The sequence below is a fragment of the Streptomyces sp. NBC_00885 genome, from assembly GCF_045207475.1.
GTDB lineage: Bacteria > Actinomycetota > Actinomycetes > Streptomycetales > Streptomycetaceae > Streptomyces.
In genome coordinates, this window is sequence record NZ_CP108796.1 from 571430 (window position 1) to 802115 (window position 230686).

General features: G+C 70.8%; 192 protein-coding genes and 1 pseudogene (2 of these 193 cut by a window edge). 93 read left to right on the plus strand and 100 right to left on the minus strand.

All coding sequences use genetic code 11. The features are described 5' to 3' along the window. The 6 genes in view from OHA61_RS02730 to OHA61_RS02755 are tightly spaced (at most 26 nt apart) and all read left to right on the plus strand, a layout consistent with a single transcriptional unit that may run on beyond the window. A protein-coding gene (locus tag OHA61_RS02730; protein WP_406301502.1) for an acetyl-CoA carboxylase biotin carboxylase subunit family protein crosses the window boundary here: on the plus strand, positions 1–866 show its 3' portion. It extends 367 nt beyond the left edge of the window; only the last 866 of its 1233 coding nucleotides appear in the window; the start codon falls outside the window, past its left edge; the stop codon is at positions 864–866. Positions 867–892: 26 nt separating this feature from the next. Then, positions 893–2338, plus strand: coding sequence for a hypothetical protein (locus OHA61_RS02735; RefSeq protein ID WP_406301503.1), 1446 nt, complete (start codon positions 893–895; stop codon positions 2336–2338). A 1-nt stretch (position 2339) separates the two neighbouring features. Continuing rightward, the gene (locus OHA61_RS02740; protein WP_361914487.1) at positions 2340–3635 is read left to right on the plus strand and encodes an MFS transporter; all 1296 of its coding nucleotides are present in this window, start codon (positions 2340–2342) and stop codon (positions 3633–3635) included. Positions 3636–3645: 10 nt separating this feature from the next. Further along, entirely contained in the window at positions 3646–4098 is a 453-nt protein-coding gene (locus tag OHA61_RS02745; protein WP_406301504.1) for a pyridoxamine 5'-phosphate oxidase family protein, read from the plus strand. Continuing rightward, positions 4095–4895 carry a phytanoyl-CoA dioxygenase family protein gene (locus OHA61_RS02750; RefSeq protein WP_406301505.1) on the plus strand — a complete coding sequence of 267 codons (801 nt, stop codon included), beginning with the start codon at positions 4095–4097 and terminating at the stop codon, positions 4893–4895. Before OHA61_RS02745 ends, OHA61_RS02750 begins: the two co-directional genes overlap by 4 nt. 4 nt (positions 4896–4899) lie before the next feature. Further along, positions 4900–6171, plus strand: coding sequence for an ATP-grasp domain-containing protein (locus OHA61_RS02755; protein ID WP_406301506.1), 1272 nt, complete (start codon positions 4900–4902; stop codon positions 6169–6171). On the opposite strand, the gene OHA61_RS02760 is transcribed toward OHA61_RS02755, so the two are convergent. The 4 genes from OHA61_RS02760 to OHA61_RS02775 form a co-directional block, all read right to left on the minus strand. Next, positions 6147–7679: an FAD-dependent monooxygenase gene (locus tag OHA61_RS02760; protein ID WP_406301508.1), complete on the minus strand. Its 1533-nt coding sequence runs from the start codon at positions 7677–7679 to the stop codon at positions 6147–6149. The genes OHA61_RS02755 and OHA61_RS02760 overlap by 25 nt on opposite strands. Before the next feature lie 75 nt (positions 7680–7754). Continuing rightward, positions 7755–8984 carry a beta-ketoacyl synthase N-terminal-like domain-containing protein gene (locus tag OHA61_RS02765; RefSeq protein WP_406301509.1) on the minus strand — a complete coding sequence of 410 codons (1230 nt, stop codon included), beginning with the start codon at positions 8982–8984 and terminating at the stop codon, positions 7755–7757. Then, entirely contained in the window at positions 8981–10246 is a 1266-nt protein-coding gene (locus OHA61_RS02770) for a beta-ketoacyl-[acyl-carrier-protein] synthase family protein (RefSeq protein WP_406301510.1), read from the minus strand. Before OHA61_RS02770 ends, OHA61_RS02765 begins: the two co-directional genes overlap by 4 nt. A gap of 49 nt (positions 10247–10295) precedes the next feature. After that, positions 10296–11117 (minus strand): AfsR/SARP family transcriptional regulator, encoded by an 822-nt coding sequence (locus OHA61_RS02775; protein WP_361914506.1) that lies wholly within the window; start codon positions 11115–11117, stop codon positions 10296–10298. A gap of 355 nt (positions 11118–11472) precedes the next feature. Here OHA61_RS02775 and OHA61_RS02780 point away from each other — a divergent pair, with 355 nt between their 5' ends. Further along, on the plus strand, positions 11473–12462 hold the full coding sequence (locus OHA61_RS02780; protein ID WP_389371176.1) for a BTAD domain-containing putative transcriptional regulator: 990 nt from the start codon (positions 11473–11475) through the stop codon (positions 12460–12462). A 32-nt stretch (positions 12463–12494) separates the two neighbouring features. Here the strand turns inward: OHA61_RS02780 and OHA61_RS02785 are convergent, their stop codons facing one another. The 6 genes from OHA61_RS02785 to OHA61_RS02810 form a co-directional block, all read right to left on the minus strand. Next, positions 12495–13100: an acyl carrier protein gene (locus tag OHA61_RS02785; protein WP_406301511.1), complete on the minus strand. Its 606-nt coding sequence runs from the start codon at positions 13098–13100 to the stop codon at positions 12495–12497. A 25-nt stretch (positions 13101–13125) separates the two neighbouring features. After that, on the minus strand, positions 13126–13953 hold the full coding sequence (locus OHA61_RS02790; protein ID WP_406301512.1) for a BTAD domain-containing putative transcriptional regulator: 828 nt from the start codon (positions 13951–13953) through the stop codon (positions 13126–13128). A 419-nt stretch (positions 13954–14372) separates the two neighbouring features. After that, entirely contained in the window at positions 14373–14999 is a 627-nt protein-coding gene (locus tag OHA61_RS02795) for a ScbR family autoregulator-binding transcription factor (RefSeq protein WP_389371179.1), read from the minus strand. Between the two features lie 12 nt (positions 15000–15011). Then, on the minus strand, positions 15012–16604 hold the full coding sequence (locus OHA61_RS02800; protein ID WP_406301513.1) for an acyl-CoA carboxylase subunit beta: 1593 nt from the start codon (positions 16602–16604) through the stop codon (positions 15012–15014). A 95-nt stretch (positions 16605–16699) separates the two neighbouring features. Beyond that, entirely contained in the window at positions 16700–16909 is a 210-nt protein-coding gene (locus OHA61_RS02805; protein WP_406301514.1) for an acyl-CoA carboxylase subunit epsilon, read from the minus strand. 168 nt (positions 16910–17077) lie between these two features. Continuing rightward, the gene (locus OHA61_RS02810; RefSeq protein WP_405604596.1) at positions 17078–17758 is read right to left on the minus strand and encodes a ScbR family autoregulator-binding transcription factor; all 681 of its coding nucleotides are present in this window, start codon (positions 17756–17758) and stop codon (positions 17078–17080) included. A gap of 436 nt (positions 17759–18194) precedes the next feature. Here OHA61_RS02810 and OHA61_RS02815 point away from each other — a divergent pair, with 436 nt between their 5' ends. Further along, positions 18195–20009: an acyl-CoA dehydrogenase gene (locus OHA61_RS02815; RefSeq protein ID WP_406301515.1), complete on the plus strand. Its 1815-nt coding sequence runs from the start codon at positions 18195–18197 to the stop codon at positions 20007–20009. A gap of 62 nt (positions 20010–20071) precedes the next feature. On the opposite strand, the gene OHA61_RS02820 is transcribed toward OHA61_RS02815, so the two are convergent. The 3 genes from OHA61_RS02820 to OHA61_RS02830 form a co-directional block, all read right to left on the minus strand. After that, positions 20072–21133: a methyltransferase gene (locus OHA61_RS02820; RefSeq protein ID WP_406301516.1), complete on the minus strand. Its 1062-nt coding sequence runs from the start codon at positions 21131–21133 to the stop codon at positions 20072–20074. A 100-nt stretch (positions 21134–21233) separates the two neighbouring features. Further along, positions 21234–21818 carry a TIGR03086 family metal-binding protein gene (locus OHA61_RS02825; RefSeq protein WP_406301517.1) on the minus strand — a complete coding sequence of 195 codons (585 nt, stop codon included), beginning with the start codon at positions 21816–21818 and terminating at the stop codon, positions 21234–21236. Positions 21819–21936: 118 nt separating this feature from the next. Next, positions 21937–22737, minus strand: a complete 801-nt coding sequence (locus OHA61_RS02830; protein ID WP_406301518.1) for an alpha/beta fold hydrolase — start codon at positions 22735–22737, stop codon at positions 21937–21939. A 138-nt stretch (positions 22738–22875) separates the two neighbouring features. Here OHA61_RS02830 and OHA61_RS02835 point away from each other — a divergent pair, with 138 nt between their 5' ends. Together OHA61_RS02835 and OHA61_RS02840 are read left to right on the plus strand one after the other, a co-directional pair. After that, positions 22876–24099: a 4-hydroxybenzoate 3-monooxygenase gene (locus OHA61_RS02835; protein WP_406301519.1), complete on the plus strand. Its 1224-nt coding sequence runs from the start codon at positions 22876–22878 to the stop codon at positions 24097–24099. Positions 24100–24217: 118 nt separating this feature from the next. Continuing rightward, entirely contained in the window at positions 24218–25573 is a 1356-nt protein-coding gene (locus OHA61_RS02840; RefSeq protein ID WP_406301520.1) for a S1 family peptidase, read from the plus strand. A gap of 62 nt (positions 25574–25635) precedes the next feature. Here the strand turns inward: OHA61_RS02840 and OHA61_RS02845 are convergent, their stop codons facing one another. Both OHA61_RS02845 and OHA61_RS02850 read right to left on the minus strand, forming a co-directional pair. Then, positions 25636–26190, minus strand: a complete 555-nt coding sequence (locus OHA61_RS02845; protein WP_406301521.1) for a hypothetical protein — start codon at positions 26188–26190, stop codon at positions 25636–25638. Positions 26191–26264: 74 nt separating this feature from the next. Continuing rightward, a complete protein-coding gene (locus tag OHA61_RS02850) occupies positions 26265–26606 on the minus strand; it encodes a hypothetical protein (RefSeq protein ID WP_324978267.1) in 342 nt (113 codons plus the stop codon). A 195-nt stretch (positions 26607–26801) separates the two neighbouring features. Between OHA61_RS02850 and OHA61_RS02855 the strand changes: the two genes are divergently transcribed. Then, complete coding sequence (locus OHA61_RS02855; RefSeq protein ID WP_406301522.1) at positions 26802–26972, plus strand: hypothetical protein; 171 nt, start codon at positions 26802–26804, stop codon at positions 26970–26972. An 80-nt stretch (positions 26973–27052) separates the two neighbouring features. Here OHA61_RS02855 and OHA61_RS02860 read toward each other — a convergent pair whose 3' ends face one another. The 8 genes from OHA61_RS02860 to OHA61_RS02895 all read right to left on the minus strand — a co-directional run bounded on the left by OHA61_RS02860 (position 27053) and on the right by OHA61_RS02895 (position 34935). Next, entirely contained in the window at positions 27053–28930 is a 1878-nt protein-coding gene (locus OHA61_RS02860; protein ID WP_406301523.1) for a GMC family oxidoreductase N-terminal domain-containing protein, read from the minus strand. Then, the gene (locus tag OHA61_RS02865) at positions 28927–30333 is read right to left on the minus strand and encodes a hypothetical protein (protein ID WP_406301524.1); all 1407 of its coding nucleotides are present in this window, start codon (positions 30331–30333) and stop codon (positions 28927–28929) included. Before OHA61_RS02865 ends, OHA61_RS02860 begins: the two co-directional genes overlap by 4 nt. Next, positions 30330–31016 carry an FCD domain-containing protein gene (locus OHA61_RS02870; RefSeq protein ID WP_324978258.1) on the minus strand — a complete coding sequence of 229 codons (687 nt, stop codon included), beginning with the start codon at positions 31014–31016 and terminating at the stop codon, positions 30330–30332. The genes OHA61_RS02865 and OHA61_RS02870 overlap by 4 nt, the downstream gene beginning before the upstream one ends. Before the next feature lie 274 nt (positions 31017–31290). Continuing rightward, on the minus strand, positions 31291–31518 hold the full coding sequence (locus OHA61_RS02875; RefSeq protein WP_406301525.1) for a hypothetical protein: 228 nt from the start codon (positions 31516–31518) through the stop codon (positions 31291–31293). Then, positions 31515–31928, minus strand: coding sequence for a hypothetical protein (locus OHA61_RS02880; RefSeq protein ID WP_324978254.1), 414 nt, complete (start codon positions 31926–31928; stop codon positions 31515–31517). The genes OHA61_RS02875 and OHA61_RS02880 overlap by 4 nt, the downstream gene beginning before the upstream one ends. Positions 31929–31983: 55 nt before the next feature. Continuing rightward, entirely contained in the window at positions 31984–33471 is a 1488-nt protein-coding gene (locus tag OHA61_RS02885) for a sensor histidine kinase (protein WP_406301526.1), read from the minus strand. Continuing rightward, the gene (locus OHA61_RS02890; protein WP_406301527.1) at positions 33468–34178 is read right to left on the minus strand and encodes a response regulator transcription factor; all 711 of its coding nucleotides are present in this window, start codon (positions 34176–34178) and stop codon (positions 33468–33470) included. The genes OHA61_RS02885 and OHA61_RS02890 overlap by 4 nt, the downstream gene beginning before the upstream one ends. A 184-nt stretch (positions 34179–34362) precedes the next feature. After that, positions 34363–34935 (minus strand): TIGR03086 family metal-binding protein, encoded by a 573-nt coding sequence (locus OHA61_RS02895; RefSeq protein ID WP_406301528.1) that lies wholly within the window; start codon positions 34933–34935, stop codon positions 34363–34365. A 98-nt stretch (positions 34936–35033) separates the two neighbouring features. Here OHA61_RS02895 and OHA61_RS02900 point away from each other — a divergent pair, with 98 nt between their 5' ends. Beyond that, the gene (locus tag OHA61_RS02900; RefSeq protein ID WP_328666250.1) at positions 35034–35357 is read left to right on the plus strand and encodes a metalloregulator ArsR/SmtB family transcription factor; all 324 of its coding nucleotides are present in this window, start codon (positions 35034–35036) and stop codon (positions 35355–35357) included. After that, the gene (locus OHA61_RS02905; protein ID WP_406301529.1) at positions 35354–35791 is read left to right on the plus strand and encodes an SRPBCC domain-containing protein; all 438 of its coding nucleotides are present in this window, start codon (positions 35354–35356) and stop codon (positions 35789–35791) included. The genes OHA61_RS02900 and OHA61_RS02905 overlap by 4 nt, the downstream gene beginning before the upstream one ends. 18 nt (positions 35792–35809) lie before the next feature. On the opposite strand, the gene OHA61_RS02910 is transcribed toward OHA61_RS02905, so the two are convergent. From OHA61_RS02910 to OHA61_RS02925, 4 genes are all read right to left on the minus strand, one after another. Further along, a complete protein-coding gene (locus OHA61_RS02910) occupies positions 35810–37048 on the minus strand; it encodes a heparan-alpha-glucosaminide N-acetyltransferase domain-containing protein (protein WP_406301530.1) in 1239 nt (412 codons plus the stop codon). Between the two features lie 160 nt (positions 37049–37208). Next, positions 37209–38474 carry a threonine--tRNA ligase gene (thrS, locus tag OHA61_RS02915; RefSeq protein ID WP_406301531.1) on the minus strand — a complete coding sequence of 422 codons (1266 nt, stop codon included), beginning with the start codon at positions 38472–38474 and terminating at the stop codon, positions 37209–37211. Between the two features lie 145 nt (positions 38475–38619). Then, positions 38620–38895 carry a hypothetical protein gene (locus OHA61_RS02920; RefSeq protein WP_406301532.1) on the minus strand — a complete coding sequence of 92 codons (276 nt, stop codon included), beginning with the start codon at positions 38893–38895 and terminating at the stop codon, positions 38620–38622. 275 nt (positions 38896–39170) lie between these two features. After that, positions 39171–40712: an FAD-binding oxidoreductase gene (locus tag OHA61_RS02925; protein ID WP_406301533.1), complete on the minus strand. Its 1542-nt coding sequence runs from the start codon at positions 40710–40712 to the stop codon at positions 39171–39173. Between the two features lie 179 nt (positions 40713–40891). On the opposite strand from OHA61_RS02925, the gene OHA61_RS02930 reads away from it, so the two are divergent. From OHA61_RS02930 to OHA61_RS02995, 14 genes and pseudogenes are all read left to right on the plus strand, one after another. After that, positions 40892–41233, plus strand: coding sequence for a metalloregulator ArsR/SmtB family transcription factor (locus OHA61_RS02930; RefSeq protein WP_328666255.1), 342 nt, complete (start codon positions 40892–40894; stop codon positions 41231–41233). Positions 41234–41301: 68 nt separating this feature from the next. Continuing rightward, positions 41302–42942 (plus strand): SulP family inorganic anion transporter, encoded by a 1641-nt coding sequence (locus OHA61_RS02935; protein ID WP_406307263.1) that lies wholly within the window; start codon positions 41302–41304, stop codon positions 42940–42942. Continuing rightward, positions 42939–43349 (plus strand): pyridoxamine 5'-phosphate oxidase family protein, encoded by a 411-nt coding sequence (locus OHA61_RS02940; protein ID WP_406301534.1) that lies wholly within the window; start codon positions 42939–42941, stop codon positions 43347–43349. Before OHA61_RS02935 ends, OHA61_RS02940 begins: the two co-directional genes overlap by 4 nt. After that, a complete protein-coding gene (locus tag OHA61_RS02945) occupies positions 43349–43774 on the plus strand; it encodes an ATP-binding protein (protein ID WP_406301535.1) in 426 nt (141 codons plus the stop codon). Before OHA61_RS02940 ends, OHA61_RS02945 begins: the two co-directional genes overlap by 1 nt. A gap of 16 nt (positions 43775–43790) precedes the next feature. Then, positions 43791–44204 carry an STAS domain-containing protein gene (locus OHA61_RS02950; protein ID WP_406301536.1) on the plus strand — a complete coding sequence of 138 codons (414 nt, stop codon included), beginning with the start codon at positions 43791–43793 and terminating at the stop codon, positions 44202–44204. Between the two features lie 36 nt (positions 44205–44240). Next, positions 44241–44462 carry an alkylphosphonate utilization protein gene (locus OHA61_RS02955; protein ID WP_326655003.1) on the plus strand — a complete coding sequence of 74 codons (222 nt, stop codon included), beginning with the start codon at positions 44241–44243 and terminating at the stop codon, positions 44460–44462. A gap of 56 nt (positions 44463–44518) precedes the next feature. Continuing rightward, positions 44519–44779, plus strand: a pseudogene (locus OHA61_RS02960) (transcriptional regulator); the annotation flags it as partial. Positions 44780–45031: 252 nt separating this feature from the next. Continuing rightward, on the plus strand, positions 45032–45268 hold the full coding sequence (locus OHA61_RS02965) for a hypothetical protein (protein WP_406301537.1): 237 nt from the start codon (positions 45032–45034) through the stop codon (positions 45266–45268). Positions 45269–45294: 26 nt separating this feature from the next. Next, complete coding sequence (locus OHA61_RS02970; RefSeq protein ID WP_406301538.1) at positions 45295–45567, plus strand: hypothetical protein; 273 nt, start codon at positions 45295–45297, stop codon at positions 45565–45567. Positions 45568–45871: 304 nt separating this feature from the next. After that, positions 45872–46471 (plus strand): DUF5994 family protein, encoded by a 600-nt coding sequence (locus OHA61_RS02975; RefSeq protein WP_406301539.1) that lies wholly within the window; start codon positions 45872–45874, stop codon positions 46469–46471. Positions 46472–46583: 112 nt separating this feature from the next. Further along, positions 46584–47060 (plus strand): DUF5994 family protein, encoded by a 477-nt coding sequence (locus tag OHA61_RS02980; protein WP_406301540.1) that lies wholly within the window; start codon positions 46584–46586, stop codon positions 47058–47060. 87 nt (positions 47061–47147) lie between these two features. Then, on the plus strand, positions 47148–47348 hold the full coding sequence (locus tag OHA61_RS02985; RefSeq protein ID WP_406301541.1) for a DUF5988 family protein: 201 nt from the start codon (positions 47148–47150) through the stop codon (positions 47346–47348). A 147-nt stretch (positions 47349–47495) separates the two neighbouring features. Further along, positions 47496–48317: an alpha/beta fold hydrolase gene (locus OHA61_RS02990; RefSeq protein WP_406301542.1), complete on the plus strand. Its 822-nt coding sequence runs from the start codon at positions 47496–47498 to the stop codon at positions 48315–48317. Between the two features lie 17 nt (positions 48318–48334). Then, the gene (locus OHA61_RS02995; RefSeq protein WP_406301543.1) at positions 48335–48652 is read left to right on the plus strand and encodes a hypothetical protein; all 318 of its coding nucleotides are present in this window, start codon (positions 48335–48337) and stop codon (positions 48650–48652) included. Between the two features lie 52 nt (positions 48653–48704). On the opposite strand, the gene OHA61_RS03000 is transcribed toward OHA61_RS02995, so the two are convergent. Next, the gene (locus OHA61_RS03000) at positions 48705–49409 is read right to left on the minus strand and encodes a DUF2993 domain-containing protein (RefSeq protein ID WP_406301544.1); all 705 of its coding nucleotides are present in this window, start codon (positions 49407–49409) and stop codon (positions 48705–48707) included. Continuing rightward, positions 49406–51625: an MMPL family transporter gene (locus tag OHA61_RS03005; protein WP_406301545.1), complete on the minus strand. Its 2220-nt coding sequence runs from the start codon at positions 51623–51625 to the stop codon at positions 49406–49408. The genes OHA61_RS03000 and OHA61_RS03005 overlap by 4 nt, the downstream gene beginning before the upstream one ends. 136 nt (positions 51626–51761) lie before the next feature. On the opposite strand from OHA61_RS03005, the gene OHA61_RS03010 reads away from it, so the two are divergent. Both OHA61_RS03010 and OHA61_RS03015 read left to right on the plus strand, forming a co-directional pair. Beyond that, on the plus strand, positions 51762–52448 hold the full coding sequence (locus OHA61_RS03010) for a response regulator transcription factor (protein WP_406301546.1): 687 nt from the start codon (positions 51762–51764) through the stop codon (positions 52446–52448). Beyond that, the gene (locus tag OHA61_RS03015) at positions 52445–53815 is read left to right on the plus strand and encodes a sensor histidine kinase (protein WP_406301547.1); all 1371 of its coding nucleotides are present in this window, start codon (positions 52445–52447) and stop codon (positions 53813–53815) included. The genes OHA61_RS03010 and OHA61_RS03015 overlap by 4 nt, the downstream gene beginning before the upstream one ends. 4 nt (positions 53816–53819) lie before the next feature. Here the strand turns inward: OHA61_RS03015 and OHA61_RS03020 are convergent, their stop codons facing one another. Then, positions 53820–54656: a class I SAM-dependent methyltransferase gene (locus OHA61_RS03020; RefSeq protein WP_406301548.1), complete on the minus strand. Its 837-nt coding sequence runs from the start codon at positions 54654–54656 to the stop codon at positions 53820–53822. 185 nt (positions 54657–54841) lie between these two features. Here OHA61_RS03020 and OHA61_RS03025 point away from each other — a divergent pair, with 185 nt between their 5' ends. After that, positions 54842–55519, plus strand: coding sequence for a winged helix-turn-helix transcriptional regulator (locus OHA61_RS03025; RefSeq protein WP_406301549.1), 678 nt, complete (start codon positions 54842–54844; stop codon positions 55517–55519). Between the two features lie 95 nt (positions 55520–55614). Here the strand turns inward: OHA61_RS03025 and OHA61_RS03030 are convergent, their stop codons facing one another. Next, entirely contained in the window at positions 55615–56478 is an 864-nt protein-coding gene (locus OHA61_RS03030; protein WP_406301550.1) for a leishmanolysin-related zinc metalloendopeptidase, read from the minus strand. Between the two features lie 312 nt (positions 56479–56790). On the opposite strand from OHA61_RS03030, the gene OHA61_RS03035 reads away from it, so the two are divergent. Then, a complete protein-coding gene (locus tag OHA61_RS03035; RefSeq protein WP_406301551.1) occupies positions 56791–58974 on the plus strand; it encodes an endonuclease in 2184 nt (727 codons plus the stop codon). 12 nt (positions 58975–58986) lie between these two features. Here the strand turns inward: OHA61_RS03035 and OHA61_RS03040 are convergent, their stop codons facing one another. Next, on the minus strand, positions 58987–59838 hold the full coding sequence (locus OHA61_RS03040; protein WP_406301552.1) for a caspase family protein: 852 nt from the start codon (positions 59836–59838) through the stop codon (positions 58987–58989). Between the two features lie 177 nt (positions 59839–60015). On the opposite strand from OHA61_RS03040, the gene OHA61_RS03045 reads away from it, so the two are divergent. From OHA61_RS03045 to OHA61_RS03070, 6 genes are all read left to right on the plus strand, one after another. After that, positions 60016–60960 carry a hypothetical protein gene (locus tag OHA61_RS03045; protein WP_406301553.1) on the plus strand — a complete coding sequence of 315 codons (945 nt, stop codon included), beginning with the start codon at positions 60016–60018 and terminating at the stop codon, positions 60958–60960. A 77-nt stretch (positions 60961–61037) separates the two neighbouring features. Further along, positions 61038–62162, plus strand: a complete 1125-nt coding sequence (locus OHA61_RS03050) for a hypothetical protein (RefSeq protein ID WP_406301554.1) — start codon at positions 61038–61040, stop codon at positions 62160–62162. Next, positions 62143–65082, plus strand: coding sequence for an AAA family ATPase (locus OHA61_RS03055; RefSeq protein WP_406301555.1), 2940 nt, complete (start codon positions 62143–62145; stop codon positions 65080–65082). The genes OHA61_RS03050 and OHA61_RS03055 overlap by 20 nt, the downstream gene beginning before the upstream one ends. Continuing rightward, entirely contained in the window at positions 65079–66212 is a 1134-nt protein-coding gene (locus OHA61_RS03060) for a trypsin-like peptidase domain-containing protein (protein WP_406301556.1), read from the plus strand. Before OHA61_RS03055 ends, OHA61_RS03060 begins: the two co-directional genes overlap by 4 nt. Before the next feature lie 32 nt (positions 66213–66244). After that, on the plus strand, positions 66245–67309 hold the full coding sequence (locus OHA61_RS03065; RefSeq protein WP_406301557.1) for a trypsin-like serine peptidase: 1065 nt from the start codon (positions 66245–66247) through the stop codon (positions 67307–67309). A 65-nt stretch (positions 67310–67374) separates the two neighbouring features. Beyond that, positions 67375–68646 (plus strand): glycosyltransferase, encoded by a 1272-nt coding sequence (locus OHA61_RS03070; protein WP_406301558.1) that lies wholly within the window; start codon positions 67375–67377, stop codon positions 68644–68646. Here OHA61_RS03070 and OHA61_RS03075 read toward each other — a convergent pair. Both OHA61_RS03075 and OHA61_RS03080 read right to left on the minus strand, forming a co-directional pair. Then, entirely contained in the window at positions 68612–70129 is a 1518-nt protein-coding gene (locus tag OHA61_RS03075; RefSeq protein ID WP_406301559.1) for a DUF2201 family putative metallopeptidase, read from the minus strand. The two genes, OHA61_RS03070 and OHA61_RS03075, sit on opposite strands and share 35 nt — an antisense overlap. 209 nt (positions 70130–70338) lie before the next feature. Further along, entirely contained in the window at positions 70339–71124 is a 786-nt protein-coding gene (locus OHA61_RS03080; RefSeq protein WP_406301560.1) for a VOC family protein, read from the minus strand. Positions 71125–71748: 624 nt separating this feature from the next. On the opposite strand from OHA61_RS03080, the gene OHA61_RS03085 reads away from it, so the two are divergent. Then, a complete protein-coding gene (locus OHA61_RS03085) occupies positions 71749–73440 on the plus strand; it encodes a S8 family peptidase (RefSeq protein WP_406307264.1) in 1692 nt (563 codons plus the stop codon). Positions 73441–73629: 189 nt separating this feature from the next. Next, positions 73630–76548 (plus strand): AAA family ATPase, encoded by a 2919-nt coding sequence (locus tag OHA61_RS03090; protein WP_406301561.1) that lies wholly within the window; start codon positions 73630–73632, stop codon positions 76546–76548. Between the two features lie 36 nt (positions 76549–76584). On the opposite strand, the gene OHA61_RS03095 is transcribed toward OHA61_RS03090, so the two are convergent. The 9 genes from OHA61_RS03095 to OHA61_RS03135 all read right to left on the minus strand — a co-directional run bounded on the left by OHA61_RS03095 (position 76585) and on the right by OHA61_RS03135 (position 86695). Beyond that, positions 76585–77985: a hypothetical protein gene (locus tag OHA61_RS03095; RefSeq protein WP_406301562.1), complete on the minus strand. Its 1401-nt coding sequence runs from the start codon at positions 77983–77985 to the stop codon at positions 76585–76587. A 182-nt stretch (positions 77986–78167) separates the two neighbouring features. After that, entirely contained in the window at positions 78168–78983 is an 816-nt protein-coding gene (locus tag OHA61_RS03100; RefSeq protein ID WP_406301563.1) for a thioesterase family protein, read from the minus strand. Positions 78984–79081: 98 nt separating this feature from the next. Continuing rightward, entirely contained in the window at positions 79082–79750 is a 669-nt protein-coding gene (locus OHA61_RS03105; protein ID WP_406301564.1) for an SRPBCC family protein, read from the minus strand. A gap of 10 nt (positions 79751–79760) precedes the next feature. Beyond that, positions 79761–80873 carry an XdhC/CoxI family protein gene (locus OHA61_RS03110; RefSeq protein WP_361910723.1) on the minus strand — a complete coding sequence of 371 codons (1113 nt, stop codon included), beginning with the start codon at positions 80871–80873 and terminating at the stop codon, positions 79761–79763. Then, a complete protein-coding gene (locus tag OHA61_RS03115; protein ID WP_406301565.1) occupies positions 80866–82026 on the minus strand; it encodes a vWA domain-containing protein in 1161 nt (386 codons plus the stop codon). The genes OHA61_RS03110 and OHA61_RS03115 overlap by 8 nt, the downstream gene beginning before the upstream one ends. Positions 82027–82031: 5 nt before the next feature. Next, positions 82032–82910, minus strand: a complete 879-nt coding sequence (locus tag OHA61_RS03120) for an AAA family ATPase (RefSeq protein ID WP_406301566.1) — start codon at positions 82908–82910, stop codon at positions 82032–82034. A 4-nt stretch (positions 82911–82914) separates the two neighbouring features. Then, the gene (locus tag OHA61_RS03125; RefSeq protein ID WP_406301567.1) at positions 82915–83772 is read right to left on the minus strand and encodes an FAD binding domain-containing protein; all 858 of its coding nucleotides are present in this window, start codon (positions 83770–83772) and stop codon (positions 82915–82917) included. Continuing rightward, positions 83769–86144 carry a xanthine dehydrogenase family protein molybdopterin-binding subunit gene (locus OHA61_RS03130; protein WP_406301568.1) on the minus strand — a complete coding sequence of 792 codons (2376 nt, stop codon included), beginning with the start codon at positions 86142–86144 and terminating at the stop codon, positions 83769–83771. Before OHA61_RS03130 ends, OHA61_RS03125 begins: the two co-directional genes overlap by 4 nt. Positions 86145–86155: 11 nt before the next feature. After that, complete coding sequence (locus tag OHA61_RS03135) at positions 86156–86695, minus strand: (2Fe-2S)-binding protein (protein WP_361910736.1); 540 nt, start codon at positions 86693–86695, stop codon at positions 86156–86158. Positions 86696–86877: 182 nt separating this feature from the next. Between OHA61_RS03135 and OHA61_RS03140 the strand changes: the two genes are divergently transcribed. Further along, entirely contained in the window at positions 86878–87402 is a 525-nt protein-coding gene (locus tag OHA61_RS03140) for a hypothetical protein (protein WP_361910739.1), read from the plus strand. A 40-nt stretch (positions 87403–87442) separates the two neighbouring features. Here the strand turns inward: OHA61_RS03140 and OHA61_RS03145 are convergent, their stop codons facing one another. Continuing rightward, entirely contained in the window at positions 87443–87883 is a 441-nt protein-coding gene (locus OHA61_RS03145; protein WP_406301569.1) for an SsgA family sporulation/cell division regulator, read from the minus strand. A 163-nt stretch (positions 87884–88046) separates the two neighbouring features. On the opposite strand from OHA61_RS03145, the gene OHA61_RS03150 reads away from it, so the two are divergent. Together OHA61_RS03150 and OHA61_RS03155 are read left to right on the plus strand one after the other, a co-directional pair. Further along, positions 88047–89381, plus strand: coding sequence for a hypothetical protein (locus tag OHA61_RS03150; protein WP_406301570.1), 1335 nt, complete (start codon positions 88047–88049; stop codon positions 89379–89381). A 101-nt stretch (positions 89382–89482) separates the two neighbouring features. Further along, on the plus strand, positions 89483–90736 hold the full coding sequence (locus OHA61_RS03155; protein WP_406307265.1) for an MFS transporter: 1254 nt from the start codon (positions 89483–89485) through the stop codon (positions 90734–90736). Positions 90737–90974: 238 nt separating this feature from the next. Here OHA61_RS03155 and OHA61_RS03160 read toward each other — a convergent pair whose 3' ends face one another. Genes OHA61_RS03160 through OHA61_RS03205 form a run of 10 tightly spaced genes read right to left on the minus strand, consistent with a single transcriptional unit; the run spans position 90975 to position 110726 of the window. Further along, positions 90975–91991, minus strand: a complete 1017-nt coding sequence (locus tag OHA61_RS03160) for a TolB family protein (protein ID WP_406301571.1) — start codon at positions 91989–91991, stop codon at positions 90975–90977. Beyond that, complete coding sequence (locus OHA61_RS03165) at positions 91988–93247, minus strand: MFS transporter (RefSeq protein WP_406301572.1); 1260 nt, start codon at positions 93245–93247, stop codon at positions 91988–91990. Before OHA61_RS03165 ends, OHA61_RS03160 begins: the two co-directional genes overlap by 4 nt. Positions 93248–93282: 35 nt before the next feature. Next, a complete protein-coding gene (locus tag OHA61_RS03170; RefSeq protein WP_406301573.1) occupies positions 93283–94473 on the minus strand; it encodes an alkaline phosphatase family protein in 1191 nt (396 codons plus the stop codon). Between the two features lie 43 nt (positions 94474–94516). Then, the gene (locus tag OHA61_RS03175; protein ID WP_406301574.1) at positions 94517–95392 is read right to left on the minus strand and encodes a galactokinase; all 876 of its coding nucleotides are present in this window, start codon (positions 95390–95392) and stop codon (positions 94517–94519) included. A gap of 5 nt (positions 95393–95397) precedes the next feature. Next, entirely contained in the window at positions 95398–97257 is a 1860-nt protein-coding gene (locus OHA61_RS03180; RefSeq protein WP_406301575.1) for a class I SAM-dependent methyltransferase, read from the minus strand. Then, complete coding sequence (locus OHA61_RS03185) at positions 97254–98423, minus strand: glycosyltransferase (RefSeq protein ID WP_406301576.1); 1170 nt, start codon at positions 98421–98423, stop codon at positions 97254–97256. Before OHA61_RS03185 ends, OHA61_RS03180 begins: the two co-directional genes overlap by 4 nt. Further along, positions 98420–99235, minus strand: a complete 816-nt coding sequence (locus OHA61_RS03190; RefSeq protein WP_406301577.1) for an alpha/beta fold hydrolase — start codon at positions 99233–99235, stop codon at positions 98420–98422. The genes OHA61_RS03185 and OHA61_RS03190 overlap by 4 nt, the downstream gene beginning before the upstream one ends. A gap of 5 nt (positions 99236–99240) precedes the next feature. Continuing rightward, a complete protein-coding gene (locus tag OHA61_RS03195; RefSeq protein WP_406301578.1) occupies positions 99241–99591 on the minus strand; it encodes an acyl carrier protein in 351 nt (116 codons plus the stop codon). Continuing rightward, complete coding sequence (locus tag OHA61_RS03200; protein WP_406301579.1) at positions 99581–103999, minus strand: beta-ketoacyl synthase N-terminal-like domain-containing protein; 4419 nt, start codon at positions 103997–103999, stop codon at positions 99581–99583. Before OHA61_RS03200 ends, OHA61_RS03195 begins: the two co-directional genes overlap by 11 nt. After that, positions 103992–110726 (minus strand): SDR family NAD(P)-dependent oxidoreductase, encoded by a 6735-nt coding sequence (locus OHA61_RS03205; RefSeq protein WP_406301580.1) that lies wholly within the window; start codon positions 110724–110726, stop codon positions 103992–103994. The genes OHA61_RS03200 and OHA61_RS03205 overlap by 8 nt, the downstream gene beginning before the upstream one ends. 448 nt (positions 110727–111174) lie before the next feature. Between OHA61_RS03205 and OHA61_RS03210 the strand changes: the two genes are divergently transcribed. Then, the gene (locus tag OHA61_RS03210) at positions 111175–112068 is read left to right on the plus strand and encodes a LysR family transcriptional regulator (RefSeq protein ID WP_406301581.1); all 894 of its coding nucleotides are present in this window, start codon (positions 111175–111177) and stop codon (positions 112066–112068) included. A gap of 39 nt (positions 112069–112107) precedes the next feature. Here the strand turns inward: OHA61_RS03210 and OHA61_RS03215 are convergent, their stop codons facing one another. Continuing rightward, on the minus strand, positions 112108–113016 hold the full coding sequence (locus OHA61_RS03215; RefSeq protein ID WP_406301582.1) for an alpha/beta fold hydrolase: 909 nt from the start codon (positions 113014–113016) through the stop codon (positions 112108–112110). Positions 113017–113105: 89 nt separating this feature from the next. Here OHA61_RS03215 and OHA61_RS03220 point away from each other — a divergent pair, with 89 nt between their 5' ends. The 3 genes from OHA61_RS03220 to OHA61_RS03230 all read left to right on the plus strand — a co-directional run bounded on the left by OHA61_RS03220 (position 113106) and on the right by OHA61_RS03230 (position 116090). Next, on the plus strand, positions 113106–113996 hold the full coding sequence (locus OHA61_RS03220) for a LysR family transcriptional regulator (RefSeq protein WP_406301583.1): 891 nt from the start codon (positions 113106–113108) through the stop codon (positions 113994–113996). Between the two features lie 150 nt (positions 113997–114146). After that, positions 114147–115097 (plus strand): nucleoside hydrolase, encoded by a 951-nt coding sequence (locus OHA61_RS03225; RefSeq protein ID WP_406301584.1) that lies wholly within the window; start codon positions 114147–114149, stop codon positions 115095–115097. A 9-nt stretch (positions 115098–115106) separates the two neighbouring features. Further along, a complete protein-coding gene (locus tag OHA61_RS03230; RefSeq protein ID WP_406301585.1) occupies positions 115107–116090 on the plus strand; it encodes an aldo/keto reductase in 984 nt (327 codons plus the stop codon). A 77-nt stretch (positions 116091–116167) separates the two neighbouring features. On the opposite strand, the gene OHA61_RS03235 is transcribed toward OHA61_RS03230, so the two are convergent. Continuing rightward, a complete protein-coding gene (locus tag OHA61_RS03235) occupies positions 116168–116986 on the minus strand; it encodes a methyltransferase domain-containing protein (protein WP_406301586.1) in 819 nt (272 codons plus the stop codon). Between the two features lie 182 nt (positions 116987–117168). Between OHA61_RS03235 and OHA61_RS03240 the strand changes: the two genes are divergently transcribed. Beyond that, complete coding sequence (locus tag OHA61_RS03240) at positions 117169–117978, plus strand: NPP1 family protein (protein WP_406301587.1); 810 nt, start codon at positions 117169–117171, stop codon at positions 117976–117978. 154 nt (positions 117979–118132) lie between these two features. Next, entirely contained in the window at positions 118133–118453 is a 321-nt protein-coding gene (locus tag OHA61_RS03245; RefSeq protein WP_324978555.1) for an antibiotic biosynthesis monooxygenase, read from the plus strand. A gap of 57 nt (positions 118454–118510) precedes the next feature. Here OHA61_RS03245 and OHA61_RS03250 read toward each other — a convergent pair whose 3' ends face one another. Both OHA61_RS03250 and OHA61_RS03255 read right to left on the minus strand, forming a co-directional pair. After that, positions 118511–121576, minus strand: a complete 3066-nt coding sequence (locus OHA61_RS03250) for a tetratricopeptide repeat protein (protein ID WP_406301588.1) — start codon at positions 121574–121576, stop codon at positions 118511–118513. A 3-nt stretch (positions 121577–121579) separates the two neighbouring features. After that, positions 121580–121876, minus strand: a complete 297-nt coding sequence (locus tag OHA61_RS03255) for a trypco2 family protein (RefSeq protein WP_406301589.1) — start codon at positions 121874–121876, stop codon at positions 121580–121582. 354 nt (positions 121877–122230) lie between these two features. Here OHA61_RS03255 and OHA61_RS03260 point away from each other — a divergent pair, with 354 nt between their 5' ends. The 14 genes from OHA61_RS03260 (at position 122231) to OHA61_RS03325 (ending at position 138188) form a co-directional block, all read left to right on the plus strand. After that, complete coding sequence (locus OHA61_RS03260) at positions 122231–122605, plus strand: hypothetical protein (RefSeq protein ID WP_406307266.1); 375 nt, start codon at positions 122231–122233, stop codon at positions 122603–122605. Between the two features lie 196 nt (positions 122606–122801). After that, positions 122802–123140 (plus strand): metalloregulator ArsR/SmtB family transcription factor, encoded by a 339-nt coding sequence (locus OHA61_RS03265; protein ID WP_324978561.1) that lies wholly within the window; start codon positions 122802–122804, stop codon positions 123138–123140. Positions 123141–123353: 213 nt separating this feature from the next. After that, positions 123354–124091, plus strand: coding sequence for a carbonic anhydrase (locus OHA61_RS03270; RefSeq protein ID WP_406301590.1), 738 nt, complete (start codon positions 123354–123356; stop codon positions 124089–124091). 122 nt (positions 124092–124213) lie between these two features. Next, entirely contained in the window at positions 124214–125830 is a 1617-nt protein-coding gene (locus OHA61_RS03275; RefSeq protein ID WP_406301591.1) for a serine/threonine-protein kinase, read from the plus strand. Beyond that, complete coding sequence (locus OHA61_RS03280; RefSeq protein WP_406301592.1) at positions 125827–126651, plus strand: hypothetical protein; 825 nt, start codon at positions 125827–125829, stop codon at positions 126649–126651. Before OHA61_RS03275 ends, OHA61_RS03280 begins: the two co-directional genes overlap by 4 nt. Before the next feature lie 138 nt (positions 126652–126789). Further along, positions 126790–127530 carry a hypothetical protein gene (locus OHA61_RS03285; protein WP_406301594.1) on the plus strand — a complete coding sequence of 247 codons (741 nt, stop codon included), beginning with the start codon at positions 126790–126792 and terminating at the stop codon, positions 127528–127530. Then, complete coding sequence (cseB, locus tag OHA61_RS03290; protein WP_406301595.1) at positions 127530–128279, plus strand: two-component system response regulator CseB; 750 nt, start codon at positions 127530–127532, stop codon at positions 128277–128279. Before OHA61_RS03285 ends, cseB begins: the two co-directional genes overlap by 1 nt. Positions 128280–128281: 2 nt before the next feature. Continuing rightward, positions 128282–129517 carry a sensor histidine kinase gene (locus OHA61_RS03295; RefSeq protein WP_406301596.1) on the plus strand — a complete coding sequence of 412 codons (1236 nt, stop codon included), beginning with the start codon at positions 128282–128284 and terminating at the stop codon, positions 129515–129517. A gap of 69 nt (positions 129518–129586) precedes the next feature. Further along, complete coding sequence (locus OHA61_RS03300) at positions 129587–131527, plus strand: transglycosylase domain-containing protein (protein WP_406301597.1); 1941 nt, start codon at positions 129587–129589, stop codon at positions 131525–131527. 224 nt (positions 131528–131751) lie between these two features. After that, the gene (locus tag OHA61_RS03305) at positions 131752–133020 is read left to right on the plus strand and encodes a ricin-type beta-trefoil lectin domain protein (RefSeq protein ID WP_406301598.1); all 1269 of its coding nucleotides are present in this window, start codon (positions 131752–131754) and stop codon (positions 133018–133020) included. Between the two features lie 128 nt (positions 133021–133148). Next, positions 133149–135344: an RICIN domain-containing protein gene (locus OHA61_RS03310; RefSeq protein WP_406301600.1), complete on the plus strand. Its 2196-nt coding sequence runs from the start codon at positions 133149–133151 to the stop codon at positions 135342–135344. A 255-nt stretch (positions 135345–135599) separates the two neighbouring features. Beyond that, entirely contained in the window at positions 135600–136019 is a 420-nt protein-coding gene (locus OHA61_RS03315) for a DUF485 domain-containing protein (RefSeq protein WP_406301601.1), read from the plus strand. Beyond that, positions 136016–137632 (plus strand): cation acetate symporter, encoded by a 1617-nt coding sequence (locus tag OHA61_RS03320; protein ID WP_406301602.1) that lies wholly within the window; start codon positions 136016–136018, stop codon positions 137630–137632. Before OHA61_RS03315 ends, OHA61_RS03320 begins: the two co-directional genes overlap by 4 nt. Positions 137633–137678: 46 nt before the next feature. Further along, on the plus strand, positions 137679–138188 hold the full coding sequence (locus OHA61_RS03325; protein WP_406301603.1) for an SRPBCC family protein: 510 nt from the start codon (positions 137679–137681) through the stop codon (positions 138186–138188). A gap of 21 nt (positions 138189–138209) precedes the next feature. Here the strand turns inward: OHA61_RS03325 and OHA61_RS03330 are convergent, their stop codons facing one another. The 7 genes from OHA61_RS03330 to OHA61_RS03360 all read right to left on the minus strand — a co-directional run bounded on the left by OHA61_RS03330 (position 138210) and on the right by OHA61_RS03360 (position 144637). Then, positions 138210–139124, minus strand: a complete 915-nt coding sequence (locus tag OHA61_RS03330; protein ID WP_361902800.1) for a LysR family transcriptional regulator — start codon at positions 139122–139124, stop codon at positions 138210–138212. A gap of 23 nt (positions 139125–139147) precedes the next feature. After that, a complete protein-coding gene (locus OHA61_RS03335) occupies positions 139148–140329 on the minus strand; it encodes a glycine C-acetyltransferase (RefSeq protein ID WP_406301604.1) in 1182 nt (393 codons plus the stop codon). A gap of 86 nt (positions 140330–140415) precedes the next feature. After that, positions 140416–141444, minus strand: coding sequence for an L-threonine 3-dehydrogenase (gene tdh / locus OHA61_RS03340; protein ID WP_406301605.1), 1029 nt, complete (start codon positions 141442–141444; stop codon positions 140416–140418). Between the two features lie 291 nt (positions 141445–141735). Next, on the minus strand, positions 141736–142242 hold the full coding sequence (locus tag OHA61_RS03345; RefSeq protein ID WP_406301606.1) for a two-component system response regulator: 507 nt from the start codon (positions 142240–142242) through the stop codon (positions 141736–141738). 238 nt (positions 142243–142480) lie between these two features. After that, positions 142481–143434 carry a DUF6397 family protein gene (locus OHA61_RS03350; RefSeq protein WP_406301607.1) on the minus strand — a complete coding sequence of 318 codons (954 nt, stop codon included), beginning with the start codon at positions 143432–143434 and terminating at the stop codon, positions 142481–142483. Positions 143435–143542: 108 nt separating this feature from the next. Then, the gene (locus tag OHA61_RS03355) at positions 143543–143947 is read right to left on the minus strand and encodes a roadblock/LC7 domain-containing protein (protein ID WP_142212421.1); all 405 of its coding nucleotides are present in this window, start codon (positions 143945–143947) and stop codon (positions 143543–143545) included. A gap of 84 nt (positions 143948–144031) precedes the next feature. After that, a complete protein-coding gene (locus OHA61_RS03360; protein ID WP_324978598.1) occupies positions 144032–144637 on the minus strand; it encodes an ATP/GTP-binding protein in 606 nt (201 codons plus the stop codon). 75 nt (positions 144638–144712) lie between these two features. On the opposite strand from OHA61_RS03360, the gene OHA61_RS03365 reads away from it, so the two are divergent. Next, entirely contained in the window at positions 144713–145279 is a 567-nt protein-coding gene (locus OHA61_RS03365; protein WP_406301608.1) for a GNAT family N-acetyltransferase, read from the plus strand. Here OHA61_RS03365 and OHA61_RS03370 read toward each other — a convergent pair. The 4 genes from OHA61_RS03370 to OHA61_RS03385 are packed head-to-tail and all read right to left on the minus strand — an operon-like array spanning position 145276 to position 149595. Further along, positions 145276–145734 carry a DUF742 domain-containing protein gene (locus OHA61_RS03370; RefSeq protein WP_406301609.1) on the minus strand — a complete coding sequence of 153 codons (459 nt, stop codon included), beginning with the start codon at positions 145732–145734 and terminating at the stop codon, positions 145276–145278. The two genes, OHA61_RS03365 and OHA61_RS03370, sit on opposite strands and share 4 nt — an antisense overlap. 5 nt (positions 145735–145739) lie before the next feature. Further along, on the minus strand, positions 145740–146162 hold the full coding sequence (locus OHA61_RS03375) for a roadblock/LC7 domain-containing protein (RefSeq protein WP_324978602.1): 423 nt from the start codon (positions 146160–146162) through the stop codon (positions 145740–145742). Further along, entirely contained in the window at positions 146159–148651 is a 2493-nt protein-coding gene (locus tag OHA61_RS03380) for a nitrate- and nitrite sensing domain-containing protein (protein WP_406301610.1), read from the minus strand. The genes OHA61_RS03375 and OHA61_RS03380 overlap by 4 nt, the downstream gene beginning before the upstream one ends. Positions 148652–148698: 47 nt before the next feature. Then, positions 148699–149595: an MHYT domain-containing protein gene (locus OHA61_RS03385; protein WP_406301611.1), complete on the minus strand. Its 897-nt coding sequence runs from the start codon at positions 149593–149595 to the stop codon at positions 148699–148701. 151 nt (positions 149596–149746) lie between these two features. On the opposite strand from OHA61_RS03385, the gene OHA61_RS03390 reads away from it, so the two are divergent. Beyond that, on the plus strand, positions 149747–150346 hold the full coding sequence (locus OHA61_RS03390) for a class I SAM-dependent methyltransferase (protein WP_406301612.1): 600 nt from the start codon (positions 149747–149749) through the stop codon (positions 150344–150346). Here the strand turns inward: OHA61_RS03390 and OHA61_RS03395 are convergent. Beyond that, positions 150295–151122, minus strand: coding sequence for an alpha/beta fold hydrolase (locus OHA61_RS03395; RefSeq protein ID WP_406301613.1), 828 nt, complete (start codon positions 151120–151122; stop codon positions 150295–150297). The genes OHA61_RS03390 and OHA61_RS03395 overlap by 52 nt on opposite strands. Positions 151123–151227: 105 nt before the next feature. On the opposite strand from OHA61_RS03395, the gene OHA61_RS03400 reads away from it, so the two are divergent. The 3 genes from OHA61_RS03400 (at position 151228) to OHA61_RS03410 (ending at position 153087) form a co-directional block, all read left to right on the plus strand. Next, positions 151228–151752 (plus strand): PadR family transcriptional regulator, encoded by a 525-nt coding sequence (locus OHA61_RS03400; RefSeq protein WP_406301614.1) that lies wholly within the window; start codon positions 151228–151230, stop codon positions 151750–151752. 122 nt (positions 151753–151874) lie between these two features. Next, the gene (locus OHA61_RS03405; RefSeq protein ID WP_406301615.1) at positions 151875–152171 is read left to right on the plus strand and encodes a hypothetical protein; all 297 of its coding nucleotides are present in this window, start codon (positions 151875–151877) and stop codon (positions 152169–152171) included. A gap of 115 nt (positions 152172–152286) precedes the next feature. Further along, the gene (locus OHA61_RS03410) at positions 152287–153087 is read left to right on the plus strand and encodes a hypothetical protein (RefSeq protein ID WP_406301616.1); all 801 of its coding nucleotides are present in this window, start codon (positions 152287–152289) and stop codon (positions 153085–153087) included. 62 nt (positions 153088–153149) lie between these two features. Here OHA61_RS03410 and OHA61_RS03415 read toward each other — a convergent pair whose 3' ends face one another. The 3 genes from OHA61_RS03415 to OHA61_RS03425 all read right to left on the minus strand — a co-directional run bounded on the left by OHA61_RS03415 (position 153150) and on the right by OHA61_RS03425 (position 155095). Next, positions 153150–153692, minus strand: coding sequence for an MOSC domain-containing protein (locus tag OHA61_RS03415; protein WP_406301617.1), 543 nt, complete (start codon positions 153690–153692; stop codon positions 153150–153152). Between the two features lie 68 nt (positions 153693–153760). Then, positions 153761–153943, minus strand: coding sequence for a hypothetical protein (locus tag OHA61_RS03420; RefSeq protein WP_328666360.1), 183 nt, complete (start codon positions 153941–153943; stop codon positions 153761–153763). Between the two features lie 69 nt (positions 153944–154012). Next, positions 154013–155095, minus strand: coding sequence for a fatty acid desaturase family protein (locus tag OHA61_RS03425; protein ID WP_406301618.1), 1083 nt, complete (start codon positions 155093–155095; stop codon positions 154013–154015). Positions 155096–155358: 263 nt separating this feature from the next. Here OHA61_RS03425 and OHA61_RS03430 point away from each other — a divergent pair, with 263 nt between their 5' ends. Both OHA61_RS03430 and OHA61_RS03435 read left to right on the plus strand, forming a co-directional pair. Then, positions 155359–158256, plus strand: coding sequence for a DEAD/DEAH box helicase (locus OHA61_RS03430; RefSeq protein WP_406301619.1), 2898 nt, complete (start codon positions 155359–155361; stop codon positions 158254–158256). Further along, positions 158253–159527: an SWF or SNF family helicase gene (locus OHA61_RS03435; protein ID WP_406301620.1), complete on the plus strand. Its 1275-nt coding sequence runs from the start codon at positions 158253–158255 to the stop codon at positions 159525–159527. The genes OHA61_RS03430 and OHA61_RS03435 overlap by 4 nt, the downstream gene beginning before the upstream one ends. 3 nt (positions 159528–159530) lie before the next feature. Here the strand turns inward: OHA61_RS03435 and OHA61_RS03440 are convergent, their stop codons facing one another. After that, a complete protein-coding gene (locus tag OHA61_RS03440; RefSeq protein WP_406301621.1) occupies positions 159531–160163 on the minus strand; it encodes a hypothetical protein in 633 nt (210 codons plus the stop codon). A gap of 193 nt (positions 160164–160356) precedes the next feature. Here OHA61_RS03440 and OHA61_RS03445 point away from each other — a divergent pair, with 193 nt between their 5' ends. The 6 genes from OHA61_RS03445 to OHA61_RS03470 all read left to right on the plus strand — a co-directional run bounded on the left by OHA61_RS03445 (position 160357) and on the right by OHA61_RS03470 (position 169611). Next, on the plus strand, positions 160357–161703 hold the full coding sequence (locus OHA61_RS03445) for an esterase-like activity of phytase family protein (protein WP_406301622.1): 1347 nt from the start codon (positions 160357–160359) through the stop codon (positions 161701–161703). A 163-nt stretch (positions 161704–161866) separates the two neighbouring features. Further along, the gene (locus tag OHA61_RS03450) at positions 161867–163120 is read left to right on the plus strand and encodes a GAF domain-containing protein (RefSeq protein WP_406301623.1); all 1254 of its coding nucleotides are present in this window, start codon (positions 161867–161869) and stop codon (positions 163118–163120) included. Positions 163121–163307: 187 nt separating this feature from the next. Next, positions 163308–164777 carry an aldehyde dehydrogenase family protein gene (locus tag OHA61_RS03455; protein WP_406301624.1) on the plus strand — a complete coding sequence of 490 codons (1470 nt, stop codon included), beginning with the start codon at positions 163308–163310 and terminating at the stop codon, positions 164775–164777. After that, positions 164774–166363, plus strand: coding sequence for an APC family permease (locus OHA61_RS03460; protein WP_406301625.1), 1590 nt, complete (start codon positions 164774–164776; stop codon positions 166361–166363). The genes OHA61_RS03455 and OHA61_RS03460 overlap by 4 nt, the downstream gene beginning before the upstream one ends. A 73-nt stretch (positions 166364–166436) precedes the next feature. Then, on the plus strand, positions 166437–167999 hold the full coding sequence (locus OHA61_RS03465) for a GMC family oxidoreductase (protein WP_406301626.1): 1563 nt from the start codon (positions 166437–166439) through the stop codon (positions 167997–167999). Between the two features lie 88 nt (positions 168000–168087). Further along, on the plus strand, positions 168088–169611 hold the full coding sequence (locus OHA61_RS03470; protein ID WP_406301627.1) for an aldehyde dehydrogenase family protein: 1524 nt from the start codon (positions 168088–168090) through the stop codon (positions 169609–169611). A 264-nt stretch (positions 169612–169875) separates the two neighbouring features. On the opposite strand, the gene OHA61_RS03475 is transcribed toward OHA61_RS03470, so the two are convergent. The 6 genes from OHA61_RS03475 to merB all read right to left on the minus strand — a co-directional run bounded on the left by OHA61_RS03475 (position 169876) and on the right by merB (position 174007). Then, positions 169876–170544, minus strand: a complete 669-nt coding sequence (locus OHA61_RS03475) for a dihydrofolate reductase family protein (RefSeq protein ID WP_406301628.1) — start codon at positions 170542–170544, stop codon at positions 169876–169878. After that, on the minus strand, positions 170544–171050 hold the full coding sequence (locus tag OHA61_RS03480; RefSeq protein ID WP_406301629.1) for an SRPBCC family protein: 507 nt from the start codon (positions 171048–171050) through the stop codon (positions 170544–170546). The genes OHA61_RS03475 and OHA61_RS03480 overlap by 1 nt, the downstream gene beginning before the upstream one ends. A 3-nt stretch (positions 171051–171053) precedes the next feature. Then, a complete protein-coding gene (locus OHA61_RS03485) occupies positions 171054–171395 on the minus strand; it encodes an ArsR/SmtB family transcription factor (protein WP_406301630.1) in 342 nt (113 codons plus the stop codon). 148 nt (positions 171396–171543) lie between these two features. Further along, positions 171544–171999: a DUF6069 family protein gene (locus OHA61_RS03490; RefSeq protein ID WP_406301631.1), complete on the minus strand. Its 456-nt coding sequence runs from the start codon at positions 171997–171999 to the stop codon at positions 171544–171546. Positions 172000–172076: 77 nt separating this feature from the next. Beyond that, complete coding sequence (locus tag OHA61_RS03495; RefSeq protein WP_406301632.1) at positions 172077–173075, minus strand: RNA polymerase subunit sigma-70; 999 nt, start codon at positions 173073–173075, stop codon at positions 172077–172079. A 224-nt stretch (positions 173076–173299) separates the two neighbouring features. Beyond that, a complete protein-coding gene (merB, locus tag OHA61_RS03500; RefSeq protein WP_406301633.1) occupies positions 173300–174007 on the minus strand; it encodes an organomercurial lyase in 708 nt (235 codons plus the stop codon). 476 nt (positions 174008–174483) lie between these two features. Between merB and sbnA the strand changes: the two genes are divergently transcribed. From sbnA to OHA61_RS03535, 7 genes are read left to right on the plus strand one after another with little or no spacing between them, the layout of a single operon-like run. Then, the gene (sbnA, locus tag OHA61_RS03505) at positions 174484–175500 is read left to right on the plus strand and encodes a 2,3-diaminopropionate biosynthesis protein SbnA (protein WP_406301634.1); all 1017 of its coding nucleotides are present in this window, start codon (positions 174484–174486) and stop codon (positions 175498–175500) included. A gap of 38 nt (positions 175501–175538) precedes the next feature. Continuing rightward, a complete protein-coding gene (gene sbnB, locus OHA61_RS03510) occupies positions 175539–176534 on the plus strand; it encodes a 2,3-diaminopropionate biosynthesis protein SbnB (protein ID WP_406307267.1) in 996 nt (331 codons plus the stop codon). A gap of 3 nt (positions 176535–176537) precedes the next feature. Further along, a complete protein-coding gene (locus OHA61_RS03515) occupies positions 176538–176747 on the plus strand; it encodes an MbtH family protein (RefSeq protein WP_389372679.1) in 210 nt (69 codons plus the stop codon). Further along, a complete protein-coding gene (locus OHA61_RS03520) occupies positions 176705–177481 on the plus strand; it encodes a thioesterase II family protein (RefSeq protein ID WP_406301635.1) in 777 nt (258 codons plus the stop codon). Before OHA61_RS03515 ends, OHA61_RS03520 begins: the two co-directional genes overlap by 43 nt. Before the next feature lie 13 nt (positions 177482–177494). Then, positions 177495–182429, plus strand: coding sequence for an amino acid adenylation domain-containing protein (locus tag OHA61_RS03525; protein ID WP_406301636.1), 4935 nt, complete (start codon positions 177495–177497; stop codon positions 182427–182429). A gap of 58 nt (positions 182430–182487) precedes the next feature. Next, positions 182488–185745: an amino acid adenylation domain-containing protein gene (locus OHA61_RS03530; protein WP_406301637.1), complete on the plus strand. Its 3258-nt coding sequence runs from the start codon at positions 182488–182490 to the stop codon at positions 185743–185745. After that, entirely contained in the window at positions 185742–186563 is an 822-nt protein-coding gene (locus OHA61_RS03535; protein ID WP_406301638.1) for an alpha/beta fold hydrolase, read from the plus strand. Before OHA61_RS03530 ends, OHA61_RS03535 begins: the two co-directional genes overlap by 4 nt. A 108-nt stretch (positions 186564–186671) precedes the next feature. Here OHA61_RS03535 and OHA61_RS03540 read toward each other — a convergent pair whose 3' ends face one another. Then, the gene (locus OHA61_RS03540) at positions 186672–188036 is read right to left on the minus strand and encodes an MFS transporter (RefSeq protein WP_406301639.1); all 1365 of its coding nucleotides are present in this window, start codon (positions 188034–188036) and stop codon (positions 186672–186674) included. 9 nt (positions 188037–188045) lie between these two features. Next, a complete protein-coding gene (locus tag OHA61_RS03545) occupies positions 188046–189449 on the minus strand; it encodes a hypothetical protein (protein WP_406301640.1) in 1404 nt (467 codons plus the stop codon). A gap of 264 nt (positions 189450–189713) precedes the next feature. Here OHA61_RS03545 and OHA61_RS03550 point away from each other — a divergent pair, with 264 nt between their 5' ends. Beyond that, positions 189714–190862 (plus strand): GNAT family N-acetyltransferase, encoded by a 1149-nt coding sequence (locus OHA61_RS03550; RefSeq protein WP_406301641.1) that lies wholly within the window; start codon positions 189714–189716, stop codon positions 190860–190862. 277 nt (positions 190863–191139) lie between these two features. Further along, positions 191140–192321: a GNAT family N-acetyltransferase gene (locus OHA61_RS03555; protein ID WP_406301642.1), complete on the plus strand. Its 1182-nt coding sequence runs from the start codon at positions 191140–191142 to the stop codon at positions 192319–192321. Between the two features lie 108 nt (positions 192322–192429). Here OHA61_RS03555 and OHA61_RS03560 read toward each other — a convergent pair whose 3' ends face one another. From OHA61_RS03560 to OHA61_RS03600, 9 genes are all read right to left on the minus strand, one after another. Beyond that, a complete protein-coding gene (locus OHA61_RS03560; protein WP_406301643.1) occupies positions 192430–194262 on the minus strand; it encodes a BTAD domain-containing putative transcriptional regulator in 1833 nt (610 codons plus the stop codon). 111 nt (positions 194263–194373) lie between these two features. Next, positions 194374–195399, minus strand: coding sequence for an isopenicillin N synthase family dioxygenase (locus tag OHA61_RS03565; RefSeq protein ID WP_406301644.1), 1026 nt, complete (start codon positions 195397–195399; stop codon positions 194374–194376). Then, complete coding sequence (locus OHA61_RS03570) at positions 195396–196085, minus strand: 7-cyano-7-deazaguanine synthase (protein WP_406301645.1); 690 nt, start codon at positions 196083–196085, stop codon at positions 195396–195398. Before OHA61_RS03570 ends, OHA61_RS03565 begins: the two co-directional genes overlap by 4 nt. 103 nt (positions 196086–196188) lie before the next feature. Further along, entirely contained in the window at positions 196189–197172 is a 984-nt protein-coding gene (locus OHA61_RS03575) for an aspartyl/asparaginyl beta-hydroxylase domain-containing protein (protein WP_406301646.1), read from the minus strand. Positions 197173–197215: 43 nt separating this feature from the next. Next, positions 197216–197806: a GTP cyclohydrolase I gene (gene folE / locus OHA61_RS03580; protein WP_361917568.1), complete on the minus strand. Its 591-nt coding sequence runs from the start codon at positions 197804–197806 to the stop codon at positions 197216–197218. Positions 197807–197843: 37 nt separating this feature from the next. Then, a complete protein-coding gene (locus tag OHA61_RS03585; protein WP_389372665.1) occupies positions 197844–198206 on the minus strand; it encodes a 6-pyruvoyl tetrahydropterin synthase family protein in 363 nt (120 codons plus the stop codon). Between the two features lie 37 nt (positions 198207–198243). Beyond that, positions 198244–198957 carry a 7-carboxy-7-deazaguanine synthase QueE gene (locus OHA61_RS03590; RefSeq protein ID WP_406301647.1) on the minus strand — a complete coding sequence of 238 codons (714 nt, stop codon included), beginning with the start codon at positions 198955–198957 and terminating at the stop codon, positions 198244–198246. 13 nt (positions 198958–198970) lie between these two features. Then, positions 198971–199753 carry a class I SAM-dependent methyltransferase gene (locus tag OHA61_RS03595; RefSeq protein WP_406301648.1) on the minus strand — a complete coding sequence of 261 codons (783 nt, stop codon included), beginning with the start codon at positions 199751–199753 and terminating at the stop codon, positions 198971–198973. 492 nt (positions 199754–200245) lie between these two features. Further along, the gene (locus tag OHA61_RS03600) at positions 200246–203083 is read right to left on the minus strand and encodes an AfsR/SARP family transcriptional regulator (RefSeq protein ID WP_406301649.1); all 2838 of its coding nucleotides are present in this window, start codon (positions 203081–203083) and stop codon (positions 200246–200248) included. A 631-nt stretch (positions 203084–203714) separates the two neighbouring features. Between OHA61_RS03600 and OHA61_RS03605 the strand changes: the two genes are divergently transcribed. The 6 genes from OHA61_RS03605 (at position 203715) to OHA61_RS03630 (ending at position 216622) form a co-directional block, all read left to right on the plus strand. Next, on the plus strand, positions 203715–205046 hold the full coding sequence (locus OHA61_RS03605; RefSeq protein ID WP_406301650.1) for an MFS transporter: 1332 nt from the start codon (positions 203715–203717) through the stop codon (positions 205044–205046). A 119-nt stretch (positions 205047–205165) separates the two neighbouring features. After that, complete coding sequence (locus OHA61_RS03610; protein ID WP_406301652.1) at positions 205166–206500, plus strand: non-ribosomal peptide synthetase; 1335 nt, start codon at positions 205166–205168, stop codon at positions 206498–206500. A 221-nt stretch (positions 206501–206721) separates the two neighbouring features. Continuing rightward, complete coding sequence (locus OHA61_RS03615; protein ID WP_406301653.1) at positions 206722–209928, plus strand: non-ribosomal peptide synthetase; 3207 nt, start codon at positions 206722–206724, stop codon at positions 209926–209928. Beyond that, positions 209928–211904 carry a non-ribosomal peptide synthetase gene (locus OHA61_RS03620; RefSeq protein WP_406301654.1) on the plus strand — a complete coding sequence of 659 codons (1977 nt, stop codon included), beginning with the start codon at positions 209928–209930 and terminating at the stop codon, positions 211902–211904. The genes OHA61_RS03615 and OHA61_RS03620 overlap by 1 nt, the downstream gene beginning before the upstream one ends. Position 211905: 1 nt before the next feature. Further along, positions 211906–213765 carry an amino acid adenylation domain-containing protein gene (locus OHA61_RS03625; protein WP_406301655.1) on the plus strand — a complete coding sequence of 620 codons (1860 nt, stop codon included), beginning with the start codon at positions 211906–211908 and terminating at the stop codon, positions 213763–213765. After that, the gene (locus OHA61_RS03630) at positions 213755–216622 is read left to right on the plus strand and encodes a condensation domain-containing protein (RefSeq protein ID WP_406301656.1); all 2868 of its coding nucleotides are present in this window, start codon (positions 213755–213757) and stop codon (positions 216620–216622) included. The genes OHA61_RS03625 and OHA61_RS03630 overlap by 11 nt, the downstream gene beginning before the upstream one ends. Before the next feature lie 64 nt (positions 216623–216686). Here the strand turns inward: OHA61_RS03630 and OHA61_RS03635 are convergent, their stop codons facing one another. The 7 genes from OHA61_RS03635 to OHA61_RS03665 all read right to left on the minus strand — a co-directional run bounded on the left by OHA61_RS03635 (position 216687) and on the right by OHA61_RS03665 (position 225415). Next, positions 216687–219626, minus strand: coding sequence for a hypothetical protein (locus OHA61_RS03635; RefSeq protein ID WP_406301657.1), 2940 nt, complete (start codon positions 219624–219626; stop codon positions 216687–216689). A gap of 2 nt (positions 219627–219628) precedes the next feature. Beyond that, positions 219629–221476, minus strand: a complete 1848-nt coding sequence (locus tag OHA61_RS03640; RefSeq protein ID WP_406301658.1) for an HSP90 family protein — start codon at positions 221474–221476, stop codon at positions 219629–219631. A 64-nt stretch (positions 221477–221540) separates the two neighbouring features. Continuing rightward, complete coding sequence (locus tag OHA61_RS03645; RefSeq protein WP_406301659.1) at positions 221541–222527, minus strand: hypothetical protein; 987 nt, start codon at positions 222525–222527, stop codon at positions 221541–221543. Between the two features lie 144 nt (positions 222528–222671). Beyond that, on the minus strand, positions 222672–222848 hold the full coding sequence (locus OHA61_RS03650) for a hypothetical protein (RefSeq protein WP_406301660.1): 177 nt from the start codon (positions 222846–222848) through the stop codon (positions 222672–222674). After that, positions 222845–223612: an FAD:protein FMN transferase gene (locus tag OHA61_RS03655; protein WP_406301661.1), complete on the minus strand. Its 768-nt coding sequence runs from the start codon at positions 223610–223612 to the stop codon at positions 222845–222847. Before OHA61_RS03655 ends, OHA61_RS03650 begins: the two co-directional genes overlap by 4 nt. Beyond that, a complete protein-coding gene (locus OHA61_RS03660) occupies positions 223605–224039 on the minus strand; it encodes an FMN-binding protein (RefSeq protein WP_406301662.1) in 435 nt (144 codons plus the stop codon). Before OHA61_RS03660 ends, OHA61_RS03655 begins: the two co-directional genes overlap by 8 nt. 11 nt (positions 224040–224050) lie before the next feature. Beyond that, positions 224051–225415: a ferric reductase-like transmembrane domain-containing protein gene (locus tag OHA61_RS03665; protein ID WP_406301664.1), complete on the minus strand. Its 1365-nt coding sequence runs from the start codon at positions 225413–225415 to the stop codon at positions 224051–224053. Between the two features lie 169 nt (positions 225416–225584). Here OHA61_RS03665 and OHA61_RS03670 point away from each other — a divergent pair, with 169 nt between their 5' ends. The 3 genes from OHA61_RS03670 to OHA61_RS03680 all read left to right on the plus strand — a co-directional run bounded on the left by OHA61_RS03670 (position 225585) and on the right by OHA61_RS03680 (position 228270). Continuing rightward, positions 225585–226319, plus strand: coding sequence for a response regulator transcription factor (locus tag OHA61_RS03670; RefSeq protein WP_406301665.1), 735 nt, complete (start codon positions 225585–225587; stop codon positions 226317–226319). After that, positions 226316–227740: a sensor histidine kinase gene (locus tag OHA61_RS03675; RefSeq protein ID WP_406301666.1), complete on the plus strand. Its 1425-nt coding sequence runs from the start codon at positions 226316–226318 to the stop codon at positions 227738–227740. Before OHA61_RS03670 ends, OHA61_RS03675 begins: the two co-directional genes overlap by 4 nt. Positions 227741–228111: 371 nt before the next feature. Then, a complete protein-coding gene (locus OHA61_RS03680) occupies positions 228112–228270 on the plus strand; it encodes a hypothetical protein (RefSeq protein WP_406301667.1) in 159 nt (52 codons plus the stop codon). 228 nt (positions 228271–228498) lie between these two features. On the opposite strand, the gene OHA61_RS03685 is transcribed toward OHA61_RS03680, so the two are convergent. Together OHA61_RS03685 and OHA61_RS03690 are read right to left on the minus strand one after the other, a co-directional pair. After that, positions 228499–229821 (minus strand): cytochrome P450, encoded by a 1323-nt coding sequence (locus tag OHA61_RS03685; protein WP_406301668.1) that lies wholly within the window; start codon positions 229819–229821, stop codon positions 228499–228501. A 190-nt stretch (positions 229822–230011) separates the two neighbouring features. Next, positions 230012–230686 carry the 3' portion of a geranyl diphosphate 2-C-methyltransferase gene (locus OHA61_RS03690; RefSeq protein ID WP_406301669.1) on the minus strand. It continues 207 nt past the right edge of the window, so 675 of the gene's 882 nt are visible here — the last part of the coding sequence; its start codon lies beyond the right edge, outside the window; it ends in the stop codon at positions 230012–230014.

Below are 230686 nucleotides of genomic sequence, written 5' to 3' on the forward strand. Positions count from 1 at the left end.
TGGGCGTGCCCCAGGCCCGCTCCGTCCCGGTCGCGTCGGCGGCCAAGGCCGAGCGGGCCGCGGCCCGTATCGGATTCCCGGTGGTCGTCAAGCCGCGCGGTCTGGGGGCCAGTGTCGGAGTGAGCAGAGCCGCATCGCCCGCGGAGGTGGCGGCGGCGTACACCGCGGCGGGAACCGTGGAAATGGCCGGTGCGCCGGACTTCGGCGGGAGCGTCCTGGTCGAGGAGTACCTGCGCGGCGAGGAGATCAGCATCGACGCGGCACTGCTGGACGGCGAGCTGACCCCGCTGTACATCGCCCGCAAAGTCTGCGGATTCGAGCCGTACTTCGAGGAGATCGCACACAGCGTCGACGCCGCCGACCCGCTGCTGGACGACCCCGGGCTGTTCGACGTCCTGCGGCGGGCGCACGCGGCGGTGGGCTACCACACCGGGATCACCCACACCGAGCTCAGACTCACCGCGGCCGGGCCGAAGGTGATCGAGATCAACGCCCGCCTCGGCGGCGATCTCATTCCTCTCGTGGCTTCGTTCGCCTGCGGGGTGGATCCGGGCCACTGGGCTGTCGCGATCGCCTGCGGCATCGCGCTGCCGCCACCCGCGCGCCGCCGCGGTTGCGCGGCGATCCGCTTCCTCTACCCCGAACAAGACTGTGTGGCCGGCGGCGTGCACGTGGACGCGGCGGCGCTGCCCGCGGCGGCGGTGCGGGCGCAGGCGCTGGCCGAGCCGGGTCAGGAGCTGCTGCTGCCGCCCGCCGGTCACATCATGAGCCGCTACGGCTATGTGCTCGTCACCGGGCAGAGCGCCGACGCGTGCTGGATCGAGGCCGACAAGGCGGCTCACGCCGTGCGCCTGAGCACCGCGTGAACCCGAGGGAAAGGCAGTTGCCCGCAATGACGACCGACAGCGCGAGGTCCGACTGCACGAGGTCCGACAGCACGACGACCGACGGCATGACCACGGACCCGGTGACGACGGCGTTTCTGCGCGAGAGCGCGGATCCGCACAGCCCGCTGCACACCGTCCTCAAGGAGATCAGCCTGCCGCCGGCTCTCGCGGCGGCGGCCGGCACCCGGCTGCTGTCCCGGCCGCTCTTCGCCCCACAACAGGCAGTGGAACGAGCAGCGGCCGATACGGCAGGCATCTTCGAGCTGATCACCTCGCTGCCGCAGCGCCTCTTCGACGGCGACCTGGGCGCGTACTGCCGGGCGCTGGGCATCGACGAACGCACCCAGAAGCTGATCACGCGCCTCGGCGGCGGCGCTCCGCCGATGTACGGGCGCACCGACATGAGTTTCGACGGAAGCCGGTTCCGGCTCCTGGAGTTCAACATCGCGAGCGAACTCGGCGGCATCGACCGAGCGGGCACGCTGCCCCGCCTGTGGGCACAGGCTCCGGGTTTCACCTCCTTCGCGGCCGAGCACGCGCTGACGTATCTGGACACCGGCCGCGTGGTCGCCGAAACGCTGCGGGCAGCGGCCCGCCCGGTGGCGGGCGGACGCACCCCGGTCGTCGCCCTGCTCGAAGCGCCGGGCGGGCTGGCGAAGTTCGGCGCCGTGTGGGAGGCGGTCGCCGAGCTGATGCGCGCCGAGGGACTGGACTTCCGCGTCGGTGAGGTGCACGCGGTCAGGAGCCGGGGGAAGCGGATCACCCTGGACGGCACCGCGGTGGATCTGGTGCTGCGCTGCTTCTGCGCCGAGGAGATCCTGGCGGAGCCCGACGGCGAGGCCATGGTGGAACCCCTCTTCCAGGCCCATGAGCAGGGCACCGTGGTGCTGTGGACGCCTCTGGAGTCCTATCTGTTCAGCAACAAGGGCGCGCTCGCGCTGCTCTCCCGGCCCCGCCTGCGCGATCGCTTCAGTACCGAGGAGCTGGCGCTGATCGACCGGCTGCTGCCCTGGACCAGGTCACTGCCGCACCAGGCGCGTACCAGCGCCCCGGACCTGTTCGCCGAGTGTCTGGCCCGACAACACGAACTGATCCTCAAACCCCGTGCGCAGTACGGCGGTTCGGGCGTGCTGGCCGGATGGGAAACGCCCGCGGGCCGTTGGCGGCGCGCACTGGAATCGGTCGACGCCTGCGGCGCAGTCGTCCAGGAGCGCGCCCACACCCGCCCGGAACCCGTCCTCGATCCGGCAACCGGCCGCACCGAGGTCTGGCGGACCGTATGGAGCCTGTTCCTCACTCCGGACGGGCACGCGGGCACTTATGCCCGCGCGCTGCCCGCCGACGCGGGCGCCGTGGTAGGCATGGGCGCCGATCAACGGGCCTGCACGGCAGGCGTGTTCACATTCGAGGCAGCCGCCCGGCCCGGCGACACGTCGGCAGCGGGGGTGTGACATGCAACTGCTGCGGCAACCGGCGTTCCGCCGGCTGTGGGCGGGCCAGGCGGTCACCCAGTTCGGAACGCAGATCAGCATCCTCGCCCTGCCGCTGACCGCCCTGACGACCCTGAACGCCAGCGCCTTCGAGGTGAGCGCCGTTCAGGCCGTGCAGGTCGCGCCGTATCTCCTGATCGGGCTGCCCGCGGGCGCTTGGGTGGACCGGATGCCGCGCAAGCCGGTCCTCATCACGGCAGACCTCGTGCGGGCCCTGGTGCTGCTGACCGTGCCGGTCAGCCATGTGCTCGGCGTTCTCACCCTGGCGCAGCTGTACGCCGTCGGGCTGACGATCGGCGCGGCCACCGTTTTCTTCGACATCGCCTACCAGTCCTATCTGCCCGACATCCTGCCCGCCGAGGATCTCGCCGAGGGCAACTCCAAGCTGGAACTGGCTCGTTCGGGCGCGCTGGTCGGCGGGCATGCCGCGGGCGGCTGGCTGATCGGGCTGCTGCGCGGGCCCGTGGCGCTGTGCGTGGACATCGTCTCGTTCCTCTTCTCCGCCGTGATGGTGTGGCGCATCCCCGGCCGGCCCCGCCCCCCGGAGCCCGCGGCGCGCACCGGCCAGCTTCCGTGCCAGGACATCATCCAGGGCCTGAAGTTCGTCAGGCACCACCGGCTGCTGGCTCCCATCACGATCACGTCGTGCCTGACCAATCTGTCGTACGCCATGGTCTCGGCCCTGCTCGTCACGTACGCGACCCGTCAGCTGGGCTTCTCACCGGCCCGGATCGGCCTGGTGATGGCGCTGTCCAGTGCCGGAATGGTGGGCGGAGCGCTCGCATCCCGGCGGGCGGCCCGGCGCATCGGCACCGGGCCGACCATCGTCGCCGCCTCGCTGCTGTGCGGGGCCGGACCGCTGCTGCTGCCAGTGGCCGGGTACGCGGCGCCCCACACCCTGCTGGTCGATGCCCTGCTGGTCGGCGGTCTGCTGATCCAGGCGGTCGGTGTGGTGGTGCTCAACGTCAACCAGGTGAGTGTGCGTCAGGCGGTCACCCCCCGGCCGCTGATGGGACGGATGAACGCCACCGTGCGCTTCGTGTCCTGGGGCGCACTGCCGGTGGGCGCGCTGCTCGGGGGCGCGCTGGCCCAAGTGGTGGGACTGCACAGCGCGATGTGGCTCTCCGCCCTGGTGGGAGCCCCCGTCTTCCTAGGTCTTGCCCTCTCCGACGTGCGCCGAGTCGGCGCGGACGGCGGCACACACAGCGAGGAGCCCGGTACATTCGCCGCGGTCGGCAGGCCACGTACACCACGATGAGGAGAACAGCATGACTCTCGCACCACCGCGCAGCCGCGAAGAGCGCCGCCGCGATGTCCTCGTGCACTTCGAGAAGGACGTCGACACCTGGGTGTCCACCGCGGACTTCGACGGCGGGCCCTATCTGGTGCCGCTGTCCTTCCTGTGGGACGGCAGTTTCTTCTACATCTCCACGGTGCGTACCTCGCCCACCAGCCGGAACCTTCTGGCGGGCGGCCGGGTGCGGCTCGCGTTCGGCGCGACCCGCGATGTCGTCCTGGTCGAGGGCGTCGCCGAGGGTGTCCAGCCGGACGACGTCGGCCCGAAGTTCGGGGACACCTTCGCGGAGAAGACCGGCTTCGATCCGCGTGAGCTGAAGACGCCGTACCAGTACTTCCGTATCAGTCCCCGGCACGTGCAGGCGTGGCGGGAGGTCAATGAGCTGTCCGGGCGCGACCTCATGCAGGAGGGCAACTGGCTATGACCCACAACGTGACCGATGCCGCCGTCGGCACCCTGGAGGACAGCGGGTTCGTCCCGCTGCCCGGCCTGGTGCCGGCGGCGGGGCTCGCCCGGCTGCGCCGCGCCGCCGCGCAGCTGCGCAAGGAGGCCGCCCATCTTGACTCCTCGGCCGGGGACTTCGTCCTGGAGGCGGCCGGGGTGGGCGGCTGGGTGGCCTGGCAGCAGGGCGATCCACAGGTCGCCGGGCTGCTGCGCTCGGTGAGCCGGGCCCACCACTACGCACCGGACCTGGCCGCGCTGCAGGCCGAACTGGACCTGCCCGAGGGCCTGGTGCCCCGGCTGGCGGGCGCGCCGGGAGTCCTGGTGAACTCCTTCCTGTGGGCCAAGCCGCCCCGGCTGGGCTCGGAGAAGCCGTGGCACCAGGACATGGCGTTCGCTCCCGAAGGCTTCGACACCGAGGCGCACAGCGTGGTCACGGTCTGGGTGGCGGTCGAGGAGGCGACCGAGGCCAACGGCTGTCTGCAGTTCATCTCCGGCTCCCACCGGCACGGCCTGTTCGAGCACCGCGGCGACAGCGAACGTCGCCCCGGCGAGCCGCCCCTCGCGGACGCCGTCGAACCCCATGTCGACCCGGCCCGGGTACTGTCCGCACCCGCCCCCGTGTCGGTGCCCCTGCCACCGGGGTCGGCGGTCGCCTTCGACGGGATGATGCTGCACCGCTCCGCCCCCAACTCGACGGTCAGCGAGCCCCGTACGGCGATCAGCTTCGTCTACCGGGTGCCGAGGCCGGCCTGGTCCCACCCCGACCGCCGGAGGTAGTGCCATGCCCGTGCACACCATGAACGAGCGGGTCGCCGTCGTCGTCGACGGCTACTCCACAGGAGCGCTGTACGCGCCCGCATTCGCCGCGTACGGAATCGGCACGGTCCACGTGGAGAACCGGGCGGAGCGTGCCGGAACCTTCCGCGCCACCTACGCCCCGGAAACCTACCGGGCGGAGTACTCCTTCGACGGCGACTGGGACACACTGCTGCGCTCCCTGGGGCGGCATCACATCGGGTGGGTGGCCGCGGGCACCGAATCGGGCGTGGAGCTGGCCGACGAGCTCGCCGCCGTGCTGGGCCTCAGCAGCAACAACGCGCCGTCCTCCTCGGCCGCGCGCCGCGACAAGCTCCAGATGCAGCGGGCAGTCGCCGACGCCGGTGTGCCTGCCGCCTGGAACGCTGCGGTCACCACCGCCGAGGAGGCGTACGCGGTGACCGCGGGGCACGGCGGCGGGCCGGTCGTCGTCAAACCCCTGCGCAGCGCGGGCACGGACGGCGTGTTCTGCTGTACGAGCCCGCAGGAGGCCGCAGCCGCCGCGGACAAGCTCCTGGGCAGCCGCAGCGTGTACGGCCAGACGAACGCGGCCGTACTCGTGCAGGAGTATCTGCGCGGTGACGAATACATGGTCAACTGCCTCTCAGCGGACGGGCAGCACACCGTCACGGAGATCTGGCGCTCCGTCAAAACCGTGCTGGCGGGCGCGCCCGTGTACGACTACATCGATCTGGTCCCGCCCCAGAACCCCGACGCGCAGCCGGTCGCCGCGTATGTACGAGACGTCCTGGACGCGCTGGGGACCCGCTGGGGGCCCTCGCACACCGAAGTCATCAACACCGCCGACGGGCCACGGCTGGTCGAGAGCGCGGCACGCCCGCAGGGAACCATCGACGTGTCGGCGGTGACCCGGGCGACCGGGCGGAATCCGGTGGCCAACACCGTGCACGCCATGCTCGTCCCCCATCTCTACGCCTCCAGGCGGCTGCCCACCGCGCCGCTGGCCGAGGCCCGTGGTGTGAGCTTCATCTGCCCGAGCAGCGGACGGCTGCGCCGGGACCTTGACTGGTCCCGGCTGCGGACCCTGCCCTCGTACCACAGCATGCTCGCTCCGGCCGGACGCGCGGGTGAGTTCGTCCGTCGCACCAAGGACCTGTTCACCCGGCCCGGCGCCGTCTATCTGATCCATCGGGACCGCTCGGTGGTGGAGCGTGATCACGCCACCATCCGGCAGTGGGAGCGCGACGGCTTCTACGACATCGAGGCCGGCGACTGAGCAGCCGGGCGGCCGTCCGTCACGAACAGACCGGTCTGTACGTGCACTTGGGGATGGCCGTAGGCAATCCGCCGGGTGATGCGCGCGCCGAGCGGTGTACGCGTGACGAGCCGCGCGGCGCGGGCCCGCATGAAGGCGGCGAGTGGTCCGCCGTGGCCGAAGAAGGCGGCGGCCTGCAGGCGCTGCATCCGCAGGACCGCGTCGGCGGCGGGCGCCCGGGCCGCTTCGAAGGCGGCGAGGCGCGCCTGTGAACAGTCCCCTGCGGCAAGCGCGGCGACGAGCAGCGGATGCAGGACGGCGGCGTCCTGCAGAGCTTGGTTGATGCCCTGGGCGCCGAGCGGGCCGTGGGTGTGCGCGCTGTCCCCGGCAAGTACCAGGCCGTCGCGCACCCACTGATCGGCGCGGGCGGCGAAGACGTCGAGAAGGGTGAGGTCGGACAGCTGTGTGAGATGTTCGTCGATGAGGTCGGCCAAGTGCGGCAGGGCGGCGGCCAGTTCGCGCCGGATGTCGCCGATGCCGCGCGCGGCGGCCTGCTGCCAGGTGCGGTGGGGCAGCGTCCAGCCGATCCTGAGCCGGTCGGGCCAGCAGTCGTGGACGAGTACCGCGGCGGTTCCCGCCCGGTGCACCCGCACCCGGCCTGTCGTCCGGCCGGCGGCCGGCAGCGCGAACCACACCACGTCCTGGTCGAAGGCCTCGGTGCGGCCGGACGCGATCCCTGCGAGCTGCCGGGTCTTGGAGAACCGTCCGTCGCAGCCCACGACCACCTGGGCTCGCACGGTGGTGCGCCGCCCGCCGGGCCCGCTCACCACGACCCCCGCGCACGCGCCGCTCTGCTCCGTGTGCAGCAGGCTGCCGATGCGGTGCCCGCCCAGGTAGTGGAAGCCGGGCAGTCGCCGGCACCTGGTGAGCAGTTCGTCGAGCAGATGGCGCTGCGGAAGGGCGAGCAGCCGGTTGTACGGTGCGTCGAGGCGGCGGTAGTCGATGTCCAGGAGCAGCCTGTCCCGCTCCAGGACCTGGAATCCGTCCAGGGCCACGGCGCCCCGGCCGCGGGCCGCGTCCAGTACCCCCAGCTGGTCCAGGATGCGCTGGCCGCCGGGCTGCAGGATCTCCCCGTGGAAGTCGCGGCCCGCCGATGGCGAGCGCTCCACCAGCACGACCCTCACCCCCGACCGCAGCAGCATCAGGGTGAGGGCGAGACCTGCCGGGCCCGAGCCGACGACCACGGCGTCGGTGTGCACGGTGTCCGTGCCGCGAGCGGCCAGGGCGCGGTTGACGAGGTCGAGGTACTGGCGGGGGGTCTCGGCCTCGTCGATGGCTTCCTCCCCGAGGCCGATCCCGTGCTCGTCCTCGATCCGGGCGGTGGTCTGCAGGATCGCCAGCGAGTCGTATCCGAGGTCGAAGAACGGCACGTCGAGCATGCCCTCGTCCAGGTCCCCGGCGTCCCCCTCCCCCGCGCCCGCGCATGCGCGCAGCAGGGCGGTCAGGTCCGACAGGTTGAACGGTGCCACGGTGGCCTCTCTTCCTGCGTGCTCGGCACGCTTGTGGTGCCTGGAGGGGGGTCCTGAGGGTCTTTTGGCGGGGTGTCAGTCCGGGCCGCGTACGACGGCCGCGGAGTTGAACCCGCCCCTGCCTCGGGCCAGGACCAGCGCGCAGCGCAGCACGCCGCCGCGCCGGGGCTCGCCGGTCACGAGGTCCAGCGGGCAGTCGTCCGCGGTGCGCTTTGTCGCGGTGGTCGGCGGCACCACGCCGTCGCGCAGGGCGAACAGGGCGGCGGCCAGATCGAGGGAGGAGCCACCGGCCAGCAGGCGGCCGGTCATGGTCTTGGGTGCGGTGACCGGGACGCCGTACGGGCCGAACAGTGCGCAGATCGCCTCGGCCTCGGCCCGGTCGGCGCCCCGCTCGCCTGCCGCGTCGGCGAACACGACGTCGATGTCGGCGGGGCTCACACCCGCGTCGGCCAGGGCCAGTTCGGCCGCCGCGCGCAGCCGGGGCACGCCGGGTCCGTCGAAGGTGGACGCGCATCCGGCGACGGTCCCGTAACCGGCCGCTCCCCGGGCCCGTGCGGTCTCCGCGTCTTCGAGGACCATCAGCGCGCCGCCCTCACCCAGGACATGCCCGCAGGCGTCCGGGGCGAACGGCCGGTAGGCGCGGGCCGGTTCGGCGACGGGGCTCAGAGCGCCGACCGCCATGTGCGCGGCCCAGGCCCACGGACACAGCGCCGAGTCGACGCCGCCGGCCAGCATCAGGCGGGAGCCGTTGCGCAGGTGCCTGCGGGCCTGTGCCACGGCGTCCAGGCCGCCCGCCTGTCCGGTGACGACGGCGCCGCCGGGGCCGTGCAGCTGGTGCCGGACGGCGAGCTGGCCAGGACCGGCCGCGGGGAACCAGGCGCTCGTGTCGTAGACGCTGACGTGCCGTCGCCCCTTCGTCCACAGCGCCTGGAGCTCGCTCTGGCCGAGTTCGACGCCTCCTGCGGAACCGGCCGTGACGACACCGGCGTTGCTGTCCGCCGACAGGGCGGGGGCGGCGTCCGCGTCGGCAAGCGCCTCGGCTGCCACGGCAAGTGTGAGCCGGGTGATCCGGTCCGTGGCCGACCGCAGCCGGGCGGGAACATGGTCCTCGTCGACGAAGCCGTCGATCTCGCCCGCGACCCGTACCGGATATTCGTCGGCGTCGAATCGGGTGAGGGGCCCGATGCCACTCTCACCGCGCAGTACCGCGGCCCACCAGGCGCTGGCGCCCAGGCCGTTGGGGGCGGCGACCCCGATCCCGGTGATGAGGGGGGCCGGCTGTTCCCTGCGCGTACGGGCGCTCATGGGGCCGCTGCCGGACGCGGGCGGGTGAGGACCACGGCGCTGTGGAATCCGCCGAAGCCGCTCCCGAGGCCGAGCACCGTGTCGATGCGCTGCTCGCGGGCGGTCAGCGGGGTGTAGTCGAGGTCGCAGGCCGGGTCGGGGTCGTGCAGATTGGCGGTGGGCGGCACCACACCGTGCTCGATGGTCAGGGCGCCCGCGGTCAGGCCGAGAGAGCCGGCTGCCCCGAGGGCGTGGCCGATCATCGATGCGATGGAGCTGACGGGGATGCGGTAGGCGTGCGGGCCGAAGCTGCGTTTGAGGGCCTCGGTCTCGTACAGGTCGTTCTGCCGGGTGCCCGCGCCGTGGGCGTTGATGTGGTCGACATCGCCGGGGTCGATCCGCGCCCGGTCGAGTGCGGCCCGTATAGTCCGCGCCAGTTCGTGGCCACCCGGGCGCAGCCCGGTCATGTGGTAGGCGCTGTTGCGCCGCGCGAACCCGGCGATCTCGGCATACATCCTCGCTCCGCGGCTGCGCGCGTGCTCGAACTCCTCAAGGATCAGCACGGCCGCTCCCTCCCCGAGCACGAAGCCGTCGCGCGTCCGGTCGAAGGGGCGCGAGGCGGTCTGTGGCTCGTCGTTGCGCCGGCTGGTCAGCTTCAGCGCGTCGAAACCGGCCACGGTGATCGGGGCGATGGGCGCCTCGGTGCCACCGGCGATCATGACGTCGGTGCAATCCTCGCGGATCAGGGCGGCTGCGTGCCCGATGGAGTCCAGACCCGAGGTGCAGCCGTTGGAGAACAGCGTGACGGGTCCCTGCGCGCCGCAGTCCAGGGCCACTTCGGCCGCGAGCGAGCTGGGCAGGAGGTAGTCGAGCAGGTGGGGCACAGCGCGGGTGTGGTCGACGTGCCAGGTGGATCCGCAGTCGCTGACGACGGCGTACTCGGTGCTCAGACCCGTGACGCAGCCGGCCGCGCTGCCGAGCGCGACCCCGGTGCGCAGTGGGTCCCCCATGCGGTCCAGACCGCTGTCGGCGATCGCCTCACGCGCGCCGACAAGGACGAACTGGGCCGCCCTGTCGAGCCGTTCCGTCTCTTCGGCGGTGAAGTGGTGCTCGGCCGGGTCGAAATCGGCCTCGGCGGCGATACGGGAACGGTAGGGGGTGGGGTCGAAGAGCGTGATGGCGCGGGTGGCGGTGCGGCCCGCGGTGAGCAGCGACCAGAAGCCCTTGGTGCCCACCGAGCCGGGCGCGACCACGCCCAGGCCGGTGACGACGACGCGCCTCACGGTCCCTCCCCCACGCCTGCCCCCGCGCCGCCTGCCCGGTCGGGCGGACTCACGCCGCGTACAGGTCGAAGGTCGAGGAGCGCCTGGGACCCGCGACGACATCCAGCATCGGGTCGACGGCCAGGATCGCCTGGTGCAGTCGCTGCAGTTGGGGGGAGGGCTCCACGCCCAGGTCCTCGATCAGCCGCCTGCGCAGGCGGCGGTAGACGTCGAGAGCGGAAGCCTGCCGGCCGGAGCGGTAGAGCGCCACCATGGCCTGCGAGTGCAGTCCTTCGTGCTGCGGGTGACGGGCAATCAGGTCGGTGAGTTCGGCGATGAGTTCGCCGTGCCGGCCCAGCCGCAGGTCCGCGTCGATGCGGCGTTCCCGGGCGACGAGGCGGCTCTCCTCCAGCCGGGTCACCTCGATCTCCAGGATCGGGCCGACGCGTACGTCCACGAGCGCGGGCCCCTCCCACAGATCGAGGGCTTCGCGCAGGCAGCGGGCCGACGCGTGGTCATCGCCCTCTTCGAACGCGTCCTGGCCCTGGGCCACCAGGCTTTCGTACTGGTGCACATCCACCGCTTCGGACGGGATCTGCAGCAGATAGCCGCCGTAGCGGGTGGCGAGCACGTCCTTCGCGGAGCCCGGAGCATCGGGCCCCATGGCCGTGCCGAGCCGCCGGCGCAACTGCAGGATGTACGTCTGCAGGGTGGTCAGGGCGCTGGGTGGAAGGTCCGTGTTCCAAATCTCCTCCATGAGGGTCGGAACCGGCATGACCCGTCCCGGGTACAGGGCGAGCAGGGCCAGTATCTGGCGGGGCTTGCCGGCGGTCGGAACGATCGAGACTCCGTTGACCTCGGCACTCAGTGGACCCAGAACCTTCATCTTCACGATTTCCTCCGTACCTGGCCGGCCTCCGCCGTTTCGAGCCGGTATCCGGAGAAGCACCGTAACCGTGTTCGACGGCCATCCCTCTTGCACTCCGCCGCCTTTCGAGCCGTTCTCCGGCGGTGCGGCCGCCTCCGTTTCCGGCCGCGCGACACGCGCCCTGAACGAGACTCAAGAAACGTTTCACGGTGCGCTGAGCAGCACTGGTGTCAGCACTGGCCACTGCGCGCGGCATCTATGGTCCGTACGGCGAGGAGTTGCGCGTCGTGAATTCCAGGAATCTTTCCGGCGGATCACCGGACGGATCTTTCGTGGAATTCGATACCGGCTTCTTTTCTTCTGCGAGAGGAGGGGAGAGATGGAGTTTCGCATCCTCGGTCCGGTGGAGATCCATGACGAACGCTCCGGTGTGCGGATCGCTCTGACGGGAGCCAAACAGCGGGCGCTGCTGGGCGCGCTGATCGTGAAGCGTGGGCAGGTGGTGTCGGCGCACCGGCTCATCGACGAGCTGTGGGGCCACACCCCTCCGGCGAACGCGACCAATGCGCTGCAGGCTCATGTGATGCGGCTGCGGCGGCTGTTGCCGGTTCCGGTGCCGGGTTCGGGTGAGCCGCACCACGAGTGGATCGTGACCCGCTCGATGGGCTATGTGCTGCGCGCGGGCCGGGCCGGTACCGATGCCGGGCAGTTCCACCAGCTGGCAGCCGAAGGACGCGCTCAGGCTGTGGCGGACCCCGAGGAGGCGGCCGGCCTGCTGCGCCGGGCGCTGGCGCTGTGGCGGGGCGCGGCGCTGGAGGGCGCCGGGCGCGGGGACATCTGCTCGGCCGAGGCCGCCCAGCTGGAGGAGGGACGCCTCACGGTGCTGGAGACGCTGTACGACGTGTCTCTGCGCGCCGGACGGCACGGGGAGATCACCGGTGAGCTGGAGGAGCTGACGGCCGATCATCCGATGCGGGAACGCTTCTACGACCTGCTCATGACCGCGCTGTACCGGTGCGGCCGGCAGGCGGAGGCACTGAGCGTGTACGACCGGGCACGCAAGCGGCTGGTGCACGAGCTGGGGGTGGAGCCCGGGCCCGCGCTGCGGGGCCGGATGGAGGCGATCCTCCACCACGATCCGGGCCTTGACGCACCGGCGTGCCGCGAGCAGGTCGCCACTGTCCACCGGCTGCCCAGCTCCCCCGACGACACCGGCTCACCTGCCGCGGCGGGCCTGGGGGCGAGCGTGCTGAGTCTGAGCGACGAGATCGCACGCCTGCGCAGCCACGTCGAGCGGCTCTCGCGCGAACAGCAGCATCTGATGCACCGCTTCGACCAGTTGACCGCCCCGCCCGCGGCGGGGCAGTGAACGGCGCCGCGTACGGGTGCCCGCGGAGCCGCTCAGCGCGTCCAGGCCGCCGACGGCCCGGGAGCGACGGCAGTGGTGCTCGCGGCGATATGGGCCGCCAGGGCGGACAGGCAGGGGTGGTCGAACAGGACGGCGGGCCGGGCCCGAAGCCCGTACGCGCCGTTGACGAAGTCGAGGAACTCGGCGCCCAGTACGGGATCCAGGCCCAGGCTGCGGAAGGTGGCCTCGGTGTCGATGTCGAACACGTCGCAGCACAGCGTCTCGGCGAGCTGCTCGCGCAGGACGCCGAGAACGTCGTCCCTCCCTCCGCCGGCCCTGCTCGCCCCGGCCGGAACAGGCCTGGTCTCGGGCACGGCTCGCTCACCGAGCGGCCTGGGCGGCGGTGTGCCGGTCAGCTGGGCGGCGACATACCGGGAGAGGGCTGCGGGCGTGGGGTAGTCGTCGAGTTCGGCGACATCGATGTCCGATCCGCAGGCGGCGTTCAACAGGGCCACGAACTGCGCGCCGAGCAGTGCGTCGACGCCCAGCAGCCAGAAGGTCAGGTCCGGCTCGATGTCCGCGGCATCCTGGTAGAGCAGCCGGGCGAGCACCTGCGTCGCCTCCCGGAGGGACAGGGCCTCGGCCTCTTCCGGGCTCATGGTCCGGTGCGGGGGCGCGTGCCGGTCAGCGCACGCGAGCCGGTACGCGCGTGCCGCGTCCCTGGCCCCCGGACGCCGGGGCGTCGGGCTGGGCCATCAGGATGGAGCGCTGCAGCCGGCCCAGTGCGGCCGACGGCTCCAGGCCCAGCTCTGCGACGAGGGTGTTGCGCAGCCGCTGGTAGACGTTGAGTGCCTCGCCGCGCCGTCCCGAGCGGTGCAGGGCCAGCATGAACTGCCCGTGCAGGCTCTCGTGGGTGCGGTACCGGCTGACGAGCACGGTCAGTTCGGAGAGCAGCTCCCGGTGGCGGCCGAGGCGCAGATCGGCCTCGATCCGCTGGTCGAGGGCGCACAGCCGGGCCTCTTCGAGGCGCTCGATCTGCATGCCGATCTGGCTGCCTGCCTGTACGTCGGCCAGGGCGGGCCCCGACCACAGGGACAGCGCGTCCCGCAGCCGTGCGGCCGCCTGGGAGTAGTCCTCGGCGTCCATGGCCCGGTACCCGGCACCGGCGCGGCGCTCGAATTCGCGGAAGTCGACGGTGCCGCCCTCGGTCTCCAGGCGGTAGCCGCCGGGAAGGGTGACCAGCACGCTCTTGGCACTCCGCCCCTCGTCGGGGGCGGCGGCCAGGGCCTCGCCGATGAGGTCACGTACCTGGAGTACATAGGTCTGCAGTGTGGTGCGGGAGCTGCGTGGCGGCTTCTGGCCCCAGAGCTCCTCCACCAGCTGGGAGACCGGCACCAGTTGATCCGCGTTCAGCGCGAGCAGGGCCAGAACCTGCCGGGGCTTGGGCGCGGAAGGCGCGATCGACCGTCCCTTCTCCCGCACCGACAGCGCCCCCAGCACTTCGATGTTCATGTTTCTCCCCCAATGTCGGGCATGCAGGGTCAGGTATGCGAACTCACCGCGTCCGCCCCCGCAGATGCGGTTGCGGCACCTGCCGTACACGAACGATACGATTAAAAAACAGCACGGTCGGTTTGTCAATGCTGGAACGGATGCTTCCGCGAGGTTCCGCCATCTGAGGGCGACGGTCGGTTTCCGGCCGATGCCGGTCCCGTCGCACAGCAGTGCGCACCCCCGCCGCGCAGGCGTGGCAGGGGTGCGCACCGTGGCAGAAGGGGCAGGCGGTGGGGTGGGCGGGCGCCCGGACCGACCCATGACAAGCCATCCCGGCACACCGCACGGGCGGCGCGACACAGCACCCAGGGGGTCGCGAAAACAGACCGCCAAGACGGTTTTAATGTCTGGCGGGCGTGGGGGGAAGCGGGACGGCGCTACGGCTGGTGCGCGCCCTCGGCCGTGAGGCCGGCGAGCACCGACGCGACGGCGAGCCGGGGCAGCAACAGCTCCCAGAACCGGGTGACGGTGGGTGCGGAGCGCCACGCGGAGTCGCGGGCGCCGAGCACCTCGAAGCCCACCGTGGCCGCCACCACGGCGGTCACCACGTCCTGCGGTGCGACCGTCCGGTGCAGTTCTCCGTCGCCCTCGGCGTTGTGGAGTGTCCGGGAGACCCATTGCTGCCAGTGGCGGCGCAGGTCGTGCCCGGGTTCGCCGGCCGCGGCGCCGCTGAGTTCGAACCCGGCCCGCAGCACCACGTCCTCGCCGAGGCCGCGGATGAGCCGGTGCGAGGCATTCACCAGCAGCTGCAGACGGCTCACCGGCGCGGCCGCCTGCTCCTCGCCCGACGTGATCCCGCACAGACGCTCCAGGGCCGCCTCCTCGACGGCGCCTGCGAGTTGGGCCTTGGTGGCGAAGTGGAAGTGCAGCGCGCCGGTGCTCACCCCCGCGAGCGAGCTGATCGTGGAAAGCGCCGCCACGGTGAAGCCTTCCCGGTCGAAGACCTCCGCCGCGCACCTGATCAGCGCTTCACGGGTACGCGCCGCACGTTCCTGCTTGACCATCGAACTGCTCCGTCACTGCGGGGGGTTGCCGTGTTTGCGGGAGGGCAGGTCGGCGTGCTTGGTGCGGAGCATGGCCAGGGATGCGATCAGCACCCCGCGGGTCTCGGCCGGGTCGATGACGTCGTCGACCAGACCGCGCTCGGCGGCGTAGTACGGGTGCATCAGCTCGGCCTTGTACTCCTTGACCATGCGCACCCGCATCGCCTCGGGGTCCTCGGCATCGGCGATCTGCCGGCGGAAGATGACATTGGCGGCACCCTCGGCGCCCATCACCGCGATCTCATTGGTCGGCCACGCGTAGGTCAGGTCCGCACCGATGGACTGGCTGTCCATCACGATGTACGCACCCCCGTACGCCTTGCGCAGGATCAGCGAGATCCGCGGCACGGTGGCATTGCAGTACGCATACAGCAGCTTCGCGCCGTGCCGGATGATCCCGCCGTGCTCCTGGTCCACACCCGGCAGGAACCCCGGCACGTCCAGCAGCGTCACGATCGGGATGTTGAACGCATCGCACATCTGCACAAACCGGGCCGCCTTCTCCGACGCCTCGATGTCCAGCACCCCGGCCAGCGACTGCGGCTGGTTGGCCACAATCCCCACCACCTGCCCGTCCAGCCGGGCCAGCGCACAGATGATGTTGCGGGCCCACCGCTCATGGATCTCCAGATAGTCGCCGTCGTCGACGAGCTCCTCGATCACCTTGTGCATGTCATAGGGCCGGTTACCGTCGGCGGGGACCAGATCCAGCAGCGCCTCACCACGCCGCTCGGCCGGATCGTCCGAAGCCACCACCGGCGGATTCTCCCGGTTGTTCGACGGCAGCATCGCCAGCAGATACCGCACCTCGGCGATGCACGTCTCCTCGTCGTCGTAGGCGAAGTGCGCCACCCCCGACGTCTCGGCGTGCACATCCGCACCGCCCAGCCCGTTCTGCGAGATCTCCTCACCCGTCACCGCCTTGACCACATCCGGCCCGGTGATGAACATCTGCGAGGTCTCCCGCACCATGAACACAAAATCCGTCAACGCCGGGCTGTAGGCCGCACCGCCCGCACACGGGCCCAGCATCACCGAAATCTGCGGGATCACCCCCGACGCACGGGTATTGCGCTGAAAGATCCCGCCATACCCGGCCAGCGCCGAGACACCCTCCTGGATCCGCGCCCCCGCACCGTCGTTCAGCGACACCAGCGGCGCACCCGCCGAAATCGCCATGTCCATAATCTTGTGGATCTTCGTCGCGTGCGCCTCCCCCAACGCCCCGCCGAAGATCCGGAAATCATGCGCGTACACAAACACCGTGCGGCCCTCGACCGTGCCCCACCCGGTGATCACACCATCCGTGTACGGCTTCTTCGCCTCCAGACCGAACCCCGTCGCCCGATGCCGGCGCAACTGCTCGACCTCATGGAACGACCCCTCATCCAGCAACAGCCCGATCCGCTCCCGCGCCGTCAGCTTGCCCTTCGCATGCTGCGCCTCGGTCGCCCTCTCACTCGGCCCACGACGGGCCTCCTCACGAAGGGCATGCAGCTCGGCCACACGTCCGCGGGCAGGGACCGCCTCCACGCGGACCGGGGCGGTGTCACTCAGCAGCGTCACAACGGGTCCTTTCCTTGGCGCAGGTGCGTCCGGTCCGGATGCACCCAACATAACAAACCGCTTGTGCGGTTTGCCTAGTCCGGTCGACTGGCGGCTCACTGCCAGCTGTGCGGAGCGCGGTAGGCCGCCAGGCCCTCCCATCGCCTCCGGTCGGCAGCGGGCGGCCGCCCCTCGGCGCACTCCACTTGCGCCTTCTGCCCCGCGAGCACCGACAGCAACACCACGGTGACGGCAGCCAGTTCGTCCGCCTCGGCATGCCCGCGCTCGACGCGCACCACGTGATCAGCTCCACCTTCAGCGTTCACAGCGGCCTCCCCTCCTCACCCGCCACGGTCGGCGGCGATGCTCAAGGAGGGCTCGGATCCGGCTCGAGAACCGGTCCAAGACCCGTCTCGGCGGCAGGGAGGCACCGGGCACAACAGAGAACTCCGCCGGCCGCGAGGTGCTGCGGAGTTCTCCGAATGGGGACGGCGCTACGCGGGCGAGGTCGCTTCCTTCTCCTTGCGCAGCTTCATGGCCTCCTCGTACACCTTGGCCGCCCGGCCAGGGGAGAAGTCCAGCCGCACCAGCACGCCCGGAACCGCGATCGCGGCCATCAGGTGCCGGTAGAGCTCCGCCACGCGCTCCAGCATGTCCTCGTGCCGGGTCATGATGCTCGACAGCACCTGCACCCCGGTGAACGCCCCGACGAACATCGTCGCGATGGTGTCCAGGTCGGTGTGGGGAAGGAGCTCGCCGTCCGCCTTCGCCTGCTCGAAGAGGCTCAGGCTGTGGTCGGTCCAGGCCTGCATCGGCACCCGCCGGTCCAGGCCGTCCTTGGACGAACCCTGCTCCACGGTGAGCCGCACGCTGCCCCGCACGATCGGCTCGCGCTCCTTGAGCAGGTAGGACAGCAGCAGAGCCTCGTCGACCGCCCGCTGCAGGCTCAGGTCCCTGGGAGGCAACTCAGGGAGTGCGCCGAGCTGTTCACCCAGCACCTCCTGGGCCAGCTCCTTCTTGGAGGCGTAGTGGAAGTACAGCGCTCCCTTGGTCACTCCGGATCTCTTGAGGATCTCGGAGATCGTCGCTGCTTCGTATCCGACCTCATCGAACACCTCGGCCGCCGCGACCAGGATCGTCTGCCGCGTTCGAGTGGCTCGTTCTTGGCGCGCCACGCTACACCTCCGTACCCCCCGTCATACCCGGACATGACGGATGTCCCCGCGTCGGCCACCGGCCGACGAGAGGCGCGCTGAGCAGGCGGGCAACCTGCCTGCCTGCGCTTGCCGTTCGCACGTCCCGCCACCGGACGGCGCGGACGCCGTCCACCCGCCCATGCTCCGGCAGGGGTGCGAACTATCCCCACAATAAAACCAAGCGTCCGGTTTTTCAAGGCGTCCCGGACGGTCGCCTTCCGGTCATACAGGGCCCAACAGCGCATAGTTGACCTGCGACTTCCCTGGATTCCTTGCAAAAAACCGGTTGGGCCGTATCTTTATGGGCCATTGAACTTCCTTCCCTGACTCGACGTCTCTGCGGAGAGGTCCCATGACCCTGCTGACGTTCCAGAAGGATGACCATCCCCAGACCGCGGGGAGACCACTCCCGCGTATGGGGTCCGAAACCGCCGCCCCGGCCACGGCCGCCGCCGAACTGGCGCATCTGCTCTTCGACCGGGAGGACCGGGACCGCGTCCACGGCACCTGGCGCGCGCTCATCGCCGGCGAGGAGTTCCGTTACCGCCCGGGGCTGTCCGAAGAACAGCGCATCGCCCGCTCCTACGCCCGGCTCCGCCTGCTCAACGGTGCCCTCGACAGTCCCGAGGCGCTCGCGGGCGACCCCAGCCGTCTGGCCAGCCTGCACGAGTGGACGGGGGTGGTGGACGCGGCGCTGGGAACGGTGGCGGGGATCCACTACAACCTGTTCCTGGGCAGCCTCCTCGACCACGACCCCGAACGCCGCCGCAACTTGTCGGAGTTCACATCCATGCAGCGCACAGGAACGTTTCTGTGCACGGAGCTCGATCACGGCAACGATGTCGCGGGCCTGGAGACAATCGCAGCCCTCGACCGTGCCTCCGGCGGCTTCGTACTGCACACGCCCACCCCCGGTGCACAGAAGTTCATGCCGAACACCAGCATGATCGGGGGCCCGAAAAGCGCGGTGGTGGCCGCGCGGCTCCTCATCGACGGCGAGGACCAGGGCGTCTGCCTGTTCCTGACGCCGCTGAGCGATGAGCACGGCCCGCTGCCCGGGGTCCGGATCCGGATGCTGCCCGAGCGCACCGGCGTCCCGCTGGACCACTGCCTCACCTCGTTCGACCACGTGCGCCTCCCCCGCGAGGCGCTGATGGAGGCGGATCACGGGCACTTGGACCACGACGGCCTCGTCACCGGCAGCCTCGGCAGTCGGCGAAGGCGCTTTCTGCGCTCGATCGGCCGCGTCACCGTGGGCAAACTCTGCCTCAGTGCCAAGGGCGTCGGCGTCTCGCGGGCGGCCCTGGCCATCGCGGTGCGCTATGCGCACCACCGCCACATCAGCGGGCCGAGGGCGGGCGAGCGGGTGCCGCTGGCCGCCCACCGGAGCCATCACGGCCGGCTGCTGTACGCGCTGTCCAAGGCGTACGCGATGACCTTTCTGCACCGTACGGTCGTCTCCCAGTGGTCCCAGCACACCCCCGAGAACCGGGCCGAGGCCGAGCGGCTGACCGCCATCGCCAAGGGCTGGATCACCTGGCAGGCCCGCGACATCACCCTCGAGTGCCGCGAACGCTGCGGCGCCCAGGGCCTGTTCCCCGCCAACGGCCTTGCCGACTTCCCGCTGAACCTGGAGAGCTCGATCACGGCGGAGGGCGACAACCTGGTGGTCTGGGTCAAGGCCGCGTCCGAGATGGTCTTCGGCCACCAGACCACCCGGCCCGGCTCCCATCACCATTCCGGAACGGCCGAACAGGCCCTCAACGACCTCGGTTTCCTGCGGGCTCTGCTCGCCGACGTCGAAGGCATATGGCAGTTACGGGCGCGGGCCGCCGTACGCAGGGCCCCGGCGAAAAGCCCGCTGAACCGGTGGAACGCCGCGTCCTCGGCCGGCCTTGAGATGGTCTCCACCCATGCCAGCCTGAACGCCGCCGACGCCTTCATCGCCGCCGCCGCCCGGGCCACCGACCCCACCGCGGCACACCTGCTCCACGGGCTGTGCAGGCTGTTCCTGCTACGCCAGTTGTGCGCGCACACGGGTGACCTGCTCGCCGAAGGCGCCCTGAACAACCATCATGTCCGCGCCTGGTCGAACGCCATGGAGGAGGCCATCGCCGACCTGGCCCCCCACATGATGACCCTCGTCGACGCGTTCGACCTGCCCGGCGAATTCCTGTCCGCCATCCCCATCGCCAGCGGCGGCTATCTCGACCGTGTCATGGACGACTGACGGCCCCCGCCTCGCCCCGGCTCCCTCCGGGGCGGGGCGGCCCGTTCAGCGCGCAGCCCCGTTCAGCCGGCGGCAGCCCGCGCGGCTTCGATGACGGCGGCGTGCGGCGAGACCGGCAGCACCCGCGTCACCGTGAGACCCGCACGGTCGAGCAGCGCCTCGTACTCGTCCCTGGTACGCCCCTTGCCGTTCAGCACGGTCATCATCATCGCGTCGATGCTCTTGCCGGGATGGGGGGCGTTCCCTTGCGGTATCAGCGCGTTGACGACCAGCAGCCGTGCGTGGCCGGCCATGGCGCGGCGGCATTCGGCAAGAATGCGCACCGCCTCCTCGTCGGGCCAGCTGGCCAGGACATGTTTGAGGAGGTAGACGTCGCCGTCGGCAGGCACCGCGTCGAAGAAGCTGCCCGCCACCGCGCTCCAGCGCCCGGCCAGCCCCGGATCGTCCAGCACATGATCGGCGACCACCGAGGGCAGGTCGAACAGCACACCTGTCAGCCCCGGATGGCGCCGCAGCACGGCCCGCAGCAGCCCGCCACGCCCGCCGCCCACATCGACGACATGCCCGGTGCGACCGCCGGCGGCCGAGAAGTCGTAGGCGCGGGCGACATCGTCGCTCAGCGTGTCCGAGAACGCCGCCATGCTGGCGTTGAAGCGCGCAGCCAGTGCCGGATCGGCCGCGAGATAGTCGTAGAACGGGACGCCGAAGAGGTCCTCGAAGACCGTGCCGCCGGTGCGTACCGCTTCATGAAGCCGGCCGGCGGGCCGCCAGAAGATGTCCTCGCCCCGCATCAGGACGAAGTCCCGCAGGGAGCGAGGCGCATCACAGCGCAGGGGATCCGCGAGCGGCGTCAGATGAAAACGCCCCGCGCCGTCCTCGCGGAAGACCCCCTTCGTCGCCAGATACCGCAGCACCCGCTGCAGACTCGCTCCGTCCACACCGGCCGACTCGGCCAGCTCGCCGCACGTACGGGGGCCTCCGGCGAGAAGATCCGCGATACGGAAGCGGGCCGCGGCCTGCAGCGCCGCCGAGTACACATACCCCACGGCCAGTTCGAACAGCTCGCCGGAGAGATCCTCCTCCGCAGCCGCCTCGCCCGAAGCCTCGACACGAACAGCACCCATCGGCCCACACCCCTCCGCCCCACAGACTCGGCTCGTGGCGCCAGCCTCGATCACCGCCGTCGGGGCCCACTCGAACCACGCTCAAGGAACGCTGGTGGGCTCAGCGGGGGTCGCGTCCGATCATGCCGAGCAGCCGGTCCTGCAGTGGGGCGTCCTTGGGGACCGGCACCTCCGGACCGAAGACCTTCACGCCGGGACCGAAGGCTTCGGGCGTGCGCAGCTTCTCCAGCACGTCGTCCTCAATGGCCGAGGTCGACGACCACATCCGCTCGACGTCCGCCGGGTCCATCCGGTCGTCCTGCCCGGTGGCCCGGGCGAGGTCCCACCCGTGGAGCACCATGTCATCGCTGATGACCTGGTCGATCTGCTGCTCGACCGTCATACGGCCGGTGGGCGTGTCGCACTGCGTCCCGGCGCTCTCGGGGTCGTCGAGCACGGCCTGGATGTCGGCGCGTGCGGAGGTGAAAGCGCCCAGCGGGTCGTCCTCCAGGCGGGGCGCGGGGCTGAGGGAGCGGCCCAGGGGGCGCAGCATCACGCCATGCATGTCGATGATGTGGCCAACCACGTCCCGGGCCGTCCAGTCCTCGCACGGTGACGGGCTTTCCCACTGGCCGGACTCCACGGCGGCAACCTTCCGCTCGAAGGCGTCGGCGTGGCGGCGGTAGCGGTCGGCGATCGCGTTCATGTTTCCCTCTCGTTCCCACAGCGCTGATGACGTGCCATGGGTACGACTCCGGCCGTGGCCACAACTCATCGGTCAACAGCGTCCACGTTCTGCAGGGGCGCTCAGCGCTCCCCGGTCCTCAGCCGAGGATGACCTGGGCGAGGAGTTCGGCGACCCGTGCGGGCTGATCCGTCATCACCATGTGGGTCGCGTCGGGAATGGTGACCATCGTGACACGGGGGCTTGCCTCCAGCGCGGCGCGCTCGTCGTCGGTCAGCCCGATCTCGTCGCGATCCCCTCGTACGACCCAGGCCTGCGCGCCCGAGTCACGCAGCCGCGGGACCAGCGAACCGTGGTGGTCCAGATAGTCGAAGTAGTGGCGGACGCTCCGGCGGCAGTAGGCCGCGTCGTTTTTCTTCAGCTCGGCGACCAGCGCCTCACGGCGGGGTGGGGGCAGCATGCCCGACAGTGCGCGCGGTGCCACCCACACCATGGCGGACCAGGCCAGGGCCCCGATGCCGGGCAACCGCCCGAGGCGGTCGACGACGGCGAGCACCTTGGACTCGTCCGGCCGCGAAAACGTCGGAGAGAGCAGCACGATGCGGCCGGCGAAGTGCCCGCCGGCCGCCATCTCAAGGGCGATGTTGGCACCGAAGCTGTGGCCGACGACGACACCGCAGCCCCGCTCGGCGGCGAAGGCGCCGGCAAGCGCCGCGTAGTTCTCCATGCTGAGGTTCTGCGGGGCGGGAGTGCCCGCCATGCCCGGGACCGTCGCGGCCACCAGCCGCACCGGCGCGGTGGCGAGCGACGGTTCCGCGACCATGTCGTCGTAGAACGCGCCACTGCAGAGCCCGCCGGGCAGCAGCAGCACGCGGTGCGCGGCATCGGCGGGCCCCGACTCGCGGATGTCCCACGCGTTGAACTCCTCGGCACTGCTCACGGTCGGACCTCCGTCTTGCGCCTGCGGGCGGCCCCAGTGTGGCGGGCGGACCGGAGCGGCACGACGCCCCTGAGCCGAACGCGGCATGTCCCCCAGATCGAAGCCCGGCCACATACACGCCGCCGCCATAATGCCCGGATGACTGCCGCCGCGTCGCCTTTCTCCTCCGCCTCCTTACAGCGCACCCGCGTCGTCGTCGTGGGCGCGGGACCCGCCGGGCTCACCGTCGCCAACATCCTGCGCGCCGCCTCCGTCGACTGCGTACTACTGGAAACGGAGAGCAGAGAGTTCATCGAACAGCGCCCCCGCGCCGGCTTCATCGAGGAGTGGGCGGTACGCGCCCTCGAACGGCGCGGCCTGGCCGACCGGCTGCTGGAACAGGCGCAGGCGCACGGCGAGTGCGAATTCCGGTTCGCGGGTGAGCGCCACAGATTCCGGTACGGCGAGCTGTCGGGACACCGTCACTTCGTCTATCCGCAACAGCTGTTGGTGACGGATCTGGTCCGCACCTACGCGGACGAGGCGGGTGGCGACATCCGCTTCGGCGTACGCAACGTGGAACTGCACGCCGTCGATTCGGACCGGCCCTCGGTGGCGTACACGGACCCGGACACGGGCGAACGCCTGCGCATCGACTGCGATGTCGTCGCGGGCTGCGACGGCGCGCGCGGCGTGACGCGCAGCTGCGTGCCGCCGGAGCGCGCCACCGTCGCCCGGCACGACTACGGCATCGGCTGGCTCGCGCTCCTCGCCGAGGCGCCGCCCTCCTCGGACTGCGTCGTCTTCGGCGTACATCCGCGCGGCTTCGCCGCCCATATGGCCCGAAGTCCCCAGGTCACCCGCTACTACCTCGAGTGCCCACCCGGCGACGACCCGGAGAACTGGCCGCACGAGCGCGTGGGGTCCGAACTCCACCACCGGCTGTCCGCGGACGGCGCCGGGCCGCTCACGGAGGGGCCGCTGATCGAGAAGCGCGTGCTGGACATGCACAACTACGTCGTGGAGCCCATGGCGTACGGGCGGCTGTACCTGGCCGGCGACTCTGCCCACCTCGCGGCGCCGATCGCCGCGAAAGGCATGAACCTCGCCCTGAACGATGCGCTGTTGCTCGGCGACGCGATCGCCGCGTACTGCCACAAGGGTGACGACAGCGCGCTGCGCGGCTATTCGGAGGCATGCCTGCGACGCGTGTGGCAGTACCAGGAGTTCTCGGGGTGGCTCTCGGAGGTGCTGCACGCGGCCTCCTCGGGCGACCGCTTCCGGGCGGGCTCCGCGGCTGCCCGGCTGCGGCGGATCCTCGGTTCACCGGCCGCCGCGGCCGCATTCGCCGAGCTGTACATCGGCAAGGACGCCGACTACTGACTTCCGGTGGCCGCGCGGTGAACCGGGCGGCATCGCGCCACGTATGAGAGGAGGGCTCCCGACGTCCGGGGCCCGCGGCGTTCACAGCGCCGTCCCGGAACGACTGAGGGGCCAGGAGATGACGCACGCACGACGCAGGCTGCAGCGGTTCGCGCGGCTGGCGGCAGTCGGCGGACTGCTCTGCGGCGGGCTCATGATCACCGACGCCGTGGCGGGCGAAGGCTCCACCCCGAGAGGGGGCCCGGGCAGCACCTCCGAGAACAACGGCCTGGGGGCACGTCTCGTGTCCGAGCTCGGCATGTCCCGTACCGCCGGAAGCTGGATCGGCGACGACGGCCGACAGGTCGTCGCGGTGACCGACGCGGAGGCGGCGGCCGAGGTCGAGCGGGCCGGGGCGCGCGCCAAAGTCGTCCGGCACAGCATGAGCCGGCTCCGCTCGGCCACCCAGACCCTGAGCGAAGCCCCCCGGGTGCCCGGCACCGCATGGGCCGTGGACTACGCGTCCAACAAGGTCGTGGTGCAGGCCGACAGCACCGTCTCGGCCGGCGACTGGTCGCGCATGTCCGGCGTCGCCGAGGACATCGGCGGCTTCGTACAGATGCAGCGCACCACAGGCACCTTCACCACCAGGGTCAACGGCGCCGAGCCGATACTCGCCCCCAACGGCCGCTGCTCCGCGGGCTTCAACGTGACCAACGGACGTGACAACTTCATACTGACGGCCGGCCACTGCGGCCCGGTCGGCACCACCTGGTTCAAGGACAAGCGAGGCACCCAGCCGCTCGGCGCCACCACCACCAGCAACTTCCCCGGCACCGACTTCTCGCTCGTCCAGTACCGCAACGGCGAGACGCCCGGCGGAGCCAACGTCGTGAACGTCGGTGGCGGCAAAGGGGTCCAGATCACCGGCTCAGCCGATCCCGCCGTCGGCCAGCAGGTCTTCCGCAGCGGGAGCACCACGGGACTGCGCTCCGGCCGCGTGACCGGGTTGAACGCGACGGTCAACTACCCCGAAGGCACGGTCAGCGGCCTGATCGAGACGACGGTCTGCGCCGAGCCCGGGGACAGCGGGGGCCCGCTGTTCGCCGAGGGGCTGGCGCTCGGGGTGACCTCGGGCGGCAGCGGCGACTGCGGCACCGGAGGGACCACGTTCTTCCAGCCCCTGACCAAGGCGATGGCGGCCCTCGGGGTGAACCTGACCGGCGGCACCGCTCCCGCCCAGGGCAGTGGCGCGAGCCAGGCTCCCCTCAACCCCGCGGCACTGCCGCCGGCTCCGGCGGGCGCCGGTACACCGCCCGGGCCGGGGCAGGCGAGCGGTCCGACAACGGTCACCGCATTCTTCGGCCCCCGGGCACTCGCGCCGGGACTCGTCGTCCTGGCGGTGAGCCTCATAGGGCTGATCGCCACCCGCTCGATCTGGTCGGCCCAGGATCGCCGCCGCTACCGTACGCACTACTCGCAGAGCTGGAGCTGACCCGCAGAGAGCTGACCCGCAGCCAGGGCGGGGCGGCAGAGAGGGCGGGGCGGTGGCTGCGGCTACCAGTCCTTCTCGACACCGCCCATTTTCGCGCTGATCAGGACGCTCACGTGGCCCTTGTCGTCGTACACGTCCTGACGCCACTTGGCGAAGGCACCGGCCATGCGCTGCATGTCCTTGTCCGAGCTGTGGGCGACCTCCATCCACACCTGCGCCTCGTTGGTGTCCCCCACCTTGCGGATGATGACCTTGACCGCCAGCGGGCCGAGCACGTCGTCGGTCCTGTCGCTGTTCGACGCGAGGTGGCCGCGGAAGTCCGCCTTGGCGTCGTACCAGCCCGCCATCTCCTCCTCCGAGGTGATCACCGGCTCACCGTCGTCGGTCGTCAGGTCGGGCTGCGCCGTTCCGGACTCGTCGGTCGTCTCATCGGTGGTCTCGTCGGTCGTCACATCGGTGCCGCCCTCGACCGCTCCCGACTGTCCCTGTACGGAACCGTCGGCCACCACCGTGCCCGGCTGCTGCTTCTCCTGTCCGCACGACACCAGCACCCCGCAGCAGAGCAGTGCCACCACCGTCACGGCACCGGCCCGGCGCACACCTCGACCCGTCGTCATCTGGACTCTCCCCCGTCGCTTGTTGTTCCCCGCTGTCCAGATGCATGCGGCGACGGTTCCGTTCCACTCGGGTCTCAGTGGACGAGGGTGTAGCTGCCCCACGGCTCGGTGTCGGGCGGGATGTTGTCGGTGAGGGTCGTCGCAAGATACGTCGTCGTGTCCCCGGAGCAGTCGTCGTTGGGATACAGGATCATGTCCACGAGCGTGTTGTTGACGACCTCGACAGCCCCGGCGGGCCCGAAGCGGTGGCAGCCCTCGACCAAGGGGTTGCTCACGGTCACCACGCTCTCCCTCTCGGTTGCGTAGGAAACTGTGCCGACGGCGTTGCGGCCGAGGTCGGAGCAGCCCGCGACGGCGATGGTCAGGAGCGCTGCCCCGGCGGCAACGCCGAGGCGCCGGTGATCGGTCACGGCCATGGGCGGTCCTCGTCTGTGCGGAAGAGCCTGGAGGGTCCCTGAAGGGTCCTGGTGGAGGCCACCTTGCCGGGTTCGCCGCCGGGCGGCATCCGGTGCGCGCCGGCCGGGCTACAGCGCAGCCACGCACTGAGTATGCGGGGTAACCCGTGACGTCGCGGGGCTCCGGCCGTTGACCACGGTATGAAGAAGCGAAGCATGGCCGCTGTTGCGTCCCTCGTCACCGGTGTCGTTGCCTCCCTCATCACCCCGTCCCCCAGCGCTCACGCCGACACGCTCGGTGAGTCCCTGGGGCTTCCGATCGCCGCTCCGACTGTCGCGGACGGTTCACTCGAAGGTGTTGACGAAATCGTCCCTGCGGCCGAATAGCCGAGTCACCCCGACCGGCAGAGGTGCGCGACAGTGGCGGGCCGCATTCGTCTGCGGCCCGCCACTGTCGGCGCACCGGGTCAGCGCCGCTGAACCACCGGGCGGGGACGGTCCGGGCTCCGTGCCCCCTCCACCTGGCCCTCGGTGACTGCCAGTGCCGCGGCCATGATGCTCAGCTGCGGATTGACCTCCGGGCAGCCCGGCAGCACCGCCGCGTCGGCGATCAGCACCCCGTGCACTCCGCGCAGCCGCCCGGCGGGGTCGGCCGGGAAGCGCTGGGCGTCGGCACCGGCGGCGACCGTACCGGTGGGGTGGTACGCGGACAGGTGCAGACTGCGCGGGCCCACGCGCCCGAGGATTTCCTCCAGTTCGGGCAGGGAACGGGCGCGGGGCGCGACGGGGATGCCGGTGAGAACCTCCTCCGCGCCCGCCGCGAACAGGAGTTGGCCCATCGCGCGCACGGCGAGCATCAGGCGGTCACCGTCGCGCGGGTCCAGGTCGTAGCGGAGCAGGGTGCGTTCACGGCCCAGTACCCGGCCCGAGGGGCGGTCGGCGATCATCGCGCCGAGGGTGGCGAGCCGGTCGGCGCTCTCCAGTTCGCGCCGCAACTCGCCTCCCAGCCCCGGCAGTACGAAGGAACCCATGCCCGGCGGGGTCGCGGTGGCCTCGATCAGTACGCCTTGGTCGTGCAGCTCCTCCACGCCGACGCTCTGCAGCACCCCCTCCCAGGCGGTCACCGGCTCGGCGAAGCGCCCCGCGACGCTGGTCGCCGGATGGACGCTGAGGTTGCGGCCGAGCCGTGGGTGGCTGCCCAGGCCCGAACGGCGAAGCAGGGGCGGGGACTGCAGGGCGCCCGCGGCGACGACGATCAGGGGCGCGAGGATCTCGAACTCGCCCCCGTCCTCCCGTCCTGCGAGCACACCCGTCGCGCGGGGCCCGCCCGGACGGTCGGGGTCCACGAGGACACGCCGGGCCCGCGCGCCCGTGACGATGCGGGCTCCCGCGGCGCAGGCGTCGGGCAGGACCGACAGTTGCACGCTCTGTTTGGCGCCGGTGGGGCAGCCCACCACGCACTGGCAGGAGCCCTTGCAGCCGGTCGCGTTGCGGCGCAGGGGCGCGGCCTGCCAGCCGAGGCGTTCGGCTCCGGCGAGTGCGAGCCGGCCGTTGTTGCCGAGGACGTCCATCGGCTGGGTGGCCACGTTGAGGGTGCGTTCGACCTCGTCGAGGTACGGGCCGAAGCGTTCGGCGGGCGAGAAGCCGAAGTCGCCCGTCCAGCGTGCCAGCACATGGTCCGGAGTGCGGTAGCAGGTCCCGGAGTTGACGACGGTCGTGCCGCCGACCGCGCGGCCCACCGGAAGCAGCAGGGGCGGATTGCCCAAGGCGACGGTCGCCCCGCCGTCCCGGTAGAGCTCGGCGAACCGGTCGAGCGGGGTGCGCCGCCCGAAGGACGCCGTGGAGTGGTGGCGGCCCTCCTCCAGTACGACGACGCGGAGACCGGCCCGGGCCAGGGTCCGGGCCGCCATGGCGCCACCCGCGCCGGAGCCGATGACCACGGCGTCCGCGGTGGACCGGGCCCGCCACTCGCGCGACGGGGTGCAGTCGAGCGGCGGATCCTCGCGCGTCAACCCCTGGGGGCGTACGCCGTGTTCGAGCATCCGCTCGGTCCCGGCGGCCAGCAGAACGGGCACCTTGAGCACGTCGAGGAGGGGCAGCAGCGCGGGGCGGGCGCCGAGCGAGCCGAGCACCCTCTCCCGCTCCGCGGGGGTGAGGCCGGACAGCCCCCTGCCGGTGCGAGCAAGGGCATACGCGTCGAGCGCACGCGCCGCCGCCCGGACCCCGGCCCGCGTCGGCGCGGGCATCGAGCCCATCACGGCCTCCAGCCGGCCGGGAACCCGTGCGGGCCACTCGGCGGTGCCGTCGTCGGCGATGAGCGCGGCCACCAGGCCGTTGAGACTCATCGCGTGCCCACCTCGGCGTGTGCGGTGCCGTCCAGGGTCCACTCGGCCTCGGTGCGCCAGCTGCCCCACCAGCGTTCCAACAGGACATGCGCATCAGCACGTTCGCTGTTGCGGCAGGTCGCGTGGCTGCCGTCCGGATCGGTGTAGTCGAGCGCGAGCGTGCGCTCCTCGGGCTGGGTGACCTCGACGCGGATACGGCGCAGGCCCGCACGGCCGGTCGCCGTCCAGGTCGGCAGGCCGATGGCGCAGCGGAACCGCCCCAACCCGGCCCAGCCCACTGCCGTACGCTCCGCCCTGCGCGGCCAGGTCGCCCCGCCTCGGCGCAGTCGCAGGAACACCATCGGCGGCAGGCGGCGAAGCCCCGGCCGGGTGGAGACCGCGGCGACGATCTCCAGCACGTCTCCCCCGCCGAGATCCGCGTGCAGCCAGGCCCAGCGGCGGGCGTTGCCGTGGCCGTAGATCCGGGCGGAGGCTCCGGGCGCGCCGGCCGGTGTCAGGGTCGAGTTCTCGTACGAGAACGTCCCGCCGTACGAGGCGCGCGCGGCGGGAAGCATCTGGGCCGCGGGCAGCAGGGGGCGGCGCCAGGACCAGCGGGGGAAGGTGAACAGCGGGGCGTCGGTGGTCTGTTCGGTCAGGTCCCAGCGCAGTGCGCCCGCCGAGCCGGACAGCCGGCCGGGCACGGCCGAGACGCCGTCCGCGGTGAAGCCGTCGCCGCTTCCGGCCCACTTCTCGGGGCCGAAGCGGGCGTGCCGTACCGGACCGTCCTTGGGGAAGACCGCGGCCCATCCGTGCGCGAACGCCTCGGATCCGTCGGCGGGCGCGGTGAGTTCGTGATGCAGCCACAGTCCCGTGCCGGTGGCCGGGTCGGTCAGCGTGGTGTACCAGACCTCGGTACGGCCCGGCTCACCGTTCCAGCGCGGCGCCAGGTGCGTACGCGCGTCCTGGCGCCGCGGGAAGCGGAAACTGGTGAGGAAGGGCACGAGCCCCGTCGTGACCGGGAAGCGCAGCGTGCCTTCGCCTATCGCGGTGCCGTTCTCATACACCGTGAAGGGCAGCACGGTCATCGACGCGAGCGGCCTGCGCGGGGTCACGGACTTCCAGCCGTCGAGGGTGAGACGGCGGTCACCGGTCGTGAAGGAGATCCGGTAGCGGATACGCCGCCGGGCCAGCGGCGAGATCTCCAACTCGCCCTCGGTACAAGGGTCGTCGGCCCATCCGGCGATGCGTATCCGTCCGGTGACCCGCGCCTCGGTCGTGCCACGGGGCCGCAGAACGCGATCCGCCGCGGCCCTCAGGTCGAGCCGTACTGCCCGGGCCCGGTCCTCCCCGTCGAGGGTGACCGTGCCGAGCATGGTCTCCCGGAAGACGGTCCCCCGCGTTCCCCCAGCTGTCCGTGTACTCATGCGAGGCCCTCCAGCATGATCCGCTCGGTCGCGGTCAGATACGCCTGCGCGGCACGGCGCGCGCCGCTCTCGTCGCCCGCCACGACGGCTTCGACCACCGGTTCCAGCCTGGCGTGCGCGGCGACGGGGTCGGTGAACGGACCCACGAGGGCGGCCCGCACCGGCAGATAGGCATTGAAGAGGGTGTTGGTCAGCAGCACATAGACGCGGTTCCCGGTGGCCCGGGCCAGCGCGCGGTGCACCTCGATGTCGGCGAGCTGCACGGCATCCCCGCCCTCGGCCGCCCGCACGGCCGCCAACAGGGAGCGCAGCTCGGCCCGGTGCTCCGCGGTGGAACGGGCGGCGGCCCGCTCGGCGATCAACGCACCGACGCTGCGCCGCACTTCGAAGATCTCGCCGATCCAGTCCGGACTGTGCCGTACGAGCATGGGCAGCAGATCGGCGCCGCCGACCCGCGCGTAGTCGCGCACGCGGGTGCCCACGCCGTGCCGTGTTTCCAGCAACCCGGCCTGGACGAGACGGCCGAAGGCGTGCTTGAGGGTGGTACGGGTGACGCCGTACCCATCGGCGAGCTGTCTCTCCGGAGGCAGATAGCTGCCTGCGGGGTGGCGCCCGTCGAGGATGTCCTCGCGCAGCCGCGTCTCCAGGACATCGACGATGGTCTCGCGGGGCAGCGCCTCCATACGGATCCTCCTGCTTGACTCAGTGGCTCAGTGGATGAGCCACTCAACCAGCGCTGGAGAGAGAAGTCAATGCGTCAATCGCCATGCTGCCCGTGGCTGTTACGGCGTTCTGCCTCGGCAGCGAGTGTGCCGGCCCGGGCCATCAGGCATAGGCGCAGGAGCTGGTGCTCCTCCCGGCGCCTCGGCAGCCGGCTCGCGCGGCCTGCTGACGAAGCGCCGGGCGGCACCGGTCCGGCCACTGCGGACGGGTGGCAGGTTCAGGCCCGGCGGAGTCTCAGTCGTCCTCACCCGCCGCCGACTCCGCCGCGGCCGCCGCCGATTCGGCCGCATCCACCAGTTTCCGCATCTCCGCAAGATCCGACGGGCTCGTCGTCGCCGTGCCGTCGCTCGCGCCGCCGCCCTTGTCGTCGCCGCCCCGTCCGCATCCCGCGACGCCGCCGAGAACCGTGAGGACGACGAGTGCGGACAGGGCCGCCCTTCCGGTGCGTCGGCGTGCCGTCACTTCCCGCTCCCGTTGTTGTTCGCCTTGCACCAGGTCTTCACCGCGGCCAGGTCCTTCTGCCGCTTCTCCAGCGTGGGGACGAGCGAACGCCGGAAGGTGAGCTTGTCGTTGAGGTAGGTCTCGATCTCGGTGTGGCCCGCCTTCCTGGCGTTCTCGACCCGCTGCTCCAGCCTGCTGATCGACCCGCGCTGTGTCGCGTCGCCGCCCAGGCGGGTCAGAGCTCGCGCCAGTCGCTTCTCGATCTTCGGCACCCGCTTGCACAGTGCCTGCGCGCCGTCGCCGGTCGGCTCGGCGCCGGGCGACGGTGTCCCGGTGCCGGGTGTCCCCGCGTCGGCCGCGGCCGCGCCGGTCGCGGTGAGCAGGGCGGCCACGGCGGTGAGAGCCAGGGCAGCGGTCTTGGCGGTCCTCATGACGGTTACCTCCTGGAACGGGGCGCAAGGCCATGTGCCTGCGCGCAGCCAGAAGTTAGGGGCCCACTTTGTGGAAACCTTGTGGGTGCCGGGCCGTTGCGATCAGCCAGTCCCGATCGGCGGGCAGTGACGGTGCCCTCTCGCCCAGGACGGGGAGTCGGACCTCGAACCGGGTGCCCTCGCCCGTCGGCCCGTCGTGGACCTGGACGCGGCCACGGTGCAGCGCCGTCTGCTGAGCGACCAGGGTGAGGCCGAGCCCCGAGCCCGCGCTCTGCGGTCCGCGCTCGAAGCGGTGGAACACCGCGTCGCGCCGCGCGGCCGCGATGCCGGGTCCCCGGTCGTCCACCGTCAGCACCGCGACCGGTTCCGCCGGGTGCCCGCCCGCGCGCAGCCCGACCTCGATGCGGGCCCGCCCGTCGCCGCTGCGCCCATGGATCAGGGCATTGGCCAGGAGGTTGTCGACGATCGTCCGCAGCCCTGGCTCCCATCCGTACACGCTCGGACGCGGCATCACCGGCACACTGATCTCCGCCGTGGGGTGCCTGCGCCGGGCATCGGCGACCGAGGCGTCGATCACCTCCGCCAGGTCCACGGAACCGAAGGCCTCGGCCTCCACCAGGTCACCCCTACCGAGCTCGCGCAGCATCACCAGCAGGCCGAGCATCCGGGTGTGCTCGCTGTGCAGATCCTTCAGTACCTCGGTCCGGTCCTGCGTTCCGAGGTCGGGATGCTCGGTGAGGATGTCCAGGTTGGTCTGCATGCTCATCAGCGGCGTACGCAGTTCGTGCGCTGCGGCAGCCGCGAAGGACCGTGCGGTGGCGAGGGCGCCGGTGGTTCTGGCGGCCTGTTCGTCGTAGCGGGCCAGCACGGTCCCCAGGGTCCGGGCGAGGTCGTCGACCTCGGTGACCCCGGTCGGCGCGTGGTCGAGCCGTGCCGTGTCGGCCGTCGGGTCGAGTCCGCTGGTGCGTTGTTGCAGTCGGCGCAGCGGGCGGGCGGCGCGGGAGGCGACAGCCAGGCCGAGCAGTCCGGCCATCGGCGCGGCCAGCAGTGCCACGGTCACCACACGCCTGCGTACGAGGGCGAGTTGGTCCTGGCTCGCGGTGTCGGGAGAGAACAGCCACAGCGTTCCGTCGACGCCCGGTCGCGATCCCCGCACGCGAACCGACATGACCCGCCAGCTGTCGTCTCCCTCCTCGATCGTCACCGGCCTGGGCGCGCTGTCGGGGAGCGGTACGGACGTACGGGGCTGAGGCCCGCCCGAGACGGTTCCCTCGGGGCCGGTCAGCCGGATGCCGACGTCCAGGGCCGAGGCGTACAGCTGCCGCTCACGCGCCTGCTCGACCGCGGCGGGGCGGTCGGCGGCGGTGGCCCGCAGCAGTCGGCGGGCGTCCGCGGCGACGAGGGTCGCGCGCTCCCGCAGATGCGCGTCCTGCTGCGCGTGCAGGTCACGCGCGACGAGTTGGAGCAGCACCCAGCCGGCCGCCAGTACGAGTACCGGCACGGTGAAACCGACGGCGAGCGCTATGCGCGTGGAGAGTTTCATGTGCTCCGGCCCCTGTCTTCGCAGCGCAGGACGAAGCCCACTCCTCGTACGGTGTGGATGAGCCGGGCACGGCCGCCGGCCTCCAGCTTGCGCCTCAGATAGCTGACGAAGGTGTCGACGGCGTCGGTGCGCACGTCGAAGTCGTACCCCCATACGCGGTCGAGCAGTTGGTCCCTGGTGAGCACGATCCCCGCATTACGGGCGAGGGCCTCCAGCAGTTCGAACTCCCGGCGGGTCAGGGGCAGCGGCTCGCCGTCGAGCCGTGCTTCGCGGGCCGCGGGATCCAGTACGAGCGGACCGATACGCACCACGTCGGTGGCCCTGGGCGGTCGTCGGCGCAACAGCGCCTCCAGCCGCAGCACCAGTTCCTGCAGCGCGAAGGGTTTGACCAGGTAGTCGTCACCGCCGGCCTGCAGTCCGGCGATCCGGTCCGTCGTCTCGTCCAGTGCCGAGAGCATCAGTACGGGCACGTCGTTGTCGTCGTCGCGCAGTGTCCGGCACACCTGGATGCCGTCGAGATCCGGCATGGAGATGTCCAGCACGACGACATCGGTCGGCTGCTGCCGTACATGGGCGAGTGCGGGCCGTCCCCCTTCGGCCAGGGCCACGGCGAAACCGGCCAGCCTCAGTCCGCGCTGCAGCGAGCGCCGGATCGCCGGATCGTCGTCCACGACCAGCACCCGCCCGCGGCCGGTGTCCCCGTCCATCCGCTCCCCTCCCCCGCCTTCCGGCGTGGGCACCCGCCACGCCGTGGCCCCTTCCTATCGTGAATCAGCCACGGTGGCGCCCCCCGGTGGCCTGCGCTCCAGGTCACACGAGTCCTTGCCGATGGCGGAGCGACCCTTCACTCGTCGGTCGTCATGCCGCTGCTTGCGCCTCCTTGCCGGGCGGTCAGCCCGTCCACTCGGGATTTCTCCCGCTGGCACCGAGCGCTCGGTGGAAGGCGGGTGCGTCGGCGGGCACGGGGACGGGCGGGCCGTAGGAGCCCCTGATCCGGGCCTGCTCCGCGATCTGTTCGACCGCGCCGAGCGTGACCTGTCCGGCTTCCTCGCTGATGGTGAAGGACCGTCCGGTGGCCCGGGCCAGGTCCCAGCCGTGCAGGGCGAGTTCCTCCAGGGTGATCGTGGCGGCGAAGCCGGCAGGCATCTCGCCGGGGCCGAACTCGGTGGTGCCCTCGTACGCGCCGGGGTCGCCCCAGGCCGCGGCGGCCCGGTTCGCGGACTCGGCGACGGACGCCGGTGACATGTCCGTGGCGGCCGCCTCGTCGGGCTGTGGCTGCTTGTCGGCGGCTCGTACGGATGAGGTCAGGGTCCCGCCCAGGTGGTCGAGGAGCTCGGCGACGGTGAACTTCTCGCACGGGGTGCGCTCGCCGAGCTGGTCGCCGCGAATACCGGAGGCCGTGGCGGCGACCGCGTCTGCGCATTCGCGGATGGCGGTGGGCAGTGACTGCTGCTGCGTGTTCATGAGTCTCTCCAGTCCCGGGCGTCGTTCTTATTGCTTTAGTCGAGACTAAAATGACTTCGTCTCGAAGGCAAGCTGAAGCGGCGGCTAAAATGAACCCCATGGATGCGGTACGGGCGGTCGCCGAACCCAGACGGCGCGAGATCCTTCGGCTGGTCTGGGACGCCGAGCTGTCCGCGGGCGAGATCGCCGAGCGGTTCGACGTCACCTTCGGCGCGGTCTCCCAGCACCTCAAGGTGCTCAGGGACTCCGGCCTCGTTACGCTGCGCCAGGACGGCAGAAAACGCTTCTACAGGGCCGACCGCGAGGGCATGGGCCCGCTGGCCGACTACCTGCAGTCGATGTGGGCCACCAAGCTGGACGCCCTCGCCGAGCTGGCCGAAGCGGCCGAACGCGCCGAGAAGTCCGAGGAGGCAAGCCCGTGAGCACCGATCTGGTCACGCTGGAGCGGCGCATCGACGCCCGGCCCGAGACCGTCTTCTCCTTCTTCACCGACCCGAACAAATGGCTGTCCTGGATGGGCCAGGACGGCGAGTTCAGCTTCCGGCCCGGCGGCGCCTACCGCACCACCGTCACCGGCCAGAACATCGCAGAGGGCCACTTCGTCGAGGTCGACCCGCCCAAACGCCTCGTCTTCACCTGGGGCTGGGTGGACAACGACCTCGGCGTCCCGCCCGGCTCGACGACCGTCGAAATCACCCTCGAACCCGACGCCGAGGGCACGCTGCTCCGCCTGGTCCACCGTGACCTGCCCTCCCCGCAGGCCCGCGCGGCCCACAAGGACGGCTGGATCCACTACACCGACCGGCTCGCCACCCTCGCGGAGGGCGGCAACCCCGGCCCCGACACCTGGACGTGACGCGGCGCAGAGCCGTCGTCATCCGCGCAGGGTCAATGCCTCCTTGGGCGCACTGCTCTCGGGAGCGGGTGCCTTCGGGGTCGGCGTGATCGCATGAAGGGCCCATTCCAGCGGCCCGCGCCTGAGCGAGGTGCCGCGGAAGGTGTACGCCCAGAGGACACACCCCACCAGCGAGATCCCGCAGAAGGCGCCCAGAGCCTGCCAGCCGTGCTGCGGCTGCAGCTCGGCCCGCGCGAGGACGTGAAGCGCGTACACCGACAGGCCCATCGTCCCGACGACGGCCAGCGGGCGCAGGAGCAGTTCGAGCACCTGAAGGCGGCAGGCGGCCACTGCGAGGCCGATGAGGAGCCAGCTGACGCCGATGTTGGCCAGGGTCTCGAAGGGCGTCTGGCTGTAGGGATCGTCGACCAGCAGCCAGGCCCAGGAGGTGCTGGGTATCGCCCCGGCCTGTCGGGCAAGCACGGCCTGTACCGGATCGGGGGCGTTCATCGCGAAGGCGTGGCTGCGGGCTATGGCATCCAGCAGCGCCGCGCGCCCGCCGGCCGGCCCAAGAGCCAGCGCGGACAGGCCGTGCCCGGCCACCACGGTCACCGCTCCCCAGCCGATGAGCCGACGGGCTGTTCCGGGCCGGGTCAGGTTCACCACCCGGCCCAGCGCCATGCCGACGATGACGTAAGGAAAGTAGGTGAGCCAGGGGTAGGCGCCGGACACGAGCAGCGTGTCGAGCGCCTCAGTGAATCCGGACCAGCCGGTGACCGCCTCGAATCCGGGGTAGCGGCCGCGTCCGGCGGCGCGGTGTCCCAGGTACGGACCCAGCCAGTACGACAGGACCGGACCCAGCACCACGGAGACCGCGGCGACCGCGATCAGTGAACGGGTGCGCAGACGGGCCAGCGGTTCCGCTGTCAGGAAGTACAACGCGAAGAACGTGAGGATCACCGCGATCCCCGACCTGAGCTCCGTCAGCGCCATGCCGAGCACCGCGAGCACGGCGCAGCGTACGAGGGTGGCGCGCAGCGTGCCGGTCAGCGCTGGACGGGGCTCGGTGCCGCCCCGGGAGAGGGTCAGCGACAGTCCCGCGATCAGGGTGAAGATGCCGGGCGCACGACCGTCGAACGCGACCAGTAGGTAACCCGCACCTTCGGGCTTCACCGGGGGTCCGATGTGCGCGGCGAACATAGCGAACACGGCGATGGCGCGGACCAAGTCCACGCTGACCAGCCGCCTGTTGGCCGGGGTTGCGTTAGGTTCCTGCATTCTTGCTGCCCGCTCCTGCGTCTGTTCGTATCAACGGGCGGCCCTTCAGGGACGGTCTGCGACCGATGCCGACTGAATGTCTGTGCGCCCATGCGGTCGTTAGGAGGACGAGACGGCTGTTCAGGTTGCCTGCTACTGCGGCCGGAGTTGCGGCCGCTCTCTACACGAGCACTTCGGTCTCCCACAGCTCGGTGCTGTGAGCGGCGACAAGCGCGCCGATACGGGACAGAACCTCCGCGGCAGGCAGGGCGTCCAGTCGGCGCCCGTCACGCAGACGCAGTGCGACCTGGTCGCCGTCCGCCTCCTTGGCGCCTATCACCGCCTGGTAGGGCACGAGCCGGGCGGCGCGGACGCGGGCGCCCAGGGTGCCGCGTTCCGGCCCGGCGACTTCCGCCCGCAGCCCCTGGGCGACGCATCGCCGCCGAAGCGAGTCGGCCCGGCCCGACTCGGCCTCGGAGACCGGAAGTACGACCAGCTGGGTGGGAGCGAGCCAGGCGGGAAAAGCACCGCCGTGCACCTCGATGAGGTGGGCGACAGCTCTCTCCACGCTGCCGATGACGCTGCGATGAACCATGACCGGCCGGTGTTTGGCCCCGTCGGGGCCGATGTAGTGCAGATCGAACCGTTCGGGCTGGTGGAAGTCGACCTGGACGGTGGACAGGGTGGCCTCGCGGCCGGCGCCGTTGGCGATCTGTACGTCGATCTTGGGACCGTAGAACGCCGCCTCCCCCTCGACGGCGTCGTAGGGGACGCCGGACGCGTCGAGTACGTCTCTGAGCAGGGCGGCGGCCCGCCGCCACATTTCGGGGTCGGCCACGTACTTCCCGCCCGCCCCGGGAAGCGAGAGCCGGTACCGGGCGGGACGGATGCCGAGAGCTCCGTACGCCCGGCGGATCAGCTCCAGGGCCGCCCGCGCCTCGTCGGCCGCCTGGTCGAGGGTGCAGAAGATGTGCGCGTCGTTCAGCTGGATCGCCCGGACGCGGGTGAGACCGCCGAGCACCCCGGAGAGCTCGGAGCGGTACATGCCTCCCAACTCAGCCATCCGCAGGGGCAGTTCACGGTAGCTGTGAGCACGGGAGCGATAGATCAACGCGTGGTGGGGGCACAAGCTGGGCCGTAGTACGACCTGTTCGCCACCGAGATCCATCGGCGGGAACATGTCCTCGCTGTAGTGCGACCAGTGACCGGAGATCTCGTACAGTTCCCGCTTGCCCAGCACCGGCGAGTACACGTGCTGGTAGCCCGCCCGGCGTTCGGCGTCGCGGATGTACTCCTCCAGGGCGTGCCGGACGGCGGCGCCCTCGGGCAGCCAGTACGGCAGGCCCGCACCCATCAGGGGGTCGGTGTCGAACAGGCCCAGTTCGCGGCCGAGTTTGCGGTGGTCGTGCATCGTGGTCTCCTCGCAGAGGGTGAGGCGAGTGACCACATGGCGAAGCCCCGGGGCCACTCGCCCCGGGGCTTCGGACAAAGACAGCTGTCAGCGCGCCGGGACACTCTCCGGCGTCGTCGTCAGGCTCATGGCAGCGCGCTTCATAGGCGCGACCGTAACAGAGGCACCGATCTTCACGCGATCAATTTTCGGCAGGGGAAGGCGGTGGCAGAGCGATCGCGTCGGCAGGCGGAAACGGCTTGGGCCGACGCGGCTCGCGCACGCCCGCGCCACCCGGACCGAGCCCGCCACCCCAGTCGCCGCAGGCCGGAGCGGGTCGAACCAGCTGGACCGACGTCGCCAGCCAGAGCAGTGCGAGGAACGCCGCGACCGACCCGGTGGTCAGCAGCGCCCCGGCCAGTCCGCCGCCGAGCAACAGCCCGGCCACGGCCGCGGACACGAACAGGGTGCGACGCACACAGCCGCGGTACGTCACGGTGGTTCGGCCCAGCTTTCCGACGGCGAGCGGACCTTGCCAGACGGAGCAGGGCCTCCGCCCGCAGCGCGTGCAGGCGTTGCAGGCTCCCGAGGGCCTGGGGAACACGCGTGGTGTCATCGGGTCACGACGGCTGCGTCTGAAGACCACGGCGACCTCCGTACGGGTGCGCACTGGACACGGGCCTCACCCCAGACTGCGCCCCGGAGCCCGGCCGGGCAAGGAGCACGGACCCGGCGCCCGCGCGCCCGGCACCCTTACCTGCCCACCGCCTGGTCGTAGTGGAAGAGACCGCTGGGGTCGTAGCGGCGCTTGACGTCGACGAGGCGGTCGTAATTGCCGCCGTAGTACGCCCACTGCCAGTTCCGCAGGTCCGGGTCGGGGAAGTTGACGTACGCCGCCGACGTTTCCAGATCGCGGCGGAGCGTGCGATGCATGGCGCGCGTCTGGATCAGCAGGTCGTCGACGATCTCCTGTGGGGTGGTGGGCTTCCAGTGCGTGCCGACGTCGATGACGAAGGTGGCGTCTCGGTGGGGGTATGCCGTCTCGCCCGGCCCGACAGACCCGCTGCGTCCGCCCATCGCGAAGAGTGTGACGTAGCCGGAGTTGCCGACGACGCCGGGCCGCCAGCCGCGGACCCACTCGGCGACGGACTCGACAGTTCCCGAATTCAGCCACCGGTCCGGCACAAGGGACTTGGACGCCGTGGCACCACCCGCTCCGGGCTGCTCCATGAGGTAGTCCTGGGCGGTCCAGAAGTGCCGCTGCTCGATGAACTCCTTCGTAGGTCCGAGCTCCAGCACGGGGGCGAGGAGCCCGCGCAGCGCCGCCTCGTCGCCCAGCCTCTGCCCCAGCAGCGCGACGGCCGCCGGGCCATCGCCGGGGTGCTTGAAGCCGATGCGTACGTCGAAGTCGCCCGCGTCGTCGGCGGCGAGGATCTCCTGGACGGCGGCCACCAGCGGGACTGCGGACGTCAGGTCGAAGGTCAGGTCGAAGACCGTGGCAAGCAGGTCGCCGACCGGTGTGGCGTCGAAGACGAAGGCGGTGTTGATGCCGAAGTTGCCCCCGGCTCCGCCGCGGCACGCCCAGAACAGGTCAGGGTTCTCGTCGTCGGCCGCGCGCACCAGTGAGCCGTCGGCCAGTACGACGCGGGTCTCGACCAGCCGGTCGCATGTCAGGCCCCACTTGCGGTCGTTGAAGCCCAGTCCGCCACCGAGCGTCAGTCCGGCCACGCCCACGCCCGGGCAGCGGCCGCCGGGGAAATAGAGGTTGGCTGCTCTGGCCGCGTAGACGTCCGAGTTGGTGGTGCCGCCGCCGAGCGCGAGCCGGGTGCCGAGAACAGCCACGTCGTTCATACGCCGGAGGCTGATGAGGAGGCCGCGGGTGGTGGAGTACCCGGCGTAGTTGTGGCCGCCGGAGCGTGGCGCGAGGGGGACGCCGTGCCTCGCTGCCCACTCGACGGCGACCTGCACGTCGCGCTCGGTGGCACAGGCCACGATGCCCGCCGGCAGGACGTCGGCGTAGCGCAGATTGTCCGGCAGGGCGAGCAGACGGTAGTCGTCGCTGCCGGGCCGGTAGAGCCCGGCCGCCGGGCTGAGTCTCCTGCGCAGCTCCCGCCAGGCCCGCGGCTCCGGCCGGGCGGCCCCGCGGGGGAATCGCTGCTGCCCGGCTGCCTTCCCGGCGCCGCCCGTCAGTCCGGCAGCCAGCCCCAGTGCTGCGGCTACGGATCCCATACGCAGTACGTCCCGCCTCACGACCATCGCGGCGTTCCTCTCCTCGCACCAAATGCCGGTGATCATGGTGTCGGCCTGCGGGGACGGAGGGTCGTGGCGGCACTCCGGGGCACTTGATGTGCACCCGAACGGCACCCGGACACGGAGGGCGAGGACTCCTCCGCGACTGGAGGAATTGCGAAATTCTGCAATTCAATACATGCTGTGTTAGCAGTGTCCGCAGCGATGAGGAGAGTTCGAGGGCCGTGCCCGTTCCCCTGTATCAGGCCAAGGCCGAGTTCTTCCGGATGCTCGGGCACCCGGTCCGTATACGCGTCCTGGAGCTCCTGCAAGGCGGGCCGATGCCGGTCCGGGATCTGCTCGCGTCGATCGAGGTGGAGCCGTCGGCCCTCTCCCAGCAGCTGGCGGTGCTCCGCCGCTCGGGCATCGTCACCTCGACCCGCGAAGGCTCGACCGTCGTCTACGAGCTCGCCGGCGGCGATGTCGCCGATCTGATGCGCGCCGCGCGGCGGATCCTCACCGAAATGCTGTCCGGGCAGAACGAGCTCCTGGAGGAGCTGCGGGAAGCCGAGGGTGCCGCGAAGTGAGTACGGTCCTCGCCCGGGCCCTGCGCAGGCTGCGTTCCCTCCTTCCCGCCCGTGCCGACTTCGCGGTCATGGCGCGCAACCCGCGCCGCGACCTGCTCGCCGGGCTCACGGTGGCGATCGTCGCGCTGCCGCTCGCGCTCGGCTTCGGCGTGTCCTCCGGGCTGGGCGCCGAGGCGGGACTGGCGACCGCTGTCGTGGCGGGTGCCCTCGCGGCGCTGTTCGGCGGCTCGAACCTTCAGGTCTCGGGGCCCACCGGGGCTATGACGGTCGTACTGGTACCGATCGTCGCCGAGTACGGTCCCGGCGGGGTGCTGACCGTAGGGCTGATGGCCGGAGTCATGCTGATCGCGCTCGCGCTGCTGCGGGCCGGACGGTACATGCAGTACATCCCCGCCCCCGTGGTGGAGGGCTTCACCCTCGGTATCGCCCTCGTGATCGGTCTGCAGCAGATCCCGAACGCGCTCGGGGTGGCCAAGCCAGAGGGCGACAGGGTCCTGCTGGTGACCTGGCGGGCGGTCGAGGAGTTCGTGCGCACCCCGAACTGGACGGCCCTCTCCATCACCCTCGGGGTTGCCGCCGTGATGCTGCTCGGCGCACGCCTGCGGCCCACCGTCCCCTTCTCGATCGTCGCGGTAATCGCCGCGACCCTCGTGGGGCAGCTCTTCCAGCTCGACGCCGCCCCGATCGGGGATCTGCCGTCCGGGCTGCCCGCTCCCTCGCTCGGCTTCCTAGACCTTTCCGCGCTCGGTTCGCTGCTCGCGCCCGCGATGGCGGTGGCCGCCCTCGCGGCGCTGGAGTCGCTGCTGTCGGCCACGGTCGCGGACGGCATGACGGTCGGCCAGAAACACGATCCGGACAAGGAGTTGTTCGGGCAGGGCATTGCGAACCTGGCTGCGCCGCTGTTCGGTGGTGTCCCGGCGACGGCGGCCATCGCCCGCACGGCGGTCAATGTCCGTACCGGCGCGGGCTCCAGGCTCGCGGCGCTCGTCCATGCCGCCGTCCTCGCGGTGATCGTCTTCGCGGCCGCCCCGCTGGTCTCGAAGATTCCCCTGGCCGCACTCGCCGGTGTGCTGGTGGCGACCGCCGTCCGCATGGTCGAGGTCGGCGCGCTGCGTGCGATGACGCGCTCCACGCGCTCCGACGCCCTCGTTCTCGTACTGACCGCCGCCGCCACCCTGGCCCTGGACCTCGTCTACGCGGTGATCATCGGCCTGTTCGTGGCCGGTGCGCTCGCCCTGCACTCGGTGGCCAAGCAGGCCCGCATGGACCAGGTGGACTTCCGGCCCGACCTGCCCGGCGAGCACAGCGACGAGGAACACGCGCTGCTGGCCCAGCACATCGTGGCGTACCGGATCGACGGCCCGCTGTTCTTCGCCGGCGCGCACCGATTCCTGTTGGAGCTGAGCGAGGTCGCCGACGTGCGAGTCGTCATCCTGCGCATGTCGCGGGTCTCCACGATGGACGCCACCGGAGCACTCCTCCTGAAGGACGCGATACAAAAGCTGAACCGGCGCGGCATCGCCGTCATGACCTCGGGGATTCGCCCCGGCCAGCGGCGCGTCCTCGAGTCCGTCGGCGCGCTGGACCTGCTGCGCCGGGAGGGCCGGGAGTACGCCACCACCCCCGAGGCCATCGCGGGTGCCCGCGCCCACCTGCACCTCGCCGGGGTGCTGCCCGTCGTTCCCGTTGCCGAGGGGACCTCCCGATGACCGTCCCCCTCTCACGTCGTATGGTCGAGGTGCCCGGCATCGAGGCTCTGTGGCTGCTCGAAGGCGCGGTCCAGGGACGACTTGTGTACGTCCACCGCGAGAGCGCGGTGATACGCCCGGCGGTGCACATCCTCCAGTACGGCAGATTGATCGTGCGCACCCCGGTCCAGGCGGCAGCCCTGTCCGGCAGGCCCTCGCTCACCTACCACGCCGACGAGATCCGCGTGGCCGGCGGCACCGGGTGGACGGTGACGGCAAGCGGTCCGGCCGAGGTGATCACCGATCCGGACGAGGCAGCCCACTACCGCCGTACGCTGCCCGGCTGGGCCCTCGGACCACACGACACCCTCGTCCGGATCCGCCCGCAGACGATGACCGGCTTCCGGCTCGCCCACGAGGGGGCCTGATGGTCGCTCAGCAGGAGGGTCTGCCAAACCGGCATGTACTGACCGTGCCCGCCATGGGGTCCGCCGTACGGCTGACGCGCGAGACCACCGAACAGGTGCTGGCGGGGTGGGGCATCAACCGGAACCATCCAACGGTCGACCCCGCGTTGCTGATCCTGGGCGAACTGGTCACCAACAGCGTCCGGCACGCCGCCGCACTTTCCCCGAATATCACCGTGATCCACGCGGTCGGCCCGGACACCTTCGCGTTCGCCGTCCACGACCGTCACCCCTACCAGCCCGCCCTGTGTGCCGCGGCCACCGCCGCCGGGGGCGGCGGGCTGGCGACCGTCATCGAGCTCACCCTCGGGCTCGGCGGCACGGCGGTCGTACGCGCGGACGCCGACGGCGGGGGCAAAACCATCTGGATCACCCTCCCCCTGTGAGAACGAGACAGCAAAGATGACCATCGAGTGGCGTTACACCACCCACCAGGACCTCGGAGTCCTCTCCCTGGCCGGATTTCTCGGCGCCGACGCCGTGGCCCGCTTCACCGGAGCCGTCGGCTGGGCGCTGGCTCGCGGCACCGGGCCGGTGATCCTCGACCTCACCGAGCTGCGCGGCTGGTCGGCGGGGGGCCAGCTGGCCGTCGCTCAGGCCGCCCGCCAACTCGCCGACAAGGGGCGGAGCCTGGAGCTGGCGGCGATCCCCTCGGACGGCTCGCTCGTCCCCGACGGCAGCCATCCGCCGATCCCCGTCCACTGCGACCTGGCCGCCGCTCTGGTGGCGCACCAGGCGGTCACCGGTCAAGCGCGGGAATGGCGCACGGACGACTGGCCGGGCGTGCGGAACCCGGCGGCACAAGCCCTGAAGTAAGAGATACACGGGAACGAAAGCAGACAAGGAAGCAGCATGAGCGACGTGATCGTGAAGGACAGTAACGGAACCCCGCTTCAGGATGGCGACTCCGTGACGCTGATCAAGGACCTGAAGGTGAAGGGGACCTCCGAGACCCTCAAGCGCGGAACCCTGGTGAAAAATATTCGGCTCACCAGCAAGCCCGGCGAGGTCGAGTGCAACACCAAGAAGGTCAAGGGCCTGGTCCTGAAGACCGAATTCCTGAAGAAGGCCTGACCTCCGCGCGAGGATGGCCCCATGACGAAGAGTGTGGCGGCAGGCACGGGCGCGGGGTCTTCGAGATGCTGCCGGAGATAGGCGTCGAGCCCGCTCACCTCTCACAGCAACTGGCCGTACTGCGCCGGGCCAATCTGGTCATAACCCGCAAGGAAGGCTCGGCCGTCCACTACTCGCTGACCAGCCCTCAGGTGGCGGAGCTGCTCAGGTTCGCGCGGACGATCCTGTCCGGCGTGCTGGCGGGCCAGGCCGAGCTGCTCGCCGACCTGCGCGCCGCCGAACCTGACGCGGTGCCGCGGCAGCGCGCGCCGTCGTAGGCGACTCCCGCAGCGGTGGGGCGGCTCGTCCCATCCCGGCGTGGGCCCTCCGCCAAGGTCTCCTCGGCCCTTCAGCCAGGAATCCGGAACCGGACGAGGACGACCCGGCCACATTGCCGCACGTGGGCTCGTACACGACCGTCGAGACGCTGGGGGGCCGGAGTACTGTGAAGTCACCGGGTGCGAGCGCCATAATTCGCCGGACAGCGAGGCCCATCATGAGACCTGCGAAAACAGTGCCCGCAGCAGGATTTGCCGAGGTTCGTATCGTCGCCGCGTCCCCCGAGTCCGCCCGCCAAGTCGCAGAAGTGCCGGCGCAGCTTCGCGTCGACCGAACAGCGCAGCTACCCCGCCGGCCGCGAGGGCGGAACCCGGCTCCACGTCACCGTGGACACCACGCACCCTTCCGAGACCATCGATTCGGACGCGACGTGGCTGGTGACGAGCAAGTCCGGCGCGGGTGACGCCCCGCATCCGGACGAGGTCTGACAACTCCCTTCCAGAAAGCGGCAGTCATGGCATCCCTGGCCGAGCGGAAGGCATACCGCGAGAAGATCATGCAGGCTCTGTACGAGACCACCGAGGGCAACCGCCTTCTGGGCGTGACCGGGGAGAAGCTGGTTCACGATCTCGGCATCCAAGAAGAGGATCTGGCCGCCGCCTGCACTTATCTGGTGGGCGAGGATCTGATCACGGTCGACTGGGCCACAGGCAATACGCCCGCCATGGTCTCGCTGACACATCAAGGCATTCGACGTATGGAGGCCGAGGAGGAAGAGCGCGGTTGACGCGGCATCGGGCCGCAGCCCAGGCCCCAAATGCGGCATTGGCGGGAGTAAAATCGGGACTTGGGTTGGTGCACTCTCACGTGCAACCGCCCGGAAGGGCGGCCCCGGTGTGTATACGCCGGGGCCGTTGCGTCAGCTCCCGGATGCCGTCCAGCCCGGCGCTCCGCATGGGTCCGGTGGGTACCGGGCGGGAGTACCCTGGAGCTACCGAGGACACTTCGTGCACCAGCTCCCAGGCTCGTGTCGTTTTCGGCGATTCACGACACCGGGCGGGTTACGGCCTGCCCGGGGGCAGGTCCGCGTCATGACCGCGACCATTCTGAACCTACCCGCGGTCGAAGACCGGACCTCTTCTTCGTTGCCGCTCCGACTCATGCTGGCGCCGGCCGGCACCGCTCCGGCCCTGATCGACGGTGCCTGGTGGCCCCGCTCCCGTGATCTGACGGCGGAGCTTCCCGCGCTGACGGCCGTACTGGACCCGCTGTGGGGCCGGATCACCCGCGTCACCGTGAACCCCACGTTCTGGCCGGTCATCCCCCGAAAGGTGCCCGTCGCCGGGCATGTGGTGCATGTCGGCTGGTTCACGGCCGAGCAGGACCCCCACAAACTGCTGCTGCTGTCCTACACGTCCGGCCGCTGGGACCTGCTGGTGATCCCGCCCGAGACCAGCCCCGCAACTGCGGCCCGGCTGATGGCCACAGCGACTGATCCGTCGCGATGTCTCACCGCGAGCGGCCTGATCCAGGAGGCCGAGTTCTTCCGGACGGCGGCGGAGAACGACTGGGACTCGAACCGGGAGACGGTCTGGGACTCCGAAGGCGGCCACGAAGCGCGCCGCGTGAGCTCATCTCCAACTGCCCGAGCGGTCAGCGCTCACGCAATGGAGCCGACGGAAGGTATGTGAGGACCATGGGAACCTTCCTCACCGTGCTCCTGCTCATCGCGATGATCGCTCTGGGCACGCTCGTGATTCACGCCTCCGGTGCCATGGGGCGGCTCTGGCCCCGCCGTCGCTCATGACTGCCGACTTCAGCACTCCGACTCCTCTCCTGCTCCTCGCGGACACGAGCGATCAGCCGATGGTTCCCGGTGCGGCCGTGCTGAGGATGGAGACCACCTCCAGCCGTGTGGGGCTGTTCGACGGAGCCTGGTGGCCACGCTCCCGCGACATCGAGGCCCAGTTGCCCGGCCTGATCACCGCCCTGACCGCCCAGCTGGGCCCCATCGCACGCGTCGGCCTCGACGCAAGCGCCTGGGACCGTGCTCCGAGCCACCTGTTCATCGATGACCGCATGGTCCGTATCGACTGGTCCGCGGTCGACGACCACACAATGATCATCACTCGGGGACCTCAGGACCACTTCTCCTTCCTGGTGATCCCACTCGGGGCCGACGCGGACGCCGCGCACGCCGCGATGACGATGGCCATACAGGACGGCAACTGCACGTCCGCGGAACAGATCCTCGCCGACACCTGCATCCTTCCCGCCTAGCGGGGACATTCGGGCCCATCGGCCGAGCGGCCGAGCTCCTGCTCGATCCGAGGTGCGAGCGGTGGCTCGGGTAGGAAGACTGGCGTTATGACTACCAAGGCAGTCCTCGAGGGCGGCCCGGACGATCTGCAAGAGCGGATCGTCCCGATCACTCCTCCCGGACAAGAGCTGAAGATCCCGCACCGCGGCGGATACGAGCACTTCAAGGTCACGTCGCGGCACCAGGACACGCCCGAGGGACGGCTTCCCGTCTACGACTGGTGGGAACGGACGGAGATCGCCGAGTAGGACCTGCGGTCGGGGCCCGGTGCCGCACGCGGTTCCTTCGCCGCCCGGCGGAAAGGGGCCGCTCGTCGGTACGATCGGGAATGATCGCCGCTCGGCTCCACCGGGCTCGCGGACAGGGGCCGTCCGGGCGCGGCGAGGAAGGCCGCCATGACCACCATCTCCGTGAAAGCCGCGCCTCTGCGGGAAGGGCTCACGCTCCCCTACGCCGAGGCGGGCTACCCCCGTGGCACTCCCGTCGTCTTCGTCCATGCCATCGCCGACTCCTGGTGGTCCTTCGAACCCCTGCTGAGGCGGCTTCCGGCATCCCTGCACGGCTACGCCCCCACCCAGCGCGGCCACGGCGACGCCGACCGTCCCGCCGACGGCTACCGGCCCGAGGACTTCGCCTCCGATCTCGTGGCCTTCCTCGACGCCGTCGGCATCGGCCGCGCGATCCTCGTCGGAGCCTCCAGTGGCGGCGTGGCCGCCCGTATGGTCGCCGGCAGCCACCCCGACCGCGTAGCGGGGCTGGTACTGCTCGGCGTACCCGCCACGCTCGCGGACAAGCCCGCGGTGACCGGTCTGCAGGAGAAGATCGAGGGGCTCTCCGATCCCGTCCCGCGCGCGTTCGTCGAGGACCTGATGTCCGGCATGGTGGCTCGCCCGGTGGCCAGGGGCCTGATCGAGACCATGATCGACGAAAGCCTCAAAGTCCCGGCCCGCGTCTGGAAAGAGACGATGCGGGGGCTGCTCGATGCCGATCTCCGGGCGACCCTCGCGGGCATCCTGGTGCCGACGCTCGTCATCTGGGGCGACCAGGACGACTTCCTGCCGCGCAGCGACCAGCAGACCATCCTCGACGCCATCCACGGCTCGCGTCTTCTCACATACGAGGGCGTGGGCCACGTCGTCCACTGGGAACAGCCCGAACGCGTCATCGCCGACCTGATCGCCTTCGCCACCCGTACGGCGCCGGCCGCCGCTCCGTGACCGCAGAGGAGAGGGCCGTGTCCGACCCCGTGGCACCTGGCGATCGCCCCGCCCGTCCTCCGCGGGGAGGGCGGCGATGGACATCGTTCGTCGCCGATCCCACGACCCCCGAGAAGACGTCAAGGGGCCTGCACGAGGCCGCCAACCCGGACCACCGCCTCCGCGTGGAGCACGACCGGCGCACCCTGCTGATCCATCTCAGCGACGAGGACGGTCACGGGTGGACGACCATCGCGGTGGACCGGGCGACGCGCCAGTGGGCCGTCGCCCAGGACACCCGGCAGTCGGACACCGCACGCATCGCGTACGAGAGCCTGTACGGACCCCCGGGCTAGGCTGACGTTTCCTCGCCGCCGGGGAAGCCCCATCGGACAGCCCTTCCCCGTGTCATGACGGCCGTTCCGGCCGGTGCAGTACCGACGGGCCACCGGACGCCAGGTGCAGGTGGATTCCGTCCGCCTCGACCTCGACGGATGTCGCTTCGAGGTCCAGTGGGTAGTCGCGGTCCTCGTCTTGTCGGGCGAGGGAGTCGCCGATCCGGTCGATCATCCGGTCGGGGGCGGGCCTGCCCATGATCTCCGCCGACGCGATCGTCGTCTCGACGCGGCCGTCCCGGATCCGGGGGCGCAGCGTCACGCTGCCGATACCGGCCCGGCCGAGGAGGAGGGTGAGCGTGTCCGCCCGGGGGTCCGTCCGTACCTCGGTGACGGGCATGCCGGCGAGATCGCCCGCCATCTGCGCGACGGCGCTCACCGGGATCAGCACCGTCGCGCGGGCAGCGCCCACGGTGGCGGCGTCCGGATCGCCGCCGGTGAAGCGGACGTCGTCCAGGCGCGCGTGGAGTTCGGCGTCCGGTACGCGGCCGAGTCGCACATGATCGCCGTCCAGCTCGACGAACGGCAGGTGCTTGTCGCCGAGTTGGAGCAGTGCCGGGCGGGCCGCGAGGTCGATGTCGATCTCTCCGCCCAGAGCCCGGGCCGCCGACTCCTCGATGCGGCCCTGGATGACGGAGCGTGCGAGCAGTTCGCCGCACACCGGCACGGCTACGAGAACTCCGGCCACGGCCAGGGCGATCCAGGTCCGGCGCCTCATGCGCGGACCCCCTGCCCGGACCGTGCTGTCGTCCCCTCCGGATCGAGGCGTGGCAGCAGCCGGTCCAGCCACCGTGGCAGCCACCAGTTGGCCCTGCCGAACAGGTACATGGTGGCGGGCACCAGCAGCAGCCGCACCACCGTCGCGTCGATCACCACGCTCACGCCGAGCCCGAGCGCGAGCATCTTGATCACCACATTGGTGGAGAGCAGGAAGGCGAGGAACACGCTGGTCATCACGATCGCCGCGCAGCTGATGACGCGGGCGGTGGCGGCCAGTCCCCCGGCCACGCTTTCATGGTTGTCGCCGGTCTCCAGCCATGTCTCACGAATCCGCGCCAGCAGGAAGACCTCGTAGTCCATCGAGAGCCCGAAGACGATGGCGAACATCATCATGGGGACGTACGACTCCACGGGCACGGGTTCCGTGACGCCGAACAGCCGCTCGCCCCAGCCCCATTGGAAGACCGCGACGACGACCCCGTACGCCGCGCTGATCGACAGCAGATTCAGCAGGGCCGCCTTCACGGCGACGAGCAGACTGCGGAACACGCAGAGCAACAGCAGGAAGGCGGCACCGACGACGACCGCCACGATCCACGGCAGTCGCTCCACCAGGACGTCGCGGAAGGCGACGTGGACTGCGGTGGTGCCGGTGACGTACGCCCGTGAGCCGGTGCCGTCGAGGGTCTTGGGCAGCACCTCGTCCTCGAGCCTGTGCACGAGTTGGGTGGTCGACTCGTCCTGCGGGCCGTACCGAGGGACGACGGTGGCCGTGAGCAGGGCCCGGTCCGGCGTGTATACGGGCCGGGTGACGGAGGCGACGCCGGGGGTCCGCTTCAGGGACTCGTGTACGTCGGCCGCGACGCGGTCTGTGTCCGTACCGCTCGCGGCCGGTGCGACGACGACGGTGAGCGGACCGTTCGTGCCGGGCCCGAACCCGTCCGAGATCAGGTCGTACGCCTGCCGCTCGGTGTAGCCGGTCGGACTGGCGCCCGCGTCGATGTGGCCGATCCGCATCGAGGCGAGCGGCACACTGAGGATGCCGAGGATCAGCAGGCCCGCGGTGAGGAAGAGCCACGGCCGGCGGCCGACCGTCGCGGCCCAGCGCCGCCAGGTGTCGTCGGCGCCCTCGGACTCGGCCACCGGGCGGCGCACGGACCAGCGGTCGATCCGGCGCCCGAGGAGGCCGAGCAGGGCGGGCGTCAGGGTCAGCGAGGCGAGCGCGGCGACCAGCACGGTGATGGCCGCCGCCAGGCCGAGCGTGCCGATGAAAGCGACACCCGACGCGTACAGGCCCGCGAGAGCCATGGCGACCGTGGCGGCGGCGACCAGGACAGCCCGGCCGCTGGTGGCGAGCGTGCGGCCGGCCGCGTCCTCGGGCGGGACTCCTGAGGCGAGGAGCCCGCGGTGGCGGGTGGTCAGGAAGAGCGCGTAGTCGAGGCCCACGCCCAGGCCCATCATGGTGGCGAGAGTGGGCGCGGCGGAGCCGAAGGTGAAGGCGGCGGCGATCAGGCCGAGGACGGACAGGCCGCCGAGCAGGCCGACGACCGCGGTGACGAGCGGCAGCCCGGCCGCGGCGATGCTGCCGAAGCCGATCAGCAGCACGATCACGGCCGTCACGAGTCCGATGACCTCGGACAGGCCGTGCGCCGCCTCGGGCCGGGCGAGCTGGCCGAGCGGGCCGCCGTACTCGACGGTCACGTCGTCGGCGCGCAGCTCCGCGACCGCCGTGTCGACCTCGTCGACGTAGGACCGGTCGAAGGTTGCCGGGCTCTGCGCGAAGCGGACGGTGGCGTAGCCGATGGTGCCGTCCTTGGATAGGGCACCCGGTGTGCCGAGCGGACCGGCCACGGTCAACACGTCGGGCAGGTCGGCGAGTTCACCCATCGCGTCGTCGATCGCCGCCCGGTGTGCCGCGAGCGGGCCGTCGGCCCGGAGCACGATCTGCGCGCCCACGCCTTCCAGGTCGGAGCCGTGGTCCCGCAACAGGTCGGCGCCCTCCTGGGCGGTGGTGCCGGGCAGCGAGAACTCGTCCTCGTAGGCGCCGCCCCAGGCCCGGTCCGCGGCGAAGGCGGCGACCAGGACGAGCAGCCAGGCCACGATCACCCGGCGGGCGCGCCGGGCGCACCACCGGCCGAGTCGGTGCAGGGCCCCGGGTGGCGGTGCAGTCCCCGGCGGGGCGGGGCACACGGTGTCGGGTGCGGAAGCAGTCATGGCGTGATCCTGGAACGCGCAGGTGAGCGGCGGATCAGGGGAATGTTCGAGGAATGTCAGAGCGCGGCGGCCGGCATCCTGCGGCACCTGGCGCCGGGCTAGCATCGAAGATCCGTACGAGGGCGAGGAGTGGGACATGCCGGACAGCAAGGGCCTCGTCCTGATCGTCGAGGACGAGCGGCACATCGCGGATCTGCAACGGCTGTATCTCTCCCGCGAGGGCTTCGGCGTTCATGTGGAGGCCGACGGGCTCGCCGGGCTGGCGGCGGCGCGGCGGCTGTGTCCCGTCGCGATCGTTCTGGACATCGCCCTGCCGGGTCTCGACGGGGTCGAGCTGTGCCGCACGCTGCGTGAGGACGGGGACTGGACGCCGGTCCTGCTGGTCACGGCGCGCGACGACGAGACGGACCGGGTGCTCGGCCTGGAGCTGGGCGCGGACGACTACATCACCAAGCCGTTCTCGCCGCGGGAGCTGGTCGCACGGGTCAAGACGGTGCTGCGCCGGGCTGCCGGTCCGCCGGACGGAGCCATGCGGCGAGTGGGCCGGGTCACGGTCGATCCGGCGCGCCGTACGACGGAGGCGGACGGCCGCCCCGTGGAACTGACCGCAACGGAATTCGATCTCCTGACCCATCTCCTGCGTCACCCCGGACGGGTCTTTCCCCGAGAACAGCTGCTCGCCCAGGTGTGGGGGCAGGCGGACTACCGGGGCAGCAGGACCGTGGACGTCCACATCGCGCAGTTGCGCGCCAAACTCGGCGACGCGAGTCCGATCCGTACCGTGCGGGGCGTCGGCTACAGCGCGGCGGAGTCCGCCTCGTGAGGAGCCGGCCGGGACCCATCACCCGCAGCATCACCCTGGTGACCACCGCGGTCGCCCTGCTCGCCGTACTGCTGACGGGCGCGGTCGCCTGGTACATGATCCGGGACGGCGCCGAGGCACAGCAGCGCGACCAACTGGGGCGGCAGGCCGAGGTGTTGAGCCGCACCCCCGTCTTCTCCCAGCTGCTGCTCGACCGCGAACAGCGGCTCGCCGGATCCAACGGGGTGCGGCTCGCGGTCGTCGGTCCCGCAGGTGACGCGTCCGGACCGGCTGCCGCGGCCGTCGACGGCCCGACCCGCACGGCCCTCCTCGACGGCAGATCCGTATCCACCGACGCCCAACTCGACGGCGAGGAAGTCCTGGTGGAGGGCCGCCCCGGGAACGGGCACACCGCCGTCGTCCTCACCCAGCCCTACACGGTCGTGCACAACAGCGTCTCCCGTATGCGCCGGGCGCTGATCCTGCCGCTCACCGCGGGTCTGGCAGGCGCCGCGCTCGCGGGACTGTTGCTGGCCCGTCGCCTGTCGCGGCCGCTGACCACGGCCGCGACCACGGCACGGCGCCTCGCCGAGGGTGAGCGCGGTCTGCGTGCGGCGCCGGGCGGTCCGCGTGAACTCGCCGACCTGACGGGCGCGTTGAGCGTTCTGGACGAGGCACTGGCGCGCAGTGAGAACCGGCAGCGCGAGTTCCTGCTGTCCGTCTCGCACGAGTTGCGCACGCCGCTGACCGCGACCCGCGGTTACGCGGAGGCGCTCGCCGACGGTGTGGTCGGGGCCGACGACCTGCCCGAGGTCGGCGAGACGCTGCTCAGCGAGACCCGACGCCTGGAACGCTTCGTACAGGATCTGCTGGATCTCGCCCACCTGGAGACCGACGACTTCCGGGTCGAGACCCGTCCGGTGGACCTGGACGCACTGGTGGCGAAGGCGGGCACGGTCTGGGAGAGCCGCTGCGCACGCCATGGCGTGGAGTTCCGCCTGGAGCGCCCCGGCGCACCGCTGACCGTGGACACCGACGGCGAGCGGGTCCGGCAGATCATCGACCAGCTGGCGGAGAACGCCCTGCGCGTGACCCCGGAGCGAGCGCCGCTGGTGCTGGCCCTCGCCCCGGACGGTGAAGGAGCGCTGCTCCAGGTGCGCGACGGCGGGCCGGGGCTGGCGCGGGAGGATGCCCAGGTCGCGTTCCAGCGGGGCGCTCTGCACGCCCGCTACCAGGGGATCCGGCCCTCCGGAACGGGCCTGGGCCTGGCCATCGTGCACCGGCTCACCCAGCGCCTCGGCGGTTCGGTGAGCGCTCAGGGGCACGGTCCCGAAGGCGGGGCCTGCTTCTCGGTCCGGCTGCCGCGGCGGCGCCAGGGCGTGTTCTAGAAGTTCAGCGCCTGCGGGCGGTGAACAGCAGATACTCCCAGTCCATGACCGTGCTGCCCGTTCCCCGGTCGTGCCGCCGGGCGAGCTCGTCGAGATCGCGGTCCAGCGCGGCGACCCGGTCGGGGTCGTCGGCGATGCTCCGGTAGACGGCGATGGTCGGGCCGTAGTGGGTCTTGAAGTACTCGCGGAAGGCCTCGGGCTTGTCGAAGCGGTCGATCCGCACGGTCCGCCGGTGCGCGACCACGTCGGTCACCCGGTCGGCGAGGAGCGCCCTGACATGCTCCTCGCGTCCCCACAGCGGCGCGGGCTGCGCGCCGGGCGGTGGTGCGGGAGCGTACGGCTTCATCGTCGTGAACATCTGGCCGATGAAGCCCTCCGGTGTCCAGTTGAGCAGACCTATCGTGCCGCCTGGGCGGCAGACGCGGACCAGTTCGTCGGCGCTGGGCTGGTGATGCGGGGCGAACATGACCCCGACGCAGGACATCACGGTGTCGAATTCGCCGTCGGCGAAGGGCAGCGCCTCCGCGTCGGCCTGCCGCCACTCCAGCTCCGCGCCGAGCCGCTCGGCCAGGCGCCGCCCGGATTCCAGCAGCTCCGGGGTGAGGTCGCAGGCCAGCACGCTCGCACCGGCCAGCGCGGCGGGGATCGCGGCGTTGCCCGACCCGGCCGCGACATCCAGCACGCGCTCACCGTCCCGCACGTCACACGCATTGACCAGGACCGCACCCAGCTCCGGGATGACTTCGGTGGCCACGGCAGGGTAGTCGCCCAGCGCCCACATCCCCCGGTGCTTGGCCTTGAGGGCACGGTCGGCCTCGACGGCGTCGATCATCTGACTCATGACAGCTCTCCTCTGGGGTCTTTCCGGCAGAGGCCGGAAATCTTTGGATTTGTCATGAGGTCGAGAGTAGGAAGGGCCGGACTCCCGTCCTAGTACGAGATCTGTACCAGCGGGGTGCCGCCCGGGATGCGCCGGCCCGACCACCGGACTGGTCGCGCCGGTGTACGGGACCTAACCTGCAGAACATGGGGTCCTCGTACTACCAGTTCTGCCCCGTCGCCAAAGCGATGGAGCTGCTCGACGAGCGCTGGACGCTGCTGATCGTGCGGGAGCTGGTGACCGGGAGCGAGCATTTCAACGAGCTGCGCCGCGGGGTGCCGCGGATGTCCCCCACGCTGCTGTCGAAGCGGCTGCAGCAGTTGGTACGCGCCGGAATCGTCGAGAGGCGGGCCGAGGACAAAGAGGTGCGATACGTCCTGACACCGGCGGGCCACGAGCTGCGCCCGGTGGTGGAGGCGCTCAGCGTCTGGGGCGTCCGCTGGATCGGAGAACTCGGCGACGAGGATCTCGATCCGAAACTCTTGCTGTGGGACATGCACCGCCGCGTCGACGCCGATGCCGTTCCGGAGGGACGGACGGTGGTGAAGTTCCGATTCCCGGACGTGCCCGCACGCAACCGCGACTGGTGGCTGGTGATCACAGCCGCCGGTGCCGATGTCTGCGACGCGGACCCCGGCTTCTCGGTGGCGGTGACGGTGACTACAGGCCTGCGTCGCATGATCGAGGTCTGGCGCGGCGATCTGAGCTGGTCCGACGCTCTGCGGACGGGCGCGCTCGAGGTGCAGGGCCCCGAGGCGCTGCGCCGGTCGGTGCCGCGGTGGTTCACGCTGCCGCTGTACGCAGCGGCGCCCCGGCCGATCTGAGACCTGGACCCGTCGTTCCGACGGTCGGCCCCTGCCGCCCGGAGTGATCAGGCCCGTCTCGTACGGGCCTGGCGGCTGCCCAAGGGGGTCGGGCGTCACGCAGCGAGGCGGCTCGAGCTTTCCGCGGGCAGCACGACCGGGATGACCGGCAGCATCATGCCGCGGTCCGTCGGCGCGCCGGGGGTCACGAGTTCGCCGGCGCGGGCGAGTTCGAGCAGATCGGGAAGCTCGTACGGTTCGGCGGCATCGAGGTCGACCTGGTAGCCGAGGTCCTGCAGGCCCGCGACCGTCAGACGGCTGAGGGGATTCCCGGGCGAGCCGACGAAGCCGGACATGAGCTCGTTGTGAAAGACGGTCTCCCGCCAGTGACTGTCCGCGGTGCCCGGACCGCCCGTAGCCTCCACCGGTACCGGCACCGGTCCGCCCGCGCCCATGAGCGTGCCGAGTTCCTCCATGGCGGTGGCTCCGACGAAATTCGGATTGGGCGTCCGCGGGTCCTTGAGAAGGCCTTTGTCCTCCCACACCGTGCCAACTCCCAACACATGTCCCATTTCATGGGTGATGACGTCGAGCAGAGTCCCGTCGTCCTCCATACGCACCAGGTCGGCCGTGTCGAAGGACATGATTCCCTTGACCGGCAAAAGCGCGCCGACGGCGGCTGATGCGGAGCGCACATGTGTCGGACCCGCCTGTCCCAGAATTCTTCCGGTGCCGTCGATCGGCACTCCCTGAGCGAGTATCAGAATGTCGTCGATCACCTCGCCGCCGAGAATGACCGTGGGCAGATCGCCGATGATGACGCGCGCCCAGCGGTCGGCCGCCCGTTCGAAGGCCTGCTCCTGAGCGTCCGTCAGCCCTCCGAGGAACTGCACGTCGATCGTGAACGGTGAGGTGACGTCCGCGAGTTCCTGCGCGCGGGCGGGATTGGCAACCGCGTGGTAGGTCCGGTAAGTGCACATGGCCTCTCCTCGGCTGAATGCCGCTCGATCGTTTCCCTTGCGAGCCGTTTCCCCTTTCGAGCATAGGAGCCCGCCCGCCCGGGTGCTCGACAGGTTCCGGTCCGGGCAAACCAAATTCAATGCGCAATAGTCCAGCGGTCCAGTATTGAAGGGCCAACCACTAGGCCGTTCGAGTGAGCACCGATCGACAATCCGTGTTCAGATTGAGGAAGGGGCGACAGGCAGCAAATCCATGTTCGGACGATGGCCGGGAGGCGGGCCGATATGACAGTGCAGCAGTTGTCGCAAGCCGATTCCGAATATCTCTCCCAGATGAAGCAGGCTCGCGACCGCTACGAGATGCGCGCGGCGGAGCGGACCCGTAACCTGCGCGTCCTCGACCGGCGCGGCATCCTGTACGCCGACGCCCCTGAGCGCGTGGAGAAGAGGCTGGCACGCCTGGGCGCCGATCGGGCGCTGGCGACGGCGATCGAGCAGACACCTACGGCAGCCACCACGGGCAGCAGTCTGGAGCTGGCCCCCGACTCCTTCGGTGCCGATGTGCTGGGACTTGAACGCCTCATGGGGCGCAATGACCTCATCGGAGTCGGTTTCCTCGAAGCGGGCTTCCTGGCGGCGCGCTCGATCGGGCGCGTGACGGTCCGGGCAGGCGGCGGAGGCCATCACGGCACCGGATTCCTCATCTCCCCCACGCTCCTGATGACGAATAATCATGTGCTGCGCACGGCGGACGAAGCCGGCAATGGAGTCATCGAATTCAACTTCCAGGCCGGACTGGACGGACAGCCGCTCCTGCCCGTGGTGTTCCGGCTTGAGCCGCACAGGTTCTTCGTCACCGACCAGGCCCTCGACTTCAGCGTGGTCGCCGTGGCCCAGCGCTCCCAGGACGGTCAGCCGCTCGCGCCGTTCGGCCGGCTTCCCCTCAAGGAGGCCGAAGGCAAGGTCATCCTCGGCGAGATCGTCAACATCATCCAGCACCCCAACGGCGAGCCCAAACAGCTCGCGCTGCGCGAGAACAAGGTCGTGGACCTGCTGGACGAGTTCGTGCACTACGAGACCGACACGGCTCCCGGCTCCTCGGGATCCCCTGTCTTCAACGACCAGTGGGAGGTCGTGGCCCTGCATCACGCGGGTGTTCCGCGCACCGACGAGCACGGCAAACCTCTTGCCGTCGACGGTTCCGTCTGGGAGCCGAGCATGGGTGAGCAGCGGCTCGACTGGAAGGCCAATGAGGGCGTACGGATCAGCCGCGTCCTCGGCGCGCTCCGGCAGGTGCCGATGTCCGGACCTGCCGCAGCGCTCCGCGAGGAGATATTCGCGGCCGGAGCCAGCCTGCACACGGTGGAGGTGTCGCCACCGCCGCCGGGCACGACGAACGGAGTCGGACACCAGAGCCTCACCGGCCTTGTGCCGGACGGGGCCGTGCAGCAGCCGGCGCCCGGAGGGACGGTGCGTCTGAGCGTCCCGCTGAACATCACACTCAGCGTGGACCCGGCCACGTTCCAGGCGCAGGCCAACACCACTGCCGCGGCCCCGGCGCCGGTTCCGGCCACGGCCCTCCCGGGCCTTGCCGGCCTTCCGGGCCTTCCGGGCATCGCCGTCGGACACATCGACGGTCAGTCGCCCGCCGAGAACGACCTGGCCGCCGCGCTGGTCAACCTCGCGGCCGCCAGGGCCCGTCCCTACTACGACGCGGCCGCGGACCGTACCGCACGGGACGCCTACTACGCGGACATCCGCACCGGCAGCCCCGCCGCTCTTCGGCGTGCACTCACCGAACTGCTGGAGACGACGCACGAGAACCGGCCCGCGTACAAGCCGATGCGCATGCTCTACCCGTGGGTCGACCTGCACCCGGACGAGCAGTTGCGCAGCATCTACTCGGGCAAGGACTTCACTCCCGAAGAGCTGATAGAGGCCGACGCCGCGGTGGAGGCCGCCCGGATCGGACGCTGGCAGGAGTTCCTGCTGCACGAGAGCGCGCCCGGCCCCGGTGCGCTGGAGGCCGAGTTCGACGCGCTGGAAGCGGCTCTGCCGTTCAACTGCGAGCATGTCGTGCCCCAGTCGTGGTTCGCCAAGAAGGAGCCCATGCGCGGGGACCTGCATCATCTCTTCGCCTGCGAGTCGGCGTGCAACAGCTTCCGCGGGAACATTCCGTACTTCGACTTCGCGGAGAGCGAGGAAGTCGTACGGCACTCTTGCGGGCGCCGCGAGCCGCTCAAGTTCGAGCCGTCGGCCGGCAAGGGTCCGGTCGCCCGCGCGACGCTGTACTTCCTGCTGCGCTATCCCGGATTCATCGGGGACGAGGCGCGCGAGCTCCAACGCGAGCGCCTGGACCTTCTGCTGTCCTGGCACGCCGCCGACGCGGTGAGCGAGTACGAGCGGCACCGCAATGCGGCGACAGCCGAGATACAGGGCAATCGCAATCCGCTCATCGACCACCCGGAATGGGCCGAGGAGATCGACTTCGCCGGTGCCTGGCCCGACGGCGGTTGACGCGCAGACCTTCTAGACGGTGAAGGGGCGCTGCTCCAGGAACGCGTCCCCGGGACGGCCGGTCACGTAGAAGTTCGGGCTCTGCGTGGCCGGCATGTTCCGCACGATGTCGCGGTGGAAGGCGCGGTACCCGCCGCGGAACGTCCCGCCGTCCCAGACCTCCAGCAGCGTGCCGGTGAACTTGCCGTTGACGGGACCGTCCGAGGAGAGCTGGTTGTCCTGGCAGCCGGAGATGAGCAGAGCGTTCACTTTCTCCTCACCGCCGTTCCCGGTGCCCAGCGCGCGCTGGATGTCCTGGAAGAACTCCTTGTCCCGCTGGTAGATCTCGTACTGCTTGGCGACCGGCATGAGCCGTGAGGTGTTCTCGATACGGTTGGGGTCGCTGGTCTGGAACTGCTCCTTCATGGCCTCGGGGCTGAGGACTTCCCTCACCTCGATGCCGGTCCCGCTGTGGCAGGAGTCGAGGAGAGCGAGGATCCTGACGCCGTCGTCGAAGCGGGCGAACTCCCTGTAGAGCTCGTCGTCGAGGAATTCGCGGTCGTAGAGGACGAGGGTTTCGTCGAAGTCGTCCAGTTCGTCGTCGGACCCGACCGTGTTCGGCACCTGACCGCCGTGACCCGAGTACGTGAACATCAGGATGTCCCCGCTTCTGAGCCTGCCGGCCGCCTTGCGCAGCTCCGCGGTGACGTTCTCGACGGTGCCGTCGGGGGTGAGCAGGGTCGTGTCGTCGAAGCCTGCCTCGCGGGCCAGACGGGCCATGCCGTTGGCGTCGTTCTCGCAGGCGACGAGCTCACCGTCCCAGCCGCCGTATTTCGCTGGGTCGACCTTGTTGAGTCCGACGTGGAGGGAGAGGCCAGTGGCCATGAGAAGAGCTCCTTGTGCCTTGGTGACGTGCGTCGACTGGATGAGTTCCGTGGCACTTCGGTGTCTGAACCCTTTTGCGGCGGGCGGGCGCCCGAATGGCGGACACATCGGAGCAGGCCAATACTGAAAACGACCGACGCCCAAGTGACGGGCGTCCGTGGCGTGTCGGGAGGCGCAATGCAACCCAGGCTCATCTACGTCCACGGCAATGGGAACAAGGTCCGCTCAGAACTGCTCAAGTCTCAGTGGGACACGGCTCTTTTCGGCAGGGACATGGGCGATTCCTCGCGCATGGCGTACTGGGCCGCGCTCCGGTACGAAAGGCCTCTGCCCGACCACCGGCCCGACCCGCTTCAGGGTGGACCGGTCGACGGCGTGCCTCTGGAGGCCGAGGGGAGAGCCGCGCCGGTGGAGTTCGAGACGCCGGAGGAATTCGTGGCGAGAACCCTCGGCGAAGCGCGGTTCGAGGCCAGCGGGATCGCGCCGGAATCGGTGCCCGGTACGGGCGAGGTGAAGTGCGCGCTGAGTGAGTGGCTGCTGGAGATGACGTATCTCGGAGACACGCTCGCCGAGACGGAGGAGACCGGTCAGGGGACGCAACTGCCCCTCGAAGCACTGCCGTTGCCGCGCACAGCCCGCAAAGCGGTGTTCCGGCAACTCGTCAAACACACCTACAGGGACGTCCACGCCTACTTCTTCGGCGGGGCGGGAGCGGCGATCCGCGGCGTGGTCAAGGGGGCGCTGGAGGGCCTGGACGGCGCCCCGCTGGCCGTCGTCGGGCACAGCCTGGGGTCCATCGTCGCCTACGAAGTACTGGCCGATGAGGATCGGGACGTCGAGCTCTTCGTCACCCTGGGGTCGCCGCTGGCGATCACGGAGGTGCAGGACCATCTGGCGAAACCGCCCGCGGTTCCGTCCGGCGTGCGAGCCTGGCGCAACGCCTCGGACCTGCGCGATCTGGTGGCCCTCGACCACACGCTCCGGCCCGAGTACGCACCGGTTGAAAAGGTGACCGATCTGCTCGTCACCAACGACAGCAAGAATCATCACGGCATCTCCGAGTACCTGGGAAATCCGCAGGTCAGGGAGCCGTTCCAGCGCATGTTCAGCCGCCTTGCGTGAGCGCAGACCGGGTGAAAACATGACAACTAGGAGATCGTCCGTCTCATGCTCCACAGGGGCGGCTGGGCAGGTGTGGCATGCCGTTGGCCGACACGGAATGGGACCTCGTCACCATGTGGGTACGGGAGTACCTGCTCGACACCACCGACCCCCACACTCAGCTCGTCCAGTACGGTTTCGCCCCGGAATTCGTCGCCGCTCTGCCGCTGACGGCGGTCAGCGCGGAGAATGCCCGCGCACTGGTTCAAGCGTCACGCAAAGACATCCAGAGGCAGCTCAGACTCGTGGAGGTCGTCGCCGCGGTCGACAGACTCAGCGTCCTTCCGGAAGTCTCCAAGGCTCTGGAATTCCAGGACCGGCTGCGCGAGGACTACCGCGTCCACGCCTCACAGGACAATTTCCGTACCTGCGTCCTCAAGAACGGCACCGAGGTCTTCATCGACCGGCAGAACCTGCGCGAGACACTGCGTCAGTTCGTCGACGACCCTGAGAAATCCGTACTGCTGGTCGACGGCGATCCGGACAGCGGAAGGTCTTACACATACAACCTCATCCGCCATATCGGGCAGCACTACGGATTCCGGCCGGCCCGGGTGACCCTGTCGCACACGTCCACCGCGGACAAGGTGGTCCGCCGGCTCGCGGAATTCGTCTCCGACCCGCGCGCGGGAATCTCACCGCTGAATCCCACGGAGCTCAACGACCAACTGCCTTCGATCGACGATGCCGTGCACTGGGTCGTCGGCCGGGCGACAGCCGTCGAGGACCGCTTCTGGCTGGTACTGGACGAGTGCGACAAGCTCGACCCCAGCTCCGACGTGTGGGACTTCATCGGGCAACTGGCCCTCGCCATCTACGAACACGCCGCCGTACGAGGTGACCAGGCACCCCGTCTGGTCCTTCTCGGCTACGGGCCCTCGATGCGCCAACTTCCTTACGACCTGCGGGGAAGCATGTGCTGGGACACCGCCCGGGCCGCCGAACCCGCCGATCTGCGCAGGTTCTTCGACCAGTACTTCCACGAGTCCCCTCCCGGTTTCCTCGGCGGCGGACCGCCCGACGAGGCCACGATCACCGAACTCGTCGACGTGGCCGTCCAGGAGGTCCTGCGGGCCGCGGAAGCGCGCAGCGGCAGTGAGAGCTACATGAGGAGAGTCTGTACGGCGGCAGAGGGGGCGATCCGTGTCTACCGGGCCCTCTGAGGCGGGGAAGGTCTTCGCTGCCCGCCTGCGCCAGGAACTCAGTGCGGTTGAGGACGGTTCCCCAACCGTCCCGGACTCCCGCGCGGCCTATCGGCAGGCCGCCTGCCTGCTCACCCGCTTCGACCCCATGCTGCTCCGGCTGCCCGGCGAGGATCACGCCACCGGCGGCGCGGTACTCGAACTGCTCGACGACTGTACGACGATGGGCATGGGCATGAAGGCACGAGCCGTATGGACCCTCAAGGCCGATGCCCGGGACCGGGCGCTGCGTTCTCTCGCCGGTCCGCAGGCCGCGCGGCGCGCGCTGGAGTGCAATCTCGACCAGTTCGAGGACCAGCCCGGGCCGGAACGCATCTGCCTTGCCTATCTGTCGGGCAGCCCGCACCAGCCGGCCGATGAGAACGCGTCCGAACTGGCCGACACGCTCCAGGCGGTGCTGTGGCTCTCCCGCGTGCCGGGCATGACCGGTCTGCCGGACACCGGTGAACTCCAGCGCGCACTGGAGCGCGCCCGACTCCTGCAGCCCCTCGAACGCCTCGTCCAGCAACCGTTTCAGGGGCGTGAACGCGAACTCGACGAGCTGCGCGACTACATCGGCACAGCTTCCGACTCCGGCACACCCGTCCCGCCACTGGTCATCCATGGCCCCGGCGGCATGGGCAAGAGCACCCTGCTCGCCAAGTTCCTTCTCGACAGCATCCACGAACACGAGCGCAGCTTCCCCTTCGCGTACATCGACTTCGAGCGCCCCACACTCTCGATCCACGAACCGGTCACGCTCATCGCCGAGGCCGCCCGGCAGCTCGGCATCCAGTACCCCGCTCACCGTGACGAGCTGGAGGCACTGGCGTACGAGTGTCAGCAGACGGCCCGCGGTCAGCGGGAGGGCCAGGACCGGGTCACACAGCTGCACGAACTCGCCACCACCAGGACCGTCCTGGGCCGCAGTTCCTCCCAGGAGTTCCAGCTCCAGGCCACAGAACGCGATACCGACCTCATCCGGCGCACCGCGGACCTCCTGATCCGGGTGGTGGAGGCGGCGGGCCGGAAGAACCCGCCCTTCGTCCTCGTCATCGACTCGTTCGAGGAGGCCCAGTACCGGGGTTCACCCGTGATGGGCAGGCTGTGGCGCATGTGCGTCACGTTCCAGGGCGTCTATCCGGGGCTGCGTGTCGTCGTCTCCGGGCGTGCGCCCGTCGACCATCCGGCACGGACCGTGACACCGCAGGACATCGAGCTCCACGAACTCGACCGGGAGGCCGCCATCAGGCTTCTGACGGCGTGCGGAGTCACGGACGGGGAGATGGCGGGGATGTGGGCCGACCGTGTGGGCGGTCACCCGCTCAGCCTGAAACTCGCCGCCCGGGCCGTCACCCTTGCGGGAGGCGAAGCCGAGTCGATGGGCGACCTGATCAGCAGCATGCCCGCCCGGCGCCGCCAGTTCACGCGCCGCATCGACCGGATGCTCATCCAGGGCATCCTGTACGACCGCATCCTCAACCACATCGCGAATCAGGAGGTACGCCGTCTCGCCCATCCGGGCCTGGTGCTCCGGATCATCACTCCCGAGATCATCAAGGACGTCCTGGCCGAGCCCTGCGGACTGCCCGTGGAGACCCTCGACGACGCCCAGCTCCTCTTCGACGAACTCTCCCGCCTCGACCTCGTCGAACCGGCCGGCCCCGGGGCCGTACGGCACCGCGGCGACGTCCGCGCCATCATGCTGCGCCTGCCGGGCAGTGACCGCACCGACGTGATGCGCACGATCGAACGGCGTGCCGTCCAGTACTACGCCGCACGCGAGGATCTGGAGGCACGCGCCGAGGAGATCTACCACCGGCTGCGCCTCGAAGAGAACCCGCGCTCGGTGGAGGAGCGGTGGCTGCCCGGCGTCGAGCGTTTCCTGGTCGGGGCGCAGCAGGACATGACCCCCAGGTCCGCGGGCCTGCTCACGGCGAAGCTCGGAGGCGGAGCCTCCGAGCATGTCCTTGAGGGCGCCGACCAGGAGGACTGGGAGCGGATCGCCGCCCGTGAGGTCGAGGACCTGCTGGCCCAGGGCTTCCCCGAGGCGGCGCTCGTCCGCCTCGGCGAACGCCGGCCGTGGACGCCGTGCAGCCCCCTGCACTCCCTGCTGGCCGAGACGCTGAGCCGACTCGGACGGGGGGCTGAGGCGCGGGGGACGGTCTCGCAGGCCGTCAGCGCCACGGCGGGCGCGGGATGCGCGGACAGACAACTGGAACTGCTCCTGCTGTCCGCCCGCCTCGCGGAGGAGGGCGGCGACGTGGAGGGCGCGGGCAGCGACCTGCGGGCGGCGGAGGACATCGCGGTCGACCTCGGGCAGGATCTCGAAGCGATGGGTGCGCTGCTGGCCCGGGCCCGCCTCGCCGCTGGTGCCGACGTGCCCGATCCGGAAGCCGACAGCCGGCTCTCCGAGGGACTGCGGCGCCTGCCCGACGCCGTACTCGCCGACCAGCCCGCACTCGTACGCGCCGTCGCCTCGCAGATCTACCCGCAGGACGACGAGGCGCTGGAACACGCGCTGGACGTCGTCGGGTTGCCCGGGGACGACGAGGCGCTGGAGACCCTGGGGGCGGCCATGCGCCGGGCGGCCGCCCGCCAGCCACGACTGCTCGGTGCGCTGATGGACATCCTCGGCGATGCCGCGGACCCGGCCGAGCCGCCCGCGGGAGCCGGCCCCACAAGCACCACCGAAATCCTGCGCCTGGCACGCGACCGCGGCACCCTCGACACACTCGCCCGGCGGCTGCTGGCCCTGCCCGACACGAGCGGTGAGATCGTGGCCGGGGTGGCCGCCGCCATGGGCGCGAGGGGGCTTCCGCCGCCGAGTTCCACGGCCCCCACGGCGGAGCCGGACAACGCGAGCGAAGGGAACGGCCCCCCGCGGCCTGGTCGGTCATGAACGCCTACCTCACGGCGGCCGAGATCCTCCAGGTGCGCGACGCCGCCCTGGAGACCGGGCTCGCCGACCCGATGGTCCGGCCGCTGCTGTTCGACGGGATCATGCCCAAGTACCGGGGCACGCTGCCGATGCTTCCGGCGCCCGGGCGGCAACTGCACTCGGACCTCAACGAGATGAACCGCGTCGAGCGGCTCGTCGACGGTTCCGTACCGCTGGAGATCTGGCTCCGCAACGCCATCGCCCAGACCACCGAAGCCGAACCGCTCGCCCTCCTGCAGCGCACCCTGGACGATGTGGCACGCAGCGCGGGAGGCGAGCCGGACATCCTGGCGTCAATGCCCGCCCCGGACATCCGGGAGATCAAGGAGGAGATCGTCCACCGCGACGACACGGTCCCCTTCGACTTCCTGCGCGGCGGCGACCTCGCGGGCACGGCGGTCGCGCGTATCAAGGTTCCCCCCTATCAGGCAGGGGCCCCGCTGCAGCCGAACGGTTTCCCGCACTCCGGCACGGGATGGCTCATCACCCCGGACCTCCTCGTCACCAACCACCATGTGGTCAACGCCCGGTCCGGCACCGGCTCGGGACGGCCGCTGGCCGATGCCGAAGACCTGCGCCTGCAGGCACAACACGCGCGGGCGCGCTTCGACTACGACACGGACGAGGTGGAGACCGAGGAAGCCACCGTCGGCGAACTCGTCGCCGCGGACCCGGAACTCGACTACGCGATCGTTCGGCTGACCGCAGCGCCCTCCCGGCCGTCGCTGAAGCTGGCGAAACAACCGCTGTCGGTCGCCAACGGCGATGTCGTGGCCGTCAACATCATTCAGCACCCCGGCGGACAGCCGAAGCGGGTAGCGCTGCGCAACAACCTCGTCTACGCGGCCGACGGGAGCGACGTGCGCTACTTCACCGACACCCGGGGCGGATCCTCCGGTTCGCCCGTGTTCACCGACGACTGGAAGGTGGTGGCACTCCACCGGGGCACGCGGCGGGTGGAGGACGTGATGTTCCAGGGCAGGACGACGGCCTTCGTCAACGTCGGCACACAGATGGACACCATCATGCGCCACCTGCAGGCGAACAGCCCCGAAATCCATGCCGAGATCGAGAAGGCACAACACGACTGAACAAAACCGCCGAGGAGACTGAGGAGGGCGATATGGGCAGCCGGAGCAGATCACCGGTGGCGACCGGTCCCGAGCAGGTCTTCACCGATCTGCGCGAGGTCGCGCAGCGCGTACGGGAGGGACTGTGGCGGGAAGTCCCCGAGTCCTCGCAGGAACTCCCCGCCGAAGAGCAGCCCTCGGGGCAGATATCCCAGTTCGCCCAGCAGGAACGGGACCGCGTTCTGTCGGCGGGCGCGAACGGTCTGGAGAAGCTCGCCGACGGGCGCGAGGACGAGATCAGCGACGACGAGTCCTTCGGTATGGAGGCGATCGTCCTGCTGGAGGGCAGACCGGCCATCCTCGTCCAGAACCAGGACTTCGCCCCGCAGGACGGCGACTGGGCGGTCCTGGACGGGCACCGGGCCGCGATCCGCGAGTCGATCGCGCGCGTCGGCCGGGTCGAGGTCTCCGGACACGCCAGCCTGGACTGGATCGGCACCGGGTTCCTCGTCGGCCCGGACACCGTCATGACGAACCGTCATGTGGCGGCCGAGTTCTCCCGCGGTGACGGCACCGGCTGGACGTTCCAGCAAGGCATGAGCGCCCGGATCGACGTGGCGGAGGAGTACGGCGCGCTCCCGGCGATCAGCGAACCGGCGTACGAGATCACCGAGGTGATCGGCATCCACCCGGACGTCGACATGGCGCTGCTTCGGGTCCTGCCCGCCGCGGGTGGCACCACGCTGCCGACCCCGCTCGCGGTCGCCGCCGACGCGCCCGCGGATCTGCCCGGACGTCCGGTGTACTGCGTCGGCTATCCGGCGTACGACGGCCGTCGCAACGAACCGGAGTCGATGCGCAGAATCTTCATGGACATCTACAACGTCAAACGTCTGCAGCCCGGCACCACCACGGAACTCCGGCCCGAGCAGACGGTGATGATGCACGACTGCTCGACGCTGGGCGGCAACAGCGGCTCCCCCGTCTTCGACCTCACCGATCACCGCGTCCTCGGCCTGCATTTCGGCGGCCGCTACGGCTTCGGCAACTACGCCGTGCCCCTCTTCCAGCTGGTCGACGATCCTCTGCTGCACCGCGCCGACGTCAACTTCGTCTGAATGCGGGCAGGACTTCGGCGCGCGCTGCGGGAGCGGTGCCCGCGGGCCCCGCCATACTGGCGCTCATGCGCGTGGCGGTGATGACGGCAGGCTCACGGGGCGACGTGGCCCCCTACACCGGACTCGGCCAAGGCCTGGCGCAGGCCGGGCACGACGTCACCCTCGTCACCCACGCCCGCTTCGCGCCTCTCGTCGACACCGCACGCGTACGGTTCCATCCGCTGCCCGTCGACCCGCGCGCCGCACTGGAATCCGCGGCGGGCCGGGCCCTGCACCGCAGCACCACCGGCGCCGGAAAGCTGCTGCGCGTCATCGACATGGCGCGCTCCCTGGTCGGTCAGATGGCCGACGACCTGCTGGCAGCCGCCCACGCGAGCGATGTGCTGCTGCTGTCCAGCTCGCTCGGGCCACTCGGCCACACCATCGCCGAGGGGCTCGGCCTGCCCAGTATGGGCGTCTATCTCCAACCACTCGCCGCCACCGGGGAGTTCGCCCCGCCGGTCACGGGAACCAGGTCGTGGGGACGGACGGCCAACCGGCTGGCGGGGCGGGCCGTGAACGCCGCCGTGGACCGCGTCTTCGCCGACGCCACCCGCACTCTGCGAGCCCGCCTCGGCCTGCCGCACACCGGAGCGCGTGCCGCCCGCCGGGCCCGCGAACGGCAGGACTGGCCCGTCTTTCACGGCTTCAGCGAGCTGGTCGTGCCCCGTCCGCGGGACTGGCGCCCGGGGCTGCGCGTCGCCGGTTACTGGTGGCCCCACGATCCGCCGACCGCCCAACTCCCGCCCGTTCTCGGCGACTTCCTCGCCTCCGGCCCGCCCCCGGTCTTCGTCGGGCTGGGCAGCGCGACCGTGCCCGACCCGGACCGGGTCAGCGCGACTCTCGTGCGCGCACTGCGGGCCGCCGGTCTGCGCGGCGTGATCCAGTCCGGCTGGAGCGGACTGCACGCCGACGGCGAGGACATGCTCACCGTCGACGAGGTTCCGCACAGCGCCCTGTTCCCGAGGATGGCGGCGGTGGTCCACCACGCGGGCGCCGGAACCACGGCCGCGGGCCTGCGCGCCGGTGTCCCCGCCGTGCCCGTCCCCATCCAGTTCGACGAGGCGTTCTGGGCCGCCCGCCTGACCTCGCTCGGCGTCTCACCCGGCCCCCTCCCGCTGCGCCGCCTCACCGCGACCGCCCTCACCACAGCGCTGGTCAGAGCCACCACCGACCCTGCGTACGCGCACCGCGCCCGCGCTCTGGCTGCACGCCTCGACGCGGAGGACAGCGTCAGCCCTGTGCTCGCCGCCGTGAACGGGCTTACTGACAACGGAAGACCGGGCCACGGGCGGTGAACGGCAGGGAGGAGCCCTGCGGGATGAGAAAGGCGTGCTCACGCCGGATGCGCAGGACATCGCAGCAGCCGTCGGTGATCACCAAGACCGGCGCACCGGGCGGGAAGTCGTCGGCTCTCTGCAGCAGGTCCACGCCCGGCTGCAGCTCGGTGCCACCACGCCCGCGTACCCGGACCCGTCCGGCTATCTCCGTCGGCGGCAGATAGCCCGCGTCGTACGGGCGCGCGTCGCAGAACACCACACGGGCGGCCGGTACGTCACGGGCCTCGGCGTACGAGGCGATGGCACCCAGCGCCTTGCCCAGCAACGCGCGGTCCATCGAACCGGACGTGTCGAGCACCACCCCGAAGGTGCAGCGGGCGATCTCCTCCGGCGGGAAGTACCGGCCGGCCCGGGGGATGTCGGGGGTGGAGGCCTGTCGACGGGCGGGGCGGGCGTAACTGCGAACCGGCTGCGGGCGCGGCACGAACTCGTCGAACCATCTCGCAAGCCGGGCGTCCCAGGGCACGGGCGGATGGGCCAGCGCACGAATCTCCTCGATGAGCCCCGCCGGCAGCAGCCCGCGCTCCCCCGCCAAATGAAGATCGTGGCCCTGCAGCAGCCCGCGCCGGTAGAACTCGTCGAGGTCGACATAGGTGCCGCGGGCACTGCCGTGCGCGAGGGGTTCACCGAGGATGTCCCCGGCGCCCTTGCCCCGCAGCGTCGCCAGCCGTCGCCGCCGGCGCAGATCCCCGGCGATGCCGCCGTACACCTCCTCGACCGAGAGATCACGCAACTCCGGGTCGTACAGCAGCCCTTCGGGCATCGCGCCGACGCCCATCGTGTGCAGCCAGCCGTTGACGACATAGTCGGCGGCGACATTGAACAGGAGCGGGTCGCGTGCGCCGCACCGCTCGCCGTGCCGCAGGGCGGCATGCAGCATCTCGTGCCCGAGGATGAACCGCCACTCGTCGTCGGCGTACCGCACAAGCGGGTTGATGTAGATCTCGCCGGCGGCCGCGTTGACGGCGGCGATCGAAATGCCGTGGGCGCGGGCCAGTTCGGCGTCCGCGACCAGCGTCATGCCGGCCGCTATCCCGCCGAGCAGCGGATAGGAGGAGACGAACCAGTTCAGCGCGCGGTCCCATGGCTGCTGCCTGGCCCGCTCTCCGGTGAGGCTGTCCCGGCGCCCGCCCGCGACGTCCATGGCCGCGGACACGGTGCGGGTCAGGGCCCGCGCGAACGCCAACTGCCAGTCGGGGGGCTGCCCCTGCCAGCCGGTGTACGCCACGAGCACCTGGTCGGGGTCGGCGCCTGACGTACCGCAGTGTTCGTACGCCGCGGGGATGCCGTCGCGTCGCCAGCGGGCCGCGAGCTGCTCCTCGTCCCCGCCGGGGTACGAGCTCGGGAGATCGTCCGGTGCGCGGCCGACGGGGAAGCCTGCACGCGTGGAGTTCCTTCGGGGGAGGTGACCAGGGCGTCCAGTGTGGGCTCGGCCGGCCACCTCGTGCACGCGATTAATCGCCAGCGTCGCCTGGGCTCGCGGACTGCGATCAGCCACTGACGCCGGAGATGAAGTGCTCCGGTCTCGACGCGGCCGACCTGGCTTCTCCGCGAGCGGATCGACGGAAAAGTGGCAGTGACCACGGACCGCTGACACGGCTCCCCGGGCGGCGCCGCCTCACCCGGCGGGCCGCCCGGTGAGCCGGGCGGTCAGGCAGCCGCGCCGCGGATGATCGCCAAAGCCGCGCCGAAGGGGTCCGTGAACATCGCCAGGCGGCCCACGCCCTCCGCGTCCATCGGCGGAATCAGCGTGGTGGCGCCGCTCTCCATGGCCTTGGCGAAGGTGGCGTCGACGTCCGCCACTTCGAAGTACGGGTGCCACTCCGAGCGGGAGCCGGCTTCCAGGTGCTCCTTCTGGAGCTGCATGATCCCGCCCTGCGTGGCCTCCTGTCCGCCACCCGACGGGGAGACGACGCTGTAGGTGATGCCCGCGAACGGCATGTCCTGGTATTCCCACGAAAACACCGAGCGGTAGAAGTCCTTCGCCGAGGCCGCATCCGTCGTGTACAGCTCGGTCCAGGACAGGGTGTTCACATCGGTGACCGCGCCCAGGCCCTTGGTATCGCCCGGCTGCCAGACCGCGAACTCGGCGCCGGTCGGGTCGGTGAAGGCCGCCATACGGCCCTCGGTGAAGACATCCCCCGGCGGGACCCGGACGGTGCCGCCGGCCTGTTCGACGGCCTTGGTGGTGGCGTCCGCGTCGGGCGTCAGAAAGTACGGGGTCCATGAGGAGGACGCGCCCTCCTCGGTGAGCGGGCCGATCGCCGCGACCGTCTTCCCGTTCACCTGGAAGAAGCCATACCCTCCGGCATCCGGGCCCAGACTCTGCAGCTCCCAGCCGAACACGGCTCCGTAGAAGGCGGCGGCCGCGTCGACGTCAGGACTTCCCAGATCGATCCAGTTCGGAGCGCCCGGGACATATGTGGTGGTCAGCATCGCAATTCTCCTCCCGCGGGTGTGCGGTGGATGTCGGATGTGTCTGTCGGCCTCAGCATGGCAGCCACCACTGACAATTCGCGGTTCCGCGCGCGATGACACCCTGCCGCGCGCCACGCGTGCGAAGTGTGGCGGTATCTCCCCACATGGCCCGACGGACCGTCAGCCCCGGGGGGGCACGTCCCGGCCTCGCCCCGACCCTCCCCGTCACCCCCACCGGGGGTGACAAGGGTTTTCCCCGTATCGAGTTCATCTCCGCGTTCCCTACTGTCTGCCGCACCGGCGGATCTCATCCTCTGACCCTTAAGTGTCAGGTGCATGTAAACCATGGGTTTCCGTTCGGTGGCGGCCCTTGACCAGGGGCCGTCGCACGGGCGGCGGCGCACGGGCAAACCCGACCCAAGGGCACCAGGGATCGCACCCCCACAGCGAACCGTGGTTCCCGCGCCGCCCGCCCGCGCTCCGCACCGTCAGTGGAAAGGGAACACCTTGAACGGTTCCAGACGGAGACTCATATCCGTCGTGGCCGCGAGCGCGACGATCGCCGCCGTCGCCGCGACGTCGTCCGTAGCACTCGCCGCCACCCCGTCACCCTCGCCGAAGCCGGCTCCGGCCGCCCAGGCGATGACCTCGCTGCCGACCGCACCGGTCGAGAAGGTCATCGTCACCTACAAGGCCAAGACGGCCGAGGCCGGCTCCAACACGGCGGCCAAGACCGACGCGACGGCCAAGGGCGCCGAGACCGGCGAGACCCTGTCGTTCGAGCGCAGGCTCGCCGGCGGCGCCGCCCTGATCGACCTCGGGGGCGAGACGTCCAAGCAGGACGTCGCCGAGGTCATGGCCGCCTTCCGGGCCGACTCCTCGGTCGCGTCCGTGGAGCCCGACATCCGTGCCTACGCGATGGCGGTCACCCCGAACGACACCGAGTACACCAAGCAGTGGGACCTGTTCGAGGCCACCGGTGGCATGAATGTGCCCGGCGCCTGGGACAAGGCCACCGGAAGCGGCGTCAACGTCGCCGTGATCGACACCGGCTACGCGGCCCACTCGGACCTCGCCTCCAATGTCATCTCCGGCTACGACTTCATCTCCACCTCCGCCGACGCCCGCGACGGCAACGGCCGCGACAGCGACGCCAAGGACGAGGGCGACTGGAACGCCACCGACGGCGAGTGCGGCACCGGCTCCAAGGCGAGCAACTCGTCCTGGCACGGCACCCACGTCGCGGGCACCATCGCGGCAACGACGGGCAACAGCAAGGGCGTTGCGGGCATCGCGTACAACGCGAAGATCCAGCCCGTCCGCGTGCTTGGCAAGTGCGGCGGCTCATCGGCCGACATCGCCGACGCCATCACCTGGGCGTCCGGCGGCACCGTCCCCGGCGTCCCGGCGAACCCGACGCCCGCCAAGGTCATCAACATGAGCCTCGGCGGCGCCAGCTCCACCTGCCCCAGCGTCTACCAGAACGCCATCAACGGCGCCGTCTCGCGCGGCACCACGGTGGTCGTCGCGGCGGGCAACAGCAACGCCAACGCCTCCGGGTTCACCCCCGCGAACTGCGCCAACATCATCAACGTGGCGTCCACCAGCCGTGAGGGCAACCGTTCGTTCTACTCGAACTACGGAAGCATCGTCGACGTCGCCGCGCCGGGCGGTGAGACCCGCCGCGCAACCGACACGCCCGGCACCGTCACCACCCCCGAGAACGGCATCCTCTCGACGCTGAACTCCGGCGCCACCACGCAGTCGACGGAGAACTACAAGCCCTACCAGGGCACTTCGATGGCCGCCCCGCACATCGCCGGGCTCGCCGCGCTGCTGAAGTCGGCCAAGAGCACTCTCACCCCGGCCGAGATCGAGGCCGCGATCAAGAGCAACGCCAGGCCGCTGCCCGGTACGTGCACCGGCGGCTGCGGCACCGGTATCGCCGACGCCACCAAGACCGTGAACGCGGTCACGGGCACCACCGGCGGCACGACCTTCACTAACACGACGGACGTGTCGATCTCGGACAACTCGACCTCCACCTCGTCGATCGCGGTCACCGGCCTCACGGGCAACGCCCCGGCCGCGCTCAAGGTCGCCGTGGACATCAAGCACACCTGGCGCGGCGACCTGGTCATCGACCTGATCGCCCCGGACGGGACCGTGCGCAACCTGAAGGCCTCTTCGGGCTCGGACAGTGCCGACAACGTCCTCGCGACGTACACGGTCGACGCGTCCAGCGAGGTCGCGAGCGGCACCTGGAAGCTCCAGGTCCGCGATGTGGCATCGGGTGACACCGGCTACATCGACAGCTGGAGCCTCACCTTCTGAACCACCCCGAATTACTGCATCATCGCTGGTCAGGGGCGCGTCCGCGGTATCTCACCGCGGGCGCGCCCCGCCGCCTTTCCGAGGCCCGGCGTCCGCATGCCGGACACCGGGCCTGGACTGTGCGGGCTTGGTTCGTATTCTCTGCACACGTGGGCAGGGGGTCCGCGCACGCCGGAAGGTGGTGGGCACGTGACAACAGCGGCGTACCGGCCTGCGCCGGTCGGGCGGGTGGAGCTCCTCGCCCGGCTCGAACGGGTCCTGAACACCCGCGGGCGCGCCCTGCTCACCGGCCCTGCCGGGGTCGGCAAGACGGAGGTCGCCCTGGCCACCGCCGCGCGCGCGGAGTCCCGCGGCGAGCGCGTGCTGTGGCTCGCCACGCTCCCCGCCGACCGGGACATACCGGGCGCCGCGGCCGCCGCCCTCGTCGCCTCCATAACGGCGAGCGTGTCCTGGCCCGTGCCCGGGACACAGGGCGGCCCCGCAGCTCCCCACAGTCCGGGCGGCTTCGACATCCTCGAAGAGCTGCCCGGTCCGCAGCGGAACGCCGTCGCCATGCTGTGCCGCGAAGCGCCCATCCCCGACGACGGCTGGGATCCCATCGCGCTTCGTCTTGCCCTCGCCCAGATCCTGCGGACCCTTGCCGCGCGCGGCCCGGTCCTGCTGGTCGTCGACGGAGTCCAGCGCATCGACGCCGACAGCGCCGACCTGCTGCGCTTCGCCCTGCATCTGGCCCCCGCCGCGCTGCGGGTCATCGCCGTCGAGACCCCGGCGGCGTACGGGTCGGACCCGGCAGGGGCCGCGGTGCCGCAGCCGGACGCGGCGGGCCCTGAACCCCTGTGGGTGCCCTCCGAGGCCGATGTCCTGTTCGTGTCACCGCTGCACGCCGACGAGATCGCCGAACTCCTCATCCACCACCGGCTGCCGTCCCGGATGGCCGGGCGCATCCACCGGGCCAGCGGCGGCAATCCTCGGCTCGCGCTCGCCGTCGGCCGTTCCCTAGCCGACGCGCGCACGCCGGTGCACCACGCCGAGACACTGTCCCTCTCCGGCCGTGCGCGCGATCTCGCCCGGCAGTTGCTGGGAGCCGCCTCCCCCGCCGTGCGCGGCACGCTCCTGCTGTCCGCGCTGGCGCTGCGGCCGACGGCGTCACTCATCCGCCGCGCGGGCCGCCTCACCGCCGAGGCCGACCTCGCCGCCGCCGAGCGGGCCAACCTGATCTCCCTCAAGGAGGACGGCACGGTCGCCTTCACCGCCGGCCTGCTGCCCTCCACTCTGGTGCACGACGCCTGCTGGACCGAGCGCAGCGACGGCCACGCGGCGCTCGCGCGCGTCGTGGACGACCCTGTCGAGGCGGTACGGCACCGGGCTCTGGCCACGGACATCCCCGACGAGGGCCTTGCGGCTGAGGTCGCGGCGGCGGCCGAGACGGCCCGGCGCCGCGGAAACAGCGCGCTGGCCGCCGAACTCGCCCTGCTCGCGGCCGAGTCCACCCCTGTCGGGCTCGGCGCGCAGCGGATCACCCGGCTTGTCGACGCTGCCGAGGAGGCGGCCCGCGCGGCCCGCGCGGATCTGGCGATGCGTGCCGCGACCGATCTCCTCGCCCGCGACGCCGCGCCGGCCGACCGGGTCCGCGCGCGGCTCGCGGTGCTGGACACGGCCGGGCAGGGGCTGAGCGACCTCGACGAGATCTACGTACACGCGATGGAGGACTCCGAGGGCGACACGGCGCTGCGGGCGGCAGTGCAGCTGCGGCTGGCGCTGAAGTACGTGCTGGCGGACGGCGATCCCGTACGCTCGCGGGCCGCGGCCGTCGAGTCCGCCGCGCTCGCAGGGTCGGTGGGCGACCGCAAGACGGCGGCCAGGGCGCTGACCGTGCAGGCGCGGATGGAACGGGTCCTCGGCTCGCCGGACGCGGAACGGATTCTCGCGGAGGCGCGAGCCCTGGAAGTGTTCGAGCGCCCGCTCGGAATCCGTAACGCCGCACAGATACTGACGATCCGTCATGCCATGTTCGACGACCGTCTCATTGACGCCCGCGACCAGCTGAACGCCCTGCTGCCGCTGGTCGAGCGCCGTGGCGAGGTCGAGGACGCCATAGAGCTGTTCCGTACGCTCGCGGAGGTCGAGGCCAGGCAGGGGCAGTGCGCGGCGGCTCTTTCGCACGCCGGCCGGTCCCTCGCCCTCACGCTGGAGGCCGGTCTCTCGCCGGGACCCGCCTGGTACGCGCTGGCGCTCGCGGAGACGGCGGGCGGCAGCTTCGCACGTGCCGCCAGCTACGCCCGGCGCAGCGTCCAGGCCTCCGAGGAGGAGTGCGACCACGTCTTTCTCTCCCGCAGTCTGTACGCACTGGGCCGGGTTCAGCTCGTCGCCGGCGATGTGGCCGACGCCCTGGAGACCCTGCGCCGGGTCCAGGCCGCCGAGCACGCCCAGTCGACCGTGGACCCGTCCATGCTGCGCTGGCACGAGGAGCTGGCCGAGGCCCTGCTGGCGAACGACGCACCGGAGGAGGCCGCGAACCTGCTCGCCGATGTACGGCCGGTGGCCGAGCGCCTGGGCCGTACGACGGTGCTGCTCGGCTGCGACCGGACGTACGCGCTGTATCTGGCGGCGAGCGGCAAGGCGGAGGAGGGGGCGAACCTGCTCACCCAGACCGCCGACCGCTTCGACATGGCGGGCCTGCCCCTGGAGCGCGGCCGGGCGCTGATCGCGCTCGCGCGGGTGGAGCGCCGCCGCCGGCGGCGGTCGGCCGCTCAGAACGCGCTCCAGTCCGCGGCCGCGGTCTTCGAACGGGCGGGAGCATCCCCCTGGCTGGCGCTGGCCGCGGAGACCGGGTCGTCGCGGGCGACCGAACCCGACGCGGCCCGCGGCGGCGCCCCCGCCTCCCTCACGGAAGCGGAGCTGCGCCTTGCATTGCTGGTCCGTGAGGGAGCGAGCAACCAGGAGGCGGCGGCCAAGCTGTACCTCAGTGTGAAGACGGTCGAGGCGCGTCTGACCCGCATCTACCAGAAGCTGGACGTCCGTTCGCGCGCGCAGCTGGCGACCGCCCTGAATGCCTGGCCGAGCCACCGGGCGGCCCCGGAATCCGCGGACGGCCCGGCGGGAGGCTGATCCCGCCGGGCCGTCCGTGTCTGGTCGACAACAGGGTCAGACGAGGGCGCCCTTGCCCTGTGCCAGCGTCCACTCCTTGTGCAACGCGCCCAGGGGGATGCGGTGTTCGAAGATGGGCGTGCCGAAGATGGAGAGCTGCAGTTGCAGCCACCCCGCCAGGTCCACGCCGCCGTATATCTTCCAGGCTCCCACGACGGACCCGGGCGTCGCCGAGGCACTGACCTCGCCACGCAGGTACGGAGCGAGATCCGCGGTGACGCCGACCGCGCCGTACAGACCGACCGACGCCTCGGCGCCGAGAGTCGCCTTCACCTGACCGGCCGCTGTCGCCTTCGCCCGCACCGGCGTACCGGTGATGTCGGAGGTGCTGACCGGCTTCCAGCCGCCCGCCTTCGTGTAGCCGCCGCCGACCCGGAAGCCGCCCTTGACGTCCTGCTTGACCTCGACGGTGACGGTGCCGTCACCGGCCACCTGGACATACGCCGTGAGGTCGAGGTTCACCACGACCGGCACGGGCCCGACCTGGATCACGGGATCGGCGTGCAGCTTGGCGAAGGGGATCCGCACCGGCTTGCCGCCCGCACTCGCCCTGCCCTTCAGCTCCCACTGGGACGCCCAGTCACCGGTGAGTCCGATGAAGGCGGAGTCCGGGGTGAAGGCGGAGGACCCGTCGTACGAGAACTCGACCTTGGGGGCGAGCTGCACAAAGCCCGAGACCGACGCCCCGCCCGACACGGGAGCGCCCTCGGTGACCGGGAGCGGGACCGAGGCCCCGACATCGATCCGCAGGCTTCCGAGGGGCACCTTCGCGCCCTGGGGACCCACATGAATGTTCCCGGCCTTGGCCCAGGAGACCTTCACTCCCTTGACCAGCGGTTCGACGCCGACGCTCGCAGGGTCGACGGGCACGGTCCCGTCGGCCTTGTCGTCGCCGAGCAGTGCGCCGAGCGTCGAGGGCTCGGTCCTGACCTCGGTGCCCTTCTCGGTCTTTCCGGCGACGCCGGTGACCTTGGCGAGCAGCCCGTCGGGAGCGCCGGGCGCGGGCCCGCTGGCGATGATGTCTCCGACGGCCGGGGCGTCTTGGGCCGGTGCGGCCGAAGGCGTCTTCACCGGAGCGGTCGTCGAAGGCGACTTCTCCGCAGTGGATATGACGGCGCGTCGACTGCCGCGGTCGTACGAGGCGACCTTGAGCGGTGACTTCTTCGCCCCGCCTGAGCCCGCGCGGGCGACGGCGGTCGGCTTCCCCTGGGGCGCGGCGGACACGTCGAGCTGCCGCGAGGGGCCGGGGTCGGGGGTCATGACGCCGGTGGGAGCCGGCCCTTCGGCGCCGGCGGCGGCCGGGGACGAATCCCCGGTGCCGGCCGAACACCCGGAGGCGAAAAGGGAAATGGTGGCCAGAGCAGCAACAAGGGCATGCCTGGCGGACAGCTTACGCACGTGGGAATCCTCGGAGCGTGTGTTGGGGGATACGCGCAACAGGAAGGGACTCGCGAGTACCCGCGAGTAACAACCGGCCCGACGATCCCACACACGTCGCGGCCGAAGCCAAGATTCACCGGAAACCCGGCAATGAACTGCGTCACATCTTCAACACGCGGCCCTGGCAGGCCACTTCGGGATCAGCGTTCAGTGACGAGCAGAGTCTGCAGGATGCGGCCGCAGTCGCCGGCGCTGTCATCGAGCTGTCCCACGGCCAGCCCGGATCCGCCGGGGCTTGCAGCCGTCGCCGAGCGCAGGCAGAACCATTCGCCGACCGGTTCGCGGTGCAGGGCGAGCGTGACGTCCGTATTGATGACGAGCCGCCCATGGTGGTCGAGCTCGAAGCCGACCGCCCAGTTGCTGTCCGCCAGGGTGAGCGCCCGGGTCAGCGGGGTGTCCTCCTTGCCGGCCACGAGCGGGATGCGCTGCCGCGCCCACACCGTCCCGGGTCCCGGAGTGTCGAATCCTTGCCCGGGTTCGAATCGCCACTCCATGGCGGAGATATAGCCGTCGAGGTGGGCGGCTTCCATGGTCTTCGGCGGCTGCGGACCGGGCAACGCAGGAGGGCCCGGTTCGGGGCGCAACGAGGGGGTGTCAGCGGGACTGGCGATCATCCGCCAGGCCCGCGCCAGCAGGACCGGCTGCCCGTTGGACGTGATCTCGCCTTCGAGGAGTTCGACGCGCCCGCCCGAACGCACCGTCCGTACATCGACCTTCAGCTCGGCCACCGGCACCGGACGCGGCAGCTCCAGCGTGATGCGCGCGATCCGGAAGCCCTCTCTGGGCGTGTGCCGCTCCATGGCCCGGCCCAGCAGGGCGGAAGGGGGCCCGGCATGCTGCGTCTTCGGGCTCCACGGCCCCGCGGTGGCGGTTGTGCTCTCGTACCGGCCCTGGCCGAGACTCCGGTAGAAGGCCTCGGGCAACTCACTCACGTCGGGCATCGCATCAGCGGTCATACATGAACTCCCCATCGGTGGCGCATTCCTGGGGTTGATTACTACCCGGTACGTGCCAGCGAGGTCCACCCGTCACCACACGGTTTCCCGCGGATCGGTCAGCATTTCCTGCGGATGAGGATGACGGCCAGTACGGCGAGGGCCGCCGCGAGAAGGACTCCCGCCGCACGCTTGGCGACCGGGAAGCCCGCCGTACGCAGGAGATCGATCGGCTCGGCCTCACGGTTTCCGGCGCCCGCGACCATGGCTGCTCCGGCGCCCTGCTCGCCGTCGGTCTCGACGGCTCGCTGCGGTGTGCCGGCGGGCGCGCCCTCGGCCGGTTCGGGTCCGGCCAACTGCTGGGCCAGACAGTCCGCGAACCGGCCGATGAGTTTGTCGCCCACTTCGGCCATGACGCCGCGGCCGAACTGGGCCGGCCGTCCGGTGATCGTCAGATCGGTCACGACGACGACCGCCGTCGCTCCGTCGCGATCGGCCAGCGTTCCGGTCACCGTGGCGCTCGCCGTGCCCTGTCCGCGGACTTCCTTGCCCTTGGCGGCGAGGACGATCCGGTGCGCCGACTCGTCCTTCTCCTGGAAGGTGGCGGTGCCCCGGTAGGTCACGGTGACGGGGCCGACGCGCACCTTCACGGCTCCCTCGATTCTCTCGCCGTCGAAGCCCTCGACGGTGGCGCCGGGCATGCAGGGGGCGATCCGCTCGATGTCCAGGAGCACCCGCCATGCCTCGTCGACGGGGACAGGGACAGTGAACGAGTGATGCAGTTCCATGCTCTGCTCCTCACACCGGTTTCAGATGCGGATCGTGGATCGCTCCTGCCGTGTCCGCGAGCGGGGTGCCACTGCCGCCCCAGCGCAGTGCCACGATCTCCGCCGCGATGGAGACGGCGACCTCCTCGGGCGTACGGGCGCCGAGATCGAGACCGATGGGCGAGCGCAGTCGCGCAAGTTCCGCCTCGTCCAGCCCCTGCTCCCGCAGCCGCTTCAGACGGTCGTCGTGGGTGCGGCGGCTGCCCATCACGCCGATGTACGCGGCCGGGGAGCGCAGCGCCACTTCGAGCAGCGGGACGTCGAACTTCGGGTCGTGGGTGAGCACGCACATCACGGTCCGGTCGTCCACCTCGGTACCGCTCAGATACCGGTGCGGCCAGTCGACCACCACCTCGGCCCCGTCCGGGAACCTACGCGGGTCGGCGAATGCGGGGCGTGCGTCGCACACGGTGACCCGGTAGCCGAGGAACGCGCCGATCCGGGCGACCGCGGCGGCGAAGTCGATCGCGCCGAAGACCAGCATCCGCGGTGGCGGGGCGAAGGACTGCAAGAACACCGTGACGTCGTCCTCGCGCCGCTCCCCGTGCGGGCCGTAGTGCCGAAGCCCGGTCGCGCCCTGTGCCAGCTCCCCGCGCGCGTCCGCGGTGACGGCCACGTCCAAACCCTCCGGCCCGAGCGAGCCGGAGACGGTGTCCGGCCATACGGCGAGCGCGGACCCCCGCAGGGCCGGACCGTCGGTCACGGTGGCCGCCACCACCGGGCGGTGCTCGGCGACCGATGCCGCGACCTGCCCGAACGAGGCGTCCGTTTCCGGCGATACGGAGCGTACGAGGAGCGTGATCTCCCCGCCGCAGGTGAGGCCGACGGCGAAGGCGTCCTCGTCGCTGTAGCCGAAGGTCTGCAGCCGGGCCTCACCGGTCTGAACGACCTCCTGGGCCAGTTCGAAGACCGCGCCCTCCACGCAGCCTCCGGAGACGCTGCCCACGACCTCGTCGTCCGGGCCCACCGCCATCGCGGCTCCGGGACCGCGTGGCGCACTGCGGCTCACCGCGACAACAGTGGCGAGGCCGAAGGGGGTTCCGGCCGCGTACCACCGGCTGAGCACCGGGAGAATCTCACGCATCGTTCGCACCTCTCACCACGGCCGCCAGGCGCTCCAGGGCCGCCAGGCTGTGTCCCTCGACGAACGCGTCCACGCTGGGCAGCGCCGCCGCCATCCCGGCCGCGAGCGGCGCGTATCCCGGACGTGCCTTGCGGGGGTTGGCCCACACCACGCGGTGCGCCAGTCGGTGCAGCCGCCGCATCTGGGCCGCCAGCAGTTCCGGATCGCCGCGCTCCCAGCCGTCCGAGAGCACCACGACCACCGCGCCGCGGGCCGTGCCGCGCTGCCCCCAGCGGTCGAGGAAGGCGCGGAGCATCTCGCCGAGCCGGGTGCCTCCGCTCCGGTCGGGCACCGCGGAGGCGACGGCGGCCATTGCTGTGTCGGGGTCGCGGTGCGTCATCTCACGGGTCACGCGGGTCAGCCGGGTGCCGATCGTGAACACCTCGGTCTGGGTACGGGTGGTCGGCGAGGCCTGCGCGGCGGCGTGCGCGAAGCGGAGCAGGGCGCTCGCGTACGGGTCCATCGAGCCGCTCACGTCCAGCAGCAGCACGACCCGGCGGGGCTTGGTGGCGGGTGCCCGGTAGCGCAGCCCGGCCGGTTCCCCGCCGCCGTGGAGCAGCTCTCGTACGGTGCGACGCGGATCGACGCCGCCGCGCCGGGCCGGACGCAGCCGTGGGGTGCGGCGCGGCTCACCGTCCAGCGCGAACGCCGTGAGCAGCCGCCGCAGTTGGGCCCGCTCGGCTGCGGACAGCTCGGCCATGTCCCGGTGGCGCAGGACTTCGGCGGAACTCGCCAGGGCCGCGGCGGACCGCGGCGGACCGCCTTCTTCCTCCTGCCCGGCGGGCATGGCGGCCTCGGCGGTCACCAAGTGGAGCGCGGGCCCCGGGTCCGGCGCTCTGCGCGTCCGGTCGCCGACGGGCGGCTTCGGCGTGAAGTAGGCGGCGAAGACACGGTCGTAGCGCTCCAGGTCGTCCTGGCTGCCGCACAGGGTGAGCCGGCCTGCCCAGTAGACGTCGGAGCGCTGCTCGGACCCGAGGAGGGCGAGCGCGGCCAGGAAACTCTGCACCCGGTCCGGTCCGGCGGCGACCCCGGCCGCGCGCAGGGCCCGGGCGAAGCCGACGAGGACCGCGGTCGCGTCCACCGGGGGTGCTGGGGACAGGGGGGTAAGGGGCATGGTGATCACGCTCCCCGGGCCGCGAGGACGGCGGACAGGTCCAGGGAACGGGCCCGTTCGGCGTCCTCGCGGTACTTGAGCACCGAGCCGAGGGTGGCGACGGCCAGCTCCGCGTCGAGCTCGGTCGCGCCCAGTGCGTCCAGAGCCTCCGCCCAGTCGATGGTCTCGGCCACCCCGGGCGGCTTGAGCAACTCCTTGGTGCGCAGGGTCTGTACGACGGCAGTGACCTGCGCGGCGAGCCGTTCGGCCACCTGGGGCTGGCGTCTGCGGACGATCGCGAGTTCGCGTTCGAAGCCGGGATGGTCGAACCAGTGGTAGAGACAGCGCCGTTTCAGGGCGTCGTGGACCTCGCGCGTGCGGTTGGAGGTGAGGACCACCACGGGCGGTGACGCCGCCCGCAGGGTGCCCAGTTCGGGAACGGTGACGCTGTACTCGGACAGCAGCTCCAGGAGGAACGCCTCGAACTCGTCGTCGGCCCGGTCGACTTCGTCGACGAGCAGGACCGACGGCTGCGTCTCGAGCGCCTGAAGGAGCGGGCGCGCGATGAGGAACCGCCTGCTGTACAGCTCGCTCTCCAGCCGCTCCGCGTCGCTGACCCCTGCGGCTTCGGCGGCCCGCAGGTGCAGCAGCTGGCGCGGGAAGTCCCAGTCGTACAGGGCCTGCGACGCGTCGATGCCCTCGTAGCACTGCAGACGGATCAAGGGCGCTTCGAGGACCTGCGCGAGCGCGGACGCGAGCGCGGTCTTGCCCGTTCCCGCGTCGCCCTCGCAGAAGATCGGCCGGTGCAGCTTGAGGGCCAGGAAACAGGCGATGGCCAGCCCGTCGTCGACGAGATAGCCGGTCTTCTCCAGTCTCGCCCGCAACTCGTCCGGCCCGGCCGTCACACGCTCACTCCATCCCGGCCGCAGCCAGTACCGCCCGGCGGGTGAGCACCCGCGCCAGGTGTTCGCGGTACTCGGGCGACGCCGACAGGTCGGAGGCCGGACGGGTTCCGTCGGCCGCCGATTCGGCGGCCCGCGCCACCGCGGCCGGGTCTGCCTCCGCCCCGGCGAGCGCCTCCTCGGTGGCGCTCGCCCGCAAGGGGGTCGCGCCCATGTTGGTCAGCGCGACACGGGATTCGACGAGGTGGCCGTCGTCGCGCCGCACCATGGCCGCCACACCGACGATCGCCCAGGCCTGCGCGACCTGGTTGAACTTCTCGTAGTGGTAGCCCCAGGTGTCGCTCTTGGGCACACGGACCTCCACCAGCAGCTCGTCGGGCCCGAGCGCGGTCTGCAGGTAGTCGGTGAAGAATTCGCGTGCCGGGATGGTGCGCCTCCCCCGCGGCCCCATGGCGACCATCTCGCCGTCGAGTGCCAGCAGCACCGCGGGCAGGTCCCCGGCAGGGTCGGCGTGGGAGAGCGAGCCGCCGATGGTGCCGCGATGGCGTACGGACGGGTCGGCGACGGTCTTGGTCGCCGCGGCCAGCAGCCCGGCGTGGCTGCGTACCAGCGGGTCACGGATGACGTCGTGGTGGGTCGTCATCGCCCCGATCACGAGCGTGTCGCCTTCCGCGCGGACACCGCGCAGTTCGGGGATCCGGCCGACGTCGACGAGCAGTTCGGGGAAGGCGAGCCGCAGCCGGAGGATCGGGATCAGGCTCTGGCCGCCGGCCAGGACCTTGGCGTCCTCGCCGCCGTCCACCAGGGCACGTACCGCCTCGTCGACCGTCTGCGGCCGTGCGTAGTCGAATGCCGCGGGAATCATGCTGCTGCCTCCTCGGCCCGGGCCGCCGTGACGGCCTGCCAGATGCGCTGCGGCGTGCACGGCATCGCGACGTCCTTCACACCCATCGGCCGCAGTGCGTCCACGATCGCGTTGACCACGGCCGGTGTGGAGGCGATCGTCCCGGTCTCGCCGACCCCCTTGACGCCGAGCGCGTTGGTGGTCGCCGGAGTCTCGGTGCGGTCGGTGACGAAGTCCGGCAGGTCGACCGCCGAGGGCACCAGATAGTCCGCCATGGTGCCGGAGAGCAGGTTGCCCTCGGTGTCGTACACCGCCTCCTCGTACAGCGCCTGGGAAATCCCCTGCGCCACGCCACCGTGGATCTGCCCCTGGACGATCATGGGGTTGATGACCTTGCCGACGTCGTCGACGCAGACGTAACTGCGGATCCGGGCACGGCCCGTCTCGGTGTCGACCTCGATCGCGCACAGGTGGGTGCCGAACGGGAACGAGAAGGTTTCCGGGTCGACCATGTGCTCGGCGTTGATCGTCGGCTCCATGCCGTCGGGCAGGTCGTGGGACGAGAACGCCGCGAAGGCCACTTCCTGGATGGTCTTCGTCGCCTCGGGCGATCCCTTCACGGAGAAGACCCCGCCGGAGAACTCCAGGTCGGCCTCGCTCGCCTCCAGCAGATGCGCGGCGACCTTGCGGGCCTTGGCCACGACCTTCTGCGCGGCGTGGTGGACGGCGAGTCCGCCCACCACCAGCGAGCGGGAGCCGTAGGTGTCCATGCCCTGCGGTACCGCCTTGGTGTCGCCGTGCACCACCTCGATGTCGTCGAAAGGCACACCGAGCACGTCCGCCGCGATCTGGCTCCAGCAGGTGGCGTGTCCCTGACCGTGCGGGCTGGTGCCGGTGGCCACCTCGACCGTGCCGGTGGGCAGCATGCGGATGGTGGCGGCCTCCCAGCCGCCGGCGACGTAGCGCAGCTCGCGCAGGATCCGGCTCGGGGCCAGGCCGCACATCTCGGTGTACGTCGAGATGCCGATGCCGAGGCGGACCGGATCGTTGTTGTCAATGCGCGCGCGCTGCTCGGCGCGCAGGTCGTCGTAGCCGAAGAGCGCCATGGCGCGGTCGGTGGCCGCCTCGTAGTCGCCGCTGTCGTAGGTGAGCCCGGAGATGGTGGTGTACGGGAACTCGTCGCGGCCGATCCAGTTGCGGCGGCGCAGCTCCATGGGGTCCATGCCCAGTTCCACGGCCAGTTCGTCCATGGTCCGCTCGATGGCGAACGTCGCCTCGGGGCGTCCGGCGCCGCGGTAGGCGTCCGTGGGCGTCTTGGTGGTGAAGACGCCGGTGCACTGGAAGTCGTACGCGTTCATTTTGTAGATGCCGCAGTACATGAACGCGCCCAGCAGCGGGGTGCCGGGGGTGATCAGCATCAGATACGCGCCCATGTCCACGAGCAGGTGGGCCCGCATCCCGAGGACCTTGCCGTCGCGGGTCGCGACGATCTCGATGTCCTGGATCTGGCCGCGGCCGTGATGGGTGGCCTGGTAGCCCTCCGAGCGGGACTCGGTCCACTTGACGGGCCGGCCGAGCCGCCTGGCCACGGCGAGGGCGACTGCTTCCTCGCCGTACACCTGGAGCTTGGATCCGAAGCCTCCGCCGACGTCCGGGGCGATCACCCTCAGCTGGTGCTCGGGGATGCCGGTGACCATCGACAGCGTCACGCGCGCCACGTGCGGGACCTGGGTCGAGGAGTACAGGGTGTACTCGTTGGACGCCGAGGGCGGAGTGGCGACGACGGCTCGTGGCTCCATCGCGTTGGGGATGAGGCGCTGTTGGGTGTAGCGGCGGCGCACCACGACGTCGGCACGGGCCTTCTCCGCCTCGTAGTCGCCGGTGGCGAGTGGCCAGGTGTAGCAGCGGTTGGTGCCCTTGTCGGAGTGGACGAGCGGGGCGCCGTCGGCCAGCGCGTCCTGAAGATCCAGCACGGGCGGCAGTGGCGTGTAGTCGACTTCCACGGCCTCCAGCGCATCGGCCGCGGCGTAGCGGTCACGGGCGATGACGATGGCTACGGGGTCTCCGGCGTAGCGGACCTCGTCGACGGCGATCGGTGGGTGGTCGGGCATGACGATGTCTTCGGTCACCGGCCATACGCAGGGCATGGAGCCCAGCTCGTCGGCCAGGTCGCGGCCGCTGAAGGCGGCGATCACTCCTGGCCGCCCCAGCGCGGGCGAGACGTCGACGCGGTCGATCGTGGCGTGTGCCATGGGGCTGCGCAGGATCGCCATGTGCAGCAGGCCCGTGACGGCGATGTTGTCGGTCCAGGTGGTCCGGCCGGTCACCAGCCGGGCGTCTTCCTTGCGGGTCCGCGAGCGGCCGACCTCGACGCTGAGCTGCTCGGTAGTCATACCGGCGCCTCCTACCCGGCTGCGGCCGGGGCCGTGGATGTGACCGGCGCGGTCTCCGTGAGGGCTCCCGGCGCGGGAGCGCGGCGGCGCCGCTCCTCGGCAGCCGCCGCGAGGACGGCACGCACGATGTTCTGGTAGCCGGTGCACCGGCAGAGATTGCCCTCGAGACCGAGACGGATCTCCTCCGGGGTGGGGTCCGGGTTCTCCTTGAGCAGGTCCCTGGCGGCCATGATCATGCCGGGGGTGCAGTAGCCGCATTGCAGAGCGTGCTGCTGGTGGAACGCCGTCTGGAGGGGGTCCCATTCGGCGCCGGACGCCAGCCCCTGAATGGTCGTCACCTCACAGCCGTCGGCCTGGACGGCCAGGACCGAGCAGCTCTTGACGCTGTCACCGTCCAGCTCGACCGTGCAGGCCCCGCAGTTCGAGGTGTCGCACCCGACGGGGGTACCGGTGAGGCCGAGGTGGTCGCGCAGGTAGTGGACGAGCAGGAGGCGGGGTTCCACCTCGTCCTCGTAGGCCGTGCCGTCAACGGTCAGAGAGATATGAGTCATATGCCCTCCCAGAGACACAGGCAGGGGGTATCTGCCGTTCTGCTCTGATACACGCCAACTCTAGGACGGCGCTCCGGGCGGCGCGAGCCCTCGGGGCGGCCCGCGCACGGCGGAGATGCAGACACATTTCGCCCTGGGCTGACACCCTTCCATCCCGGCGAGAGCTGAGTAATCTTAATTACATGATTACAAGGGAGCAGGAAGAGGCGCTGCGCGGCTGGTTCGCCGGGCGGCTGCCGGAAGGACTCTTCGTCGAGCTCCTGGACGTGACGGTGGATCGTGAGGAGATCACCGTCATCGGCCGGATCCCGGAGCCCGACCTCGGCGCGGAAGCGTCACAGACCGAACGAGAGGCCTCGCTGGAAGGGCGCATCTCGGAATTCCGGGAACGCACCCGCGACGAGCGCATAGGCGTCGCGCGCGAGGCCGAGAAGCGATTCGGGCGCAAGGTCTCGTGGGGCGTCGAGTGCGGCGACAAGCGGGCCATGTACACCACCCTCTCCGCACCCGTGATGACACGACTGCGCCAGCCCGAGCGCCAGACCCTGGACACCCTGATCGCCGGCGGCGTCGCCCGGAGCCGCAGCGATGCCCTGGCCTGGTGCGTACGCCTGGTGCAACGCAACGCGGACACCTGGCTGAGCGACCTGCGCGACTCACTGGAGCATGTCCAACAGGTACGGGCACAGGGCCCGGACGCCGAATAGGAGGTTGGCTACACGTCCGCCGGCACGGCCTGGACAGCGCTCATCCCGGCCCCAAGTCGCCGACGTGTGACGGTGGCTGCGCCTCCTCCGTGCCCGGGGGAACCATGCGCAGCGTGCGCTCGGTCCAGGCCGAGAGGGCGCGGGCCGGTGCCTGGATGAGGACGTGCTCAGTGGGCCCCGACAGCAGCAGATGGACGAAGTTCATGGAGGGCCCCGTCCTCCCCGGCCAGACCTTCACATCCCCCTCGCCCGTCGGATGGAAGATGCCTTCGATCAGCAGATCGCGGGCGAAGCACCATTCGACGGGCTCGTCGGTGTCGGTGTGGAAGACGACATGGACGGCGTACGGGTCGTCGGTGCGATAGACCAGCCGCGTCGGCACGGGAAGCGTTCGCCCGGCCTCCAGGACGAGTTGACAGACCAGTTCGCGCTCGACCGTCGTATGTGTGCGGTCTCCCGGCAGGCGTCCTCGCTGCAGCACGGACGGCCTCCTCACCCCTGCGTGTGTTGTGTCGACGGAAAGTGAACGAAGCACCGCTCAGCGTCGGTAGGGTCCGTGGCTCACGAGTTCGCTTAAGCCGCTTAAACCCGAGGGGCGTCCAGGGCCGCAAATGACAGAAGGAAACGAACATCTGAGACGGGCCGTGACCGAAGCCGGCTGTTCCTACGCCGAACTGGCCAGGGACCTCAGGGCCGTTGCCACCGAGAGCGGCGCGGCTCAGCTGCGCACCAACTCCTCCGCCGTCGCCCACTGGATCGCCGGCACGCAGCCCGGCGCCACCGCCGCCCGCATTCTGGCCGAGACGCTGTCCCGGAAGCTGGGGCGGCTGGTCACACCCGAGCAACTCGGCCTCGTACGCATACCGGAAACCGCCGACGAGTCCCTCGGACTCGACATGGAGCAGGACCCGGTGGAGGCTCTCACCCGGCTCGGACGGGCCGACATCGAACGCCGGACGTGGATGAGCTCCGCCCTCTACTCCGTCCCGGCCGCCGCAATGCCTTTGGCACACGGGCCGCGGACCCGCACCGCCGCACGGCCGACCGGCACGGCCGGCGAGGGGGAGATCCAGGCGGTGCGGGAGATGACCTCGCTGTTCACGGCCGTCGACGAACGGCACGGCGGCGGGCACGGCCGCTCGGCCGTCGTGCAGTACCTGGTCTCCGACGTGGCCACCCTGTGCCGCAGCCGCTTTCGCACCGAGGCGCAGAAGCAGCGGATGCTCTCGGCTGCCGCGTGCGTGGCCTACCTGGCCGGATGGAAGGCGTACGACGCGGGCGAGGCGGGTCTGGCGCAGCGCTACTACCTCCAGGCCCTCAAGCTCACCCGGGAGTCCGGCCAGGACCTGCACACGGCGTTCGTCCTGCGGATCCTTGCTCATCACGGCCTGGAGACCGGGCGCGGCGAGCACACCCTGGACCTCATCGACGCGGCACTGCGGCTGGCGAAGGACCGCACCGATCCGGCCACCGAGTCGCTGTACGTCATCACGCGCGCGCGGGCCCTCGCCATGGCGGGCAGAAGCCGCGAAGCCGTCGCGGAAGCCGCCCGCGCGGCGCGCCTGGTCGACGGCGCGGACGAAAGTGAGATGCCCTTCTGGGCCGCACTGTGGGGGTCGGCCGGTGCCTGTGTGGGCACCCACACCGCCAAGTCGGCCGAACTGCTCGGGAATTACGACATCGCAGAGCGCCACTTCTCCCGGGCCGTCTGGAGCACGTCGGGCCACTCGTACCAGCGCATCACCGCACTGAGCCTGGCGCACGCAGGGTCCATGCAGTGCAGGCAGGGGCATGTGGAGCAGGCCTGCACGACCTGGCGCAGGGCCCTGGAACTCATGGACGGCGTGCGCTCCGCCCGCGTCGTGCGGGCCGCGCGGACCATGCGCCAGGATCTGGCGCCTTTCGCCCACCGGGGGTCGCGGACAGCCGTGGACTTCGACGAACGTGCCCGACTGTGGCTGGCAGGAGAAGACGCATGACGCAATCGAGCGAGAACCAGGTCAGCGAGCTCAAGGGCGGTGAGCACCAGGGCGGTGAGCACCAGGCCAAGGACGCGACGCCCGACGCCGGTCGGCCGTCGATGGCGCGCGTCGCCGCGGCCGGTGCGATCGGCACCGTCATCGAGTACTACGACTTCTTCATCTACGGGAGCGCCGCGGCCCTCGTCTTCGGGCCGGTCTACTTCCCGAACTTCTCCAGCACCGCGGGCACCCTGGCCGCGTTCGCGACCTTCGCCACGGGTTTCATCGCCCGCCCCGTGGGCTCCCTGCTCTTCGGACACATCGGCGACCGGCACGGACGTCGCACGGTCCTGCTGATCTCCGTTCTCGCCACCGGACTCGCGACCGTCTCCATCGGCCTCCTGCCCGGGTACGCGAGCCTCGGTGTCGCGGCCCCACTCCTGCTGACCCTCATGCGCATCGTCCAGGGTCTCGGCGTGGGCGGTGAGTGGAGCGCGGCCGTACTCCTCGCCTCCGAGCACGCCCCGCCCGGACGGCGCGGCCTGTGGGCGGGATTCCCGCAGACCGGACCCACCGTCGGATTCGTGCTCGCCAACGGCATCATGCTGGCCATGACCGCGACGCTCACGGACGAGCAGTTCCGTACGTGGGGCTGGCGCGTGCCCTTCCTCTGCGCGGGCGTGCTGACCCTCGTCGGCTACATCCTGCGCTCGAAGGTCGACGAGACGCCGACCTTTCTCGACCTCACCGCCCGCCGCACCCTGGAGCGTGCGCCCCTGGCCCGGCTGATGCGCCACCACTGGCGGCGCGTGCTGCTGGTGGCCGGTGCGGTCACGGCCGCGTACGCCGTGAACTACGCGGCCACGACCTGGGCGCTGTCCCAGGCCACCGGACGACTGGGGGTGGACCCGACCGTCATGCTGTTCTGCCTGATGGGGGCGATGGCGGTGATGGGCGTCGCCACCCCGCTGGTCGCCCTGCTCGGCGACCGGTACGGGCGGCGCAGGCTCAGCCTGCTGGGGTGCGGCGCGATGGCGCTGGGCGTCGTGCCGTATCTGGCGATGCTGCAGACCGGGCGGGTGGGGATGATCCTCGCCGGAACGTCGATGATCCTGCTCGCCGTGATCACGATGCTCGGCGTGCAGGGCGCGTACATTCCCGAACTGTTCGAGCCCCAACTGCGCTGCACGGGCACGGCTTTCGCTTACAACATCGGCGCGGTGCTGGGCGGCGCGCTGACACCACTGGTCGCGACGCGGCTGTCGTCGGGGGTGCAGGGGATGCCGTGGGGGGTGGCGGGGTATCTGCTGGTGCTGTGTGTGGTGAGTGTGAGCTGCTTCGCGCTGCTGCCGGAGACGTCGGCGGAGGCGTAGGTCGCCTGCGGCGGGCTTGTTCCCCTACCCGCCCCTTCCCGAACTGGGGGCAAGCCCCCAGACCCCCGAATGCGACCTTCGGCCGCATGTCCTCAAACGCCGGACGGGCTGAATGTGCGGCCCAGCCGCACAATCCAGCCCCGCCGGCGTTTGAGGCGCTGGAGGTTGGGGGTCCCCCCGGACGGAGTCTGGGGGAGGGCGGGGTGGGGAACAGCCCGCCGCTGGCGAACCGCGCCGCCTACCGGACCACCGCCGGCGACGTGCCCGACCTCACGACCAACCGCGCCGTCCCGCTCCCGTCCGCGGGGACCGACCAGAGGTCCGCGCCGAAGTCCCCCGGCAGCGCGTACACGAGAGAGAGGCCGTCCAGCCACAGCGCCTGGTCGTCGACGCTTCTGTGTTCGGCGAGCGCCGTCTCCCGGCCGGTGCGCAGGTCCAGGACGTACAGCCGCCACGGGCTGCCGACTCCGGCGCCCGCGACGCGCTTCTTGAAGGCGATGCGGGTGCCGTCCGGCGAGAGCGAGGGGCATTCGACGTTCTGGCGCAGCGTGCGCAGGGTGCGCGCGGCGAGGTCGCCTTCGACGAGGTAGGTGCGGCCACCGGTGGCGAGGGTCGCGTAGAAGCGGTTGTCGTCGGCCGCGAAGGTGACGCCCCAGAAGTTGTGGTCGGCGGCCCGGTGGCGGCGGCCGTCCTTGAGGACGGTGAAGCTCTCCAGGTCGGGCTGGAGGGCGCCGGTGCGGGTGTCGTAGACGGCGGTACGGGTGGAGAAGGCGCCGCCCGCGTACGAGTCTCCGCTGACGAAGACCGTCCACGCCACCAGTCGTCCGCTCGGCGACACCCTCGCACGCGTGGGTATCCCCGACACCTGGAAGGTGCGGACGGGCCGCAACTCCGCGTCCAGAAGGACGGCTTCATGGCCGGGGACCACCCCGCGCGTGGCCCGGAGACAGACGCCCGTGCCTGCGGCCGCATGGAAGCGCAGGCACTCGCGGGGCGCGGACGTGCGGGGCCCGTTCGCGGCGGTCAGCGGGACGGACGAGAGATGGTCGCGCTGCGGCCCCCAGGCGAGGTTCCGGAACAGCAGCTGTCCTGGCTGACGGAGCGTCACAGCACCTGCCTGAGCCGCCGGTTCGCCGGGCCGCGCCCGATCGTGTTCGGACGCACGGTCGGCCGCTCGCACGATCGTGATGCCCGCGAGAGCTGCCAGGAGCACAGTGGCGAGCAGGAACACGAGCAGCCTCGGCCGGACACTCATGCGCGACTCCGTCGGTGGAAGGCGGCGACGCCCGTCAGGGTGAGGGCGAGAGCGGCGGCGGCCGCGGTCAGCGCGCCGTCGGGCCCGAGGTACATCCAGCCCGCGCCGAAGAGCAGCGAGCCGCCGAAACGGGACAACGCCCCTGCCGTCTGCACCAGTGCGAGGCCGCTCGCCTTCAGATGCCCCGGCAGCAGCGGACCGGCCGCGGCCATCAGGACACCGTCGGTGGCCGCGTAGAAGGCCCCGAGCAGCAGGAGTACGCACCCGGCAGCCACGAGTCCGCCGCCCCAGGGCGCGAGCAGCAGCACATACGCCACGAGCAGCGCACCGTGTCCGGCGAGAAAGACCCGCGGGCGGCCGACCCGGTCGGCCAGCCGTCCCAGCGGCACTGCCAGCAGCAGGAATCCGGCGGCGGCGCCGACGGGGAGCAGCGGGAAGTACGGGGTGGGCAGGTCGAGGCGGCGCTGCAGCAGCAGATAGAGGAACGAGTCGCTGACCGTGACAGTGCCGAGCAGTGCGGCAAGCAGACACAGCCGCGGCAGGCCGCGCGTGCGGACGAGGCTGCCGAGTTCCGTGCGGATGCGACGAGTTCGCTCGGGACGCGGTCCCGCGGAAACGTCGCGGACGAACAGGACGAGCAGCAGCACGCCGAGTGCGGCGGCGCAGAAGCTCACCACGAACACGGCGTCGTATCCGTCATGTGCCGCCCACAGCACCGCGAAGGCGGCGAGGGGGCCCATCAGTGCGCCCGCGGTGTCCATCGCCCGGTGCACTCCGAACGCCCGGCCCTGCTCCTCGGCGGAGCAGGACAGGGAAATCAGCGCGTCGCGTGGTGCGGTACGCAGCCCCTTGCCGGTGCGGTCTGCGGCGAGGACCGCCCCGATCGCCCAGGGTGTCGTGACGGCGAGCAGGGCGAGTTTGCAGCCCGCGGACAGGGCATAGCCGGTGCCCGCGACGAGTTTGCGGCGCTGGGCGCGGTCCGCGAGGTGGCCTCCGGCCAGCCGGGACAGGACGGTCGCGCCCTGGTAGAGGCCGTCGAGGGCGCCGAAGGCCAGCGGGGACATACCGAGGCCGACGACGAGGTAGAGCGGCAGTACGGCGGTGACCATCTCGGCGGAGACATCCGTCAGCAGGCTGACCCCGCCGAGCGCGATGACATTGCCCGCGACCGCACGGCGGACCCCCGCGTTCCGCGGCGGGCGGGTGCGGCGTACGCCCGTCGTGGTGTCGGCGGTCCGGCCGGCCGACAGATACACAGAATCCCTCCCTTCCGGTCGCTGGGGCGCGCCCGTCAGAACCAGTTGATGGTGAGCGGGAAGGTTGCGGAGGCGGTGGCGCCGCCTGTGTCAGTAATGGTGGCCGTGATCCGCAGCGTGCCGACCTGCCAGGGTTTTCCGCTGATCCGGCCGGTCGAGGTGTCGATGGACAGGCCGAACGGCAGGCCGGACGCGCTGTACTTGAGGGGTGCCTTGCCACCGGTGGCCGTGATCTGAATCGTGCAGCTCTGGTTGAACCTGCAGGTCTGCGCACCGGGATTGGCCACACTAAGATCCCCGCCCGGCGGGGTGGTGCCGTCGCCGAAGACCTCGGTGATGGGTGTGGCGCTCGCCGCGTTCGCGGCATGGGTGGTGCCGAAGAGATCCTCAAAGGTACGCAGCAGGCTGTAGTGGTTGTAGGCGGTGCCGTACGTGCCCTGCTTGACCTTGGCGCCGGAGAAGACCGTGGCGATTGTGTTGGAGCCCAGGTAGTTGTCCTCGTCCCAGGTCAGCACCAGCAGGCTGTTGTTGGCCTTGGCCCACTGGGCGTACGCGTCGAGGTTGTTCTTGACCCAGGTGTCGCCGGTGCCGACGGAGCAGGAATGCATGTCGTTGCACTGGTTCGGCACGACGAACGACAGGTGCGGAAGCTGCGTGAAGTCGCCCTTGGGGAACTGCGCCCAGGTCTTGCCGCTGCCCAGCGGCACGTTCTTGAAGGCGAACCAGGGGTTGTGCTTCTGCGCGTACTGCCCGTTGGTGCAGGCGGTGGATCCCTCGCTCGGCAGATCCTCGTTGTAGGTGGCGAAGGTCTTGCCCGCCGCGATCAGTTCCTGTCCCAGGTTCGCCGCGCTCATCGACTGGGGCGTGTAGCAGCCGTCTGAGGTGATGCCCTGGGTGGCGCCGGAGAAGAGGTTGAAGTAGTTCGGCTGACTGGGGTGGGTCAGCGCCTTCATCGCGGTCAGGCTCGCACCGGCGCTCGCGAGCTGGTTGATGTAGGGCGCGTTGGGGCTGCCCATGATCTCGCCGTACTGCTTGTTTTCGAAGACGACGACGACCACGTGGTCGTAGGTGGGGAGCGCGGCGGGCGCCTGGGGCTCGGCGGCGCCGGAGTCGGCCGCGCCGAAGGTGACGACCAGGCACAGCGTGCTGAAGATCCCGGCGGCGGCCGCCCGCCACCTCCTGCCACGACGGCCGCTGTCGGCCTCCGGTTTTCGCGCGGTCGGCATCCTGTGCAGTAACTCTCTTGGTTTCACGGGGTGTTCCTCCCTGTCACTCCTCGCGGCGGGCCGCGCCCGCCACGGTGATGTTCACGAAGCGCGGCACGCGTCGTCCGCCGGAGCGGAACTCCTCGGTCACGGTGGTGCGGACATGGGTCAGCCGGTCCTTCGGCAGCAGCACCAGTGCGCTGCGCCCGGGGCCGTGTCCGGGCCACCAGGCGGCCGTCGCACCCGCACGCCGCGCGATCGCCACCGCGTCCTGGATGTCACCCGGACCGCGCCCTTCGCCGCGGGTCACCAGCAGGGTCAGGCGCGCCCCGTGCTCGTCCGGGTCGAAGCGGACATGCCGCCGGCCGCCGTCGCCGAGCAGCAGGGCCCGGCCGGGGCGGGCGAAGAGCACGGCCTCGCGCAGCGCCTGGTCCCCGCCCGGTGCTGCGGTCCGGGCCAGGGTGGCGAGCCTGCCGCGCGGCGGCCGTGTCCGCGCCGCGTGCAGATCGGCGACGGCGAGGGCGACGGCGCACTCCAGCGGCTCGGCGCTCGACAGACCGGTCGCAGGGGTCAGCGTGGAGTGGATGTGGAGGTCGATGCCGCCCCGGCCGTAACCGACCCGGGCCATGGTCCGCAGCAGGGCATAGGTGCGGGCGGCCCAGTCGGGGTGGGGCGATGGCGGGCCGGTGAGCGGGAGTTCGCAGCTTTGCGCGGGGTGGGCGAGCGAACTGAGCCGTGCGAGGCCGTCGTCACGGGGTGCGGCGGCGGCAGCGACCGGCCAGCCGGCGGCCGCGACCAGGTGCGGCGAGCCGAGGTGGAAGGCGTGCGGGGCGCTCCACACCGTGGCCGGTGGCCGGTCGTGTGCCGATTCGAGGGCGTAGGCGACCAGCCGGAAGAGCGGGTCGGCGGTGTGGCGGCGGGCGAGGTCCAGCATGCTCATGTCCCTCATCCGCTCTCGGGGCCCGCCGGTGTCCTGCGGGCCAGCAGCCGGTAGGCGTTGCCGCCGTCGGTGACGCGGGCCGCGGCCGCGCGCAGTCTGTCCAGGGCCGCGGCTGCCGCGAAGCACGGCAGCGCCGCCGTCCAGACCCCCTTGCGCGCCACTCGCTGAGCCACGGTGGCGCTGCCCGGTCCCCAGGGTGCGAACGGATTGGGGGCGATCCGGTTCGCGGCGAGCAGGACGACGCCGACGAAGTCGCAGGCCTGGTGGGCCGCGCCGTGCTCCTCGGCCAGGACCGTGAACCCACGCTCGGCCAGTGCCTGCTTGAGGTTGGCGATCGGCATGAGGTGCTGGTGCTGGGGCTGGAACCAGGGAAGCCAGTACGAGCCGAGCACGCGGGCGAGCCGTGACTCGGGGTCGGGCAGTTCGATGAGCAGATGCCCGCCGGCGGGCAGCACCTCGGCGGCCGCGTCGAGCTCGGCGAAGGGGTCCCGGGTGTGCTCCAGGTAGTGGAACATGCTGATCGTGTCGTAGCGGTGCACGAGCGTGGCGGCGAGCTCCGGGAACTGCCCGCGGTGGGCCGCCTCGACCCAGCCGCGGGCTTCCGCGTCCCGCACCGCGGCGGCCATGTCGAGACCGTCGAAGCGGGTGTCCGGCCACACCTCGCGCGCTCCGTTGCAGAAGTGGCCGTGTCCGGTGCCCACGTCGAGCCAGGCGGCGGGCGTGCCGAAGGGTTTCAGCATGGCGGCGCGGGCCATATACGAGCGGTTCATGCGGCCGAAGACCGCGGACGCGCTGCTGACGCTGAGACCGTCGTAGAAGTCGCGGTAGTAGAAGTCGAGTCCGTCCAGGGACAGCCGCGGGTTCTGGAAGACATGCCCGCAGCCGCCGCACTGTTCGAGACAGAAGCGGCCGGGCTTGGCCTGGAACTGATCCGGCATCCGGGTGCGCAGGGAGAGGTCGGTGGAGCCGCACCAGGGGCAGTCGGGGCGGCGCGGCTCGAAGAACCGCTCGGTGCCCGCCTTGAGTTCGGCCTCATATCCGGGCCGGAGCGCTTCCACTTCCGGCCAGGGTCCGGCAGGGGCCGGTCGCAGGGTGGCCGCCGTGCGGAGGGCGGCGTTCAGGGAGTGCAGCGGCCGCGCCGCGGTGGCGCGCGGCAGGTCGGCCGGGCGCAGCGGGCTGCTCGCAGCGCCGAGGACCAGCGCGGGCTGCAGCCAGTACAGGGCGAGTGCCGCGGCGCCCCAGCGGCCGTCCTTGACGGCCGCGCGTGCCAGCAGGGCCAGACCGGCGAGGTGCGCGGCGGTCAGCACACCCGGAGGCAGTCCCTGGGCTCGCAACTCCCCTGCGCGGAGAGTGAGTTCTGGGGACGGGACGGTGAGACCGGGGGCGATGGCGACACCGGTCTCCCCTGCGGCGTACTCCTTCACCCGGCCGAGGAGGACGTGCAGTTCGGCGGTGTCGAGGTCGCTCCCGGTCTCGACACCGGCGCGGCTGCGGACGTCCTCGGCGATCAGTACGGCCTGTCCCGCGCCACGCGCCTGTGTGGTACGGGCAAAGCGGGCGTCGCCGAGGTCGAGCAGCCGGAGCAGGCTCAGCGCGCGTTCCGCGTCGAGGCTGCCCGGCAGCAGGTCGAGCACCTTCAGACCGGTTCGCTCCGCGTACGCGACGGCGGCGCCCACGGTGGCTTCGTCGGCCTCGACGCCCCGGGCGGTGATCAGATGCCAGCCGTCCGTGGGCGCACGGTCCCCGGCCGGGTCGAGCACCGGTATCGCGGCCAGCCGCCGACGGGCGCGGACGGTGCCCGCGGTGAGCCCTGCGAGCAGGGCGGCGGCCGCCCAGGGGACGCGGCGGGTACGGGACTGTGTCATAGCAGCTTCTCCAACCTGTCGGCCGCGGCCGCGGCTCCCCCGGCCGCCGCGAAGGATGCCTGGACACGGCGGGCGGCCCGCCGGTGGTTCGGGTCGTCGAGGACTGCGCTCAGGGCCGTGTGGACCTCGTCCGCGCGGGGGCGGCCGAAGTGCACCCGGATTCCGGCCCCGCACGTGGCCACCTGCTGGGCGACGATCGGCTGGTCGTCGCGGACCGGCGCGACGACCAGGGGCAGTCCGTGGGCGAGCGCCTCGCAGACGGTGTTGTGCCCGCCGTGGCAGACCACGGCGTCGAGGTGCGGCAGCAACGCGAGTTGAGGGACGTATTCCTGGAGCAGGACGTGGTCCTGACGCGCGTCGCCGACCAGGTCCGCGGGTGCGGCCACGATCAGCTGCACCCGGTCGGCCAGGCGCTCGGCGGCCCGCAGGACCGCGGCGTAGAAGCGGCCGCCGGCCTCGCGGTTGAGCGTGCCGAGGGACACCAGTACCCGGCGGCGCACGGGATCCAGCCGCCGCCAGGGGAACGATGAGCCGTCCGACGGGCGGGCGCCCAGCGCGGGGCCGGTGAAGGCGTAGTGCTCGGGCCACGTCTCACCCGCGCCGACGAGCTCGGGGGTGGAGAAGACCAGGACCAGCCGGTCCGAGAAGCGTGGGTCCCAGCCGCCGGGCGCGCCGGAGGCGGCAAGGAATCCGTTGATCCGTTCCTTCACCCACTCCCCCACTTTGGGGAAACCCGCGAAGGGCCGGGTGAACTCGGCCGTGGTGGTCGAGGAGGTCACCCACGGCAGTCCGCGCCGCCGGGCGACCACCGCACCGGCGAGAGCCTGCTGGTCGGCGACGAGCACATCGGGGGCGTACGCGTCGACGGCCGCATCGACACCGGGCAGCATTCCGTGGGCGAGCGGAATGAGCGCCTCCTCCCACAGGAAGCGCAGAGCGGCGGCGCCGCGCAGATCACGCCAGCGTCCGTGCAGCGCGCCGTAGCCGCCGGGGCCCGAACGCTCGCCGGACGGGATGAGGGTGGCGCGGGCGGGCAGCAGAGGGGGCAGGACTTCGGCGGGGCCGGTCCATGCGACCTCGTGTCCGCGTGCGGTGAGTTCGGCGGCGACGGCGACCGTGGGGTTGACATGTCCGGCCAGCGGCGGGACGACGAACAGCACCTTCATACCGTCACCGCCTCGGGCTGCCGCCGAACTGCTTCGGACAGCCGGTCCAGTACGGCCCGCCGCAGCTCTGTGGTGGCGCCCTGCAGGACGTCGTGGCCGAGGCCCGGCACCACGCGCACAGTGCAGTCGGACGCGTGGCGAGCCAACTCCCGGGCACCGCAGACGAGTTCGGAGTGCTCTCCGCAGACGGCGAGCACCGGGCAGCGCACCCGGGCGAAGTCCTGGGCGGTGAAGGGCCGCCCCGCCGCGATGTCGTCGATCAGGGTGGTGCGGTTGAGGAGTTCGTCGGCCGTCGCGGTCAGCCGGGCCGCCTTGCGCGCTCCGAGCGAGGCCAGTTCACGCGGTACCTCGCTGCCTTCGAGGTCGAGGGCGGCGACGGACAGCGTGTCGAGCATGTTGTCGACCCAGGGGCCGCTCAGCGGGGCCTCGATCAGGATGAGTCCGGCGACGAGGTCTGGGCGGGCGAGTGCGGTGTGCAGTGCGAGGGTTCCGCCGAAGCTGTTGCCGACGAGATGGACGGGCTGCTCATCGAGGCCGAGCGCCCCGAGCAGGGCGGTCAGATCACGGACGGCGGTGGCGGTGTCGTATCCGCTCGACGGGCGCTCGGTGCGGCCGTGGCCTCGCAGGTCGTACAGGACGACTTCGTGCCCTGCCTGCGCGGCCGGGACGGCGAGGGTGCAGTAGAAGCTGGAGAGGTTGTCGACGACCAGGCCGTGGAGGAAGACGACCCTCGCTCCGGCGTCGCCGCCCGTGTCCGCCGCGGGCAGCCGCTGGACGTGGAAGCGGAGGGAGTTGGCGATGATCTCGGCCATGGCGGTCAGCCGGCCGGAGCCGGGGCCGGTGCCCCGGCAACGGTCGGAGAGGGATCCCCGGCGCCCGCCGGAGCGGGTCTCCCGGCGATGTGCGAGACGAGGTCGCCGACGGTCATCGCCAGGATCTCCTCCATGTCCTTTTCGGCCAGGAAGGCGATCAGGTCCACGGCTGACCCGTAACGCTGCTGGAGCAGTTCGGCGAGAGCGACGAACTCGATGCTCTCCAGCGCCAGGTCCTCGTTGAAGGTGGTGTCCAGCGTGACCTCTTCGGCGAGGAGGAACTCGTCACCGACGGTCTCGACGAGCATGGCGGTGATCTCGGCGAGTATCTGTTCGGCGATGGGGTCAGATGTCATGGCCGGCCTCCGGCGGGGTCGGGGTGGGGGGTACGGTCCGGGCGACAACATGGGTTACGGGGTGGCTGTCCGGGCCGGGCAGATCATCGACGGTGCTGATCCGTACGGCGTGGCTGCGGCCCTCGGGAGAGCGCACCCGCAGCCCTGTGGGTCCGTCGGTGACGTTCCACTGCCGCAGGCGGCCGCCCAGGCCGGTGCCTTCGGCCTTGGCCGCGGCTTCCTTGGCGCACCAGAGCGCGGTGAGCGCCTGCGCACTGCCGCACCCTTCCCGCGCCGCGAACTGCTCGGCGAGCTCCCGCTCTTCGGCGGTGAGCGCGATACGGCTCAGCGCCGCCGGGTCCTCGGTGACGGTCTCGATGTCGATACCGACGGCGTGGGACTGATGCGCGTACGCGACCGCCAGCCGGTCCTTGTGGGCCAGCGAGAGCCGCAGTGCGGCGGCGAGCGGACCCTTCGCGCGGGGGCGGCCCGACTCGTCGTTGCCGACCTGCACCTCCACCGGGAAGAGGGGCCCCGCGCCGCCGTCCCACAGCAGATGTCGTACGGCGTCCTTGGCGGCGATCCGCCCGAGCAGCCAGGGCGCGCGGGCGCGCGGCGGGCGCTGCTCGTACACGGCGCGCTCGGCGGCGCCCAGATAGCGCCGCATCACCAGCTCCTGGGATGCCGGGTCGGTCCAGCGCCGCCGGGCGAGGCACCAGCCGCCGGGCTGCGGTTCGCCGATCCCGCAGATCTCCGGGGTGAACTTCATGGGCCACACCCGTTCGTCGGCGGCGAAGCGCCGGTAGGTCCACCCTTCGAGGCGGGCCCACACCGTGCCGTCGGCGGTGAGTTCCACATCGCCCAGGACGGAGTCGGGTCGCACGGCCCGGATACGGGCGGTGGCGTGCAGGAGCGCCCCATCGCGCGGCGCGGGCCCGTAAAGGCTCACCCGCTCCAGCGATGCGGGGAAGACCAGGCGGTCTGCCGTCAGCCTCAACTGCATCCAGTGGCCGAGCAGTTGTCCGGCGGCATCCAGCAGCGCGCCCGGCGCGGGCAGCGCCCGCAGCACCCCGCGAATGCCGTCGTCGGCGACGGCGGTCACCTCGTGGACCCCGGCGAAGGCCGGACCGTGGAACATCCACCGGTCGCGGTAGAGGGCCTCCGCGCTGACCGGAGGCGTCGATTCACGGGTCAGCGTCGAGAGATCGGGGGCGGGCGGCTTCGCGTGGCGGTCGGCGAGGTGGACGGTGACGGTCGCGCAATCGCCGATCTCCACACGTATCCGGCTGCTCCCGCTGTCGCCGGTCACGGTGAACTCGGCGTCGACGGGCGGGTCGACGGGCAGCCAGCGCAGGGCCCGTACCTCCGCGAAACCGGTCACGACCGGTCCGGGAACCGCCGCGCGTGCGGCGTCGGCGGCCAGTTCCAGCAGGGTGGTCATGGGGACGACGGGGAAGCGGTCCGAGGGCTCGGGCCAGCCGTCGGGCTGGAGATAGACGCAGTGGTCGCGGACGTACGGCATGGTGTCGAGGGAAAGCCGTCGCCGGGAGTTGTACGGGGCGAGGACGGAGGGCCGGACGCTCTTCGCGCGCCAGGCCTCGGCGACGGCGCGCACCGTGTCCTGTGTCTCGCCGGCCACGGCGTCGAGGGCCGACAGCAGTACCGGCCCGCCGGTGGCCGGTACCCGAGGCGGGTCGGCCAGCCGGAGCGAGGGCGCGGCGGCGCCGAGACTCACCAGCGATGAGCCGAGATCGAGCCGCACGAGGTCCGGCCCCGGCGGTGCCACCGGACTCGCCGACTCGGGCTCGGCCAGCCGGTCCCAGCGAGGGTTCAGTCCCTCCGTCCACAACGCGGCGGCCAGACGGCTCAGTTGATCGAGACCGCTCCCGCCCCGGAGCGCGCCCGCGGAGATGGCGAGGTGGTCCCGCCCGTGCAGGGTGTCCGCCACGAAGCCGGGGAGGCTGCCCGGACCCATCTGCACGAAGGCGCGCACTCCCTCCGCGTACAGCCGCGTCGTCAGCTCCCGGAAGCGCACCGGCTCCAGCAGATGACGCAGCACCACGTCCCGTACCTCGTCCTGGGCGCCCGGGTAGGCGGCCACCGTGGTCGCCGACCAGACCGGCACGGCCGGCGGCCCGACCGGCAGTGCGCCGAACGCGGCGCGCACCTGGTCCAGGTACGGCCCCCACATGGGCGTATGGAAGCCCGACCGGAAGGGCAGCTCCTGGGTGAGTACGCCCTGGGCGGCCAGTCGGCTCAGCGCCTCGGCGATGGGGCGCGGCTCCCCGCACAGCACCGACTGGTGAGGGCAGTTGTCGTGGCTGACGGCGACGCCGCTGAGCCCGTGCAGCGCGGCGGCCGCCTGCCGGACCCCGCAGCCCAGCGCCGCGTACGCCAGGTCGGGCACGTCGAGATCGCCCGGTCTCAGCGAGTCGAGGAAGGTGTCGACGGCCTGCCGCGGATACATCCCCGCGACGACCATGGCGGTCCACTCGCCGAGGCTGTGTCCGGCCAGCAGGTCGGCGTGGATGCCCAGTTCGGGCAGTACCCGGGCGAAGAGGCGGCCGACGACGATGGTGTCCAGCGCCCGTTCCATCAGTGCGTCCCCGCCGGTCAGGGCGGGCCGGGGAAGCCCGAACCGGTCGGCGACATCATCGACGTAGGGCGTGAAGTCCGGTTCCAGGCCAGGGAAGACGAAGGCCACCCTGCCGTCGCGCGCGAGCAGCGGGCTGGGCGTGAACCAGACGCCGCCGCGCCCGCGCCACGGCCTTCCGCGGGCGACGACCGCCGCTGCCAGGGCCCGGCGTTTGGGTGTCAGTCCGAGGACGGCGAGGCGACAAGGGCCTTCGGACACACCAGGTACCTGTGCTGCCGAGTCCGGCAACGCCTCCACGAGACGGCCGAGTTCCGCGGCGGTGGCCGCAGCCAGCAGCGTGATGCGAGCGGGCGGCGCGGCGGCGGCGGCCGAGATTACCCGCCCGCCCGCGGCGAATGCCCCCGGCGCCTCTTCCAGCACCACATGCGCGTTGATCCCGCCGAAACCGAAGGCGTTCACCCCCGCCCGTCGCGCCACGCGCCCCCGGTGCCACGGCTCCGTCTGCGTCACCGGGCGCATGCGCGTGCTCGCGAAGCCCTCGTGCGGCTCTTCGAGATGCAGGGTCGGGGGCAGCGTCCCCTCGTGCACGGCGAGTACGGCCTTGATCAGCCCGGCCATCCCGGAGGCCTGCATCGTGTGGCCGAGCATCGATTTCACGGAACCCATGGCGACCTGTTCGGCGCCGTGCGTGCGCGGGCCGAACACCTCGGCCAGAGTGGTGAGTTCGGCCTCGTCGCCGACCGGTGTCCCGGTGCCGTGCGCCTCCAGCAGCCCGAGCGCGCCGGGCGCTGCCGGATCGAGCCCGGCCCGCACCCAGGCCTGGCGCAGGGCACGTACCTGGCCGTCCACCAAGGGGCTCATCAGGCTGGCGGCGCGGCCGTCACCGGCGACGCCGACGCCCCGTACGACGGCGTAGACGCGGTCGCCGTCGCGTTCGGCGTCCGCCAGGCGCTTGAGCAGGACGACGCCGGTGCCTTCGGACAGCAGCGTGCCGTCTGCGCGGCGGTCGAAAGGCCGGATGTGCTGACTGGGGCTGAGTGCCCGCAGCTGGGTGAAGACGCTCCAGAGCGTGGCGATATGACAGTGGTGCACGGCTCCGGCGACCACCAGGTCGCAACTGCCGCCCGCGAGCAGACCGACGCCCTGCTCGACGGCGAGCAGCGAGGAGGCACACGCGGCGTCGATGGTGTAGGCGGGGCCACGGAAGTCGAGGCGGTTGGCGGTCCTGGCGGCGGTGAAGCTCGGTACGAGCCCGATGGACGCCTCGGGCCGCTCGGGACCCAGCCCGGCCTGGAAGGCTTCGCGTACCTCGGTGATGCGCTTCTCGCCGAGTTCCGGGGCGAGTTCGCGCAGCGTCGCGGCGAGCTGGTGGGCGGTGCGCACGCGCTGGTCGAGGCGCGCGGTGGCGACGCCCATGAAGCCGCCACGGCCGAGGATGACGCCGATTCGGGACCGGTCGGCGGGCAGCCGTTCCTCGCCCCCGGCATCGGCCACGGCCTCGGCGATGACCCGCAGGGCGAGCAGCTGATCGGGCTCCGCTCCGGCCACGGCTGCGGGCATGATGCCGAAACGGGTCGGCTCGAAGGCGGTGAGCTCGTCGATGAAGCCGCCACGGCGGCAGTAGAAGTGGTCGCTGCGGGCGGGTCCTTCGGTGCCGTTCGGGTCGTAGTAGACCTCGGGGTCCCAGCGGCCGGGCGGTACGTCGCTGATGGCGTCCGTGCCCGCGAACAGATTGCGCCGGTACGCGGCCAGATCGGTGGCGCCGGGGAAGACGGCGCCCATGCCGACGATCGCGGCGTCGCTCGGCCGGGGACCGCGACGCTCCTCAGCCATGGCGGGACTCCCCCGGGTCCTGTGCCAGGAGGACGACCTGGCCGGTGGTGCCGTGGGCCAGCTCGGCGAGGAGGGCGGCCGTGCCCGCGGCCGGATCGAGGAGGGGGATGCCGCGGCTCGCGTACATCCGTTCCAGCTCGGGGGTGACCATGCCGCCCGCCTCGGCCGCCCAGGGGCCCCAGTCGACGGCGAGTACCCGGCCCGGGAAACGCTGGGACCAGGAGGGGGTGGCGGCCAGGGTGTCCAGAGCTTCGTTGGCGGCCGCGTAGTCCGCCTGACCGCGGTTGCCGAAGACTCCGGCGACGCTGCCGAAGAGGACGAGGAAGCCGGGCGGCGGGCCGTCCCCGTGGTCGGCGGCGGCGTCGATGAGATGGCGGGCGCCGTCGACCTTGGTGGCGAACACCCGGGCGAAGGAGGCCGGGTCCTTGTCGCGCAGCAGCTTGTCCTCGATGGTTCCGGCGCCGTGCACGAGACCGTCGAGACGGCCGTGCCGGGCGCGTACGCCACGGATCACGTCGCGTACCGCACGCGGATCGGTGACGTCAGCCGCGTGGTACCGCACCGAGGCGGCAGACCCGGTGAGAGCGGCGAGGGTGGTGCGGATCTCGCGCGCGGCGAGGATGCCGGTCGCGGCGGCCTCGATCTCGGCGGGGGTGCGCAGGCCCTGCCGGACGAGGGCCGCACGCAGGGCGACCCGGTCGTGGGCGTGGGCGACGGCCGGGTCCTCGGCGTCGTCGGGGAGCGGGGTGCGGCCGATGAGTTCGACATGGCATCCGGTGGCGCCGGCGAGGGCGATGGCTGTACGGGCGGTGATACCGCGGGCCCCGCCGGTGAACAGGACTACCGCGTCGCGGTCGAGCGGTAGCGGTGGTTCCGGTTCATCGGCCGGGAGAGGAACGAAGGCGGTACGAAGGGTGTTGCGGGTGCCGTTGGTGTAGCCGATGACCACGGGCTCTTCGGGAGCGCACAGTTCGGCGATCAGATGGGCGGCGATCCGCTCGGGACGGTCCTTGGGGTCGATGTCCACGGCACGTACGGCGGTGCCGGGATGCTCGATCGCCGCGGTGCGGGCGAAGCCGTACAGGCCGGCACCGGGGATCGGGTCGGGCGACGAGCCCGGCACCTCCTGCGACGGTGCGGTCCTGCCGAAGGCTCCACCGCGTCCGGTGACGAGCAGCAGTCGGCGGGTGCCCGCCGCCAGGATCCCGCGCAGGGCACCGAAGGTCTCGGGCAGCACGGGGTACGGGGCGGGACGCAGCGAGCTCAGGTCCACGACCCCGTCGGCTCCGGCCGCGTCGGCGAGCCGCTCGGGGTGGAGGGTGCGCACCTCGGCGCCGTGGGATTCGAGTGCGGCGGCCAGTGCGGCGGCGACGCCGAGACCGTCGTCGACGACGGCCAGCCGAAGGCCGGGCAGTACATCGGCGGGGTCGCGGGTGTCGGGCGGCCCCACGGGGGTGACCTCGACCAGCAGCCGCGCGGGGCGCCTCGGCCGGACCGGACCGGTGGACGGGAGCATGGTCTGCTCAGTTGCCGGGGCCGGGGCCGGTTCGGGTGTCGTGGTCGTGCCGCGAGCGACGATCCAGTCGACGATGCCGCTGATGGTCTTCAGCCGGGACAGTTCCTCGACGGCCGATTCCGCCGGGCCGTCCACACCGCGCGGCAGCCCGATCCGGTCGGCCAGGGCCCCGATGATCTCTACACGCTTGATGGAGTCCACCGACAGGTCGGCCTCCAGGTCCAGCGCGGGGTCGAGCATCTCCCGGGGATAGCCGGTGCGTTTGTGGACGATCTCCAGTACGGCGTCGAGGAGTTGGTCCGGCGTCAGAGGGCGGCGGTCCGGCTCTTCGGCGGCGGGTTGCGGTGCGGTGATCTCCGGAGCCCGCGCGGCTATGCCAGTCGGCGGCGGGGCCTCCGCACCCAAGTAGCCGAGCAGCACGTCCCGTTGGGCTGCGACCAGTTCCCGCGCTCCGCGCAGATACTCCAGGACGGCGTCCTCCCGCCGGTCGGCGGTGGCGGCAGCGGCGGCCGGTGTCACCCGGCGTGCCGGAAGCAGCCCGCCCGTCACCGGCTTGCCGTCCGCCGTCCTTACGAGATGGCCGTCGACCAGCCATCCGGCGCGCCGTGGCGGTTCGGCGGGCAGCGTTGCGGAGCGGCCCCTGAACAGCGGCTCCGGGTCGAACGGGACGCCCGCCGCGGCGAGTTCGGCGAGCGCGGTCACCAGACGGGTCACGCCGTGCTCTCCCGCGATGTCGAGGGGAACAGCGGCGTGGGGCCGGTCGCCCAGGATGCGGCCGACCAGAGCGCTGAGCACCCGGCCCGGTCCGGCCTCCACGAAGGTCCGCACCCCTGCCGCGTACATGGCTTCGATCTGCTCGGCGAAACGCACGGGCTCGGCGACCTGGCGGGCCAGCATCTCCCGTACGGCCGCCGCGTCGGCCGGATAGAGGTCCGCGGTGGTGTTCGACCAGACCGGGATCGCGGGCTCGGTGACGCAGGCCCGAGCCAGCTCCTCGGCCAGCTCCTGTGCGGCCCCGGCGACGACCTCGCTGTGGAAGGCGCAGGCCACCGGGAGGCGTTCGGCCCGGATGCCCGCCCCGCGCAGTGCGCCGATCGCGGCGTCGACCGCGCCCGTCGGGCCGGAGATGACGCTCTGCGCCGGTGCGTTGTGGTTGGCGACGACGCATCCGGACGGCAGGTCGGGCAAGTCCTGTGGGGCAGAGGCCACCGCGGCCATCGCTCCCGGGTCGTCCCCGGCGGCGGCGAGGATCGCCTCCGCCCGGCGTTCGCTGAGCCGCAGGAGCGTCGCCGTGTCGTAGGCGCCGGCGGCCCAGACTGCGACCAGCTCGCCGTAGGAGTGTCCGGCGGTGCAGTCGGGGCGTATGCCGAGGGAGGTGAGCAGGAGGTGTGCGGCGGCGCCGGTGAGCCCGAGGGCCGGCTGAGCGGTCCGGGTGTCGGTGACGGCCGCGCGCTGGGCGGCCCGGTCCTCGGGCGTGAAGGCGGCGGGCGGGAACATCGTGGCAGTCCGGCGCGGATCCTGGTCGTACAGAAGCCCCCTCAGCCGGGGAAAGGCGATGAACAGATCGCCGAGCATGCCCGGCCGCTGGCTGCCCTGCCCCGGGAAGAGGAAGGCGGTCCGCCCGGGACCTTGCGCTTCGTCGCGTACATGGATGCCGTCGCCGTGGACGAACTCCCGGGCCTGCTCCAGTTTTCCGGCCAGATCGTCGAGTGAGGTGGCGACCACCGCGACGTGGATCGTCCCCTCACCGGCGGAGGTCTCCGCGGCGAGGTCGCGCAGCGGCCACGGCCGTCCCGCCCTGTCGTTCTGCTCCAGCCGGGCGGCGAGGCGTTCGATGAACCGGAGGGCGGCGGTCCGGTCGGCCCCGCGGAAGCAGAACAGCTCCGCCGGCCAGGCGTCCAGGCCGTGGGCGGGCTCGTCCTCGTCCCCGTAACCGGCAAGCACCGCATGGTAGTTGGTGCCGCCGAAGCCGAAGGCACTCACTGCCGCGATGCGGCGTCCGGCGGGCTCGGTCCAGGGCCTGGCCTCGGTGTCGAAGCAGAAGGGGCTGCTGCCTGGCTGCCAGTCGGGGTTGGGGCTCGTCAGGTGCAGCGTCGGCGGCCGTACGCCGCGGTGCACGGCCCGTGCCGCCTTGATCAGTCCGGCCAGGCCCGCCGCACATTTCGTATGGCCGAGCTGCGACTTGACCGAACCGAGCGAACAGAGGCCCGGCTCGCCACCGCCGAAGACCTCGGTGAGGACGCCCAGTTCGGTGCTGTCGCCCACGACGGTGCCTGTGCCGTGCGCCTCCACCAGACCGATCTGACGGGGCGCGATCCCGGCCCGCCGGTAGGCGCGTTCCAGGGCCCGCCGCTGTCCTTCGGGGCGGGGTGCGGTGAGGCCGAGGGAGCGTCCGTCGCTGGAGGCGCCGACGGCCTTGACGACGGCGTAGACGCGGTCGCCGTCGCGTTGCGCGTCCGCGAGGCGTTTGAGTACGAGGCAGGCGACGCCCTCGCCGAGCGCGATGCCGTCGGCGGAGGCGTCGAAGGGGCGGCAGCGTCCGGTGGGTGAGAGGGCGCGTACGGAGGCGAACATCAGGTAGTCGTTGATGCCGTTGTGCACATCGGCGCCGCCGCACAGCACCATGTCGCTGTCCCGGTCGCGCAGTTGCTTGCAGGCCAGGTCCAGTGCGGCGAGCGAGGAGGCGCAGGCGGCGTCGATCGTGCAGTTGGCGCCCCCGAGGTCGAGGCGGTTGGCGACCCGCCCGGCGATGACGTTCGCGAGGACTCCTGGGAACGAGTCCTCGGTCAGCCGGGGCAGCTGGTCGTCCAGCTCGGGCGGCAGTGCGCCGAGATAGCCGGGGTACAGGGCGCGGAAGCCGTACGCGCCCGCGAGATCCGTGCCCGCCTCCGCGCCGAAGACGACCGAGGTGCGGGAGCGGTCGAAGTGCCGCTCGCCCGCGTATCCGGCGTCGGCGAGGGCGCGGGCCGCGATGTCGAGGGCGAGGAGCTGCACCGGTTCGATACTGCCGAGCGAGGCAGGGGCGATTCCGTGCGCGAGCGCGTCGAAGGGTGCCGGTGGCAGGAAGCCGCCCCACCGGGACGGGGTCCGCTCCCCCGCGCGCGCCGGGTCCGGGTCGTAATGGGCGGCGCTGTCCCAGCGGTCGGCGGGTACCTCGGTCACGGAGTCGGTCCCGGCGACGATGTTGGCCCAGTACCCGGCGAGGTCGTCGGCGCCGGGATAGCGGCAGGCCATGCCCACGATCGCGATGTCGAGCGGTGCCTGATCCGTCTCGTGCGGGGATGCAGCGCACAGCTGTTCCCAGCGCCGTTCGAGCAACTGCGTGGCGCCTTCGGTCACTTGGGCGTGGAGGGCGGCGACCGTAGTGGTCGCGGTGCGGGCGGTGGCGATCTGGCCGAGCATGTAGAGGCCTTCGCCGCGCTGTTCGTCCTCGTCCACCGGGACGAGCCCACTCGCTGTGCGGCGCAGGCCCTTGCTGGCGATCCGCAGCCGCCCGAGGTTGAGTTTCTCCAGCTCCTCCCAGACCTCGTTCGGGCTCGCGCCGTCCTGCCGCAGCCGCTGGGCGGTGGCGCTGAAGACGTCGGTGTACGGCGTGGTGGCGCAGCGGGTGGCATGGCCCGGGGCGGTGCGCAGGAGCGTGGTGGCCTCGCAGTCGATCGCCGCGCGCTGGAAGCCGGGCAGTACGGCTCCGGCGGCCACGGCCTCCTCGGTGAACAGATAGGCGGTGCCCATCAGAACGCCGGTGCGGGCCCCGCGCTCGGCAAGCGGACCCGCGGCGGCCATGGCCATCGCCGCGGATCGCTCGTCGTGGATGCCACCGGCGAAGAGGACGTCGAGTTCGTCGGCGTACGGGCAGGAGAGCAGCCGCTCGATCTGCTCCTCCCAGAGCGGGAAGGCGGCGCGCGGGCCGATGTGCCCGCCGCACTCCAGCCCTTCGAAGACGAAGCGCCGCGCTCCTTCGGCGAGAAACTGCTCCAGGAGTCCCGGCGACGGCACATGCAGATAGGTCCTGGTCCCGGCCGCTTCGAGGGGGGCGGCCTGGGCGGGCCGCCCGCCCGCGATGATCGCGTACGGGGGCCGGGCGTCGGCGACGGCGGCGAGCTGTTCGCGGCGCAGCTCCTCGGGGGCGAAGCCGAGCAGTCCGACACCCCAGTCCCGGCCTGCCAGGCGCTCCGCGGTCCGGGTGAGCAGTTCGCGGACATCGGGGCCGTCCATGACGGCGAGGGCGAGAAAGGGCAGCCCGCCCCCGTCCGCCACCGCCGAGGCGAAGGCGGGCCGGTCGCTGACCCGGGTCATGGGCCCCTGGGCCACGGGCAGATGGCCCTCACCCGGGCGCGAGCCGAGCGGACGGGCACGTACCGCCGCTTCCAGGTGGCCGGTGATGGCCGCCCGGACGGCCTGGACGAGCGAGCCGGTGGTGCGGTGACGTGCGGCGAGCCGGGCGGCCGTGGCTCCCTCCTGGCCGATGGGCAGCGGCTGGGTGCGCAGTCCGCGGGCGCCGAGGTGTTCGGCGATGTCCGTCTGCGGTGGCGGCAGATCCGGGCGGGCGTAGATCCGGTGTCCGCGGACGACGGTGGTTTCGCTGCCGTCCATGGCGCGGATCGCTGCCTCGACATCGCCGGGCAGCCCGGCGGCGCCCTCCGTGGTGAGCGCGAGCTGGGTGTCGAGTACGACTCCGGTGGCGCCGCCCGCGACGGCGGCGGCGGCCGTGTGGGGGCCGATGCCTCCGGCCGCGAAGACCGGAACGTTCAACTCCGGCTCGCCCAGGAGGCGTTGGAGCAGCACGAAGGTGGTCAGTTCGCCGACCCGGCCGCCAGCCTCATGCCCCCTGGCCACCAGGCCGGAAGCTCCCGCTGTGACGGCGGCCGAGGCCTCGGCGGGGCTGACCACCTCGGCCCACACCCGGCGTCCGCCGTACGCGGCCCAGCGGGCCGTCCCGGTGCGCCAGTGCTCTTCGGCGAGCAGAACGGTGTCCACCGCTGCGGGCAGTTCGTCCGGGGCCAGCGGGCACCCGGCCGGTACGCGGACTCCGTACCGCCCCCGCAGCCCGGCCATGGCGCCACGCGCCCGCTCACGGTCCCTGCCGAGGTCGAGCACGCCCAGCGCACCGGCTCGTTCCGCGGCCGCGACCATCCGGGAATTGGGCTCTTCGAAGGGGCTGACCACGATCACGAGGTCCCGGTCCGCGTGCCGGGTGGGCTGAGAGATCACGGGCTCTCCTTGGGTTCCGGGCAGGGCCTGCGAGGGGGGCCACGGCGGGTCGGACCGTGGCGTGCCGGGGACGGATCGGGACCCCAGGTCCTGTCCGGCCGATCTTGCCGGGCTCGCGTGCCCTGGCACGCACATCTGCCGCGTTGTCGTCAGTCGCCGACGCTCCGCGTCGTCTCCTTCCTCCGCCTTGCAGCTGCACGCACCAGAACCCGCTCACTGATCCGGCCTGATCGACCGGACAGGACCTACGAGAGAAGTGACCGGACGGTAACGTCCGATGCCGCGTTGCATCGTGCGGCGGTAGGCCGACACTGTCAACGCACATCAGCCACTCATGCCTCAGAGGTATGGATTACTGCCGGCCAAGTCTCAACTCAGGTGTGGATATGGGCAGTTGTTCGTGCTTGTGCCTCTTACACCCTCACGACCCGGCGGCTACCGTCCGCGCATGACCCCCACACTCCAGCAGTTGCGGTACCTCGTCGCCGTTGCGGACTGCCGCTCGATAACAGCCGCCGCGTGCTCCGTCTATATCGCCCAGCCCGCCCTCTCACGGTCCATCCAGTCCCTCGAACGGGACCTCGGCGTGGAGCTCCTGGACCGCAGGCGCCGGCGGGCGACCCTGACCCCGGAAGGCGCCCGCGTCGTACGCCTGGCCCGTACGGTCCTCGATGCCGTGGAGGCCATCGAGGACATCCGCCCGGCGCACGGCGGCAGTTCGCGTACCTCGCTGACGGTGGCCGCCACACCGACCCTGTCCCTCGATCTCGCCGCCGATCTGGTGCCCTCCTTCGCCGAACGCCACCCGGGCATCGACGTACGCCTTCTCCCGCACGACAGCCGTGAGGCACTCGTGCGGGCCCTGACCGACGGCGTGGCAGAGCTCGGCCTGGTCGATCTGCCGCTCGACAAGGAACTGTCGACGCACCATCTCCAGGACCGTGAGGTCGTCCTGATCTCTCCCCCCGGCTCCGGGCTGCCCGACCCGATCCCGTTCCGGATGCTGGGCGGCCTGCGAATGGTGCTGCCGACCCCCGGCACCGGCCGGCGCACGGAGCTGGAGGCGATGTTCGGACAGATCGGAGTACGCCCCGTGCCCGTGGTGGAAGCGGACGAGCGCCTCGCCTGGGTGACCAGTGTCGCGGACGGGCTCGGCTCGCTGATCTGGTACCGGGACATGGTGTTACGGGCCTTCGGCCACCGCGTGGAGGTCCGTTCCTTCACCCCGCCGCTGCTGCGCGCCGTCGGCATCGCGCACCCCCGCCGCCCGCTCAGCCGCGCCGCGCGCGCCTTCCTTTCCCACGCCCGGCACCACGCGCCCGTCCGCGAGCCCGCCAGATGAGCTGACGGCTGCACCGGCGCTGTCCCTTCCCGCTCACCGTCAACTGGTTCTGACCGAGGCCCGCTCGAAGAAGTCCAGCAGAAGCGCGGAAAGCCGGTCCGGCTGTTCCTCGGCGACGTAGTGGCCGCTTTCCGCCACCACCTCGCCGCGGACGTCGGAGGCGACCTCGGCCAGGCTGTCGAGCGGCGCCGGCCCGCCCGCCTGCCCACAGCCCACGGCCAGGGCGGGCATCGGCAGCTTCGTGCGGGCGAGAGCGGTGATTTCGGCGGTGTCCGCGTCGAGGCCTCGGTAGTACGCGAAGCCGTTGGCAAGCCGCTCCGGCTGGGCGTAGCTGCGCAGATACTCGGCGATGTCGTCGGGCCGGACGGCGCCGGCGTCCAGGGCGTGCCGGTAGAAGTACTCGAGCAGCACCTGCTCGCGTCCCTGAGAGAGCCCCTCGGCGAGCCCGGGTACCGAGAAGAAGCCGAAGTGCCAGAGCCCGGCGCGGGCGATCAACTCCTTGAGCCCGAAGCCGTGCAGGGGCACGCCGATCAGGGCGAAGCTGCCGACGTGGCCGGGGCGGCTCGCCGCCCACGCGTATCCGATCGGGCCGCCCAGGTCGTGCCCGACCACGTGGACCCGGGGCAGGTCCAGGGCAGCGCGCCATCCGTCGAGGAGGTCGGCGGCGATACGGACCCCGTGGCCGAGGGACGACGATCCCGAGTCACCGAGGCCGGGCAGGTCGATCGCGTACACCTCATACTGCTGCGCCAGTACGGGAATCACCTTTCGCCAGGCGTACCAGGTCTGGGGCCATCCGTGCAGCAGCACGACGGGAGTGCCCCCTGCCCTTCCCGCGTGGACCCAGTGGAGATCGACGCCGTCGACCTCGGTACGGCCGTGCTCCCAGGTGCCTGTGCCGGTGCCGCTTTCCTTTGTCGGGCCTTGTGCCCGTGTCTGCTCGCTCATGCCCGTCAGTGGACCAGGCCCGGACGACCTTTTTCATGCCCGATATATGAGCGAGGATGGCGTGATTCACTGAGAGATATCATCGAGGCATGGAACTGCGGCATCTGCGGTACGCACTGGCCGTGTCCGAGCACGCCCACTTCGGCCGGGCCGCGGCTGCTCTGGGAATCCAGCAGCCACCGCTGTCCCAGCAGATCAAGGCGCTGGAGACCGAACTCGGGGTCAGGCTCTTCGACCGCACCGGACACGGAGTGCGCCCCACGGCCGCCGGACGGGCCTTTCTGCTCCGCGCCCAGCAAGTGCTGGACCACGTCGACCTCGCCGTGCGCGACGCCGCCGACGCGGGCCGCGGGGACACCGGCTCACTGGCCGTGGGCTTCCTCGGTACCGCACTGGCCGCGGTGCTTCCCGAGGTGCTCGCAGCTTTCAGTGGCCGCTGGCCCCAGGTGCGGCTGGACCTGCGCGAACTGCCCAGTGCCCGGCAGGTCGAAGCGCTCCTCGACGGCAGCCTGGACGCCGGTTTCATCTGCGGCCCGGCGCCCGGCGCGGCCCGAAGGCACCTCACCACGGTCCCTCTGGCCCGCGAGAGCCTGGTCGCGGCCGTGCCTGCGGACCATCCGCTGGCCGGTGAGCCGTTCATCGCCCTCGATGCCCTGGCCGGGCAGCCACTGATCCTCTCCTCACGGCAGACCGAGCCCGCGGCTGCCGACACGGCCATCGCCGCGTGCCGCGCCGCGGGTTTCGAACCACGTGTCGCTCACGAGGCGGACGGTCTGCACACCCTGCTGGGGTTCGTCGCCTGCGGGCTCGGCGTCGGCATCGGCCCCACGGGCATGCGCAGATTCCGGCATGTGGGGGTCACACTGCTCCCTCTGGCGCCTGCCACGCCGAGCCTCGAATTCCACCTCGTCCACCGCACTGCCGACTCGGGCACCGTCCTGCGCAACTTCCGCAACACCGTGCAGCGTGTGGCCCGTTGACGCCTGCGGGAAGCGTCGGTGCGCCGGACGGCTCAGTACGCGACGGGTTCGCGTCAATCCCACAAAACGCCTTCGTGGCGCCGGACGTGCATGACCGCAACCACGGATACTGAGGATGCTGCCGTCCCAGAACGACCAGGAGCGTGCACCGTGCCTGTCCCGATCATCATCGACTGCGACCCCGGGCACGACGACGCCCTCGCCATCATCCTCGCCGCGGGAGATCCGGCGATCGATCTGCTGGCCATCACCACGGTCGCCGGCAATCAGACCGTCGAGAAGACGACCCTCAACGCCCGCCGGATCTGCACCGTCGCCGGAATCACGGGCGTGCCCATCGCGGCCGGATGCGCACAGCCCCTCGTGCAGCCGCTGCTCGTGGCGGACGACGTCCACGGCGACTCGGGCATGGACGGGCCGCAGTTCGGGGAACCCACCGTGGACGCTGTCCCCGAGCACGCGGTGGACCTCATCCACCGGATCCTGACCACGCATCCCGAACCCGTCACCCTCGTCCCCACCGCCCCGCTGACCAATATCGCCCTGCTGCTCACCCGCTACCCCGACAGCGCCGCGCACATCCGCGAGATCGTGCTCATGGGCGGCTCCACCGGGCGCGGCAACAGGACCCCGGCCGCAGAGTTCAACATCCACGTCGACCCCGAAGCCGCGGACATCGTCTTCCGCAGCGGCGTACCGGTCACCATGTGCGGGCTCAATGTCACCCACCAGGCACTCGCCACACCCGACGTCCTGGCCCGCCTCGAAGGCCTCGGCAGCGAACTCGGCCGTACCTGCGCCCAGCTGATCACCTACTTCGCGTCCACCTACAAGCGGCTGTGGGGCTTCGACTCCCCTCCGCTGCACGATCCCGTCGCGGTGGCCCGCGTCATCGACCCCGCGATCGTGAACTGCGTCGAGGCGAGCGTGGCGGTGGAACTGCGCGGGCAGTACACACGCGGGGCGACGGTGGTGGACATGCACCGGTACCTGGACCGGCCTGTGAACGCGCGAGTCGCCGTGACACTGGAGGCGGAACTGTTCTGGGACCGGGTGATCGCGGCCGTGGAGAGGCTCGGGAAAGGCGAGGCGCGAACGTAGCATGACAGCATGGAACAGCGAGTGCTTCGCAGGGCGGGCAAGAGCGTTTCCGTCGTAGGTCTCGGTACGTGGCAGCTGGGCGCAGACTGGGGCGAGGTCCGGGAGGCGGACGCATTCGCTGTCCTGGACGCGGCCGTCGATGCGGGCGTGACCTTCTTCGACACCGCCGACGTCTACGGGGACGGACGCAGCGAGCGGCTCATCGGCCGCTATCTCCGGGACCGCTCCGACGCGAACGTCTTCGTGGCCACGAAGATGGGCCGCCGCTCGGCCCAGGTGTCCGAGAACTACGTCCTGGACAACTTCCGCGCCTGGACGGACCGTTCGCGCACCAATCTCGGCGTGGACACACTCGATCTCGTACAACTGCACTGTCCTCCCACGCCGGTCTACGCATCCGAAGCGGTCTTCGACGCACTTGACAAACTCATTGCCGAGAAGCGCATCGCCGCGTACGGGGTCAGCGTCGAAACCTGCGCCGAGGCACTGACCGCCATCGCCCGGCCGGGGACGGCCAGTGTCCAGATCATCCTCAACCCCTTCCGGCGCAAGCCCCTGGAGGAGGTACTGCCGGCCGCCAGGGCGGCGGGCGTGGGCATCGTCGCCCGGGTGCCGCTGGCCTCCGGTCTGCTGTCCGGCAGATATACGAAGGACACCGTCTTCGCGGCCGACGACCACCGCATGTACAACCGCCACGGCGAGGCGTTCGACCAGGGCGAGACCTTCTCCGGCGTCGACTACGAGACGGGCGTCGAAGCGGCGGCGGAGTTCTCGGCGCTCGCGCTCGAAGGTGCCACTCCCGCCCAGACCGCTCTGCGCTGGATCCTCCAGCAGCCGGGAGTCACCAGCGTGATCCCCGGCGCGCGCTCGGCCGACCAGGCCCGCGCCAATGCCGCGGCCGCCGCGCTGCCGCCACTCCCGCCGGAGACACTGAGCGCGGTGAGCGAGCTGTACGACCGGCGCATTCGCGGCCAGGTGCACCACCGCTGGTAGCCGCATCTCCGGTCCCCCGTGGGGGCGGGCGGACCGGGCACGGCCGGCAGCTCGGAGTCACCGGCCCTGAGGCGAGGTCAGGCGGGACGACGCGCGATGACGCCGAACATGGTCACGGACATGTGCAGAGCGCCTTGTTCGGCGGCGGCGCCGAGATCGGCGTACAGCGTGTCGCGCTGCTCCTCGGTGATCAGCTGGCCCCGCAGGGCCGTCTCGGCAAGCAGCTTGACGAGCGGCCAGGTGACCTTCCGCGGGTCCTGGACAAGTGCCTGCGAGCCGAGGTCGTCGATCTCGAGTCCCACCGCGGCCAACTGGCCCGCCAGTTTGCGCCCGGCGTACGGGTTGGCGGCGGCCGCGAGCGCACCCTGGGTCAGTGCCGCCACCACCTCGGGGTCGCCGGGGTGCAGGATCGTGGTGGCCCAGTCAGTGTCCAGCAGCGCCACCCTGCCGCCCGGGCGCAGGATTCGCGCGATCTCGGCGGCCGCCTTGTCCGGCTCGGCGAGGTGCTGGAAGACCCGCTCGCACCAGACCACATCGGCGTCCAAGTCGGCGATCGGAAGGGCCAGCGCGTCGCCGTCGACGAATCGGGCCGGGCTGCCCGCATCGGCCGCGCGCTGCTCGGCCACCGTGCGCAGGCCGGGGTTCGGTTCGACTCCGATCGCCTCGCCGTCCGGCGCCACCGCCGCGGCCAGCACCCGGGTCACCGCGCCGGTACCGGAGCCGATGTCCACGGCCCGCTCACCGGGCCGCGCTGCCACACCGAGCTGCGCCCAGTCTCGCAGCCGCCGTACGCCGGCGCTCGCCGCCTGCATGTCCAGCACCCCTACCAGGGTGTCGGTGGCCGAGGCGGTGATGTTGTCCGAGTGAAATGCCGAGGTCGGCTGCGAGTCCTGCATGCCGACCAGCTTAGGACCGCTTGAGGGGGCCGCGACCGCCAACTCGCCTTACCGAGGCCGAAACCGGCAACCGGGCGTTCCGAAATCCGATCTGGTTCCGCTGCTTCGACATCCCTACTCTGGTGCGGCACGTCGCTGGAACACCCTGTCTCTCTCCGCTGTCCTGAGCACGAGGAGAATGAATGTCCCACCGCCCCCGCCGCCTTCGTACCGGTTCCGTCGCGGCCGTGTCCCTGATCGCGAGCCTGCTCCTCGTCACCACGCCGGGAGCGTCGGCGAACGAACCGCTTCCCGAGGGGTCTGCCACCCTTCAGGACTTCGTCGCCGGGTCCGTACCCCAGTGGAATTTCGCCCGCGCCAATCGCAACGATCCGTGCTGGCCCGAGCCGGCTTTCGACGGCAACGGCAATCCGGCGGACGGCGGCAATGTACAGAACTGGCCCAACAGCGACGGCGATTGCGCGCCACACGGCGCGCCGTTCCCCACGTACTACACGGTCCAGAAGTGCAACGCCGACGAAATCCGCGTCGCGTTCACCATCTATCAGGCCACCAGCGGCTTCCGGCCCTCGGGCCATCGGCACGACTTCGAGCATGTCGAGGTGGTGTGGCGGAAGAACGGGAACGACTGGACCCGCGACCGGCTGCTGCTCAGCGCGCACGGCGGCCATCGCGTGGTGGCCTGGGGCAACGCGGAGAGCTGGAATCACGACCGCGGACACGCGGCAAAGGGCCTGGAACACCCGCGGATCTTCGTCGGATACGGCAGCCACTCGATGTACAACAACCAGGGCGGCCTGAAAGACGTCATCTCCGCGTACACCAATGAGTACCGCCACGCCGACTACCCGGTGTGGGCGGATCAGGGCGGCGGCCTGGTGGAGGTCGCCAAGGACGGTGCGCTGCAGCAGAAGTTCGAGGCGAACGCGGCCGCGTGGGGAAGCGCCAACGGCAATCCCGGCAAGGTGGCGAGGGAGTCCTGCTCTCACTGATCGTGAACGGTTGGGCACGATGGACGCCATCTGGACGGCCCGGCCAGATGCCCGGGAGTCGTCCTCACCGGCGCTTGGGCTGCGGGCGTAAGTTACTGCTCGACGATGTCGTGTCAGGTCCCCGGCCAGGGGCCTGCTTGTTGAGAGGTGTCATGTGCCCAGCGTTGTAAAGATCAACGTCCTGACGGTTCCCGCTGAGCAGCGGGAGACGCTGGAGAAGCGGTTCGCGTCCCGCGCGCATGCCGTCGAGAACTCGGACGGCTTCGAATGGTTCGAACTACTGCGCCCGGTCGAAGGCACAGACACTTACCTCGTCTACACGCGGTGGCGCGACGAGGAGTCTTTCCAGGCTTGGTTGGAAGGTCCGATGAAGGCAGCACACCAGGGGGGCGGCGACCACCCCAAGCCCGCGGCATCCGGTTCCACACTCTGGTCCTTCGAGGTCGTGCAGCAAGCGGCGCCAAAGAGCGACTAGGTGTATTGACCTGGAGGTTGTTCACGCGGCTGATCAGGCGCTCCGGGCGGGTCTTCATCACTCCCTGAGCGCCGCCAGCCGCTCGCGGCACTCCGCCGCCGACGTACCGGCCCCCAGCTCCTCGTAGATACCCAGAGCTTCGGTGTACGCCTGCCTGGCCTCGGCAGCGTGAGCTGCCAGATCGGCCAAGCCGCGCAGGACGGCGGCCAGCCCGCGCCGGTTGCCGATCCGCTCGAAGATCCCGCGAGCCTCTTCGTAGGCTGCGCGGGCCTCGGCCGGGCGGCCGTCGGCGCACTCGGTGTCGCCCAGCCCGCGCAGGGCGAAGGCCAGACCGCCCTGGTTGCCAAGTTCGCGGTGGACGGAGGCGGCCCGGGTGAAGGCGTCACGTGCCTCGGCGGTCCGGCCCAGCAGCCGCTCCACATCCGCGAGGCCACGCAGCATGTCGGCCTCGCCTCGCCGGTCGCCGATTCGCGCGGATTGGTCGCGGGCCCGGGTGAACGCGTCGCGCGCCTGGTCGTAGCGGCCGTCCAGGCGCTCCAGATGGCCGATGCCGCGCAGCGACTGGGCCTGGCCGCGCAGATCGCCGATCTCCTCATAGATGGCCAGCGCGCTTCGGTAGTTGTCGTACGCTTCGGCGGGCCGGTCCCGGTTTCGTTCGATGTCCGCGACGCCCCGGAGGGCCTGGGCCTGGCCCTGCCGGTCGCCGAGGTGCGCGTAGATCCTCCGTGCGCGGGCGAAGGCGTCCGCTCCATCCTCGTAACGGCCGGTCGACAGGGCTACGTTGCCGAGCCCCCAGAGCGCGTCGCCGCAGCCGCGCCGGTCGCCGAGCTGCTCGTACATGGTGAGAGTGGGCTCGAACAGCTCGCGGGCGTCGGCGTGCCGACCCTGGGTACGCGCGACCTCGGCGAGTCCCCACATGACGCCCGCCTGGCCGCGCCGGTCGCCCAGGTCCTCGTAGATCTCTCGCGCACGCAGGTAGTTCGCCTGGGCGTCGGCCCAACTGCCGCGCATGCGCTCCGCGTCGCCGAGGCCGCGGAAGGAGTCCGCCTGGCCGGGCAGGTCATGGTCCGTCACCGCGACATCCCTCATGGCCGTCCAGATACTTGCGAGTGCGGTGGGCATGCCGAACCAACCCAGCACGGTGTGCGACAGTGCGGCCAGCCGCCTGGCGTGCGGGGAGCGGCGTCGGGCGGCGGCGAGGGTGACGGCGACCAGATTCGCCCGCTCGGTGTCCAGCCAGGCGCGCGCGTCGTGGGGGTCGTCCCTCCCGGTGGTCAGAGCCTGCCGGGCGGCCTCGCCTTTGCGCGTCATGTGGTCGAAGACCCGTTCCAGGACCTCGTCCCAACGCCGGTCCGGCTCCTGCGCCATCGCCCGCTGCCGGGCGTGGGCGAGGAACAGGTCATGGAACGCGAAGCGGTTGCGGCCCATCCGCTGCAGCAGATGCCGGTCGGCCAGATCGCCCAGCCTGCGGCGGCACTCGCGCACCTGAAGCCCCGTCATCGCCGCGCACAGCTCGGCCCCCAGGTCCGGCCCGGGGTGCATGGCCAGGGTGCGCAGCAGCTCTGCCTGCACCGGGTCCGCCTCAAGTGCCTGATAGGACACGGCGAAGGCGGAGCCGACCCGCTGGTCGGCGTCGGGAAACTCCAGCAGCGGGGACTCGGCCTCCCGCATGGCGAGCAGCAGCTCGCCCGGGTCCTCGAAGCGCAGCCGCGCGCCCACCGCCTGAACGGCCAGTGGGAGAAATCCGCAGGCGCGGCAGATCTCCTTCAGGACCGGGTCGTCGGATTCGCCATGAGGCAGGCCGGCGCTGCTCATCAGCAGCTGTACCGACTCCTCGGGAGGCAGGGTGTCGAGTGCGGTGATTACTATCCGGTCGGGGTCGTGGAGGGCGATCCGGCTGGTGATCAGGACCAGGGAACTGTGGTCCCCGGGCAGCAGACAGGACACCTGATCCACCGACGCGGCATTGTCGAGCAGCAGCAGCGCCCGTCTTCCGCTCAGCCAGTTCCGCCACAGCGCGGCCTTGGCGTCGAGCGTCCGTGCGTCATCCGCACGAATACCGGCCCAGTTGAGCAGCACCTCCACCGCGGCATGCGCGTCCAGCGGCGTCTGGTCCGGCGTGTGGCCGTACAGATCCAGCTCGAACTGCACGTCGGGGAAGTCGGCGGTGAACTGCTGGGCGAGGTGCCGGGCCAGTGCCGACTTGCCGACCCCCGGCATGCCGACGATCGCGTGTACCAGCTCAGGCTGCCCCGAAAGACCTCCCGTGATGAGTTCGGGCAGCCGTCTGCGTTCCGTTGTCCGGTCGACGATCCTGCGCGGCGGAGCCTTGAGCGTGCTCCGTACCGCGCTGGGCAGGGAGGGTGCCGCCAGGAGCGGGGCGGAGTCCACGCGTTCGGTGTCCAGGGGTCGCACCTGCGGCACCTCGCCGAGGTGCTCGCGGAGCACGGCCCGGAAGTCCGGGTCCGCCAGCAGCGCCCGTACCGGAACAGCCGTCAGCCGACGGCCTTCGTACGGCTGGTCGCTCCAGGCGACCACACCGACGAGCGCGCCGCCCTTGTGGAGCACCGAACTGCCGGACATCCCCGACCACTCGCTCCAGCCCGCCGGCCAGGCCGAGGCCAGATCGACGGCAAAGCGGTCGCTGCGGGTGTACGTCAGCGGGTCCAGGGTGCCGCGCACCGTCTCCGTCTCGGTGGCGTCGCCCGTACTGCGCGCGGCGGCCGCCGACATGCCCGTGACGGCGACAGGCACCGGTTCCGTTCCCGTTGCCTCGGCCCAGGACAGCCTGGGGCCCACGAATCCCGCGGGCAGCGTCCAACTGTCCTCGGGCTCCAACTTCAGCAAGGCCGCGTCGATTTCCGCGTCCCCCTGCCAAACCACGGCACACGGGACCGGTTCGGTGAGCCGCACCGCACCTCGAGGCCCGGTGACCAGCCGGACCTCGATGTCCGGTCGGTGCTCCCCGTCGCCGAAGGCCACGCCGTGACGGGACGTGAGCACCAGAGACGGCGCTATCAGCCGCCCGGACGAGAACTCCCGGCGCCCCTCGGAATCCAGCGGCCCGGCAGTGACCGCCACCAGGCCCGGATGCACATGGGCCGATCCGGCCGGTACGCCCACGATCTAGCGCCGGCCGGAGACCGTGGCCGCGTCCCCGGTTCGGCCGTCACGTACGTCGAGCTTGAGCCGCAACGTGTGCGTCGTGCCCTGCGACACCTTGGCATCGGCACCCAGCTTGACCACCCCGAGCTGAACGCCGCCGGAACCACCGGCGTCCTTGCGAACCTCGACCAGGAACTCCATCTCCACCTCGGTGATACGGAACTGCAGGCGCGCGTCCTTGCCCGCTTCCTGGGCACTCGCGAGCTGTGTGCGCAACTGCTCGATCGCCTCGGTGATCTCATTACTGTCTGTCGCCAACTCAAGCCCCCCGCTGGTCAGGTGCGTACGCAACCGAAATCCTGCCCCAGCGGCTGCACTTCCGCCAGCGCTTCCCGAGCGAAGGAGAGGGGCGAGGCAGCGACGAGTCATCAGGCGCGGCGAGGCACCGTGCTTCCGCAGGCAGTCTGTCCGTCGCCCGGACAGGCGGGCGGGGACGGTCGCCGCTTCGGCTCCGGGAGCGCATCCTAGGGGCTGATCACCGCTTGCGTCGTGGTTCGGGCATGTCCGTCGGCATCTCGCATACGGCCAGTAGCGTCGTCGTCGCAATCCGTCGGCAGTCGCCGGTACGAACTGCCGTCCACCTATGGAGTCTGACGAGGAGTGAGCGCTGACGTGGTGAGTTTGGAGACCTCTCTCAAGGAGGCCATGACATCGATCGAGGGCACTCTCGGAGTCGCCCTCGTGGATTACACCAGCGGGATGGCGCTGGGAACTCTCGGGGGCGGGAAGGACCTCGATCTGGCCGTCGCGGCGGCCGGCAACACTGATGTGATCCGCGCGAAGGCGCGCACCATGGAACAACTCGGCCTCAAGGACGAGATCGAGGACGTACTGATCACCCTGGGCGGCCAGTACCACCTCATCCGCCTGCTCAAGGGTCGTTCCGGCAACGGTCTCTTCCTCTACCTCGTGCTCGACAAGGCCAAGTCGAACCTGGCCATGGCTCGTCACCGGCTCAAGCGCATCGAGGCAGAGCTCGAGATCTAGGCACCGCCGGTCTCCCCGCCTTCGTCTGCCCATGACTTGAAGATTTCTTCAAGTAGCCACATCCCGATGCGGTGAACCCCCTGGGAGTGCGGCACCAGGAGGCGGGAAGATCGGACCCTGCACTGCATCGCCTCGCGGCGGCAGCAGCGGAGGCCTCAGCACACGGCAGGCCGTCGAACACAGCAGGAGCGTCCACATGCAGGTACCGCTGTACCAGGCCAAGGCGGAGTTCTTCCGCATGCTCGGACACCCAGTCCGCATTCGCGTGCTGGAGTTGCTGCAGAACGGCCCTGTGCCCGTGCGAGACCTGCTTGCCGAGATCGAGATCGAGCCGTCGAACCTGTCCCAGCAGCTCGCGGTGCTGCGCCGTTCCGGCATTGTCGTGTCCATCCGCGACGGCTCCACCGTCAGTTACGCCCTGGCCGGCGGCGATGTCGCCGAGCTGCTCCGCGCGGCCCGCCGTATCCTCACCGAACTCATCGTCGGTCAGGGCGAATTGCTGGCCGAGCTGCGACAGGCCGACGTGAGTCGATGAACGGGCACGGCATCCGCGAGGGCTGGTGGCAGGCCAGGCGGCGGGTGTCGCGCTCCTCCTGCGGGATCAGCGCGGGCCGCGCGGGCGACTCGACCGGCCCGGGGGCGCGCCGAACTCATCGGCCACGGTCGCACGCGCCCCGACGGGATCAGTTCAGGCCAGCCGATACCGAAGCTGATCCGCGAGCCGGTGCACGGCCGTTACCTTCCCGCCGTGATCTTGAATCGATACGCACATACGCCCACGGACACAGGCCGCCGTTCCCTCCTGCGCGGCGCCCTCGGATCAACCGCCGCCGCCGGCGCGAGCCTGGCCATCGGAGCGATACCCGCCTCCGCCGCACCGTCCCGGGCCACGACCACCCGCCCGGCCACCCCGGACGAGGCGCTGCGCGAGCTGTCGGACGGCAATCGCCGGTGGCGCGGACTGCGGCAGCGGCATCCGCACGAGAGCGTCTCCGTGCGCCGGTCGCTCGTGACGGGCCAGCACCCGTTCGCCGTCGTGCTCGGCTGCATCGACTCCCGCGTGCCGCCGGAACTGGTCTTCGACCAGGGGCTCGGCGACCTGATGACGGTCCGCTCGGCCGGCGAGGTCCTGGACGAGGCCGTCCTGGGCAGCATCGCCTACGGGGTGCTGGAGCTGGCCATCCCCCTGGTCCTGATCCTCGGGCACCAGTCCTGCGGCGCCGTCACCGCGGCCGTCCGCGCGGACGAGACGGGAGAACAGCTCCCCACGCACATTCAGTACCTGGCCGACCGCATACGGCCCGCGATAGACCGCACCCAGCACGGCCAGGCCCGCGTCGACTCAACCATCAACCGCAACGTCGGCCTGGTCCGCTCGCTCCTCGCTGCCGAGCCGGACCTCGCGGGCAAGGTGGACTCGGGGGACCTGGCCATCGTCGGGGCCCGTTACGAGCTCGACTCACAACGCGTTCACGCCATTCGCTGACCCCGGCCCCGCCGCGGCCCCCGGGAACCGCTCGTGACGGAATTGTGTCTGCCAAGGGGAGAGCAGGTGAGCTATCGTGCGGCGGCCGCGCATGAGCGATCGCGGCGCATAGGGGGACAGTAATGAACGCATGGTCGGTCCCCGGGTACACCGAGACCCGGGAACTGGGCTCCGGCGGCAGCGGGCGCGTCGTCCTGGCTGTCCATGACGCGACCGGTGTGCCGGTGGCCGTCAAATACCTGAGCGAGCGGCTGCGTACCGATGCGGCCTTCGTACAGGGCTTCCGGGCGGAGGCGCGTCTGCTCGGCGGTCTCGATTCGCCGTACGTCGTCGGGCTGTACGAGTACGTCGAGGCTCCGCAGGGTGCCGCCATCGTGATGGAGCTGGTCGACGGCATCGCCCTGCGCGCACTGCTCCTGCGGGAAGGAGCCACCGGTCCCGAGGCGGCACTGGTGGTCCTGAAGGGCTCGCTGCTGGGCCTGGCGGCCGCACACCGGGCGGGTGTCGTGCACCGCGACTACAAACCTGAGAACGTCCTGGTCGCGGCCGACGGCTCGTCCAAGCTGGTCGACTTCGGCATCGCGGCCGGGCGCGGCAGCACGCCGGGCGTCGCGGGCACTCCCGCGTACATGGCGCCGGAGCAGTGGAACGGGGAGCCCGCCTCCCCGGCGGCCGACGTCTATGCGGCGACCGCGACCTTCTACGAGTGCCTGACCGGCCGCAAGCCGTTCACGGGCCAGAACTTCGCCGAGCTCGCGCTGCAGCACATCGACGCTCCGGTTCCCGACGAGGACGCGCCGGAGCCGGTGCGCCCGCTCATCCGGCGCGGGATGGCGAAGGAGCCTCGGAAGCGGCCCGAGAACGCGGAGGCGTTCGTCACCGAGCTCGAAGAGATCGCCGGTGCGGCGTACGGCCCTGACTGGGAGGAGAAGGGCCAGCGCAAGCTCGCCGCTCTCGCCGCGCTGCTGCCGCTGCTCTTCCCCTCGGCCGCGGGCCAGGCGGCGGGAACCACCGCGTTCGCCACGACTGCTGTGTCCAGCGGCTGGCGCCGCATCTTCAAGCCCGGCCTGCGGGGAGTGCTGACGGGTGCCGCGGCCGTGCTGCTGGCCATCGCGGTCGCCGTCGCAGCTCGTGCGGGCGGGGACGGACCCACGCGGACGACCGCTCAAGCCGTCGCCACCACGAGCGCACAGCCGGGCGCGAGCGGCGCCCCGCCCGTCTGGCCTTCCGCTTCCGCGAGCCCGTCCGCGAGTGCCAGTGCCTCGCCCTCCGACTCGCCTTCCGCCGGCGCGAGTACGACGCCCGCGACGCCGACACCCGGGGTGACCCTGCCCACCACCACCGCGCCGTCGGCGTCGCCATCGGTCTCGGCTCCGACCACGGAGCCCAGCCCCTCCACTCCCAGCACGCCGCCCGTGGCCGTGAAGTCGGTGTCGGTCACGAGCCTGCGGCAGGTCGGTCCCACGAGTGGCACCGCCTCGATCGACGTCACCACGGACGGGACCGGCCCGGTGACCGTCGTCATCTCGTGGTTCACCAGCGACGTGAAGGGCGACCTGGGCACGCCGGACGGCTCGCAGACCTTCGTGCGAAGCGGAGCGACGAAGTACACGATCGCTCTTGACCACACCTTCCAGGGGCAGGGCTGCTACTGGGGTGTGCGGGCGACGACGAACCCGGCTGCCGCGACCGGCAGTTCCTCGCAGCAGATCTGGATCCGGCGGTGCATCATCACATGAACGATCCTCGCGTCCCCTACGGCCCGGACGACCAGGTACCGGAAGTGGACAAGGCGGTCGAGGCCTCCGAGAGCGACGGCTACAGCGCGACCGCGCTGGGCAGCCACTGGTTCGAACGGCCCGAGTCTCAGCCGGCGCCCGACACGGCCACCCTGGTCCAGCCCGTGCCCGACACAGCAACCACGGTCCAGGACGAGCCGGACACGGCCACCACGGTCCAGGACGAGCCCGGCACAATCACTCTCATCCAGGACGAGCCACCGGCGAGCGTGGCCCCCGACCGGGTCGAGGGCGAGGTCCTCCGCTTCGGCCCGGGAGTCACCGCCGCCGTACTGAACCGCAATGGCACCAGCAACACCGCCGCCGACATCTGGCACGGCACGCTGGCCGGACAACCCGCCGGCCCGGCGCAGCCCCCCGCTCGCCGCCGTTCAGGACTGCGCCGCTACGCCCTGGCGGGCACGGTGCTGCTGGCCGTACTCGCCTTTCTGGCCTGGCAGCGCTACGGCCCCGCCCTGGCCGTGAAAAGCGTGACCGTCCAGACCACAGCGCAGACTCTCGGCTGTGACAGCACGGCCGACATCGTGGGCGTCCTGTCGACCAACGGAAGGCCCGGCACCGTGAGGTATCGCTGGGAACGCAGCGACGGCACCACCTCGGGCGTGCTCCGGGAGAAGCTGACGCGCGGCCAGAAGCAGGCGCGTCTGCATCTGCTGTGGACCTTCCAAGGGAAGGGCGAGTACCAGGCGGCCACAGTCCTGCGGATCGTGTCACCCACCGGGGACACCGCCACGACGCATTTCACCTACCGCTGCGCCTGACGCCGTCGCCGGACCGGACAGGGCTCGGCTCAAGTGGCCCGGAGTGCGGGACACTTGAGCTCGAGTCGGGGGGCCATGTACGGCTGAGGGCCAGCCCCCGTCCGCCCCTCCCGTCCCCGCCGGTACGCTGATACGCCTATGCCCCACACCCCCCGCACCGGCCCCCACGACCGCGGGCGGCTCCGCGCAGCCGCGGTCGCCGCATGCGTGACCGCCGTGGGCCTTGCCGGCTGTGCCGCGGAGACGGGCGCGCGGGACGGGGGCGTCGCGCCACGGCTGTCGCCGCCGACCAGTGCCTCGCCGCTGTGGCCGCAGTACTCCCCTCCGGTCACGCCCACCAGCGAGCCCACCGGTCCCGGCCGCCGGTATCTCAGCATCAAGGACGTCGAGGTGCCCGCGGCCGGGCTGAAGGGGATCCCGGTCCAGGAACTGCTGGAGAAGGACCCCAATGTGCCCAAGCTCGTGCAGGCCGAGCTGGAGGCCTGTCCCGGTCCGGAGTGCGGTCTGCGCAAACCCGTCTACCGGGACCTCACGGGCGACGGACAGGACGAACTGGTCGTCGGGCTCGACGCGCCCGCGGCCGGGCTGACGCTGGTCCAGGTCTACCGGGCCTTCGGGACTGCGGTACGGCCCGTGCTGATCAGCTGGGGTCCGCTCGGGCTCACCGGTGAGATCTTCGGCCACGACCTCGTACTCGTCTCGACCGGGAACGACGGGCGCTTCACCACCCGCTACCGGTGGGACGGCAATGTCCTCTCGGCGGCCGCCCCGCAGGACCAGACGGGCGACTCGGCCCAGAAGAGCGCCGCGCCGAGCCCACCACCCACCGAAACGCCCCCTGCCCCGGCCCCGACCCCGACTCCGAGCAGGACAGAGTGATGGCCAGTCCCCCCGCCACGCCCGGCGGCAGTGCCACCGAGGCACATCTGCTGCTCGTCGAGGACGACGAGGTCATCCGCAACACCGTCCGCATGCTCCTCGAACGCTATGGCTTCACCGTCTCCGCCGCCGCCGACGGCATGTCCGGTCTTGAGATGTTCCGCGAGCGACGTCCCGACCTGCTACTGCTCGACGTCATGCTGCCCGAGCTGGACGGCATCGGACTGTGCCGCCGTATCCGTGAACTGAGCCTCGCCCCCATCCTGATGATGTCGGCGCGCGGCGACGCTCTCGACGTGGTGTCCGGCCTTGAGGCGGGTGCGGACGACTATGTCGTCAAGCCCGTCGAGAGCGCCGTACTCGTCGCACGTATCCGCTCGCTGCTTCGCCGCGCGTCCTTCACCCCCGCCCACTCCCGCGCGGGCGCGAGCGGCGCCGGGGCCGGTGCAGGCGGGGGCGACACGACCACGATGACGTTCGGGGATCTGACCATCGACACCCGGGGCATGGAGGTGCACCGCGCGGGACAGCCGCTCGCTCTCACGCCCACCGAACTGCGGATGCTGCTCGAATTCGCCGCGTCGCCCGGTGTCGTGCTGGAGCGCCGGACCCTGCTCAGCCGCGTGTGGGACCACGCCTGGCACGGCGACACGCGCGTTGTCGATCTGCATGTGCAGCGGCTGCGGGCGAAAATCGGCGCCGAACGGATCGAAACGGTCCGCGGTTTCGGCTACAAGCTGCGGCGCTGACCATGCCGCTGAGATGGCGCATCGCCGCCCTCGTCGCCGTGGCCATCTGCGCCGTCGCCGCGGCCGTCGGCGTGATCGTCCACCAGGCATCCCGCGACCGGGAGCTGAACCAGGCCCGCGAGGCGGCCCGGACCACCCTCGACCGGGCCGCTGCCGCCTACACCCGCAGCGGCACCGTCCAGGGCACCGGCGCGGTCCTCGACGCGCCCGGTCTGCCCGCCGGGCTGCGAAGCCTCGCCGCCAAGGGCCGCCAGGGCACGGAGTACGACGCCGGACCGGCCGGCCCCGCGATGTGGGCGGCGCGCCCCGCGGGTGAGCAAGTGCTGTCCGTACGCGTCGACATGACCACCGCCCTGGGCGACATCAGCGCTCTCGACACGAGCATCGCCTGGGCCGGAGTGCTCACCACGGCGGTCGTGCTGCCGCTCGGAGTGCTCAGCGCCGGCCGGATGAGCCGCCGGCTGCGCAGCGCGGCGGGCACTGCGCGCCGCATCGCCGCGGGTGACCTCGACGCCCGTATCGAGGCCGGGCCCCGGCCGCGCGACGAGATCGCCGAGATCTCCACCGCCGTCGACACGATGGCCGCGGCCTTGCAGCAACGGCTGCGCAGCGAACAGCGCTTCACCGCCGACGTGGCGCATGAACTGCGCACTCCGCTCATGGGTCTGGTCACCTCCGCCGAGCTGCTCCCGGACGGAGAGGCGGCCGGATACGTCCGCAACCGGGTGCGCGTCCTGGCCGCGCTCGTCGAGGACCTGCTGGAGATCTCCCGGCTGGACGCCGGCGGGGAGCAGGCCGACCTCTCGCCCTGCCCCCTCGGCTTCCTGGTCGAGGACATCACCATGCGTACCGGTCTGTCCGTACGGCTCGTCGTCGAGGACGGGGCGGGCGAGGCGACGGTGTGGACAGATCCCCGGCGCCTGGAACGCATTGTGACCAACCTGATCGTCAACGCCCACCGGCACGGCCGGGCGCCGGTCAACGTCACCGTGGCGGCTGACGGCAGGACCGTGACGGTACGCGATCACGGCGACGGCTACCCGGACTCCTTGCTCGACGACGGACCGCAGCGGTTCCGCACGGGTGCCCGCGAGCGCGGTACCGGTACCGGACTGGGGCTGACCATCGCCCTGGGACAGGCGGATGTCATCGGCGCGACGCTTCAGTTCACCAACGCGCACGGCGGCGGCGCGCGTGCGACGCTCCAACTCCCGCAGCCCGGGGCGATACACGACTGATACACCTCCGAGGCACGGCCGATGTCGCGCTTTGGGTTTACGAAGATCTTCGGCACCGAGGATGGCGCCATGCGTACCAGGTGGAGTCCGGACCAGAAGGTGAGTTGGCTGACGCCGAGCGGCATCAGCGGCGAGACCGATGAGGCTGGTACTCCCGAAGAGGCCAGAGGTCCGCAGCGCGAGGGCCCGTTCCGGCGGCGTCGACCGCGCCACTCCGGCAGGCGCACGAGGAAGAAGGCAGCCAGGAGGACCGGGATCCGGCGCCTGATCACCTGGCGCAGGGCACTCGCCTTCGTCATCTCCCTGGTCGCCCTGCTGATCGGCGGCTTCACCGTCCTCTACTTCGCCATCGACATCCCCCAGGCCAACAAACTGGCCCAGGCCCAGAGCAACGTCTATCTCTTCAGCGACGGCACCCGCCTGGCCCGCACGGGCGAGATCAACCGCGAGACCGTTCCGCTCAGCAAGGTGCCCGAGGACGTGCAGCACGCCTTCGTCGCCGCGGAGAACAAGGACTTCTACAGCGACTCCGGCGTGTCCCTGTCCGGCACCGCCCGCGGCATTCTGAGCACCGTGACGGGCAAGGGCAAACAGGGTGGGTCGACCATCACCCAGCAGTACGTCAAGAACTACTACCTCAGCCAGGAACAGACGGTCACCCGCAAGGTCAAGGAGCTGGTCATCTCCCTCAAGGTCGACCGGCAGAACACCAAGGACGACATCCTCGCGGGGTATCTGAACAGCAGTTACTACGGGCGGCTCGCCTACGGCGTCCAGGCCGCGTCCCGCGCGTACTACCGCGCAGAGGTCCAGAACCTGAGCGTCGAACAGGGCGCCTATCTCGCGGCGTTGCTGCAGGCTCCGAGCCAGTACGACTGGGCCATCGCCAGCCCTGAGGGCAAGCAACTGGTCACACAGCGCTGGAACTACGTACTCGACAACATGGTGGAGCAGGGCTGGCTGGACAAGGGCAAACGGCAGCAGATGAAGTTCCCCGTGCCGGTCGCCCCCAAGCAGGCCTCGGGTCTCTCCGGTCAGACCGGCTACCTCGTGGACGCCGCGCGGCGTGAGCTGATGGCCTCCGGCGTGAGCGAGCAGGAACTGGCGGGCGGCGGCTGGCGCATCACCCTCAACATCGACCCCGCCAAACAGCGCGCCCTGGAGCAGGCCGTCACCACGGGCCTCGGCGGCGGGGTGGAAGCGGCGGCCGACAAGGCGGACGCGGACGCCAACCGGCAGGCAGGGGCTGTCTCGGTGGATCCGCAGTCCGGCCGCATCGTGGCTCTCTACGGCGGCCGCGACTCCACCCGCCACTACGTCAGCAACGCCACCCGTGCCGACTACCAGGCAGGCCCCACGTTCGAGCCCATCGCCGTGGCGGCAACCATGGAGTCCAAGACCGACGCCGAGGATGTGTCCGGCACCGAACACATCAGGAAGACCGCCACCGCTCTGGGAATGGCCGTGGAATCGCGTGACTTCGCCTCGTCCCAGGCGACAACGCTCGGCCTGATGGGAGCAAGCCCGCTGGAACTGGCAGGTGTCTACTCCTCCTTCCGTCACGACGGCAGGAAGGTCACCCCCTCGATCGTGAAGTCCGCGGAGCGGGACGGCGAACAGACCAGCCTGCAGGGGGCGATCGGCGGCCAGGCGATCGATCCCCGGACGGCCGACATGGTCACCTCGTATCTCCGCGGCGACCTGAGCCCGGACGAGCCCGACGGTCTCCGGTACGCGGACGACCGCGAGAGGACGATGACCACGACCCAGGGCCGCACCGACGACAGGAAGGCCGAGTGGTTCATCGGCTCCACCGACGAACTCGTCACCGCGGTCGGCCTCTTCGGCGAGGACGCCACCACCCAGAAACAGGTCACCCTCAAGAACATCGGCAACGGTGCCCCCGCGATCATCTGGTCCGGCTACGCCAAGCGGGCGTTGTCCGCTCTGCCGCTGCCCGAGTCCAAAGCTCCCGACGCCCCCGTGTTTACGGACGCTCCATCGCCCTGAGACGAATGCAGCTGCCGGTTCCGGCGAATCGGCGCCGGGACAGGACGGCCGGGGCGAGGGCGGCGGCGATCCGCCTTCGGGAGTAGTGGTCCATACCAAGCCCTTGACAGCCCCTTAGTTCACTTCTTAAATCACGTAGTGAACTAAGCGCGCTCCCATACCACCCCCCACTGTGCTCGGATATCTGGTCTGTCATATGCATGCCAGGCCGGGAAGGGAGAGTCATGGACTCCCCGCGCCCATCACGGCGTTTACTGCTGTCTGTTCTGTCCGTCCTGACGTTTGCGACGGTCACCACCGGACTCGCGCAGGGCACCCCCGCACCCGCCTCGATGACCACCACCGCCGCGCCTGCCGCCGTGACCTTCGCCGATGAATTCGACGGTCCCGCGGGCTCCGCCGTCGACGGCGGCAAGTGGCAGATCGAGACGGGCGACAACGTCAACAACCACGAGCGGCAGTACTACACCGCGGGCAACCGCAACGCCGCTCTCGACGGCCAGGGGCATCTCGTCATCACCGCCCGCCGCGAGAACCCGGGCAACTACCAGTGCTGGTACGGACGATGTGAGTACACCTCCGCCCGGCTGAACACCGCGGGCAGGTTCACGCAGACCTACGGGCATGTCGAGGCCAGGCTGAAGGTGCCGCGCGGCCAGGGCATGTGGCCCGCCTTCTGGATGCTGGGCAACGACATCGGGCAGGTCGGCTGGCCGAACTCGGGCGAGGTCGACATCATGGAGAACGTCGGCTTCGAGCCCTCCACCGTCCACGGCACGCTGCACGGTCCCGGCTACTCCGGCTCCGGCGGCATCGGCGCCGCGTACACACTGCCCGGCGGCCAGGCATTCGCGGACGGCTTCCACACCTTCGCCGTCGACTGGGCACCCGACTCGGTCACCTGGTCCGTGGACGGCAACGTGTACCAGCGCCGCGCTCCCGCCGATCTCGGTGGCAGGCAATGGGTGTTCAACAAGCCGTTCTTCCTGATCCTCAACCTCGCGGTCGGCGGATACTGGCCGGGCGACCCCGATGGCAGCACCGTGTTTCCCCAGCAGCTCGTCGTCGACCATGTGCGCGTCAGCACGAGCCACAGCCGACCGGGGACGGGCAGGGCCATCACGGGCCTGGGCGGCAAGTGCGTGGACATCGCCGGGGCGAACAGCGCCAACGGCACACCCGTACAGCTCTACGACTGCAACGGCACCGCCGCCCAGCAGTGGAGCGTCGGCGGCGACGGCACGATCCGGGCCCTCGGCAAGTGCCTCGACGTCACGTCAGGGGGCACCGCCGACGGCTCCCTGGTCCAGTTGTGGGACTGCAACGGAACGGGCGCGCAACGCTGGAACGTCACCGCCGCCCACGACATCGTCAACCCGCAGGCAGACAAGTGCCTCGACGCCACCGGCAACAGCTCGGCCAACGGCACCCGCCTGCAGATCTGGACGTGCACCGGAGCCGCCAACCAGAAGTGGACGGTGGCTGCCGGCTGACCGGGTGGCTCCCCGCGCACACCCCCCACCGGCTCACCCTCAGCACAGGAGAGAACGTGCTTCGAACGCAGCGCACGCCCAGAGCGGGCCGCCACACTTTGCGACGCTCCCCGCGCACCACGTCACTTGTGGCAGGCATCGCCGTGCTGGCTTCGGCCGCTTCCGTCCTTCTCGCAGTCTCCACCTCCGAGGCGGCCACGCCCCGAGCGGCAATACCCCAGGCGGTCGCCGGTGCGGCCGCGCTGCCGACGAGTTGGGCCACCGTCGTGAACAGCGCAAGCGGCAAGTGTCTGGACGCGCGCTCGGCCGCGACCGCGAACGGCACCGCCGTCCAGCAGTACAGCTGCAACAACTCCACGGCCCAGCACTGGAGTTTCACCGCCACCAGCGGTGGCTTCCTACGGATCAACAACCGCAATGACGCCAACCAGGTGGCGGATGTGAGTGATGTGTCCACCGCAGACAACGCCGCCGTGCATCTGTGGACGTACGGCGGCGGCGCCAACCAGCAGTGGCAGGCGGTGGACGAGGGCGGCGGCGCTTATCACTTCGTCAACCGCAACAGCGGCAAGTGCCTGGACGTCCCCTCCGCGTCGACCGCGGACAGCGTTCAGCTGGTGCAGTACACCTGCAACGGGACGGCGGCCCAGCGCTTCCAGGTCGCACCCGTGAGCACCGCGCCCGGGGATGTCGATCTCGGTCCGAACGTGGTCGTCTTCGATCCGTCGATGTCGTCCTCGACCATCCAGAACCGGCTCGACTCGATCTTCCGGCAGCAGGAGACCAACCAGTTCGGCTCCCAGCGCTACGCAGTCATGTTCAAACCGGGCACCTACAGCAATGACGTGAACGTCGGCTTCTACACCCAGGTGCTCGGCCTGGGCCAGTCCCCGGACTCGGTGACGATCAACGGCGCGGTGCATGTCGAGGCCGACTGGTTCCCGCCGCAGAACGCCACCCAGAACTTCTGGCGCGGCGCCGAGAACCTCTCGGTGAACCCGTCCGGCGGCACGGACCGGTGGGCGGTGTCGCAGGCCGCTCCGTACCGGCGTATGCATGTGCGCGGCAACCTGGCGCTGGACGACGGCGGTTGGGCCAGCGGCGGCTTCATGGCCGACAGCAAGATCGACGGTCAGGTCCGCTCCGGTACGCAGCAGCAGTGGGTGACGCGTAACTCCCAGCTCGGCAGCTGGACCGGCTCCAACTGGAACATGGTCTTCGTCGGCAGCCAGGGCGTTCCGGCAACCAGCTTCCCCAGCCCGCCCTACACGACGGTGAACCAGACGCCCACGGTCCGCGAGAAGCCCTTCCTTTACGTGGACGGCGCAGGCGCCTACAGGGTGTTCGTGCCGTCCCTGCGCGCCAACTCCTCGGCCACGACCTGGGCGGGCGGCAGCGCCGCCGGAACCTCGCTGGGCATGGACCAGTTCTATGTCGTGAAGGCCGGAGCGAGCGCCGCGCAGATCAACGCCGCGCTTGCCGAGGGCAAGAACCTGCTGGTCACCCCGGGTGTCTACCACCTCAACCAGACCCTGCGGGTGACTCGTCCCGACACAGTCGTCCTCGGGCTCGGCCTGGCCACGTTCATCCCCGACAACGGCGTCACCGCGATGACGGTCGCGGACGTCGACGGCGTCAAGGTCGCCGGCATCCTCTTCGACGCCGGTACGACCAACTCGCAGACCCTGATGGAGGTCGGCCCGTCCGGCTCGTCCGCCTCCCACGCGGCCGACCCGACATCCCTGCACGATGTGTTCTTCCGCGTCGGCGGCGCCGCCGTGGGCAAGGCGACTACCAGCCTGGTGGTCAACAGCGACAACGTCATCGGCGACCACATGTGGATCTGGCGCGCCGACCACGGCACAGGCATCGGCTGGACCAGCAACACGGCGGACACCGGACTCGTGGTCAACGGTGACGACGTGACGATGTACGGGCTGTTCGTGGAGCACTACCAGAAGCATCAGACGATCTGGAACGGCAACGGCGGGCGGACGTACTTCTACCAGAACGAGATGCCGTACGACCCGCCCCATCAGGCGGCGTGGATGAACGGTTCGACCCAGGGCTATGCCGCGTACAAGGTCGGCAGTCAGGTGACCAGCCATGAGGCGTTCGGGCTCGGCAGCTACTGCTTCTTCAACGCCAATCCGTCCGTGACCGCGGAGCATGCCATCGAGGCTCCGAACAACCCGAACGTGCGGTTCCGCAGCATGGTGACCGTCTCGCTCGGCGGCACCGGGACCATCCGCCATGTCATCAATGACCGGGGCGGTCCGTCGAACTCGTCCACCAACGTGGCCAACCTGGTGAGCTACCCGTGAGGCGGCTCACGTCACGGCTCCTGATTCCGGCGTCCTGAGTCCTCTCCACCGGCCTGGCCCGGGCACCCGCTCCGCGGATGCCCGGGCCTCCTGTCTGTGGTTCAAGGGGCCCCGTTCTCAGGTCACGAACAGGCAACTGACCGACTGGACAGTTCATGCAACAATGCACCGGCTGCCGCTACCCATGAGTAACGTAGCCGCTCCGCCAGCCTGCCCTGCCCCTGCCCCCGCACAGGCACACGAGGAACAAACGCGATGTCGCACTACCCTCCACCGCGCTCCTATCCCGAGTTTCCCGAGTACCCCCAGCAGCCGCGAAACCCGCTCCACTACTGGCAGGAGCCCGCTCCCCCGGCCACGCCGCGGCAGCCGTCCGACCCCCACCGCGACGTGCGCGCCCTGAGCTCCGCCTACCGACGGCTGCGCCGGGTGGCGACCCTGACGGCCCTCGGCTACTTCGTGCTGTTTCTCCTCCTGTCCGCGTACGCGCCGGACCTGATGACGAGCAAGATCACCGGCGGTCTCAACATCGCCCTCCTGCTCGGCCTGATCCAGCTCCCGGTGTCCCTCATAGCCGTCGCCGCGTACGAGAGGTCCGCGCGCCGCCGGGTCGATCCGCTGGCCTATGCCGTACGTCTCCAGGCCGCACCGACCACCCAGGGAGCACGCCGATGAGCGGATTCGGCTCCGAAGCCCAGACCATGTCGTTCGTCGCCTTCATCGCGGTGACCACGGTGACCCTGCTGCTGTGCGTGATGACCGGGCCCGACCGCGACGACCTGGACGAGTTCTACACCGGCTTCCGCTCGCTGTCCCCCATGCAGAGCGGCCTCGCCATCGCCGGCGACTACATCTCCGCCTCCAGCGTGCTCGGCACCATCGGCGTCATCTCGCTGCTCGGCCAGGACGGTCTCGTACTCGCTCTCAGTACGGTGCTCTCGCTGGTGCTGCTGATGTTCCTGCTGGCCGAACCACTGCGGAACGCGGGCCGGTTCACCATGGGCGACGTCCTCACCCGCCGCGAGCCCAGTTCCGCCGTACGCATCACCGCCTGCATCGTGTCGCTCATCGCCCTGTTTCCGCTGCTGATCTTCCAGCTCGCGGGCGCAGGCGATCTGCTGGCCTTCGTCCTCGGCATCGACGCCGCGGGATTCAAGACCGGCTCCATCGTGCTGCTCGGTCTGCTGATGATCATCTACGCGGCCATCGGCGGCATGAAGGGCACCGCCTTCATCCAGATCGTGAAGACGGTGGTGCTGCTCGCCGCGGCCCTTGCCATCGCCTCGCTCATCCTGAACCGCTTCGACTTCAGCATCCCCTCGCTGCTGGACGCGGCGGCACGCGGGAGCGGTGTGGGTGACGCGTACCTGGCGCCCGGGCTCCAGTTCGGCGGCGACGGCCTGGACATGATCAGCGCCCAGCTGACCGTCGTCCTGGGCGCGGCCTGCCTTCCGCACATCACGATGCGTATGTTCAGCTCCCGCAGCGCGTCCGCCGCGCGGCGCTCCATGTCCTGGGCAGTGTCGACGGTTGTCGTCATGTGTGTGCTGAGCGCCGTCATCGGCTTCGGCGCCGCGGCGATCGTGGGCCATGAGCAGATCGCCCTCGCCGATCCGCAGGGCAAGACCTCGATCCTGCTGGTCAGCCAGGCGATCATGGGCTCGGAGGTGTCCACCTTCGAGACGCTGCTGTTCACGGCCATGGCCACCGCGATCTTCCTGACCCTGCTGGCCTCGGTCGCCGGCATCACGCTCGCCTGTGCCAACACCCTCGCCCACGACCTCATCACGCACGGTCTGGGCCGCAAGCGGGCCCAGCGCGACCGGACCGAGATGATGGTGGCCCGGGGCACGGCGGCCGCCGTCGGTCTCTCCGCCATCTTCCTGGCGGCGGCCTCCCGGCATGTGAACCTGCAGGCGATGGTCACCCTGTCCTTCTGCCTGGGCGCCTCCGCGGTCGCGCCCGCGCTGATCTACAGCCTCTTCTGGCGCCAGTACAACCGGACGGGGCTGCTGAGCACGCTGATCGGCGGCACGCTGAGCGTGCTGATCCTCATCACCGGGACCAATCTCGTCTCGGGTTCCCCCAGGGCGATCTTCCCCGACGCCGACTTCACCTGGTTCCCGTACACCACCACCGGCCTGCTCTCCGTCCCCGTCGGATTCCTCGCCGGCTGGCTCGGCACCGTCCTCAGCCGTCGCAGCGCCGGAGCTCCGCTTCGGCACAGCGACGAGTACGACGATGTCGACGCTTCCATCCTGGCCGACGCGGTACAGCCGCGGGGATGATCAGCGACGGCGCTGTCCGCCCGAACTCACGATCGGAGTCGTACCCATGGCACGAACCTTCTCTGTGTCGGACAGCGTCGTCATCGACGCCAACCCCTCGACGATCTACGCGCAGATCAGCAACCCGGCCCTGATGGGTCGCTGGAGTCCGGAGAACCGGGGAGCGAGGGTACGCGGCGGCGCTCAAGAGGCGTACGTGGGCATGGTCTTCGACGGCGACAACAAGCGCGGGCCGCTGCGCTGGACCACACGGTGCACGGTGATCGCGGCGGATCCCGGTGAGCGGTTCGCCTTCCGGGTACGCGCCATAGGCCGGCGCAGGCCCGTGCTGCCCGGCCGGATCGCGACCTGGGAGTACCGCTTCGAGGCCGTCGACGGGGGGACCCGGGTGACCGAGACCTGGACGGATGACCGTCGGGGCTGGCCGGATGCCGTGGCCAACGCCTTCGACCGGATGGCGACCCGGGGGCACACGTTCGCCGACTTCCAGCGCCGCAATATCCGCAGCACGCTGGACAACCTGAAGAAGGCGATGGAGGCGACGCCGGCCGGCTGACCGGCCGGTCCGGGGGCCCGCTCAGTCGGAGGAGAGTCCGGCCGCCGACTTGGCCAGCGCGTCGAGCACAGGGCGGATCAGCGGGTGGGACTCCGCGCCCCGGCGCACGGCGGCGAAGACCCGCCGGGTCGCGGCCGGGCCCGCCACGGGCCGTACGACAACGTCCGTGAGTTCCATCCCGCGCAGCGCAGAGCGCGGCACCAGTGCCACTCCCGCCGCCGCTCCCGCGAGGGCGACCACTGCGCGGAAGTCGTCCGAGGAGTGCATGAGGCGGGGCTGGAACCCGGCGAGTTCGCAGGCGAGCAGCACCATGTCGTGACACGGGTTGCCGGGGTAGGGGCCGATCCAGTCACTGTCGGCGAGCTCGGCCAGCTCGACGCGTTCACCCGCGCCGAGGGGATGTCCCGCGTGCAGTACGGCGTCGAACGGCTCGGCGTACAGCGGCACCCTCGACAGCCTGCGATCGTCCTCGCGGGGCGCCCCCCGGTACTCGACCGCCACCGCCAGATCCGCCTCGCCGTCGAGCACCAGCGGAAGGCTCTCGTCGCCCTCGGCGTCCCGTACGCGCACCCGGATGTCCGGATGGCCGGCGGCGAGGTGCACGATCGCCGGGGCGACGACCTCGGCGATGCCGGTGGCGAAGGCGGCGACCGTGACCTCGCCGGCTACGCCGCCCGCGTAGGACGCGAGTTCCGCCTCGGCGCGCTCCAGCTGGGCGAGCACGGTGTGGGTGTGGGCCAGCAGGATCTCCCCCGCGGCCGTCAGCCGCACCCCCTTGCCGCTGCGGATCAGCAAGGCGTGGCCGGTCTCCTGCTCCAGCGCGTTCAGCTGCTGGGAGACGGCCGAGGGGGTGAGGTACAGCGCGGCGGCCGCGGCGGTCACCGTACGGTGGTCCGCCACGGCACGCAGGATGCGCAGCCGCCGGGGGTCGATCACCCGGTCCATCTTGCCAGGTGAAATCAGCCCTTCAGCGCCTCGCGCGCGTCGATGAACGCGGCGACGGCCCGCTCCACGTCCTCGGTGGAGTGCGCGGCGGAGAGCTGGACCCGGATCCTCGCCTGGCCCATCGGGACGACAGGGTAGGAGAAGCCGATCACGTACACCCCGCGCTCCAGCAGGAGTTCGGCCATCCGGCCGGCCTCGGCGGCGTCGCCGATCATGACGGGGGCGATGGCGTGGTCGCCGGGAAGGATCTCGAAGCCCGCCTCGGTCATCTTCGTACGGAAGAGCGCGGTGTTCGCGTTCAGCCTCTCGCGCAGGTCACCGGCGGACTCCAGCAGGTCCAGGACCTTGAGGGAGGCGGCGGCGATCACGGGGGCGAGGGAGTTGGAGAAGAGATACGGGCGCGAGCGCTGGCGCAGAAGCTCGACGATCTCGGCGCGGGCCGCGACATAGCCGCCGGACGCGCCGCCGAGCGCCTTGCCGAGGGTGCCGGTGATGATGTCGACGCGGTCCATCACGCCGTGCAGCTCAGGGGTGCCGCGGCCGCCGGGGCCGACGAAGCCGACGGCGTGCGAGTCGTCGACCATGACCATCGCGTCATAACGGTCGGCGAGGTCGCAGATCTCGGCGAGGGGGGCGACATAGCCGTCCATGGAGAAGACGCCGTCGGTGACGATGAGACGGCGGCGGGCGTCCTGGGTCTCCTTGAGCTGCTGCTCCAGGTCGGCGAGATCGCGGTTGGCGTAGCGGTGGCGGCGGGCCTTGGACAGGCGGATGCCGTCGATGATGCTGGCGTGGTTCAGCGCGTCGGAGATCACCGCGTCCTCGGGGCCGAGGAGCGTCTCGAAGACGCCGCCGTTGGCATCGAAGCAGGAGGAGTAGAGGATCGTGTCCTCCTGGCCGAGGAACGCGGAAAGGCGCGCCTCGAGCTCCTTGTGGACGTCCTGGGTGCCGCAGATGAAGCGGACGGAGGCCATTCCGTAGCCCCAGCGGTCCAGCGCCTCCTTGGCGGCGGTGACGACCTCGGGGTGGTCGGCGAGGCCGAGGTAGTTGTTGGCGCAGAAGTTGAGGACCTCGCCCGAGGCGACGGAGACGGAGGCGCTCTGCGGGGTGCCGATGACCCGCTCGGGCTTGTAGAGACCGGCGGCGCGAATCTCCTCGAGGGTGGTGCGAAGGTCGTCGCGGACGGACGCGTACATGATGGGGCTCCTTACGAAGGCTGCGGAGGCTCGGAAGGGACGAGGGGGCAGGGCACGCGAGCCCGGCAGGATCGGCCGGACAGGACCTAGACGGTCCAGTCGAGGATGATCTTGCCGCTGCGGGCGGTGGCGGCCTCGTCGAAGGCGGCGTCGAAGTCCTGGTACCCGTAGCTGCCGGTGATCACGGGGCTGAGGTCGAGTCCGCCTTCGAGCAGAACGGTCATCGCGTACCAGGTCTCGAACATCTCGCGGCCGTAGATGCCCTTGATGGTGATCATCGAGGTGACGATCTTCGACCAGTCGACCGCGAACTCCTGCGCGGGCAGTCCCAGCATGGCGATACGGCCGCCATGGGTCATGTTGTCGACCATGTCGCGCATCGCCTCGGGACGACCGGACATCTCCAGGCCGATGTCGAAGCCCTCCTTGAGGCCGAGCTGCCGCTGCGCCTCGGCGATGTCGTGCTGGGCGACGTTCAGGGCGAGGGTGGCGCCTGCCTTCCGGGCGATCGCGAGGCGGGACTCGCTGACATCGGTGATCACCACGTTGCGTGCGCCCGCGTGCCGGGCGACGGCTGCGGCCATGATGCCGATCGGGCCCGCGCCGGTGATCAGTACGTCCTCGCCGACCAGCGGGAAGGAGAGCGCGGTGTGCACGGCGTTCCCGAACGGGTCGAAGATCGCGGCGATGTCCAGGTCCACCTCCGTGCGGTGCACCCACACGTTGGACGCGGGGAGCGCGACGTACTCGGCGAACGCGCCGTCCCTGCCGACGCCGAGTCCGACGGTGCTGCGGCACAGGTGGCGGCGCCCGGCGAGACAGTTGCGGCACTTGCCGCAGACCAGATGGCCCTCGCCGCTGACCACATCGCCCACCGCGATGTCCTCGACGTCCGCGCCGACCGCCGCGACCTCGCCGACGAACTCGTGGCCGAGTACCCGCGGTGTGCTGACGGCCTGCTGGGCCCAGCCGTCCCAGGATCTGATGTGCAGATCGGTGCCGCAGATGCCGGTGCGCAGCACCTTGATCAGCACATCGCCCGGGCCGGTCTCCGGCTCCGGCACGTCCATGAGCCACAGGCCGGGCTCGGCATGCTGCTTGACAAGTGCCTTCATCGGGGCGGCTCCAGGCATGGTGACGGGATCGGGGTGGACCTGGACCAATCTGCCCAGCCGTGACTTCTGAGTCCATCGAGGATTTCTTAAGCGGGCCAACAGCCCAGCTTCACGTTGTACGGCGAACGGGGACCGCGCAGTGCAAGGCTTCGCCGAACTCCGGCCCGGACCACTCGATCAGGTGCGTGCCCGGTCGCGCCGCATGCGGGAGCCATCACCGAATGCCCTCGGTCCCGGTCCTGCCCGGCGCGGTCCCGCGGTCCAGTCCTGCCCGTCGGTCGGGCGCGGCGGTCAGTCGGTGCCCTGGATGCTCCGGGCACGGCCTTTCGTGCCGCCGCTCTGGTGCGGAAGGCGTGACTCCAGGAGGTCGGGCAGGCCGGCCGCGGAGCCGTCGGCCCGGCGACCGGTCAGGGCGCCGAGCTGCGCGCGCAGGCTCTGGTTCTCCGTGTACAGATCGGCGAGCGCCCTGACTTTCGTACGCACCACCCAGGGGTCCACCGGCTTGACCAGGAAGTCGGAGACGCCGAGGTCATACGCACGGGCGGCCAGGTCGTCGTCCCTGCCGAGGCCGGTCATCAGCACCACGGGCAGATTGCGGGTGTGGTCCAGTCGCTTGAGATAGGCGAGCACCTCCAGGCCGTCCATCTGCGGCATCACCACATCGAGGATCACCACGGCTATCCCGCCGCGCAGCACGGTCTTCAGTGCTTCGTCCCCGCTGTGTGCCCGTACCACCGGACGCCCCACGGGGCGTAACAGGCTCTCTATCGCGAAGAGGTTGTCCTCGCGGTCGTCCACCACCAGGATTTTCAAGGCACAACCCGCGTCTCCATTTGTGCCTCCCTCGGCAGTCGGCCACATCAGCGTATGCCGCGCGATACGGCTGGAGCAGCCCCGTCCTTGTCCTCCGGCTCCCGCGGGGCTTCGGGCGTAGAGGCAGTATGAAGCCTCGCGCGGCTTCGAGCACCAGGCGGTAACGCGCCCCCTTCGTCCGGAAACGCGAACCGACCAGTCCGTAACTCCATCTGTCGCACCATCAGCCCCGCCCGTCCCGCCCCACCTGCGCCGTATCGCGTCGCTCCTTCCGCAGGCGCAGCCGCGCGAGCAGTCCCCGCCCGTGCGGACTGCGGCCACTGTGGTGCGCCACCGGCACCGGCCGGGAGCGGACGGAGACCTCGCGACGCACCGGCCGCGCTTCGTCCCTCGCGCCCGGCCGTGGCGCCGGACGCAGTTCGCGCGCCTCTCGCAAGGCATGGGCCAGGCTCACCCGGTGCCAGAGGATCTCGTCGGGGTGGTCAGCCAGGAGCAGCCGCCCGACCACCTCCCTCGCTGCCGGTGTGTCCGGGAGGCCCGGGACGAGTTCGGGCCGGAGCACGCGCAGATGTGAGCGTTCGTAGGGGTCGGTCACCACCTCGGCCACCGTCGCCGAATCGAGCACCGAGGCGATCGCCGCCGCCTGCTGCCAGGGGTCCTCGGTCACGCGCAGGAGCAGTCCCAACCGCCTGCTCCGCCAGTTGCGAGCGCGCCGGTCCTCACCGGCGTCGAGCAGGGCCCGCAGCGTCGGCGGGGTCCTGCCGCTGAGGAGTGCGGGGTGGGCGAGGGCGAACTCGCGCAGTTCTTCGGCCAGATAGAGCCAGACGACCGCGCGGTAGCGATTGAGATAGAACCGGACCGGCGTGAAATGGCCCGTGCGGGCGAGCCGGGTAAAACGCGCGGGGCTGATCGAGACGAGCTCCGCCCCCTCCATCGTGCCCACGGTCCGCACCCGCTCCCGCAGGGCGTCCGGGAATCCATCGGCCGCGCGCAGCCGGTCGACCTCCTGCCGGTCGATCCTGGGCGGGCCGCCGCTCGCGCCCGGCGTGGCGCGGACATGGCCCAGCCGGACCGCGAGGTCCAGCTCTCCCCGCTTGAGGCCCAGCTCCTGCGCGGCTCGCCCCAGCGCCAGACTGCGCACGGCCCCGCCGGACGTCGCTGCTTCCTTCACCGTCATGCCGGTCTCCCCGTGAGGTGTGAATACTCTCGGTGACGACCGTAGCCGGACACAGTCGCATCGCGCCGGGCCTGTGGATAACCCCGCAGCGATCCGAATTCCCCCAGGTCAGAGGGAGGTTCCGCCCGGCTGTCTGGCCTCGACTCCCAGATGCTCACCGACCCGGTTCACCATCAGCGTCATCTCGTACGCCACCTGACCGACGTCGGCCTCGGCCGCGCTCAGTACGCACAGGCAGCTTCCCTCGCCGGCCGCCGTGACGAAGAGCAGCGCTTCATCGAACTCGACCATGGTCTGGCGCGCCTTGCCCGCCCGGAAGTGACGTCCGGACCCGCGGGCGAGGGAGTGCAGGCCGGAGGAGACCGCGGCGAGATGTTCAGCGTCCTCCCGGGCAAGTCCCGTGCTCGCGCCCGTCACCAGACCGTCATTGGACAGCACCAAAGCGTGCCGTATGTGCTCGATTCTCTTCGTCAGGTCGTCCAGCAGCCAGTCAAGTCCCTTGTCCAGCGCCATGGTCGGTCCTCCCCGCTCATACGTTCCCCGTGGCCTCGCGTTGCCGTAAGCCTTTCGTACACACGACGACTCGGCAAGGTGCGCCTAGCCGACCGAATCGAGCAGCCGGGCGGTGTGCATTCGACCGGCATATTCGACCAGGCGTACGAGCACCTCTTTTCCGGAGTCACGGTCTCTCGCGTCGCACAGCACCACCGGTGTCCCCCGTTCGAGATCGAGGGCGCGCGAGACTTCGTGCGCCCCGTAGGTACGGGCCCCGGCGAAACAGTTGACCGCGACGACGAAGGGAATCCTGCGGTGCTCGAAGTAGTCGACAGCGGGAAAGCAGTCCACCAGGCGCCGGGTGTCGGCGAGGACCACCGCTCCCAGGGCACCCTGCGAAAGCTCGTCCCACAGGAACCAGAAGCGGTCCTGGCCGGGGGTCCCGAAGAGATAGAGGGACAGGCCCGAGCGGATCGTGATGCGTCCGAAGTCCATGGCGACGGTCGTCGTGGACTTCTGGTCGACTCCACCGGTGTCGTCGACCGTACTGCCCGCCTGACTGAGCTGTTCCTCAGTACGCAGGGGCCGGATTTCACTGACCGCGCCGACCAGCGTGGTCTTGCCGACGCCGAATCCGCCGGCGACGAGGATTTTCAGCGCGAGGGCGGTGGTGTCGCCACCGGTGCTGTGAGAGCTCTCGGAAGCCATCGGTAACTTCTCTCGGGAGTGATACGGGAGTGATATTCGCTGGCGGGTGGTGCGGGATGTGCCGAGGATCGGGGCATGCCCTACTTCCTGGAGACCGGCCGTCTGGCGCTTCGCGCTCTCGGCGAGGCCGATGTGGACCACCTGCTCGACCTCGACAACGACCCCGAGGTCATGCGTTTCATCAACGGAGGCCGGCCGACCACGCGGGAGGCGGTGCTGGCCGAGTCGCTGCCGCGCTATCTCCATCACTGTCCGTGCCTCGGCAATCGGGGCTTCTGGGCGGCAGAAGAGCGGTCCACCAATGAATTTCTGGGCTGGTTCGAACTGAAGCCGCTGGACGCCCACAGCGCTGCGGAGGCCGAACTCGGATACCGCCTGAACCGAGCCGCTTGGGGCCGCGGCTATGCGACGGAGGGCGCGGTCGCGCTGGTTCGCAAGGGGTTCACGGAACTCGGCGTGGAGCGGGTGACCGCGAACACCATGACGGTCAACGCCCGTTCGCGGCGGGTGATGGAAAAGGCGGGTCTGAGCTATGTCCGGACCTTCTTCGAGGAGTGGCCGGAGCCCATCGAAGGCTCCGAGCTCGGCGATGTCGAATACGCCCTGACCAGGGCCGACTGGGAACGCAGTAGCGGAGGCTAGAGAGCCCTCAGCCCCTCGATCACCTCCCTGAGGATCTTCTCGTCGGGCAGTTGAGCCGGTGGTACGGGACGGCTGACCCGCACGAATCCCGCTTCGAGCAGATCTCCGAGAAGGACCCGTACGACGCCGACCGGCAGATCGGCGTCGGCGGCGAGTTCCGCGACGGACTGGGTCTCGCAGCGGCACAGGGTGAGCAGCGCCCGGTGTTCGGGGCCGAGAAGGGACTCCTCGGCCGGGCCGGGCGCGTCGGCCTCGATGTCGACGAGCGCGATGAGGTCGAACCGCACATTGCTGGGGCCCGGTTTGGTCCGCCCGCCCGTCATCGCGTACGGACGCACGAGCGGCCCGGCGTCGTCGTCGTACCACTGGCCGGCGGCGCTGTCGGCCGTCCCCTGCGCACCGGGTCTGCCCGGTGCACCGGCCGCACCCGTCGCGTCGCCTCTGGCCTCTGTCATGGCACTCACGTCGCGGTGATCCGCGGCGGGGTCCGAAGATGTTCGCCGACACGTTTGACCAGGCGGGCCATCTCGTAGGCGATCAGGCCGATGTCGGCGACGACCAAGGTGAGGACGGCGAGGCAGGACCCGTCACCCGCGGCCGCCACGAAGAGGAAGCCGTCGTCCATTTCGACCATCGTCTGGCGCACGCCCCCGGCGTGGAAGTGACGCCCCGCCCCCTTGGCGAGGCTGTGGAATCCGGAGGCGACGGCCGCCAGATGCTCGGCGTCCTCTCGGGTCAGGGCGGTCGACGCGCCGACCGGCAGGCCGTCGTTGGACAGCACGACCGCATGGCGGACTTCACGGACGCGCAGGACAAGGTCGTCCAGCAGCCAGTCGAGGTCTCCGGTGGTGGGGCGGGCTACGGCCGACTCGTACTCGGTCATGCTCTGTCTCCTTCGCTGCCTCGGGCTGCCGTGCCGGGTGCGGCACCGCCGCCCCGGGTCCAGCCGTTGCGGTACGCCGTCATGCGGTCCCGTACCTGTTCGGGGGTGCGTTCCGTGGTGTCCTCGGTGCTTGCCCCGTTCCCCTCCGGCTCGTCGGCCCTGGGCTCTTCGCGCAGCTGCGGGACGAGGTGCGCCTGGCGGGTCCGGCGCGGGAGTTCGCCGTCGTCGGACTGCTGCGGGGCCGCACGCAGGCGCAGGGCGGTGACGCCGGGCGGCGGGGTCGGGATCTCGGTCCGGGGGGCGAGTGCGGGACGGGGGGCCGGCGGCGGGACGGGGGCGCTGTCCGTACGCGGTCGACGCCCGGGCCGCGCGGCCGGGGCGTCGTCGTCCCGCTCCGGGTCACGGCGGGAGCCGAGTGGGGCGGACAGCGCGCTCTGCAGCAGCGCGGTGGGCAGCAGCACGACGGCCGTCGTACCGCCGTACGGCGAGGGGCGCAGATGGACCCTGATCTCGCGGCGCGACGCGAGCCGGCTGACGACGAAGTGGCCCAGCCGGTCGCTGTCGAAGAGATCGAGGGCTTCGGACTCCTCCAGTCTGCGGTTGCCTTCGGCGAGCGCTTCTTTGCCCATGCCCAGGCCGCGGTCCTCGATCTCCAGGACGTAGCCGTTGCCCACGGGCTCGCCGCTGACGCGAACCTTGGTGTGAGGCGGGGAGAACTGGGCCGCGTTCTCGACCAGTTCGGCCAGCAGATGCGTCACGTCCGCGACGGCGGCGCCGACGACGGCGGTCTCCGGGAGCTGGCGTACCTCCACGCGCGCGTAGTCCTCGATTTCCGAGACGGCGGCCCGAACGACGCTGGTCAGCGAGACGGGCATGCGCCAGGCACGTCCGGGCGCCGAGCCGGACAGAATGATCAGGCTTTCGGCGTGCCGCCGCATACGGGTGGTGAGGTGGTCGAGCCGGAACAGGTCGCCGAGCTCGTTCGGGTCGTCGGCGCGGCGCTCCATGGTGTCCAGCAGGGTGAGCTGGCGGTGGACCAGGATCTGGCTGCGGCGGGCGAGGTTGACGAAGACTCCGGAGATGCTTCCGGCGAGTTCGGCGCGTTCGACGGCGGCGCTCAGGGCGGCGCGGTGGACGGTTCCGAGCGCCTCGCCGACCTGGCCGATCTCGTCCTCGGCGGGCTGTCCCGGCGGTGCCTCGGCCTGGATGTCGATCTCCCCGCCGGTCCGCAGCCTGCGCATGGCCTGCGGCAGCCGGTGCCGGGCGATCTTGAGTGCGCTGTTGCGGAGGCTGATCAGTTCGACGACGAGGCCGCGGCCGATGCGTACGGAGATGACCAGCGAGGCGGCGACAGCGGCGAGTCCGAGGAGCACGGCAGCGCCGGCCGGGGTCAGCAGGCCGCGCGCGACGGGATCGGCCCGGTCGGCGGCGCTGCTGCGGGCGCCGTCCTCGATGGCGCGCATACCGTCGCCGACGGCGGCGCGGGCCTTGTCCCAGACGTCGGCCGGGACGATCTGGGCGGCCTGGCGGCCGGCGGGGGCTACAAGGAGCTTGTCCTCGGCCGCTTCCAGCTGCCGGTAGGAACTCTGTGCGGCGAGATCTCGCCAGGCGGCGCCCTCGGGGCCGCGCAGATCGGCCACGGTCGATTCGGTGAGGCTCCTACGGGTCGAAACGGCACCGGTGAACAGCCGCAGGCGCTCCGCGGCAAGGGACTTGCTGAGCTGGGCCGAGCCCAGCAGCGCGTCCTCCCGCGCGAGCATTTCGCCCGCCCGGGCGAACTCCAACAGGACACGGGCATCGGATCCGGGCCTCGCGTCCTGGATGCCGGTGAGTGCTCCGGTGACGTCGAAGGCGGAGCTGACGGCCGCGGTGTACTGCTCGTAGGTGGCGTCCCAGGTGGCCTTGCGGCCGAGTACGGCGCTGCGCAGTGTACGCAGCCTGTCGGCGCGCGCGACGAACCTCTCGAGCCGTCCCGCCGCTCTGGCCGGGACGCCGCCGCCCGCCGCGACGGTCGTCGTGTCGTCGATACGCAGCCTGCGTACGGCGTCGTCGGTGCGCCGGGCCTCCTGCTGGAGTGCGGCGGCACGCTCGTCGGAGGGGGCTGCGATCTGCCGTACGGCCGCGCGCCGTTCGGCCTGCAGAGCGGCGACGGCGGCGGTGACCGGTTCGCGGACCTGGGTGTCGACCAGCTGCAACTGGCGCAGCCGCGAGACCTCCTGGGCGGTGCTGACCGTGGCAAGTCCCCACAGGGCCAGCAGCGACACGACGGGCACCATCAGCAGGGAGATGATCTTCGCGCGCACGGTTCTGGGCCGCGGGAGCCGTCCTCCGCGGGCGACTCGCGGGGGCACGGGTACGTCCTGCGGCTCCTGTCCCGTGTGTTCGACCGCGGGCGGCCCTGCGTGCGCCCGTCGTCCGCGGGCGGCCGACGCCGGTGGCAGCGGGGGCGGCGGCGGGCCGTCGCCCGGGATCCTCGGGGGTGTGCGCATGGCCTCCTCGTTCCGGTTACGGGTCTGGGGTGCGGCAGGCGGGCCGGCTATGCGGTCGCGGTGGTGGTGTTCACGGCCCCGGGCACGGCGGAACCCGAGCCCGCCCCGGAGCCGGCCCCGAACCCGGAACCCGAGCCGGACCCGGTGGCGGACCGGGCGGCCTCGCCGTCATCGGCCTGCGCGGCTCCGGTCGGCCGCTCGGCCGAGGTGTAGGCGGCGCGCTCGCGGGCCGTCGGTGAGAGTGCGACGAACGCCGAGGTGACGAAGAGGTACGACCCGAGGCCGACGGCGAGGGGGAAGATGAACTGCATCGCCGTGGCCCCGGGCAGTTCGCCGCCGGATGGCACGACCCGCACGCCGACCGCGAGCATTCCGGTGTAGTGCATGCTGCTGACCGCCGCACCCATGACGAACGAGGCGACAGCGACGGCGACCGGGGACTTGATGTTGAGCGCCGCCCACAGGGCCGCGGTCGCGGCGACCACGGCGATGACCACGGAGAGCACGACGAGCAGCGGGTCGTAGTGCACGGAGCCGTGCAGCCGCAGGGCCGCCATGCCGAGATAGTGCATGCTGGCCACGCCGAGCCCGGTGGTGAGCCCGCCGACCAGCAGCGCGCGGACCCGGTCATGGCCGAAGCCGACGCAGAACACTCCGGCGCCGACGACGACCATCGCGACGACCAGGCTGAGGATGGTCAGCGGCACGTTGTAGCGGATGTCGGTGCCGCGCACGGCGAAGCCGAGCATGGCTACGAAGTGCATCGTCCAGATGCCGGTGCCGATCGACGACGCTGCGGTGATCAGCCAGTTGCGGCGGGAGCGGCCGCTCGCGTCGAGCGCGCGCACGGTGCAGCGCAGCCCGAGGGCGGCGCCGATGACGGCCATCGCGTACGACAGCACGGGGGTCAGCAGGCCGAAGGCTGCGTGGTCCAGGTGTCCCATGGCTCAGGGACGCTAGACCCGTGGGGGGCGTGCGCTGGGGGCGCATTTCGAAAGCTGATGGAATATGACAGAGAGACGTTTCAGAACGATCGTGCCGCGCTCGAACGTGCGCACCGAACGGTCGTCCGAGGCTGTGGGGGATCATGTCCTCATGGCCGACGACCACACGCATGTGCAGGAATTCTTCGGCGCCCGCGCCGCGGACTGGGACGCTCGCTTCCCCGACGACGGCCCGGCCTACGCCGCCGCCGTCGCCGAGCTCGGCCTGCGCCCCGGCGACGCCGTGCTCGACGCGGGCTGTGGGACGGGGCGCGCCCTGCCGCCCCTGCGCTCCGCCGTGGGACCGCGGGGGACGGTGATCGGTGCGGACCTGACGCCCGCGATGCTGGACGCGGCCCTGCGGGCCGGGCGCGGGAGCAGCGGGCAGCTGCTGCTCGCCGATGTCACCCGGCTGCCGCTGCGCACCGAGTCCCTTGACGCGGTGTTCGCCGCGGGCCTGATCGCCCATCTGCCTCAACCGGAACTGAATCTACGGGAGTTGGCGCGGGTGGTCCGGCCGGGCGGAAGGCTGGCGCTCTTCCATCCCATCGGCCGCGCGGCCCTCGCCGCCCGCCAGGGCAGGCAGATCACCGAGGGCGATCTGCGCGCCGAGCCCAATCTCCGTCCCCTGCTGGCCGGTTCGGGCTGGCGGATGATCTCCTATGTCGACGAGGACGCCCGCTTCCTCGCCCTGGCGGTCCGCCGGGACTGACCCGCCACGACACGCGAGGACCGAGCCGCCGCGACAGCCCGTACGAAAGCGGCAGGGTTGTCGAACATGACGTTGTGACCGGCGTCCGGGACGGTCACGACCTGCACACCCGAGGCCGTCAGCGTCTCACTCCCGGCGAGTTCACCACTCCTCTCGCCCTGCAGATAGGTGCGCTCGGCGGTCAGTTCCGTCAGCATCCGGCGCATCGTGGGCCGCGTGCCGCGGAACAGACCCGCCGCGCTGCGGTGCAGGGCGAGCGGGTCCGCCAGGCGCATGGTCGCCGCCCAGGCAGGGCCGACCCGCTCCAGCACGCGCGCGAAGCCGCCGCCGTCGACGAACTCCTCCTCGCTGTAGGTGGCGATCCCGCTGCTTCCGGCCTTCGGCGGCGGGGCGGGGTCGAGGTTGGCCTCCGTGACGACCAACCGTGACACCAGCTCCGGCCGGCGGTACGCCAGCACGATGGCGACCGATCCGCCCATGCTGTGCCCGACGATCTCGGCGTCGCGGACCTCGGCCGTGTCGAGCACGGCGGCGAGCGCGGCCGCATGGTCCTCCAGCGAGTAGCCGAAGTCGGCGGGCCGGTCGCTGAGTCCATGACCAGGCAGGTCGACGAAGAGCGAGCGGCGTCCGGCCAGTTCGGGGCTTGCCGCGATATGCGCGTGGTACGCCGCCGAGGCCGCGCCGAGCCCGTGTACGTACACCCTCGGCGGACCGTCCCCAGCCGCTTCCGTCCAGCGAATGAGGCTGCCCCTCGAGTCGAATCCGGCCTGTCGCACGGTCGCTCTCCCCTGCTTGTCGAAGTCCGTACTTCGCTCGCACCATACATCGGCACCGATGTATTGCGACAGCGATGTACACCGCTGATGCGGCAGAATGCGGGCATGCTCGAGCTCGCGATCCTCGGATTTCTCCATGACGCCCCGCTGCACGGCTACGAACTGCGCAAACGCATCACCGCTCTGACCGGGCACGTGCGGCCCGTCGCCGAGAGCACCCTGTACCCAGCGATCAAGCGGCTCGAAAAAGCAGGCCTGCTGGCACGCGAGACACAGCCGGGGTCGGGCGCCGCGCCCCGGCATGTCCTCAGCCTCACGGCCGAGGGGCGGCGCGAACTGCTGCGCCGTCTCGCGGAGCCCCCCCAGGGCGACATCACCGACGAGAACCGGTGGTTCACCCTCCTCGCCTTCCTGCGGCACCTCGAGGACGCGGAGGCACAGACGGTCGTACTGCGGCGGCGGCTGGCCTTCCTGGAGGAGCCCGCCAGCTTCTTCTACGAGGGCGATCGGCCGCTGCGGGCCGAGGAGTTGGACGACCCCTTCCGCCGCGGCATCCTCACCATCGCACGCGCCACCAGCGAGGCGGAGCTGAAGTGGCTGCGCACCACGATCCGCGCCCTCGTCAGCTAGAACGCCGTTCCTCTCTCCGATAGAACGCCGTTCCTCTCTCCGACGCCCCAGTTCCAACTCCGCACAAGGATGCGAAACTTGGAAGATCGGCGGCAGCCGCCGCCCTGGGGAAGGTGGTCCGGGTGTTCGACAGACTCCGCAGGCTCCGCAAGTTCCTCGCGTACCGCCCCGAGGAGGCGCCGGGAGCCCGGCCCCCGGCGCGGCAGCACAACATCTTCGAGGCCGCGGCCGTCTATGTGTCGGGATGCGCGGAGGACGATCAGGACCAGATGGACGAGGCGGTGACCTGGGTGTCCCCCGAGGCGCTGTCCTTCGGGGTCAGCGAGTTGGCCTGCCGGGCGGTCATCGCCCTCGCCCGCGAGCGGGACGAGTCGCCGCAGACGGTGGCCCGCAGCCTGCTGGGCCTGCCCGCCGCGTGAGGCAGGCCGGGGCCGCTCACGAACGGGCGGGACCACTTTCCGTACGCCAACCCTCGACGGCCGGGTTACCCACTGGTTAAGGTGCGCCGACGAACGATCGGATGGGGAGGGTGACGTGGCCGGGACGGACGACGCCGTCGACGAGGACGCGCTGTATGTGCTGACCGCGCTGCTTCTGACGCCTGCGCAGTACCCGAGCGTGCTCGGCGACGACTTCCCCGCCGCGTGCGCGGCGCTGGGCCTCGAGCCGTACGCCCAGGGGTACGGGCTGGTGCTGGGCCAGGACTCCGGTGGCGCCCGGTGGACGGTCGTGGTCGACGACGTCTCGCTCGTCGCCGTCGCGATCGCTTCCTGGGACTGCGGCATGGAGTACGACCTGTCCCCCGGCGAGCGCTCGGTGGTCTCGGCGCTGCCCGGCTGGCCGCTGGCCGTCGCGGTCGCCGCGCCCGGCGTGCCCGAGCCGCACGATCCGGAGCCCGAGGAGGGCGATCCGGCGCCACTGACACCGCCCGACGCCGAAGTGTGGGGGCCTGCTCAGCGCCGGCTGGGGGCGGACGAGATCGCGCTCCAGTGGACGGAGTGGCGCGAGCAGATCGGCGATGCGGACATGTCGCCGCCGGACACGTCCGAGGACGCGCCGAAGGAGCGGCACGAGGGCGTGCAGCGGGCGCTGAAAGAGGCCCACGGCTATGTGGAGTCCGCGCCGCCGGTCGGGCGGGTCCGCTCCAGCTTCGCGCCCGGCGGGGCGCGCACGCTGCGCGCCGACGGGCCCGGCTGGTCCATGGTCGCCAGAACCGACGACATGGCCTTCGTCCTGCTGGACGAGGAGCCGCGCGAGGTGATTCCGGTGGGGCGCGGGGCCAGGCTGCCCGAGCTGCTGGAGGCACTCGACAAGATGGCCGTACGCCCGGCCTGAGGATCGGCGGGAGCGCGGACGCACAGCAGGTTACGGGGAGGAACCGGTATGCCGGACAGGGCCTAGACCCGTTCGAGCGGCGTGTGCGGCCCGTCCGGCAGCTCGACGGCTATCGGATCGCCGGGCCTGACGACTCCGCCGGTCCTGACGATGCTCATGATTCCGGCCCTGCGCACGATGTTGCCCTCGTCGTCCCTGCCGACGACCTGCTTGAGCAGGCCGTCCTGGAAGGCGTCGATCTGCAGGCACGGGTTGCGCAGTCCGGTGATCTCCACTTCCGCTTCCTCGCCCAGTCGCAGCACGGTGCCGGTGGGCAGCGCGAGCAGGTCGATTCCGGTTGTGGTGATGTTCTCGCCGAGATCGCCCGGGGCGACCTCGAAACCGGCCTGAGCGACCTCGATGAAGAGCTCCTCATGGATGAGGTGGACCTGGCGGAGATTCGGCTGGGTCGGGTCCTGCGCGATCCGGGAGCGGTGCTTGACCGTCACCCCCGCGTGCACGTCGCCCTCCACGCCGAGTCCGGCGAGCAGCGTGATGCTCTCGCGGTTCGGCTTCGTGAAGGAGTACGCCCCATTGCTGCTGACCGTCGTGACTGTGGCGCCCATCGCGCGGAGTCCCCTCTCCCGTGCCGGTGATCGTCTTCGACCCTACCGGCACGGTCGAGAAGCCCGGGTCAGCGGCCGATCTCCTTGCGGGAGGCCCGGCGCAGCCTGCGGCGCTGGCTGGGGTCGAGCATGAAATACGCCACCGCGGGGACTCCGATCACTACGAGCAGCGACAGCCAGAATCCGATCAACGGCATCAGGAGCAGGCCTACGGCCACTCCCCCTATGACGAGCTTTGTACGTGTCGACATCTCGACGCCTCCATTCGCGGCCTTGGCCGCTCCTGCTGTGAGAACGTGCGCGCACGTCCCACGGTTCCACTATGCGTCGGCGCGCAGCGGTTCGCCGACCTCGTGCAAATGGGTCAGTGCCTGCCGGTACGACTCGATGAGCCCGGTTTCGGTGTAGCTGACACCGAGCGAGCGGCAGTGGGCGCGCACCAGCGGCTGGGCCAGCCTCAGGTGCGGGCGCGGCATGCTCGGGAAGAGATGGTGCTCGATCTGATAGTTGAGCCCGCCCAGGAACCAGTCGGTGACCGGGTTGCCTCGGATGTTCCTGGAGGTCAGGACCTGGCGGCGCAGATGGCCCCAGCGCTCGCCGCTCCCCTCGTCGGGCACTTCCATGCCCTTGTGGTTGGGCGCGAAGGCCAGGCCCAGGTGAAGGCCGAGCAGCATCTGATGCAGCAGCGCGAAGACCACGGCGTGGCCGAGCGGCATGGTGGTGAGGAGCAGGGTGGCGTACGCGGTGACGTGGGCGAGGAGCAGCAGGCCCTCGACGGCGCGCTCACTCCCGGACTGGCGGGCGCCCGCCTCCTTGGAGAAGACGGCCCGGAATCCGTAGATCTTCAGGGCGATTCCTTCGAGGGTGGTCAGCGGGAAGAACAGCCAGGCCTGGTGGCGGGTGAGCCAGCCGAGGAACCCGGCGCGACCCCTGGCCTGCTGCTGCGTGAAGACCAGGACGTCGGCGGCGACGTCCGGGTCCTTGTCCATGTGATTGGGATTGGCGTGGTGGCGGTTGTGCTTGTCGTTCCACCATTCCTGGCTCATGCCGAGCAGCAGATTGGCGTGGACGAGCTGGATGATCCGGCTCATGCCGCGATCGCCGGATATCTGTGCGTGTCCCGCGTCGTGGCCGAAGAAGCCGGTACGGGAGGACAGGACGGCGAGCGGCACCGCGAGCAGCAGGACCCACCAGGATCCGCCGATGAGCGCCATACCGGTGATCACGGCGACGAGACCGAGCAGATTCAGGGTGATGCCGCGGGCGTACCAGCCGGTGCGTCGCTCCAGCAGGCCGGCCTCCTTGACGGTCCGCAGGAGTGGCGCGAATTCGCTCCCGCCACCCCGCCGCGCTCCCTCGACAGGGGCAGGCGGCGGCGCGAGGGTGGCGGTGGCTTGGGGCATGTGCGGTCTCCGGTCGGTAGGCCGTGAGCTGATGCGCTTCGTGGCTGACCTGACCAAACGTACGGTCCCGGGAGACTTCGCGACGATGAGGTCACCACCCGGACCGGCCTGGGGCCAGCCCCTGACCTGGGGTGGGGCTGACTGCACCCCGACGGGTCGACGTGAGTTGTGTCACGGCCCAACCCCCTCCGCCCGGAGGCGGCGTGGAGTACCCTCGGCGGCTCCGGTCCGCAGTAGTCAAATTTGAGGAATGCGTCATCGCTGTGCACAAGCCCGTTGCGGCAACGCCCTCCCCGGTCACCGAACCACGACGTGCCCTCTGTGATCTCACCGAACTCGTCCGCTGCTCCACGGTCTTCGTGCCCGGGGACCCGGCCCGCACCGGACGCGTCGCCTTCTTCCGCCCCGCCGTCGACACCCCTCTCGACGTCGGCGAACTCCCCACCACGCCGGGCACTGTCGAGCCGCTGACCGTGGTCGGTGACGACCTCCGCCCGCGGTCCGTACGGGCGTTGCTGCTGCCCGTACGAGAGGCACTGCCGGTCCTGACCAGGGCGCGGGCCGACGCGGACGCCTCCGCGGCGGCCGCCTTCTGGGGTGCGGCGACGATCCTCGCGCTGCAACTCGCCGCGCGCGGGCTGCTGTTGCCCGGGCTGACGGCTACCGACCACGACGCGTGGCGGGTCGGGCCGCTGAGCCCGAAGGATCTTGAGCGGGTGCGTACGCTCGCGGCTTCGATGCCGCCCTCCGCGCACGCCGTGCCGCTCGATGCCGCGGCCGATCCCCTGCTGCTGCCCGAACCCGAGCGCCTGCTGCGCGCGTTCCTCGACGCGGTCGCCGACGGACTGCCGCGCACCCCCGCGGCCCCGATCGCCGCCGGTGGCCCGGCCTTCGCCGCGCACAAGCCGCAGCGGCTGCCCGACCTGCGTACCTGGGCGGCGGATGTCGCCGCCGGCCATGACGCCGGCGTACGGCTCTCCCTGCGTATCGAACTGCCGGGCCTGGAAGAGGCCGGGGGCGAAGGACCGTCCTTCCGTGCCGTCCTGCAGATGCACAGCGTCAGCGACCCGGCGCTCGTCGCGGATGCCGCCGAGGTGTGGGCGGGCTCCGGCGGGGCCTTCGGGCCGCGCGCCCGCATGGATGCCCTGCTGGCGCTGCGCCGCGCCGCCCGCGCCTGGCCACCGCTCACGCCGCTGCTCCATGCCGCCGTGCCGGACGCGATCGAGCTCGCCGACGAGGAGGTCACCGAGCTGCTGGGCGAGGCGGCCAAGGCGCTGGCGACTACCGGCGTCCAGGTGCACTGGCCCAAGGAGATGGCGCGCAAGCTGACCGCGCGGGCCGTGATCGGCCCGGCCGACGACGAGGATTCCGACGGCCCGGGGAGGGACGAGTCGGGGCTGCCTTCCTTCCTGTCCGCCGACGCCGTGCTCGCTTTCAACTGGTGGTTCGCGCTGGGCGATCAGCGGATCACCCGCGCCGAGCTCGACCAACTGGCCGAAGCCGGCCGCCCCGTCGTACGACTTCGTGACCAATGGGTGCTCATCGACCCGGAGGAGGCCAGGCGCGCCCGCGAGAGCCGGGACCGCAAGCTGACTCCCGTCGACGCGCTCGGCGCCGTCTTGACCGGATCCACCGAGGTCGACGGCCGCCGCGTCGATGTCCAGGCCTCGGGGTGGCTGGAGCGACTGCGCGGCCGGCTCGCCGACCCCGAGGGCACAGGGCAGGAGATCGACCAGCCCGAGGCGCTGGCGGCGACGCTGCGGGACTACCAGCTGCGCGGGCTCAACTGGCTGAACCGGATGACATCACTCGGACTCGGCGCCTGTCTCGCCGACGACATGGGCCTGGGCAAGACCATCACGCTCATCGCACTCCATCTGCACCGCCAGAACGACGCATCGGCCGCCGGCCCCACCCTGGTCGTCTGCCCGACGTCTCTGATGGGCAACTGGCAGCGGGAGATCCAGAGGTTCGCACCCGGCACTCCCGTACGCCGCTTCCACGGCTCCACGCGCGCTCTCGACTCCCTCGCCGACGGCGAGTTCGTCCTCACGACCTACGGCACGATGCGGCTGGACGCCGCGAAGCTGGGCCAGGTCGCCTGGGGCATGGTCGTCGCCGACGAGGCGCAGCACGTCAAGAACCCGTACTCCACAACCGCCGGACAGCTGCGCACCATCGGGGCGAAGGCGCGTGTCGCGCTCAGCGGCACGCCCGTGGAGAACAACCTCTCCGAGCTGTGGGCGATCCTCGACTGGACCACACCCGGGCTGCTCGGCCGGCTCGGCACCTTCCGTAGGCGCTACGCCCAAGTCGTGGAGGGCGGCAACGATCCGGCCGCGGCCCGCCGACTGGCGGCGCTGGTCAGGCCGTTCCTGCTGCGCAGACGCAAGTCCGACCCGGGCATCGCACCCGAGCTGCCGCCCAAGACCGAGACCGACCGCGCGGTGTCGCTCACCAAGGAGCAGACCGGTCTGTACGAGGCGGTGGTGCGGGAGACGCTCGCCGCGATCTCGGAGGCGGGCGGTATGGAGCGGCGCGGTCTGGTGGTGAAACTGCTCACCGCGCTCAAGCAGATCTGCAACCACCCGGCGCAGTACCTGAAGGAGGAGCGACCACGCATCCCGGACCGTTCGGGAAAGCTGGAGCTGCTCGACGAACTGCTGGACACGATCCTGGCCGAGGACGCGAGCGTGCTGGTCTTCACGCAGTACGTGCAGATGGCGCGGCTGCTCGAACAGCATCTGGCGGCACGCGGTCTGCGCACCCAGTTCCTGCACGGCGGCACGCCGATCGCCGAACGTGAGGCGATGGTCAGTCGCTTCCAGGACGGTGAAGTCCCGGTCTTCCTGCTGTCGTTGAAGGCGGCGGGCACCGGGCTGAATCTCACCCGGGCCGAGCATGTCGTGCACTACGACCGCTGGTGGAACCCGGCGGTCGAGGCGCAGGCAACCGACCGCGCGTACCGCATCGGCCAGGACCGTCCCGTCCAGGTCCATCGCCTGATCGCCGAGGGAACCATCGAGGACCGGATCGCGGACATGCTGGCGCGCAAACGGGAACTGGCGGACGCGGTACTCGGCTCGGGCGAGGGGGCGCTGACGGAACTTAGCGACGCCGAGCTGGCGGATCTGGTGGAACTGCGAGGGAGCGGACGATGAGCGGGACCGACGAGAGCGAGCGGACCTTCGCGGCGCTGCCGCCGGCGCATAACCGTGGCTTCGCCACGAGCTGGTGGGGTCAGGCCTGGCTGAAGGCGTTGGAGGACACGGCCCTTGACGGCGCACAGCTGAAGAAGGGCCGCAGGACCGCGCGCGAGGGTGCGGTCGGGGCGGTGTCGGTGCGTCCCGGGCGGATCACCGCCGTCGTACGGGACCACGACGGGACCGCGCAGCGCAGCGATGTGCTGCTGCAGGAGCTGACCGGGGCCGAGTGGGACGGCTTCCTGGACATGGCGGTGGAGCGCGCGGGTCATATCGCGGCGCTGCTGGACCGGGAGATGCCTCCGCATCTGGTGGAGGACGCGTCGGCGGCCGGGGTGGAACTCCTGCCGGGGATCGGTGATCTGGAGCCCGAGTGCACCTGCGGAGCCTGGGACCACTGCCCGCACACGGCGGCCCTGTGCTACCAGATGGCGCGGCTGCTCGACCAGGATCCGTTCGTGCTGCTGCTGATGCGGGGGCGCGGGGAGCGCCGTCTGCTCGACGAGTTGCAGATGGCGCCGGAGCAGGAGGCTGTGCGGCGACCGGCAGGGGTGCGGGCCGACGAGGCGTTCGCGGCGCGGGACATCGTGCCTGCGCTGCCCGCTCCCCCTCCGCTGCCGGAGGAACCCGGGCTGCCGCCCGCCCTGGACACCGAGACCCCTCCGGGGCCGGGCCTGGACGTCGCGGCGCTGGAGTTCCTGGCGGCGGACGCGGCGGCGCGGGCGCACCGGATGCTCACGGACGCGCTGTCGGGCCGCGGTGGTGCGGGGCTTCAACAGCACCCCGTCGAGCCTGAGTTGACTCCTGGCCAGGATGCGGTGCGGCTGGCGGCCGGCGCACCCGGACCGGTGGTCGCAGGTCGCCTGGCCGCGGGCACGGACCGGCAGCGCGCAGAGCTGGAACTGGCCGTGCGTGCCTGGCACTTCGGCGGCGCCTGCGCGCTCGCGGTGCTCGAGGAGGAGTGGACACCGCAGCCCGATGCGCTCGCCCGGGCGCGGACGGCGCTCGACGAGGCATGGGAGGGGGCCGACCGCCCGCAGCTGCGGGGAACGGGGGCGGGCCGCTGGACGGTGGTGGGCGCCGATGCGCAGCTGCGCCTGGGGCGGGACGGCGGCTGGTGGCCCTACCGCAAGGAGCGGGGCCGCTGGGCTCCGGCGGGATCGGCGGACCATGATCCGGCGGCGGCGCTGGCGATGCTCTCCAACGAGGGCGAGGGCGACGCGGCCTGAGTCTCAACCGCGCGCCTGGCCTGCGAGCGCCTTCGCGATCTCTCCGGCCCGGTCGGCGCCAAGGCCGTTGGTGCCCTCACCGAAGCTGACGATCAGTGCGATGTCGCCGCCGCCCGCCACCGGGAGACGGACGGTGGCGACATTGCCGCCGGGCGTCACGACCGGTTCGCCCTCGGCGGCCTTGTCCGCCTTCTCCACGAAGGCGGACAGTGCGCTCACGCCCATCCCCGCGTCGCGCTGGATCCTCGGGGCCATCACACTCACGGCGAGGCCTTTCGCGACACCACTGGTGAAGATGTGCAGGTCCTCGAAGTTGATGCGGTAGGCACAGTCGAGCACGGCGCCGTCCGTCTTCCCCAGCACCGCGTCGGGGCTGTCCGCCCTCTCGCCCCATGCGTGGGGCCCGTTGCCGGGCACGCCCGCCCGGCCCGTGAGGCCCGCCGCCCTGGCCGCGGCGACGATGTCGTACGGCACCGGGCAGGCGTCGGCGCCCGCTCCCGCCTCGGCGGCCTGCTTTTTGACACCTGCGACGCTCAATGGCTTGGCGTCCTCGCCGCCGGGCCACTGTGAGCAGCCCGTCGGCAGCAGTGCGGCCCCGACGGCCGCCGCCAGTACGGCACGGTTCCGGATGTCCATCTCCCCACCCCGCTCTACGAGTTCGACTGCCCCGAGTTCAACTGCGTGATCCTATGCGCGGCCTGCGGAGACAGGACCGCGCCGCCCGCCATTCACCCCACGGATTCCGGGAGTTCGCAGGGATCTCGCAGTCTTACCCGCCGGGGCACCCGCCCCGGCTGCCGTACGAACGCTCGCCCCCTTGGGAGGACTCATGTCCCGTCGTGCCGTCAGGCGCACCACCGTCGCGGCCGCCGTGCCGCTCGCCGCGCTGACCGCGTTCGCGGTGGCCGGCACGGCCACCGGCGCGCAGGACGGGACCGGGCCGGCTACGGCCCGGGTCACCGGGACGGCGGTCCTCGCGGACATCCCGCTGGGCGACTTCAGCAACGCCCTGCTGCCCGGTTCGGTCGCCGACGAACGCGGGGTCGACCTCGGTGGGATCGGCAGCGACATCTTCCCGGCCGGCCGCAAGGGCGAGTTCTGGACGGTGACCGACCGCGGTCCCAACGGGCAGATCAAGGTGGACGGCAAGAAGCGCCGCACCTTCCCCGTCCCCGGCTTCGACCCGGCGATCGTCAAGATCCGCGTGTCCGGCGACCGCGTGCAGGTGCTCAAGGCGATCCCGATCACGACGCGCTCCGGCAAGCCGGTCACCGGGCTGCCGAACCAGGCTTCGCGCGACGAGGCCCCGTACACGTACGACGCGAAGACCCCGCTCTCGTACGACCCGAACGGTCTGGACACCGAGGGCATCGTGCGCTCGGCGGACGGCACCTTCTGGCTGGCCGACGAGTACGGCCCCTCGCTCGTCCATGTCTCGGCCCGCGGCAGAGTCCTCGCCCGTCATGTGCCCGAGGGGCTGAAGCTCACGGGCGCCGACTATCCGGTCGTGGAGTCACTGCCGGGCGTTCTGCTCAAGCGCAAGACCAACCGCGGCTTCGAGGGCCTGACCCAGCTGCCGGGCGGCGACCTGGTGCTCGCGGTGCAGAGCCCGCTGTCCCTGCCGGACACGGCCGCCGGCGACAAGTCCCGCAACGCGCGACTGCTGCGCTTCTCCCCCAGGAAGTGCGCCGTGACGGCGGAGTACGCCTATCGCTTCGACGCGGTGGACGTCGTCGACCCCGGCGAGGACGACCCCTCGGAGCTCAAGATCTCCTCGGTCGTGGCGATCGGCCGCGACACCCTGCTGGTGCAGGAGCGCACCGACAGGACGTCCCGGCTGCACCGGGTCACCCTGCCGCACGGCCCGGGCATCCTGGGCGGCACCTGGGACGACCCCGCCACCTCTCCCTCGTACGAGCAGATCGAGGACCCGTCGTCGGCGGGCGTCCCGGTGCTCCGCAAGAGCCTCGTGGCCGACTTCACCAAGGTCGCGGGCGTGCCGGGCAAGGTCGAAGGCGTCGCGCTGGTGGGCCGGGACACACTCGCGCTCGTCAACGACAACGACTTCGGCATGACCGACGGCCCGGAGGCCTTCGACGCACAGGGGCGCCTGGTGGACAGCGGCATCGAGACGACGGTGATGTACGTACGGCTGCCGAAGCCCCTGCACGGCTGAGGAGCCCAGCGGGCCGTATCAACTGTCGTTCGGACAACGGCAGTTGATACGACTCGCTCGCGCGGGGGAGGCACCGCCGCCGGTGGGCCGCTGCCGGGAGCGCACCTGCGGGAACGCTTGTCGGCTCCCGGCGCCTGGGCCACGATGGGCGCGGGAGGCCGAGTTGAGCGACGCATGGGTGGCCCTTGAGTCCGGCGCGGATCCGGCGGAGCGGATCGGCGTACTGCGGCGGGCGTACGACGCGTATGTGACGGCGGGGCGGGTCGAGCGGCCGGTGCGTTCCGTGGTGGCCGACTCCTGGCAGCGCTCGGCGCGGGCCCATGTCAGCCCGGACGGCACGGCGGGCGTCGAGCTGGACGCCGACGCGCTGACCGCGTACCGCGAAGGCCATCCGCTGGCCCGGGTGATGCCCGTGGTCAGGGAGCTGACGGGCGCCTACGCGCAGGACGGCGAGCACCTGGTCGCCGTCTGCGACGCGCACGGACGGCTGCTGTGGGTCGAAGGGCCGCCCGCCACCCGCGGCAAGGCGGGCCTGATGAACTTCGTGCCGGGTGCCCGCTGGGCCGAGGCGGTCGCCGGGACGAACGCCCCCGGCACCGCGATCACCGTCGACCGTCCCGTGCAGGTCTTCGCCGCCGAGCACTTCCGGCGGCCCGTCCAGGCCTGGACCTGCGCGGCCGCCCCGATCCACGATCCGGGCACCGGACGGCTGCTGGGCGCCGTGGACATCACCGGCGGGGACCGGCTGGCGCATCCGCACAGCCTCGCCTTCGTGGGCGCCGTGGCGCGGGCCGCCGAGTCACAGCTCGCGCTGCTCGCCCCGGCGCCGGCCACCGAACGTGTGCAGCTCTCCGCGCTGGGACGGGACGAGGCGCTGCTCGTGGTCGGCGGGCGCAAGCTGCGCCTCAGTCGTCGGCACAGCGAGATCCTGGTCCTGCTGGCCCATCGCCCCGAGGGCATCGGCGGCGACGAACTGCTGGTGGAGCTGTACGAGGACGAGTCGGTCACCCCGGTCACGCTGCGGGCCGAGCTGTCCCGGCTGCGCGGTCTGCTGGGCCCGGAACTGCTGCGCTCGCGCCCTTACCGGCTCGCGGTCCGCGTCGACGCCGACTTCGGCACGGTGACACGACGTCTCGCGTCGGGCGCGGTGACCGGGGCGCTGAGCGCGTACGCGGGTCCGCTGCTGCCCGCCTCGCAGGCGCCCGCGGTGGCGCGGCTGCGCCGGCGTCTGGAGGACCAGCTGCGGGCGGCGCTCGTCGCACGCGGCGATGCGGGGCTGCTGGCGGACTGGGCCTACAGCCCGTGGGGCGAGGACGATCTCGTGGTGTGGCGGGCTCTCGCCGGCGCACTCCCCCTGCCGCAGCGCGCCTCCGCGCTCGCGCGCGTACGTGAACTGGACGCCTGGCAGGGGTCCTGACCGCGGACGTCCGGCGCGCCACAGCCTTCATTCGAACATCTGGACAGCGTGCTTTCCCCACCGGATGACGGTTCCCGCACTGCGAACACGGGCCGATCTCCTTACTGTCAATGGATGGAGCACCACAGGGCATGTCCCGGCCGGGCCCGTGTCGGGTGCCTGCCCATGCGAAGCCGGAGGAGTCCCCATGCCGGAGCTGTTCATCGGCGGTAAGTGGACCGCCGCGGTGGACGGGCACGTACGTGAGATCCGCTGCCCCGCGGACGGCACCCTGGTCGCGACCGTGGACGAGGCCGGGCCGAAGGACGCCGCCGCAGCGATCGCCGCCGCCCGTGACGCCTTCGACCGCGGCCCGTGGCCCGCCACCCCGGCCGCCGAGCGAGGCAGGCTGCTGCTGCGCGTCGCCGACCTGCTGGAACGCGACAAGGACGCACTCGCCCGCGCCGAATCCCTGGACACCGGGAAGCGGCTGGTGGAGAGCGAGTACGACATCGACGACATCGCGGCCTGCTTCCGCTACTTCGGCAGCCTGACGGCCTCGGGCGGCAGCGACCGGATCGTCGACACGGGCAGTCCCGACGCGGACAGCCGGGTGGTGCACGAGCCGGTCGGCGTGTGCGCGCTGATCACTCCGTGGAACTATCCGCTGCTGCAGACCGCGTGGAAGGTCGCCCCGGCGCTCGGCGCGGGCAACACCTTCGTCCTCAAGCCCAGCGAACTGACCCCGCACACCGCCATCATCCTGATGCGCCTCCTGTCCGAGGCCGGGCTGCCTGACGGGGTGGCCAATCTGGTGCTCGGCGCGGGTCCCACCGCGGGCGCGCCGCTGAGCGAGGATCCGCGCGTCGATCTGGTGTCGTTCACCGGCGGTCTGCTGACGGGACGGCGCATCATGGCGGCCGCCGCGCCGACCGTGAAGAAGGTCGCCCTGGAGCTGGGCGGCAAGAACCCGAACATCGTCTTCGCGGACGCCGACTTCGACGCGGCGGTCGACTACGCGCTGATGGCGGTGTTCCTGCACTCCGGCCAGGTCTGCTCGGCCGGTGCCCGGCTGCTGGTCCAGGAGGAGTTGCACGACATGTTCGTCGACGCGGTGGTGGCGCAGGCGAGGCAGATCAGGCTCGGCGGCCCTTTCGACGAGAACGCCCGCACCGGGCCGCTGATCTCGGCCGCTCACCGGGACAAGGTCGAGGCGTACGTCGCCGCCGGGCTCGCCGAGGGCGCCGTGCTGCGCTGCGGCGGCGCACGGCCCGACGACCCGGCGCTGCGCGACGGCTTCTACTACCTGCCGACCGTGCTGGACGAGTGCACGCCGGGCATGTCGGTGGTGCGTGACGAGTCGTTCGGTCCGGTGCTCACGGTCGAGACCTTCCGCGACGAGGAGGAGGCGGTCGCGCTCGCCAACGACACGGTCTACGGGCTGGCAGGGGCGGTCTGGTCGCAGGACGTCGGCCGGGCGCACCGGGTGGCGTCCCGGATCCGCGCCGGAACCGTATGGATCAACGACTTCCATCCGTACGTCCCGCAGGCCGAGTGGGGCGGTATGAAACAGTCCGGCTTCGGACGTGAGCTGGGGCCCGCGGGACTCGCGGAGTACCAGGAGGCCAAGCACGTCTGGCGCAATCTCGCACCGCGCCCCCAGAGGTGGTTCGCATGACCGGCGGCACCGGCGGCGGGCCGGACCCGTCAAGTCCCCAGGACGTCCGTCTCGCCCAGGGCAAGCACGACGACGACGCGCTCGGCGCATTCGGCTACAAGCCGGAACTCAAACGCACCCTCGGCAACTTCCACACCTTCGCCGCCGGGATCAGCTACATCTCGATCCTGACAGGCACCTTCCAGCTCTTCTATTTCGGTGTCGCCTTCGGCGGCCCCGCGTACTGGTGGTCATGGCCGATGGTCTTCGTCGGCCAGCTGATGGTGGCGCTCTGCTTCTGCGAGCTCGCCGCCCGCTACCCGGTGGCCGGGTCCGTCTACAACTGGTCCAAGACCATGGGCGGCCCGCACGTCGGCTGGCTCGGCGGCTGGATGATGATGACGGCCACCATGGTGACGCTCTCCGCCGTGGCCCTCGCCTACCAGATCACGCTGCCGCAGATCGACGACTGGTTCCAGTTCGTCGGTGACGGCAGCGGCAAGACCGACGCCGCCGCCAACGCCGTACTGCTGGGCACGGTGCTCATCCTCTTCACCACCGTGGTGAACGCCTTCGGCGTCAAACTCATGGCCACCATCAACTCCACGGGCGTCTTCATCGAGCTGATCGCCGCCGTGGCTCTGATCATCTTCCTCGCGGCGCACATCACCCGCGGCCCCAGCACCGTCCTGACCGACACCTACGGGCTCGGGAGCGGCGACACCCTCGGCTACTTCGGCGCGTTCCTCACCGCGTCACTGGCATCGGCGTATGTGATGTACGGCTTCGACACGGCATCCTCGCTCGGCGAGGAGTCGCACGACCCGAGCCGCAACGCGCCGCGCGCCATCCTGCGCGCCCTGATCGCGTCCTTCATCATCGGCGGGCTGATTCTGCTCTTCGCGCTGATGGCCGTGCCCAATCTCGCCGCGGAGCAGCTGGGTACGGAAGGACTGCAGTACGTGGTCCTGGAGACCCTCGGCTCGACGATCGGCGAGATCTTCCTGTGGTGCGTCGTCGTCGCGATCACCGTCTGTGCCCTGGCCGTACAAGCCGCAGGCATCCGGCTGATGTTCGCGATGGCACGCGACAACAACCTGCCCGCGGGCTCGCTGCTCGCACGGGTCAGCCCGCGCTTCAAGACGCCTGTCGTGCCCGCCGTGGTGATCGGCGTGGTGGGGGTGGTCATCCTGGTCATCAACATCAACCAGCCGCAGATCTTCTCGGTGATCACGAGCATCGCGGTCATCATGATCTATCTGGCCTATCTGATGGTCACGCTCCCCATGCTGGTGCGGCGGCTGCGCGGCAGGTGGCAGCCGGCCGAGGGGAGGTTCTCGCTCGGGCGGTTCGGACTGCCCGTCAACATCCTGGCCGTGGTGTGGGGCCTGGCCATGTCCATCAACCTCGCCTGGCCGCGTGCCGATGTCTACAACGCCACCGGTCCCCAGCACTGGTATCTGCGCTGGGGCGCGTTCCTTTTCATCGGTGTGGTCGCGCTCGGCGGCTTCGCCTACTACTGGTTCGTGCAGCGCCACCGTACGGGCGTACTCGCCGAGCACCGCGCCGTCGCGGCGGACGAGCCGCCGGCCACCGCCACCCCCTGACGTCCCGACCTGACGTCCCGACCTGACGTCCCGACCCGGTTTCCCGACCCGGTTTCCCGACACTGGAGCTGCGATGGCCTCACAGAGCCCCGCCGGCGAGTTCGACTACGTGGTGGTCGGCGGCGGCACGGCCGGCGCCGTGGTCGCCGCGCGGCTGAGCGAGGACCCGGAGTCGAGTGTCTGCGTGATCGAGGCCGGGCCCAGTGACATCGGCGACGACAACATCCTCAGACTCGACCGGTGGATGGCCCTGCTGGAGTCGGGATACGACTGGGACTATCCCGTGGAGCCGCAGGAGAACGGCAACAGCTTCCTGCGGCACGCCCGCGCGAAGGTGCTCGGCGGCTGCTCCTCGCACAACTCCTGCATCGCCTTCTGGGCTCCGGCGGAGGACCTGGACGAGTGGGGCGCGATGGGGTGCACGGGCTGGAGCGCCAAGGACTGCTATCCGCTCTACCAGCGTCTGGAATCCAATGACGCGCCCGGCGAGCACCACGGCCGGACGGGCCCGGTCACCATCCGCACCGTACCGCCGAACGACCCCTGCGGCAGAGCCCTGCTCGCGGCCTGCGAGGCGGCGGGCATCCCCACCACGCCGTTCAACACCGGCACCACGGTGGTACGCGGCGCGAACTGGTTCCAGATCAACGCCCGCCCCGACGGCACCCGTTCGTCCGCGTCGGTGTCCTATCTCCACCCCGTTCTCGGCACGCGGCCCAACCTCGAAGTACGCACCGGGCTGCAGGCCAGGCGGCTGCTCTTCGGCGACCAAGGACGCTGCACCGGCGTCGAGTACCTGGAACCCGACACCATCCACAGCGGGTCGGTCACGGCCCGCCGCGAGGTCATCATCTGCTGCGGGGCCGTCGACTCGCCCAAGCTGCTAATGCTGTCGGGCATCGGACCCGCCGGGCATCTGCGCGACTGCGGCGTCGACGTACGGGTCGACTCCCCCGGTGTCGGCTCCCATCTCCAGGACCACCCCGAGGGCGTGATCATGTGGGAGGCGAAGCAGCCCATGGTCACCTCGTCGACGCAGTGGTGGGAGATCGGCATCCTCGCCGACACCGAGCCCGGCCTGGACCGGCCGGACCTGATGCTCCACTACGGTTCGGTGCCCTTCGACATGAACACCTACCGGCGCGGCTATCCGACCTCCGACAACGCCTTGTGCCTCACACCGAATGTCACCCGCGCCCGGTCCACGGGCACGGTCCGGCTGCGCACCCGCGACTTCCGGGACAAGCCGAAGGTCGACCCGCGCTACTTCACGCACGAGCACGACATCCGGGTGATGACCTACGGCCTGCGGCTCGCCCGCGAGATCGCCGCCCAGGCCCCGCTGGCCGAGTGGGCCGGCACGGAACTCGCGCCGGGGCCCTCGCTGGTGAGCGACGACGAGTTGTTCTCGTACATCCGCGAGACCCACAACACGGTCTACCACCCGGCGGGCACGGTGCGGATGGGCGCGGCGGACGACGCCCAATCGCCGCTCGATCCTCAGCTGCGGGTCAAGGGAGTCACCGGGCTGCGCGTGGCCGACGCGTCGGTGATGCCGTTCCTGCCCGCGGTCAATCCGTGCATCACAACCATGATGATCGGCGAGAAGTGCGCAGACATGATCAAGTCGGGCTGAGTGCAACGTCGTCGCAACCTCCCGGTCCCTAGCCTCGCGGCGAGCGCCGTCCAAAGGCGGGCGGCACCCTCACCGGGAGGCCTTGGAGATGACCCGATACGCAGCGCCGGGCAGCGACGGCGCGATCGTCTCGTACCAGTCCCGCTACGACCACTGGATCGGCGGCGAGTACGTCGCACCGGCCCGCGGCCAGTACTTCGAGAACCCGAGCCCGGTCAACGGCCGCCCCTTCACCGAGATCGCGCGCGGCACCGCCGAGGACATCGAACGCGCCCTGGACGCGGCGCACGCGGCGGCCCCCGCCTGGGGCCGGACGTCGGCGGGCGACCGCTCGGCCGTCCTGCTGAAGATCGCCGACCGGATGGAGGCTCATCTGGAGGAACTGGCGGTCGCCGAAAGCTGGGAGAACGGCAAGCCGGTCCGCGAGACCCTGGCCGCCGACATCCCGCTCGCCATCGACCACTTCCGCTACTTCGCGGGCGCGCTGCGCGCCCAGGAAGGCTCGCTCAGCGAGGTCGACGACGACACGATCGCGTACCACTTCCACGAGCCGCTGGGCGTGGTCGGCCAGATCATTCCCTGGAACTTCCCGATCCTGATGGCGGTGTGGAAGCTGGCGCCCGCACTGGCGGCGGGCAACGCGGTGGTGCTCAAACCCGCCGAACAGACCCCGGCCTCCATCCACTTCTGGCTGAGCCTGGTGGCCGATCTGCTGCCGCCGGGAGTCGTCAACATCGTCAACGGCTTCGGAGTGGAGGCGGGCAAGCCGCTCGCCTCCAGCCCACGCGTGGCGAAGATCGCGTTCACCGGCGAGACCACGACGGGGCGGCTGATCATGCAGTACGCCTCCGAGAACATCAGGCCGGTCACCCTGGAGCTCGGCGGCAAGTCGCCGAACATCTTCTTCGACGACGTCTGGGCGGCCGACGACGACTTCCGCGACAAGGCGCTCGAAGGCTTCACCATGTTCGCCCTCAACCAGGGCGAAGTGTGCACGTGCCCGTCGCGGGCGCTGATCCAGCGGGGCCACTACGGCGAATTCCTGGAGGCGGGCATCGCCCGCACGGAGAAGATCGCGCCGGGCCACCCCCTGGACACCGACACAATGATCGGCGCGCAGGCGTCCAACGACCAGCTCGAGAAGATCCTTTCGTATCTGGACATCGGCCAGCAGGAGGGCGCGAAGATCCTGACGGGCGGTCAGCGCATCGAGCACGACGGCGAGTTGGCCGGAGGCTACTACGTCCAGCCCACGATCTTCGAGGGCGACAACCGCATGCGGGTCTTCCAGGAGGAGATCTTCGGCCCGGTCGTCGCCGTCACATCCTTCTCGGACTTCGACGACGCGATCAAAACGGCGAACGACACGCTGTACGGGCTCGGCGCGGGCGTCTGGACGCGTGACATCAACACGGCCTACCGAGCGGGCCGGGCCATCCAGGCGGGCCGGGTCTGGACGAACTGCTACCACGCATATCCGGCGCATGCGGCGTTCGGCGGCTACAAGCAGTCGGGGATCGGCCGCGAGAACCACAAGATGATGCTGGAGCACTACCAGCAGACGAAGAACCTGCTGGTGTCGTACTCCCCGAAGAAGCTGGGCTTCTTCTAGACGCACGAGAAGGGCGTCTGACCTGGCCTCATGCCCTCGGACGCCCTTCGTGTCACTCACTCACGCCGCCGTGGCGAAGCTCGTAGAGCCGCTTCGCCGGCATGACGGCGTGCTCGCCGAGGGTGAGCGCCTCCTCGCGGGCTCGCGCCCACAGCTTGCCGTCCCGCCTGTCGGCAGGCCGCCCATCGGGTCAGCATCCGGATGCCGTCGCGGAGCGAGCCGTGACGACGAAGCCGCGAGGGGCCGGCCGCGGGGCCGGCGCGGCTACCGTGGGTGCACGGCGTAGGTCAGGTGCGTCACCCGCGACGACGGCTCCGAACGGATCGGCTCCAGCGCGACCCTGGAAGCGTCCACGCCGTCGAATAGGCGGGTACCGGCGCCGAAAAGCACCGGTGACAGCGTGATCGAGAACTCGTCGACCAGGCCGGCGTTCAGGTACTCCAGGATCGTCGCACCGCCGCCGGCGATGCGGACGTCGCGGTCGCCGGCGGCCTCGCGGGCCTGGTCGAGGGCGTTCTCGATGCCGTCGTCGACGAAGTGGAACGTGGTGCCGCCGGGCCGCTCCCACGGGTCACGCTTGGTGTGCGTCACGACGAAGACCGGGGTGTGGAAGGGCGCCTCCTGCGGCCATGACTGCTCGCCGAGGTCGAACATGCGCCTGCCCATGACGCTCGCGCCGGTGCGCTCGAACGTCTCCCGCACTACGTCGTTGTCGCGGCCCTCCTCGCCGCCCTCGCCCAGCTTCAGGTTCTCCCGGATGAACCGCAGCGGGAACAGCCACTGCTGCAGCTCCGCCCACTGCGCCATCCAGCGCTGAACGTCCGGGTCGTCCTGCTTGTCGGGCGCGAAGAGCTCGTCTTCAACGGGCACGGACTCGGGCGCGATGAAGCCGTCCAGCGACATCGTCACGCTGAAGAACACCTTCCCCGCCATCAGCCCTCCGCCCCCTTCCGCGCGAGGTCGGTGACATAGTCCGCCAGGCTGCTCAGGGTCTGCCGGCCGCCCTCGATCGCGTGGTACTTCACGACCGCCTCGTCGCGCAGTTCCTTGGTGGGGAACACCGTGCGCATCACGATCCGGGTCGCCGCGCCGTCCGGCGCGAAGGTCAGGACCGACTCGAAGGCGTTCGGGTCGTCGCGGGACTCACCGTGCAGCAGCGCGATCCGCTCCGGCGGGGCGATCCGCAGCCAGCGGATCCACTCGGGGTAGTCGGTCCCGTCCGGCCCGTGCAGCACGAAGTCCCACACCCCGCCCTCGCGGAACTCGAAGGACCGCGTGGTGGTGGTGAACCCGTCCGGACCCCACCACCGCGACAGGTGCCGGACCTCGGTGAACGCCTCGAACAGCAGCTCCCGCGGGGCGTCGATGACCCGGGAGATCACGATCTCCCGGTCGGCCGTCGCCGGCTCCGCCCGCGATTCCTGCCTTGCCCCTGCCATCGGTCATTCCTCCTGCCGTGTCTGCTTGAGGTCCAGCACGTAGGTGTCCAGCCGGTCGAAACTCTCGTTCCAGAACCGCTCGAATCCGCCGACCCACTCGTGGACCGGCCGCAGCCCGCGGGCGTCCAGGCCGTAGAGGCGCTGCTTGCCCGCCCCACGGACCCGCACCAGCCCCACCTCCCGGAGCACCCGCAGGTGCTTGGACGCCCCCGGCTGGCTCATGCCCAGCTCCTGGGCCACGTCGGTCACCGGCCGCTCACCCGCCCGCAGCAGCGCCAGGATGTCCCGGCGCTGCGGCTCGGCGATCGCGTTGAACGCGTCCGACGTCGTCGCTGCTCGTGCCATGACAGCCATCATATTCCCATATCGGAATACGTCAAGCCGTTGGGAATCGGGCGAGGTTGGATGAAGATCGCAAACAGCGCTCCCTGCCCCGCCGGGTACGGCGTGGCCGCCTCCCGCAGGCGTATCTGCGCGCGATGGCGGGGGATCGTCAATCGGTCCGGGTGCGGAGGCTCCGCGCCAGGGTGGGGATCATCACCGTCGCAGCGACGAGGTGTAGTCCGAGGAGGGCGGTGGTGGTGGCGGTGTCTGCCCCGGAGAGGAGAGGCGGGACCAACGAGATCGCGGTCAGCGACACTGCCGTCCATACGAATCGCTTGGCGGGGCGAGCGCTCCAACGGAGAAGGGCGACGGCAATGACGATTCCCACGACCGAGAAGAAGCCGGTCACCACGGCGAACCCGGACAACGGGATCGTCTCGCCACCGTCGGGGACCTCGAAGTCGACGCCAACGGCCTGGGCAAGCGCAGCGGCGAGGGTGGTGGCCACGATCGCTGCGAGCGTGGCAATGAAGCCGGTGCCGGCGAGCCTGCGGAGCCGGTGGGTGTGGCTGGTCTTGTCCGATGCCGGACCTGCGACGATCCCGGTGCCATTCATGCTGTTCATGTCGTTCCTCCATCATTCGCCAACTGGCGTACGGGTGTGGTGACTGGCATGCGAAAGTCCTGGCCTTGGGACCGGGACTACTCCGTGCCGTCCGCCGGCAGGCGCTCCGGCAGCCCGAGCCGCGGGAACTGGTCGTCGTGGAATGTGACGATCTCGGTGATCGCCCCGCCGGTGATGCGCAGGACGTCGATCGTCAGCGGCAGGTACGCGTCCTCCTGCTTCCGCCAGAGGTAGAAGGCGACGGCGGGCTGCCGGTTGACCGAGGTCAGGACACAGCGCAGTCGCCCCAGGTCCTCGAAGCCGCTCTCGACCCAGTCGTTCACCACCGCGTCGCGGCCGACGTACAGGCCCGGCGTGGGCGGCATCGAGCAGCGGACGTCGTCCCGCAGCAGTGCGGCGATCCCGTCGACGTCCGTGGCCACGCTCGCGTCGGTATAGCGGCGCACCAGCTCGCGCGTCCCTGCGTCCTGTTCGCCGCCGGTCCAGTCCTGCCGCTCGGCGGGCAGGTGCTCCCGCATGCCGGCGCGGGCCCGCTGCAGCGCGCTGTTCACGGAGTTGACGGAGTCCCCCAGGAGCTCTGCGACATCCTTCGCCGGCCAGCCGACCACGTCCCGCAGGATCAGCACGGCCCGCGGGCGCGGCGCGAGGTGCTGGACCGCGACCAGATACGCCAGCTCGATCGTCTCCCGCGCGACGGCGACGGTCTCCGGCTCGTCCGCGTCTCCCGCGGGCAGCTCGTCGAGCAGCCGGTCCGGGTAGGGCTGCAGCCACAGCACCTCGCCGCCGGTCGCGGGCTCCGGGCGGCGCTTGGCGAGCAGGTCCAGACAGGCGTTGGTGGCGATCCGGTACAGCCAGGCCCGGAACGTCGACCGCCCCTCGAAGGTCTCCCGCCGCCGCCAGGCACGGAGGAACGTCTCCTGCACGGTGTCCTCGGCGTCCTCGAACGACCCGAGCATCCGGTAGCAGTGCACGTGCAGCTCCCGCCGGTGCCGCTCCACCAGCCCCGAGAACGCCGGCTCGTCGACCTCGCCCAGACCGCTCCCGCCCAGCTCCTCCAGCCGCGTGTCCGCACTCATCACGTCATCCTTCCGTCTCGTCGTGTCCCGTCGTAGGTATGACGGGTGCGGGCGCGACAACTCATCACCAGGGTCGGTCGGCATGGCTGAGCGTTTTCATCCTTGGTAGAGACCGAGGCTGCGCTGCGGCACGGCACCTGCGCCAGCACTTCATCACCGTTGGCTACCGCCGGCCCGCCGTCACCAGGCTGGTGAACCGCTGGGCTCACGGGAGGAGCCAGACCTCAGTCAGGCAGCCCCCAGAAAGCGCCGTGCAGGTCCACCTCCGCGAAGTAGGCGGAGGCGGTGGCGGGGTCGCGGCGCGTGTAGCCCGGCTCCAGGCGTCCGGTGTACCAATCACTGGCGAAGCGCCACAGGGTCGCCAGATCCATGACGTAGCCACGCTCCTGGCCCGTCTGCTGCAGCCAGGTGTCGACGCAGTCGGTGGAGCAGAACATGCGCTGGTTGGCGCAGGTGTGCACGACGTTGTCCCAGGCCCGGTGCATGGGGGTGAGGAAGTGGGCCACCTGGTCGCCCTTCGGGGGTGCCTCTCGGCCGACCACCCAGGCGTGCGGGTTGTCGCAGGCCGGGCAGCGGGTGGCGACCAGGACGTCGGGTTCGTCCTGGAGCAGGTGGGGCATGGCGAACGAGTCCCAGGCGCAACCGCCCCACCACAGTGTGTGTGCGCCCATGACGGAGAAGCCGAGCGGCACGGACGCGAAGGGGTGGGCCATCACGACCTGGTCGTTGTCCTGCGGGTCCAGGACCACATCATGATGTGAGTGAAGGGTGCGCAGTTCTTGACGCACCTGGTCGGGGGCGATTCCGGTGAGGGCGGCGATTTCCGGCACGCTCGGAGCATGTCCGGTACGCGCGAATCCGTGGTAAACCGCCAGGCGGACCTTCTCCGTCCCGTCGAGGCTCGTCGGTGCTGCTGAGACGTTATCGGTCATTCCTGTCGTTCCTTCACTGGTTGAGGCGCTGGTGTCCAGCATGCTCCTTGGAAGCGCGCGGGGGCTTGAACGCTCGTGCGGCACAATGGGGACATGACGTCTGCTGGGGAAGGCGCCGCATAATTCACGGTCCGACCCTGGGGACGGTGAATTCCACGCTGTCGCAGACACATCGCCAATGCCTGCCGGAGCACGCGGTCACACTGCGGGAGGCGCCGAGCTCGGCCAGGCGTCCGGAGGGCCGTGGCAGTTCCTTCCGCGAGTGGGTCGCCACCCCAAAGGCACCTGCCCACACCTCGGCACGATGCGCAGGAGTCCGCGCCACTCCGTCCAGGCTGGGACCTGGTCGCACCCCTGCTGCGTGCGCACCGGGCGGCCGGACCGGGTCTGCGGCTGCTTTCCCCACCAAGCCTTTGTCGCATCGCACTTGAGTCGTGGTTGAGCCGCCTCGACCGACCTCGTGCCACACTCGCCGCATGCTCCACAGGCGTGCTGATCAATCTCTGATCGAACGGACAAGGCAAATTCGCCAGGGTCTTATGGGAACCCCGCTGATTCCCCTGGAGGACGAGCAGTGCGACATCGTCGCCAAGCTGGAATTCTGCAATCCCACTGGAAGCAGCAAAGACCGTTCGGCACTGTGGATTCTGGAACAGGCAATCGGTCGCGGGGAGATAGTGCACGACACCACGGTGGTCGAGTCGTCGTCCGGCAACTTCGCGCTGGCCCTGGCTTTCTACTGCCGAATGCTCGGCATCTCGTTCGTCCCGGTCATCGATCCGAACTGCAACGAGGCCACCGAAGCCCAACTCCGGCTACTGTGCGAGCGGGTGGAGAAAGTATCCATCCGTGATGGGACGGGCAGCTACCTGAAGAATCGGCTGTCCCGGGTGCAGGAACTGCTGGTTGAACTCGACTCGGCCTATTGGCCCAACCAGTACGCCAATCCGGATGCCCGCGACGCGCATTACCGCTTCACCGCAGGCGAGTTGATCGCGCAGGCCGGCCCGCTCGACTACCTCTTCGTCGGCGTGGGAACGGGCGGCACAATCGCCGGGCTCTCCCATCGGATCAAGGAAACGTACCCGGGCTGCGTGGTCGTCGCTGTCGACACCGAGGGCTCGGTGATCTTCGGAGGCCCGCCGAAGAAGCGGCGGATCCCCGGCATCGGCTCCAGCATCGTGCCGCCGCTGTGCGATCAGGCGCTGATCGACGAGGTGGAGATCGTCTCCGAGGTGCGTGCCGTCGACGCCTGCGGCGCCCTGGCCGCCAAGTACGGCTTGTACGCGGGCGGTTCGACCGGCAGCACCTATGCCGCCGTCCAGGACTACTTCGCTCGTCACCGTCCCGGCGCACACCGTCCCCGGGTCGCCTTCATCGCCGCCGACCGCGGCCATGCCTACGCCCAGACCGTCTACGACCCCACGTGGTTCCAGCAGCTGCGCGCGGAAGCGGTAGAGCCCGCCCGCGTCGAGACTCTGGCCGTCAACTGAAGGAGAACCACCCCGTGTCCACCCTGGCCCCACCGCCCATGACCGTGATCGGTGCGGGCGACGTCGCCGCCGAGACGGACCGTCACCGTCCGGAGCTCATCGAGGTCGTGCGTGCCGCCTACCTCGCGCACGACGCCGGACAGAGCTCGAACCCACACAGCTCGTTCCTGCGCTTCCCGCACCAGAACCGGTCGCGCATCATCTCCCTGCCCGCCTATCTGGGCGGCGAGTTCGAGGTCGCCGGCAACAAGTGGATCGCCAGCTTTCCGGACAACACACAGCACGGAATCCCCCGCGCCTCGGCCACACTGATCCTCAACGACTGCGTCACCGGCTACCCGTTCGCCTGCATGGAGTCCTCGATCGTCTCGGCGACGCGGACCGCGGCCTCCGCGGTGCTCGGCGCGCAGACGCTGCTCGGCGAGCGCCGTGCCCGCCGAGTCGGCATCGTGGGCACAGGTCTGATCGCCCAGCACGTATGGCGGTTCCTGCGTGATCTCGACTGGGAGATCGACGGCTTCCGGCTCTTCGACCTCGACCCGGCGGCGGCGGGCCGCTTCAGCGCCGCCATGGCCGAGCACACCGAGGCCGAGATCGTGGTCGCGGACACGGTGGAGGACGCGTTCACCGACTGCGACCTGGTGGTGCTGACCACAGTGGCCGGCGAACCGCACCTGCACGACCCCCAGCTGCTGGCGCACAACCCGGTGGTACTGCACCTGTCCCTGCGCGACCTCGCCCCCGAGATGATCCTCGCCGCCCAGAACTTCACCGACGACGTCGACCACGCCGTACGCGAGCGCACTTCGCTGCACCTGACCGAACAGCGCACCGGCAACCGGGACTTCATCGACGGCACCCTCGGCGACCTGCTGCGCGGGCGGCTGCACCGGCACCACGGACGCCCGGCGATCTTCTCTCCGTTCGGACTCGGTGTACTCGACCTCGCCGTCGGCAAGTGGGTGCACGACCGGGTCGTCGCGGCGGGCCGGGGCCGCCGCGAGAGCGACTTCTTCACCGGGGTGGGGGTCTGACGCATGAGCACCTCACCCGCCCCTCGCCCCGCCGGGGACCGGTACGTCGTCGTGGTGAACCACGAGGAGCAGTACTCGGTCTGGTTCGCCGACCGTGCCCTGCCCGCCGGCTGGACCGCCACCGGCGCGCAGGGCACCCGCCAGGAGTGCCTGGACCACATCGAGCAGGTGTGGACCGACCTGACCCCGCGCTCCGTGCGAGCATCTCGATGACGGCCGCCGCCCTCGCCCAGGTCTGGCTGCGCGGGCTCGGCACCCGCGAACTCACCGCGCGGCGGCGCCTGTTCGTCTTCCCGCACGCAGGAGCAGGCGCCTCCGCCTACCGGCTGGCGGCGTACCTGCCGGACACCGTCGAAGTCTGCACGGTCCAGTTGCCCGGCCGGGAGAACCGGTTCGCCGAACCGGCCCTGACGTCCCTGGACGACGCCGTGGCCGCGCTCGCGCCGCTCATCGCGGACCACACGGACCTGCCGTACGCCTTCTTCGGGCACAGCATGGGCTCCCTGATCGCCTTCGAGACGGCCCGGCGGCTACGTGCACTCGGCAGGCGCCTGCCCGACCGCCTGTTCCTGTCGGGCATGCGCGCCCCCGGCTTGCCGGACCGCGACTCGCGGCACACACTGCCGGACGACAAGCTGCTCGCCACAGCCGAATTCGACGGCGTGGATGCCGAGTTGCAGGAGCTGCTGCTGCCGCTGCTGCGCGCGGACCTGACGCTGTGCGAGACGTACACGCACCGGGCCGAGGCACCCCTGCCCTGCCCCCTGACCGTTCTGGCCGGCGCGTACGACGACAGCGTCGACGGGTCTGAGCTCGCCGACTGGCACAAGCACACCTCCGCCAACTTCGAACTGCACCTGTTCCCGGGTGCCCCCCACCTGTATGTGCGCGGCGCGGAACGACAGCTGGCAGAGACGATCATGCGCACCTTCCCCGCACGGGGCTGAGAAAGGATCGTTCATGGCGCCGACCACCCTCGTCGCACTGTGGGAGCAGCAGGCAGCCGCGACGCCCGACGCGGTCGCCGTCGTCGCGGGAGCACACCGCGCCACCTACGCCGACGTCGACCGCCGGGCCACGGCACTCGCCGCCGAGCTGCAGGCACGCGGCATCGGACCGGAGAACCTGGTCGGCGTCTGTCTCGGCCGCTCGGTCGAGATGGTCGTGGCCCTGCTGGGCATCCTGAAGTCGGGCGCCGCGTATCTGCCCCTCGACCCGAGCTACCCGGCCGACCGGCTGCGGCACATGACCACCGACTCGGGGGCCGGGCTGTGGCTGTGCGACGCGGACCACCGCGCGCATGCCCTGGCGTCCGGCGCGGCCGACGTCCTGCTGGTCGAGGACCTCCCCGCGGAACCTGCCGCACCGGTGGCCCCGGTGGTGCACCCGCACCACCTGGCTTACGTCATCTACACCTCCGGTTCGACCGGCCTGCCCAAGGGCGTGGCCGTCGACCACGCGGCGATCGCCTCGTTCCTACGGAGTGCGGCCGAACGCCCCGGCCTCGGGGCGGACGACCGGGTCCTCGCGCTGACCCCGCTGTCGTTCGACATCTCGATACTGGAGCTGTTCCTGCCGCTGACCCGGGGAGCGACGGCGGTGATGGCCCCGCGCGCCGCCAACACCGACCCCGAGCTGCTGGCCGCCACCATCGCCGAGGCGGGTGTGAGCGTCGTCCAGGCGACCCCCACCACCTGGCGGATGCTGCTGGCGTCCGGCTGGACGGACGGGCACGGCCGGGTACTGCTGTCGGGCGGTGAGCCGCTCGATCCCCAGCTGGCCCGCGACCTGCTCGCCACCGGCGGCACCCTGTGGAACCTGTACGGGCCGACCGAGGCGACGGTGTGGGCCACCGCCGCCCGCATCGATGCTGTGGCCGACCGGGTCACGGTCGGCACGGCCCTGTCCAACACCCGGCTGCACGTCGTCGACGAGGGCGGGCGGGAGGTCGGCCCGGGAGTCACCGGCGAGCTGTGGATCGGCGGCGCGGGCGTGGCGCGCGGCTACCTCAACCGGCCCGCGCTGACCGCCGACCGGTTCGTGCCCGACCCGTTCGGGGACGCCTCCGGGCGCCTGTACCGGACCGGCGACCTCGCCCGCTGGTCCGCCGACGGCATTCTGGAGGTGCTGGGGCGCAATGACCACCAGGTCAAGGTGCGCGGCTTTCGCATCGAGCTCGGCGAGATCGAGGCCTGTGTGCGCAGCCACCCCCTCGTCACGGACGCGGTGGTGGTCGTCGACCGCGAGGCAGCCGGCGGCGACCAGTTGGTGGCGTACCTCGTGCCCGCGCACGACGCGCGGAACGCATCCGAGGATCTGCCCCGCCAGGTCCGTGACCACCTCGCGCAGCGGCTGCCCGCCCACATGGTGGCCCAGGGCTACGCAGTGCTCGACGCCCTGCCCCGCACCCCTGCGGGCAAGACCGACCGCGGCGCCGTGCAGCGGATCGCGCACAGCCCGGTCCGGGCGAGCGGGCCGATGCCCGACGACGCCCCGCTGCCGCCGCACACCGCGGCGGTGCGCCGCGTGTGGTCCGAGGTTCTCGGGCTCGACGACGTGTCCCCGTACGACGACTTCTTCGGCCTGGGCGGTCAGTCGCTCACCGCGATACGGGTCGTGGCCCGGCTGCGTACGGAGCTCGGCGTGCCGGTCGACGCCCAGTCGGTCTTCGCGCATCCGACACCCGCCGCGCTCGCTGCCGCCCTGGACGGCGTGGCGCCCTCGGACGACGAGCCGATCCCCGCGGCCGCGACCGCCGAACTCTCCTTCGGCCAGGAACGGATCTGGTTCTTCGAGCAGCTGAACGACGCAGTGCCCGCCTACCACCTGCCGGTCGCCCTGGGCCTGCCCGGCGGGCGCGTCGACCTGACGCTGCTGCAGGACTGCCTGTCCGCGCTGGTGCACCGGCACCCGGCGCTGCGCACGGCGCTCGTCGCCGTCGACGGCCGGGTCCGCCCCGAACTGCGCGAGCCGGGACCGCTGCCGCTGCGCTGCACCGAGGTCGCCGAGGAGGACCTGGACGCGCTGATGACCGAGCGGGTCCGCGCCCCCTTCGCCCTTGACCGCCCACCGCTGCTGCGCGCGGACGTGCTGCGCACCCCGAGCCGTGACATCACGTTGCTGACGATTCATCACATAGCATGCGACGGCGCATCGGTCGACCTGATGGTGCGTGAACTGGGCGAGCTCTACACGGAGCTCACCGCCGGCCGCCGCCCCGCCCCGGCACCCCTGCCTGTGACGTACGCCGACTACGCGGCCTGGCAGCGCGAGCGACTCACCGGCGCCGAACTGGAGCGGCTGCTCGACCACTGGCGCACCCGGCTGTCCGGCGTGCCCGTCCTGGAGCTGCCGACCAGCCGACCCCGGCCGGCCGTCGCGAGTCACCGCGGCCGCCGCGAACTGCTGCGCATCCCTGGCGACTTGACGCACCGGCTGCGCAGGCTGTGCCGGGCCGAGGGCGTCACTTTGTTCATGGGCCTGCTGGCCCCGTTGCAGGTGCTGCTCGGCCGGTACGCCGACGAGAGCGATGTCGCCGTCGGCACCCTGGCAGGCGGCCGGCCGCGCCCAGAACTCGACGATGTGGTCGGCTACTTCGTGAACACCGTCGTCCTGCGCACCGACCTGTCGGGCGACCCGACGTGGCGCGAGCTGCTGGGCCGCGTCCGCGAGGTCGCGCGGCAGGCGTACGCGCACCAGGAGCTGCCCTTCGAGAAGCTGGTGGCGCAGCTGAGCCCGGAGCGCGACCTGAGCCGTAACCCGCTCTTCCAGGTGCTGTTCGCCCTGCACGAGGAGCCGGCGGCCGGTCACGTCACCGAGCTGTACGACCGCAAGGAGCTGGAAGGACGGCTCGGCACAGCCCGCTTCGACCTCGCCCTCGACGTGACGGACCACGCCGCCGGAGCCGGTGACCTCAGCATCTCCATCGAGTACGCCACCGACCTGTTCGAAGCCGACTTCGTCCGGGGCCTCGGCCGGCACTTCCTGCGGGTGATCGAGCAGATGGTGTCCGGCGCCACGGCCCGACTGTCCGAGCTGGAGATCGTCTCGGCCGATGAGCTTCGTGCCCTCTCCATCGGCCACCGGGCCGAGCCAATGCCCGAGCCGACCACCCTGGTCCGCCTGTGGGACCGCCAGGTGCGGACCACCCCGGACGCGATCTGCGTCGTGGGCGACGGCCGGTCGCTGACGTTCGCCGAGACCGACGCGCGGGCCTCGGCCCTGGCCCGGGAACTGCGGACCGGGGGCGTGCGCCCCGAAAGCCTGGTCGGCGTCTGCCTGGAACGCTCGGTGGAGCTGGTGGTCGCCCTGCTGGGCGTGCTCAAGGCGGGCGGCGCCTACGTCCCACTCGACCCCGGCTACCCGACGGACCGGCTGCAGTACCTGCTGGCCGACTCGGGCGTACGCCTGGTCGTCACGGACCCGGCGCACCCCGCCTCGGCCCTGTTCGGCGACGGCGTGCGGCTCGTGGCGGTGGACCAGGAACCCGGGGCGGACCCGGGCCCGGCGGAGGAGGCACAACCGCACCACCTCGCCTACGTGATCTACACGTCCGGCTCGACCGGCAACCCCAAGGGCGTCGCGATCACCCACGCCAACATCACCGGGTTCCTGGACTGGAACCAGCGGCTGTGCCGGCTCACCGGGCGGGACCGGGCCCTGCTCAACCACTCGGTGGCGTTCGACAACTCGGTCTGGGAGATCTTCCAGTGCCTGGTGTCCGGCGCCGAACTGCACCTGGCGAGCCCCACCGCCGCCTACGACCCCGATGAGTTCCTGCGAGAGGTCGCCGAGCGCGGCATCACCACGCTCAACGCAACGCCCTCGCAGATGCGGATTCTGCTGGAGTCCGGTACGGATCCCGCTCCCCGACTCGGCTCCGTACGCCTGGTGTTCACGGGCGCCGAGGCCGTGCCGCACGATGTGGCCCGCCGCATCCTGTCCTCCACCGCGCCGGGATGCCAGGTCTTCAATGAGTACGGGCCCACCGAAGCGACCGTCACCTCTGCGTTCTGCCCGATCACCGAGGAGCTGCTCGACCGGCACAGCCATCGCCCGAGCGTCCCGTTCGGCCGGGCGACCGACAACGCCCATCTCTACGTGCTGGACCCACGGCTGCGCCCGGTCGCCCCGGGCTGTCGCGGCGAGCTGTACGTCGGCGGCAGCGCCGTCGGCCGCGGCTATCTCGGCAGGCCGGCCCGCACGGCCGGGGCGTACCTGCCCGACCCGTACGCCGCGGAGCCCGGCGCCCGTATGTACGCCACGGGCGACGTGGTCCGGCTGCTGCCCGACGGAAATCTGGTCTTCCTCGGCCGCAACGACCACCAGGTCAAGGTGCGCGGCTTCCGCATCGAGCTCGGCGAGATCGAGTCCGCACTCCAGAGCCACCCCACCGTGGCCGACTGCGTGGTGGCCGTGCGCCGCACCCGCACCGGCGTGGACCAGCTGGCGGCCTACCTGATCCCCGAGCACCCCGACCGACCCGCCCCGGACCCGGCGGAGCTGCGCGCCCACCTGGCGGAGCAACTGCCGCCGTACATGCTGCCGCAGAGCTACACCGCGATCGACGAGATCCCCCTCACCCCGAACGGCAAGGTCGACCGGGGCGCACTGCCCGACCCATTGACGGTGTCCGCCCCTGCCCCGGCCACCCGCCGGGCCGTCACCAAGCAGCAGCTCCTGGTCGCCGAAGTGTGGCGGGAGTGCCTGGGCGTCGAGGAGGACTTCGGGCCACAGGACGACTTCTTCGACGTCGGCGGCACCTCGTTGACCATCACCACGGTCGCGGGCCGGCTCAGCGAACGACTCGGGCGCCGGGTCCCGCCGGTCCTGGTCTTCAGGAACCCCACCGTCGAGGGCCTCGCCGAGGCCCTCGGGGAGGACACACAGCGATGAGCAGTACCGACGGCACTGCGGGACCCAGATCACGAGACACTAGCGAGGGACGTGCAAGATGACCCCCGGCGAAGAGGAACTGGGAAAGACAGTGGTCTCCCGGAGTCCCGCATCCGTTGCTGGCTATGACCGTGTGCGACACGGCATCCACAATCTTCGGCGTGCTGAGTTCATTGCCGATCCACGAGGCTACTGGAACGCGATTGCGGAGCTCCCGCCGATCTTCTACGACGAAGTAGGAGGCGTCTGGGTCTGCTCCGGCTATTCCGAGGCGGCCGAGATCCTTTCCAACGGCCGGGTCTTCTCCTCAGCCCGTCATCATGCCCCCGGAGATCTGCAGCAGCGTGGCATGGAACATTTCCTGCCGACCGCAGAAATGCTTTCGGCGCAGTTCCTGTTCAGTGATCCGCCCGAGCACACCAGAATCCGGGACGCGCTGCGCGGGCAGTTCACCCGGGCGAGCGTGCGGCGGCACGATCCCGCAATGCGGGACATGGTCGCCGAGTTGCTGCGCTCGCTGCCCGACCACGGGACCGTCGACGTTGTAGCGGACTTCGCAGAGCAGTTGCCGACGCGCCTGATGACGTATCTGCTGGGCATGGACGGCCGGGCCGAGGAACTGACCCGGTGGGCGGATGCCTACGAGCGGCTGCTGAGCAGTGTGTCCACCTTCCCCAGCCGGACGGACAGCGAGATCGTTCCGGTTATCGACGAGGCACTCGCCGGGCTCCGCCGACTGGCGGCCGAGCGTCTGGCCGCGCCTGGTGACGACCTCCTCTCCGCGCTCGCGACCGGCCTGCAGGGCGACTTCGGCCGTCGCTCGGATTCCCCTGGAAAACCGCCCGAGGAACTACTGCAGTTGGTCGCGGCCAACGCCATGGTCTTGATCGCCGGCGGCTATCAGACCCTCACTCACCTGGTATCCACCGGCCTACTGCTGCTCGCCGAGCAACCTGAGCAGCTCAAGCGACTGCGCGCCGAACCGTCGCTGATCGACTCTGCGGTGGACGAGCTGATGCGCATCGACGGATCGAGTCAGTACGTGGGACGCCAGGTGGTGCGCGATGTCGAGGTCGGGGGAGCGCGACTGAAGGCCGGAGCGAGTGTCATCGTGCTTCTTGGCGCTGCCAACCTCGACCCGCGGAAGTTCACGGAACCGCTCGTCTTCGACATAGGCCGCAGTGAGGGGCGTCACCTGGGCTTCGGAGCGGGACTGCACTACTGCATCGGCGCACCCTTCGCGGAACGACTGGCCGGATGGGCGATTCAGGGCTTCATCGAGCAATACCAGGAGTTCACTCCGCTCGACGGGCCGTCAGACACGGTCCAGTGGGGCCGGCATGGCAACACGCGGTCCCGGGCCCACGCCGGGATGACTGTTCAGCGCGGCCCCAGGGAGAACGCGCCCGGCATCGAGCCACCGGACAGGGCGCAGGATGTCCTCCCGGAGCCGAAGACGCTCACCGAACTCGAGCGCCACCAGCTCGTCACGGAATGGAACGAAACCAGCCCCCTGGTCGGCACCTCCGCTTCGGTCTGCTGGCATGTGCTGTTCGAGGAACGAGCCCGTCTGACACCGGACGCCATGGCGGTCGAAGACCAGGGCGTGCCCTACTCGTACGCCACAATCGACGCGCTCGCGAACGGCAATGCACAGCGCCTGCGCGCGCTCGGCATCGAACCCGAGTCTGTCGTCGCCATCACCATGCAACGATCCGTGGACCTCGTCGTGGCGCTACTGGCCGTTGCCAAGGCGGGCGGCGCCTTCCTGTTGGCGGACGCCGCGTGCCCCGCAGAACGCCTGAAGACGATGCTTGAGCAGGCGCACGTGCGAGTGGTCCTCACCGATGACATGACCGCCGACCGGATCGAAGGGCTTGATGTCTCCGCGGCTGTCACCCTGTTGGACAGGGCCACTCCTGCAGCCGAACCGCCGATCACAGGTGTCATGCCGGGCAACAGCGCGTACGTCGTGTTCACCAGCGGCACCACGGGGCAGCCGAAAGCCATCATCAACAGCCATGAGTCGCTGGCGAACCTGCACATTGCCCAGCGACGTGTGTTCCAGGTGCATCCCCAAGACAAGGTATTGCAGTTTCTGTCCCTGAACTTCGACGGCTGCATATACGAGATCGTGCTGCCGCTGCTGTGCGGAGCGACCCTCGTTCTGGCGAGCACTGCGGAGCTCATGCCGGGCCCGTCCCTGGCGCGCCTGTTGCGCGAACGGCGGGTGACCATCGCAATCATGACCCCATCGGTGTGGGCTGTGATTCCCCATCTGGAGCTACCCGATCTGCGGATCGCCGCGTTCGCCGGCGAGCGGTTGCGCGGCGATCTGGTGCGCCGGTGGCGCGTGCGGGGACGCCGGTTGCTCAACCTCTACGGGCCCGCGGAGGCCGCGATCTGGTCCACGTGGCACGAGTGCTCGGACGACGACGACCCGCCGATCGGGCGGCCGGTTCATGGAAAACGTGTCTATGTGCTCGACGACGACCGGCGGCTGCTGCCCGTCGGCTGCCCGGGCGAGCTGTACATCGGAGGGGTGGGCGTGGGTCGATACCTCGGCCGCCCGGACCGTATGGCCGACTCCTTCGTGCCGGACGTGTTTGCCGACGAGCCGGGACGACTGCTGTACCGGACCGGTGATGTGTGCGTGTGGCGCGCGGACGGGGTCCTGGAGTACGTGGGCCGTCGCGACCGGCAGGTCAAGATCCGAGGGCAGCGGGTGGAGTTGGACGAAGTGGAGCGCGTCCTGGAAAGGGCGCCAGGGGTGGGCATGTGCCTCGTCACGGAACGCGACGGTCGTCTGACGGCCATCGTCGTGCCCTCAGCGCCTGGTCCCTGGCGCGAGGCCGAGGTACGTACGTACCTCGCGGCGCACCTGCACACCGGGATGATCCCCGCAACGTTCACCCTCGCCGACCGGCTGCCCATCACCCGCAATGGCAAGGCGGGGCATGATGCGCCGGCGCCGGCTCACGCCCAGGCGATCGAACCGGGCGGGGGCGGGCCGGCCGCGGCGTCCCCTCGCGGAGTCTCTCGGCCCACCGAAGACCGCACCCAAGGCACCGACGAGCCGTCATACATCACCTGGGAGCTTGCCCGTCTCTTCTCGTCCTGCCTGGGCTTGCCGCAGGCGGCCGTGAAGTTGGACACCGACTTCTTCTCGGCAGGCGGGGACTCGCTGGCCATCGCCGAGTTCATGGTATCCACCGAAGAACGGTATGACATGGAGATCCGAGTGGAGGAACTGCTCGCAGACGCCACGCTGGCCGGTGTAGTGCGGTTGGTGGGCCGGCGGAAGGAAGCGCGGTGAGCGGGGTTTCGGCCGCGGAGCCGAGTGGGCTGCGGGTCAGGCCTGCCGTCAGCAAGGTTGGCGGCGCAGTCCCTGCGGCGGCTGGTCCGGTGGTGTTCGTGCACGGTTCCATGGACCGCAGCATCAGCTTCCGGCGGGTTGTGGACTACCTCCCGGGGCGTCCGATTGTCGGCTACGACCGGCGCGGGTGGGGCCGTTCACGGTCGATGGGCGGTCCGAACGTGTCCATGGCGACGCATGTCGACGATCTCTGTGCAGTCCTTGCAGAGCTGGACACGCCACCCGTGGTGGTGGGCCACAGTTACGGCGCGCTGGTGGCGTTGGCCGCCGCCGCCCGCAGGCCGGAGTCGACCGCGGGCGTCGTCGCGTTCGAACCTCCGGTGCGATGGCTGCCGTGGTGGCCTGCCACCGACCCTTGGGAGGAAACAGTCAGCCGCGGCGCGGCCGACGGAGGACCCGAGCAGGCGGCTCGCGCGATGCTTACCGAAATCCTCGGCCGGACAGGTCGCTTGGTGCTCGCGCGGGCGCAGCCGGCAGATCTCGCTGCCGACGGAGCCTCGCTGTTGGCCGAGATGGCCGATCCGACCTTCAGTGTGCCGTTCTTCGACCCGCTGGACTTCCACACGCCCACCGTTGTCGCCGCCGGCTCCCTGTCTGTCCCCCATCACCGTGAGGTCGCTCGACGACTCGCCGACCTGCTTCCGTACGGGCAGTTCGTGGAGATCCAGGACGCACGACATGGCGCCCACGTCAGTCATCCGCAGGAGTTCGCCCACCTGATCGACAAGCTCGAACAGACGCCGCCCGATCGCGTCTGAGCCGCACTCGTCGATCGCGAGGCGCAGGAAACGCCGACCGCCGCCCGGTGTGTTGCCGGGCGGCGGTCGGCGTCGAGCGCGGTGCACGCTCAACAGGCGCGGGCAGGCTCAGCCGACGGCGTCGCCGTCGAGCTGTTCCACGGGGGCGACGTCCCCGCCCTGTGCGGCCTCGCTGGTGGCCGCGGCCCGCCGGTCGATCCCGAGCACGAGCGGTACGGCCAGCACGCTGATCGCGGTGAGGAACACCCAGGGCAGCACCGCACCGCCCTCCAACAGCGCTGTGAGCAGCGCCGGGGCGAGGGCACCGCCGACCGACCAGGACATCTGGTAGACGCCCAGATAGCGGCCCCGCAGATGCTCGGGCGCCATCACCACGCTCAGTTCGCTGGTCGGCGGCGAGCCGAGGATCTCGGCCACGGTGTAGAGCACCATCGCGATCAGCAGCCCGGCGATCACCGCCCAGCCGGGCAGCACGAGCAGCGTGCCGAAGACGACGAACGCCGCCGCGTTGAACAGCAGGGCCAGCATCAGCACCCTCGCCGGCCTGCGGGCCTCGATCCACCGGCTGGCCAGCGTCTGGAGCAGCGCGACCATGACCGTGTTCAGCACGACGAGCACGCCGACGATCCAGGAGCCGACATCGAGGTTGTCCGCCGCGTAGACGGCGAGCAGCACCGTGATCACCGTGGAGGCGAAGGCGAAGGAGATGTTCGTCGCGACCAGCCGCAGATACCGGGTGTCCTTCAGCACGGTGCGATAGCCGCCCGAGGGTTGTCCGGTGGGTTCGCCCGCCGCCTGCTCCGGCTCAGCGGGCTTCGGCTCCCCGGGCCCGGTGTCGGCGGCCTCGCTCGTGTCCGCGCCCCGGAAGGTGATCACGAGCCAGCCTGCGACGGCGAAGGTGACCACGTTGATCACCATGACCGCCCGCAGCCCGGCGACGGTTCCGATGCTCAGGGCCACCGCGGACGCGGCGCCGCCGAAACCGATGCCGACATTGCGCAGGGCACGGACGAAGCCGAACCAGCGAGCCCGCTCGACGCCCCGGGCGACCAGCACGATGAGCGGACTGTTGCCCATCCAGAAGGCGGTGGAACCCAGTTGCACCACGAACTGCCACAGCACGATCTGCCAGGCCGCGTGCGAGAACAGGAAACCGATGAATCCGGCCACCGAAACCCAGTTACCCACAGCGACCACGGTGCGCGGACCGTATTTGTCCAACAGGGGCCCGATAAAGGGCGGAACGGGCAGGGCGAGCAGTTGGCCGGCGGTCAGCGCGGCGCCGACGGCGACCAGTGACAGCGACGTCGTCTTCACGAAGAAGACGACGGTGAACGCCATCACCAACCCGTTTCCCAGGCTGTCGATCAGATTGGCCGTGACGAATCGGCCTTTTCCTGCGAGGTCCGGCAGACCCCAGGCCGTCTGAATCCGCCGCCACGCCGAATGCGCGGGGGAATGCTGCGGCACCATGACTTCTCTTTACTTCGCTGCGTCGGCGGGCAATTCGCCCACGGCAGGCACCTCGCCCCAGGCGGCAAGCTCGCTCTGGTGGAAGACCGTTGCGTAGCGCGCCTTGGCGTGCGACGTGCCGGTGATGATGCCGCCCGAACCAGCCGGTACCACCCTGGCGTCTGCTCCTGCACAACCACGCGGGGTGTAGAACATGCCATAGACCGCATGCCATTCCTCGGTTTCCCCGGATACCGGGTCCACCACAAGCTCCGGCCGGGGGATCACGCGCTGTTGTACGACACATCCTTCGACGGCGGAGTTCTCCAGAGCCCGCCGCCAAGTGGCGTCGTCCGTTTCCCAGCCCACCACGGCGCCGACTCCGCCGCCGAGTGCGTTGACCTTCAGGATCAACTGCTCGCGCCGCTCCAGGCATTCGTCGACGAGGTCGGTGTCGGTCTTGAGCACGTCAGTGTTGATCAGCCGGGTCCAGGGCAGCACCCGGTCGATGAGCCGGCACTCGTCCTCGCTGAGGTCGCGCCGCCGCGCCGGGTCTGAAAGCAGCGCCATACAGGCCTTGTTGGCGAACATGGTGCTGGAAAGCGGGGTCCACAGCAGCGTCCCGCCCGCCCGGTGCGCACGCAGCAGGGGTGCGACCAGGTCCCAGCCGTCGGATTCCTCGGCGATCTGGTCCGGGACGAAGGAGCGGTAGACCACGTCGATCTTCGTGTCCCCGAGGTAGAGCGCCCCGCCGCGTTCGTGCACGTCGGAGACCTCGGCCACCAGGACGTCGAGGCCCGCCGAGCGCAGTGAGGACTGGAAGTTGAGCCAGAGCTCGCCGTAGTCCGTCAGACCGCCGCGCCATTCCAGCAGGGCCACCACCGGGTCGCGCCCGGGTGCCACCCGGGCGCCGAAGCGGCGCAGCGCCTCCACCACGGCGCGAACGGGATGCACGTAACCGAGCCGGTTCCGGCGCGCGAAGTCGGCGAAGGCGTCGACCTCCATCATCGCCCGGGACATTTCACTCGCGAGGCCCCAGCCGCCGGTCTCGCTCCCCAGATTGGTCTCGAGGAGCTTGAATGAGGTGCCGTCGTGGTACATGTCGGCCCGGCCATAGTAAGGCGGCAATAGGTCACCGAACCGCCGTATCGCTTCCCAGCGGCCGTCGCTGATGCCGAGCACCGACCGGAATGCGTCCAGATCGCCGCCGAACATCCGGTCCGGCAAGGAAAAGAGTATTTCGACGAGATGCTGCAGGTCATCGGCGAACTCGCGAATATCACGCTCGGCGACGAAGAGGGGTCTGGCCAAATTCTCGCCATGCCAAGACGCGAGCGTCGGGAAGTCCTTGATGTGCTGGGCGACCGTACGCAGGTCACTGCCCGGTGCGCGGAACTCCTCGTTGTACTGGGCTGTTGCCCGCTCCGCCGACATGAAGTCTCCCTGCTCGATGGTGACTGGGCCCCTCGGCCCGCAGGGGGCACTATTTCACCCCAGTACCCGGCGCGACTCAATTGCGGCTCAATTGGCGGCCAATAGGCCCCCGTGGACACTGAACATCTGTGTTAAAACTAGAATGCTCGAACACCCGAAAAAGAACAGTTCTGCGGCCATGGGCGCACGATGTTCGGCACACTCAGCGTTCCGATCGCGCAGCGAACTCGCGGGCACGGTCAGGCCGAGACTATGGGAGGCGCCATGACCGCCACGACGGACACTTTCGCCGACGCCATCGGCGGGCTCGGGGACACCGAGTGGGACCGGCTCGCCGACGGCAGGTTCTACTCGTCGGCGCTGTGGCTGCGGGTGTGCGCCCTCGAGCCCGGGGCGGTCTCCGGCGGACTGCACGTGGAGACCCCGGGCGGCGGCCGGGCCGCGATCCCCGTGGCGGCGGTGACCGACGAGCCCACCCCAGACCTGCGGTGGCACGACCTGCTTACCGCGCGCGGCCTGCCGGCGCCCGAGCCGGGCGGCCTGCTCATCGGCCAGCGCCGCGGCTACCTGGCGCACCTGCTGACCGGCGAGGGAACCGATCGGACCGAGGCCGCCGCCGAGGTGCTCGACGCGGTCCGCGCGCTGCGCTCACCTCTGCACGAGGAGTCGAAAATCGCCCGCGTGGCGATGTACCTGACCACCGAGGACGTGGGGGCACTGCGCGCGGCGGGGGTGCGGACCGCCCCGGTCGCGCTGAAGACCGACGCCTGGATCGAGATCCCGCCCGGCGGCTACGACGCCTGGCTGCAATCACTGTCGGCGCACCGGGCCCGTCGTATCCGCAGCGAGATACGGAAGTTCGAGAAGGCCGGATACGAGGTGGAGCACCGGACGCTGTCCGAGTCCTGGCAGGACGTCGCCCGGCTGCTGGCCCGTTCATTGCTGCGCTACGGCCGAACTGTCGACGTGGCCCCGATGGCCGAGTCCTTCCGCAAGCAGGGTGAACTCGCCGGTTCGCGCGCCGAAGTGGTGCTGTGCTCACGCCCCGGCGAACCGCCCGTCGGCTTCTGCCTGTACTACCGTTGTGGCGACACCGTGCACCTGCGGGGGCTTGGCCTCGACCACGACCAACTCGCCTCGGCCGCCGAGTACTTCAACCTCACCTACTACATGGCGGCGCGGCTCCCGGGAGTGCGCAGGATTCACGCGGGCACCGAGACCGCGGAAGGAAAGGCACTGCGCGGCGCGAGGCTCCGGCCGCTGTGGCTGCTGGACCTCTCCGAGGACAGCCCGCTGGCCGGGTACGACGAGGAGATCCGCGAGCACAACCGCGCCCTGCTCGCCCGCCTGCGCGACTCCTCGCCCGCGGTTTCCGACGCCCTGGAGTACGAGCTCTGGGAGCCGTACTGCTGAGGCCAACTGCCGCCGCGGCAAGAGGCCGCGCGGCCGACCTCGACCGCGACCAGGCTGCGATCCGCGCCATGGAAGCGGCGGGTGCACGGACCCGTAGCCGCACCGGCCGGGGCCGCGCTGTAACCCGGCTTGAACCGCGCTTGAGGCGCCCCACCTATCGTCCCCATTTGGTGACGCCCTCGGCCTGAGGCCGACTGTGGCCGTTGGATTCGCCCGAACCCCCTGTGTCATCCCAGCACTCGCCGCTCGCCCATCCCCCTCGCCACAGGAGATTTCTATGTCTGTCTCGGCCTATGACTCCTTCACGGAGTTGCCTGCCGTTGACTGGGACACGCTCACGGTCGGTTCCAACATCTATTCCACCAGCGGATTCGCGGGAGTGCGCGAGGAGGCACTACCACCCGAAGCGCACGCCCGCTACCTGCTGGCACGCGACAGCGACGGCACCCCGGTTGCGGGTCTGGAGGTGTACTGCTTCACCAACGCACCGCACGATCTCTACGCCCCTGGGGAATTGCTGGGCGAGCTGATCGGTGACGAGCGAGCAGCCCACCTGAACACGAGGCCGATATCCATCGCGGCGGGCTGGTCGGAGTTTCGCGGACAGGTGCCCGGGCACGTAAATGCCTCAGCCGAGCAGCGGGAGTCGGCCCTCAGCCGGCTCACTGCGGAAGCGTTGCGGTTGGCCGAGCAAGCGGACTCGAGCGTGCTGGCCTACTGCTACCTACCGCTGGAGACTGCACGCGAGTTGGCGAAGGCTCACGCCTCGGACGGAGCGGTACTGCTCTTGCACAACGTTGAGACCAGGATGCCCATCGGTCTGTGGGCGGACTTCGACGAGTACGTCGACTGGCTGCCCGCCGGCCGGAAGCAGCGCGTTCGCCGCGAGCTGCGCAGATTCCGGGAGAGTGGGCGAGTCGTGACCGAACTGCCGCTGCCAGAGGTGATTAAGGAGATCGCGCCGCTGAACAGCGCGCTCATGCAGAAGTACGGGCACACCGCGCACGACGAGGAGCGCGCGGTGACCGTCTTCGATCGGCAGAGCCGTTTCCTCGGCGATGAAAGCTCGGTGCTGCTCTGTAAGGAGAACGACAAGGCTGTCGGTTTCCTGCTGCGCTACCGGCAGCACGACGTGCTGTACGCCCGAGCCGCCGGGTTCGACTACTCGGTGCCCAACGCCGACGACTACTACAACTTGATGTTCTATCACCAGATTGCTGCCGGTGTCGGCCGCAGCGTCAGCAGCATCCACCTGGGCATCAACACGTATGAGGCCAAGCTGCGCCGAGGAGCCCAGCCCACCCCGCTCTACAGCGTGTTCGTCGGCGTGGACCGGCCGTTGGAGGCGCAGGACAGTGTTGTGCGCGAGTACAACCGGACCCGATCCGCGGATTTCATGGCCAGGCACAACAAATACGTGGTGGGTGGCATCAACACCGACGACTGGCTGCTGGACTGACCCTCGTGCGGGGCACGGGTCAGGAACCGGCAACGGGCCCGCCGCGGCCGCGCACCACGCGCTGGAGACGTGCGGCGCGACGGGCAAGGTCGTCCTGGAGCGTGACCGTCAGGCGGAGCACATGACCGGCGCGCTGCTCTGCCGCGCCGCGAGCGGGCGCATTCCAAGTTCCCACTCGTAGGAGAACCGGCCGTTCACGCAGGGGTGCCGCGCGCGCAGCAGGTAGCTCTCCGCCAACTCCTCCAGCAGGTCCTCGGCCCGCTGGTCGCTGATCCCCAGGGCCGCGGCGGCAAGCGCCGGCGTGAGCCGATCGGGGACGTCGGGAGACAACAGCTCGTATGCCAGGGACCGCGACTCGGCGGGCAGCGTCGCGAGCGTCCGGTCGAATCCGGCCCGCACGCCCAGCGGATCACTGTCGGCGCCCCCGGACGCGAGGACCCAGGCGATGGCCTGCCGGGCCGTCCAGTGCGGGCGGCGGCGCAACTGCGAAGCGACCGCGAAGAGCGCGCCCGGCAGCCCGCGGCACAACCCGGCCAACCGTCGCAGCCCCTCCGGGTCCAGGGTGACCGGGTGTCTCGGCACGGTGGATGCCAACAGGTGCAGACAGTCGTCGAAGGGCAGTCCGGCCAGTTCGACGTGGACCGCCGACGAGGACACGAACAGCCGCCGCCGGCTGCCGATCACCACGCCGCAGCCGGCGCCGGACGGCAGCAGCGGCGTCAAGTCCCGTACGTCGCACACGTCGTCGAGCACCACCAGGACGCGCAGGTCGGCGGTCCAGGTACGGAACAGCAGGCTCAGGTCGGTCGTGCCCAGTCGCAACTGCTCCTCCGTCGCGCCGAGTCCACGCAGGAACGAGCGGAGGATCTCGGCCGTCCGCACCCGCCGGCCGGCTCCGTCACGGAGACGCGCGTACAGCCGTCCGTCCGGGTAGTGACCGCTCACCTGATGCGCGGCGTGCAGGCACAGCTCGCTCTTCCCCGTGCCCGGGGCGCCCCCCACGATCACGAGCGGCCGGTCCTCCCGCGCCCGGCCGGCCAGCACCGCGGTGAGGCGGGCCAGCTGGCCGGCGCGTCCGGTCAGACGCTCGCGCGGGGCGGGCAGATGGCAGGGCGCCCGGGTGGCGGCGGTCACGGCCGTAAGCGGCCCGGCGGGACGCAGCAGCGCCTCGTCCGACGTGAGCACGGCCGTGTGCAGGGCCTCGAGTTGGGGCGAAGGGTCGAGGCCCAGCTCGCTGGCGATCCGCGCGCGTGTCCGCCGGTAGACCTGGAGCGCTTCCGCCCGCCGGTCCATGCGGTAGAGAGCCGTCATCAGATTGCCCTGGGCCCGCTCGTCCGTCGGTTCCCGACCGGCCATCGAGGTGAGCTCGCCGAGTACCTCGTGGTGCCGGCCGAGGTGGAGGTCGGCTTCGATCCGCAGGTGGTGCGCGCTGGTACGCAGCTCCTTCAGGCGGACCGCCTCGGCCTTCAGCGTGGGCCCCTTGCGTACGTCCACCAGGGCGTCGTCCCGCCACAGCTGCAGCGCCGCGGCGGCCGTGTCACGGGCCCGGGCGAAGTCCTCGTCACGGAACTCCGCTCGGGCACGGGCGAGCAACGGCTCGCACCGGAAGACGTCCACATGGTCGGCGGGCAGCGACAGCTGGTAGCCGCCGTCGACTGTGCCCAGCAGCGGCCCGGCCACCCGTACCGCGCCGCCGCTCCTCGGATTGCCGAGGGAGAACCGCTTCCTGAGCTGGTACACATACGTCTGCAGCGCGGTGTGCGCGCTGGCCGGCGGGTTGTCGTTCCACAGCTCGTCCATGAGTTGCTCGAAGGGCACCACCCGGCCCGCGTTCAACACGAGCATTGCCAGTGTCTGACGTACTTTCTGGGCGGCCGGCGCCATGTCGACGCGGTGATCGTCCCCGTAGGCCTGGAGCGGCCCGAGAAGGTTGATTCTCATGAAATTCGCCCTGTCTCATGTTCGTTCGGTCCCCGTCGGACCGGCCGGCGACGCCACCGCCCGGCCCGACCACTCGGGCCGGGCGGTGAGGATGTGCTCGGCCGCCCGAGGTCAGGAACTCCTGGACCCGGCTACCGCGGCCAGGGTCGGGTGGTGTCGGGCAACGATGTCGGGGAAGGAGCGGATCAGCCCCTTCATGACGTTGTCGCCGTAGAGGGCGAACAACGGGTTGCCGGCCACGTCGATGACTCCGCCGGCGGCCTCAACATAGGGGCTGGGCAGTGGCTGCATCGTGGCGTCCAGCCGAGGGTTGTAGAAGAAGGGAATGGAGTAGCGGTCGACACCCGGGGCGGGCCGGACCACCCGGTGGAGGGTGGCACGCACATAGCCCCTCGTCGCCACTTCCAGCAGCTCTCCCAGGTTGACCACGAACGCCCCCGGGATCACCGGCACATCGGCGAACTTCCCGTCCTCGACCGCGACCTGGAGGCCGCCGTTGTCGTCCTGGACGAGCAGGGTGAGCAGCCCGAGGTCGTTGTGAATGCCGGTCCCCTGGCCCTCGCCCGCGTCCTCGCTCGCCTGCGCCGGACCGGGGTAGTGCAGGAGTTTGAGGTGGATCTGCGGATCCGGATCGACCACATCGTCCAGGAACCCGGCGGGGGCGTCGAGCGACTCGAGCAGCAGCCGCAGCAGTCGATGTGACAGATCGGTCAGTCGGGTGATCCATGACTCGACGGCCGGACGCAGCTCGGGCATCGCCGCGGGCCACTGGTTCCGGCCGATCAGGCACCGGTAGGCGGGATCGCCGGGCGCGGGCGGCCTCGCGGGCTGCTCCGGCCCGATGTCCAGCTGCTGGCGCTGGTCGGGCACGCCCCGGGTGTGTTCGCGGCCGAGTTCGGAGTAGCCGCGGAACAGCGGCGAGTCGAGGATGTTCAGCGCGAGCCGATCGGCCTCGGGCAGGGCGAAGAACCGGCGGGACAGCTCGAGCATGTCGTCGGCGTCCTCGATGCCGTGGCCGACGAGCTGGAAGAAGCCGATCTCGTGCACGGCCTTGCGCAACCGGTGCAGGAACTCTGCCCGGGCCTCCTCCGAACCGGCGGCGTCACGGAGGTCGAGCACGGGAAAGGGGTCGGTCATGGCAGCTCCTTCGGATCGCTGGTCTGGTAGGTCGTCGGGTCGGTCACGCCGGCGTCCCGGAACGCCTCCTGCCGCTCCCTGCAGGCGGCGCACCGTCCGCACTGCAGCGCGTCGCCACGGAAGCAGCTCCAGGTCTCGGTCCAGGGGACGCCGAGTTCCTCACCGAGCGACACCACGTCGCTCTTGCGCAGCCTGACCAGCGGTGCTCTCAGGGTCAGGTCGGGGTGCGCGTATCCGCGGGTCGCGATCCGCTCCATGGCGAGGAAGGAATCGATGAACGCGGCATTGCTGTCGGGCGCGGCCTGCAGGTCGTCGACCACCCCGACGGCCACCGCTTCCGCCTTCTCGGCGACGGCGACCGCGAAGGCGACGGACAGCAGAAGGGCATTGCGGTTGGGTACGACGTTCGGGCTCCCGCCGGACGACCCACTCGTGTGATCCGGCACGTCGACGGTCGGGTCGGTGAGCGAGGAGCCGCTCAGGAGCTTGCCGACGGGGCTGAGATCGACGACGTTGTGCGGCACCCCGAGTGATCGAGCCGCCTTCGCGGCGAACTCGTGCTCGACGAGATGACGCTGGCCGTAGTTCACGGACAGCAGGTGGAGTGTGTGTCCTTGCGCCTGGAGGTGGTAGGCCATGGTGACCGAGTCCAGGCCGCCGGACACGATTGCGACAGTTTTCGGCATGCGTCGTCTTCCGGCAGACGGAAATGGATGGAGGATCAGTACGTGGAGATCAGGGCAGCGTTGTGCTTGTGCACCGAAACAGCGGCGGACGTGCGGGCGTCCGTCACGGCGCCGGCGTGGCCGGGACGAGCAGCCGGGTCGATCGGTGGCCCTTGCGGTAGGTCAGTTCGACTTCGGGCCGCGGACCGTCCAGCCTCGTGGTGACGGTTCGCTCCTCGCTCCACCCGACCAAGCGGTACTCGTGTCCGCCGAGGGCCACCAGCGGGAAGAGGTGGTCCTGGGGAGATCGCAGGGCAAGGCCCGTGCCGGTGTCGACGATGCTGAAGGTGGCCTGCGGCTGTGAGCCGGTGAGCGACCCGAACACCTCTGTCTCCAGCAGGTGCGCCGGCGCGTCGAACGAACACCGCGCAGCTTCCCGCTCTTGGTCGGTCGTGGCCACGGCCGGACGGTTGTAGAGCACATCCGAGCCGTTGAAGTAGTCGGCCCAGTCAGCCGGGAACAGCTGTGCGAGCTCCGGTGTGACGAGCACGTCCACGACGAGATGCACCCGATGCTCGGGACCGAGATTCTGGATCTGGTGCTTGCGGCTGAAGTCGCCGAACCAGAACTCACCGGGCTGCCAGCGATGAATCTCTCCGTCAAGGTCCAGCGAGGCTTCCTCGTGGGTGATGACCGGGATGTGCAGCCGGGCCATGCCCCAGTCCGGTGCGAACTTGGGATCGGAATGGGGGTATCCGACGACGCCGGGTCCGAGATCCATGAATCGGGCTGCGTAGAGGGGTCCGGGAATCGAGCTCAGGATCTCCCGCACGTACGGCATGTGGTCCAGCCAGTCGGTGTCGGCGAACTCCGCACTGCCAGGGCCCCCTGCGTCGGTACGTGTCTTGTCACCACCGGGACTGCGCACCGCGAGGCAGCGCCAGTCCTGCTCGGCCCACCTGGACACTCGCCCGTTCTCGTACGAGCTCTGCTCATCCCACAGGTGGTCGCGCGCAGTCATGAGGTCGGCCACCAGCCGGTCGGCGTCCAGCACGGGGAGCAGCCGAGCCGCTTCGGCAGGCGTCGAAGAATCATTTACGTCCATCATTGTCCTTTCATCTCGACCGGACCGGATTCGCATGTATGGCTCGTCACGCCCTGAGCAAGTCGAACAGCTCGGCCCGGAGCCCGGAGTCCGTGCTGAACTCCCCGCGATATGCGGTCGATGTCATCTGCGCGGCAGCCTTGATGCCGCGCATCGACATGCAAAGGTGCTCGCCCTTCGCTATGACCGCGACGTCCGGGGTGCCGCTCAGGGTGCTGATCTCGAGCGCGATCTGGTCCACGAGGCGCTCCTGGACCTGCAGCCTGTGCGCGTACTGATGGGCGACCCTCGCGAACTTCGACAAGCCGAGCAGTTGCCCCGCCGGTCGGTACGCGATCGTCACGGAGCAGTTGAACGGCAGGAGGTGATGCTCGCACAGCGACCAGAGCTGAATGTCTGAGACGACCACGAGCTGGCTCGTGCCGATGGACTCGAAAAGCGTGCCCAGCGAACCCGGGTCGTAGTTGATGAACTCGCGCCACCAGCGAGCGAACCGCGCAGGTGTGTCGCGCAGTCCGTCGCGATTCGGGTCCTCGCCGATCTCCTCCAACAGTTGGCGGGCGAGCTCGACCAGTGGGTCCTCGGTCGTCCTCGACGCCGACGAGTCACCTTCGAGGTCCAATTCTGTCACCGACATGCGGTCACCTTTCGTCCGGGCTTCGGAGTTACTGACCTCACGGCCGGTATTCGGCCCAAGTCTTGGGGGTTTCTGAGATACGCACGCAGGTCAACTCCGGGAACTCCATCAACCAGGTCTTGTAGACCCAGGCTGCCATATTCTCAGCCGTTGGATTTTCGTCCATCACATCGTTCAGATGCCGATGATCAAGATGCTTGTCGAGCCACACCTTGAATGCGGACAATTCTCCGTAGTCTCGAACGAAGCCCACCGGCGACAGATCCTTGTCGTCGGCTCCAAGCTCCAACTCGATCACATAGTTGTGCCCGTGCATTCGGGCACACTGGTGCTCAGGAGCAAGGCCGGCAAGCTGATGACTGGCCGAGAATTCAAACTTCTTCGTGATGCGAAATGCCATCGATCCGAGTTCCGTTCTTCTTTGCGTGCGCCGCCGCTCACACGGCGCGTTTGTCGTCCCACACCAAGGTGTGCAGTCTGGTCGTCAGATTCCAGCCGCGCTCTACCACCGCGTCGGCCAACTCGCTCATGTGTTTCGTGACATCGTCGGCGGTACGCCCGATCGGCATGATCCATACCGACGACAGGTCGAAGGTGGCAACCAGCTCGGCCACTTCGTCGAGATCGCGGGTGTTCTGGCAGACGAACTTGAACGTGCTTCCCGGCAGTGCCGAGAGGCTGGTGAGTGCGGCAGGGACGATCCTGCGCTGCAGGGGGTCGCCCGAGTGCGACAGCTTCGGCGAGACGTTGAACCTGACACCGGCGGCGATGAGTTCGGGGTGCGCGGCGTGCGTCCCGTTGGTCTCGATCTCGATCTCTTTGCCGCGTCCGGTCAGTGCTGCCACTAGAGGAATCAGCCGCTCTTGCTGACCCAGGGGCTCACCGCCGGAGATGACGATCAGCTCGGTGTCGAATGCGAGCAACTCTGCGAGGACATCTTCGACCGCGCGGCGGTGCAGCTCCTTACGCGGATCGTGGGCAACCCCGCTCTCACCGGCTCCGGTCCAGTCCCACGTGTATGGCGTATCGCACCACGAGCACGACAGGTTGCACCCGCCGAGTCGCAGGAACGCGCACCTGCGTCCCAGGGACCGACCCTCGCCCTGGACGGTCGGACCGAAGACTTCGTTGACTACGAGATCCTGCTCCATGGCGCACCGTTTCCTATGAGTGGGACGGCTCGACGGCCGCCGGCTTCTGCGCCTGCACTACGAACCAATGCCGACTCAGCCGGACGCCCTGATCGACGGTCACCGCGGCGACATATCGATCGAATGCCTCCTTGTCCGCCGCCGAATCGTAATTGTCGACGATCGGCACTTGGTGCAGAAAAGTGTCCAGATCGCCGGCCGAGTGGTAGAACTCCTCGAACCGGAACGCCTGGTTTCTTGTCACAACGAAGCCTGCATCGGAGAGCTCTTGAGCAATCTCCTCCGACAAAGGCCTGCCGTTCCAGCTGTCGAAGTTCTGGCCGCGACCGAACGTTTCCTTCAGCTCGCGTGCGTCCTGCTCCCCGATCCCCATGTACAGCACGACCCCACCGGGGCGCAGCACCCGCTCGAATTCATGGGCAATCAGCGGACCGCGGCGGGAAGTGACCACATCGGCGTGCCCATTGGGCAGCCCCGTGTGGGCGGCGTCGCACAGCTCAAACGTGACGTGCGACAGACCTGCCTCCGCTCGATACCGCTCGGCGCATTCCAGCATCGACGGCGACAGATCTATCCCGGTTACGGCGCCGTACGGTCGGGAGATGCGCAACAAACTACGTCCGTCGGCGCAGCCGACATCCAGCAGTCGGGCGTGCGGCGCTCCCAGTGCAGTCGCCAGTTCATCGAAGACGGCGTCCGGGCGACCGTCGGCGAATACGTCTGTGCTCCGCGCATCGCTGAAGTAACCGCCGAACCGCTCGGCCACCCGGGAGTAGAATTCCGCGTCCATCGTCATCGGCCGTGCACCTTCCGCTGAGCCACGGTCAAGGAGAGGTCCTGGTGCGCACGCACCGGTTCCTTGCTCTTCCGTGGGAACTCCCTGACAAGGTCTACCGCTGCGGTCGCGGGGGACTTTGTGCTGCGCTGCGATTCGGTTTCCGGGACGCCGAACGCGGGGGGCGTCACCGCGTCCCGGGTCACTACGGTCATTGGACTACTCCTTGAAGGCCGTCCCCTGAAGGGGCGCCGAGCTCGGCAGGACCCAATCTCCGGTGTCGCCCTATCGGTCCGGCATCACGGCGCATCCACGGCGGGACGGGGCCGGGATAAGACGCTGATAGCGCGAGCATGCGGCCGCGATGGGCACGTGGTTCACGCTGGTTTCAGTAACGCGCGGACGGATGGCGAAACGGGGGTTGCGAAGGGAGCAGAACTGAGATGGCCATCAAGAAGTCGTCGGCTGCCTCGGGGGCCGTCGTCGTACTCTCCTGGTATCAGCCGACCGACGTCATCGGCCTGCCCAGGATGGCAACGATGTCAGCACGTGGACGGCCTGTTCCACGCGACGCAGGTGGGCATTGACCTGGCCGAGGCCGTGCAGCACATACCCCTCTCCGACCAGGTCGCCGCTCGCCCCGACCATGGCGAGGACCTCAAGCAGGGTCCGTTCCGCCGCCTCGTAGCGCTGCTGGTACATCAGCATTTGGCTCAGCCGCCGCAGTGCGAGGGCTTGGCCCCGGTCGACACCGGCTGACCGGCAGATCCCGAGAGCCTCGTCGAGATAGGAACGGGTTCGCGCGAAGTCCGCTCGCCGCATCGTGATCTGTGCCATCTCGCCCAGCACGTACGCCCGGCCAATCACGTTCTGCGCCCGCACGAAGTTGCGCTCGGCGCTCTCGTAGAGGGCCAGCGCCCGATCGTCGTCACCATGGTGCCGCTCGATGCGCGCCAGGTCACGCTGGCACAGCGCCTGGCCACCCAGGTCCCCAACCCGCTCGAAGATCTGCAAAGCGGTGCTGAGGTAAGGGGCTGCCGCCTCATGCTCGCCCCGGTACAGGTGCAGGGTCCCCAACGAGCCGAGTACCGCCGCCTGGCCCCGTTCGTTGCCGGCCTCGTGTACCGCGGCCAGCGCTACCCGATGTGTGCGCTCCCAGAGCTCGGGATAGCCACCGGCCTCGAAGAGCGTCACCAGAGTCGTTGCCAGCTCCCAGCACAACTCGTCCATTCCGGACCGGGCCGCCAACTCGACCGCGTTCAACAGGTTGGTCTGCTCGCTCTCCAGCCACCCGAGCGGGTCGCGGAGGCACCGCCGGACATGGTCCTCCGGCGGATGCCACCGTTCGGCCCGGCCCGCCACCATGGTGTACGCACCCCCGTAGATCTCTTTGTGCGCCATCTCCGCGAGCGCCAGCCAGCCGCCGACCATACGCCGCACCGCTCCGGCGCGTTCCGCCTCGGGAATCTCCGCGAGCAGCCGTTCGTGCGCGAACGTCTGCACGATCTGCGACAGTCCGCATCGGAACTCCCCGCCCTGGTCCGTGGCGGTGATGTCGAGGAGCCGCATGTCGATGAGCGGATCCAGCAGATCAGCGGGGCGTGGCGTGCGGTCGTCGATAAGGGCGCCACCCAACCAGCTCGGAATCTCCGCCCCTTCGGCCAGGCTGATCAGGCACAACAGGCGACGGTCGGCCGCCGCCAGGCCGTCGTAGCTGAGCGAAAGACTTGCCCGGATGGACAGTTCACCGTGTGCCAGCTCGTCCAACCGGCGGTGTTCGTTCTCAAGCCGGTGCCACATGGAGGTCAGTGACCAGTGCGGGCGCGCGGCCAGACGCGCGCCGATGATACGCAGCGCGAGGGGCAGCCCGCCCACCAGGCGTATGAGGGCCCCCGCTGCCTCCCGCTCGCTCTCCACACGGTGCTCCCCAATGATCCGCCCCAGGAGCTGGATGGCCTGTTCCGGGCTCAGCGGCTCCAAGTCGAACCGGCGTGTGCCCGGCAACGCCGTGAACTGGCCGCGGCTGGTGACCAGCACGCCGCTGCTGCCGGTTCCGGGCAGCAGGAGCATCACCTGCGACTCGCTCACCGCATTGTCCAGCAACACCAGGATCCGGCGATCGGCCAGCAGACTGCGGTACATCTCCGCGCGCTCATCAAGCGCATCGGGTATGGCCTGGCCTGGTACGCCCAGCGCTCGGAGGAACCGCCCCAACGCCTGGGCGGGGCCCACCGGTCGTCCGCCCAGCCCTCGGAGGTCGCAGTAGAGCTGTCCGTCCGGGAAGTACTCGGTTGCGAGTCGGTGCGCCACGTGCTTGGCCAACGTGCTTTTGCCCACACCAGGTCCGCCAAGCACCAGGACCACGTTCAGTAACCTCTTTTCCTGCCCCTCGGTGACGGCGTCGCAGACCGCTGACACGATCGTGTCGTCGGCTACGAGGTCGCCGATGTCGGCGGGAAGTTGCCTCGGGGTTACGACCGGGTCGGGCTCGGCAATACGCTCTTGAACCGCCTCGAAGAGCGGCGTCGCCACGAGAGAACGCGGTTCGGCCAGTTCGGCCACTGCCAGGTCAGCGTCGTCGGTCAGGATTGCCTGCGCCAGGTCGCGTAGTTCCCTTCCTGGGTCCAGGCCCAGTTCCTCGGTGAGCATCGCACGGCCCTGGTGGTAGGCATCCAGCGCCTCCGCCTGCCGGCCCGAGCGATGTAGGGCCACCATGAGATGCCCCCGCAGCCTCTCGCGCAGCGGGTGGTTGGCGACAAGCTGCTGCAGTTCGCCGACCAGGTGCTCGTGACGGCCCAGCTCCAGCTCCAGCCGCATGCAGGTCTCCACCGCTTCCAGGCGGCTCTCGTCCAACTGCGCCGCTGTGCCGGCCAGGACTTCGCTGGGTACACCGGCCAGGCACCGGCCACGCCACAGGCCTATCGCCTGGCGGAGCATGTCCACCGCGGGCACCTTCAGACCATCACGGGCGAGGGCATGCGCCTCTGTTGCCAGGCGACGGAAGTCGCCGACGTCGGTCGCATCCTCCGGCGCCCTCAGCATGTACCCACGAGTGCGGGTCTCGATGGTGGCGTCAACTCCCCCGTCCGACAGCGCCTTGCGGAGCAAGGAGACGCAGATCTGCACCTGGGTGCGTGCGGTCTTCGGAGGATCGTGAGCCCAGATGGCATCCACCAGAGAGGTTGTCTCCACCACCCGGTTCAGTTCGAGCACCAGAGCCCCGAGAACGATCTCTTGTCGCCCCGGTGCCACGTACACGGCCCCCAGCTCGCCGTTCACCTCAAGCGGCCCGAGCACCCGGAATGCCGCCGCCGCAACGCCGCTGCCGTCGTAGCTTGCCGAGGCTGTCATGCACACCCTGTTTCTGTGGTACCTGCCAGACCATGCGATCTGGCTCGTGCAATTGAGCAGCGGAACTCATGCCGACCTGGCTACTCAGACGCAACCCCTGGCCAACGCAAATGCTGCCACAGTCAGGTACATGCACGCCTGACACCAAAGGTTCCATGACCGGTCACGGATATGGCGAGGCCGCTTGGGGCAACGTGTGCGGGGCACACCCCTCATGGCACATGCGGCCAGGCCGCTGACCAGCCGCCTCCGCGCGACCACGATGCGAGGCGGCGGGGACGCCGCTCCGGTCATGAAGCGACGGTAGAGCGCGTCGGCCAGGCGGACCCCCACGCATGGACGAACCGCCTATAGCGGCTGGAGTCGGCAACTCGGACACCGAGGGCGGAGGGACGACTATTTTCGGCCAGAGGTGCGATTCGTGGCGCCATGTACGAGATCGACCGAGGCCTGCCGGGCGAGCACTTGTACGGATCCTCTTGCCACGAGGCCTGAACGCGCGTGATTCATCCGGAGTTTGTCCTGATCTGGCGAAAGATTCGCCGATCAGGCGGCGATATCGCAAGAGAAACGACCGAAATTGCGCTTTGTGTTTTGACTGTTGATCGGACTGGCGGTGAAGGTCTGACTCATGGCCCCCTCACCCCCCGTCGCATCCAGCGGGCTGCTGCGCATGCGCGACTTCCGTCTCCTGCTCGCGGGCGCCGCGGCCGGTCAAGTCGGCGCCCAGGTCACTCTGGTCGCGCTCCCGCTGGTGGCGGTTCTCGTGCTGAAGGCACCCGCGTTTCAGGTGGGACTGCTGACGGCTGCCGAGACCGCCGCGTTCCTCCTGATAGGGCTGCCTGCGGGCGCTTGGGTCGACCGGATGCGCAAGCTCCCGCTGATGATCCGGGCCGATGCGGTGCGCGCCCTTTCCATGGCGAGCGTCCCGCTGGCCGCAGTCGCCGACGTACTGACGATGGCGCAGCTGTACGTCGTCGCTCTGGTCACCGGAGCGGCAACCGTTTTCTTCGACGTGGCCCACCAGAGCTACCTGCCCGAACTGCTGCCCAGGGAGCAGCTGATGGCCGGAAACGGTGCATTGGAAACGGTCCGCTCATCGGCCCACGTCGCAGGCCCGGGGATCGGCGGCGGGCTCGTACAAGTCCTCGGAGCCCATCTGGCGATCGTGGCCGACGCGATCGGCTACGCCATGTCCGCGCTGTTCCTGCTGGCCATGAAGCGACCGCCCGAGAGCCGGCCCGAGCCTGCTGCGGGCGCGTCCCTGCGCAAGGACATCGGGGAAGGCCTCCGGTTCGTCCTCGGCCACCCCCTGCTACGGGTCATCGCCGCAACGACCGGCCTCGGCAACTTCTTCACCGCGATGCTGATGGCCACTCAGACCATCTTCCTGGTAAGGGTGATCGGCCTGCCGCCGTTCGCGATCGGTCTGATGCTCTCCGCGTCCGCCGTGGGCGGGCTCGTCGGTGCACTGAGCGCCGGCACGCTCGCCGGCCGCCTCGGTCAGGCCCGCATCATCTGGCTCTCCGCCCTGGCAACCGGGCCGTTCGCACTGTTGTGGCCGCTGTCCGGACCGGGAGCCACCGCTGCCCTGTTCGCCATCGGCTCCGCTGTGGTCTCCTTCGGCGCCGTTGTCTACAACGTGGCCCAGGTCAGCTTCCGTCAGACGGTCTGCCCTCCCCGACTGCTCGGCCGGATGAACGCCACACTGCGCTTCCTTGTGTGGGGCACCCTGCCGCTCGGCGCGGCCGTGGGCGGCGCCGTCGCAGGCGCCTTCGATCCGCGCGCCGCACTCTGGGCCTGCGCGATCGGCTACCTCTTCGTACCGCTGCCGTTGCTGCTCTCCCCCCTGCGCCGCATGCGCGATCTTCCGGCGCCGACCGCTCCGGACGACACGCAAGACCCGGAAGACCCGGCCACGCCCGACACCGGCGGCCACCCGGAGACCCTCGCCGTCGGCTGACTCGCGACCCCCGTTCCAGCTCCGGCCTGCCTGCCGGTCACTTCTTGCTGCCGTCCCGTCCGAGCGGCACGGCGCGGCGTCCGACGCGCGGCCACGACAGACACGACAGAGAGGACAACGTGCACCTCAGCATCACGGGCCAGTATCTGGCTCGCTACCAACGCGTCGCCGCCGCCAACGGCGAATCCGATCTGCTGCCCGTCACCGGAGCTCAGCGGCGCTTCGCCCTGGTGCGTTCCCTGGACCCCGTCGGACGGCCGGACATCGTCCCGATGTTCTTCGCCTTCCCCCGGGGCACCGTGGATCCCGTACGGCTGCGAGCGGCCGCGAACCATCTGGCCGCCCGGCACCCGGTACTGCGCGCCCGCCCGGAGGTGCTCCGCGGCACCCCCGCGCTTCGCCTGGCGGAGGCGGACGTGCCGGTGGAACGCCTCGTTCGCGCGCCCGGCGAGGACGCGGCCGGCGCCGTTCGCCGTGCCCTGAGTGCCTGGACCGCACAGGGCTCGTTGCTGCGGCTCTACCTGGCCGACGACGGACCGGATGCCGAGGAAGAGGTGCTCGCGGTCGTACTGGACCACACCGCCTGCGACGGCCAGTCGCTGGCGCGCATCGTCGAGGAGCTGAGCAGCGCCTACCGCCACGGGATCGGCCCCGATGAACTCGCGCCCGCCGACGCGGCCGCGGAACTGGCCGCCTACCGGGAAGCGGTTCAGCTGCAGCTCGAGGCCGAGCAGCGCGCGGGGTCTGCCGCCGCGCTGGAGTACTGGGGCGGGCGGCTGCGCGCCGTGCGCGAACGCCCTGCGCTGTCCGTGCCGCAGGATCTCGCCCCCGGCACACTGCCCACCGGCGCGGCCGAACTGCGGCTGCCCGCTCCGGCCTCCGGCGCACCGTTCCCCGCACTGCTCGACGCCTGTCGGGCAACGGCCCGTGTCCTGTACGGGGCCGGTCATGTGTCACCGATCGGGTATCCGTGGGGCGGCCGCCCGGCCGCCGCGGCGCCGGTGGTCGGCTGCTTCCTCAACACCGTCGTCTTCCCCGCCGGGACCGATGACGCCCCCAACGGCCCGAGCGGTGACGACCCCTTCGGCGCGGAGGCGACGGCCACCGACTGGTGGGGCGATCTTGACCGGGCGGACACCCCCTTCGACGAAGTCGTGCACGCCGCCCGGTCGGCCGGTTCCCCGTGGTCGGGCCGACTGGACGGCCTGCTGACCGTCGACGACGCCCGTCGCCGTCCACCGCTGAGCCTGGGCGGAGTAGTGGGCCGCGAGGTCCACATCGACGGCCGGCACGTACGCGCCCCGTTCGCCGTGTCCGTCACCCACGGGCCGGAACTCCACATCCGCATGGTGTGGGACCGCCATGTGCACGACGACCGCACGGCCGAGGACGCGTTCGGCGCCTTCTGCGCGGCCCTGCCCGCACCGCAGCGAGCCGACGTCAGCGTCGGCTGAACGCCGCAGTCGTACACAGAACCGACACAGCGCCGAACCGCACGCGGCGGCGCACCGCACATCCCTCAAGCCACACAGCCACAGAACCACCCCGAAGCCACCGAGCACAGCACGGCAGGACCGCGCGATCCGCGGACCGGCCTGCGAACCCCGGGTGGGGAGCACAACCGTGCCCCGACCCGTATCCGAAGAACCCGACCCGACAACCTCAGGGATCGCCCATGCTTCCCCTCTCCTCGTCGCAGGAGATCGTCTGGCTGCACGAACAAGTGCAGCCCGGCAGCCGCGCCTACAACTTCACCGCCTCACTCGACCTGTGGGGGACGCTGGACACCAAGGCCCTGCGCCGCGGGCTCACCGCCGCCCTCGACCGGCACCCCGGACTCTGCCTGGAACTCGTGGCTGTCCCCGGCGCGATGCCGGCCCAGCGGACCGCTGACGCCTGTGTACCCCGCCTGCGCAGCGTGGATCTGACCGGGGAGGCCGACCCGGAGGCCGCGTTCGCCAAGCTGCTGCGCACCGAGGCCGAGACCCCGCTCGACACATACGAGGCGCCACTGCTGCGCTGGACGCTGGCGCGGCTCGCCGACGACCAGCACCGGCTCATCCACGTCGAGCACCACCTGATCCACGACGGGCACTCCTTCGCGATCCTGCTGGGCGACGTCTTCACCGTCTACCGCGCCCATGTCCTCGGTGAGCCGGTCACGCTGCCTCCGGCGACCTCGTACGCGGACCATGTACGTGCCCAGGCCGACGTCCAGGCCGACGACGTACGAGCCGCAGCCCGGCAGGCGAGCCTCGAGTACTGGGCCGACGAACTGCGCGGCGCCTCCCACGACATGCCGTTGCCCGGCCTGACCCGGCCCGGCGCCGTGCGCAGGCACCACGGCGGCCAGCTGCGGCAGTCGATCGGTGCGGATCTGACGGAGCGGCTGCGCGCCCACACCCGTGAGCGCGGCCTGACCCCGTTCTCCGCGCTGCTCGGGCTTTTCGCGGAACTCCTGCGCCGGCACAGCGGCCGCTCCGAGATGGTTGTCGGCACCGCTGTCGGCAACCGCCCGCGGGGATTCGAGGACGCCGTGGGCATGTTCGTCAACACCATCCCACTGCGGCTTCGCCTGGACCCGAAAGCCCCGGCCGAGGACACGATGGACGAGGTGACCGACACCCTCATCCGCGCTCTGCCGCATCAGGAAGTCCCGGTCCAGGAGTTGACCCGCGCACTGGCCCTGCACACCTCCGGCGCGGACAACCCGCTGTTCAGCGTCATGTTCAGCGCACACGACGCGGCACTGCCCGAGATCGAGGTGCCAGGCCTGGACATCACCCTGTTCGAGGGGTTCAACACCGGCACCACCCGATTCGACCTCGATGTCGTCCTGCTGCCCGACGACCGACGTGGAGTGGGCCCCCGGCACGGGGCGCCCGGCATGACGCTGGTCTGGGACTACGACGCCGATCTCTTCGGCGAGGACGTGGCGAAGCTGCTCGCCGAACGCTTCCTGGATCTGCTGCGCGCCTACCTTGATGCTCCCGCCACCGTGCTCGCCGACCTGGCGCTTGCGGCGACGGCGTGCGACCCCGCGCCCGAACTGCACGCGGCCGCGCAGGGCCTGGACGCGCTCGACCCGGCCGCCGCCCACGACGCCTCCCTGCCCGCGCTGCTGATCGGGGCCCGCCGGCTCACCTACGGCGACCTCGACGAGCAGGTCACCTCCCTCGCTCAGCGGATGCGCGACGCCGGTGTGACGGCCGGTCAGCCGGTCGCCGCCGTACTGCCGCGCGGTGCCGACTCGGTGGTGACGCTGCTGGCCTGTCTGCGGACCGGAGCCGTGTACTGCCCGCTCTCACCGTCCGACCCGGTCTCCCGTCTGGAGCTGCTGCTCGAGCGGCTCGGCCCGTCGCTGGTGCTCACCTCCGCCGACGCGGGGGCGACGCTGCCCGCACACCTGCCGACGGCGCGTATCGACGCCGCCTCTTTCCCCGCCGCGCGGCCGGCCGATGTGGTGGCCGGTGCGGCGTACATCATCCACACCTCGGGTTCGACCGGCATACCCAAGCCTGTCGCGGTGGGCCGGGCGGCCCTGGAGAACCATCTGACCGGCGCGGCCGACCGGTTCGGCCTGGCCGCCGGTGACCGGGTGCTGCTCTTCGCCCAGCCCTCCTTCGACGTGGCGCTGGAAGAGGTCCTGCCCTCGCTGTACGCCGGTGCCTGCCTCGTCGTACCGGAGCGGGAAGTGCCCACCGGAGCAGAACTCGCCGAACTGCTGGCCGCCGCCCGGGTCACCGTCGCCAACCTCCCGACCAGTTACTTCCTCGCCACCCGCGAGGAGTTGCGGCCGGTGCTGCGCGAGCGCCGCTGGGCGCCGAGGCTGCTGGTGCTCGGCGGCGAGCGGATCCCGGCGGACGCGATGCGCGCGTTCCTCGGCGACACCGACGCCGCCGTGTTGAACGTCTACGGAGTGACCGAAGCGGCGATCAGCTCGACCGTGTACCAGATCACCCGCGAGAACCTCGCGGACGGGGCGGAAATCCCCCTGGGCACCGAACTGCCCGGTGAGCGGATCCACGTCCTGGACGCGGCACTGCGTCCGCTGCCGGCCGGTGCGGTCGGTGAACTGGCCATCGCCGGCGCCGGTCTGGCCGAGGGGTATGTCGGCAACCCGGAGGCCACCGCGGCCCGCTTCGTACGGATCGAGGCGCTGAACGGCGAGCGGGTCTATCTCACCGGCGACCTCGGCTACCGGGATCGCGACGGGCTGTTGCACTTCCTGGGGCGCCGCGACAACCAGATCAAACTGCGGGGCTACCGCATCGAACTGGAGGAGGTGGAGGCCGCGGCATCGGCCGTGCTCGGCGGACGTTCCTGTGCCGTCGTCCTGGACCGGGAAGCGGCCGGCGGACCGCGCCTGGTCGGCTTCCTGGAGAACTCCGACGGACAGCAGCCGTGGGACGAGCAGGCAATGCACCTCGAACTGAGCCGACGTCTGCCGAGTGCCCTCGTACCCGGTCGATGGGCGCGACTGGATGCCATGCCGACGCTGCCCGGGGGCAAGCCGAACCGAGTGGCGCTGGCCCGTCTGGCCGCCGAACTCGAGCCCAGCGCACCGGCCGAGGAGAGTGCCGCGGCCGCAACCGACCCCGCGGAATTCACCGATCCGTCTCTGGCGCTGCTCGCCGAGGGCTGGCGCGAGGTGCTTGGCCACAGCCGGTTCACCGATGCCTCCCACTTCTTCCGGACCGGCGGGCATTCGCTGCTCGCCGCGCAGCTGGCGGCCTGGCTGGAACCCCGCATCGGCGCACGGCCGCCGCTTCGGCTGCTCTTCCAGAACCCGGTCCTGTCCGACCAGGCGCGCGCCCTTGGCGCTTTCGCCACGCCGACCGTTGCTGCCCACACCGCTACGACCACGCCGACGGAGTCGTGATGACCGAGATCCTGAATGAAACGCCGACGGGGGCTACGCCGACGACCGGGCGATCTGCCGAGCCGATGGCCGAGCAGAGCTCCGAGCTGATGAACGACCGTCAGGCCCATCTGCCGAGCGTCGTACACGGCGTCCCCCTTTCCCAGGCCCCGGCCGCCGGAGTGCTCTCCCGTTACGAGGAATGGGTACGCCGCAGTCCCGAGGCCCCCGCCCTGGTCGACGGGACCCGTACCTGGAGCTACCGGCAGCTGGACGAGGCGGCCGACGACGTCCTTCGTGCCCTGGGCGACCGGGTCCGCCCGGGCGACCTGGTCGGCGTCTGCCTCGACCGCTCGGCGGCGCTGGCCGTGACCGCGATCGCCCTCGCCCGGATCGGCGCGGTCTATCTCCCGCTGGGCCCCCGCCCCGGTGAGCGCCGCATCGACGCGGTCACCGAGGAGGTGGCCGTGGTCTGCCTGATCGGGGACCCCAGCGTGCTGCCCGCCCGCCATCGGGCCGCCGAGCGGATCGCGCTGCCGCTGCCGGGAGAGGGGACGAACGCCGCCCCGAAGGCCGTCGCGGCCTTCGCCCCGCCCGCCGCGAGTGCGCGCCCGGCTCCGCAGGAAGCCTTCTACGCCGTGCTGACCTCCGGCTCCACCGGGCGCCCGAAGGCCGTCGCCGTCGCGGAACCCGCTCTGTCCGCACTGCTGGACTGGTACCGCACCGAGACCGGCCTGGCGCCCGGAGACCGCCAGTCACTGCTCATCGGCGTCGCGTTCGACCCGCATGTGATGGAGCTGTGGGCCGGTCTGACGTCCGGCGCGGCTCTGGTTCCCGCGCCGGACGCTGTTCGCTGGGACCCGGCCGAACTCACCGCATGGTGGCGCGACGCCGCCGTGACGGTGTGCGTCGTGGCCACTCCGATGGCCGAACCGGTGCTGGCACGGACCTGGCCGCAGGACCTGAAGCTGCGTCACCTCATAGTCGGCGGTGACCGGATGCGCCGACGGCCCGGTGCGGATGTGACCGCCACGGTGCACAACGCGTACGGGCCCGCCGAAGCCACCGTCGTCACCACCACACACGCCATGCGCGCCACGGACGGCGACGCGGGCGACGAGAGCGCGCCCTCGATCGGAACTCCGATCCCGGGCGCCACGGTCGTCGTCACCGCGGCGGACGGCCGTGTCGCCGCCCGCGGTGAGGCCGGCGAACTGTGCATCGGCGGAACGTGCCTGGCGCTCGGCTATCTGGACCCGGAGCTGACGGCACGGCGATTCACCGCCCCGCCCCCGGGAATCGACGCGGGGCGGACAGACCGCGTGTACCGCACCGGGGACCGGGTGCGGATGCTGGACGACGGCAGGCTGGAGTTCCTCGGCCGTCTCGACGATCAGGTGAAGATCAGCGGAGTACGGATCGAACCGGCCGAGGTGGAGGCCGCGCTCGAACAGAACCCGTCGGTGCGCAGCGCGGTTGTCACCGCGCCCCGTTCCGCCGACGGCAGCGCCCGCCTGGTGGCGTACGTCCTGGCATCCGGCGGAGCGAGTGCTGACGAGCTGCTGTCCGAGGTACGGGCCTGGCTGCCCGAGCAGGCCGTGCCCTCGGCCGTGCGGATCCTGGACGCCTTCCCACTCGACGCCAACGGCAAGGTCGACCGGGCCCACCTGCTGAAGCTGGCTGCGGCCCCGGCGCAGCCGATCACCGGCGACAGCGCCACAGCCGACAACGGCGATGCGCACGACGGCGCGACGGAGAGCGAGCGACTGGTCCTGCGGGTGGTGCGCGACCTGCTGGGCAGCCCTCGTACCGGACTGATGGACAACTTCACCGAGGCCGGCGGAACCTCCCTCGTCGCCGCGCGTCTGCTGACCGTGATCGAGCAGGAGACCGGAGTCCGGCTGCGCGCGCCGGAGTTGCTCCGTCAGCCCGACCTTCGGGCAGTCGCGGCCGTACTCGACAAGCGCCGGCCCGCCGTCGGACCGGAGGTGGCCTGAGATGGCGACCGCCCTGGCGAACACCCCCGACCGCAGAAAGGACAGCCCCGTGCCGGCTGACCGCACACCGTCCGCGTACGCCTCCGGTCTGCCCGCCCTGGTGGCGCGGCACGCCGAGCGGACCCCGCAGGCCCTGGCCGTGATGGACGGCGACACCACGCTGACGTACGCGCAGCTGGTCACCTCCGCCCGCGCCCTGGCCGCACACCTACACGACCACGGCGTCCGCCCCGGCGACCGGGTGGCGCTGCTGGTGCCGCGATCGGCCCGCGCGCTTGTCGCGCAGCTCGCGCTGTGGTGGGCAGGCGCGGCATGCGTGCCACTCGATCCGGCACACCCGCGTCCGCGTACCGAAGCCATGCTCGCCACCGCCGGGGCCACACTGACCGTCGGCGACAGCAAGCTGCTCGAATCCGCGGCTCCCACCGGCGCCACCCTGGCGCTGCCCGAGGATCCCCTGCTGACCGGCGCCGAGCTGCCCGCTGTCGAGCCCGGCCCGAACGCGACGGCGCTCGTCCTGTTCACCTCAGGATCCACCGGCCTCCCCAAGGGCGTGACGGTCACCCACGGCGGCATCGCCCAACTGGTCACCGCTCCGCAGTACGCCACCGTCACCGCCCGCGACCGGGTGCTGTTCCACTCGCCGGCCACCTTCGACGCCTCGACCTTCGAGGTGTGGTCGGCCCTCGCCAACGGCGCCGCCGTGGTGGTGTGCACCGTCGAGCGGCCCTCCTTCGAGGATCTGGCCCAGCAGGTGGAGCGGCACGGCGTGACCGTGGCGTTCTTCACGACGGCGCTGTTCCACCAGCTGGCTGCCCGCCGCTCCCGGGTGTTCTCGGTGCTCCGTACGGTGGTGGTGGGAGGCGAGGCGATGGCCGCCCAGCATGCCCGCGCGGTGCTGCGCGCGTTTCCCTGGCTGGAGTTGGTCAATGGCTACGGGCCGACGGAGACGACGACGTTCGCGACGGCGCACCGGGTCACCGATACGGACTGCGACAGCCCGGTGCCGATCGGCCGACCGATCGCCGGTGCCGTCGCACACCTCCTGGACGGGACCGGGCAGCCGGTGGCGCCGGGCGAACGCGGTGAACTGTGGATCGGCGGCAGCCGTCTGGCAGGCGGATACGCGGGACAGCCGGAGCTGACCGCCGAACGCTTCGTGGACCATGCGTCGCTGGGCCGCCTGTACCGCTCCGGCGACCTGGTCTCGGAGCGCCCGGACGGAGTGCTGGACTTTCACGGCCGCGTCGACGACCAGGTCAAGGTCCGCGGATTCCGCATCGAGCCGGGCGAGGTCGAGCACATCCTGCGCGAGCAGGCGGAGGTGGACGACGCCGCTGTGACGGTGCGCCGGCCCGCAGCGGACGACGCCCGCCTGGCCGCCTTCGTGGTAGCCGCGCCAGGCCCGGTACCTCGTGCCGAGGGGCTGAGGGCGCGGCTCGCCGAACAGCTCCCCGCCCACCTGGTCCCCGACGAGCTGACCCTCGTGGAGCGGCTGCCCCTGACGGTCTCCGGCAAGGTGGACCGGCGCGCGCTCACCGCTCTTCAGGGCACCGCCGACGCCGAAGGCGCCCCCCAGGCGCTGACCCCGATCCAGCAGGCCGTCGCCGAGGTGTGGAGCCGCAGCCTGGGCTGCGAAGTGAACCGGCCGGACGCCGACTTCCTGGCCTACGGCGGCCACTCCCTGCTCGCTCTGGTCGTCACCGACGACCTGCGCGAGGAGCTCGGAGTGGAGCTGTCCCTGCCCGACTTCTTCGCCGCCCCGACGGTGGCCGGACAGGCCGCCCTCGTCGAGCGCGCCCTGCTGGCCAACCACAGCGATCTCCACCTCGACGCGCCGGAGGACACCGATGGCCACTGACAGCACCCCCGGCTCCGTCATGCCGCAGGAGGAACTGCTGCGCAGGGCCCGGGCCCGCGCCGGCACCCGCCCTGCCGCCCCGGTCCCCACAGCCGTCCACGCCCAGGGGCCCGCCCCGCTCTCCCACGCCCAGCGCCGGATGTGGCTGATGGACCGCCTCGGCCAGGGAGGCTCCCTCTACAGCGTGCCCTTCGCCACCCGGCTGCACGGGCCGCTCGACATCGACGCCCTCGCCGTCGCACTCACCGCGCTCATACGACGCCACGCCGTCTTGCGCACCCGTTACGGTCAGCGCGGCGACGAACCGTACCAGGAGACGCTCCCCGCGCCCGGCACGATCGCCGTGCCGGTGGTGGAGGTCGACGGCGACGGCGCGCAGACGCTCGCCGCGGAGGCGCGCCGTCCGTTCGACCTGGCCGCGGGTCCCCTGCCGCGCGCCCTGGTGCTGCGGCACGGCCCCCAGGACCACACCGTGCTGCTGACCTTCCACCACATCACCATCGACGGCGGGTCGCTGGAGACCGTCGCCGACGAACTGGCGCAGCTGTACGCAGCCGCCGTGGACGGACGCCCCCACGAACAGCCGGAGCCGCCGCAGTACGCGGACTACGCGCGCCGCGAGCACGCGGCGGCCGGCCGCCTCGATGCAGGACTGGGGCACTGGACGCGCCGGCTCGCCGGAGCCGTACCACTGAGGCTGCCACGGCCGGCCCACCCTTCCGCCGGCCCGGGCACACGGCCGGCCGTCGCCCGCACCACGAAGCTCGACGCCTCGGTGCTGCCTGCACTGCGCGAGCTGGGCAGGCAGCACCGGGCCACCCTCTTCACGGTGTCCCTCGCCGCCGCCTTCGCCGCGCTGCACCGGTTCACCGGCGAGGACGACCTGGTCATCGGCTGCGCCGGCACGCACCGCGAGGGGGCGGCCATGCGCGGTCTCGTCGGACTGTGCGTCAACACCCTTCCGGTACGGGTGAACCTGTCCGGCGACCCGGAGTTCGGGATCCTTGTGGACCGGGTGCGGGACGCGTTGCTGGAGGCCCAGGAGCACCGGGACGTTCCCTTCGACCTGATCCTGGAGCGGCTCGGCGCCGCCGCGCGGGACGCCGACGGCACGCCGCTCGTGCGGGTCACCGCGGACGTGCTGCGGGAGCCCACGGCGCTCCTGCTGCCCGGCACGATCGCCGAGCCCGTCGAAGTCGGCCTCGGCGAAGCCAAGTTCGACCTGTCGTTCGGCCTCGTGGACACCGACGAGCCCGCCTGCCTGGTCCAGTACGGTCAAGCAGCGCTGGCGACGGAGGCCGGAGACCAGCTGGCAGACGCCTTCGCCGACCTGCTGGCCGCGGTCGCCGTCGACGGGGAACTGACACTGTCACGGCTGCCGGGCCGGACGTGGGCGGTCCCGGCCGACGACGAGTGCCATCCTGCCGAGACCCGGCTTCGGACGCATCCGCAGGTGAGCGATGCGGCCGTGCCGCAGCCGACGGCCGGACCGCTCATCGCCTATGCCGTCCTGCGGGAGACCGGGGGCCCCTCGCCCGCCGAGTTGCGGGCTCATCTCCGGTCCGTCCTCGCCCGGGGCCTCGTCCCGGCCACGGTGACGCTGCTGGACGCGATGCCGCGGAGCGCCGACGGTGCACTGGACGTCGGCCGGCTGCCCGGCGCGGCATCAGCCTCCGCCCTGCACGGGGACCGTGCGCGGGCGGTGACGGCGGCGTTCACCGCTTTGCTGGGCCGGACCCCGGCGCCGGACGACGACTTCTTCGTCCTCGGTGGCCATTCCCTGGTCGCCGTGCAGCTTGCGGAGCGCTTGCGCACCGGGCTCAGGCTGCCGCTGACCGGTCTCGATGTGATGCAGAACCGGACACCGCGCGCACTCGCCGCGCTGCTCGACGCGCGGGAGACGGAACGCGCGGCGGCGGCCTCGACGGCTCCGCCGGTGTCACGTGGCCGGCGGGCACGCGAGGGCACCGTGCTGGTGACCGGCGGCACGGGCGGCGTGGGCGCGTTCCTCCTGCGCGAACTCGCCGCCCAGGGCAGGCCGGTGCTGGCGCTGGCCCGTCCCGAGTCGGCACATCTGGTGGCCGCTGACGGTGTGGATGTCGTCGAGGGTGATCTGACCGACCTGGACGGCCTGCGAGCCGCCGTGGAGAGTGCGGACGCCGTGATCCACGCCGCCTGCACCTTCACCCGTCCCGAGGTGGACGTGGCGGCGATGGAAGCGATGGTCGACGCCTGGCGCAGCGGCCCGTTCGTCTTCGTCAGCAGCGTGGATGCCTACGGACGCCCCACGGAGCAGTGGGTGACCGAGGAGTCGGCCTCCCGACAGCCGTTGAGCGCGTACGGACAGGCGAAGCTCGACTGCGAACAGATGCTGCTGCGGGCGGCGGGCACCGGGGGCCGGGGCGGGGCCAGCGTCGTACGCTCGCCCATCGTGTGGGGTCCGCACGACCGGCTGCGCGATCAGTTGCGCTGGGGCGCGACCGGATTGCTCTATCAGGCTGCCCTCGCCGGAGAGCCGATCACCCTACCGCGCCCCGGCACGGCCGGGCGCGACTGGTACGGCGCCCCGTGGGTCCACTCGGCTGCCCTGGCCCGTGCGGTGACCGCCTGTCTGGACACGCCCGTCCACGGCGTGGCCAACGCCCTGAGCGGTCACGTCGCGTGGCAGGACCTCGCCGCCGAGCTGCGTACGCTCCTCGGAGGCGACAGTGAGATCCAGCTCGCCGAACGGGCGCATCCGGACCTCGACCACCCCTGGCACTACCGAGCGGACCGGCTGGCCACCGCACTGAGTGAACAGCCCGGGGAGGACTGGCAGTCCGTACTCGCCGCGATGGTCGACACCAACCGGGCCTGAGCGCCCGGGACAGCGGGCCACGCGATCAGCCCCCGGCACGGGTCGGCGGCTGATCGCGTCCGTGTCACTCCTCGTCGCGCAGCCGGGCCGCCAAGGAGATCAGCGGCTCGGTCTCCTCGGTGTGGCCCAGGGCCGTCAGGCGGGAGACCGCAGCGTCGAGGCGGGTGAGGGCGGGGGCTGGGCGTTCCAGGTAGAGGCCCTCCACTGCGCCCGCCAGGCGGACGCACTCGGCCCACTCGCCGACGCCTTCGTCCTCCCGTCCCGGCTCGCCGAGCAGGGCAAGGGCCTTCTCCAGGGCGGCCAGTGCGTCCTCGTACTCGCCTGCGTAGGCGTTGACTCGCCCGTGTTCGTAGGCCAGTGCCGTGTCCAGGGCACGGCCCTGGGCCTCGTATTCGGCAGCGCGGGCCTCGTCGGCGATCCGGCCCGCGTCGGCGAGGAAGACGAGGGCGCCGGACAGGCCGTCGGAGCCCTGCTGCTGGGCCTGGAGACGGGCGAGTTCACGCAGGCAGTTGCTGAGCTGCTCGTAACGCGGAGCCTGTGCGTGGGCGGCGAGTGCCTGGTCCGCGACTTCGCGCGCCCGGCCGAATTCGCCTGACTCGCCGAGGAGTACGGCGGTCTCCGCGGCGATCATGGCGTGGCTCCCCGGGTCGTCGTCCCAGCCGGACGACTCGCTCGCCAGGGTGACGAACTCCGCCGTGGCCGCCTTGAGGTCCTCCCCCGCGTGCAGCGCGCGGGCGCGGGTCAGGCGGAGCTGAGCGACGAGCCGGTCGTCCAACTCTCCGGCGGTGACGTCCGGTTCGGCCAGAAGGGAGTCGATCAGAGCGATGCAGTCCTCGACACGGCCCAGGTCGAGGCTGAGCCGGGCCGCGTTGCTGTAGGTGCAGAACGCGTCAGTCCGGCTGCCGCGGCGAAGGTCCGCCTCCGCCGAGCGCGTCAGGTGCCGCAGTGCCTCGTCGGGGCGGCCCAGGTGCATGCAGGCCTCGGCCAGATCACCGTGAAGGCGGGTGGTGTCGGCGGTCTCGGCCGGCCAGTCGGCGGCCAGCCGCAAGCCCTCGGCGAGGTCCGCGTACGCGGCCTGCGCGTCGCGGAGGCCGAACTGGAACCGGCCGCGCAGTCCGAGCGTGCGGGGCAAGTGCCAGGCGGGGCCGTGTGCCTTCAACCGGTCCAGCAGGGCGTCGATCTCGGTGACTGCGGCGGGCAGGTCGCCGGAGAGGGCGTAGGTGCCGGCCCGCAGCAGCAGGGCGCCGGAGATCTGCCCGGCGATGTCGTGCCGGGTGGCGAACGCGTGCAACTGGTCCACCTCGGCGAACACCGGCGCGACCTGCTCCTCGCTGCCCGAGATCTGCAGGCGCAGCGCGAGCGCGGTCACCCGCAGCCGCAGCAGGCGGGCCTCCTGGTACGGAGCGAGGCCGGGCGTCTCCTCGTGGAGGCGGACCAGGGACGCGTGTGCGGCGATCAGCGCGACGGCCTTCGCCTCGGCTCCGTCGGCGCCCTGCGCCGGAATCTCGGCGGTGGCGAGCAGGGCGCAGGCACGGGAGAGCGCCGCGTGACCCGGCTCCCCGGCGTCGTCGTACAGGGCCGCGGCCTCCTCGTGGAGGGCGGCGGCGTCGGTGAACTCGTCCTTCTCGCCCGCCCGGTTCGCCTCTTCGGCCAGCAGGTCCGCGCGCAGCTGCACGAGCGGACCCACGGCCGGATCGTCAGGGTGGGTGTAGTCGCGGGCGGCCATGAGCGTGCGCAGCCGCGCCCAGCAGGCATGTGCGTCGGGGTGTCCCTGCTCGTCCAACGTCCTGGCCTGGAGGATGAGTTCGGACAGCGTGTCGGGAACGGCGACGCCTGCACGGGCAGCGGGCGCGGCAACCGGTGCCGCCGGAGCCACGTCTTCCAGGCTGCGGGGGCGCAGGGTCAGTTCCAGCGCCTCCCGGAGCGGGGCACTCTCGAGGCGGGCCCTGCGGCGGTCGGTGTGGGCCGTGGTTCCGTTGCGGGCGTCGAAGCGGGCCGCGAGGTCGTCGGCGCGGCCGCGCACCTCGGCGCGCAGGCCGGTCACCGTCCAGGTGCGGCCCGCATACCCGGCGGCGGGCAGTTCGCCGTGGCCGAGGAGCTCGACACGCTGCAGGAGGACCTCCACGCCGGTGAGGAAGCCGAGCAGGTCCAGCGGCGAGTCGACCTCCTCGAACAGGTTCCGGCTCTCGGCGAGCAGTTCCAGGCCGCGTGCCTCGTTGCCGGTCAGCGCGCAGAACTCCAGGTGCCGGCCGATCTCCTGGGACATCGAGGCGTTGCGGCGGCAGCTGCGGTAGCCGGCGAGGTGCAGTTCGCGGGCCCGGTCGGTGCGGCCGGTGCGCAGCAGGGGCAACAGCGCGTACGAGACGGAGCGAGCCGGCTCCTCCAGGCAGGACTCCTTCCCGGCCAGGACGGGCTCCCAGGCGCTGAGCGCCCGCTCGTCGTCGCCCGCCGTGAGGTGGTACTGGGCGCGCTCGCAGATCTCGCAGGCCTCGCAGTCACTGAGCCTGGTGCGGCTGCGGCCCGCCCACAGCTCGTAGGCGAGGGTGGTGTCCTCGCCGACGTGGGCGGCGAGCTGGTACGCCTGTCCGTAGTAGGGCTGGAGGCCGAGGTCGGCCTTCTCGTACCGGTCGCGCATCTCCTTCGTCCACTGGTGCAGGCTGGCCAGCGGTATCTCGGGCAGCGCACGCAAAGCGTTGGCCACCCACTTGAACCGCCAGAACAGCTGGTGGCGCAGGCGCTCGTCGAAGACGTCGGGCTGCTCGTCGAAGAGGGTGAGCAGACGGGCGAAGACGACGGGCGACTTCCGGGGTTCGGAGCCGTAGGTGTACGCCTCCTGGAGTTCGAAGAGCGCGTGGACGAGCGGGACGGGCTCCGCGAACTGCTCGGCGGCGTCGACGAGTTCCTCGGCGGTGACCGTGCGGGTGCGGCCGTAGGGACGCCCGTCGTTCTCCCGGAGCGCCTGGAACAGCTCGTCTGTGCTCTGGGGATGGGGTGTGGTAGGCATCGTCAGCTGTCCTTGCGGAGGGCGTGGGCGAGAAGGTCGAGGAAGGAGCGGTTGATGAGGCTCGATTCGGAGGGCCTCAGCGGGCGCCGGGACAGCATCGCGGCCTGCCCGTAGAGGGCTTCCGCGCTGGTCCGGGCCAGCTCGGGCTCGTCGATCGCGACGGCGGCGCGGACCAGCGGGTTGAGCTGGTTGAGGATCAACTGGGCCCGCGGTGCCTCTTGCCGCAGAGCGCCGAGAATGTCGCCCCACAGGCCACCCTCCTGCTCACGGGCGATCTGGGAGCGGGTGCGCTCGTGCCGCGCCTCGCGGCTGTCCACCAGGAGGGCGGGTGCGGAGGCGGGCTGGAAGGTCCGCAGCGCTACGTCACAGTCGAAGACGGCGAGGGCGTCGCGGGCCAGGGCAAGGTAGGCCGCGGCGGCCAGTTCCGTCTCCCGGTCGACGGGGTCGAGGTGGGCGGTGAGGGTCGCCGGGTCGAGGTCGGCGACGCTGACCTCGGGCCTGATCTCGGGCAGCCGGTGGACCAGCTCGCGGTCGTAGGTGTAGCCGCCGTTGACGACGCCGAGCCCGGCGGCCGAGGCGATCGCCGCGACCTGCCGGAACTCCTCCACGCTGGACGTCACGAGCACGGTGCGGTGGGTGCGCGCGAACTCGTCGAGGGTGCAGTGCCCGTCGGTGGTCTCGAACGGCAGCCAGGGCAGCAGCATGCGCAGAATCTCGTCGTCGTGCACCGCGAGCGACTTCACGGCCAGGTGGTGGGCCTGGAGGAAGCGGGCGAGCAGGTCCGGGTCGCTGGCGGCGGCCCGGGCGATCCACGCGCGCAGCCGCTCGGCGAGGGCGTCGCGGACGGCGGCGAGGGTGTCGTCCTCGTACAGGGACTCGCGGGACGCTGTCGGGCGCAGGCTCTCGGCGTCGACGACGCAGCGGACGAAGAAGGCCCACTCGGGCAGGATCTCCTCGGCCTGCTCGGACAACAGCATGCCCTTGACGTGCACGCGGTGGCCGTGACGGCGTCCGGCCGGCACCGTCTCGGGCAGTACGCATGCGATGCCCTTCAGGCCCACGGCCGGCAGGTCCAGCTCGATGGTGTCCAGCGGCGTGAACCCGAAGACCTCCTCGCCGTACGCGGCGAGCGCACGGGATCGGGCTCCCGGCGTGGGGTACGTACGCGCCCAGGGGGCCGGCTCGGGGTTGATGGACGCGCCCGGGCCCCCCTTGCCGTCGTCGAAGGTCACCGGGTGGCGCAGCAGGGAGCCGAAGTGCCGGGCCAGCACGTGAACCTGCTCCGGGCGGGTCCACTCGCGCGCGTCGGCGCGCGGCGTCAGCGTGACGGTGGTGCCCGGCCGGGGGCGGGCGGAGGCGGGCAGGGTGCGGACGGTGTAGCTGCCGTCGCCGCGTCCCCGCCACTCCACGGCGGGGGCGTCGGGACTGCCGGCGGAGCGGCTCAGCACGTGGATCTCGTCCGCGACCAGGAAGCAGGAGAGCAGACCGATTCCGAACTGGCCGATGAAGTCCCCGCGTTGCTCGGCGATCCGCTCCGCGCGCTTGCTGCTGCGGCCGATCGTGGCGAGGAAGGTGTGGACGTCGGCTTCGGTGAGACCGACGCCGTCGTCCTCGACGCGTACCACCGAACCGTCGGCGTACAGGCGGATGCCGAAGGCGTCGACGGGCGCGGCAGGTTCGAGGCCGCGCCGGGCGGTCAGCGCGTCCACCGCGTTCTGCATCAGTTCCCGCAGGTAGACGCGAGGGCTGGAGTAGAGGTGGTGGGAGAGGAGGTCGACGAGGCCGCGCAGATCCACCTGGAAGGTGCGATCGGCGCCGGCCGGGTCGACGGCGGTGTCGGGCAGAGTCATCGGGCAGTCCGGGGTGGGAGGAGCGACGGGTGGCGGGCAGGCGGCACCAGGCCTGACGTGGTGTTCAGGCGCGGCGGTGGTGGCGGGCGAACGCCTTCTCGGGCTCCGCGAAGTAGGTCCATGGCCACTTGGTGAAGGCACCGTCCAGCGTTTGGAAGACGCGCCGGACCGTGTGGCGCTCACCGGCCAGCGACAGGGCCATGGCGAACATGTTGAAGTCGTGCTGCCAGCCCGGGCGCCGCGCGTAGGCGGAGTGCAGGATGCTGTGGTCTGCGGCATCCCGCAACTCGGCCTGGATCTCGGGGGTTTCGAGGCAGTCCCCACGGTCCGACTCGACCCAGTCCTCGATGTGGGCCATGGCGATCACACAGCCGAGGCGGTGTCCCTGTGGGGCGCGGGCGAGCGCGTCGCGGGCGAACGCCAGGGCCTGGCCGGGCTCGCCGCCCCAACGGGGCTGCGACTGCGACACCCACTCGACGTGGGTCTCCAGGTCGAGTGGGTCACGGCGCAGGGCGGCGTCGAGCCGGGTCTCGTTGATGGCGGGGCCCAGCGACATGCCGCGACCGGAGGTGAGGAGGCGGCGCCACGGCGTGACCCATTCCGGCCGCAAGGCGGCGGCTTCGAGCAGCTGCTCCTCGGCGATGTGGAGACGCTCGTGGAAGACCCGCCACTGCTCCTGCGTGACGTTCACGGCACGCGCGGCGGTGCGGGCTTCCCAGCCCCAGCTGATATGGCGCGTCCCGGATATCAGCAGGGCGGTCGCCCGGTGCTCCTCGTCCTCCTCGACGGCCCGGCCGATCCAGTCCTGCACACCGTCCAAGTCGGCGAGCTCGCCCAGGACCTGGTGGTCGCGGCCGAGATCGAAGGGGGCCAGCGCCGCCTTGACCGCCTCCCAGTCACCCGCGTCGGCCGCCTCCACCAGCGCGAGCACCCGCGTGTCCCCGAGCGCGCGCAGCGTGTACACCCCGTTCTTCTGCTTGCGCGGGACGGGAAGGGCGTGCGGAACCGCCGCCGGTCTCTCCGCCCCCCTTCCGAACAGCTTGCCCAACATGCCGCGCCCTCCCCTGGTCCTGCGTGATCGTCCGGTGCAGCATAAACGGCCCCACTGACACTGCTTCCACAGGTTTTTCACCGGTGCTTCATGGTGCCGGGCCCGGTCCCACCCTCTCGCCCCTACCGGTCCCCGCCGACACCTCTACGACTCCGGCTCGTGATCGAGCTGCTTGCTGTCCACGTGCCGTTCCAGCCACTCGCCGGCGTCTGTCGTCAGCGGCACGCTGACCAAAGACACCAGGGCGTGGGCCAGCGGTGCGAGACCGAACCGGCGCATGACCGAGGGGAGGGCGGCGCATGAGTCCGTGTCCCGTCTCATGATCCATATCGACGGAATCCTGGTGTGCGCCATTCCTGGCCGTCGGGCAGGACCGTGAGGGCTTCGTAGCCGTCCAGTGTCTCTACCCAGTCCTGTGCGCCCTCGCCTCTGGCGAACGCGGCGGTGGCGTAGGTGTCGGTCAGCGTCAGACGGGGCCCGACGAGGGTGAGGGAGGCGAACGCGGTGGCCGGTGTACCCCGGTGTGGGTTGAGGATGTGGGCGCCGCGTTCGGCGGTGCCGGAGGTGGCGATGGCCAGGTCGTGGTGGGCGGTGATGACGGTGGCCAGTTTGCCGGGGCGCAGGGGGTGGGCGATGCCGATGCGCCACGGGGTGCCGGGGGCTGCCTGGCCGCGGAGCTGGAGGTCGCCGCCTCCGTTGACGCAGGTGTGGTGCGCGCCTGCGTCGTAGAGGAGTTGGGATACGGCTTCGGTGGCCCAGCCTTTGACGAGCCCTGAGGGGTCGAGGATCCCTGCGGGGACGATGCTGAACCAGCCGTCGCTGGCACGGGTGGCCTGTGCGCAGAGGGACAGGACTTCGTGGACTTCGGGCGGGCAGTCCTCAAGGCGGATCTCGCCGCGGTCGAGGCGGCTTATGTGGCTGTCTGGCCGGTAGGTGGAGAACACGGCGTCGACCCGGTGGAGGTGTTGCACGGCCTCGGCGAGGGCGCGGTGGATGGCGGTGGTGGGCTTGTCGCGGATGTCGAAGGAGAAGACGGTGCCCATGACGTGCTCGACATGACGCAGTCCGCGTGAGGTGTCAGGCATGGGCCTGGTCCAGGGCGCTTTGGAGGGACTGGATGTAGCCCTGGCTGGTGTAACTGGCGCCGGAGACGGCGTCGATGTGTGCGCTCTGGGCGCCGATCGCTTCCTGGGTGAGGCGGGGCATGGCGTAGGAGGTGATCTGTCGGTCGCGGCCGTTCTGGTCCGGAGCCTGGAGGACGTTGACGGCGGTGATCTTTCCCTTGGAGAGGGTGGCGGAGACCTGCACCGTCCCGTACTGGGTGTCGATGGGGTCCCCGGTGAACGTGCCCGTCCCGGTGGGCGTGCCCGGCGAGGTGCCCGCGGGAGTGTGCGAGGTCGTGGGGGAACGGGGAGTCACCCCGGCGAGGGAGGGGAGCTGGTGGGGTTTGAGAGCGAGCAGGGCAACGATGAGGGCACTGATCCCGGTGGTGGCGATGACGGCTCGGCGCATGACGGTTCTCCTCAGAACGCGAAGGACTCGTGGTGGATGCGCCGTGCCGGGACACCGGCATCGCGCAGGGCCTGGATAGCGGCCTGTGCCATGCCGGGAGGACCGCAGAGGTAGACGTCGTGCGCGGCCAGATCCGGCACCAAAGCGCTCAGGCCACGCGCGGTGAGGGGTGAGGAGTACCCGGCCGGCCCGTCGACGACGTAGTGCACGGTGGCCCGTCGGCGAGCGGCTATCGCGTCGAGTTCACCGCGCAGGGCGAGGTCGTCGGCGCGGCGCGCCCGGTAGACGAGGGTCACCTGGCCCGGCAGTGTCTCGAAGAGTGTGCGCAAGGGTGTGATGCCGACGCCTCCGGCCAGGAGCAGAACCTTGGGAGCGGTGCGGCGGCTCGCGGTGAAGCCGCCGTAGGGTCCCTCGGCCCAAACCCGGGTGCCCGGCGTCAGGCGGGCGAGTGCGGCACTGTGGCCGCCTACGGTCTTCACCGTGATGCGCAGGTGCCGTGGGTGTGCGGGGGCGGAGAGGGAGTAGGGGTTCGCGGTCCACCACAGTCCGCGGGCCAGGAAGCGCCAGCGCAGGAACTGGCCCGGCTCGCCCCCCAGCTCGTCCAGGTGGTCGCCGGTGAGGTGGACGGAGACCACGCCCGGTGTTTCGGGGTGGACCGCGGTGACGCGCAGGTGGTGGCGAAGTCCGCGCCGGACGGGGACGGCGAACCGGTACCAGGCCACCAGCGCCGCGACGCCGAGGAAGAGCGTGTACCAGGCCACCTGGGCGAGGCGGTTGCCGACGAAGTCGGCGCCGTTGGAGAGCTGGTGACCGAAGGTGAGGAAGACCGCCAGGTAGGTGGAGAAGTGCAGATAGTGCCAGGTCTCGTAACTCATCCTGCGGCGGGCCGCGCGGGCCGAGAGGACTCCGGTGGCCAGGAACAGCACGAAGCCGGCCGTGCCCTTGAGGAGGTCGGGGTAGTGCAGCACAAGAGTGGAGGTCTGACTCACCACGTTCGTGCGCGAGGTCAGCGAGTATCCCCAGATGATCAGCAGGGTGTGGGCCAGTGCCAGGGACACGGTGCAGCGGCCGCCCCAGGCGTGCCAGCGGGCGAGCCGGTCGGTGCCGATGGTGTGGTCCAGGAGCGGCATGCGGGCCATCAGGGCCAGCAGGACTGCGCAGGCGTAGCCGGCCAGGAGCCCGGTGATCCGGCCCGCGCCGGTGAGCCATCCCGCCGGGCCGACCACCGAGGTCGTGTCGCTCCACCACAGGGCCAGCACCCCGCCGGCGCCCGCCCAGATCACCAGTGGAGCCAGGAAGGGCACGACGCTGCGGCGCGGGCGCCGGTGACGCATCCCGCGGCTCGCATACGTGGTGGTGGTGGACGTGGCTGTCATGGGCTCCTCCGGATAAGGCCGGCTCCGGCGATGGGCGGACAGCCTCACAGCCCGACTTCTGTGTACCTTCTGAAACAGCCCCGATCACCTGCCTCAGCGCCGATTCAGAGGAAACTCAGAGACACGGCTCGCCCTGCCGTGGCCTGCGCCGGGGGATGCTGAAGGAACCATGGACGAGTCGCGTACGACATCGCTTCTGCACCGCCCCGACGGAGAACCCGTGCGGATCCTCGTCGTCGATGACGAACCCGATGTCACCGACGTCCTGGCCGGAGTGATGACCGGCGAGGGCTGGCAGGTCCGCACTGCTGCCGACGGTGCGACCGCGCTCGCGACAGCCCATGATTTCCGGCCCGATGCGGTGATCCTGGACTGGATGCTGCCCGACCTGGACGGCCTGCAGGTCCTGCGCGCCCTGAGACGTGAGGCACCCAGCGTGTGCGTGCTGTTCCTGACCGCCCGCGATGCTGTCGAGGACCGCATCGCCGGCATCACCGCGGGCGGCGACGACTACGTCACCAAGCCCTACAGCCTGGAGGAAGTTCTGGCCCGGCTGCGCGGGCTGCTCCGGCGGGCCGGGATGACCGCCGAGCCGGGCACGAACTGGCTCACCGTCGGGAACCTCACCATGGACGAGGAAGCCAGGGAGGTCAGACGTGGCGGGGTCACTGTCGATCTGTCCCGGACCGAGTTCGACCTCCTGCGGTTCCTGATGCGCAACCCGCGCCGGGTGCTGTCCAAGGACCAGATCCTCGACCGCGTCTGGGCCTACGACTTCGGCGGCCGCGCCCACATCGTCGAGCTCTACATCAGCTACCTGCGCAAGAAGATCGACGCCGGTCGCACCCCGATGATCCACACCGTTCGCGGCGTCGGCTACGTTCTCAAGCCGGAATCTCCATGAGGCGCCCGCCGCCGCGCACCCTGCGAGGCCAACTCACCGCCGGACTCGTGATTCTGCTCGCCCTCGCCTGCTTCGCCGTCGGCATCACCACCGCCCTCGCCCTGCGCGGCTTCCTGATGGGACGCCTGGACGAACAGCTCACCGCGTCCGGCGGCCGGTTCGCCGCCAGCCTGGAACACGAGGCCAAGCCCGACGCCGACAACCGCCCCGACACCCGCGGGCAGGCAGAATCGACCTTCGGCGCCCGCCTCCTGAACAACACCGTCACCCACGCAGCCGTCGTCGACGACGCCACCGACCGCCCCCTCCAGCTCACCCCCGGGGACCGCCGCGCTCTGGCGAGAATCCCCGTGGACGGAAACGGGCACAGCATCCGCCTCTCCACTCTGGGGGCCTACCGCGTCACGGCCGTCCAGGGCGACGACCAGGACACCCTGATCACCGGTCTGCCCCTGCACCCGGTGGAAGAGACCGTTCACCGCCTCGAAGCGGTCGAAGCGGTGCTGTTCGGCGCCGCCCTGGTGGCCACCGGCGCCGCCGGGGCCCTCTGGGTGCGGATCTCCCTGCGCCCCCTTCAGAAAGTCACCGCCCGGGCGGCGGAGGTCGCCGGGCTGCCGCTCGCCAGCGGAGAGGTCGCCATGCCGGGGCCCCTTCCCGACACCGACCCGCGCACCGAGGTCGGCCAGGTCGGCACCGCCCTCAACCACATGCTCGGCCACGTCGAGGACGCCCTCACCCGCCGCCAAGCCAGCGAGGAACGCCTCCGGCACTTCGCCGCCGACGCCAGCCACGAACTGCGTACCCCCGTCGCCAACATCCGAGGCCACGCCGAACTCGCCATGCGCCACCACGGCCCCGTCCCCGCCGAAGTCCGCCACGCCCTGGAACGCATCAACGGCGAGTCACAGCGCATGACCCGTCTCGTCGACGACCTGCTCCTCCTCGCCCGCCTCGATGCCGGACGCCCCCTCGAACACGAACCGGTCGACCTGACCCTGCTGATCCTGAACGCAACGGACGACGCACGCGCCGCAGGCCCCGCCCACCACTGGCTCCTCGACCTCCCCGACGAACCCGTCACTGTCACCGGCGACGCCCACCGCCTCCAGCAGGCCATCGGCAACCTCCTCGCCAACGCCCGCACCCACACCCCGCCCGGCACAGAAGTGACCATCACCCTCACCACCGGTCAGACCAGCGTCTCTGTGGACGTGAGCGACAACGGGCCAGGTATCCCCCAAGAGCTCCAGCCCGAAGTCTTCGGCCGCTTCGTCCGCGCCGACCACGCCCGCTCCCGCAGCACTGGGAGCACCGGTCTGGGCCTCTCCATCGTCCACGCCGTCATCACCGCCCACGGCGGAACCTCCACAGTCACCAGCAGCCCCGGACACACCACCTTCCGCCTCACACTCCCCAACTGACACCGTCCGGTCCGGCCGGCGCACCGATGGATCAGGCTCGTGAGCAGCCCCGCATCATGGCATGGGCCCCCGTCTCGACCGGGGATCTTGGTGAGCTGGGTCTTGACCGGTCGAGGCGGCGGGTCCCTGACGGCGCCCTACCTGGGTCGCGACGCCTGCCCGACGTGTGGGGTGGGGCTGCTGCGCCCCTGCTGGGCCCCGGCGGCCGGAGCCTTGCCCGGCGGCAGGAAGGGTGCCGGTCACCGCGTCGCCAAGGCGGGCGGGCAGGCTGAGCACCCAGGTCAACTGCCCGCCGGACGCCGGACGTCCGGCACGGCGGCCACGGGTGCGTCTACCCCGGCTCATCGTCGCCTCAGCAGGTCCAAGCCGGCATGACCCATGCCCGCACCGTGGTCACCGTCGAGGTCCCCGACATCACCCTGCACGTCTTGGACCATGACGGGAACCGCCTGCGCACCGTCCCTCGCACCACCAGCAAGGAGGTGACCCGCTACAAGGCCTACGGCACGAAGAACCGCACGACAAGCTAGGAACTGACAAGCATCAACCGACATCCATCCGTCAAGGATCAACTGAACCTAGACAAGACAGTTCCTCTGTTCTGGCCCGCCTGACTCACAGACGACGGCCTGATTTGTGGACTGGGAGGCTTCGCCTCGATGGGCCTCAGCCGTTCCGATGGTCGATGATCCGGACCGCCCCCTGACCAGGCGTCGTCGGGCAAGCCGCATCATCAGCATTCGTGCAGGCCAGAGGCTCTATCTGCCCAGCAATGCGGGTGTCGGGCCGTCGGGGCGGACGGTGATGCCGTAGGCAGCCTTGGCCGGGGTGGACTGGAAGCGTGGGGTGTGGTCAGGCAGCAGGTGCTCAAGGAGGACGGTCGACTCCCGGAGGGCGAACTGCAGGCCCAGGCAGGCCCGGGGCCCGAGGCCGAACGGGAGGTAGCTCCCCGGGTGGGTGGGGCGTCGTCCGGGGGTGGTGAAGCGCCCCGGATCGAACCGCCCAGGGTCTTCCCAGAGCCTGGAGTCCCGGTGCGTGAGGTAGGGGCAGACCAGCACGTCGGTGCCGGCCTCGACCTCGTATCCGGCGAGGATGTCGTCCTCGGCCGCGCAGCGCGGCAATATCCAGGCGGACGGATAGAAGCGCAGCGTTTCGTGGACGAGCGCCTGGACGGCCTGCCGCCGCTGGGGTGAACCCTCGGCGCCCGCGGCGAGGGCATGCTCCCGCGCCTGCGGGTTTCGGTCCAACAGGAGGTAAAGCCAGGTCAGGGTGGTGGCGGTGGTCTCGTGACCGGCGACCAGCAGCGTGACCAGCTCGTCACGGATCAGCCGGTCGGTGTACTCGGGGCGCGTTCCGGCCGCCTCGAGCAGGACGTGCAGCAGGCCCAGGCCGTCGGGTCCTGCCTCGCCGTCGCGGGCGGCGGCGATTTCGTGGGTCGCCACGGCGTCGATTCTGGCCAGCTCGGCGGCGACCGCCCCTTGGACGGCGGCGCCGTCGGCAGGCAGGCTGGGCAGCGCGGCCACCACGGCGGGCACGGCGGCCAGTTCACGCTCCGTTCCGGGGTCGAGGGGATGTCCGGTCAGGGAACGCCAGATGGTGTCCAGGGCGAAGCGGCGCATCTCGTCGCCGACATCGACGACCTTCCCGGTGCGTGCGTACCCGGCCCAGCGTGCCGCGGTGATCCGGGCGGCCTCGGTGATCCGCTCCTCGTAGCGGCGCATTCCCCGGCCGGTGAACTGGGACTGCAGCAGCCGCCGTTGCCGCTGCCACGCCTCGCCGGTCGCGCTCAGGACTCCGTCGCCGATCAGCAGTCGGGCGCGGTGCGAGCGCTTCACGTACCGGCCGGGATGGAGCGCGAGCACGTGCTGTACGGCCTGGGGGGCGGTTGCCAGGACGGTCGGGCGCGGACCGAGCCGGAAGGCGGCGACGCCGCCGAGTCGTTCGTGCGCCTGGGCGAAGAGGTCGATGAGGTCCCCTCCCCCGGCCTGCCACTGCCCGACGAGGGCGGGATCAAGCTCGGGGACCCGGCGACCTGTAGGGGACGGGCTCGGGAGGGAGCCGGGGCGGGCGTGGGTGGCCACGGTGGCTGCTCCTATTCGGCGGCGGTACGTCGTCACGCGGATGCAGGCATCACGCACTGTAGGGAGGCGACGCGGTGGGCGACAGTCCGCCTCGCCCCTCCCGTGCTCCCTCTGAACTCACCGAGGGCGGCTGCCCCGAAAGGGCCGGAGCCGTCGGCTGACGGGCCCGGCCCCTTCAGCCGGCGGTCGGTCAGATGCGGTCGGCTGCAATCAGGAGGTACTGGAAGGAGCCGTCCTTATAGGAGTTGATGAACGCCTCCTCGATGCCAGTGACCAGGGAGGACGTGGCGCGCAACTCCCAGTAGGGGAGGGTCGCAGCAGTCAGGTCGATGACCGTCTGCGGTACGAGACGGTTGTCGGCCATGGCGCGCAGGTATTCCCGGCGGGAGTGGATGTTGCACTCGAAGTGCGCGTTGATCTGGGAGACCCACTTCGAGGGTTGTCCGTAGCGCGGGTTCCAGCAGCCGGTGATGGTCACGTAGCGGCCGCCGACCGCGAGGATGCGCGAGTGCTCGGCGAAGAGGTCGTGCAGGTCGACGTACATACTCGACTCGTTGTTCCACGAGGCCGCGGCCTGCCCCGTCGTGAAGGGCATGTCGAGCATGTTGCACACGCGGGCGTGAACATGGTCCTCGATGCCCAGTTCATGGGCGCGCTGGTTCGCGAAATCGGCCTGCTTGGCCGAGAGGGTGACGCCCTCGACCTTGCATCCGAACCGCTGGTGGGCCATGACCATCGAACCGCCCCGGCCGCAGCCGGCGTCCACGAGCGTGTCGTCGCGCCCGATGGAGCCGAGGTGGTCCAGGAGGACTTCGGCCTGCGCCGACTCCAGGCGGTGGAGTTCGGCGATCAGCTTCTTCTCGTA

Excerpts from the sequence above, each read along its gene's own strand:
- OHA61_RS02735 (WP_406301503.1), top strand. The coding sequence starts at position 893 with ATGACGACCGACAGCGCGAGGTCCGACTGCACGAGGTCCGACAGCACG.
- OHA61_RS02740 (WP_361914487.1), top strand. The coding sequence starts at position 2,340 with ATGCAACTGCTGCGGCAACCGGCGTTCCGCCGGCTGTGGGCGGGCCAG.
- OHA61_RS02745 (WP_406301504.1), top strand. The coding sequence starts at position 3,646 with ATGACTCTCGCACCACCGCGCAGCCGCGAAGAGCGCCGCCGCGATGTC.
- OHA61_RS02750 (WP_406301505.1), top strand. The coding sequence starts at position 4,095 with ATGACCCACAACGTGACCGATGCCGCCGTCGGCACCCTGGAGGACAGC.
- OHA61_RS02755 (WP_406301506.1), top strand. The coding sequence starts at position 4,900 with ATGCCCGTGCACACCATGAACGAGCGGGTCGCCGTCGTCGTCGACGGC.
- OHA61_RS02765 (WP_406301509.1), bottom strand. The coding sequence starts at position 8,984 with ATGAGCGCCCGTACGCGCAGGGAACAGCCGGCCCCCCTCATCACCGGG.
- OHA61_RS02780 (WP_389371176.1), top strand. The coding sequence starts at position 11,473 with ATGGAGTTTCGCATCCTCGGTCCGGTGGAGATCCATGACGAACGCTCC.
- OHA61_RS02785 (WP_406301511.1), bottom strand. The coding sequence starts at position 13,100 with ATGAGCCCGGAAGAGGCCGAGGCCCTGTCCCTCCGGGAGGCGACGCAG.
- OHA61_RS02790 (WP_406301512.1), bottom strand. The coding sequence starts at position 13,953 with ATGAACATCGAAGTGCTGGGGGCGCTGTCGGTGCGGGAGAAGGGACGG.
- OHA61_RS02795 (WP_389371179.1), bottom strand. The coding sequence starts at position 14,999 with ATGGTCAAGCAGGAACGTGCGGCGCGTACCCGTGAAGCGCTGATCAGG.
- OHA61_RS02815 (WP_406301515.1), top strand. The coding sequence starts at position 18,195 with ATGGGGTCCGAAACCGCCGCCCCGGCCACGGCCGCCGCCGAACTGGCG.
- OHA61_RS02820 (WP_406301516.1), bottom strand. The coding sequence starts at position 21,133 with ATGGGTGCTGTTCGTGTCGAGGCTTCGGGCGAGGCGGCTGCGGAGGAG.
- OHA61_RS02825 (WP_406301517.1), bottom strand. The coding sequence starts at position 21,818 with ATGAACGCGATCGCCGACCGCTACCGCCGCCACGCCGACGCCTTCGAG.
- OHA61_RS02835 (WP_406301519.1), top strand. The coding sequence starts at position 22,876 with ATGACTGCCGCCGCGTCGCCTTTCTCCTCCGCCTCCTTACAGCGCACC.
- OHA61_RS02840 (WP_406301520.1), top strand. The coding sequence starts at position 24,218 with ATGACGCACGCACGACGCAGGCTGCAGCGGTTCGCGCGGCTGGCGGCA.
- OHA61_RS02845 (WP_406301521.1), bottom strand. The coding sequence starts at position 26,190 with ATGACGACGGGTCGAGGTGTGCGCCGGGCCGGTGCCGTGACGGTGGTG.
- OHA61_RS02850 (WP_324978267.1), bottom strand. The coding sequence starts at position 26,606 with ATGGCCGTGACCGATCACCGGCGCCTCGGCGTTGCCGCCGGGGCAGCG.
- OHA61_RS02855 (WP_406301522.1), top strand. The coding sequence starts at position 26,802 with ATGGCCGCTGTTGCGTCCCTCGTCACCGGTGTCGTTGCCTCCCTCATC.
- OHA61_RS02860 (WP_406301523.1), bottom strand. The coding sequence starts at position 28,930 with ATGAGTCTCAACGGCCTGGTGGCCGCGCTCATCGCCGACGACGGCACC.
- OHA61_RS02865 (WP_406301524.1), bottom strand. The coding sequence starts at position 30,333 with ATGAGTACACGGACAGCTGGGGGAACGCGGGGGACCGTCTTCCGGGAG.
- OHA61_RS02870 (WP_324978258.1), bottom strand. The coding sequence starts at position 31,016 with ATGGAGGCGCTGCCCCGCGAGACCATCGTCGATGTCCTGGAGACGCGG.
- OHA61_RS02880 (WP_324978254.1), bottom strand. The coding sequence starts at position 31,928 with ATGAGGACCGCCAAGACCGCTGCCCTGGCTCTCACCGCCGTGGCCGCC.
- OHA61_RS02885 (WP_406301526.1), bottom strand. The coding sequence starts at position 33,471 with ATGAAACTCTCCACGCGCATAGCGCTCGCCGTCGGTTTCACCGTGCCG.
- OHA61_RS02890 (WP_406301527.1), bottom strand. The coding sequence starts at position 34,178 with ATGGACGGGGACACCGGCCGCGGGCGGGTGCTGGTCGTGGACGACGAT.
- OHA61_RS02895 (WP_406301528.1), bottom strand. The coding sequence starts at position 34,935 with ATGAACACGCAGCAGCAGTCACTGCCCACCGCCATCCGCGAATGCGCA.
- OHA61_RS02900 (WP_328666250.1), top strand. The coding sequence starts at position 35,034 with ATGGATGCGGTACGGGCGGTCGCCGAACCCAGACGGCGCGAGATCCTT.
- OHA61_RS02910 (WP_406301530.1), bottom strand. The coding sequence starts at position 37,048 with ATGCAGGAACCTAACGCAACCCCGGCCAACAGGCGGCTGGTCAGCGTG.
- OHA61_RS02925 (WP_406301533.1), bottom strand. The coding sequence starts at position 40,712 with ATGATCACCGGCATTTGGTGCGAGGAGAGGAACGCCGCGATGGTCGTG.
- OHA61_RS02935 (WP_406307263.1), top strand. The coding sequence starts at position 41,302 with ATGGCGCGCAACCCGCGCCGCGACCTGCTCGCCGGGCTCACGGTGGCG.
- OHA61_RS02940 (WP_406301534.1), top strand. The coding sequence starts at position 42,939 with ATGACCGTCCCCCTCTCACGTCGTATGGTCGAGGTGCCCGGCATCGAG.
- OHA61_RS02945 (WP_406301535.1), top strand. The coding sequence starts at position 43,349 with ATGGTCGCTCAGCAGGAGGGTCTGCCAAACCGGCATGTACTGACCGTG.
- OHA61_RS02950 (WP_406301536.1), top strand. The coding sequence starts at position 43,791 with ATGACCATCGAGTGGCGTTACACCACCCACCAGGACCTCGGAGTCCTC.
- OHA61_RS02955 (WP_326655003.1), top strand. The coding sequence starts at position 44,241 with ATGAGCGACGTGATCGTGAAGGACAGTAACGGAACCCCGCTTCAGGAT.
- OHA61_RS02970 (WP_406301538.1), top strand. The coding sequence starts at position 45,295 with ATGGCATCCCTGGCCGAGCGGAAGGCATACCGCGAGAAGATCATGCAG.
- OHA61_RS02975 (WP_406301539.1), top strand. The coding sequence starts at position 45,872 with ATGACCGCGACCATTCTGAACCTACCCGCGGTCGAAGACCGGACCTCT.
- OHA61_RS02980 (WP_406301540.1), top strand. The coding sequence starts at position 46,584 with ATGACTGCCGACTTCAGCACTCCGACTCCTCTCCTGCTCCTCGCGGAC.
- OHA61_RS02985 (WP_406301541.1), top strand. The coding sequence starts at position 47,148 with ATGACTACCAAGGCAGTCCTCGAGGGCGGCCCGGACGATCTGCAAGAG.
- OHA61_RS02990 (WP_406301542.1), top strand. The coding sequence starts at position 47,496 with ATGACCACCATCTCCGTGAAAGCCGCGCCTCTGCGGGAAGGGCTCACG.
- OHA61_RS03000 (WP_406301544.1), bottom strand. The coding sequence starts at position 49,409 with ATGAGGCGCCGGACCTGGATCGCCCTGGCCGTGGCCGGAGTTCTCGTA.
- OHA61_RS03005 (WP_406301545.1), bottom strand. The coding sequence starts at position 51,625 with ATGACTGCTTCCGCACCCGACACCGTGTGCCCCGCCCCGCCGGGGACT.
- OHA61_RS03010 (WP_406301546.1), top strand. The coding sequence starts at position 51,762 with ATGCCGGACAGCAAGGGCCTCGTCCTGATCGTCGAGGACGAGCGGCAC.
- OHA61_RS03020 (WP_406301548.1), bottom strand. The coding sequence starts at position 54,656 with ATGAGTCAGATGATCGACGCCGTCGAGGCCGACCGTGCCCTCAAGGCC.
- OHA61_RS03025 (WP_406301549.1), top strand. The coding sequence starts at position 54,842 with ATGGGGTCCTCGTACTACCAGTTCTGCCCCGTCGCCAAAGCGATGGAG.
- OHA61_RS03030 (WP_406301550.1), bottom strand. The coding sequence starts at position 56,478 with ATGTGCACTTACCGGACCTACCACGCGGTTGCCAATCCCGCCCGCGCG.
- OHA61_RS03035 (WP_406301551.1), top strand. The coding sequence starts at position 56,791 with ATGAAGCAGGCTCGCGACCGCTACGAGATGCGCGCGGCGGAGCGGACC.
- OHA61_RS03040 (WP_406301552.1), bottom strand. The coding sequence starts at position 59,838 with ATGGCCACTGGCCTCTCCCTCCACGTCGGACTCAACAAGGTCGACCCA.
- OHA61_RS03045 (WP_406301553.1), top strand. The coding sequence starts at position 60,016 with ATGCAACCCAGGCTCATCTACGTCCACGGCAATGGGAACAAGGTCCGC.
- OHA61_RS03050 (WP_406301554.1), top strand. The coding sequence starts at position 61,038 with ATGCCGTTGGCCGACACGGAATGGGACCTCGTCACCATGTGGGTACGG.
- OHA61_RS03060 (WP_406301556.1), top strand. The coding sequence starts at position 65,079 with ATGAACGCCTACCTCACGGCGGCCGAGATCCTCCAGGTGCGCGACGCC.
- OHA61_RS03065 (WP_406301557.1), top strand. The coding sequence starts at position 66,245 with ATGGGCAGCCGGAGCAGATCACCGGTGGCGACCGGTCCCGAGCAGGTC.
- OHA61_RS03070 (WP_406301558.1), top strand. The coding sequence starts at position 67,375 with ATGCGCGTGGCGGTGATGACGGCAGGCTCACGGGGCGACGTGGCCCCC.
- OHA61_RS03080 (WP_406301560.1), bottom strand. The coding sequence starts at position 71,124 with ATGCTGACCACCACATATGTCCCGGGCGCTCCGAACTGGATCGATCTG.
- OHA61_RS03085 (WP_406307264.1), top strand. The coding sequence starts at position 71,749 with ATGACCTCGCTGCCGACCGCACCGGTCGAGAAGGTCATCGTCACCTAC.
- OHA61_RS03100 (WP_406301563.1), bottom strand. The coding sequence starts at position 78,983 with ATGACCGCTGATGCGATGCCCGACGTGAGTGAGTTGCCCGAGGCCTTC.
- OHA61_RS03105 (WP_406301564.1), bottom strand. The coding sequence starts at position 79,750 with ATGGAACTGCATCACTCGTTCACTGTCCCTGTCCCCGTCGACGAGGCA.
- OHA61_RS03110 (WP_361910723.1), bottom strand. The coding sequence starts at position 80,873 with ATGCGTGAGATTCTCCCGGTGCTCAGCCGGTGGTACGCGGCCGGAACC.
- OHA61_RS03115 (WP_406301565.1), bottom strand. The coding sequence starts at position 82,026 with ATGCCCCTTACCCCCCTGTCCCCAGCACCCCCGGTGGACGCGACCGCG.
- OHA61_RS03125 (WP_406301567.1), bottom strand. The coding sequence starts at position 83,772 with ATGATTCCCGCGGCATTCGACTACGCACGGCCGCAGACGGTCGACGAG.
- OHA61_RS03130 (WP_406301568.1), bottom strand. The coding sequence starts at position 86,144 with ATGACTACCGAGCAGCTCAGCGTCGAGGTCGGCCGCTCGCGGACCCGC.
- OHA61_RS03135 (WP_361910736.1), bottom strand. The coding sequence starts at position 86,695 with ATGACTCATATCTCTCTGACCGTTGACGGCACGGCCTACGAGGACGAG.
- OHA61_RS03140 (WP_361910739.1), top strand. The coding sequence starts at position 86,878 with ATGATTACAAGGGAGCAGGAAGAGGCGCTGCGCGGCTGGTTCGCCGGG.
- OHA61_RS03155 (WP_406307265.1), top strand. The coding sequence starts at position 89,483 with ATGGCGCGCGTCGCCGCGGCCGGTGCGATCGGCACCGTCATCGAGTAC.
- OHA61_RS03160 (WP_406301571.1), bottom strand. The coding sequence starts at position 91,991 with ATGAGTGTCCGGCCGAGGCTGCTCGTGTTCCTGCTCGCCACTGTGCTC.
- OHA61_RS03170 (WP_406301573.1), bottom strand. The coding sequence starts at position 94,473 with ATGCCGACCGCGCGAAAACCGGAGGCCGACAGCGGCCGTCGTGGCAGG.
- OHA61_RS03175 (WP_406301574.1), bottom strand. The coding sequence starts at position 95,392 with ATGAGCATGCTGGACCTCGCCCGCCGCCACACCGCCGACCCGCTCTTC.
- OHA61_RS03180 (WP_406301575.1), bottom strand. The coding sequence starts at position 97,257 with ATGACACAGTCCCGTACCCGCCGCGTCCCCTGGGCGGCCGCCGCCCTG.
- OHA61_RS03185 (WP_406301576.1), bottom strand. The coding sequence starts at position 98,423 with ATGAAGGTGCTGTTCGTCGTCCCGCCGCTGGCCGGACATGTCAACCCC.
- OHA61_RS03190 (WP_406301577.1), bottom strand. The coding sequence starts at position 99,235 with ATGGCCGAGATCATCGCCAACTCCCTCCGCTTCCACGTCCAGCGGCTG.
- OHA61_RS03195 (WP_406301578.1), bottom strand. The coding sequence starts at position 99,591 with ATGACATCTGACCCCATCGCCGAACAGATACTCGCCGAGATCACCGCC.
- OHA61_RS03200 (WP_406301579.1), bottom strand. The coding sequence starts at position 103,999 with ATGGCTGAGGAGCGTCGCGGTCCCCGGCCGAGCGACGCCGCGATCGTC.
- OHA61_RS03210 (WP_406301581.1), top strand. The coding sequence starts at position 111,175 with ATGACCCCCACACTCCAGCAGTTGCGGTACCTCGTCGCCGTTGCGGAC.
- OHA61_RS03215 (WP_406301582.1), bottom strand. The coding sequence starts at position 113,016 with ATGAGCGAGCAGACACGGGCACAAGGCCCGACAAAGGAAAGCGGCACC.
- OHA61_RS03220 (WP_406301583.1), top strand. The coding sequence starts at position 113,106 with ATGGAACTGCGGCATCTGCGGTACGCACTGGCCGTGTCCGAGCACGCC.
- OHA61_RS03230 (WP_406301585.1), top strand. The coding sequence starts at position 115,107 with ATGGAACAGCGAGTGCTTCGCAGGGCGGGCAAGAGCGTTTCCGTCGTA.
- OHA61_RS03235 (WP_406301586.1), bottom strand. The coding sequence starts at position 116,986 with ATGCAGGACTCGCAGCCGACCTCGGCATTTCACTCGGACAACATCACC.
- OHA61_RS03240 (WP_406301587.1), top strand. The coding sequence starts at position 117,169 with ATGTCCCACCGCCCCCGCCGCCTTCGTACCGGTTCCGTCGCGGCCGTG.
- OHA61_RS03265 (WP_324978561.1), top strand. The coding sequence starts at position 122,802 with ATGCAGGTACCGCTGTACCAGGCCAAGGCGGAGTTCTTCCGCATGCTC.
- OHA61_RS03275 (WP_406301591.1), top strand. The coding sequence starts at position 124,214 with ATGAACGCATGGTCGGTCCCCGGGTACACCGAGACCCGGGAACTGGGC.
- OHA61_RS03280 (WP_406301592.1), top strand. The coding sequence starts at position 125,827 with ATGAACGATCCTCGCGTCCCCTACGGCCCGGACGACCAGGTACCGGAA.
- OHA61_RS03285 (WP_406301594.1), top strand. The coding sequence starts at position 126,790 with ATGCCCCACACCCCCCGCACCGGCCCCCACGACCGCGGGCGGCTCCGC.
- cseB (WP_406301595.1), top strand. The coding sequence starts at position 127,530 with ATGGCCAGTCCCCCCGCCACGCCCGGCGGCAGTGCCACCGAGGCACAT.
- OHA61_RS03295 (WP_406301596.1), top strand. The coding sequence starts at position 128,282 with ATGCCGCTGAGATGGCGCATCGCCGCCCTCGTCGCCGTGGCCATCTGC.
- OHA61_RS03300 (WP_406301597.1), top strand. The coding sequence starts at position 129,587 with ATGCGTACCAGGTGGAGTCCGGACCAGAAGGTGAGTTGGCTGACGCCG.
- OHA61_RS03305 (WP_406301598.1), top strand. The coding sequence starts at position 131,752 with ATGGACTCCCCGCGCCCATCACGGCGTTTACTGCTGTCTGTTCTGTCC.
- OHA61_RS03315 (WP_406301601.1), top strand. The coding sequence starts at position 135,600 with ATGTCGCACTACCCTCCACCGCGCTCCTATCCCGAGTTTCCCGAGTAC.
- OHA61_RS03320 (WP_406301602.1), top strand. The coding sequence starts at position 136,016 with ATGAGCGGATTCGGCTCCGAAGCCCAGACCATGTCGTTCGTCGCCTTC.
- OHA61_RS03325 (WP_406301603.1), top strand. The coding sequence starts at position 137,679 with ATGGCACGAACCTTCTCTGTGTCGGACAGCGTCGTCATCGACGCCAAC.
- OHA61_RS03335 (WP_406301604.1), bottom strand. The coding sequence starts at position 140,329 with ATGTACGCGTCCGTCCGCGACGACCTTCGCACCACCCTCGAGGAGATT.
- tdh (WP_406301605.1), bottom strand. The coding sequence starts at position 141,444 with ATGAAGGCACTTGTCAAGCAGCATGCCGAGCCCGGCCTGTGGCTCATG.
- OHA61_RS03350 (WP_406301607.1), bottom strand. The coding sequence starts at position 143,434 with ATGACGGTGAAGGAAGCAGCGACGTCCGGCGGGGCCGTGCGCAGTCTG.
- OHA61_RS03355 (WP_142212421.1), bottom strand. The coding sequence starts at position 143,947 with ATGGCGCTGGACAAGGGACTTGACTGGCTGCTGGACGACCTGACGAAG.
- OHA61_RS03360 (WP_324978598.1), bottom strand. The coding sequence starts at position 144,637 with ATGGCTTCCGAGAGCTCTCACAGCACCGGTGGCGACACCACCGCCCTC.
- OHA61_RS03365 (WP_406301608.1), top strand. The coding sequence starts at position 144,713 with ATGCCCTACTTCCTGGAGACCGGCCGTCTGGCGCTTCGCGCTCTCGGC.
- OHA61_RS03370 (WP_406301609.1), bottom strand. The coding sequence starts at position 145,734 with ATGACAGAGGCCAGAGGCGACGCGACGGGTGCGGCCGGTGCACCGGGC.
- OHA61_RS03375 (WP_324978602.1), bottom strand. The coding sequence starts at position 146,162 with ATGACCGAGTACGAGTCGGCCGTAGCCCGCCCCACCACCGGAGACCTC.
- OHA61_RS03380 (WP_406301610.1), bottom strand. The coding sequence starts at position 148,651 with ATGCGCACACCCCCGAGGATCCCGGGCGACGGCCCGCCGCCGCCCCCG.
- OHA61_RS03385 (WP_406301611.1), bottom strand. The coding sequence starts at position 149,595 with ATGGGACACCTGGACCACGCAGCCTTCGGCCTGCTGACCCCCGTGCTG.
- OHA61_RS03390 (WP_406301612.1), top strand. The coding sequence starts at position 149,747 with ATGGCCGACGACCACACGCATGTGCAGGAATTCTTCGGCGCCCGCGCC.
- OHA61_RS03400 (WP_406301614.1), top strand. The coding sequence starts at position 151,228 with ATGCTCGAGCTCGCGATCCTCGGATTTCTCCATGACGCCCCGCTGCAC.
- OHA61_RS03415 (WP_406301617.1), bottom strand. The coding sequence starts at position 153,692 with ATGGGCGCCACAGTCACGACGGTCAGCAGCAATGGGGCGTACTCCTTC.
- OHA61_RS03420 (WP_328666360.1), bottom strand. The coding sequence starts at position 153,943 with ATGTCGACACGTACAAAGCTCGTCATAGGGGGAGTGGCCGTAGGCCTG.
- OHA61_RS03425 (WP_406301618.1), bottom strand. The coding sequence starts at position 155,095 with ATGCCCCAAGCCACCGCCACCCTCGCGCCGCCGCCTGCCCCTGTCGAG.
- OHA61_RS03435 (WP_406301620.1), top strand. The coding sequence starts at position 158,253 with ATGAGCGGGACCGACGAGAGCGAGCGGACCTTCGCGGCGCTGCCGCCG.
- OHA61_RS03440 (WP_406301621.1), bottom strand. The coding sequence starts at position 160,163 with ATGGACATCCGGAACCGTGCCGTACTGGCGGCGGCCGTCGGGGCCGCA.
- OHA61_RS03445 (WP_406301622.1), top strand. The coding sequence starts at position 160,357 with ATGTCCCGTCGTGCCGTCAGGCGCACCACCGTCGCGGCCGCCGTGCCG.
- OHA61_RS03455 (WP_406301624.1), top strand. The coding sequence starts at position 163,308 with ATGCCGGAGCTGTTCATCGGCGGTAAGTGGACCGCCGCGGTGGACGGG.
- OHA61_RS03460 (WP_406301625.1), top strand. The coding sequence starts at position 164,774 with ATGACCGGCGGCACCGGCGGCGGGCCGGACCCGTCAAGTCCCCAGGAC.
- OHA61_RS03465 (WP_406301626.1), top strand. The coding sequence starts at position 166,437 with ATGGCCTCACAGAGCCCCGCCGGCGAGTTCGACTACGTGGTGGTCGGC.
- OHA61_RS03470 (WP_406301627.1), top strand. The coding sequence starts at position 168,088 with ATGACCCGATACGCAGCGCCGGGCAGCGACGGCGCGATCGTCTCGTAC.
- OHA61_RS03475 (WP_406301628.1), bottom strand. The coding sequence starts at position 170,544 with ATGGCGGGGAAGGTGTTCTTCAGCGTGACGATGTCGCTGGACGGCTTC.
- OHA61_RS03480 (WP_406301629.1), bottom strand. The coding sequence starts at position 171,050 with ATGGCAGGGGCAAGGCAGGAATCGCGGGCGGAGCCGGCGACGGCCGAC.
- OHA61_RS03485 (WP_406301630.1), bottom strand. The coding sequence starts at position 171,395 with ATGGCACGAGCAGCGACGACGTCGGACGCGTTCAACGCGATCGCCGAG.
- OHA61_RS03490 (WP_406301631.1), bottom strand. The coding sequence starts at position 171,999 with ATGAACAGCATGAATGGCACCGGGATCGTCGCAGGTCCGGCATCGGAC.
- OHA61_RS03495 (WP_406301632.1), bottom strand. The coding sequence starts at position 173,075 with ATGAGTGCGGACACGCGGCTGGAGGAGCTGGGCGGGAGCGGTCTGGGC.
- merB (WP_406301633.1), bottom strand. The coding sequence starts at position 174,007 with ATGACCGATAACGTCTCAGCAGCACCGACGAGCCTCGACGGGACGGAG.
- sbnA (WP_406301634.1), top strand. The coding sequence starts at position 174,484 with ATGCTCCACAGGCGTGCTGATCAATCTCTGATCGAACGGACAAGGCAA.
- sbnB (WP_406307267.1), top strand. The coding sequence starts at position 175,539 with ATGACCGTGATCGGTGCGGGCGACGTCGCCGCCGAGACGGACCGTCAC.
- OHA61_RS03515 (WP_389372679.1), top strand. The coding sequence starts at position 176,538 with ATGAGCACCTCACCCGCCCCTCGCCCCGCCGGGGACCGGTACGTCGTC.
- OHA61_RS03525 (WP_406301636.1), top strand. The coding sequence starts at position 177,495 with ATGGCGCCGACCACCCTCGTCGCACTGTGGGAGCAGCAGGCAGCCGCG.
- OHA61_RS03530 (WP_406301637.1), top strand. The coding sequence starts at position 182,488 with ATGACCCCCGGCGAAGAGGAACTGGGAAAGACAGTGGTCTCCCGGAGT.
- OHA61_RS03540 (WP_406301639.1), bottom strand. The coding sequence starts at position 188,036 with ATGGTGCCGCAGCATTCCCCCGCGCATTCGGCGTGGCGGCGGATTCAG.
- OHA61_RS03545 (WP_406301640.1), bottom strand. The coding sequence starts at position 189,449 with ATGTCGGCGGAGCGGGCAACAGCCCAGTACAACGAGGAGTTCCGCGCA.
- OHA61_RS03550 (WP_406301641.1), top strand. The coding sequence starts at position 189,714 with ATGACCGCCACGACGGACACTTTCGCCGACGCCATCGGCGGGCTCGGG.
- OHA61_RS03555 (WP_406301642.1), top strand. The coding sequence starts at position 191,140 with ATGTCTGTCTCGGCCTATGACTCCTTCACGGAGTTGCCTGCCGTTGAC.
- OHA61_RS03560 (WP_406301643.1), bottom strand. The coding sequence starts at position 194,262 with ATGAGAATCAACCTTCTCGGGCCGCTCCAGGCCTACGGGGACGATCAC.
- OHA61_RS03565 (WP_406301644.1), bottom strand. The coding sequence starts at position 195,399 with ATGACCGACCCCTTTCCCGTGCTCGACCTCCGTGACGCCGCCGGTTCG.
- OHA61_RS03570 (WP_406301645.1), bottom strand. The coding sequence starts at position 196,085 with ATGCCGAAAACTGTCGCAATCGTGTCCGGCGGCCTGGACTCGGTCACC.
- OHA61_RS03575 (WP_406301646.1), bottom strand. The coding sequence starts at position 197,172 with ATGATGGACGTAAATGATTCTTCGACGCCTGCCGAAGCGGCTCGGCTG.
- folE (WP_361917568.1), bottom strand. The coding sequence starts at position 197,806 with ATGTCGGTGACAGAATTGGACCTCGAAGGTGACTCGTCGGCGTCGAGG.
- OHA61_RS03585 (WP_389372665.1), bottom strand. The coding sequence starts at position 198,206 with ATGGCATTTCGCATCACGAAGAAGTTTGAATTCTCGGCCAGTCATCAG.
- OHA61_RS03590 (WP_406301647.1), bottom strand. The coding sequence starts at position 198,957 with ATGGAGCAGGATCTCGTAGTCAACGAAGTCTTCGGTCCGACCGTCCAG.
- OHA61_RS03595 (WP_406301648.1), bottom strand. The coding sequence starts at position 199,753 with ATGACGATGGACGCGGAATTCTACTCCCGGGTGGCCGAGCGGTTCGGC.
- OHA61_RS03600 (WP_406301649.1), bottom strand. The coding sequence starts at position 203,083 with ATGACAGCCTCGGCAAGCTACGACGGCAGCGGCGTTGCGGCGGCGGCA.
- OHA61_RS03605 (WP_406301650.1), top strand. The coding sequence starts at position 203,715 with ATGGCCCCCTCACCCCCCGTCGCATCCAGCGGGCTGCTGCGCATGCGC.
- OHA61_RS03615 (WP_406301653.1), top strand. The coding sequence starts at position 206,722 with ATGCTTCCCCTCTCCTCGTCGCAGGAGATCGTCTGGCTGCACGAACAA.
- OHA61_RS03620 (WP_406301654.1), top strand. The coding sequence starts at position 209,928 with ATGACCGAGATCCTGAATGAAACGCCGACGGGGGCTACGCCGACGACC.
- OHA61_RS03625 (WP_406301655.1), top strand. The coding sequence starts at position 211,906 with ATGGCGACCGCCCTGGCGAACACCCCCGACCGCAGAAAGGACAGCCCC.
- OHA61_RS03630 (WP_406301656.1), top strand. The coding sequence starts at position 213,755 with ATGGCCACTGACAGCACCCCCGGCTCCGTCATGCCGCAGGAGGAACTG.
- OHA61_RS03635 (WP_406301657.1), bottom strand. The coding sequence starts at position 219,626 with ATGCCTACCACACCCCATCCCCAGAGCACAGACGAGCTGTTCCAGGCG.
- OHA61_RS03640 (WP_406301658.1), bottom strand. The coding sequence starts at position 221,476 with ATGACTCTGCCCGACACCGCCGTCGACCCGGCCGGCGCCGATCGCACC.
- OHA61_RS03645 (WP_406301659.1), bottom strand. The coding sequence starts at position 222,527 with ATGTTGGGCAAGCTGTTCGGAAGGGGGGCGGAGAGACCGGCGGCGGTT.
- OHA61_RS03650 (WP_406301660.1), bottom strand. The coding sequence starts at position 222,848 with ATGAGACGGGACACGGACTCATGCGCCGCCCTCCCCTCGGTCATGCGC.
- OHA61_RS03655 (WP_406301661.1), bottom strand. The coding sequence starts at position 223,612 with ATGCCTGACACCTCACGCGGACTGCGTCATGTCGAGCACGTCATGGGC.
- OHA61_RS03660 (WP_406301662.1), bottom strand. The coding sequence starts at position 224,039 with ATGCGCCGAGCCGTCATCGCCACCACCGGGATCAGTGCCCTCATCGTT.
- OHA61_RS03665 (WP_406301664.1), bottom strand. The coding sequence starts at position 225,415 with ATGACAGCCACGTCCACCACCACCACGTATGCGAGCCGCGGGATGCGT.
- OHA61_RS03670 (WP_406301665.1), top strand. The coding sequence starts at position 225,585 with ATGGACGAGTCGCGTACGACATCGCTTCTGCACCGCCCCGACGGAGAA.
- OHA61_RS03675 (WP_406301666.1), top strand. The coding sequence starts at position 226,316 with ATGAGGCGCCCGCCGCCGCGCACCCTGCGAGGCCAACTCACCGCCGGA.
- OHA61_RS03680 (WP_406301667.1), top strand. The coding sequence starts at position 228,112 with ATGACCCATGCCCGCACCGTGGTCACCGTCGAGGTCCCCGACATCACC.